A 230,080-nucleotide genomic window follows, 5' to 3' on the forward strand; every position below is an offset into this window, starting at 1 on the left:
CGAGGTGTCGAACCGCAGCTCGAAATGTCCGAACTGGCGCATCGCCAGCGTGCCGAGCGCCACCAGCAGGCCCGCCGCCACCGGCTCGGGGATGCTGTACGTGCGCAGCGGCGCGATCCATTCGACAAGCTTGCGCCCCAGCAGCAACACCAGCGTGGCGCAGACGAGTGTGCCGTAGGTGCTGAACACCAGTTCCCTCGTGACGTCCATGACCTCTCCTCCCACTCGAAAAATGCGACGAGTGTAGCAATGACATCCCAAGAAAATGATGGGAAAAATCCCAAAAGTGACGTGTTCGAGTCCAACCACCAAATTATCGTTTTAGGCCATACCACGGACGTTTGCGAGATTTTCGCGGGAATTCACAGATGTTTATGGGGAATTGCAGCAATTGAGGTTGCGACGGCATCGCGTATGAGCGGATTACGTAAGTTGCACATCGCCAATCGGCGTATGCGACGAGACCACCGCGACGTTACTCGTCGGGCCCGAAAAAAACGGCCCCATGCTTTCACATGGGGCCGTCTCTTTATGACGCTTGTCGGCCGAAGGCTTCGGCCGCGCCGGACTTACTGTCGCACGCAATCCACGAAGTACTCGGGACGGCCGTCGACTTCTTCGACCACCAGACCGTGAATGTCGGTGTGGAAGCCAGGGAAGCGCTCATTGAAGTCGCGCGCGAAACGCAGGTACTCGATGATCGCGGCATTGAAGCGCTCGCCCGGGATCAACAGCGGAATGCCCGGCGGGTACGGCGTGAGCAGCACGCTCGTGACGCGGCCTTCGAGTTCGTCGATAGGCACCCGGTCGATCTGGCGGTGCGCCAGCTTCGAGAAGGCGTCCGTCGGCTTCATCGCCGGTTGCATATCCGAGAGGTACATCTCGGTCGTCACACGCGCCACGTCGGCCGCCTTGTACACGCTGTGGATCTGATCGCACAGATCCCGCAGACCGATGCGCTCGTAACGCGGGAACTGCGCCACGAACTCCGGCAACACACGCCACAGCGGACGGTTGTGATCGTAGTCGTCCTTGAACTGTTGCAACTCGGTCAGCATCGAGTTCCAGCGGCCTTTGGTAATGCCGATCGTGAACATGATGAAGAACGAGTACAGGCCGGTCTTCTCCACGATGATGCCGTGCTCGGCCAGATACTTCGTCACGATGGCGGCCGGGATGCCGCTCTCGCCGAACTCACCGCCCACGTCCAGCCCCGGCGTGATGATCGTCGCCTTGATCGGGTCGAGCATGTTGAAACCGTCGGCCAGATCGCCGAAGCCGTGCCAGCGGTCGTTCGCGCGCAGCACCCAGTCCTCGCGCTGGATCGGGCCCTCGTCGCCCAGATTCTCCGGGCCCCAGACCGAGAACCACCACGAATCGCCGTACTCCAGGTCCACCTTGCGCATGGCACGGCGGAAATCGAGCGCTTCGACAATCGACTCTTCGACCAGCGCGGTGCCGCCCGGCGGCTCCATCATGGCGGCGGCCACGTCGCACGACGCGATGATCGCGTACTGCGGCGAGGTCGACGTGTGCATCAGATACGCTTCGTTGAAACGGTACGTATCGAACTTGTGCGCTTCCGATTCCTGCACCACGATCTGCGACGCCTGCGAAATCCCTGCGAGCAGCTTGTGCGTGGAGTGCGTGGCGTAGATGGTCGCTTCCGACGAACGCGGACGACCTTCGCCAATAGCGTGCATGTCGCGGTAGAACTCGTGGAACGCCGCGTGCGGCAGCCAGGCTTCGTCGAAGTGCAGCGTGTCGATGTTGTTGCCCAGCACGTCCTTGATCATTTCGACGTTGTAGATCACACCGTCGTACGTGCTTTGCGTGATCGTCAGAATGCGCGGCTTGGCGTTCGGGTCGCGTTCCAGCACTTCGCGGGCGAACGGGTTGGCTTCGATCTTGGCGCGAATGACGTCCGGCTCGAATTCCGACTTCGGGATCGGACCGATGATGCCGAGGTGGTTACGCGTCGGCGTGAGGAACACCGGCACGGCTCCCGTCATGGTGATCGCGTGCAGGATCGACTTGTGGCAGTTACGGTCGACCACGACGATGTCGCCCGGCGCCACCGTGGCGTGCCAGACGATCTTGTTCGACGTCGACGTACCGTTCGTCACGAAGAAGAGGTGATCGGCGTTGAAGATGCGCGCAGCGTTGCGCTCGGACGCGCCCACCGGACCGTTGTGGTCGAGCAACTGGCCGAGTTCTTCCACGGCGTTGCAGACGTCGGCGCGCAGCATGTTCTCGCCAAAGAACTGGTGGAACATCTGACCGACCGGGCTCTTGAGGAACGCCACGCCGCCCGAGTGTCCCGGGCAGTGCCACGAGTACGAACCGTCGGCCGCGTAGTGCGTGAGCGAGCGGAAGAACGGCGGCGGCAGCGAGTCCAGGTACGACTTCGCTTCACGGATGATGTGACGCGCCACGAACTCCGGCGTGTCTTCGAACATGTGAATGAAGCCGTGCAACTCGCGCAGGATATCGTTCGGGATGTGGCGCGACGTGCGCGTCTCGCCGTACAGGAAAATCGGAATATCCGGATTGCGGCGGCGCACTTCCTGCACGAACGCACGCAGGTTGATGATGGCCAGCGCGAGTTCGCCCTCGCCTTCACCGCCCGCTTCGCTCGAGAACGTGCCGAACTCGTCGTCGTCGATGGACAGGATGAAGCTCGACGCGCGGCTCGCCTGCTGCGCAAACGAGGTCAGGTCGCCGTAGCTGGTGAGGCCGTTGACCTCCATGCCCTCGGCTTCGATAGCCTCCGCCAAAGAGCGAATCCCGGACCCGGAGATGTTTTCGGAGCGGAAGTCCTCGTCGATGATGACGATCGGAAAACGGAATTTCATTGGCGTTCCTTCGACAAAAGAACGAGCCACGGTCCGACATGGCCGTGGCTCTGGGGCATTGCGATGTGTGGGGTGCTCACCGGCGGCGAGTTAACGTATCAGGCTAGGTTTTCGGCAGCGTGACACCACGCTGTCCCTGATACTTGCCGCCGCGATCCTTGTACGACGTCTCGCAGACTTCGTCGGATTCGAAGAACAGCACCTGAGCCACGCCTTCGTTGGCGTAGATCTTGGCCGGCAGCGGCGTCGTGTTCGAGAATTCCAGGGTCACGTAGCCCTCCCATTCGGGTTCGAACGGCGTTACGTTCACGATGATGCCGCAGCGGGCATACGTCGACTTGCCCAGGCACACGGTCAGTACGCTGCGCGGAATGCGGAAGTACTCGACGGTGCGCGCGAGCGCGAACGAGTTCGGCGGAATGATGCAGACATCGCTCTCGACGTCGACGAAGGACTTCTCGTCGAAGTTCTTCGGATCGACGATCGTCGAGTTGATGTTCGTGAAGACCTTGAATTCAGGCGCACAGCGAATGTCGTAGCCGTAGCTCGACGTGCCGTAGCTGACGATCTTTTGCCCGTCCTGGGAATACCGGATCTGCGACGGCTCGAAGGGCTCGATCATGCCGTGCTCCTCGGCCATACGACGGATCCATTTATCGGACTTGATGCTCATGTGTGGGCCTGAATTGGGGTAGTACGTAAAAAGTGGGCATATTTTACGCGAATGTTGCGGTGCGGTGATGTTTTCACTCGCAGCGCCCCGCGCCGGGCCTTCCAGCCCGGCCCGACGGGCTTTGTGACGTGCCTACCCCGCCTTCATGCCTCCCTTACGTGTTCTGCACGACGATCGACGGGAATTTGCTCGTCATGTCCTTCTGGCGCGCCGCAATCTTCACCGCGACCTTGCGGGCGATGGCCTTGTACAGCTCGGCCACACGGCCGTCCGGGTCGCCCACCACGCTCGGCATACCGGCGTCCGCGTGCACGCGGATGCTCATCTCCAGCGGCAACTTGCCCAGCAGATCGACATCGAAATCATGGCTCATGCGTTCGCCGCCGCCCACGCCGAAGATCGGCTCCTCGTGACCGCAGTTCGAGCAGATATGCAGGCTCATGTTCTCGATCAGGCCCAGAATCGGCACGCCAACCTTCTCGAACATCTTGAGACCCTTGCGCGCGTCGAGCAGCGCCAGATCCTGCGGCGTGGTCACGATGACCGCGCCCGTGACCGGCACCTTCTGCGCGAGCGTGAGCTGGATGTCGCCGGTGCCCGGCGGCATGTCGACGATCAGATAGTCGAGATCGTGCCAGTTGGTCTGGTTAAGCAGTTGTTCTAGCGCCTGCGTGACCATCGGGCCACGCCAGACCATGGGATTGTCCGGCTCGATCAGGAAGCCGATGGAACTCGCCTGCAGGCCGTGACCGCTCATCGGTTCGAGGGTCTTGCCGTCCTTCGACTCCGGCTTGCCGTGAATACCCAGCAGCGTCGGCAGCGACGGGCCGTAGATGTCTGCATCGAGAATGCCGACATTCGCGCCTTCGGCCGCCAGCGCAAGCGCGAGGTTCACGGCCGTGGTGCTCTTGCCCACGCCGCCCTTGCCCGAGGCAACGGCCACGATGTTCTTGACATTGGGAAGGAGCTTCACCCCGCGTTGTACGGTGTGCGCTACGATCTTTTGGCCGATTTCGACGGCCACGCGCTCGACCCCGGGCAGCTTGCCGACGGCTTCGGTAATACGCGTGCGCATCGCTTCGAACTGGCTTTTGGCGGGATAACCGAACTCGATCTGAATACCGACGTGGCCGTGCTCGGCCGCGACCTGCTTCACGTACTTTCCGGCGATCAGGTCCAGGCCCGTATCCGGGTCGACGATGCCACGCAGCACTTCATTGATTTGGGCGACTTCCATATGGCTCTCTCGCTCTGTCGGGGCGCACCGGGACAACCCGGCGTAGCGCTAACAACTTGTAACAACCGTGGCGCACGCTCTCGACTAGCATTCGAGGCGCGCGTGTTATGGGGAACCAGCCGACGCGGCAAGATGTCCTTGCCTGCGGTTGAAGCTCAGCGCTATTGTAAAAGACGTCGCGCCGTCAGGCTCAAAACCCCTGCGGCGCGCGCGTGCTTCAACGAAGTGCTTACGCGTGTTTCATCACAGCTAGCTAATCGATAAGGAGCCTCAAATGAACAAGAACACTCTGCGCGCTTCCGCGCTCGTCCTGGTCTCGGCCGCCATGCTGGCCGGGTGCCAGACGCAGCAGGGCACCAACACTGCCGTTGGCACCGGTGTCGGTGCAGCGGTCGGGGCGGGGCTGGGCAACCTCATCGGAGGCAACACCACCGGCACCCTGATCGGCGCGGCGGTCGGTGCAGCCGCAGGCGGTGCCACGGGGTACAACTGGCAGTCCATCAAGAACACGCTGGGCGGTCACACGGCGGGCACGGGTACCCAGATCTCCGAGCGTCCGGACGGTCAGCTTCAGGTCAATGTGCCCAGCGACGTGACGTTCGACACGAACCAGTACGCCATCAAGCCGAACTTTGCCGCCGTGCTCACCGATCTGGCGAACTCGCTTAACCAGAATCCGGGCATCACGGCCCGTGTGATCGGCCACACCGACAGCACCGGTGGCGATCGCATCAACATCCCGCTCTCGCAAAATCGTGCCAATGCGGTCATCCAGTACCTGACCTCGCGCGGCGTCGATGCTCGCCGTCTGCAAGGGGTGGGCGTCGGCTCCAGCCAGCCGGTCGCCTCGGACGCTACGGCAGAGGGCCGCGCGCAGAACCGTCGCGTGGAAATTCTCCTGCAAGCACCTCAGCAGCAACAGCAAGCGCCTCGCTAAGCTCACACCGGACTGACATCCGATCAGTCCATCCAAACGCATGCCCGGTCCGCCGGGCATGCGCGTTTCTGCGCTTCGATCGAGCCGCATGCTGCAACGCAGCATCGAAAGTCGGCACATCGGTTGAACTAATCCCCTGCCTCATCGCTCAGACCCTTCGGAAGTGCCTACCGTGGGCGCTTTCATCTCCTCTTTGTTATTGACGTTACGTGTGCCTAGTTATGCCGGAACCTCGTTCCGGCTTTTTTTTGGCCGCACGCTTTTGCACGACACGCCACTGCCCGAGCGTCCGTTTGGGCGTCAAAGTCGCCCGCCTGCTAGAATCGTCCTTTCCCGCAACCCTCAACCCACATAGTCAAACCACATGTCCCGCCGCATTCTTGTCACATCCGCACTGCCGTACGCCAATGGCCAGATTCACATCGGTCACCTGGTGGAATACATCCAGACAGACATCTGGGTACGGTTCATGCGAATGCAGGGCCATGAGGTCTACTACGTTGGCGCGGACGATACGCACGGCACGCCGGTCATGCTGCGCGCCGAGAAGGAAGGCCTCACGCCCAAGCAACTGATCGACCGCGTGTGGACGGAACACAAGCGCGACTTCGACAGCTTCAACATCTCGTTCGACAACTACTACTCGACGGATTCTGAAGAGAACCGCGAATTGTCCGAAAACGTCTATCTCGCCCTGAAGGAACAGGGCCTGATTGAGGCGCGCGACATCGAACAGGCCTACGACCCGGTCAAGGAAATGTTCCTGCCGGACCGCTTCATCAAGGGCGAATGCCCGAAGTGCGGCGCGAAGGATCAGTACGGCGATTCGTGCGAAGTCTGCGGCTCGACCTATGCGCCGACCGACCTGATCAATCCGTTCTCGGTCGTCTCGGGTGCCACGCCGATTCGCAAGACGTCGACGCACTACTTCTTCAAACTCTCGGACAAGCGCTGCGAGCAGTTCCTGCGCAAGTGGGTGTCGGGCCTCGCCCAGCCCGAAGCGGCGAACAAGATGAAAGAGTGGCTCGGTGAAGATGGCGAATCGACGCTCGCCGATTGGGACATCTCGCGCGATGCACCCTACTTCGGCTTCGAGATTCCGGGCGCGCCGGGCAAGTATTTCTACGTGTGGCTCGACGCACCGGTCGGCTACTACGCCAGCTTCAAGAACCTGTGCGCCAAGCGCGGTCTGAACTTCGACGAATGGGTCAAGCCCGGTTCCACGACCGAGCAGTACCACTTCATCGGCAAGGACATCATGTACTTCCACACGCTGTTCTGGCCGGCGATGCTCGAATTCTCGGGCCATCGCACGCCGACCAACGTGTACGCCCACGGCTTCCTGACTGTGGACGGCCAGAAGATGTCGAAGTCGCGCGGCACGTTCATCACGGCGCAGAGCTTCATCGACACCGGGCTGAATCCGGAATGGCTGCGTTATTACATCGGTGCCAAGCTCGGCAATACGATGGAAGACCTCGACCTGAACCTCGATGACTTCATCGCTCGGGTGAACAGCGATCTGGTCGGCAAGTACGTGAACATCGCCAGCCGTGCCGCCGGTTTCCTGATCAAGCGTTTCGAAGGCCGTGTCTCGGCAGACGCCATGAACGCGCCGCTGCTCGCACAGGTGCGTGCCGCCGCCCCGCAGATCGCCGCATATTACGAAGGTCGCGAGTTCGGCAAGGCGCTGCGTCTGGTGATGGAGCAGGCCGATGCGATCAACGGTTACGTCGATACGGTCAAGCCGTGGGATCTGGCGAAGGATCCGGCGCAAGCTGCGGCCCTTCACGAGGCTTGCTCGGTGTGTCTGGAAGCGTTCCGCTTGCTGACGCTTTACCTCAAGCCGGTGCTGCCGACGACGTCGCAGGCGGTGGAGCAGTTCCTGAACATCGCCCCGCAGACGTGGCAGGACGTGAACCGTCCGCTCACCGCCGATGCCGCCGTCAACGCGTACAAGCACCTGATGACGCGCGTCGAAGGCAAGCAGGTCGAAGCGTTGCTCGCCGCCAACCGCGATTCGCTGCAAGCGACGGCCCCGGTGGCCGACGCCGCCGCAGCGAAGGGCAAGGACAAGGCAGCCAAGTCCGAGAAGGCTGAGAAAGCCACTGAGAAGGCCGATGACGGCATCATCACCATCGACGACTTCGCCAAGATCGATCTGCGCATTGCACGCATCGTCGATTGCAAGGCCGTCGAAGGTTCGGACAAGCTCTTGCAACTCACGCTCGACGTGGGCGAAGCGCAAACGCGCAACGTCTTCTCCGGCATCAAGTCGGCGTATCCGCAGCCCGAAGTGCTCGTGGGCAAGCTGACGGTGATGGTCGCGAACCTCGCGCCGCGCAAGATGAAGTTCGGTCTGTCGGAAGGCATGGTGCTCGCCGCATCGGCCGCCGACGAGAAGGCAGAACCGGGCATCTACATTCTTGAGCCGCACAACGGCGCGAAGCCCGGCATGCGTGTGAAGTAACACGCGCAGTCCAGAAAGCGAAACACCCCGAGCGCCGGCGATCCGGCCTCGGGGTGTTTTGTTTTGGGGCGTCGGTGGGCTCGCTTACCGCAAGTGGTCCACCGGCAACGCCGTGGTGAACTTCACCGTTTCCATCGAAAAGCTGGCGCTGATGTCCTGAAGATCGGCCACGCGAATGAGCTTTTTGTAGAAACGGTCATAGGCCGCAATGTCGGGCAGGTAGACCTTGAGCAGATAGTCGATCTCGCCCGCCATGCGATGAATTTCGACGATTTCTGGCAATTCCCGCGCCCCCGCCACGAAACGGACCATCCACTCCTCGCTGTGCGTTGCCGCCTTGATGAAGACGAACGCCGTGACCCGCAGGTCGAGTTGCTGCGGATCGCACAGCGTCACCTGCCCGGTGATCACGCCGCTTTCGCGCAGACGCTGCACGCGTCGCCAGCAAGGCGTGGGCGACAGATGCACCGCTTCTGCCAGCTCTCCGAGGGATCGCGAGGCATCGGATTGCAGATTTTCGAGAATTGCGAGATCGGTTTTGTCCACGACGGCCACCCGGGAGGAAAATTTTTCCAAATCCTACCCCATTCGAGGGAAGATTTGGAAGCCTTTACCCGGCGACGGCAAGTAGACTTCAGAAACATTCTGAAAAAAACGCTCGCCATGAAAATCTTCACTCAACATCCCGCCTCTGTCGGCGAAAACTATCTCCAACACATGGGGACCTCGCTGTCGTTCGCTCTGCCCCTGCTCGGCGCGTGCCTTGCGTGTCTCGTCCATGCCGTACTGCCGTTCATGTTCGAGAAGACCGGCAGCCGGATCATCACGCGCCTGCACGACCGGATGGTGACGCATCGCGACCGCCGAGGCGGTCATCAGACGCAAGCGTCGCAGGCGACTCAGTAACGCCGAACCTTAACGTCGAACCTTAACGCCAAACATTGGCGCCGAACGGTCACGGCCGCTCCGACGCCGGATCCGGCGAGCGCGACGTCACCGTGACGCGGCCGTCCGGGCCGAAATGCGCGTTGAACATGCCCGGCGTGTTCACGCCGTCCTCAAGCCAGCGCCAACTCCACACCGTCTCCTTCTTGAGACGATATTCCGCGACCGTCGTCGGCTTGCCGAGCAGACGCCGCACGTCGTCCTGCGACATGCCCGGCTGCACCTGCTCGAAGTTCTCCGCCGAGAGTGCCTGCGTCACGCTGCGCAGCTTGCCGTCGGCGGCGATGTCGACCATATAAGTCCGCAACCCGCCCGGTGAACGCGGATATTCGAGACGGCGCGAACCGTCGTCGTTCTCCCACACGATCTCGGGCTTGCCCATCTGATCGCGCACCTGCGCCTCGGTCGTGACGCCCGGTTTGAGGTCGCGCAGCATCAGATCGTCTGGCTTGACGGCGTTGAACGTGTCCCGCGCCTTTTCACGCACCTTGTCGATCTGCTGCTGGTCGCAGCCGAACAGTCCCAACAGACTCGCAAGCAATCCCATAGCGACTCCCCAACGAAGGCCCCGGCGCACACCTGATTCGCGCGCCCCAAGTTCGAAATCGAGCGACGTTTTCATCGTTACCCTCCTTTTCTCTGCTGCCCTCTGTGATCGGCCGTGCTCCCGCATCATCAGTCAAAGCGACGGTTGAACAGCACGTCGAAGCCGGACAGCGAACCGGTACGCACTGCCAGTTGCCAGCGGCGCGACACCTGCCACGTGATTTTCACGATACTCGCGGCGCTTGTCAGACTTTGTTCGTATCCCAACGAGAAGTTATCCGAAATCGCCTTACCGAGCTTGACCACCTGCTCGTCATCGGCCAAACCGGAATCACTGGTGCCGATGCTGAACTCGTCGATCCCCAGATCCTTGATGATGCGCTTGCCGCCCGAGGCACCGAGCAGCGCCGTGGCGGCACCCGCCATCGCCTGACGCTGACCGAGACCCGCGCCATCCGGGCCATGTCCGAACATCAGCCACGACAGCTTCTCTTCGTCTGACACGCTCGGCTCGGAGACGAGCGTCACACGCGGCTGACGCACCGTGCCCGTCACCAGGACGCCAGCGGCCACTTCCTGATTGCGACGCATGGCCTGAATGTAGATGTTCGGGTTACCCAGCGGGCCGACGAAGTTGATCTCCCCGCGCTCGATGGCGAGTTTGCGGTCGAACGCTTCGTACGTGCCTTCCGCCACCGTAATCGTGCCGGTGCCGCGCATCGGTGTGAGCGGATCGCTTTGCACGCGCATACTGCCGCGCAGCAACAGATCGGCCCCCGCCCCAATAAAGCGGAAATCGCGTCCCAGATTCACTTCGACATTGATGTGCGGCGAGAACTGACTGGTCGGCTTGTCGCTGATACGCGCCGCTTCCTCCTTCGGATCGAGCGGCTTGGCCCGTGCCTGAGCGCCGCCGCGCACGACCACGACGTCGTCGCCCAGCTTCGGTGCGGTCGTGGGCGGCAACGCAAAGCGCGCACGGTCCACGGTGAAGCTGCCGTTCACGGCCATCGATTCGCCGCTGCCCGTGGCCTTGGCCTCGCCCGTGAGCGACAACTGACGGTCGGGTGCGGCGAACAGCTGCAACTTGTCTGCGGCGAGCGTGATGGCGAGCGTCGGCTCCGGCGTGTCGAGACGGATATTGCCTGTTGCACGCGCCGTGCCGCCACCACCGCCGGTGACAACCACGTCGCGCAGCACGATCTCGGTCGGCGTGAGCGCGATGCGCATCTTGCCGTCCTTCACGCTGACGCCCGTGTCGAACATCTGTGCCGAAAGATCGTCGGCCGTCAGTTCCCCGGTCGGACGCGGCTTCGCCACCGTGCCTGCGAGTGCCACCTGCAAGTTGGCGCGGCCCTTGAAGGCGAACTGTGCACCGGCGAGGGATTCGAACTTCGAGAGGTTCGGAATCGCAACAGAGATGCGACCGGTGAGCGGCGCATCGTCGGGTACGTCCGGAATGCCACCCTGCACGCGCAGCCCGGTTTGCACGTCGGCGTCGACCGTGCCGACCAGCGAAGACACGGCCTTGAGCGTCGTGCGCGCCGACTGCCCCGACAGATCGATACGCGTGCGCAACTCCGAGATACCGAGCGGCACGCGTGCGCCCACCCCACCCTTCTCTGCGCTCAAGCCGGGAATGCCCGTCACCGTCACCTTGACGTGATCGTTCACGCCACCGCGACGCAGCGTGACGTCGCCACTACGACGCACGATTTCCACAAAACCGTCCGCGCGCTGACCGGCGCTCACATTCCACTTGCCGTCGAGCACAAGGTCGCTGGCAATCGGCAGCGCCTCGCCGGTGAACGTCTGCACGATACGCAGCACCTGCGCGACGTCAAGCGTGTCGATCGTGCCCGCCGTCTTCAGTTGCCCGCCGCCGTAGTCGAAGTTCGCGAGCGAGAGCGCACCGGCCCCCGTCACGAGCTTCGCCGCACCGAGATGCACGCGCTGCGCGCTCGCTTCGATCTGCCAGGGCGACGCGAGATTCAGCTTCGGCACGCCACGATTTTCGAGCGTCTGAATCGTGCCCTTCCAACCCGGCTTACCACCTGCATTGGTCACGGCACCCGAGGCGTCGAGATTCATATCGAGCGGTGCTTCGCGCAACTTGCCCGCGGCCTTCAGATGCAGCGTGTGTGCGCCACGCGTACCCGCCAACGCCAGCGACAGTTTGTCGAGTCGTGCGACGCTGCTGGCGAAACCCTGCCCGTCGAGCGTGACGTTCAGCCGATCGCTCGCGACGCCAGGGAAACCGCCGCTGACATCCACCTTACCGGCCAGATGCTCCAGCTTTTGCGCGCCGAACACGAGTTTGTCGGCGGCAAGCGTTGCGGCAACCACCGGACGCTCCATCGTGCCCGAGACCTGACCGTCCAGTTGCAGACGGCCTGCCAGACCGAAGCCCAGCTTGTCGAGAGACGGGGCGTCGACGTTCACCGCCATCTTGTCGCCCGGCACACCGAAGCTGCCGCGCAACGCGACCTTGTTCCCTGCCACGAGCAGGTTCGCATCGCTGGGCAACAGCCGCGTGCCAGCCAGCCTTACCGTCCCTGCACCGCTCATCGGCAGGTCAGCGTAGACGCTGTCCTGCAACGCGAACTTCAACGCCAGCCCGAAATCGGGACGCAGCGCACCCTGTGCATCGAACTGACCGGTGATACTGGCGACCGGCGTCTTTGCACCGGGCTTTTGCGGGCCGTAGAGGTCGTACCATGCGGCGGGATCGAAACGCGTCAGCTTGATCTGCGCCTTGTAAGCGCCGGTGTCACCGTTCTCCAGCACGCCGGTTGCTGCGACCTTGCCGTTACCGGCGTCGAGCGAGAGCGCGTGAATCGTGGTGCCCTTCGCGTCGAGACCGACGTCGGCGAGCACACGACGTGCCGCGTCGCGCCAGTCGAACACGATGCGCTGGCCGGTCGCGTCGAGCTTGACGTCGAGCGGGCCGCCGAGCTTCGTCGCGGGCAGCTTGCCGTACAACGCGCGCAAATCGAGGTCGCGCATCGTGAAGGCGAAACCGCCGACCGTCGCTTCGGCATCGGCCGTGGTTTCGTTCGCGGCCATAGCAGCGCTTGCGGTACTGGCTACGCTTGCGGAAGACGTCGCCGGAGTTGCAGGCGTGGGCGTGCCTGCCGTCGCCGCTACCTTCTCCCGTCGCAACTCGCCGCTGCCGGTCAACACGGCGCGGCCTGCGAGTTTCAACTCGATGCCGGTCAATGCCTGACGCGTCTCATCGAGCAACACTTGCGTGCGCAAACTTTCCACCGGGAGCCAGCCCGCATCGATCGCGCCGGGCTTCGCGTTGGTCACCGACACCTGCCCCAGCACGCGAAATTCCTTCGCACCCGGTTGCGGTCGCAAGTCGGCCTGCACGGCGAGGTCCGCCTGCGGCGCACCCGATGCGAAATCGCGCGGATTAAGGTGATCGAGCGCAATCTGCGCGCGTGAGAGCGGCACTGGACCGAACGGCGACGCCGCGATGTGCGCCGTCCCGTTCAGCTTCTCGCCGCTGGCCGTCAGGTCGACAACGAGGGCATCGAGCGAGCCGGACAAATCGGCTTTGAGCGTGACGGGAATATCGCCCGCCTTGGCCTGCAATCCAACGTTACCGTTCAGCGCAAACGGACGCTGCCCGTTCAGTTGCAGACTGGCCTGCGCTTCGCCGTACGGCGTGCCGAGATGCTCGATCTGCACCGTGTGCTGCGTGCCGTCACTACGACCTGCGACGCGAATGTCTTCGAGGACGAGTGCAGGCGAGTGCAGCGTGAGCTTCGCCACGCGTACGTCGTTCAGCGTCAATCCCAACGGCAGACGCAGGCTTGTCGGCATCGTCGTTGGCGTGTTCGACGGTGGAGACGGCGCGAAGGCCAGATCCACATCCCCCGCACGGAGCTTGTCGACGGAGAAATGCAGCGGACGCAAACCAAGGTCCCAACGGCTTTCGAGTCGGCTGATGGTGATGCGAGTCGCGCCATCCACGTAGCGCATGTCGTTCAGCGTGAAGCCGTGCAGCACGCTGCCGCTGCGCCATTCGCCGGAGAGCTTGCCGCCGAGCGTCGAGACGGCCGTCTGCCATAGCCAGCGGCTGCCGCGCTCGCTCGACATCGCCCACACCAACGCGCCGATGGCGAGTATGACGATCAGTAGCAGTGCGAGAACGATGCCTGCGAGCGTGCGTCCCCAACGTCGATGTCGGGGTGGCGGTGGCGGCGATGCGGACGCGTTGTCCGGCGGCGGATTCCCGCTACCGTCCGTGCCCTGCGCGCCGGGGCGCTTCAACGTGGGTTCCTGTTCACCACGACCGCCTTGGCGAACATCGGTCATGGCGGTCGTCGGCCTCAAGGTGTTGAGCAGCATCGTCATCATCAGAAGGCCACCCCCAGCGAGATCGACGGACGGAAGCGCCGATCATGCACGCCATATCCGAGGTCGAGGTTCACCGGGCCGACAGGGCTACGCCAGCGCACCCCCAAACCGACGCCGTGATACAGCGGCGTTGGATGTCGGTAATCGTCGGTCGCCGTCCCCACGTCCCAGAACACCGCGCCACCCCAGTCGCGCGTGACCCAGCGCTGATATTCGAGGCTTGCCGTCGCGAGGTACTTCGTCGGGAAGGTCGTGCCATTCTGCTGACGGCCGATGCTCTGATACGTGTAGCCACGAATCGACGACGTGCCGCCCGCGAAGAACAACAGCGACGACGGAATGCGGTTGCTGTTGCCGTTCGTCAGTACCGCCCCGAGTTCCAGGCGCGCCAGCACGAGATCGCGCTGTCCCACCGGGAAGTACTGGCGAATACGGCCGTAGAGCCGCGCGAAACTCTGATCGGTCAGCAAGGGCTTTGCGGCAAAGCCGAGCTGCGTGTTGATGATGTTGCCCTTGCGCGGAAAGATCAGGTCGTCCACGTCGCGACGGTTCCACGAGAACGCGGGCACGAGTGCCTTATTGAGGAAACGCTCGCCACCGTCCGGACGCTCGTCCGTGCGATAGAAGTCCAGCGTGTAAGCCCAGTCGTAGCGCTCGCGCGAACGCGCACGCTTGATGCCGACCTGCGTCGAGCGCTGGTCGAGACCGTTCAGATACGTACGATCGAACGACCCGCGCAGGCTGTTGGTGTACGCGTTCTCGTCAGGCGGCATGCCGATCTCGGCGTAGCCGCCCTGCCGGTACTGTTCGAGACGCGCTTGCGTGTCGAACGTCCACGCCTTGCCGAACAGGTTGTAGTACGAGTAGCGCCCGTTGATGCTCGCGCCCGTGTCCGTCGTGTAGCCGACACCGCTTTGCACCCGCTGCTGGGGGAATTCGCGCACTTTCACTTCCACCGGCGCGAGTTCGGCCTTCGACGGGTCTTCCGTCACGGCAATGATCACGTTGGAAAAGTACGGCGTGGCCTGAATCTGGCGTTGCAGTTCCTGCAAGCGGTCCGCGTCGAAGGCCTCGCCCTCGGACAGCGGATTGACGTTGCGGATGATCTGCTCGGGATAACGACGCGTACCGGTGATCACCAGCGGTCCGAGCGTGAACGGCGGGCCGCTCTCATAGGTCGCGGCGAGCGAGGCAGCCTCATTGTCGGCGTCGACGACGGCGCGCGAGAACGTCATCTTCGCGGCGTGATAGCGCTTCTGGCCCAGTTGGAACAGCGTGTCGTTCTTCGCCTTGTCCCAGTCGGACTGGCGAAAGGGGGCGTCGACTGGCAATTCCCAGGCGTTGCGCAACTGCTCGACGCGCTGCGGATCCTGCTCGGCTACGGGGCCGGTGAACTTGAGGTCGACGTCCTTGATATGCGTACGGGGGCCCGCCTCGACCTTGATGTCGACATCGCGCTTGCCGTTGATGGTCGCGACATCCACATGGGTGACGGGCGAGAAATAGCCTTCCGTGGACGTCAGCTCCTGCACCTGCTCGCCGATGGTGGCCACGATGTGCTCGAACTGGGCCTCGCCGATGTCGTCGCGCGAGGCATAGCGCACGACGTCGAGGTTGTCCTTCAGGAGCTTGGCGATGTCTTTGGGCGCGTCGACACGCACCCGATAGTCAGCTTGCGCCAGACCGGGTGCGCACAGGCCGCAAGCCAGCGCCGCCAGGCTCACCAGCCGGGTAGGCAGGCTCCTAACGCGCAGGAGATGCGGGAATGGGCGTACTAGTGGAGGTACTAATGAGCGAACTAATGGGCGTACTGAAATGCGCACGCCAAAGCGACGGCCAGCGTCGTGTCCGGATTTGATCTGCGAGACGGTCAAAACCTTCCTTGGAAATGTCGCCGCCGGTGGTCCGGCGTGCCGTGAGGGGTGCTCAAACGCACGATGCCCGCCAGCATGGCACAACGAGACACCGCGCATTGCGTATGTGACTCGTATTTGAACATATCCGGGAGTGCGGTTCACCCATGCGGCGTAAATTCGGGCGAATTGCCCAAAACGCCAAAACACCGAACGCCGACGGGTTTGCGGTAGAATCTGCGTCGATTGGCACCGTCAGGACGGTGCCGCTTTTGCCTATTTTTCAAGCAATCGACCATGTACGAGTCCGACATCACCCAATTCATCAAGCAACTCAAGACCGAGAAGCCGACGCTGGAAGCGGAGCAACGCAAGGGTCGTTCCCTGCTGTGGGACAAGCAACCGATTGATATGGAAGAGCGCAGCCGCGCCCAGCAATCGCGTGTGGCCCAGCAGCCGTACGTCTACCAAAGCGAGTAAATCGCCGCTCTCCGGCCGAGTTCCGCATTGAATCCGAGTACGCCCGACGATCCGTCGTTCACGCCCGACCCGATCCCCGAGATCGCGCCGGTGCCTGAGCACGTCGATCCCGTAGCGAGCGATGCGGCCGACCCGGCGCCGGACGATGGCCGAAACGACGGTTCGTCGGCAAATCCGGCCCAAGGCGAGTCTGTCGAAGCTGACACGGCCCACGCCGACGCCCCCGAAGGCGCAACTGGCGAAGCGACACCCGCCGCAACGCCGCGCTCGGGCGGTGCGAGTGGCACCGGCAGTTCGGCCACCGAGCTGCCTGCCCCGCACGACGGGCAGGACTCCACGCCCGATACGGTCGACGGTGTAGCGCGTGCACGTCTGTACGGCGAGCCGCTGTTCGCACTGCCGAACGATCTCTACATCCCGCCGGACGCCCTCGAAATCTTCCTCGAAGCCTTCGAAGGCCCGCTCGACTTGTTGCTGTATCTGATCCGCAAGCAGAACTTCAACGTGCTCGACATTCCGATGGCGCAGGTCACAAAGCAGTACCTGCTCTATGTGGAACAGATCCGCCGGACCAATCTGGAACTGGCGTCCGAGTATCTGCTGATGGCGGCGATGCTCATCGAGATCAAGTCGCGCATGCTGCTGCCGGTGAAGAAGGCCGACACCGGCGAGGAAGCGGAAGATCCGCGCGCCGAACTGGTGCGTCGTCTGCTGGAGTACGAGCAGATGAAGCTTGCTGCGCAAAAGATCGATACGCTGCCGGTACTTGGCCGCGACTTCCTGCGCTCGCAGGTCTACATCGAACAAAGCCTTCAGCCGCGCTTTCCCGATGTAGACGCCGAAGACCTGCGCGCCGCGTGGGCCGAGGTGCTGCGTCGCGCCAAGCTTGTTCAGCATCACAAGATTTCTCGCGAAGAACTGTCGGTGCGCGAGCACATGAGCCAGATTCTGCGACGACTGCAAGGCGCGCGTTTCATGGAGTTCACCGAACTCTTCGACGTCACGCGCGGCGTGCCGGTGGTGGTGGTCAACTTCATCGCCATGCTCGAACTCACGCGCGAGTCGCTGCTGGAGATCACGCAGGCCGAGCCGTTTGCGCCGATCTACGTCCGCCTGACTTACACCCCAAACTGAGCGCCCCATGAAAGTCATCCCCTCGATTCACGAACTGCGCGACCAACTGCGCGGACAGAATCGCGTCGCCTTCGTGCCCACGATGGGCAATCTCCACGAAGGCCACCTCTCGCTCATGCGACTCGCACGCCAGCACGGCGATCCGGTCGTGGCCAGCATTTTCGTGAACCGTCTGCAATTCGGGCCGAACGAGGACTTCGACAAGTACCCGCGCACGATGATGGACGACATCGAGAAGCTCACGCGCGAGAACGTCTACGTGCTGTTTTCGCCAGACGAGAAGGAGATGTATCCGGAGCCGCAGGAATACCGCGTCGAGCCGCCGCATGATCTGGGCGACATTCTCGAAGGCGAGTTCCGCCCCGGCTTCTTCAAGGGTGTATGCACGGTCGTGACCAAGCTGTTCTCGTGTGTGCAGCCGCGCGTGGCCGTGTTCGGCAAGAAGGACTACCAGCAACTGATGATCGTGCGCAGCATGTGCCGTCAGTTCGCCCTGCCCATCGAGATCATTGCGGCCGAGACGGTGCGCGCCGACGACGGCCTCGCCCTGTCCTCGCGCAACCGCTATCTGTCGGACGCCGAGCGCACTGAGGCGCCGCAGTTGTACCGTCTCCTGAACGAAATCCGCGATACCGTGAACGGCGGTAACACCGATTACGCAGCACTCGAAGCCTCGGCCATGAAGACGCTGACCGAGCGCGGCTGGAAGCCGGACTACGTGTCGATTCGCCAGCGCGCCAACCTGCGCGTGCCCGCCCCCGGCGCGGCACCGGCGGACAGCCTGGTGGTGCTCGCCGCCGCCAAGCTGGGCGCAACGCGTCTGATCGACAACCTCGAAATTTGAGCGCCGGGCCCACCGCGCACGGTCGAGCCACCAGCACGACCGACGCGAAGGGCTCCAGGCGCAAGCCGTGCGCGTTTCGGCACTTCGCCGATTCCGCGCGCACATTGTTCGTCGCGCTGCGTGCGCGGCATCGCAACACATCGCAACACAAGAGGCACGCCATGTACCGCACCATGCTCAAGTCGAAGATCCACCGCGCCACCGTAACGCATTGCGAATTGCATTACGAAGGCTCGTGCGCGATCGACGAGAACCTGCTCGAAGCCTCGGGCCTTGTCGAAAATGAGCAAATCGACATCTTCAACGTCAACAACGGCGAACGCTTCACGACCTACGCCATTCGCGGCGAGCGCGGCAGCGGCATGATCTCGCTCAACGGCGCGGCCGCACGTCGCGCACAGCTCGGCGACATCGTGATCATCGTGTCGTACGCACAAGTCGAGGAAAAGGACGTGCTGGCGGGCTTCAAGCCCAAGCTGGTGTTCGTCGACGAGAAGAACGTGCAGAAGGGCGAGCGCGATCACGTGCCCCTGCAAGCGTGGGAAGAAACCCGCGCCTTCGAAGCCGCTCAGGCTGCGAAGTGAGGCGACGCGCCGGATACCGGCGCGCCCAAAGAAAAAGGGACCCGCGGGTCCCTTTTTTGTCTCTATACGGTCACGCAGACTTCGCCACGAACTCGGTGATGCCGTCCCACTGCGGCAGGTCGCGCTCGACGCGCCCCGGCGCCACGTCCCACAACGTCAACCCATGCGCGGCGAGCTGCACGTAGTTCTGCGTGTTACGCAGCATGCCGAGCACCGGCAGGCCCGCCTCCTCGCAGTAACGCGAGAGCTGATCGGCCGCCCGGGTGCGGGCGTCCACACGCATCCCGACCACCCCGATGCGCACGTCGCCCTGACGCACCGCCTTCTCTTCGCCCAGCTTCTGCAGAAAATCGCGTGTGGCGAGGATATCGAAGATCGACGGTTGCAACGGCACCAGAATGTGGTCCGCGAGCTTGAGGATCGAATCGAGACGCTTGCCGTGCAAACCCGCAGGCGTATCGAGCACGGCGTGCGTGGTGCCCTTGGGCGGACGGGCCACCTCGTTGTGATCGACATCCCAGGTGGCAATCGGACGCAGCGCCGGTGGACGCAGCCCCAGCCAGGCGCGCGAGGACTGCTGACGATCCGTGTCGCCCAGCATGACGGCATGGCCCTGCGCGGCGAGATAGCCCGCCAGATTCGTCGCCAGCGTGCTCTTGCCCACGCCACCCTTTGGATTCGCCACCACAATCACCGGCATTGCAGACTCCCCGAGGTCGATTTTCGCCAATATTACAACGGGTCGATGACGGTGCCGCTTCCGCCGGGCCAGATCGACTTCCGGCCGGACCTCAGCCCGTCGTCCAGACACACACCAACCCGCCTTCCCGCTAGCGCAGACACGCCCACACGCGCGGCAAATCCAGATGCGCGGCAAACGCGTCGGCCAACCGGTCGAGCGACGCCTCGCGCAGCGCGTTGTAGTCCTGCACCGCCAGATCGCGTGCGCCCGCCCACGTAAGCAGTGCTTGCAGTGCCTCGGGGGTGTCGAACAGGCCATGCAGATACGTCCCCATGACCTGATCGTCGGCTGAGCGGGCACCGTCGGCGACCGGGCCCTGCGCGCCTTGTGCGTCACCCTCCAGCCAGACAGCAGGACGCGCGAGCGCCGCCCCGCGCGTCACACCCATGTGAATCTCATAGCCGTTCACCGGGGCGTCGCCAGCGGTGAGATGTCCGGCCACCACGCGCAGTTGCTTCTGCGTCTCCATCGTAGTCTCGATCTCCAGCCAGCCGAGACCCGAGGTCGTGCCTGCGTCGCCCTCGAGTCCGAGCGGATCGTGAATCGCGGCACCGAGCATCTGCAAGCCGCCGCAGATGCCCAGCACTTTGCCGCCATATCGCAGATGCCGCGCTATCGCCGATTCCCAGCCTTGTGCGCGCAACCACGCGAGATCGGCGCGCACGTGCTTGCTGCCGGGAAGGATCACAAGATCGCTGGCGGGCCAAGTCTCGCCCGCACCGACGTAACGGAAATCGACTTGCGGATGCGCACGCAAAGCGTCGAAATCGGTGTGATTGCTGATGCGCGGCAAGGCGGGCACGGTCACGCGCAGACGCGTCTCGCCGCTTGCGGCCTTGTGACGCTCACCGGGCAGCATGTCCTCGCCGTCGAGATGCAACCCGTGCAGGTATGGCAACACGCCCAGCACCGGGATGCCCGTCTTCGTCTCCAACCATTCCAGCCCGCTCGTGAGCAGCGACGGATCGCCGCGAAAGCGATTGATGACGAAGCCCTTGATGCGCGCACGTTCGCTGTCCGACAGACACGCGAGCGTGCCGATCAATTGCGCGAAGACGCCTCCCCGGTCGATGTCGGCCACGAGCAGCACCGGAGCATCGACCGCCTCGGCGAAGCCCATGTTCGCGATGTCGCGCGCGCGCAGATTCACCTCGGCCGGGCTGCCTGCGCCCTCGACCAGCACCGCGTCGTACCCCGCGCGCAGACGCTCGTACGCGGCCAGCACCGCCGCCATCGCGCGAGGCTTGTATTCCTGATACGCACGCGCATCGAGATCGGCCACGACCTTGCCGCCGATGATGACCTGTGCCCCCCGGTCGCTGCTCGGCTTGAGCAGCACAGGATTGAAGTCGGTATGCGGGGCGACGCCTGCCGCTTGCGCTTGCAACGCTTGTGCGCGTCCGATCTCGCCGCCGTCGGCCGTCACAGCACTGTTGAGCGCCATGTTCTGCGGTTTGAAAGGGGCGACGCGCACGCCCTCGCGATATAGCAGACGACAAAGTCCGGCGACGACCGTGCTCTTGCCCGCATCCGACGACGTCCCCTGAATCATCAGGGTGCCGCGACGCGGGCTGGCAAGCGCTTCGAATTTGACAGGGATTTCACTCATGACGCGGATTATCGCATCGGGCGCTCGTACAATATCCGCCATGACCGACCTCGTTCCGAACTCCCCCGATCTCACCTTCGTGCTCGGCGGCGCGCGCTCCGGCAAGAGTGCCTTTGCCGAACGTCTCGCCGCGCAGAGCGGCCTGCCCGTGACCTATGTCGCGACGGCCGCCGTGACCGGCGAGCCCGAGATGCAGGCGCGCATTGCGCATCACCGGGCGAGCCGTCCGGGGCATTGGGAAACGGTGGAAGCCGGACGCGAGCTATCGCGCACACTGAGGGACGCCGCACGGGACGGCCATTGCGTGCTTGTCGACTGCTTGCCGCTGTGGCTCGCGGGCTGGCTGTGTCCACCAGACGATCATCCCGAGGGACCGGCGACGGATGCACAGTGGCAAAGCGTCGTCGACACGCTCGCGCAGACGCTGCTATCGCTGCCTGGCAAGATCGTCGTCGTCAGCAATGAGATCGGACTGGGCGTGATCCCGATGGGCTCGGTCACGCGACGTTATGTCGATGAACTCGGACGTCTCAACCAGCGTGTCGCCGCGCTGGCACCGCACGTGCGCTTTGTGGTCGCCGGGCTGCCGATGGCCGTCAAGGGATAAGAGAGAAAAGGAGTCACTCGCCGATGCTCACAGGACTCGCGCCCGAATCGCTCTGGCTCGCCGCATTGATCGGCGTGTTGCTCGACGCCTGGCTCGGCGAGCCACGACGGTGGCACCCGCTGGTCGGCTTCGGCTATATCGCCAACGGTGTGGAGGCATGGCTCAACGATCCCGAAGTGCGCGACAAGCCGTTCAGCGCCATGACGCGTGGCGCGTGGGCGTGGTGCATCATGCTCGTGATTCCCGTACTGATCGCGTGGGCGCTGACGTTCTTGCCCGGCTGGGGTGGCATCGTCTGGCAAGCACTGGCGTTGTACGCGGCGCTCGGCGCCCGCAGTCTGCGCGAACATGTCATGCCCATTGCGCACGCGCTGCGCGACGGCGATCTGACACAGGCCCGCACCCTCACGGCGCGCATCGTCTCGCGCGATACGGAAGACGCGAACGCGTCCGATCTCGCGCGCGCCGCCGTCGAATCGACGCTGGAGAACGGCAACGACGCCATCTTCGGCGCGCTCTTCTGGTTCGCCATTGCCGGTGCGCCCGGCGTCGTGCTGTTTCGTCTGGCCAATACGCTCGACGCGATGTGGGGCTATCGCACCGACAAGTTTCTGTACTTCGGCCGACCGGCGGCGCGCATCGACGACGTCCTCAACTGGATTCCCGCGCGATTGACGGCCGCGAGCTACGCGATTTTCGGCGACGTGGCGCGTGCCACCGATTGCTGGCGTACGCAGGCTAGCGCGTGGTCCAGCCCCAATGCCGGTCCCGTGATGGCCGCCGGTGCGGGCAGCCTCGGCGTTCAGCTCGGCGGACCCGCGCGATATCACGGCGAGTGGGAGACGCGTCCGCCGCTTGGCTGCGGCATGGAACCCTCCGCACAACACATCAAGGCCGCTTGGCGGCTGATCTCCCGCTCCATGTGGATGTGGCTGATCGTCACCGGCGCGCTCGCGCTGTTCGCTGCGTCGCAGGCCGATGCCATGCCCACCACACTGCTGTAACTGTCTTTCCGAACGTCATGTCTGCATCACCCGCTGCACCCGCACCATCAGCCTCATCGTCTGCCTCCGACGCCCCGCGCCACGGCGGCAATCTCGGCGAAGCCATCCGCCGGTTTGGACGTCCTCGCGAAGACTGGCTGGATCTGTCGACCGGTATCAATCCCGTGGGGTATCCGGTGCCGATGCCGCCGCCGGATGTCTGGCGCGATCTTCCCGACGCCTTCGACGACCTGCGCGATGTCGCCGCCCGCTATTACGGCGTACCGGTGGAAACCGTGGTGCCCTGCGCGGGTTCGCAGGCGGTCATCCGCACGCTGCCCACGCTGCTTCGTCCGGGACGCGTCGTCGTCGCATCGCTCACCTACAGCGAGTACGCACCGGCGTTCGCGCACGCCGGACACACGCTAGTCCCGTGGCTCGGACCGGAAGCGGGCTTGCCGGATGTCGACTACCTCGTCTGGGTCAATCCCGACAATCCGACGACGCGATCCGTCGCGCGTGAGACGCTCGCCCAATGGCAAGCACAACTGGCCGCGCGCGGCGGCATGCTGATCGTCGACGAAGCCTTTGCGGACGTATCCCCCGCCGCGTCGATGACTCCCCACGCGAGCGAAGAAGGCCTCGTCATCCTGCGCTCGGTCGGAAAGTTCTTCGGATTGGCGGGGATCCGCGCGGGCTTCGCGTTGTGCCCTGAAGGGCTTGGCAAACGTCTGACCGAACGGCTCGGTGCATGGACGGTCAGCGGCCCGGCAAGGTTCGCAGTGCGAACAGCCCTGAGCGACACGACATGGCAACTCGCGACGCGGGAACGTTTGTTGCAGGAGGGTGAACGACTGTTATCGCTATTGCGCGACCATCACTGGCCAACGGTTGGCACACCGCTATTTGCCTGGACGCCACATGCGCATGCACCGCAATGGCACGAACAACTGGCTGAACAAGGCGTATGGACGCGCTTGTTCGATGCACGCCCGATCTCGTCGGGGGATGGCGTCCAGACGCTGCCAAGCCTGCGTCTGGGCCTGCCAGCGACCGAAGACGAATGGCGGCGACTGGCGGGTGCGCTGACGGCGCTGCGTCCCGGATTCCGTCCCAAATGACGTTTTCGGGAACTGGCGCTGACAGGACCCATCCAAATTTCCCGTTATGCTTCCGAACGGGTGTACGTTGCCCGGGGATATCCGAGAGACTGCCGAGGGACTGCTTACGCGGTATTAAATAACGGGTATTCCTGCCGTTTTCGTTACAAATTGAAGCATTTCTGCAACAAATGCACACAGTCATCGCCGAAAGGCGCCGCTAGACTGAAGGTTCTTTCGCAAGGGCTTTCCCAATTAAAAGGACGACCAAATGAAAAAACTGCCGCTGTTGCTCGCCACGCTTCTGACCGCCACTGTTGTGACGGTGGGTTGCTCCAAGAAGGAAGACCAGTCGGCCGCTCCGGCCGCCGACACGACCGCACCGGCTGCTGCCAGCGATGCAGGTGGCGGCGCCATGAGCGCCCCGGCATCGGATGCAGGTGCCATGAGCGCTCCGGCATCGGACGCAGGTGCCGCAGCCCCGGCTCCGGCATCGAACTAACGCAGCACTGCGTTAGACACTGCGCCCCCTGAACGCTTCGGCGTCAGGGGGCGCAGTCATTTGGGTCGACGTGTTCGTGTCGATACGTTGGATCGACGCGTTATCAAGCGCTATCTCACCCCTTATCTCACCACAGCCACACCGGCGTCGAGCACGCCATAGGCTTGCACCTTGCTAGTGCTCGTTGCACTGCTTCCCGAACCAGAACCGCCACCCGGCGCAGCGCACCCGGCGAGCATCGCGACCACCACGAGCGCCGCAGCGCCCACCATTCCCAAGTTTCGTTTCACGACTTCGACTCCTTCAGTTCTGTCCGGCTCGGCTGACATGCCGCCGAATGCTACGCATCATTCGACAGTCGTTACGTGACATCGGTTCGCAGGACGGTCTTTCAAACGCTTGTCGCCGCGCCTCAACCCGCAGAAAATGACGGGTCCGTGGCGGGAATGATCTCATTTTTAGACGTTTCCTTTGTTGGAGCGTCTCGCACCCGCCAGCCCATACACCCGCCTCGCTTCGCGTTCATCGAACGCATCGCCCCCATGTCGCTGACTTCGCTGCCCCGCCCGGCCATGCTCACCCGCCTTCGCGTTCAGGCACTTGCTCTCGCCTTCGCCTGCCTCGCAGGTGCGCCCCTGTCCGGCGCGCACGCCGCCGTTTCCGTGAAGGACGACTCCGGTGCGACTGTCACCCTGCCCGCCCCGGCGCAGCGCGTGGTCAGTCTGTCGCCGCACGCCACCGAGTTGCTGTTCGCCGCCGGTGCGGGCGACAAGGTCGTGGGGGTCGTGAAGTACTCCGACTATCCGGAGGCGGCGCAGCGCCTGCCGCACGTGGGCGACAATAGCGCGCTCGATCTCGAACGCATTCTCGCGCTCAAGCCCGATCTGCTTGTCGTGTGGATGCATGGCAACTCACAGCGTCAAGTCGAGGCGCTGCGTCAGTTGAAGTTGCCCGTGTTCTATTCGGAACCGAAGCATCTGACGGATCTGCCTGCGGCCATTGAGACGCTCGGGACGCTGATGGGCACGCCTGCCAAGGCCAAGGTATCGGCCGAGGCCTTCCGCACGCGCTATGAAGCGTTACGCAAGCAATATGCGTCGCGTGCGCCGGTGCCGGTGTTCTATCAGGTGTGGACGCAGCCGCTCATGACGCTGAACGGCACGCATATGGTGAGTGACGTGATCCGCCTGTGCGGCGGTGTGAACGTCTTCGCGGACGAATCGGCGCTGGTGCCGCGCGTGTCCATCGAAGCGGTGCTGGCCAAAGCGCCGGAAGCGATGTTCACCGCGACGCCCGGGGCCAAGAAGTCCGACAAGCCACTGGCCACGCTGGATAACTGGCGCAAGTGGCCGCAACTCCCGGCCGTCGCGCACAACAATCTGTTCGGCATCGACGGCGACCTCATCAACCGTCCCAGCCCGCGCATTCTCGACGGCGCACGCACGATGTGCGAAGACCTCGATATCGCTCGGTCGCGTCGGACGGCAGCAGCGAAGTAAAGGGCATAGCGAAGACAATGCCACGCGCGATGTCGCGTGGCGCATCCGCACGTGGAGCGCTGTAATGCAATAACGCAGCGGACGTCTAGCCGTTCCAGCGAACCAGCCGCGCCTGAGCGTCGTCGGCGATATGCAGATGGCAGATGCCGCCGAAGTCGAGCGTCCACGACAGGCACGCCGTCGTCGGCAGGCGTAGTGCGGTCGCCGTGTGCAGCCGAATCGGGCCTGCGTGGGCGACGGCAACATGCACCGCGTCCTTCGCTGTATGTTCATCGGCCCCGTCACCGCGCAATCCCCTCGCCCACGCGTCCACGCGCACTGCGATGTTTCGCGCCGACTCGCCACCGGGCGGCGAGAAGCCTGAAACGTCGCGGGCCCACGCATCCAGATCGTGATGATCGATGGCGTCCCACGACTGCATTTCCCACGCCCCGAAATCCATCTCGGCCAGACGCGCATCCTGCGTCACAGGCAACCCGAACGACGCGGCCAGGACATCCGCCGCACGACGGGCGCGTTGCAAAGGGCTGCTATGGATGGCGACCGGCGTCCGGCCATCGAGTAACGCAACAAGTCTCGCCTGCATCGACGCCACGGTCGCGTCGAAACGCGAGGCATCGACCGGCAAGTCCGTGCGGCCATAGCAGACGTTCGACGCCACATCGGGCTGCGGATGACGCACCAGAATCAGATCCATGCGCACACCGTGAGATAGAGCGCAAGTTCGCCGAGTTGCTGCGCGAAGCCCAGTGTGTCGCCGGTGTAGCCACCGAGGCGTCGGCGTAGATAGCGGATGAATGCAGCGCGCAGTGCTATCAAGACCACCACGCCCGTCACACCGGCGCGCCAATCGGGCCACACCCACCACGGCGCACTGCATAGCACGCCGAACATCAGTCCGCCGAGACTCAGCCGTTGTGCCACCGGCTTCGCCTTGCCTTCGGGATGTACGTAGTCGAGTGCACGCAGCAGACTGATCGCCATGCTGCGACTCGCCGCATGTGCGCCGATCAGCACCACGGCAAAGCCGCCCCACCCGACCGACGCCTGAATGTCGACGAGCGCCTGCCACTTGACCGCCAGCGCCAGCCACAGTGCCACAGCGCCGTAAGTCCCGATGCGCGAATCGTGCATGATCTCCAGCACGCGTTCGCGCTCGAACGCCCCGCCGAATGCGTCGACGGAATCCGCCAGTCCGTCTTCGTGAAACGCGCCCGTGAGCAGCACGCTCACAGCAAGCCCCAGCGCAATGGCGAGATGCGGCGACCAGACGTGTCCCATCGCGACCGTCAGCAACGCCACCAGCGCACCGACGAATACGCCGACGAGCGGAAAATAACGCGTCGCCGCGTTCAGTTGCTCAGGCGAGTAACCGACCCACTGCGGAATCGGCACACGCGTGAAGAAGCCGAGCGCGGTCAGGAACAGACGCAACTGCCCCCGGAATCCGCCGAACGACACCGGCGCACGATCCTGCACCACAGGCACGCGCGTCTGCGGTACGGTGTCGTCGGACGGGTCAGGGGCGGAGGTCGTCATTCGTGAGTCGTCTCGTACTCAGTCGATGTCATTCTCGATCATTCGCGGTCGCTGACGCCCGCGCCCTCGAACGTCGCCATCTCGCGCAGGAACGCCGCGGCCGCCTGAATCAACGGCATCGCGAGTGCCGCGCCTGTGCCTTCGCCAAGACGTAGTCCCAGTTGCAGAAGCGGTTCTGCGCCAAGCGCGTCGAGCATGGCGCGATGCCCGGTTTCGTCCGACGCGTGCGCGAACACGCAGTAATCGAGCACCGCAGGTGCAACGCGCGCGGCGACCAGCAGTGCCGACGTGCTGATGAAGCCATCCACCACGATCACGAGGCCGAGCTTCGCAGCGGCGAGGTATGCGCCGGTCATCATCGCGATTTCGAAGCCACCGAAAGTCGCAAGCGTGTCGAGCGGATCAGGCGTGTCACCGGTTGCCGGATGCGCCGCCAGCGCGCGCTCAAGCACGGCCGTCTTGCGAGCGAGCCCGGCGTCGTCGACACCCGTGCCACGGCCGACGCAGTCGGCAAGCGGCAACCCCGTCAGACGCTGCATCAGGCAAGCTGCGGCCGACGTGTTGCCAATGCCCATCTCGCCGAAGCCGATCATGCGCGTGCCGCGCGACGCGTGCGCGACCACACGCGCAGCACCCGCGGCGAGCGCCGTCTCCAGTTGCTCGCGCGTCATGGCGGGCATGTCGACGAAGTTCTGCGTGCCGCGCGCAACGGGAATGTCCACGAGCGACGCATGGGCCGGGAAGTCCGCCGCCACGCCCGCGTTGATCACTTCCATCTCAATGCCGCCAGCGCGACAGAAGACATTGATGGCGGCGCCACCGCGCAGGAAGTTGAGCACCATCTGCGCCGTCACGGCCTGCGGATAGGGACTCACGCCCGCAGCCACCACGCCGTGATCGCCCGCGAACACCAGCATCGCGGGACGCGTGAGTTCCGGCGTCGCGCTCTGCTGAATGCGGCCGATCCGGTGCGCCACGCGCTCGAGTGCGCCGAGACTGCCGGGCGGCTTCGTCTTGATGTCGATGGCATGCTGAAGCGCGGCATCCATGGCCGTCGATGGCGCAGCGATGTCGAAGAGTTCTGCCAGCAAGGGGCTGAATGCGGTCATACGGGAACGTCCTGAAACGATGAGCAGTGAGACTGGAATTACATTTCGACGCCGGGCTGCGCGCGGATGCCGTCGGCAAACGCGTGCTTCACGGGCGTCATGTCGGTCACGGTGTTGGCTGCGTCGATGAGCGCCTGCGGCGCGCCACGGCCGGTGATGACCACGTGCTGCATGTCGGGACGCGCCTGCAAGTCCGCAATCACGGTGTTCACGTCGAGATAGCCGAGCTTGAGCGCGATGTTCAGTTCGTCGAACAACACCAGACCGAAGGAAGCATCCTGCAACATGCGGCGTGCCTGTTCCCACGCCGCTTCGGCCTTGGCGATATCGCGCGTGCGATCCTGCGTCTCCCACGTGTAGCCTTCGCCCATCACGTGAAACTCGCATTCTTCAGGGAAGCGACGCAGGAATTTCTCCTCGCCCGTGGGGATGGCACCCTTGATGAACTGCACGACGCCGGTCTTCATGCCGTGCCCCATCGCGCGCACGACCATGCCGAAGCCCGAGCTGGATTTGCCCTTGCCGTTTCCCGTCGTAATGACGATCACGCCGCAGTCGCGCTGCGCCTTCTCAATCTTTTCGTCGACGACCGCCTTCTTGCGCACCATGCGCGCGCGATGGCGTTCGTTGCGGCCGTCGTCGGCATTCGTGTCATCGGCGGAGAGCGCGTCGGATTTCGGAGTTTCCTGGGTCATGGACAGCACCTGTCAATCAAGTCGAATACGGAAATAAGGGGACGTACACCGTCTACGTCAATCATGTGCGCCGCACTGGCACTAGCGCCTCGTCGTCGCCATCGCGAATCAGGCGAAGCGGATAGCCGAACGCGTCGCTGCAATACTCAGCCGAGAGCACTTCCTGCACTGGACCGGCACGCCAGCCGCCACGGCCGTCGAGCAACAGGGCATGCGTGGCAAAGCGACGCGCGAGGTTGAGATCGTGACACGAAAAAACGACGGCGCAATCGTCGCGCCGTGCGTGGCGGGCGAGGAGTTCGAGCGCGTCGATCTGATGATGCAGATCGAGATGCGATACAGGTTCGTCGAGTAGCAGCAACGGCGTGGCCTGCGCAATCACCGCCGCGAGCGATACACGCTGACGCTCGCCGCCCGAGAGCGTCGTGACGTCGCGCGATGCGAAGTCTTCCAGCCCGACCTGCGCGAGCGCGGCGATGGCCAGCGCGACGTCATCGTCGGACTCCCATGCGCCCCAGCGGCCCTGCGCGAGATACGGATGACGGCCCGCGAGCACGACCTCCAGCGCGGTCGCGCCGAACGCGTCACGGCTCTGCTGCGGCATGAGCGCGCGCACTTTCGCCAACGGTGCGGGACGCCATTGCGCGAGCGGCTTGCCTGCGATGTCCACGCGTCCGCTGGCGGTGATGGTGGCGTCGCGTTGCCGCTTGTCGTCGATGGGACGCAGGCCCGCGAGCGTGCCGAGCAGCGTCGTCTTGCCCGCGCCGTTCGGTCCGGCCAGACACCAGCACTCGCCCGAAGCAATCGACAGATCGAGCCAGTCGACGAGCATGCGCTCGCCTGCGCGCAGCGTTAGCGCGTGGGTTTGCAGCATCGGTGCGTTGGTTGTCGGGTGTGATGTCATCGGATCACCCGTCGCGAGAGCAGCCACAGGAACACGGGCACGCCGATCATCGCCGTGATGACACCGACCGGCAGTTGCGTGGGCGCGATCACGGTACGCGCGACCAGATCGGCGAGCATCAGTAAGGCGCCGCCACCGAGGGCGGCCGCTGGAATCAACATGCGCTGGTCGTTGCCGAAGCGCAGACGCAGAATATGCGGCACCACGAGTCCGACGAAGCCGATGCTCCCTGCGGTCGTCACGGCGACGGCTGTCGCCAGCGACGCTGCCAGATAGATGCGCGCACGCAACGGGCCGACGGCAACACCGACGGCCTGTGCCACAGCCTCGCCGCGCAGCAGCACGTTCAGCCGATGGGCGACCGGGCACACGATGAGTAAGGTCACGGCCAGTGCGATCAGCGGCAGCGACGCGCGATCTACGCCATTCAGATCGCCCGTCAGCCAGAACAGCATGCCGCGCAGACTCGCGTCGGGCGCGAGCGTGAGAATCAGGGTGGAAAGTGCACCGAAACCGGCGGCCATCATCACGCCGGTGAGCAACAGTTTGGTACTGCTGTCCTGATCGCCGGGGCGCAGGAAGCTGCGGTGCGACAGCCCCAACACGATAGCGATGGCGATGAGTGCGCCGAGAAAAGCGCTCGTCTGCACCCAGAAAAACGGCAGCATGAGCGCCAGCGACGCAAGCGCCGCGACGCCCGCGCCACCGGAGATACCGAGCACGTACGGGTCGGCGAGCGGGTTGCGCAGCAGCGTTTGCATGAGTGTGCCCGCCACCGCCAGCAAACCGCCGCAGGCGAAGGCGGCGAGCGCGCGCGGCAGACGCAGTCGCCAGACCACGTCGCCAGCGAGACCAGCGTCGTGGCCGAGCGCGAGCGCACCGATCTCACGCAACGAAACCGGCACGCTCCCGAGCATGAGCGACGCAACGAGCACAGCCAGCGCGATACCGGCCAGTCCCGTCCAGATGGCGAGGGCGCGACGCAGCGTCATGCGGCGTCACGTCCCGCCGGGACGTCGTCAGAACTGCTTCCAGCCAAGCGAGACGTAAATTGCGCGTCCAAGGGTGTTGTAGCCATAGACCGTCTGGTAGTTCTTGTTGAAGACGTTGTCCAGATGCGCCGAGACGTACCAGGATTTGTCGATATCGTAGCGTGCCTGCAAGTTCACGAGCGTGTAAGCGCCGAGATGCTGGCCGCCCGTATCGTAACGCTCGCCACTGTAATAGACATCGCCACCGACCGAGTATTTGCTGAGGAATTTCTGCGACACGCCGAACGACGCGTATTGCTTGGCGCGGCGAGCCAGTACCTTGTTGGCATCGAGATCGGTCGGGTTCTGACGCGTGAACGACGCGCGAACGTCCGTGCCCGTCCACTGAATCTTGCCCTGATACGTCAGCTCAAGCCCTTCGACGCGCGCGTTCGCCACGTTCGCGGCCGTGTACGGGAACACGGACAGCGACTGGATCAGGTTCGTGTAGTTCGTGCGGAACAACGCCAGCTTCGCGAGACCGAAGGCCGGGTCGTAGAACTGGACAGCGAGCTCCTTCGAGATCGAACGTTCCGGTTGCAGGTTCGGGTTGCCGTAGCCCGGGTAGAACAGTTCGTTGAAGGTCGGTGCGCGGAAACCGTCCGACGCGTTGGCCATCAGCTTCCACTGTTCGGTCAGCTTGTAGCCGTAACCGACCCAGTAGCTGTTCGCGCCGCCGAAGTCCGAATACATGTCGCGGCGAACGGTGGCCTGCACTTCGTGCTTCTGCGCGAAGACACCTTCATAGCCGACGTAGAACGAGTCGAGATGGCGGTTGTTGTGGTTGTAGGTCGTGCTGCCTTCGACCGTCTGTTCCTGACGCGTGTAACCGGCGATCAGCTTGTGGTCCGGCATGAAGGCGTATTCGTTGGCCCAGTCGATCTGATTGTTCGACGTATGGAAGTTGCCGTTGCCCTTGCCGTTCTGGTAGTTGTAGCTGTAGTCGTCGCCCTGCGTGACGGTGAAGCGCGTGTTCCACTTGTCGGTGATGTTGCCCTTGGCGTACGCCGAGATCTGACGCACGCGTGCGTCGGTGTCGTTCAGATCGGAGGGCTTGCCGAAAGCGTTGTCGTAGCTGCTGCTGCCGTCGCTCTGAAACAGACGCGCACCGACTTCCCACGTGTCGCCGAACTTGCGCGAGAGCGAGGCTGTCACGCTGGTGTTGTCGTCGCCGTTGCGGTTCGGGTTGACCTTCGGTGCGAAGCGCGGGTCCTGGGCCGAAATACCGTTGGTGTGAAAACGCGAGACATCCAGCGAGAAGCGCGTCTTGCCGTCTTCGAACGACCCGGCGATACCGGCGTTGGCTTGCGTGGTGTTGTTCGTGCCGTAGCCGATTTCGGCGTAGGCCTTGGGCGGGCCGCCGTCGCCCTTACGCGTAAAGATCTGGATCACGCCGCCAACGGCTTGCGAGCCGTACAGGGCCGATACGTTGCCGCGCACGATTTCGATGTGATCGATTTGCGACACCGGAATCTGGGCGATGTTGGTCACACCGGTCGTGGCCGAGTTGACGGGCACGCCGTCGATCAGCACCAGCGACGAGTTCGAGTTCGCGCCGCGCATGAAGATGCTGGCCGTCGTGCCGAAGCCGCCGTTCTGCGTAATTTCCACGCCAGCCTGACCGCGCAGCAGCGACGGGATGTCCTGCGCCTGGCTGTCTTCGATTTGCTTGCGCGTGATGACCGAGGTGGAGGCGAGCGTGTCCGCCAGCTTCTGCTCGGTGCGCGAGGCCGTCACGACGGTGGTGTTGAGCGATGCGTCGCTCGACTGCGCGTGTGCGCCGAGGCTGGCAGCCAGCAAGGCGGCAGCGATCGCGAGACGGTGCGGAGCGAGGGTAGCGGGTGTGGCAGCGGGTGCTGCAGAGGGTACAAGACGTGCAAAAGCAGGCGCGTGCGGCGTCATCGCGCGGACGTGGGTGCGCATGGTCAGGTGTGACTTCCGTAGTTTTCTTATAGCCTTGACCCGTTCCCCCGCGGGCCGCCGGCGCAAGGGGAGCGCCGGTGACACGTCACGGATGCGGAGCATCGACACATGAAAACGACGTCAGGCCACCTACGGCTCAGGGCCGGGCGGCATGGATGATTCCCCACTCACTTGGGCCGGTATCCGGGCTGGTCATCGTCGCGCCTGACCGGCCTTCCCGCATGCGGATAGCACACAGTGGCAATGGAGGCGAGGCGCGTTTTCGGAAACCTTTCGGGCCGAAAGAATGACTTACCGTTGCGGGGGCAGCACAGGTTGGCCAGCCCGTGTGGGGACGCGGCTCCCTGTTTCCCGTTTAACTGCGCATGCCGGGGGGCGTGCGCGAGCACCGAAGTGCCGCAAGTGTAGGGGCCATTGGAACGAGCGTCAATGCTCGTTCGTCGGGCACTGGCCGCCGATTCCGTTAGAATGTAGGGCAATCAAGAGGACGCAGCCCGATGCTCACCGATCTCGACAATCTCACCGACAAAATGGAACAGCTGGTTGTTATCAGCCAGCGTTTTCACCAACACAATCAAGCGCTGCTCGCGGAACTCGACCGCGCGCGTGCCGAATGCGACGAAACCCGCGCTGCCATTGAGCAATTGCGCACGGAGCGCGACGCCTTGCGTCTGCAACGCGATCAGCTTGCCGCCAAGATCGACGAGGCACAGGTTCGCCTGAACGCCATCCTTGAAAAGCTTCCCACGCAGAACCCCGCTGAGGGTCAGATGGATCTGCTCGGTGCCCCCGGTGGAGAAAACGCATGACGATCAAGCAGCTCGAAGTTCATATCCTGGAACAGTCGTACCGACTCGCCTGCCCGCCGGAACACGAAGCCGACCTGCTCGCGTCCGTGTCGCGCGTGGATGCCGAAATGAGCAAAGTGCGCGCGCAAAGCAGCGTGCGCGGCACCGACCGGATTGCCGTCATGGCAGCGTTGAGCCTGGCATCCGAATTGCTTGCGCTGGAAAAAAGTATTGCTGCTGGACAAGCATTCCCCGCCGAAGAAATTCAGCGTAGAATGCAACTCATGGACGAACGGCTGAGCGCAGTGATCGATCAGTATCAGAACTGAAAGACACCCGCAGACGTCTGGTCCGAAAGGTTAGTTTTCCCTGCCTGGTTCGCGAAAGTCATAGATTCCTTGAACCAATGATCTGTTGCAGGTTGCGGAAGTTTGTAGTGCTGGCGTGAGCGTCACTCTGTCTGATGAACCCAAAGCGCTACTAACCGCGACCACCTTGAACCTTCGGTTCAGGATGCCGGCTTAGCGGCTGAGGCGGGGACCCAATGCACGGCACTGCGTGAATCACGCAGTGCCGTTTTTTTTCGTCCAACGATGTTTGTTCGACGATATTCGTGCGCAAAAGAAAAGGCGACCCGCAGGTCGCCTTACTTTTTTCACACAACGAAGCGCGTCAGAACTGCGCGTCGTTCAGCGACAGGGCCGAGTCGGCGCCCTCGGTGATCGATTGCGCCAGACCCGGCGCCTGCGTCAGGATGTGATCTGCGAAGAAACGTGCGGTGCCGATCTTGGCATCGAAGAACGACGGATCCTGATCGCGCAGTTTCTGCGCGGCCAGCAACGCACGTCCCATCTGCCAGCCGCCCAGCACGATCCCCGCGAGCTTCAAATAGGGCACGCTGCCTGCGAACACGGCGTTGGCGTTGTCTTGGGTGTTCGCCACGACATAGTCGACCACGATCGACAGCGCTTCGCGTCCCTTGGCAAGGCGCTCCGCGACCGATGCCGCCACACCACCCGCGGCGCGCAGCTCGTTCTCCGTCGCTTCGACCATCTCGCACAGCGTGCGTGCCACTGCACCGCCGTCGCGCAGCGTCTTGCGGCCGATCAGGTCATTCGCCTGAATCGCAGTCGTGCCTTCGTAGATCGGAAGAATGCGCGCGTCGCGATAGTACTGCGCGGCCCCCGTCTCTTCGATGAAGCCCATGCCGCCGTGCACCTGCACGCCGAGGCTCGTAACCTCCAGCGACATCTCCGTGCTCCAGCCCTTCACGATCGGCACGAGGAATTCGTAGATCGCCTGGGCGCGCTTGCGCTCGGCAGCGTCGGCGGCGTGATGACCGATATCGGCCTGCGCCGCCGCCACGTAGGCGAGCGTGCGAGCGCCTTCGGTCAGCGCACGCATCGTCATGAGCATGCGCTTGACGTCGGGGTGATGAATGATCGTGACGGCGTCGCGCGACGAGCCATCCACCGGACGGCTTTGCAGACGATCCCGCGCATACGCCACCGCGTGCTGATAGGCACGCTCGGCGACGGCCACGCCCTGCATACCGACGGCAAAACGCGCGGCGTTCATCATGATGAACATGTACTCGAGACCACGGTTTTCTTCGCCGACGAGATACCCCGTCGCACCACCGTTGTCACCGAATTGCAGCACGGCCGTCGGGCTCGCCTTGATGCCGAGCTTGTGCTCGATGGACACGCAGTGCACGTCGTTACGCGCACCGAGCTTGCCCTCGGCGTCGACGTTGAACTTCGGCACGATGAACAACGAGATGCCCTTCACCCCCGGGGGCGCATCGGGCGTGCGCGCGAGCACGAGGTGGACGATGTTCTCCGCCATGTCGTGTTCGCCGAACGTGATGAAAATCTTGGTGCCGAAGATGCGATAGCTGCCGTCCCCTTCTCGCTCTGCGCGCGTGCGCACCATCGCGAGATCGGAACCGGCTTGCGGCTCGGTCAGGTTCATCGTGCCGGTCCACTCGCCCGAGAGCAGCTTCGGGACGTAGAGGGCGCGCTGTGCGTCGGTACCGGCGGTGAGCAGCGCTTCGACGGCGCCGTCGGTCAGCAGCGGGCACAGGGCGAACGACAGGTTCGCGGCATTGAGCATTTCCGTGCACGGTGTGGCGACGAGCTTGGGCAACCCCTGACCGCCGAACTCCTGCGGATGCACCACGCCTTGCCAGCCCGCTTCGGAGAACTGACGGAACGCGTCCTTGAAGCCGGGCGTGGTCGTAACAACGCCGTCCTTCCACGTGCTCGGTTGCTGATCGCCGATCACGTTCAGCGGTGCGAGCACTTCCTGATTGAAGCGGGCCGCTTCTTCAAGCACGGCCTGTGCGAGTTCGGGCGAGGCTTCCTCATAACCCGGCAGCGCAGCGATGCGGTTCAGGTCCGCCAGTTCGTTCATCACGAACTGCATGTCCTTGATCGGGGCCTGATAACTCATGTCGTTCCTCCAAGGGATTCCGATTGCCTTCGATGGGTGGCGATTACCGGGATGCTTATCGTTATGTTCTTTCTGTTTTCACTGCAGGTGCTGCTCGACCGATTCGCATGAAGACGCAACTGCGCGCCTCCTCATGCGAATCGGCTGCGAGAGATGAATCTCGCAGCCGCACAACATCACTTCGGTACTACGTCAGACGCTTACAGCGCGCCCGTCAGTTCCGGCACGACGGTGAACAGATCGCCCACCAGACCGTAGTCCGCCACCGAGAAGATCGGCGCTTCCGGATCCTTGTTGATCGCCACGATCACCTTCGAATCCTTCATGCCCGCCAAGTGCTGGATCGCACCCGAGATGCCCACAGCCACATACAGTTGCGGTGCGACGATCTTGCCCGTCTGGCCAACCTGATAGTCGTTCGGCACATAACCGGCGTCGACCGCAGCACGCGATGCGCCCAGCGCTGCGCCCAGCTTGTCCGCCAGCGGCTCCAGCACCTTCGTGTAGTTCTCGCCGCTGCCCAGACCGCGACCACCCGAGACGATGATCTTCGCCGAGGTCAGCTCCGGACGGTCCAGCTTCGTCACTTCACGGCCCACGAACTGCGACACCCCTGCATCCGGCGTCGCGGCGATGCTCTCTACTGCGGCGCTGCCACCCGTGGCGGCTGCCGGGTCGAAGCCCGTCGAGCGCACCGTGATGACCTTCACCTTGTCGGCGCTTTGCACCGTCGCAATCGCGTTGCCTGCGTAGATCGGACGCTCGAACGTGTCGGCGCTGTCGACCTTCGTGATATCCGAAATCTGCGCGACGTCGAGCAACGCTGCGACGCGCGGGGCGATGTTCTTGCCGTACGCCGTGGCCGGAGCCAGGATGTGCGAGTAGTTGCCTGCAATCGACACCACTTCGTCGGCGATGTTCTCCGCCAGACCGTCGCCGAAGTAGGCCGCGTCTGCCAGCAGCACCTTCTTCACACCGGCGATCTGCGCGGCGGCGTCGGCCGCAGCCTTCGCGTTGCTGCCCGCGACCAGCACGTGCACGTCGTCGCCGCATTGCAGCGCTGCCGTCACCGTGTTCAGGGTCGCCGACTTGATGGTTTGGTTGTCGTGTTCTGCAATGACCAGAATGCTCATCTCGTCGTCTCCCTTAGATAACCTTGGCTTCGGTCTTGAGCTTGTCGACGAGCGCTGCCACGTCCGCCACCTTCACCCCTGCGCTGCGCTTGGGCGGCTCGGCCACCTTCAGCGTCTTCAGACGCGGGCTCACATCCACGCCCAGATCCGCAGGCTTCACGGTCTCCAGCGGCTTCTTCTTCGCCTTCATGATGTTGGGCAGCGTCACGTAACGCGGCTCGTTCAGGCGCAGGTCCGTCGTGATCACGGCGGGCAGCGACAGCGACACGGTCTCAAGACCGCCGTCCACTTCGCGCGTCACCTGTGCACGGTTATCCGCGACCGACACCTTCGAGGCGAACGTCGCCTGCGGCAGCTTTGCCAGCGCCGCGAGCATCTGACCGGTTTGGTTGGAATCGTCGTCGATCGCCTGCTTGCCGAGGATCACCAGTTGCGGCTGTTCCTTGTCCACCAGCGCCTTGAGCAGCTTGGCCACGGCCAGCGGCTGCAACTCTTCGTCCGACTCGATGAGAATCGCGCGATCCGCACCGATGGCCAGTGCCGTACGCAGTGTCTCTTGCGACTGGGCTACGCCCGCCGACACCGCGATCACTTCCGTCGCCACGCCCGCTTCCTTCAGACGCACCGCCTCTTCCACCGCGATTTCGTCGAACGGATTCATCGACATCTTCACGTTCGCGATGTCGACGCCACTGCCGTCGCTCTTCACACGAACCTTTACGTTGTAATCCACTACCCGTTTGACCGGTACCAGGATCTTCATGAACTCGCTCCAAAGTTACGTTTACGTCAATCCGCTGCCATTATAACCACTCAGCCGATAACGCATTATGTGCATATTTATGGCATTTTGTGGCAAGCGTTCATGTGTCGCTTTCAATAGGCCACGGATGCACGATCCTTACGATCACGGCTCCGGAGGCAGGCCAGACGCGCTTACCCGGCGTCCCGCCACCCCGAACGATCGTGCTATTTTTATGCAAATCGTGACGCGCAGCCAGTTTCCTCGTGGTGCGTTTCCTCTAGAGAATTCACCCCGGCGCAGGACGGCCTATGATCGAATGGCGCACCCGATCATCACTGAGCCGTCGCACGTACGACGCTCACCCGGCCAACGCGCCAGGAGGAGACATGACAACGCACTCGGAATCGCGCCTGCAAGCCAGCGACGGACTGATGCTCCACGTCCATAGCTGGTATCCGGACACCGACGGCGACACAGACACCCCACTGCGCGCCGTGGTGGCCATCGTGCACGGCATGGGGGAGCACGGCGGACGATACGCGCGCCTGGCGGCGCATTTCGCGTCGCTCGGTATCGCGACCGTCACCTACGATCTGCGCGGGCACGGCCGCTCGGAAGGCTCGCGTGTCTACGTCAATCATTTCGACGAATACCTTAACGACACCGAGATCTTCCTCACGCACGTGCGCACGACCTTTGGGCCGACGCCGCTCTTCCTGCTCGGTCATAGCATGGGAGGCGCCATCGCGGCGCTCTACACAATCACGCGCGCGCCCGCAAACGTGAGCGGCCTGATGCTCAGCAGCCCCGCCCTCGCCCCGGGCGAACCGGTCGCGCCGTGGATGGTGAAGGCCGGTCGCTGGGTATCGCGCTGGCTACCGAAGGTGCCAGTCTTCAAGATCGATCCGGCCGCCATTGCCCGCGACAAGACCGTGGTCGACGCCGCGAAGAAAGATCCGCTCAACGCCTATCGCGGCACCCCGGCACGCACCGCCGCCGAACTGCTCGACGCAATGGCGCGCATTCACGCCAACGCCGACGCGCTGCATTTGCCGCTCTACGTCTTCCACGGCACCGCCGACCGGCTCACCGCACCGTGGGCGAGCGAACAGTTTCACGGCAACGCCGGGTCTCAGGACAAGACCCTTCGGCTGTATCCCGGTCACTTTCATGAAACGCTCAACGACCTCGATCGCGATAAGGTGATCGAGGAGCTGACGCATTGGCTGCTGGCGCACGTACCGGAAACCGCCACCGCAAAACGCAAGCATCCCCAGCCCATGGCGCAGGAACCGCGTATGAGCGAGACATCGACGGCAAAGCCCGCGCTCGGGACGCACCACAGCCACTGACGAACGCCTTCGCGAGGTGGCCCCGGAACCCGCCTCGTGAACAGGGTCTCATCACGCGACACGTCACTGCGCGTTACACTGAAGCCGTGTGGAATTGCGAGGAGCCTCCGGCATGCAAGCTCAGACGACGCAAACGACGCAGCAGACGAAATACTCGCCGCAAACGGTCACCGGCATGCATTTCTGGACGCCGACGATCTTCAGCATCAAGACCACGCGCCCGCCCGGTCTGCAATTCACCGCCGGGCAGTTCGTGCGTCTCGGTTTGCCGGGAGACGATGGCGAACTGATCTGGCGCGCCTATTCCTTCGTGAACTCGCCCGCCGAAGATACATTGGAGTTCTATGTAATTACGATCCCTGAGGGTCAGCTCACACCTCGGCTGTCGGAACTCAAGGTCGGCGACGAACTGTTCGTCGATCACACCGCCCACGGCTTCCTCACGCTCGACCGTTTCACCGGCGGCGACGACCTGTGGCTGCTCGCCACCGGCACCGGCCTCGCACCGTTCGTATCGATCGTGCGAGACCCGGAAGTCTGGCAGCGCTTCAAACGCATCTTCGTCGTGCACAGTGTGCGATGGGAGCGCGACCTCGCCTATTACGAGGAACTCCGTCACTTCTCGCATCCGGACGTCGATCCCGCGCTCGTCGACAAGCTGCACTTCGCGGTGAGCGTCACGCGCGAGCAGACACCCGGCGCGCTCTATGGACGCATCACGTCGTTACTCGCTTCAGGGGAACTGGAAAAGGCGGTCGGCGCGACACTCGATCCCGCCACGTCGCGCATCATGGTCTGCGGCAATCCGGACATGATCAAGGAACTGCGCGCCTGGTTCACCGGCAATGGTTACGCGGTGAGCCGCACGGCGACACCCGGGCCGCTCGTGCTGGAAAAGCAGTGGTGATAACGGCGGGTGCTCAGTCCTTCGGCTTCGTCCACTCCGGCGGACGCTTCTCGATGAAAGCCTGCACGCCTTCGAGCGCGCACGCGTCCATCATGTTGCAAGCCATCGTCTGTCCTGCCATCTGATAAGCCGCTTCGATCCCCGTCTCGGCCTGACGGTAGAACAGCCCCTTGCCCGCCGCCACTGCCGCCGCAGGCTTGGCAAGAATCGAGCGGCACAGCGCCGCCACTTCGCCGTCGAGGCGCTCCATCGGTGCGACACGATTGACGAGACCGCGCTCGCAAGCCGTCTGCGCATCGATGAAGTCGCCCGTCAGCAGCATCTCCATTGCTTGCTTGCGCGTGAGATTGCGCGAGAGCGCCACACCCGGCGTCGCGCAAAACAGACCGACGTTGATGCCCGACACCGCGAAGCGAGCCGCCGACGCGGCGACCGCGAGATCGCACATCGCCACCAACTGACACCCTGCCGCCGTCGCGATACCGTGCACGCGAGCGATGACCGGCTGCGGCATGCGCTGGATCGTCAACATCACGCGCGTGCATTGATTGAACAGCGTGCGGTAGTAGTCAAGCGACGGCTCGGCACGCATCTCCTTGAGATCGTGGCCCGCGCAGAATGCCGCCCCCGCAGCGCCCAGCACCACGATGCGCGCCGTGGCGTCGCGCGCGACGTCGTCCAGCGCATGTTGCAGCGCGTCGAGCATCGCTTCGGAGAGGGCATTGAACTGACGCGGACGATTCAGCGTGAGCGTGACCACGCCTGCCAGATCGCCTTCACCGCGCGTGACGAGTACCAGCGGCTCGGTGGCCGCCGTCGCTTCCGATGACGTCATGTTGTCTCCAGTGCCGCCGCTGCCCGGACGGCATCGCGCATTCGTCACACGCGTGTTAGGCGCCGGGCAGCCGTCAGACGTCGGCGAGCACCTTCAGATGGGCCACGACACTGCGTCCGAGCGCCGAGAGGTTGTAGCCACCTTCGAGGCAGCTCACGATGCGTCCCTTGGCGTGACGATCGGCGATGGCCTTGACTTCCTTCGTCATCCACGCGAAGTCCGCTTCGGTCAGCCCGAGGCCACCGAGATCGTCTTCGCGATGCGCGTCGAAGCCTGCCGAGAAGAAGATCATTTCCGGACGGAACGCATTGAGGCGTCCCAGCCAGCCGTACTCGATGGCTTCGCGTGCGGCCATACCGGACGTGCGCGCTTCGAGCGGAATGTTGAGCATGTTCGGCGCAGGATCGTTCGCGCCGGAGAACGGATAGAACGGGTGCTGGAAGATGCCGCACATCAGCACACGCTCGTCGTTGCCGAACGCGGCTTCGGTGCCATTGCCGTGGTGCACGTCGAAGTCGACGATCGCCACACGCGAAAGCCCATGCACTTCGAGCGCGTGCGCCGCTGCAATCGCCACGCTGTTGAACAGGCAGAAGCCCATCGCACGCGTGGGCGTGGCGTGGTGGCCGGGCGGGCGTACGCTGCAAAAGGCGTTGTCGAGTTCGCCACGAATCACTGCATCCGTCGCCGCAATCGCTGCGCCCGCTGCCCGCGTTGCCGCGCGCCACGAGTACGGGTTCAGCAGCGTATCGGGATCGATGGGGAAGTACCCGGATTCGGGAATGTTGTCGCGAATGAAGTCGATGTGGTCTTGCGTGTGCACGAGCCGCAGACTCGCTTCGTCGGCCGCCGGGGCTTCACGGCGTTCGAGCAGACCGTCGATGCGTCCCGCGATCAACTGGTCTTCGATGGCGCGCAGCCGTTCGGGGCATTCCGGATGCCACTCGCCCATTTCGTGACGCACGCAATCGGGGTGCGTATAAAACCCGGTAGCCATTCGTTGTGTCGCCTATCGCTTCGAATCGTTATATTGGGACGGGCGGGGGATGCCCGCCGCGCCGTGGTCTCCACGTCCGGTAGCGGCCGGGCGTAGAGCCTGGCTCACGCCTGCGAAAATGTGCCGCAAACATCACACGACATCACCTGCAAACGCGTGCCGATAGCCGGCATCCCCCATGAACACTGTCACGGACAGTGCACAGGCCTTAAGGTATCACAGGTGCACTCGGTTATACTGCCAAGCAGTCTCCCAGCAGACCCGTGTCAGCCGGTAAGGGCCGATCTCCCGAAATTCGGGACGGCAGGAACTGGCATGAATGGTTGACGCTCTAGATGGCATCTCGCTTTGAGTGAGCACTTTGCGTCACTCGGAAGTGCGCCCATCGGCATCGATAGCTATCGATGAGAGCGCCAACGCGACTAACGTGATTGCGGCCTAACCGTCGCATCGCATTCGGACTTCATACAGGCCTGACAGACAGCATGACATCACCGGTACGGATGTACGATTCTCTCCCGCTGGCGCAAGCGCGCCACACTCGACCGGACACTGCGCGCCCTCTCACTGCGGCGTCGCTCCGGCAATTTTCCCGTTCCTCTCGCTCCTTTTGCGTGGCTCGCTCATTCGGCTCGCTCGGCATCGCGCTGTGCCTGAGTGCATCGTTCGCGATGACGGCGCTCACGAGTGTCGACGCGCACGCGCAGACGCGCTCCAAGGCGGTCGCGCAGTCGTCACAGACGGAGTTCGAGGAAGAAGTGGTGCCGCAACGTTACGCGGCGAACCCGGAAGTCGACGCGTTCATCAACGACCTCGTCGCGCGCGACGGCTTCAATCGTGGCGAGCTTCAGAAGATCTTCTCGCGCGTCGTGTTCTCGCAGACGGCTGCACGTCTTGTCGCACCGCCCGCCACGCCGGGCCAGAAGAACTGGACGAAGTACGAAAAGAACTTCCTCGACAACACCCGCATCAACGGCGGCGTGCGCTTCTGGAATCAGAATGCTGCTGCGCTGTCTCGTGCAGCGCGAGAGTATGGTGTGCCCGAAGAGATCATCGTCTCCATCATCGGCGTCGAGACGATCTATGGGCGCAACATGGGCAACTTCCGCACCATCGACGCACTCACCACGCTTGCGTTCGATTACCCGCCCGCGCGCAACCGTTCCGAGCGCATGGCGCTGTTCCGCAAGGAGCTTGAGAACCTGCTGCTGTACGCACGCGAGCGAAGCGTCGATCCGTTCAGCATCTACGGGTCGTATGCCGGTGCTATCGGCATTCCGCAATTCATGCCGTCCTCGATCCGAAACTACGCGGTGGATTTCAGCGGCGACGGCAAGATCAATCTGACGACCGACGTGGCGGACGCCATCGGCAGCGTCGCCAACTTCCTCAAGCAGCACGGATGGCAAGCAGGTCAGCCGGTGGTGTGGAACATCGCGGGCGATCGCGGCAGTCAGGGGCTGGCAGAAGCGGGGGCCGACGGACAACCCGAACCGCATTGGAAGCTCGGCGATTTCATCAAGGCTGGCATGCTGATGAACGAGCCGAAGCTCGATGTGGGCGGGGCGGTGGACACGCCGGTGCTGATCGTCGATCTGCCGACGCCAGGACAAGCCACGCAGTACCGCATGGGCCTCACGAACTTCTACGTGCTCACGCGCTACAACCGAAGCTTCTTCTACGCCATGGCGGTGTACGATCTGGCAGACGCAATCAAGGCGGCGCGCGCGCCGTAATCTCGGCCACATCGCAGATTGCAGCGACTTGCCGTCAGCATGAAAAACGGGACCCTCGGGTCCCGTTTTCGTTTGCGGTATTGCGACTACGTACTGACCGACGAAACTTTACGCCGGGAACACACCCGTCGACAGATAACGGTCGCCCCGGTCGCAGACGACGAACACAATGGTCGCGTTCTCGACTTCATGCGCGAGATTCAGCGCAATCTGGCAAGCGCCTGCTGCCGAGATGCCGCAGAAAATGCCCTCTTCCGCCGCGAGACGACGCGCCATGATTTCGGCTTCGGCCTGCGTCACGGAGATAGTACGGTCCACACGCGCACGGTCGAAAATCTTCGGCAGATACGCTTCCGGCCACTTGCGAATGCCTGGGATACGCGACCCTTCAGCGGGCTCGGCACCGATGATCTGCACCGCGTCACTCTTCTCTTTCAGATACTGCGAGACACCCATGATGGTGCCCGTCGTCCCCATCGCGGAGACGAAGTGCGTGATGCGTCCTTCGGTGTCGCGCCAGATTTCCGGGCCAGTGGTTTCGTAATGCGCCAGGGGGTTATCCGGGTTGGCGAACTGGTCGAGGATGATGCCGCGTCCGTCGCGCTGCATCTGCTCGGCGAGGTCGCGTGCGTACTCCATGCCGCCCTTGACCGGCGTCAGGATGATCTCGGCACCGTAAGCGCCCATGCTCTGACGACGCTCGATGGAGAGGTCTTCCGGCATGATCAGGACCATCTTGTAGCCACGGATAGCGGCGGCCATGGCCAGCGCAATACCGGTGTTGCCCGACGTGGCTTCGATCAGCGTGTCGCCCGGCTTGATGCGTCCGCGCAGTTCGGCGTGCTTGATCATCGACAGCGCCGGACGATCCTTCACCGATCCCGCCGGGTTGTTGCCCTCGAGCTTGCCGAGAATCACGTTGTTGCGGCGACGGACTTCGTCGTCGGGCAAACGCACCAGTTGCACCAGCGGTGTATTGCCGATGGTGTCTTCGATAGTCTTGTAGGCCATTGCGCTAAGCTTTTTCGGTCGGGAATCGAAACATTCTAATCCACCGGCCATGACCGCGCTCAGGGTAAGGTCTCGCGGCCGGGTGATGCACCAACTCCCCCCCGGCGCCCCCGGCCGCTGGCAACGTTAGAGCTTCGGCGCGCTCGCCGGTGCCGGTGCCTTGGCCTTCTTCGACTTGGACGCCTTGGCCGTGCTGGCGTCACCGCTTGCAGCGGCCGTGCCCGATGCCGGGGCCGGTGCGGTAGCCGCCGCGCCCTTGGCGCTGTCAGCCTTCGCATCCTTCGACTTCTTCGACTTGCTGGCCTTGGTATCCGCCTTGGTATCGGATGCACTTGCAGCCCCCGTCGCCCCCGTTGCAGTTGCCGCACCGGTCGCCGCCGGAAGCGGTGCGCCAGGTTTGGCAGGCGTCGCTGTTGCACCCGGCGATGCAGGCTTCATCGTCGTACCGGCAGCCGGAGTAGGCGTCGGCGTCTTTTGCGTCGCGGTGGCAGGCACCGGCGTCGCAGGGGTCACCGGCTTGGCAGGCGTTGCCGGTGCCGGGGCAGCAGGCGTCTGTGCGGCGGACGGAGCGGGTTTGGCAGGTGTGGCGGGCGTTTGTGCTACGGACGGTGCAGGTTTTGCTGGCGCGGGTGTCGGCGCAGCGGTCGCAGGAGCTTGCGCGACAGGCTTGGCCGGTGCGGTCGCCGGGGCCGCAGCCGCTGCACCACCGCCCTGACCGTTGATCGTCATGCCTTCGGACTGCAGCGACGTTACGGACTTGGTGCCAAGGCCTTTGACGCGCTTGGCGACATCGGCCGCATCCTTGTAGGGCCCATGGGCGTTACGCTCGTCGATGATCGCCTTGGACTTGACCGGTCCGATGCCCTTGAGCGTCTCGAGCTGCGATTGGTCGGCGGTGTTGATGTCGACGGCCGCCATTGCCAGGCCGCACAGGGTGAAGAAGGTAACAACCGCCAGCAAGAGTTTGCGAAGCATGATCTGTTCCTTGTAAGGTCACTCGGGCCAATGCCGTGGCGCACCGACACATCGGACATCTCAGACATCCCCGATACTCACTTAACGCCTCAGCGCCCGCCCGGATGACACGGGAGCATCAAACGACAACGGGGAGCGGTCTGGCTCCCCGTCTGCATTGCAAATCCGCTTGTCGACGATTATTCCGTCACTTACTGCGCCAGCAACCAGTGAATATAGCGGGAAACACCCTCGCCCACCGTATAGAACGGCTGCTGATAGCCGCCAACCTGACGCAGATGGTCGATGTTCGCCTGCGTGAAGCTCTGATACTTGCCGCGCAGGGCGTCCGGGAACGGGATGTACTCCACGAGGCCCTGCTTGACCATATCGTCAAGCGAAAGCGCCGCTTCACCGGCTTCAGCGCGCAGCGTGTTGATCACGGCGACCGCGATGTCGTTGAACGGCTGCGCCCGGCCCGTGCCGAGGTTGAAGATACCGCTGCGCTCCGGGTGATCGAAGAAATGCAGGTTGACCTTCACGACATCTTCGACCGAAACGAAGTCGCGGCTTTGCGTACCGGCGGCATAACCGTTGTACTCGCCGAAGAGCTTCACGCGGCCGTTTGCACGGAATTCGTTGAAGTTGTGGAACGCCACCGAGGCCATGCGGCCCTTGTGCGCTTCACGCGCCCCATACACGTTGAAGTACCGGAAGCCCGCCACCTGACTCGGCAGCTTGCCGCCCACGTCACGCATGGCACGGCGCACGATCTGGTCGAACAGGAACTTCGAATAGCCGTAAACGTTGAGTGGCTTCTCGTACTCGCGCGTCTCCACGAAGGTTTCCGACGCACCGTACGTTGCCGCCGACGAGGCATAAAGGAACGGCACGGTCTGCGTCTGGCACGCCTCGAACAGCGCCCGCGTGTAGCGGAAGTTGTTCTCCATCATGTAGCGGCCGTCCGTCTCCATCGTGTCGGAGCAGGCGCCTTCATGGAAGATCGCGCGCACGCGGCCGAATTCGCGGCGTTGAAAGCGTGCGACAAAATCCGTCTTGTCGAGGTAATCGCTGATTTCGCAATCGACCAGATTACGGAATTTGTCGGCGCGCGTGAGATTGTCGACCGCCACGATGTCGGTCTCTCCGCGCTCATTGAGGGCTTTGACAAGGTTGGCGCCGATGAAGCCCGCGGCGCCCGTCACGATGATGGTCATGTCAGCTCGGAAAAGAGTTCGTTGTAGTCGACGGTCGCCGTCCCCAGCTTGCCGACGACGATGCTGCCCGCTCGGTTGGCGAGCACCACCGCCTGCGGCAGCGGCAGCCCGGCCGACAGCGACGTGGCCAGCGTGGCGATCACGGTGTCGCCCGCGCCTGAGACGTCGTACACCTCGCGCGCCTGCGCAGGCACGTGGAGCGCACCGCTTTCGGTAAAGAGCGTCATGCCCTCTTCCGAGCGCGTGAGCAGCAGCGCTTCGAGGCCGAGCGATTCGCGCAGATTCTGGGCGCGCGACGTCAGATCGTCCTCCGAATGCCAGACGCCGACGACCTGCTGCAGTTCGGCGCGGTTCGGCGTGAGAATCGTCGCACCGCGATAGCGTTCGTAATCGCTGCCCTTCGGGTCGACGAGCACCGCCTTGCCAGCCGCACGCGCCGCTTCGATCATCGGCTGCACATGCGTCAGACCGCCCTTGGCGTAGTCCGAGAGCAGCACGACATCGTAGCTGGCGAGCAGTTGACGATATTGATCCAGCACCGCCAGCAACACTTCGCGTGCGGGCTGGTTTTCGAAGTCGATGCGCAGCAACTGTTGCTGACGCGAGACGATGCGCAGCTTGATGGTCGTGGCGAGATCGGCGTCGCGCGTGACGAATGCCGTCACGCCGCTCGCGTCCAGCATATCGACGATGCGCTCAGCAGGTTCGTCCTCACCAAGCACGCACAGCAGCCCGGCTTGTGCGCCGAGTGACGTTGCACCCAGTGCCACGTTCGCCGCGCCGCCCAGACGCTCTTCATTGCGCTTGACGTGCACCACCGGCACCGGTGCTTCCGGCGAAATGCGATTGACGTCGCCGAACCAGTAGCGATCGAGCATCACGTCGCCAACGATCAGCACGCGTGCGCGACTGAAGGCCTCGCGAGGCACGTTGGGTACACCCGGCGCCTGAATCGTGCGCGTGAGCGAAGTTGCCGTCGAAGTCATCCGTCGTTCCTTCAAATTCAGGCCGAATGGCCCAGGCCACGACCGATGGCGTGGTACTCGATGCCCAACTCATCCATCGCCTCCGGCTCGTACAGATTACGACCGTCGAAGATCAGCGGCAGCGAGAGCGCCGTCTTCACCTTAGCGAAGTCCGGACTGCGGAACGCCTTCCATTCGGTGACGATCACGAGCGCGTCCGAACCGGTCAGCGTGTCGTTTTGCGTTGCACAGAATTCGATACGGGCATGCGCGTCGGCATCGTCGGCAAAATCCAGTGCAATCACGCGGCGCGCTTCATCGAGCGCCACCGGATCGTACGCCCGTACCCGTGCGCCACGACGCACCAGCTCGGCAATCACGCGACGGCTCGGGGCCTCACGCATGTCGTCCGTGTTCGGCTTGAACGCCAGGCCCCACAGCGCGAACGTCTTGTCCTTCAGATCGTCGCCGAGACGCGTCACGATCTTGTCGATCAGCACGGTCTTTTGCGTTTCGTTGACGGCTTCCACCGCGTTCAGAATGCGCAACGGCAGGCCGTAGTCTTCGGCGGTGCGCACGAGCGCCTGCACGTCCTTCGGGAAGCAGGAACCACCGTAGCCGCAGCCGGCGTAGAGGAAGTGATAACCGATACGCGGGTCGGAGCCGATGCCCTGACGCACGTCCTCGATATCCACACCGACGCGATCGGCCAGATTGGCCAGCTCGTTCATGAACGAGATACGCGTGGCCAGCATCGCGTTGGCGGCGTACTTGGTGAACTCGGCGGAGCGCACATCCATGTACAGCGTGCGTTCGTGGTTGCGGTTGAACGGCGAGTACAGGCGCTTCATCATCGCGCGCGCCTGCTGGCCGTCGGCATCGTCGTCCACGCCGATCACGATACGGTCCGGACGCATGAAATCGTCCACTGCCGCGCCTTCCTTCAGGAATTCCGGATTCGAGACGACGGAGAACTTCACGTCGGCGTTGCGCTTGGCGAGTTCTTCCGTGATTGCCGCACGCACCTTGTCGGCCGTGCCCACGGGCACCGTCGACTTGTCGACGATCACCTTGAAGCTCTTGGCGTAGCGGCCGATGTTGCGCGCTGCCGCCACGACGTATTGCAGGTCGGCCGAGCCGTCTTCGTCGGGGGGCGTACCCACCGCGATGAATTGCACGTCGCCGTGCGCGACCGACGCTTCGACGTCCGTCGAAAATTGCAGACGGCCGGCTTCGCGATTACGCGCGATGACTTCTTGCAAGCCCGGCTCGTGAATCGGTACGCCACCGTTATTCAGGATCTCGATCTTGCGGGGATCGACGTCGAGACAGAACACGTCATTGCCGACGTCAGCCAGGCAAGCACCCGTAACTAAGCCGACGTAGCCGGAACCGATGATGGTGATCTTCATGATATTGGGGTGTGATAAATCTTACGAAGCCGCCGGCACGTCGGCACGGCGTGGCGTATAGGTCTCCCAGCCGTTACAGCCGGGGCATTGCCAATAGAAAAGGCGCGCACGGAATCCGCATTGATCGCAGACGTAGCGCGGCAACGACTTGGTGCGCTGCGTAATGAGCTTGCCCATCAGTTGCAGGTCGGACTGCGTGTCGCCATGTGCAGTAGCGGCGTGCGCTTCGAGCAGACGTGCCATGCCGGGTGCGCTCGGGGCACGATGCATTTGCTCGCGCATCAAGGTGAGCGCGGCCTCCGGACCTTCAAGCGAAACCGTCTTTTCATAGACGATTTCCAGCAGGTCGTCCGACGGATTCTTGCGCAGTGCTTCACGCAACATAGCCAGCCCTTCAGGGGCGCGTCCAAGCGCTTCATACGCCTTCATCACGCGCTTGGCGGCCAGACCGAGATACATCGGATTCTGTTCTTCGATGGTGCGCAACACGCGCAGCGCGCCTTCGGCGTCACCGGCGGCGAGCAACATATCGCCACGCAACAACGGGGCACGCACATTCGCCGGGTTGACTGCCAGCGCGGCATCCAGCTCGTGGCCAACGGCGTCGACATCCTTGCGTTGCAACGCTTCCTGCGCCAATTCGCAATGGAATTGCGCAATTTCCTTCCGATACGAGACGGCCGGATCGAGATCGCTCAGCGTCTCAGCCTCCGCCAGCGCTTTGCGCCACTCCTTCTCGATCTGATAGATCGTGAGCTTCGCGTGCTGTGCCGCTTTCGCGTACGCGCCAGTGTGCAGACGGCTGAACGCATCTTCGGCGCGGTCGAGCAGACCGGCCTTGAGGAAGTCGTGACCGAGTTCGTACAGCGCGTGCTCCTGATCGGCTTGCGGCAGATCGTCTCGCGAAAGCAAATTCTGATGCACGCGAATGGCGCGCTCCGTCTCACCTCGACGGCGGAACAGGCTGCCCAGCGCGAAGTGCAGTTCGGTCGTCTCGGGATCGAGCTTGGCGACTTCGATGAAAGCGTCGATCGCCTTGTCCGGCTGTTCGTTCAGCAGGAAATTCAGACCGCGGAAATAGGATGCCGGCAGATTGCGGCTTTCCGAGAGCAGGCTGCGCAAATCCAGTCGCGCGGCGGCCCAGCCACAGCCGAAGATCACGGGGATGGCAAGTAGCCACCAGACCTCGAATTCCATGAATGCGTGTTGTCGTTGAAACAGTCGATGAGGATGGCGAGCATCGCGCGCCGCAGCTCCGCCTTAGACGGGCGGCAGCATCGGCGGCTGATCACTCGCTTCGGGTTCCCGCTGAGCACGGGCCAGATCGCGTCGCGTGCGGCGCAACTCAAGGCGCTGACGCATCAAACTCGGCAACGTGGCGAGCACACCGATGACGCCACCGACCACGAAAAACGCCAGGCCGATCATGATGAGCGGCGCCGTCCACGTATGACCCAGGAACAGGTTCAACGTGACCTCGCCCGTGTTGGCGAGCGCCAGGCACAGCAACACCACGAATACGATCAGGCGAACGATCCAAACAATCAGCTTCATGCCGAAAGGCTCCTGCGGCAGGATTGCCGTATGTTTTGCGACTTGGGCCGGCCAGACGTGACGAGGAGAAACGACAACAGCGTCGAGCCCCTCCCCGCATACCGGACCGGCACGTGGGCGTATTGTACCGGATGTGCCCTGTGAGGCGTCGTTCCTGCAAATGCCTTCACATTTCCGGCGCTTGTCCGCACTCGCGGAGCATCGCCGGACGCCGGAGACAAAAAAAGCGCCCGAAGGCGCTTTTTTTGCGTAGTAGATCCCAAAGGGCCTTATTGGTCCGACGCCTTGTGATCAACCCGCTCTCGCAACTCCTTGCCCGGCTTGAAGTGCGGCACGAATTTCTCCGGCACCATCACTTTTTCGCCCGATTTCGGGTTGCGGCCGACGCGCGGTGGCCGACGGTTGAGCCCAAAACTACCAAATCCGCGGATTTCGATTCGATGACCGCGCGCAAGCGCATCGGCCATCGCGTCGAGAATCGTCTTCACCGCGAAATCGGCATCCTTGAGCACCAACTGGGGAAACCGCGCCGCCAACTGGTTGACCAATTCAGACTTGGTCATAGGCCTTGGACCTTACTGATTCTGGCTGTCCAGCTTGGCCTTGAGCAGGGCACCGAGGTTCGTGGTGCCGCTCGCTGCCGAGCTATCCGACGACATCTTGCTAATCGCTTCCTGTTGCTCGGCCGAATCCTTGGCCTTGATCGACAGGTTGATGTTGCGCGACTTGCGATCGATGTTGACGATCATTGCGTTGACGGCTTCGCCTTCCTTCAGCACGTTACGGGCGTCTTCAACACGGTCGTGCGAGATTTCCGATGCGCGCAGGTAGCCTTCGACGTCGTCGCCCAGCGAAACGACAGCACCCTTCGGATCGACAGCCTTGATGGTGCCGTCAACGATCGAGCCCTTGTCGTGGATCGCCACGAACGTGTTGAACGGGTCGCCTTCGAGCTGCTTGATACCCAGCGAGATGCGTTCCTTCTCGACGTCGATGCCCAGAACCACAGCTTCGACTTCGTCGCCCTTCTTGTACTTGCGAACGGCTTCTTCGCCGGCTTCGCTCCACGACAGATCCGAGAGGTGGACCAGGCCGTCGATGCCGCCAGGCAGACCGATGAACACGCCGAAGTCGGTGATCGACTTGATTGCGCCCTTGATCTTGTCGCCCTTCTTGAAGTTGCGCGAGAAGTCATCCCACGGGTTCGGCTTGCACTGCTTCATGCCGAGGCTGATACGACGACGGTCTTCGTCGATCTCGAGCACCATGACTTCGACTTCGTCGCCCAGCTGGACAACCTTGGTCGGAGCAACGTTCTTGTTGGTCCAGTCCATTTCCGACACGTGAACCAGGCCTTCGATGCCCGATTCCACTTCGACGAATGCGCCGTAGTCGGTGATGTTGGTGACCTTGCCGAACAGGCGGGTGCCTTGCGGGTAACGGCGAGCAATGCCTTCCCACGGATCTTCGCCGAGTTGCTTAACGCCCAGCGAGACGCGACCCTTCTCTTGATCGAACTTGAGGATCTTGGCGGTGACTTCCTGGCCAACCGACAGAACTTCGCTCGGGTGACGCACGCGACGCCATGCGATGTCGGTGATGTGCAGCAGACCATCGATGCCGCCGAGGTCGACGAACGCGCCGTAATCGGTGATGTTCTTGACCACGCCCTTGACGATCGCGCCTTCCTTGAGCGTTTCGAGCAGCTTGGCGCGCTCTTCACCCTGGGTGGCTTCGATCACGGCACGGCGCGACAGCACGACGTTGTTACGCTTGCGGTCGAGCTTGATAACCTTGAATTCGAGGGTCTTGCCTTCGTACGGGGTCGTGTCCTTGACCGGACGCGTGTCAACCAGCGAACCCGGCAGGAATGCACGGATGCCGTTGACCATCACGGTCAGGCCGCCCTTGACCTTGCCGGTAATCGTACCGGTCACGAGGTCGCCCGATTCGAGGGCCTTTTCCAGTTGCAGCCACGAGGCCAGACGCTTGGCCTTGTCGCGCGACAGCACGGTGTCGCCGTAGCCGTTTTCCAGGGCGTCGATCGCCACGGAAACGAAATCGCCGGCCTGAACTTCGACCTCGCCCTGATCATTCAGGAATTCTTCGATGGGGATGTACGCTTCGGACTTGAGGCCGGCGTTGACGACCACGAAGTTGTGGTCAACCCGAACGACTTCTGCGCTGATGACTTCACCAGCACGCATGTCTTGACGGGAGAGCGACTCTTCGAAAAGCGCCGCGAAAGATTCGTTGGTCGAGGTTTGCAGGTCGGACATAAAAGTGGATTACGCCGCTGACGTCCGTCTCCCGAGGGGGTTGACGCTAACGTACAACGGTTGGGTTAAAGGTTAGACAAAGCCAGGCCGGATGACTGCATGAAACACCCGGTCAGGCGCCTTGCGGGTACTGCACTTGCGCGAACCATTCGAGCACCTGAGCCACCGCCTGATCGACGTTGAGCCCCGATGTGTCGAGTACCCGCGCACCCTCTGCAGGCCTTAGCGGCGCTTCCGCACGGGTACGATCCCGCGCATCGCGCGCCTCAAGATCCAGCATGAGACTGTCTATGTTAGCAGAAAATCCTTTTTCTATCAATTGCTTATACCGCCTCTCGGCACGCGCCTGTGGCGTGGCGGTCAAAAAGACCTTCAGATCGGCTTCCGGGAAGATCACCGTGCCCATATCGCGGCCATCCGCCACGAGGCCTGGCGCGGTCTTGAAGCCCCGCTGGAGTGCCGTAAGCGCCTGGCGTACCGCCTTGTGCACCGCGATACTCGACGCGCGGTTGCCGATCGCCTCTGCGCGGATCGCGTCGGTCACGTCTTCGCCGGCCAGCCAGATCCGCTGATCGCGAAAACGCACGTCGAGCGTCTCGGCGAGCACCGCCAGCGCGCTGACGTCGTCCGGATCGATCCCGTGGCGTGCGCTCGCCAGCGCGGTCAGCCGGTAAAGCGCCCCGCTGTCGAGGTAATGAAAGCCCAGCTCGTCGGCCACACGGTGCGCCACCGTGCCCTTGCCGGATGCCGTCGGGCCATCCACCGTAATGACCGGAATCGAGTCGTCCACCACCGTCAAATCAGGCATCCCTTCGTCTCTGTCTATTCAACACATTAAAAAATAATACTTCCCATCCAAATAATAATGATTATCATTTAGATGTAGACGCTATTTTGCGCCGCCGGAAGATGTCACTGCCATGCAAAGCCGCGATTATCCCTTAGCTGGCCCCGAATGGGTGCCGCCGCCCGATCAACAAAACCGTACGCCGCGCCGCGCGCAGCGGTGGATGGGCTTTGCCGGGGCGGGAACGCTGATCGCCGTCGGCTATATGGATCCGGGAAACTGGGCCACGGCCATCGCCGGTGGCGCCCGCTATGGCTACACGCTGCTGAGCGTAGTGTTGCTCTCGAGCGTCATGGCATTGTTGTTGCAGTGGCTCGCCGCGCGCGTGGGTCTGGTGACCGGACGCGATCTCGCGCAACTCTCACGTAGTCAGTATAGCCGTCGCACCTCGCTGGCGTTATGGGGGCTTTGCGAGATCGCGATCATCGCCTGCGATCTTGCCGAGATCATCGGCAGCGCGGTGGCGTTGCAACTGCTGTTCGGTCTATCGCTACCCGTGGGCGTAGTGCTCGCCGGGGCCCTGGCGTTTGCGATGCTCGGGTTACAAGGCTTTGGGCAGCATCGACTGGAAGGTGCCGTGGCCGCACTCATCCTTCTTACTGCCGGATGCTTCGCCGCCCAACTGGCGCTGGCCAACCCCGACTGGGGCGCGGCCGCTGCGGGCCTGCGCCCGCGCAGCGAAATCGTGGCGCAGGCTGGCATGCTCTGGCTCGCCACCGGCATTCTCGGCGCGACCGTCATGCCCCACAACCTTTACCTCCACTCGGCACTGCTACGCATGCGCGGCGAAGCCATGCCCGAGCGCACTCCAGCCGCTATGGACCGCGCGCTTCGGACGACACAGTGGGACACGACGCTATCGCTCGGTTTCGCCTTTCTCATTAACGCAGCGCTGCTGATCCTTGCCGCCGCTGTCTTCCACGCGAGCGGAAACACGTCGGTGGAATCACTGGGCGATGCGCACAAACTACTCGCCCCATTGCTCGGCAACCAATGGGCGGGCGTCATGTTCGCCGTCGCACTGCTCTCCTGTGGCCTGAACTCGACGGTGACAGCCACGCTCGCGGGCCAGGTAACGATGGAGGGGTTCCTGAACCTGCGCATGAAGCCATGGCAACGGGCGCTCATCACGCGATCGTTGGCGTTGATTCCGGCATTACTGATCGTCGGCCACGGCGGAGAAGCGCAGACGACAAACCTGCTGATCTTCAGTCAGGTGGTTCTGAGTCTGCAATTGCCCTTCGCCGTCATCCCGCTCGTGCGCTTTGCTGGCGACGCGAAGCTCATGGGTCAATGGCGAGTGCGCGGGGCACTGCTTGCGAGCGCATGGCTAATCGCGGGTGCGATCGTTGCCCTCAATGGCGTGTTGCTCTGGCAGACCGTGACCGGACAAGGGTGATGCAATCGCATCACCCGAACCTCAGGACGCGACTCGCGCGAACTCCGCGAAGTACGTCGGGAATGTCTTGGCGACGCATTTCGGATCGTTGATGGTGACCGGCACGCCCCCCAGACTCACAAGCGAGAAGCACATCGCCATCCGGTGATCGTCGTAGGTGTCGATAGCGGCATTGGCAGTGAGCTTCGCCGGTGGCGTCACGCGCAGATAATCGGCCCCCTCCTCCACCGTCGCACCGACTTTGCGAAGCTCAATCGCCATCGCCGCCAGCCGATCCGTTTCCTTCACTCGCCAACTCGCCACATTGCGCAGCGTCGTCGTACCGTCCGCGAACAAGGCCGCGACGGCAATCGTCATGGCGGCGTCGGGAATGTGGTTGAAGTCCATGTCCACGGCGCGCAGCTTGCCGGAGGGCGTGTCGATGCCGTGCACTTCGATGGCGTCATCGAACATTGTGACGCGCGCGCCCATTGCGGTCAGCGCGTCGACGAAACGCACGTCGCCCTGCATGCTGTCGCGCCCCACACCCTCGACACGCAACGGCCCGCCACCGATAGCACCCGCCGCGAGGAAGTACGACGCCGACGACGCATCGCCCTCAACGCGCACCTCACCCGGACTCCGGTATTTCGCACCGTCGGCATCCGCCGCAGGCAGCGTGAATCGCGACCAGCCATCCTGGCGCACGTCGATCCCGAATCGACGCAGCAGGCGCAACGTGATGTCGATATACGGCTTCGAAATCAGCTCGCCCTCGACCTCCACAACGATCTCCCCCGTCGCGGACGGCAACAGCGGCAACGTCAGCAACAGTGCCGTCAGGAACTGACTGGACACATCGCCGCGTACGCGAATCGGTGCGGCAGGCGCGATCACCTCTGACGGTTTGATATGCAACGGCGGATACCCGGCATTACCGAGGTAATCGATCTGCGCGCCAAGCTGACGCAACCCGTCCACCAGATCGCCAATGGGACGCTCGTGCATCCGCGCGACGCCCGAGACCTCGTAGTCGCCGTGACTCAGCGACAACGCTGCCGTCAACGGACGAATCGCCGTACCCGCATTCCCCATGAAGAGCTTTGCGGCCTTCACGGGGAACACGCCACCGCAACCCTCGACGATGAAATCGCGCGAGTCGCCGACCTGCGTCCACTTGACGCCCAGTGCGGCCAGCGCTTCGAGCATGACCTGCGTGTCGTCCGACGCCAGCAGTTCACGCACGTGCGTCGTACCACGCGAGAGTGCCGCGAGCAGCAGTACGCGGTTCGAGATACTTTTCGAGCCGGGCAGACGAAGCGTGCCTTCGGCGTGGCCGTAAGGGCCGAGATCGAGCGTTTCCATTACTTTTCCTGTTGCTTGGCCCAATCCGTTCGCGCCTGACTGGTGCGAGCGAATACGGCCTCGAGACCGGCACCGTCGCCGGCATCGATCAATTGACGCAGTGAACCGAGCGTGGCGAGATAACCGTCCAGCTCGGCGAGCAGTGCGTCGCGGTTGGCGACACAGATGTCGCGCCACATCTCCGGGTTCGACGCCGCAATACGCGTGAAATCCCGAAAACCACCGCCAGCGAATCCGAACTTCAGCGCAGCATCCGGTGCGTCGAGTATCTGCGCGATCAACGCGTACGACAGCACGTGCGGCAAATGGCTGACCGACGCGAACACGCGATCGTGCTGTCGCTCGGTCATCTCCGAGACGCGCGCACCGGTCGCCTCCCACATCGCCCGCACGCGTGCGACATCGTCCGCACGATTGGCAGGTTGCGGGCACAACACGACCCGACGGTCGCGGTAGAGATCGACCTTAGCGGCGTCGACACCGGACAGCTCCGCCCCGGCAATCGGGTGCCCAGGCACGAAACGCCAGGCCTCGTCGCCCAGCGCCTCGTGCGCGGCGGCGACGGCATCCGTCTTGGTGCTGCCAGCATCGGTCACGATCGTCTCGCCGCTCAGATGCGGACGAATGGCCGCGAGCAGCGCCGGTGTCTGCGCGACGGGTGCGGCGAGCAGCACGATGTCCGCGCCCGAAACCGCATCCGCCATCGACGTGGCAGCCCGATCGATCACACCCAGCTCGCAAGCGCGGGCGAGCGAGGCTTCGGTCCGGCCGACACCCACGACTTCGTTCACCGCGTCTGCGGCTTTGAGCGCGCGTGCCAGCGAACCGCCGATCAGTCCGACGCCGCAGATAACGAGTTTATTGAGACTCATGGTGGTCCGCCTGTCGTTCACGCGGAACGCGGGTACGACCCGAGCACCTTGCAGTAGGCTGCATTCTGACGAAGCGCCTCGAGCGCCTTTGCGACGTTCTCATCGTCGCGATGTCCCTCGAAGTCGACGTAGAAGTAATACTCCCACGTGCCACTCTTCGCCGGACGCGATTCGAAACGCGTCATCGACACGCCGTTGTTCGCCAGCGGTTCGAGCAACGCCACCACTGCGCCGGCGCGGTTCGGCACGGAGAGAATCAGCGACGTCTGATCGCGACCGCTCGGTGCAGGATCCTGCGTACCGACGACAACGAAGCGCGTGCGATTATGCGGATCGTCCTGCACGTGCGAGAAAGCGATTTGCAGTCCGTACTGCGTCGCCGCCGACTCCCCGGCAATCGCTGCGATGGACGGATCGGCTGCGGCCATGCGGGCGGCTTCGGCATTGCTCGACACCGCCTGACGCTCAAGCTGCGGGAAGTGCGCCGTGAGCCAATGCTGGCATTGCGCCAGCGATTGCGCGTGCGAGCAGATACGCGTCACGCCGTCGAGCGTGCCGGTACGCGACATCAGGTTGTGATGAATCGGCAGCGCCACTTCGCCACCGATAGTCAGCGGGCTTTGCAGCAACAGGTCCAGCGTGCGCGACACGACGCCTTCGGTCGAGTTCTCGACGGGGACGACACCGAAATCGGCACTGCCCGCCTCGACAGCGCGGAACACTTCGTCGAGCGACGGGCACGGCAGGCCCTTCACGCTCTGGCCGAAATAGGACAAAGCCGCTTGCTCACTGTAGGTTCCCGCCGGGCCGAGATAGGCCACGGTCATCACCTTTTCCAGCGCGCGGCTGGCTGACATGATTTCGCGCCAGATAGACGCGAGATTGTCGCCATAGAGCGGGCCGTCGTTAGCTTGTTGCAGGCGCGAAATCACCTGCAGTTCGCGCTCGGGCCGGAACACGGCCGCGCCGAAACGCTTTTTGACCTCACCCACTTCCAGGGCGACGGCCGCACGTTGATTCAACAGCTTGAGCAGCTGCGCGTCGATGGCATCGATTTTCTCGCGCAAAGGGCGCAGCGATGCGTTCAGATCGTCTTCCATGGAGCGTATTGTCTTCTTGCTATGTGACATGGTCAGGCAACTCCCAGCGCGACGTTCCCAATCAAGTTGAGGAACACGCGTCGCACTGGCGATGTGCCCTCGTCAGCCGTGGCTGCGCTCGAATTCGCGCAGGTAGTCGACCAGTGCCTCGACGCCGGCGAGCGGCATTGCGTTGTAGATCGAGGCGCGCATGCCTCCCACGGACTTGTGGCCCTTGAGTTGCAGCAGGCCGCGCTCGCGAGCGCCGGCCAGGAAAGTTTCGTTCAGTGCGTCGTCGTTCAGGAAGAACGGCACATTCATACGCGAGCGGCAATCCGGCGCGACCGACGTGCGATAGAAGCCGCTGCCGTCGAGATACCCGTACAGCAGATCGGCCTTCGCCTTGTTCGCCGCTTCCATTGCCACCAGACCGCCCTGACGCTTGAGCCACTGGAACACCAGGCCCGCGATATAGATGGCGTAAGTCGGGGGCGTGTTGAACATCGAATCGTTCTCGGCCACGATCTTCCAGTCGAACGCGCTCGGCGTGAACGGCAACGCGCGGCCCAGCAGATCGTCACGAACGATGACGACCGTCAGACCCGACGGACCGATATTCTTCTGTGCACCGCCATACATCACACCAAACTTCGACACGTCCATCGGACGCGAAAGAATGTGTGAGGAAACGTCGGCAACCAGCGGCACGTCCGGCAGACCGGCAGCCGCCAGATCGGGCGTCCAGAAATACTCGACGCCGTGAATGGTCTCATTCGTGCAAATGTGCACGTACGCCGGATCCTTCGAAAGCTTCCACTCGTCGACTTTCGGCAAGCGGGTGAACTTCTCGGCCTCGGTACTCACGGCAATGTTGACGTCGCAATACTTGCGCGCTTCCTTCTCCGATTTGACGGACCATGAACCGGTCACCACGTAATCGGCCGTGCGGCGCTCATTGGCACGCGCACCGCCCAGCAAATTCATCGGGATGATGGCGTTCTCGGCAAGCGCGCCGCCCTGCATGAACAGAATGCGATAGTTGTCCGGGACGGCCAGCAGTTCGCGCAGATCGGCTTGCGCCTGCGCCAGGATGCTCATGAACTCGCGACCGCGATGGCTCATCTCCATCACGCCCATACCGGCACCGTGCCAGTCGAGCATCTCCTCGGCCGCCTGGGTGAGGACCTCGGCCGGCAATGCAGCCGGGCCGGCGGAAAAATTGAAAGCGCGCGTCATATTGGATTTGCTGCAGTAAAAGTGAAACGCAAGCCGGCGGAATTCGACCCGTGCGGCTTGCGTTTCACGTCTTGACTCGTTTAGCGGCTGCGGCAAAGACTCACTATACCGCCAGTTAGCCATTAGGTGCGGGCACCTGTCCCAATTCAGACGCCAGCCGACCGCCTCTCGGAATAATCCGATCAGACGTCTGCGTGGCTGACGGCATTGAATCCTCCAACGCAAAATGGCCGTTTGCGATCTCTCGCAAACGGCCATTATCCGGTAATCCCCGAGGGGACTGACCGAAATTTACTTCTTGGCCGGAGCCTTCGGTGCCGACTTGGCAGCCGCAGCGATTTCGGCGTCAGCCAGCTTGCTGGTCGCGTCGATCGATTGCGGCATGTACTTCTGCATCAGACCGCCAACGACTTCCTGGCCAACCTGATCCTGCACCTTGATGTACTTCTGGCCGACCGGGCTCTTGTAGAAAGCGGTCAGACCCTTGATTTCGTCGGTGGTGTAGAACTTGCCGTAAGCGTTGTACTGCGCTTGCACGGCGTCGTTCTTGAAGCCGTCGGTCGTGAAGACCTTGCCTGCGGCTTCGACCAGCTTTTGCACCGAGTTTTGTTGCAGCGTCGGCACGATGGCCTGCTTCTGCGCGTCGGTCAACGTCTTGTTCTCGACCAGTTGGCGCTCGAGCACTTGCGGGGCCAGTTGCTTGGCCTGGCCTTGTGCACCTTCGCCGATAGCGCTGACGAGCTTGTTCGAGTCGATGGCATCCAGCAGATCCTTGATGGCTGCCTTCTTGTCCGCGTCAAGCGGAGCGCTCTGCTGAGCCATTGCCATTGCCGGTGCTGCGAGCAGCAGCCACATCCACTTCTTGACGTTGTGTTGCATAGTAATAGTCACTCCAAAGTTCGTCGGCCTTCGCTGACGATAAATAGATGCATCCTCGCCTGGGCACTTCACTGCATCGGGCCAGATTCTACTGACTTTTCGGGGCAATGCACCCCTAGATTACATCGAGTTACGCCGGTATTACTCCGTGACATCCGCTTCCGGCGTCTCATCGTCGCCTTGCGCGTCGCCATTTTCAGGAACTTCCGCGTCGGACTCAACGATGCGTTGCAGACCCGAGAGCGTCGTACCTTCGTCCAGGCTGATCAGCGTCACCCCTTGCGTGGCGCGACCCATTTCGCGAATCTCAGAGACGCGCGTGCGGATCAGCACCCCGCCGGTCGTGATCAGCATGATCTCGTCATCCGGATCGACCAGCGTCGCCGCAACCACCCGGCCGTTGCGCTCGCTCGTCTGGATCGCAATCATACCCTTAGTGCCACGGCCGTGGCGGGTATATTCCGTGATCGACGTGCGCTTGCCGTAACCGTTCACGGTGGCTGTCAGCACCGACTGCTGCTCGTTCTCGGCGACCAGCAGCGCAATCACGGTCTGACCGTCTTCGAGTTGCATCCCACGAACGCCACGCGCCTCGCGACCCATCGGACGCACGTCGTTCTCGTCGAAGCGCACAGCCTTGCCTGCGTCGGAGAACAGCATGACGTCGTGGGCGCCGTCGGTGATCGCCGCGCCGATCAGCACATCGCCGTCGTCGAGATTCACCGCGATGATGCCCTTCTTGAGCGGACGACTGAAGGCCGCAAGCGGCGTCTTCTTGACCGTGCCCAAGCTCGTTGCCATGAACACGAAGCGATCTTCGGTGTACTCCTTGACCGGCAGCACCACGTTGATCTTCTCGCCATCCTGCAACGGGAACATATTGACGATCGGACGGCCACGCGAGTTCCGCGAACCCTGCGGCACCTCGTAAACCTTGATCCAGTAGACCCGGCCACGGTTCGAGAAGCACAGGATCGTGTCGTGCGTGTTCGCAATGAACAGCGTGTCGATCCAGTCGTCGTCCTTCGTGGCTGCCGCTTGCTTGCCGCGACCGCCACGCTTCTGCGCACGGTACTCGGACAGCGGCATCGACTTGATGTAACCCGAATGCGACAGCGTCACGACCATGTCCTGCGGCGTGATGAGGTCTTCGGTATCGAGTTCGGTCGCGTTGTGTTCGATGGTCGAGCGGCGGGCGTCGCCGAACTCGGCGCGCACGGCCGTCAGCTCTTCGCTGATGATGGCCGTCACACGCGGCGGGCTGGCCAGAATGTCGAGCAGGTCGGCGATTTGCGCCATCACTTCCTTGTACTCGGAAACGATCTTGTCCTGTTCCAGACCGGTCAGGCGTTGCAGACGCATCTGCAGAATTTCCTGCGCCTGCGTTTCCGACAAGCGGTACAGCCCGTCCGGCTGCACACCCACGGCAACGTCGAGGCCTTCCGGACGGTAGGCCGCCAGGCCGCCCTGCGTTTCGGTCTCGGCGCGCGCCAGCATCTCACGCACGACCGACGAATCCCACGACTTCTCCATCAACGCCGCCTTCGCGATCGGCGGCGTCGGCGCTGCCTTGATGATCGCGATGAAGTCATCGATGTTAGCGAGTGCGACTGCCAGACCTTCGAGCACGTGGCCGCGCTCACGGGCACGACGCAGCTCATAGACGGTGCGGCGAGTAATCACTTCGCGGCGGTGCGCCAGGAAGTGAACCAGCATTTCGCGCAGATTGAGCAGCTTGGGCTGGCCGTCGACCAGCGCCACCATGTTCATGCCGAACGTGTCTTGCAACTGCGTGTGCTTATACAGGTTGTTCAGGACAACCTCGGGCACCTCGCCGCGCTTGAGTTCGATCACGACACGCATACCGCTCTTGTCGGACTCGTCGCGAATGTCGGAAATACCTTCCAGACGCTTTTCGTTGACGAGTTCGGCAATCCGCTCGAGCAGTGAGCGCTTGTTAACCTGGTACGGCAGTTCGTCGACGATGATCGCCACGCGCTGGCCGCGATCGATGTCTTCGAAGTGCGTCTTCGCGCGCATCACCACACGGCCACGGCCGGTGCGATAACCTTCGCGCACGCCCGAGATGCCATAGATGATGCCGGCGGTCGGGAAGTCCGGCGCCGGAATGATCTCGATCAGCTCGTCGATGGTCGCTTCCGGGTTCTTCAATACATATAGGCAACCCTCGACGACTTCGTTGAGGTTGTGCGGCGGGATGTTGGTGGCCATACCCACGGCGATGCCCGACGAACCGTTGAGCAGCAGGTTCGGGATACGCGCAGGCAGGATCAGCGGCTCCTTTTCGCTACCGTCGTAGTTCGGTCCGAAGTCGACGGTTTCCTTGTCGATGTCGGCGAGCAGCTCGTGGCCGATCTTGGCCATACGAACTTCGGTGTATCGCATGGCGGCGGCGTTGTCGCCGTCGACCGAACCGAAGTTACCCTGGCCGTCGACCAGCATGTAGCGCAGCGAGAATGGCTGCGCCATGCGAACGATGGTGTCGTATACGGAGGCGTCGCCGTGCGGGTGGTACTTACCGATGACGTCACCGACGATACGCGCGGACTTCTTGTAAGCGCGGTTCCAGTCGTTGTTCAGTTCATGCATGGCGAACAACGCGCGGCGGTGAACTGGCTTCAGGCCGTCACGCACATCCGGCAAAGCGCGGCCGACGATTACGCTCATGGCGTAATCGAGGTACGACCGCCGCATTTCTTCTTCGAGCGAAATCGGGAGAGTTTCTTTGGCGAACTGATCCATTATCCGTGTCTATCAAGCCCTAATCGCGATAGGCGGCTGCCGGCGATATGATCGTGCGATTCTAACATGCCCGCCATAGGCATCCGAAACGAGCGTGATGCGATGCACAAGAGACGTCTGGCACGCCAAAACGTCAAACAAGGGAAAGAAATGAAACGGTTGGCGAGGGGCCTCAAAAGGTGTTGCGCTCAAACCACAACTGCGCCACGACGGGCGGCAAAGCTGGGGTTTTTCTCGCGAGCGTCCGAATCGCTATGGCAAAATGCCGTGGCATAAGTTAGACATTATTCGAAGTGCATGGGCCATGCTTTCGCGCATTTGCCGATGTTATACTTCGAGCGATGTAAGACTTTGGTTCTGTCGTCTAGGCTCGCAGTAAACCTGCGGTAATCTCATTTCGAGAGGAGAAATATGAATAAATTCGCTAAGCTCGCGATCGTTGCAGCTACCGCAGTGATGGCTGCTTCCGCAATGGCCCAAAACTACGTCCAGACGGCTCCGGGCCCGATCGCGGCCTCGAAGCAAGCCGTGAACGACAACTGGGTGAACGGCAGCGGCGAGTGGGTTTGGAAGAACGGCTCGGACGAACTGTGCTGGCGCGATGCGTATTGGACCCCGGCTACGGCCAACGCCAAGTGCGACGGTTCGATCATCGCTCAAGTCGCAGCTCCGGCACCGACCCCGGTCGCTCCGGTCGCTCCGGTTTCGCAAAAGGTCACGTACCAAGCTGACGCACTGTTCGACTTCGACAAGGCTATCCTGAAGCCGGCCGGCAAGCAGAAGCTGGACGACCTGGCTGGCAAGGTTCAGGCTCTGAACCTGGAAGTCGTGGTTGCTACGGGCTACACGGACCGCATCGGTTCGGACAAGTACAACGACCGTCTGTCGCTGCGCCGCGCTCAAGCTGTGAAGGCTTACCTGGTCAGCAAGGGCGTCGAAGCTAACCGCGTGTACACGGAAGGCAAGGGCAAGCGCAACCCGGTTACGACCGATTGCAAGGGCCCGGTTAACGCCAAGCTCAAGGCTTGCCTCGCACCGGATCGTCGCGTGGAAGTCGAAGTCGTCGGCACGAGCAAGTAATACGCTCTACCGGCAACGAAAAAACCCCGCCTCGGCGGGGTTTTTTTTCGTCCCGTGAAAACGATAGGACAACCGGATCAAACGATGCACAGCGCGCCAGTGCGCTTCCGACCTCAGGCCTCACTCCCCAACTGCGGGTATTGGCGCCTGACCATGAACGCCATCAGCGCCTTGACCGGACGGTCGCGCCACCACGATCCGGTCTCCAGCGGCTTGAACATCATGCGCGTCGCCGCCTCCACCGGCATGTACTGCTTCATGACGTCGCCAGACATCTCAAGGAAGGCATCCCATGTCATCGTCTCGAACGGCGGCGGCGTGCGCCAGAAGCGGTTGAGCGGCTCGAAGGCAAACGCGATGTCTTCGTCGCGCACGAGTTCGCTGCGCGCCACCATCGTGCGCAACCGGCTGATGACCCCGTGCTGCTCCACCGCGTTGTATCGGTCGAAGGTCTTGCGGAAATAGCGGTAGTGGCCGACTTCCTCGCTGCTCAGCTTATGCATCATCTGCTTGAGCTCCTCGACCGGCATATACGATTCGAGGCAGCGGTAGATCATGGCGGTCTGCGTCTCTGTGACGCACCGTGACAACGCTTCGAGCGCCAGCGACGGGCGCATGTACTGCACGTCGCAACGTGGCTTGTAGCGCGCGAGAAACGCCTCGTAAGCCTGAGGCCAGTCGAACTCCGGCCACACACGGGCGATATAGTCTTTGGCGAGTCGCCCGTGCTCGACTTCCTCAGGTAGCCAGGTATCTTGAAGCCATGTGCGCATCTCGTCATCGTCGCCATACATCTGGTTGAGCGTGGAGACAAACTCGGGGACACTGGTCTCGATGAACGACACCGTGGCGAGGGAATAGAAGATGAACGCGTTGCTACGAACAGACGGCTCTGCTGCCATGACTCACGCTCCTATCGGCATAGGCGGTTGAACATGTACATGAAACGTCACGCAAAGGTCACAAAAGCATAGTATAGGAATTAGCTCAATTTCACCGACACCTCATGACCCAACGCTACTGGTTGATGAAGTCCGAACCCGAAGAGGCGAGCATCGACGACCTCGCCAACGCCCGGCAGCAGACCCTTCCATGGACCGGCGTTCGCAACTATCAGGCGCGCAACTTCATGCGCGACGACATGCAAGTGGGCGACGGCGTGCTCTTCTACCATTCGAGCTGTGCAGTACCCGGCATTGCCGGACTCGCCACCGTCGCCTCGAAAGCGTATCCCGATCCCACGCAATTCGACCCAAAGAGTCCCTACTTCGATCCCAAATCACAGCCCGATGCACCGCGCTGGCTACTTGTCGACGTCAAACTCGATCGCAAGACACGGCTCGTGCCACTCACGGAAATGCGTGAGACGCCCGAACTCGACGGCATGCTCGTGCTCGCGCGCGGCAATCGTCTTTCGATCACCCCGGTGTCACCTGAACATTGGAAATTCATTAGCAAGCACTTACTTAGAGCTTAATTTGGGAAAAGTATCCAAAAAGCGGAACCAAAATTGTTGCGATAGCGTCTGTATAACGTTGTCGCCATGTGCATAGTGTGCACCCACTCGCTGGCACAGTGGCATCAACCGGTCAAACGTTCGCCGCCAAGATGCGAACTCACATTCGAAAAAGGACAACAACTATGCGCAAATCTCTCGCTGCTGCTCTTCTGATTGCGACTGCCGCCAACGCCGCGTATGCCCAGTCGGGCGACGAATCGACGCGTCAGGTCTCCGGCGTGCTGGGTCTCGAAGCGAACGCCACGAAGGAAGTCGAACAGGACACCGTGCACATCACCATGTCCGCACAGGAGCAAGGTCCCGACGCGGCCACGGTGTCGCGCAACCTCACGCAGAAGGCCAACAAGGCGATGTCCGTCGCCAAGAGCCAGAGCGGTGTCGACGTGCAAACCGGCAACGTCTCGCTGTATCCGACGACCAACCGCGACGGCAAGATCACGGCTTGGCGCGGCCGTACCGAACTGCAAATGACGTCGAAGGATTTCGGCGCGGCGTCGCGTCTCGCGAGCCAGATTTCGGACCAGATGCAGATGGACGGCGTGTCGTTCTCGCTCTCGCGTGAAGCGCAGGAGAAGACGCAGGCCGAGCTGACGAATCAAGCGATTCAGGCGTTCCGCAATCAGGCGCAGAACAACGTGAAGGCGTTCGGTTACAGCGGCTACACGATCCGTCAGGTGCAGGTCGGCTCGAACGCGCCGATGATGCCGCGCCCGTACGCGATGAAGGCGATGGCCATGAGCGCCAGCGCCGACGCCGCTCCGCCGATGCAACTCGAAGGTGGCAAGACGCAAGTGACCGTCACGGTCTCGGGCACGGTTCAGATGAAGTAAGAGCGTCGTCCCGCAGACCTGCGGACAGCGCAAAAAACAATGCCGCCTCTGAAGATCAGAGGCGGCATTTTTTACGACCTATGCGTTCGTTATAGGCGTCACACCGCGAGAACAGCGCGTCACATTGCCGCACCTCATCCTTCGCTTGCGCGCGGCCGTCTCACACCTCTTGCCTCATGCGACAGCGTGTCGCAGACGTCTCACTTGAAGCGGTCGCGCAGCAGATTCTTCTGCACCTTGCCCATCGTATTGCGCGGCAACTCCGCGACGACATGCACGCGCTTAGGCACCTTGAAGTTGGCAATGCGCTGCTTGAGCGCCTCGATCACAGCGCGCTCGTCGGGTGCCTGCGCCCCGGCGCGCGGCACGATCACCGCCACGACCGCTTCGCCGAAATCCGGATGCGGCACGCCGATCACGGCCGACTCGGCCACCCCGTCCATCTCGTCGATGAAACCCTCGATCTCCTTCGGATAGACGTTGTATCCGCCGGAGATGATGAGATCCTTCGAGCGGCCGACGATGTGCACGTAGCCATCCTCATCGAACTTACCCACGTCGCCAGTCTTGAAGAAGCCGTCATCGGTAAATTCCTCGGCCGTCTTCTCCGGCATGCGCCAGTAGCCTGCGAAGACGTTCGGCCCCTTCACCTGAATATGTCCGATGTCGCCCTGCGCACTCGGCTGGCCGTCGTCGCCGACCACGCGCACGGTCACGTCCGGCAGCGGCACGCCGACGGTGCCTGCACGGCGCACCTTCGCCGCGTCGCCGTGATACGGATTCGAGACAAGCATGACCGTCTCCGACATGCCATAACGCTCAAGAATCGTGTGCCCCGTGCGTTCGCTGAACGCATCGAACGTCTCGCGCAGCAGCGGTGCCGAGCCCGAGATAAACAGACGCATATGGCGACACACGTCGCGATTCAGTCCGGGTTCGGCGAGCAGACGCACGTAATACGTCGGCACGCCCATGAACACGGTGGCCCTCGGCAGTTGATGCAGCACTTCGCGCGCGTCGAACTTCGACAGCCAGATCATCTTGCTGCCCGAATAGAGCGCCGCATGACTCGCGACGAACAATCCGTGCACGTGGAAGATCGGCAACGCGTGCAACAGAACGTCGCCCCCTTCGCGTTCCCCCCAGCCCCAGAACGTATGCAGCACCCGCGTGTTGCTCGCAAGATTGCCGTGCGAGAGCATCGCGCCCTTGCTGCGCCCCGTGGTCCCCGAGGTGTAGAGGATGGCGGCAAGATCGTCGGGGGCGCGCGGTACCGTCTCGAACGTGTCGCCAAACCACGCGGCGCGCTCAAGCAGCGAGCCGGTGCGGTCGTCGCCCAGCGTGAAGACGTGTTTCGCGCCGTTCGTGAAGGCAATCTTCGAGACCCAGCCAAAGTTCGACGGACTGCACACCACCACATCCGGCTCGGCATTCTCGACGAAGTAGGCGATCTCACCTTCGCGATATGCCGTATTGAGCGGCAGATAGACGTACCCGGCGCGCAGCGTGGCGAGATACAGCAACAGCGCTTCAGGCGACTTCTCGACCTGCACGGCAACGCGGGCGCCCGGCGTCAGATCCAGACTCGCAAGCAGGTTCGCGATGCGTGCGCTGGCGTGCTCAAGATCGCCCCAACTGTAGTAAAGCCCTTCGGGGGTCTCGATGGCGCACGCCGATTTGTCCGCAGGAAAGCGTTCGGCAAAGAGTCGATAGAGGTTGGCGTCTTGCGTCATAAACAGAACCGGATATCAATCAGAACGGGAAATGCGTCGATAAACATTGCATAGAGAAGGCGAAGCGCAAGCGGCACACAGGACGCTCAACGCCCTCGGAAATCGGGCGGCCGCTTCTCGAGAAATGCGGCCACGCCTTCGCGGTGATCGTGAGAGTCCCAGTAGGAGAAGGCCCGCTGCCACTCTGCCTCGGACAGCGACGGCACGGGCGGCGCGAGCCGGGCGATCAGCCACTTGTTCAACTGCGCGGCGAGCGACGCACCGGCCGCGATGCGACGTGCGCAAGTGTAGCCTGCCTCCTCGACCGATTCGTCGTCGACCACGCGGGTCAGCAGGCCTTTCTCGCGCGCCTCACTCGCGCCGAACACTCTCCCTTCGAGCAGGATTTCGAGCGTCGCCGCACGACCGGCCAGCGCCAGCACGCCGCGCAACTCGCCCGGGGCCATCGGAAAGCCGAGTTTGTTGATGGGCACGCCGAATCGCGCCCCCTCCCCCGCAATGCGCAAATCGCAGTGCGTGGCGATCTCCATCCCGCCGCCCACACAGACGCCCTCGATCAACGCGACGCTCGGGTGACGGCAACGTGCCAGCGCATCGAGCGTCGGCCCGATGATCTCGCCGTGATAGCGACGCAACGTGTCATAGCTGCCGCGCTCGACCGGAAACTCCTCGATATCCGCCCCGGCAGCAAAGTTACCCTGTGCGCCGCGAACGACGATGGCGCGCACACGCGAGTCCTCGTCGAGCACCTGAACATGCGTGCGCAGCGCGCGCCACATCGCCACCGAGATGGCGTTGAGTTTGGTGGGATTGGAGAGCGTGAGCGTCACCAATCCTTCGTCGAGCAGACTGTCGTCGCGCAGTACTTCGCCCACTACTTCGCTCACACGTGACTCCATGAGGTTATCCGTCGTTACGCAAACGTTAAAGAAGACGCGACACCGCGCGCCCCAGCGCAGGCTCGCCGTCGATGAGCCGTTGCAGGTTCGCATCGAGTTCATCGGGCTCGTAGAGATAATTCACCATCATCCCGCACGACTGCTTCGCGCCTTTCTTCGAGAGATCGGCATGCCAGTTGATACGCTCCACGCGCGCGCCATTGCCGAGATGGAATCGCGCCACGGGGTCTCGCGGCTGTCCGCGCACGTTCTCGCGGGCGAGGTAATGCGCCGCCAGCACTTCGCCCAGCGCACGCTGCAACGCCTGCCCGCTCTTGCGATCGGGGGACGCCTGCAACCACGCCATCATCTGCGCCCCAGACGCTTGCGTCGCCAGCGACGGTTCCTGCGCAAGCAACTTCACACGCTTCGGCCCGAGGGCCTCGGCGAGTGCTTGCGTCGACAGTTGTCGCAGCCAGTCGTTGAAGCCGGGGATCGGCGAGAGCGTTGCGAAGTTGCGCAGCTTCGGGAAGTCGACGTGCAACTCGTCGATCACGCGCTTGAGCAGGAAGTTGCCGAAGCTCACCCCGCGCAGGCCCGGCTGCGTGTTCGAGATCGAGTAGAAGATGGCCCACCGCACGCGCCGCAGGTCTTCGAGCGGCGCCTTTTCGTCGAGCAGCGAATGGACGTCGGCCGCCATCTCCGGCACGAATGCCACTTCGACGAAGATCAACGGCTCGCGCGACATACGGGGATGGAAGAACGCGTAGCAGCGGCGGTCGGAATCGAGCCTGTTGCGCAAATCGGCCCACGACGAAATCTCGTGCACCGCCTCGTAGCGCATGAGCTTTTCGAGCAGCGACGCGGGCGAATCCCACGTGATCGGGTGCAGTTCCAGCAGACCGACATCGAACCAGGTCGAGAACAGGCTGCCCAGATCTTCTTCGAGCGCCGCCAGTCCGGGCAGCGCCGCGCGATGACGCAGCATGTCGGCGCGCCAGTTGACGAGGAACGGGAGACCGTCCGGCAGCGCGTTGAAGCGCTTGAGGAACCGCACGCGCGCGCTCCCCAACGCCCCGGCGAGACCGGTCGCCGTGCTGGCGGCGCGACGGGCGTCCTTCGCGGCGTCTTTGCTGGCGTCCTTGCCACTGTCCTTAACCCCGCCCTTGCCGTCGCCCCCTACTTCGCCATCGCTCGCGCAGATGTCGGCCACGACGGTGAGCAACGTCAGTTGTTCTTCGGCAGACGCCGCACCGTAGCGCGCCATGAACTCACGCGCAGCTTCGTTGGCGGAAGAATCCGTCAGACGTGCCGAAAAGCACTGCGCCAGTTGTCGGCGCAACGCGTTCTCCGCCCGCGCCGATAGCGGTGCGGCGACGATCTTGCCGTCGCCCTTGCCGTCCTTTCCGTCTTTTGGCGCACCGCCCTGCCCGCCGGACTTGCCGCGTCCGAACCACTGTCCGAGCCGCTCCCCGAGCGTCGGCTTGGGCGACGGCACCGGTGCGCTTACGTCCGGCACGCTCTCCGACGCACCGCGACCGGGCGCGGATGACGAGGGCGACGCCGCCATCGACGAATTCAGCGCTACAGGCACAGACATTGCGGACATGATCGGCTCATCCTTCATGGTTTCCTCTCAAGGCACAGGGCTCGGTTCGGCGACCGCCAACTCACGCGACATCACGCGATATCACGCGATATCACGTCATCCCATCAGCCGGTCCGGCAGCCACAACGACAGACCGGGCATCAGACAAATGAGCACGACAGCCACCACCATCAACACGACAAAAGGCATCACACCCCAGACGATGTCGCGCAGGGCGATATCGGGCGCGGTGTTCTTGATCACAAAGATATTGAGTCCGACCGGCGGGTGAATCAATCCCAGTTCCATGACAATCGTCATGACCACCCCGAACCACACGAGATCGAAACCGGCTGCGCGCAGCGGCGGCAGAATGATCGGCGCGGTCATCAGGATGATGCTCACCGGTGGCAGAAAGAAGCCCAGCACGACCACCATCACCAGAATGGCGGCGAGCAGCACCCAACGCGACAGTTGCAGCCCGACGATCCATTGCGCAGCCGACTGGCTGATGTGCAGATAGCTCATCACATACGAGTAGAGCAGCGACATGCCGATGATGAACATGAGCATGGTCGACTCGCGCAACGTCCCCGTGAGAATCGGTGCGAGTTGACGCGGCTTCCACATTCGGTAGATCACGGCGATGAGCGCGAGCGCCAGCAGCCCGCCCAGCCCGGCCGTCTCCGACGGCGTTGCGTACCCGCCGTAGAGCGCCGCCATCACACCGATGAGCAACGTGACGAACGGCAGCACACGTGGCAGCAGCGCCAGCTTCTCGCGCATCGTGGCGGGCGGCTCGCTGGGGAACGGCGACGGCGTGCCGTCACGTGCCAGCGCCAGCTGCGCGTTGGCGTATTCCTTTCGATAGCGCCATGCCGCGTAGCACGAGAACAGCCCCACGAGCAGCAGCGCAGGCACGATGCCCGCAAGGAACAGACGCCCCAGCGACTGCTCGGCGGCCACGGCATAGAGAATCATCGTAATCGACGGCGGCAGCAAGATCCCCAGCGTACCGCCCGCCGCGATGATGCCCGCAGCAAACCCCGGCGAGTAACCGCGCTGACGCATCTCCGGAATCCCGGCGCTGCCGATGGCGGAACACGTCGCCGGACTCGACCCGGCCATCGCCGCAAACAACCCGCAGGCGAAGACGTTGGCGATGCCGAGCCCGCCCGGGATGCGTCGCATCCACGCGTGCAGCGCGAGGTAGAGATCCTGTCCCGCGCGCGACTTGCCGATAGCCGCGCCTTTCAGAATGAACAACGGAATCGACAGCAGCGTGATGCTCGCCATCTCCTCGTAGACGTTCTGCGTCACCGTATCGAGCGATGACGCTGGCATGAAGCCGAACATGAACGCCACGGCGACAGCCCCCAGTGCAAACGCAATGGGCATCCCCGAAAACATGACGACGAGCGTTGCGCCGCCATAGAGCAATCCGATCGTGAGCTCGCTCATGCGTGCCCTCCCGTGCCGTGCTGCGTGTTGCCTCTCATCTCACACGCCCCGATAGCCACTTGCAGCAGCAGTTGGACAGTGAGCAACGTCATGCCGAATGCCATCAGGCCGTAGGGAATCGCCAGCGGCGGCCCCCATGTCGAGCTGCTGGTCTGGCCGTCGACGTAGGCTTCCCAGAAGAGCGTCCATGACTTCCACGCGAAGAACGTGCAGAACAGGAACGTCAGGATGTCGACGAACCAGCGTCGCACACGATTCACGCGCGGGGAGAGCAGTGTTGTAATCGCTTCGATGCCGATGTGCCCGCGCAGATGCTGGACGTGCGCAGCCGACACGAAGGTCGCGCCGACCAGCAGGAACACGGCGGCCTCGTCCTGCCAGTCGGTGGCGAGTTTGAGCACGTGGCGCGCGAACACGCTGTAGCTGAGCACCAGCGCGGCCCCCACGAGCGCGAACATGCACACGACCATGAGCAGGCGGCTCACGCCCTGCAAGAGGGCGTCGAGCCGTCGCAACGCGCGCGAACGGGCGACTGCCGGTTCCGCGCTCGCGACGGCCCCGCTCATGCAGGCACCTTCTCGGCCAGCGCGAGCAGCTTCGCGCACGTATCCGACTTGCTCGCGTAATCCTTCCACGCGGTGCGCCGGGCAATGTCGCGCCACTTCATCACGGTCGCCTCGTCGAGGTCATAGACCTTCGCACCGGCCTTCGTATAGACGCTCGCGATCTGCGCATCGTCGGCCTTCGCCGCTTCCGTGCCGAACGCTTCCAGATCGGCCCCGACTTGCAGAATGACCTGTTGCTGATCCTTCGGCAGCTTGTCGAAGACCTGCTTCGACATGAGCAGCGGTTCCAGCATGAACCAGTACGACTTGTTGCGACCGGTGGTCAGATGCTTCGAGACTTCTTCGAGACGGAACGACATCAGACTGGTGGAGGACGTCATCGCCGCATCCATCGCACCGGTCTGCATGGCCGCGTATAGCTCGTTCGACGGCAGTGAGATGACCGCAGCCCCAGCTTCCTTGAGCATCATGTCCATCTCGCGGCTGCCGCCGCGCACCTTCAAGCCCTTGGCGTCCTCAGGTGCAACGAGCGGCTTGGACCGGCTGGCCACACCGCCTGCCTGCCAGACCCAACTCACGATCACGATGTCTTTCGCGGCGAGCACGTCGGTCAGCACCTTGCCGATCTCGCCGTTACGCCAGGCGTTGCCCTGCGCATACGAAGTCACAAGACCCGGCATCAATCCGATGTTCAGCTCCCGGACTTCGCCGCCCGCGTACGGCAGCGGATAGAGCGAGAGGTCGAGCGCCCCGCGACGCAACGCCGAGAACTGCGCGTTGGTCTTCATGAGCGAGCTGCCCGGATAGATCTGGAACTTGAGTGCACCGTTGGTGCGCTTCTCGACTTCCTGAGCGAACTTGCGGCACAAACGGTCGCGAAAATCGCCTTCGGTCAACGTGCCGCCGGGGAATTGATGGGAAATCTTGAGTGGGCCGGTTTGCGCGAATGCGCCGCCCCACGGGCTGGCCAGACCACCGGTGACCAGCGCCGATGCGGCACCGAGCATGAGTTGCCGCCGCAGCGGGGAAGGTGTTGTCTCCATGGCGTCTCCTGTCACTTTTGTCAGCGATGAACCTGCGAAGTCCGGTGCGTGACATCGCCCGAAGCCCGCTTCGCCAACCGCCGAAGACGGACGCCAGGTGCACCACCGGAAACGCCGGCACTGCATGTACGGATGACTGCTTTGTTTTTGAAGTTTCGAGTGCGCGAGTTGCCGCTCTCGGAATGAAATCGTATAGTTAATCCGTCACGGTGTATACAAATCGACCGGTTAAAAAATACACTTTCGGCGTTTACCCCGATCTTCAACGGGGAATTCGCGCGCTACTTTGGTAACCATGAACCCCATACGACCCCCGATCACGGGATCGAAACCCGACCGAGCGAGAGCGTCATGACCGTAAAACCGAAGCGATCGGAAGCGCTGCGACAGGCCATCGAGGAAAAGATTGCGGTGGGCGAGTACCCGCCCGGCATGCGACTCGACGAGGTCGAGCTGGCCACTGCGTTCGGTGTGTCGCGCACGCCGTTGCGCGAAGCGCTGATTCAGTTGGCGTCGTCAGGTGTGATCGAGATCCGGCCGCGCCGGGGCGCGGTCGTCGCGCAAATCGACCCGCAACGGCTGTGCGAGATGTTTGAGGTGATGGCAGAGTTGGAGTCGATGTGCGGACGGCTGGCGGCGCGCCGCATTACCGAAGATGAACTGGCCGAACTACGGCAGACGCACGAAGCCAGCCGGGCGGCGGCCGAGGCGCGCGATATCGACACGTATTACGAAGTCAACGCGCACTTCCACGCGCTCATCTATCAGGCGAGTCACAACGCCTATCTTCAGGAGACGGCACTGCAACTACACCGGCGTTTGCGTGTGTACCGCCGTTTGCAACTGCGCGTGCGCGACCGGCCGCATCAGTCGTTCTCGGAACACGACGCCGTTTTTCGTGCCATCGAGGCAGGCGACGCGGACGCCGCGTCGGAACATCTGCGCGGCCACGTCACGGTGCAGGGAGAGCGTTTTGCCGACCTGATGGCATCGTTGCATGCGCTCTCGCGCAAGGCGGGTTGAGGGCGGCGCACACGGACGCTACCTCGGGCCTTTACGGCATCGAAAGACGAAAAAACGGGCCACCGACGCAAGGTCCTGTGGCCCGTTTTGAATCGAAGAACCGATGGGCGCGAGCGCGCCACAAGTCACTACGCGCTTACGCTGCCGCCCCCACCCGCGCGCGACGATACGACCACACCAACATGATCACGCCAGCGACGATCATCGGCAGCGACAGCCATTGCCCCATCGACAGACCGAACGACAGCAAGCCGAGGAAAGCGTCCGGTTCGCGCGTGAATTCGGCGAGGAAGCGGAACAGGCCATAGCCCACGAGGAACATGCCCGACACCGCGCCCACCGGACGCGCACGACGCGCAAAGAACCACAGCAGCAGGAACAGCGCCACGCCTTCGAGCGCGAATTCGAACAACTGCGACGGGTAGCGAGGCAGACCGTGGAACTGCGCGAACACCATCGCCAGCGCGTGATCGGCCATCGCTTGCGGATGCGCGAACATCCACTGTGCGTCTTCCGCGGCCGCTTGCGGGAACAGCATCGCGAAGCGCGAATCGGGCGACGTCACACGTCCCCACAGCTCGCCGTTGATGAAGTTGCCCAGACGCCCGGCGGCCAGCCCCAACGGGATCATCGGTGCGATGAGATCGGTGCCTTCTAGCAGCGAGTGCCCGCGACGGCGCGTGAACAGCCACATCGCCACCAGCACCCCGAGGAAGCCACCGTGGAATGACATACCGCCTTCCCACACCTTGAAGATGTCGAGCGGATTCGCCAGGTAGAACGACAGCTTGTAGAAGATCACATAGCCCAGACGTCCGCCGAAAATCACGCCGAGCACGCCGTAAAACAGCATGTCGTCGAGATCCTGCGCCTTCCAGCCTTGCGCCGCGATGGACGGCTGGCGCACGCGCAAGCGGCCTACCAGCAGGAAGAGAATGAAGCCGACCAGATACATCAGGCCGTACCAGCGGATAGCGAGCGGGCCGAGATGAATCGCGACCGGGTCGAATTGAGGATGAATCAGCATGGATCAGAAGAATCGATTCGTGAACAAAAGTTCCGCCAGGGGGCGCGGGGACTGCCTTCGCAAAGCGGCTGCCGTCTCCTCCGTCTCCTTGTTAGCGCCATGCGCTGTGCCGGTCGATGAAACGGTCCACCGGCACGCCACGGGATGGGCTGCACGATACCACGAGCACACGGCAGCGCGACATGCGCACGCGCCATCTTCACGCTCAGGACACCCCGGATGACCGGCTCAGGTCGAGAGCGTCGCACCCGGTGGGGTATGCGCCACGCCGCGCGCCGTCTCGAGAAACCCTTCGAGCACGGGCGTGACTTCGGCCGTGCGCCACAGTAGGCCGGTCTCGATCAGTGCGCTCGTCTCGCGCAGCGCCCGGTAGGTCACCCCCGTGCGTCGCAAGTGGCAAAGCGATTGCGGTACCAGCGCCACGCCCATGCCCGCCGACACAAGACTGACAATCGTCTGCATCTGAATCGCCTCCTGTCCCACGCGCGGCGTGAGACCCAGCGCGGCGTAGCATCCCATGATGATGTCGTAGAACGCCGGGGCCACGCGGCGAGGGAAGATGACGAGCGGCTCGTCGGCGAAATCTGCCAGGCTCACCGGCGCGCCGGGCTGGCCGTCGCTGCCCGACGCTGGCGCATCGTCCGCCTTGTCTGCGTTGTCTGCACCACCGTGACGTCCCGCAGGCAGCGCCAGCATCAGCGGTTCACGCACGATGGGCAGATACGACAGTTCGTTGGCGTAGCGCGCGGGCACCGGCGGAATAAAGAGACCGGCGTCGATACGCCCGTCCATCAGCGCCTCGACCTGCACGTCGCTGGTCGCTTCGAGCAGTTGCAGTCGCACGCGCGGATAGCGCTCGCCGAACTCGCGCAACAGCGGCGGCAGGATGCCGTAGTCCGCCGTCGAGACGAAGCCCAGTGAGAGCGTGCCGACCTCGCCGTGCGCCAGCCCTAGTGCCAGCGCGGGCAGCGCGTCGGCATCGGCCAGAATGCGGCGCACTTCCGGCAGCAGTTGCCGCCCCACCGCCGTCAGTTCGACTGAGCGGTTGGTGCGCACAAACAGCGGCGCGCCCAGCGACGCCTCCAGCGCCCGAATCTGCTGCGAGAGCGGTGGCTGGGTCATCGAGAGCCGCTGTGCGGCACGGCCGAAATGCCGTTCTTCGGCCACGGCGACGAAGTATCGAAACTGACGCAGGTCCATGATATGTTTTTCGACTCAATCCGAGTCAAATAATATATTTGACAAGCATTCAAGGAAAGACGAATCTTGACGTCCTCCCCATAAGACAAGCTGTAGTTTCACGGAAGACGACCATGCCTCATTACCGTTCCCGCACCTCCACGCACGGCCGCAACATGGCCGGCGCCCGCGCCCTGTGGCGCGCCACCGGCATGACCGATAGCGACTTCGGCAAGCCGATCATCGCCGTGGTGAACTCCTTCACGCAGTTCGTGCCGGGTCACGTGCACCTGCGCGATCTGGGCGCCGTCGTCGCCAAGGAAATCGAGGCAGCGGGCGGTGTGGCCAAAGAATTCAACACCATCGCCGTGGACGACGGCATCGCCATGGGTCACGGCGGCATGCTGTACTCGCTGCCGTCGCGCGAACTGATCGCCGACTCGGTGGAATACATGGTCAACGCGCACTGCGCCGACGCCATGGTCTGCATCTCCAACTGCGACAAGATCACCCCGGGCATGCTCATGGCCGCCATGCGCCTGAACATTCCGGTCGTGTTCGTCTCGGGCGGCCCGATGGAAGCGGGCAAGGTCAAGTCGGGCGATGGCCAGGTCATCGCCAAGATCGACCTGATCGACGCCATGATCAAGGCAGCCGACCCGAAGATCAGCGACGCCGAAGTCGCCGAAGTCGAGCGCAGCGCCTGCCCGACGTGCGGCTCGTGCTCGGGCATGTTCACCGCGAACTCGATGAACTGTCTGACGGAAGCCATCGGCCTCGCCCTGCCGGGTAACGGCACCATCGTGGCCACGCACGCCTGGCGTCGCGGGCTGTTCGAGCAGGCCGGTCGTCTCGTGGTCGATCTGTGCCGCCGCTACTATCAGGAAGAAGACGCCTCGGTCCTGCCGCGCAACATCGCCACCAAGGCCGCGTTCGAAAACGCCATGACGCTCGATGTCGCCATGGGCGGCTCGACCAACACCGTGCTGCACTTGCTCGCCGCAGCACAAGAAGCGGGCGTCGATTTCAAGATGGCCGACATCGACCGCATCTCGCGCAATGTACCGTGCCTGTGCAAGGCCGCACCGGCCACCGACAAGTACCACATCGAAGATGTGCACCGTGCCGGCGGCATCATCGGCATTCTGGGCGAACTCGCCCGTGGCGGCCTGCTCGACACGTCGTGCGGCAACGTCCACAGCGGCACGCTCGGCAATGCGATTGCGCAATGGGACGTGACGAACAACGCCAACGATAAAGCGCAAACGTTCTACAGCGCCGCTCCGGGTGGCGTACCCACGACCATCGCCTTCAGCCAGTCGTCGACGTACCCGTCGCTCGACCTGAACCGCGAAGTCGGCTGCATCCGCGACAAGGAACACGCTTACACGAAGGACGGCGGTCTGGCTGTGCTGTACGGCAACCTCGCCGACAAGGGCTGCATCGTGAAGACGGCTGGCGTCGACGAATCGCAATGGGTCTTCACCGGCCGCGCACGCGTGTTCGAAAGCCAGGACGACGCCGTGGATGCGATCCTCGGCGACAAGGTACAAGCAGGCGACGTGGTCGTGATTCGCTACGAAGGTCCGAAGGGCGGCCCGGGCATGCAGGAAATGCTGTACCCGACGTCGTACCTGAAGTCCAAGGGCCTGGGCAAGACGTGCGCCCTGTTCACGGACGGTCGTTTCTCGGGCGGCTCGTCGGGTCTCGTGATCGGCCACGCCTCGCCGGAAGCGGCCGAAGGCGGCACCATCGGTCTGGTGGAAGATGGCGACGTGATCGAGATCGACATCACCCAGCGCAAGATGCATCTGGCCGTGTCGGACGAAGAACTGGCCCGCCGTCGCGCCGCGATGGAAGCGCGTGGCGACGACGCATGGCAGCCGGTCGGCCGCGAGCGTGTCGTCTCGCAAGCCCTGCAAGCCTACGCAGCACTCGCCACTTCCGCCGACCGTGGCGCAGTGCGCGATCTGTCGCAACTGAAGCTGGGCAAGCGCGGCTAATGGCGGTTAATCGCGTGAACTAGCGTGAAAGGTTGAAACGTGAGCGGCGGTGGCCTCGATGGACTAAGGCCCCCCGCTCGCGCAGTCGCACAGCAACATCGCATCAAGTGGCGTTCCATCCTCTTTCGGGATGCCACCGTCAGTACAGCGTGATACAACAACGCCTATGTGCGACGCTGCGACGGCTCGTGGCGTGGCGCATCCCCACAGGAGAGAGACGTCATGGCATTCAACCGTCGTTCGCGCAACGTCACGCAAGGCGTGGCACGCTCGCCCAACCGCTCGATGTACTACGCGCTGGGCTACAAGGAAGAAGACTTCGATAATCCGATGATCGGCGTGGCCAACGGCCATTCGACGATCACCCCGTGCAACGCGGGGTTGCAGCGTCTGACGGACGCCGCAGTAGAAGCGATCAAAACCCATCAGGCCAATCCCCAGACCTTCGGCACCCCGACCATCTCCGACGGCATGTCGATGGGCACCGAGGGCATGAAGTATTCGCTCGTCTCGCGTGAAGTCATCGCCGACTGTATCGAGACGGCCGTGCAGGGCCAGTGGATGGACGGCGTGGTCGTCATCGGCGGCTGCGACAAGAACATGCCGGGTGGCATGATCGCGCTCGCACGCATCAACGTGCCTGGCATCTACGTCTATGGCGGCACGATCAAGCCGGGCAACTGGAAGGGCCGCGATCTCACCATCGTCTCCTCGTTCGAAGCCGTGGGCGAATTCACCGCCGGGCGCATGACCGAGGCCGATTTCAAGGGCATCGAAAAGAACGCCTGTCCGACGACCGGCTCCTGTGGCGGCATGTACACCGCCAATACGATGAGCTCGTCGTTCGAAGCGCTGGGCATGTCGTTGCTCTACTCCTCGACGATGGCCAACCCCGATCAGGAGAAAGTCGACTCGGCCGCCGAGTCGGCGCGGGTGCTGATCGAGGCCGTCAAGCAAGACCTCAAGCCGCGCGACATCATTACGCGCAAATCCATCGAGAACGCCGTTGCGCTGATCATGGCCACGGGCGGTTCGACCAACGCCGTGCTGCACTATCTGGCGATTGCCCATGCGGCGGACGTCGAGTGGAGCATCGAGGACTTCGAGCGCATTCGTGCCCGCGTGCCGGTCATCTGCGATTTGAAGCCGTCGGGCAAGTACGTGGCGACCGATCTGCACAAGGCTGGCGGCATTCCGCAAGTGCTCAAGATTCTGCTCGACGCGGGCCTGCTGCACGGCGACTGCATGACGATCACCGGCCGCACCATCGCGGAAGAACTGAAGGACGTACCGTCGGTGCCGCGCGCCGATCAGCACGTGATCTTCCCCGTCGACAAGGCACTCTACAAAGAAGGCCACCTCGCCATCCTCAAGGGCAATCTGGCCGAAGACGGTGCCGTCGCCAAGATCACCGGCCTGAAGAACCCGGTGATCACCGGCCCGGCGCGTGTGTTCGACGACGAGCAGAGCGCCATGGAGGCGATCCTGAGCGACAAGATTCAGGCGGGCGACATTCTGGTGCTGCGCTATCTCGGACCGAAGGGCGGGCCGGGTATGCCGGAAATGCTCGCACCGACCTCGGCGATCATCGGCAAGGGGCTCGGCGAGACAGTCGGCTTCATCACCGACGGCCGGTTCTCGGGCGGCACCTGGGGCATGGTGGTCGGACACGTGGCACCGGAGGCGTTCGTGGGCGGCACCATTGCGCTCGTGCACGAAGGCGATTCGATCACCATCGATGCGCACAAACTGCTGCTCCAACTGAACGTGGCCGACGACGAACTCGCCAAACGCCGCGCCGCGTGGAAAGCCCCTGCCCCGCGCTACACGCGTGGCGTGCTCGCCAAGTACGCCGCACTGGCGCAACCGGCTAATAAGGGCGGCGCGACGGGTTGATCCTCACGGATGGCACGACGAAGCTGCAACGCAGCACAAAGCACATCGACCTGAAGCAACGGCACGTCCCGCGACACGGCGGGCGTGCCGTTTTTCATGCGTCGTCGTGCCGCGCGAAGTAGCGCAATTGCCACCGTATAATGGCGCGTCGATGCATCTGCCCAAAGTCGTCGCCCACAGACGTCCCTGTCATGCAGCCTCGCATCGGATTCCGTCAACACGGTCGGGGAGTATCGAATGAAGGGATTTGTCGGCACACGCGCCGGGACGATGATGAGTATGTGGCTGTTGGTCGCGGCAACTGCCTTTGCCCAGTCGGGCACAAGCGCTGCACCAGAGACCGACGCGCTCGACGCACGCGCCATGGAAAAGCTTGCCCGCGCGCGCAACTGCATGACCTGCCACGCTACCGACCGGACGCTGCTCGCGCCGTCGTATCGCGACATCGCCAAGCGTTATGCCGGACAGCCGGGAGCCGCCGACGAACTCGCCCGTTCCATCTCAGAGGGCAGTCAGGGAAAGTGGGGAAAGATTCCGATGCCTGCAGGTCTGCAACTCGCACCGGGTGAGGCGAACAGCCTTGCACGCTGGATTCTCGGGATGGCGCCGTCGCCCCGCCCCTGACCGTAAAGCGGCTTTGCCGATCACCCCTGCGCGCGCACCTGTTTCGCCACCTCTTCGATGACGGCCTGTCGGATACGATCCGGCAGTTGCGCCTGCAAGGCGTCCGCCACTTGTTTGCCGATCAGTTGCACCAGCCATGACGTCTGATCGATCAACGCGTCGTGACAGCGACGCTCCACCATCGTCGTGATTTCGTCGGCGAGTTGCAGCGTGAGCCGCGCGCTCACACGCTCGGCAAACACCGCAACATCGGCCGGGACACCCTGCTCCGCCACCGGTTCGGCAGCCTGCTTATCACCCACAGCGCCCGCAGGCACCGTTTCGCCCTCAGCAAGCACTTCGGTCAGCGTGGGAATGCCGGGGTCGTTGCGCTCGGGCTCGTTCGTCACGGTCAGCCTCGCTGGTCGTAGTTGTTCAGGGTGTAGCCACGATCACGGTAGAAGCGATAACGCTCGCGCGCACCCGACAGGTCGTCGGGCGTGTCGCCAATGATTTCCACCACCCGCTCGAAGCGCGCGAAGTGCGTGGGCACGAGGTTCGCCAGATTGAGCATGACCTGATGGTGCGGGGCTTCCTCGTCAGGTCCGGCCAGCACGACCGGCGTCTGAGCCGCGACCGGGTCGGCCGTGAAGCAATGCGGGACGAACTCCAGCGGCGAGAACGTCCACAAGGTCTGATCGAACGCCCGCAGCACGTCGGGCTCTCCGACGACCACGAGCGTCTGCCCCGCCCCGTAGACCTTGCGCGCGAACCGGCACGCGTATTCGAGCCGGTCCGCCACATGCGTGTGAAAGTCGACGCGGGTCACCGGGCTTCGCGATCAAGCAGGAACTGCGTAAGCAACGGTACCGGACGGCCCGTCGCCCCCTTCGCCGCGCCGCTCTTCCAGGCCGTACCGGCGATGTCCAGGTGGGCCCAGTCGTACTTCTCGGTGAAGCGCGCCAGGAAGCAGGCTGCCGTCACGCTACCGGCCGGACGCCCACCGATGTTCGCCATGTCGGCGAAGTTCGACTTGAGCTGCTCCTGATACTCGTCTTCGACCGGCAGACGCCAGGCCGTGTCGCCCGTCGTGCGGCCAGCAGCCAGCAGTTCGTCGGCGAGCGCGTCGCTCTTCGAGAAGAGGCCCGAATTCACATGACCCAGCGCAATGATGCAAGCGCCCGTGAGCGTGGCGACGTCGATCACGGCCGCCGGGTTGAAGCGCTCTGCGTAGGTGAGCGCATCGCACAGGATCAGACGGCCTTCGGCGTCGGTATTGAGCACTTCGATGGTCTGGCCGGACATGCTGGTGACCACGTCGCCCGGCTTCGTCGCCTGACCGCTCGGCATGTTCTCCGTGGCAGGCACGATGGCGATGACGTTGAGCTTGAGGCCCATCTCGGCGACCGCGCGGATCGTACCGAGCACGGAGCCCGCACCACACATGTCGTACTTCATCTCGTCCATGCCCTCGCCCGGCTTGAGCGAGATGCCGCCCGTGTCGAACGTCACGCCCTTGCCGACCAGGACGATCGGGGCCTGCTTGGCGCTGGCGCCTTCATATTTGAGGACGATGAACTGCGGCGGCTCGACCGAGCCACGGGCGACCGACAGGAACGACCCCATCTTGAGCGCCTCGATCTGCTTCGGCCCGAGGATTTCCGACTTGAGCTTGAACTCGCGCGCGAGCTTGCGGGCGGTATCGGCCAAATACGTCGGCGTGCAGACGTTGCCCGGCAGGTTGCCGAGGTCCTTGGTGAGCGCCATGCCGTTGGCGATGGCCTCGCCCTGCTTGGCAGCCAGCTTGGCGGCCTTCAGATCGTCCGGGGCAACCGAGAACACGACCTTGCGCAGCGCGGTATTGGCGGCTTCGACCTTGCTCTTCATGCGCGTGAAGCGATAGGTCGCCTCGCGCAGGGCGAGCACCGAGCCGCGCACGGCCCAGGCGGAATCCTGGTTGACGACCTTGGCTTGCGGCAGGGTCCAGAGGGCGTCCGTGGCACGCGAGGCGAGCACGGCGCGCACGGCGGCACGGGTGGCTTCGTTGAAGCCCTTCTGCGAGAGCTGGTCTTCGCGGCCCAGACCGACGAACAGCACACGTGCCGGGCTCCATCCGGCAACTTCGTGCAGCATCAGCGTGCTGCCGAGCTTGCCGTCGATTTCGCCGCGCTTGACCATGCGGGCGAGCAAACCCTTGCTCGCGGCGTCGAGCGCATTGGCCAGCCCTGCGAGCGGCTGCTGCTCGAACACGCCAACCACCAGACATTCGGTCTTTGCATTGGCGAGACCGGCTTGGCCCGCCTTGGTCGAATCGAAGGCTTTTGTGCTAAAGTCCATCGCGCTTTCCTCGGGTAAAATTCGTACGAGCCGCAATTATCCGCTTTTTTCCGCGCTCGCCCAACCGCGAGAGCACCCAACCGTCATCACATGATTTTTCAGCGTTCCCTGCAGCGCGAGCTGAACTACACCGCCGGGGCCGTCTTCATGGTGCTGATCACCGTCATGCTAACGACGATGATGATCCGCATCCTGGGCTTCGCCGCGTCCGGGAAAGCCGATCCGCGCGACGTTCTCGTGCTCATCGGTCTGGCCGTCATCGGCTACCTCGCCGTCATTCTGATCGTGACGCTCTTCGTCTCGATCCTGTTCGTCCTGACCCGCTGGTACCGCGACTCCGAAATGGTCGTGTGGTTTGCTTCCGGACTGTCCATCACCGACTTCATCAAGCCGGTGCTGCGCTTTGCCACGCCCTATCTGGCCGTCATCACCTTCTGCGCGCTGGTTGCCTGGCCCTGGGCGAACCAGCAGATTTCGCTGCTCGAAGCTCGCTTCGCCCAACGCGATGACGTTTCCATGATCTCGCCGGGCCAGTTCCGCGAGAGCGCCGCGAGCCATCGCGTGTTCTTCGTCGAGACGGTGTCGCCGGACGCCACCAAAGTCCACAACGTCTTTGTCTCAGGCACGGAAAACGGCAAGGTGAACGTCGTGGTGTCGAAAGACGGTCACATCGAAACGGCCAAGGACGGCAATCGCTACATCGTGCTGGAGAAGGGCCGCCGCTACGACGGCGTGCCGGGTCAGCCCGACTATCGCGTGATGGAGTTCGAGCGCTACGGCGTGAAGATCGACAATCCGGCGGCCGCGAGCTCCGACAACACGCCGACCAAGGGCGTGCCTACCGCGCGCCTGTTCCGCGAAATCAAGAATCCGATCTTCCGCGGCGAAATCGTCTGGCGCGTGGGCTTGCCGCTGCTCGCGCTGGCGCTCGTGCTGCTCGCCGTGCCGCTGGCCTATCAGAATCCGCGTCACGGGCGCACCGTCAACCTCGTCATGGCCGTGCTGATCTATCTGGGCTACACCAACCTGCTGAGTCTGTCGCAGGCGTGGGTCGCGCAGGAACGTCTGCCGCTGGCTATCGGCGTGTGGCTGCTGCACGCACTGGCATTGGCAGTCATCGTCCTGCTTTACGTGCGACGCGTGCGTTTTCGCGGTCTTTTCGGCCGGCGCCGTAACAACGGTTCCGGCGCAGTGAGCGCATCGGGAGGGGCTCGCTGATGCGCGTCTATGAGAAATACTTCGCGCGCCAGATCTATCTGGCGTTCCTGTTCGTCCTGCTTGCGTTCGTCGGGCTGTTCGTCTTCTTCGACCTCGTGAGCGAACTGGGCGACGTGGGCCGGGGCGGCTACCGCTTCCAGCACGCGCTGGCTTATGTGCTGCTGTTCGCCCCGCAGCGCATGTACGAGATCATTCCGGTCGCCTCGCTGATCGCGGCCATTTACGTGTGCGCCCAACTGGCCGGGAATTCGGAGTTCACGATCTTCCGCGTCTCGGGTCTGTCCACAGGACAGGCGCTGCGCTCGCTGCTGAAGATCGGTTTCCCGATTGTGCTGATCACGTTCGTCATCGGCGAGTACATCGCCCCGAGCGCCGAACAGCTTGCACAGAAGATCCGCCTCGAAGCCCTCGGCAGCTCGGTCTCCGCAGGCTTTCGATCAGGCGTGTGGGTGAAAGACACCGTCGATCAGGACGGCAACCGCGTCACCCGCTTCATCAACGTCGGTACGCTCAACCCGGATAACACCATTGCCGACGTTCGCATCTACGAGTTCGACGCGAAGCTGCGCCTCGACAGCGTGCGTCTGGCCAAGCTGGGCGAGTTTGCCCCGCCCAACGCCTGGAAGCTGACGGATGTGTCCGAAACGGTCTTTAGCGCCATCGACGACACCTCGGCCAGCAACGATCCGTTGCGTGCGCTGGTGCAGAGCAAGCAGGTGCACATCGACTCGGTGCAGATGCGCTCGGAACTGACCCCGCAAATTCTGTCCGTGCTGATGGTCTCGCCCGACAACATGGCGATCGGCAGCCTGTACAAGTACATCGGCCATCTGAAGGAAAATCAGCAGAACACCGATCGCTACAACCTCGCGCTCTGGCAAAAGCTGCTGTATCCGTTTGCCGTCTTCGTGATGATGGCGCTGGCCCTGCCGTTCGCCTATCTGCACGCCCGCGCCGGGGCCATCGGCCTGAAGGTGTTCGGCGGCATCATGCTCGGCATGAGCTTCCAGTTGCTCAACAATCTGTTCTCGCATCTGGGCCTGCTCAACACCTGGCCAGCGTGGTTCACGGCGGCGTTACCGTCCCTGCTCTATCTGGTGCTCGCCATCGGGGCGTTGCGCTGGGTGGACAAGCACTGAGGACGCATCGATGCACGGCAAACCCGGCGTCGTCCTCTTTGCTCATGGCTCGCGCGACCCGCGCTGGGCCGAACCGTTCCAGCGTCTGCGCGACAAGCTGATCGCGCAGCGCCCGGACGCGCACGTCCGGCTCGCGTTTCTCGAACTGATGACGCCGAATCTGGCCGACGCGGTCGCAGAACTCGTCTCGCAAGGCTGTCAGGACGTCACCGTCGTTCCGGTGTTTCTGGGCCAGGGCGGTCACGTCCGGCGCGATCTTCCGATGCTCGCCGAGGCCTGCCGCAGCGCTCACCCCGGCGTCACCTTACGTCTTAGCGCCGCCGTGGGCGAAGACGATGCAGTGCTTCAGGCGCTTGCCGCGTACTGCGCTAACGAACTGCCGCACGCCTGAGCGTCAGCCGCGCCTTTCCCGCTTTCCCCCTTCCCGCCTCACCTCCCCCGCACGCGATTTCCGGCCGCTTCCGACTTCGGGGCTTTGAACGCAATCTGCAAGTCGTTCCACGTGCCACGCCGCCAAACTGATGTCTCGCGACCGGTGGGCCGTTTTGATCTCACCCTAAGCTCTCACGCTTGGCGCCGGTTCCATATCACTGCACGGTAGTCCCTCTTCGACGGGAGTCCTGGCATGTATTCAAGAGCCGCCGACACATCGGGCGTTTCGGTTGCCCCTCCCTATCGGGACGACGCGATGGTCGACGCTGCGCGTGCCAACCTCCTGAGGAGCGTCACTCATTTCGACAGTCTGGCGACAGGTGCCCGGACAATTCTGGACGAGTCCCCGGAAACACAACCGGCGCTCGGTTTCCTACTGCGGCTTGCGGAAGAAGGTGTCTGCCGAGCCGATCTGGCGGCGTTGAACGACGGCCTCCTCGACCGCTTTGCGCACGCGTTCGACACGCATCCGTGGCTGACGACCCACCTTCTGGATACGTTACCGGGTCGACTTGCACGGCGCGCCCCTTGGGAAAGCGTCGAAGACATTTGCCATTCTCTCCTTAGTTCGTCTGCCCTGCGCGATCTCGAACGGTCCGTGGCGCGCGCCGAGGGTTCACTACCGGAAACGTGCCGTTACGGCAGTGCATGGGGCCGACACTTCTGCCAGTGGCGTCAGTCGATTGTCGACGTATGGCAGGACTTCCTCTTGCTAGGCAGCGGCGCGCGTGCGTCGAACGACATCGTTCGAATAACACTCACCTCGTCGCCGCCCGCGAAGGCGCGGATGTTGGATTTCGGCCGCGCCGGGGCAACCGGATACGCGCTCGGGATGCTCTTTGCCTCGTCGTTCTGCCATACCGTCCGTCCCGACTTACCGCCCTTGCTGCCCAGGTATCGTTCGCCGACGCTCGATATCGACGTTGACTTCGAATGCTCCGCAGCCGGGACATGCACGCGCCAATCCCACATTCCCGTCGCGGAGCCGACGCAGCCAATCCTCGGTCGGCTGGAACACATCGTCGGCAGCGTCGAACGCTTCGTCATGGAGACCGCCATGCCGGTCATCGAGCACCTACCCTACGCGCTCGATCGACTTCTGTTTCCCCCACCGCTGATGTTCCCGACGACTGCCGCCGACTTGCCTGCGACGTCCGCGCCGCCATCAGTGAGAAGCGAGGCGCTTGCACCGCCCGCACTCCCCGACATGTCCGTGTCTCCCGAACTGCAACGTCTGATCAACACTGCGCATTTCTGGCGGCATCGCGCAGCGACGCACAAGGCGCTCTACGCCGCATTTTCTCCATTCCTGACGTTTTCGCCGCCTCCAAGCGAGGCGGAATTGCTCCGCAGGCAATTTGCCAACGTCACGGAGTTCTCCGACTTCGAGTTGAGCGATCTTCGACTCAGACGCCACGCACCGACGGATCAGTCTCGAATCCAGCGGGTAACACATTGGTCCCTCCAAGACGGTGCTCAGCGCGTTCGTGATCGCCGACTGAACATCGTTCATCCGACGCAGGGTGAGCGCTTCGACATCAGTCTGGAGACCCGCCCCGGCGCGGTGTACGAATCGTCGGCGGTCATGACGGCAGACCGCTTCGAGAGCATCGTCGCGCAGTGGGACACCGCATGCCGCGAACGGGCCGCCCGGACGTGGCAACCCCCCGCCACATTCGAGACGATCGCAACGTCTCACCTCACCAACGTCACCGTCTCCGCGCTTGCCATCAGCGATCTGGCACTGACCTACGTCAATGGGCAGATCTCACATGAAGCGTTTCATCTCGCACACGCAGCGCTCTCGAACGCAACGCTTTCGAACGATCCGTCGGCGCCCGCATTTCTGGCGCATCGGCTCGAATTAACCATTCGTAAGGACGGCCAGGATCATGTCGCCGCCCCTGCCGGAACGTGCGTTATCAGTAAGCCGTCCGGCAACGGCGTCACATTGCTGTACCTCCAGGGCGACGCACCGGCATGGCGCGCTTATGCATCGTACGAGGCCTTTTTCAACGCTATCGACGACGACACACTCGCGCTGCGCGCCACGCTCAGTGAAAGGTTACCGATTCCGATGCGCGACCAAGCCGCAAAAGACGTAGCGCTTATAGCGTTGCGCGAAGCAAGCGTTGAACTGCCGCTTCAGATCGCATCCCAGGCGACCCTCGACGTCATCAAGGCTGACGCCCCCCTCCAGGTGATACAGCCCGACACCGCGCCGCGCATCGCGCAATACGGCAAATGGTTATCGGGGGCGAGCACGGACGGTATGGAACAGGGGCTGCACGCCTTTCGGCACGACTGTGCCCGCGCAGGTATTGCGTTGCCGGAGCGTCCGATCGATATCTCCCTTGACGACGTCAGGAGAATCGCTCACTTGGAAACATTGCGATTCAACCTGTCGATGGCCGTCCCGCAGATTAAGCAGATCACGCGGCGACATCTCATGAACCGACTTGGACAGGTAGGCTTTTACCCACACGATCCCGATCACATCTACGTCAAACTGGCCCATCGGGAAGCTGTGACGCTCACCGACGCCGTCTTGCGCTCGACCTCGCTCGAAGCGCCCTGGTGGGACTTTCCGCTGCTTGATCGAGATGCTGGCGGCCAGTACAGAACGATCGTCCCTCTGGGCTCGTCGCACGCGTTGCCGACAATGGCCAGCGACGTGATCGACAAGACCTGGGCCGAGGGCCTGCACCGCTCACTCAACAATGCCACCACGCAATTCTGGGAGACGTCGCGCGCCAACGTGCGCAAGGTCCTCAAGTCGGAGTTCATTGCGCAGGTGTGGCTAATGCGTCAGCAGCGCGAAATGCCCATCGATCAGGTACATATTGCGGCGCGCGTCGCGGGGCCGATTGAACTCGCTCGCTTCGATGGCGATGAGCTTGCACGCGAGATCGGCGCGCCGAAAGTCGAGCGGGAATGGCTGAGCATCGGCGGCGTGACGACGAGCCTGATGCGAGTCTCCATCGCCGGTCGCTCGCCATGCCTGCTGATTGCGCCCTATGACGAGGGCTTGCGTGTCTATGGCTTCGACGACCGTGATCGAATGGCTTCCTGGTTTCGCAAACAACTGAGCGACGAGGCCTCACGGGCGCGCATCGCCAGCACGTTCGTCGGTCCCCGCCCTACCGCCCCCTCATGGCATGAGCAGGTCAAGCTCGAGGCGCAGCGCGTGAGCAATGCGCGGACCGTCGACACGTTCACCGCCGTGGTGTCAGCGTACGAGGCGCGCCAACAACAACCGAACGCCGAGCCCGGCAAGACCCCGACGGCACGCCCCTTGTTAGCCATCATGGACATGTTCTCGAAAGTCGATGTCGCTTTCGGCTTGGGCACCTGGTTTCTCCCGTTTGCTCGCCCGGTGAGCACCGTCTACTCCATGATGGACGCAGGTATCGGCCTCACCGGCATCGGTGTCGGCGCAGCAACCCACAACGAGGACCTGTTTGGGCAAGGATGGCAATCCATCTTGTCTGCAATCGGCGCGCAGGGACTGGCTGCCTCAAATTTCAAGGCTAAGCTTCTTATCACAGGGGACCCGCGCTACAAGTACTTTGTCTCGGAGGCGCCGGTCGCAGCGGAAGCGTCGATTACCGGGCTGCATCGGGTGGGTGCCCGCTTCTATGCCGCCATCGACGCCGAGACCCGGGCCTATGTCACATTCGATGAGTCGACAGGCTTCTTCCGTATGACGCGGGAAGCTTCGTCGGACGTAGCGGCCCCCGATGCTCCACTCATGCACATGTCGCCTTCGGGAAATTGGCACCTCGTGTCGCCATCCGGATCCACCCCACCCGTCCTCGAAGATCCGCATACCGCCTGGCGCATCGACCAGGGGTTTCGCTCGCGCTACGCCACGTTGCGCGACGCCCGCACCCCGGCGTTCGACATCGCCCGACGCGCGGTGACTGCCGTGGACACGTCCGCGACCACCATGCCGTTGTCGTGGCAATTGCGCTTGCTCAAGCTCGACTTCCTGAACCCCGCGGAATCCGACCCCGAAGTGCTGGGCAAGCTCGCCGGACGCATCGCCTTCTTGCAAAACGCCGTGGATGCGGCGGAAACGATCGCGCTTAGCCCAATGGCCGAGGACGCGCGTCGCCTGGGTGCCACCTACCTCGGCGTCACACAAAGTCCCCGCATGTACGTGGGGCATGTTCGTATGGGGCTGCTACGCGCCTGTGCGCTCGTTCCCTATCGATATTCCATCGAGTCGATGGTGATGCTCTTCAATCAGCAGGCGCGATTGGTGCCGGAATTGTCGGCGTGGCTGGTGGCGGACCTGAGCCAATTGGGACGCATCGACATCCGATATCTGGATCTGTCACCGACCGACTCAGGCGTCCGGACGCTCGATAACCTCTTTGCGGGGCAGCAGGGTACCTCCCGCGCCTTCGAAGTGACCGCGGGTGCGCGAACGCTATTGCTAGGCCGTCATATCGGCCGCGGAGGTGCCGTAGCCCACTACTTTTTCGATCCGGCGAATGCCATCGTCGTACACCCCGATTCCGCCGTGGTGCTGGGCCTGATGCGCGACCACCTGAGCGCCCTCTTCGAGGGCGTCAGGCCGAGCGTTAATGCCCGGGAAATCGATTTGGACTGGCTGGCCACTATTCGTGTCGTCCGCCCTTTCACCGAGCCGGTCCCGATCCGCATCGCACTTCACATTTGAAGAGTGCATTTTCAGAGGAGTCTATTGCATGTTGTCTACGGCCTTGTCTGTCCCGACGTCCGCCACTATGTGTCACCCTTTCGATACACCGATGTCGAATCCAACATGTCCTATGCGCACGGATATCTCACGAGACTTCACGGCGCTTCAACAGATCGAGCGCGGCGCGCTGCAGCGTCCGGAATCGATCTACACGTGCGAATGGTTCACGGACCGAATGGAGCGAATGCAGAAGAATCTCGATCCGTTCAACGCCGCACTCGACGCACTGACGCACAGAGGCGATGCCAGGGCACTCAGGGCGTATGACGCGCAGAACCTCGTGCTGGTGCGCCTCATCTCGCTGTCGTCCGACGCCGAGGTACAGCGCGAACTTCTCGAACTCGTTCACGAAATCAATCACCGCCCTTCCGAAGAGTCGGTTGCCGACGTTTGCGAACGTCGTTTCGGTGGATCGGTTTTGGGCGACATCCAGCGGTGGTTCGCTCGCAATGAGCAGGTCTATCAAGACCGTCTTAAGCACCAAAGGCGGAGAGATTTTGTGGCGAGCCTGGTGGCGGTGGGCCTCCTTGGGCGCGAACGAGTCGCTGCGGCAATCCAGGCCACCGTTCTTGCACTCCAGGCGTTCAGATGGGCTGGCACTGGCCGCGATCCGCGAAACGAGGTTGCACAGGTCAACCCAGGCGCTCCAGGTCCGGGGGGTAACGTCTGAGTTACCCGAGCACTCGACACACGCAATCGCGCGGCCACCCGAACCAGTGGCTGTGCGCTTGCCGATACCATCGCCCCAAGGCGTCACGCGCGGGAGTACCAGACACATGTATTCGATCTCTGCGAGTCCGTCCGGCGTTGCGGGTACGGCTGAGCACCCCGAGTTGACTGCCGCACCGAACCTCCCACCGGACACCTTTGCGCGGCTCTCGGAATTCCAGCAAGGCGCCGACGCCACGCTCAATTGGCTCGACGAATCGCCGGAATCTGCGCCAGCGCTCGGACTGATCTTTTCGCTCGTGAATCAGCGGGTGTCGTTCGACGATCTCTCAGCGCTCGACGACGACATCGTCTATCGGTTCGCCCGCCTCTTCGACGACCAGCCCGTGCTGGGCACCTACGTGCTGGCCTCTCTGCCCGCGCAAATCCGACATCGACTTCCCTGGGAATCCGTGAAAGCCATCGCTGAGCGAGCGCTAAGCGAACCGTCGTTGCGTAGCCTGTCCCGATCGCTGAATCGCGCTGGCGTCGAAATTCCGGAAAGTGCCAGACACGGCAGCGCATGGGGGAAGTACTTCACGCAATGGCGCGAGCAGATCATCGACTGGGCGCACGCGTTTCGGTGGGCAGGCTCGGGGCATACTGGAGAAGCACCCGATGAGCGAGCACTGCAAGCGTACGCAAAGGCGCACTGCCCTCGAGCGCCCGACATGAACTTCGGGCGAAGCGGCTGGACTGGCGTTGCCATCGCAATGCTTTACGGCTCGGCCATTGGCCACTCGCTCACCCGCGTCCCGCCGATCGGACCGAGGCCCCTCCTCGACATTCCGATCACCCCCGTCTTTCCGGCAGAACGCATCACCTCATGCGCAGGGTTGCCTCCCAACGGTACATCGACGCTCGGCAACGCCGACGTTCCTGCGTCAGATTTCTTCGATGTCAACGACCTGAGCAGCACCGTCCACGAGGCATGGCAGTGGCTATCGCACACGACGGTAGACATGGTCGAGCGTTTGATCCAAGCGTTCGACGCGCGGATGCCTCACGATCCACTCCGTTTTACCGGGACCCTCGCTGCATCGCTCGCCCCTACCGATCCGTCAGTTCCGGAAGATCCTTCCGGGCCGGACGATCACCCCGCTGAATTCGCCATCGCTACCTGGCGCGCACCGGACCCCGCTGCCTCGACCACCCGCCGCGATTTCTTCTCCATGTCGCCGGGACTCGACCAGCTCGCCATCGCGGCCAATAGCTGGCACAACCGTGGTTCCGAACATCGGGCGTTACACGTCAAGTTCGATCGATTGATGAACTTCTCCTCACTGCCAACCGAGGCAGAATTGTTTAACGCCACGATTTCGGCCGAACCGGATTTCGCTAGCCTCGATCAGCCCGATATCGTGTTCAGACGCCACAAGCCGGTACCGGGAAGTACTCGTCTGCGGGATGTGACTTACTGGAATCTTTTCGACGCCGCACGAATGATACGTTCGGGGTCACTTGACATTGATAACCCGCCCGAGGACGTCTATTTCGATGTATGTCAACGCACCCCGCAAGGCGCGATACAGGGAAATCCCACGCTCGTGAGCGCGCAACGCTTTCGGGCGGTCGTGACTCTCTGGACGGAAAAGTGCGATACGCAGGCAAAACAGACCTGGTCGATTCCCGAATCATTGCCGGGTCAACTCGACTCTGCCGTGACCATCGGGTCGCAAATCGCACTGGCACTAAGCGATCTGACCCTGGGCTATCGACAAGGACTGATTCCACATCGCGCGCTGCCTATGGTGCGAGACGTCCTGTCCCACTCGCCCCCATTCCACCCGGTCGGATCGCGTCCGACGTCGCGTCGGCTTCTCCTCAAGCTCACGCAAGGCAGCCGCGAACAGACATTGGTCCCCGCCGGTACTTTTGTCATTTTCGAGCGTCCACAAGACGGCTTGACCCTGCTCTATCTGATGGGCGACGCGCAAGCGTGGCGTGCCTTTGCCTCCCCGAAGACGTTGTCGCAGGCCATCGAAAAGAATGTCGGTGGTCTGCGAGACACGCTGCTCGAACGGCTGCCACAATCCGTCGTCGCTGCGGGACTGACCGACGCCCCGCCTATCGCGTTAAGCCCCGTCACGCACGCCGATCCCATACGGATGGCCAACCGAGCCACGCTTGACGTCATGCGCGCCGACGCCCCGCTGAAAACCGTGGCTGTCACAACTGGCCACAGGATCAGGCAATACACGAACTGGTTGAGTGGCTCTTCCACCTCGGCCGTGGAAGAGGCACTCGACAAAGCGAGGCTCGCGCGTATCGATGCGGGCCTTCCGGCAACGCGGCACAGTGCCGTGATCTCACTGGCGCAGATCGACAGCATCCGCCACATTCAGACGCTTCGCGCGCAGTTGTCGACAGCCATGCCGGACGTCCATCGCATGGCACGGGACTTTGCAAGAAGCGTGCTGAATCGCTCCGGTCTCAGCAACACCGACCCGGACACGTTGTACGTGCGCATCGAGGGCTCACCCGCCCCGATTTCCGTCACATCGGCCACACTCTACAAACTGCGGGTGCCCGACGCCATCGCGACAGGCCCACTCCTCAGACGCTCGCCTGAAGGAACGCTGCGACCTGAAACGCAAGATTGGGCGTCTGACAGCCCATTCCCGGACGCTGCCGCCATCGTCGGCAAGCTGGCCGATGGCCCCCCGGAAAAGACTATTTACGACGCCCTTGAGCATTTCTGGTCGACATCGCGCAACACGGTTCGCCAAGTGCTCAAGAGCGAGTTCATTGCGCAGGTCTGGCTGCAACGCGCGAGCGGCGTACTCTCGGTCGAAGCGCGGCATCTGGCGGCGCGTATCGCGGGTCCGATCGACCTGAATCGTTTCTACGAGATACAGCTCTCTCACGAGATTATTTCGCCGAGAGTCAAGCGGGAATGGCTGCAGGTAAAGGGGCACAATTCCGCACTGATGGTTGTCTGGGCCGAAGGTCGGCCATCGATGCTTCTGATTGCCGCATATCCCGACGGACCGCAAGTTCGCGGTTTTGAAAGCCGGGCGAAGCTTGAAGACTGGTTTCATCAGCAAACAGCCGACGACGACGCTCGCCGCCAGCTTGCCAGCGGCTTTAGTCCGCCGTCGCTCGACGACGAATGGCTTGTCGACGCAAAGCTCGATGCGGTAGGACAACCCGTGCCGAGCGAGTCCGACACCTTCACCTTACTAACTTCGGTATACGAAGCGCGATCGCCACACGGTGTGTTGGCACCCGAGCCTACCCCCCATCGTCGGTTAGTACTCAAGGCCATGGACTATCTGGCGAAACTGGATCTGGCGGTTGGCTTCGCATCGTGGGCGTTTCCCTCCGTGCAACCGGTCGGCGCTGCCATCTCCATGGCCGACTTCAGTGTCGGCGTCGTCGGCGAAGGCGTAGCACTTCTGACCGGAGATAAGAATCTGCACTCGCAGGCGTGGCAATCCATGCTCTCGGCGGTCGTAGCGCAAGGTGCCGTGGCCGCGCGGTTTCCGGCGCTCTCATTCATCACAGGCTCACGCCGATTCAACTACTACGTTTCGCAACCGCCCGTTTTCGGTGAAGAGCTCATCCTGGGTTTGCATCGCGCCGACGGACGCCTGTACGCCGCCATCGATTCGTCGACGCGCGCTTATGTCGAGTTTGACAGCACGATCGGCCACTTTCGCCTGATTCCACCCGCCGGTTCGGCTGCAACGGCGTCCGATGCCCTTTACATGCGACTGGGATCCGAGGGACGGTGGCACGTGACAACATCGGCCGATTTGCTCCAGTCGGGGCTGGAGGAGCCGACAGTCGGGTGGCGTATCGATCAACATTTTCTGGAGCGCTACGATGGCTGGCGCAACAGACACAACCCGCTGTTCGAGAATGCCATGCGCGCGTACTCGGATACCGTATCGCAGCGCACAAGCCCCGTTGGCGTGACCGTTTCGGATCTACGTCTGCTCAAGCTGGAATTCATCGATCGCACGATACGAACCCCGGAAGCGTTGGGCACACTGGCCGGTCGGATCAACGAACTGCAGAATGCCGTCGATGCCGCAGCGACGATCTCCGTCGCCCGACTGCCGTCACAGGCAAGAGAGGTCGGCGCGCTCTATGTGCCGATCACGCAGCGTTTTCGCCACTATCTCAGCCATCTGCGCACTGGTTTGCTGCGAGCCTCCGCAGTCGGGGCATATTACGGCCGCGCCGATTCCGTCGCGCATCAATTCAATGCGTATGCGCAACTGTCTCCATCGGTTTCGGAAGTCTTTTCGCAGGATCTCGCTGTGCTGGGCATCGGTGACATTCCCTACCTTCCCGGGCCGCCCAATTCCTTGGTCGGCGCCTCCGTCGAGGCCCTTCTCGAAGGCGCGCAGGACACGACGCGTATGTTCGAGATTACGGCGGGAAGCCGCACGCTTTTGCTTGGCCGACGACTGTCGTCCACCGGCCATTCTCAATACGTATTCATGGACCCGGCCGTGGGAATCGTCACTCACTCAGACCGTGAAGAATTGATGCATCTGGTGGACACACATCTGCAAGACGTTGTGTCGGAATACGGAATCGCCATGAATGAAGCGGGCACCTATGCGCTAGAAATCGCCGAGATCGACGCCCGGACGTTAGGCGACATGCCATTGTTCCGCGACATCGATCTATATGTGCCGGTGCGCGAGGCGTTCAGGATCTAGCGACAGCACCCCACCGGTGCGTGCTCTCGCCTGGTTCAGGCGGCTTCGCGCGACGCGACTGTCGACGACGACAGGTGAAGCATTTCGTGAAGGGATTCTGCGTTGGCATCGGCAAACACCTCGCCGACGAGCAGCACACTGGGTTGGGAGGCGTCGAACCATGCCGCAGCGAGGCCCTGCGCCAACTCACCGAGACCGAGTAAGACACGGCGCTCGCGCACCGTGGTTGCGGCTTCGACAATGGCCACTGGCGTGGTGGCGGGTTTGCCTGCCGCGATCAGTTCTGCGGCAATGCGTTGTGCGGCGTCGCGGCCCATGTAATACACGAGCGAATCGGCCGACGCTTGCGTCGCGATCTCCGCCGAATCGGGCGCACGGCTCTGCGTGACGAACGCCACACTGCGCGAGACACCGCGCAACGTGAGCGAGCGGCCGAGCGTCGCGGCACTCGCCAGCGCCGCCGTGATGCCCGGCACCACTTCCACTTCGATACCCGCAGCTTCAAGCGCGCGCAGTTCTTCGTCCGCGCGACCGAACAACATCGGGTCGCCGCCCTTCAGGCGGACAACCACCCCGTGCGTACGTGCGTGATCGATCAACTGCTTATTGATGAACTGCTGGGCGCTGGAGAGTTTGCCGCAGCGTTTGCCCACCGCGACAAGCTTCGCCTGCGGGCACAGGGCGAGCATGTCCGGCTCGACCAGTGCGTCGTGAAGTACCACATCGGCCTGTGCGAGCAAACGCGCACCGCGCACGGTGATCAGGTCCGCGGCGCCGGGACCGGCACCGACCAGATACACCTTGCCCGGGAGCTGGGCGGATTTCGGTTGCGTCGTCGTCATGATGCTGCCGTCGTTCAGTGGGCCGACACCGGCGCGGTCTTGGCGCGCCATGTGCCTGCAATGCGAGAAAGAGTGTCGCCGAGGGTCGGCGCGTCAGGCCGCCAGTGCGCGAATCATGCCTGCCGCCACGGTGTGATGCGTCGCTTCGTCGATCAGTACGAACGCGCCCGTTGCCGGGTTGGCGTCGTACGTGTCGGCGGCCACCGGCTTTTGCAAGCTGAATTGCACGCGGCCGATGTCGTTCATGGCGAGCGTCGTCTTGTCCGTGCCGTGCGAGAGCGTGCTCACGTCGAGCACCGTGTCCACGCTGCCGACCTTCACGTACACCGTGCTGGTCGCCTGTTTGAGCAGATACTTGCGCTGCGGGGCGAGAGCGTCTTCGTCGAACCAGCAGACGTCGGCCGCCAGCTTGCGCGACGGTTCCAGCACCGAGTCCGCGCTCACGAAGGTATCGCCACGCGACACGTCCACATCTTCCGTCAGACGAATCGTGACGCACTGACCGGCAAACGCTTCTTCGAGCAGCCCACGCGGGCCGACGATCTCGGCAACCGTCGCGCTACGACCTGCGGGCAGCACGCGCAGCGTCTGACCCAGACGCACCGCGCCCGATTCCACTCGGCCCATATAGCCACGGAAGTCGTCGGCATGCGAGCCGTCCTGACGCGCGACCAGTTGCACCGGGAAGCGCAGTTCGCCGCCCGTTTGCGCGACCGGCAGCGATTCGAGCATGTCGAGCAGCGGCTCGTCCTGATACCACGGCATACGCTCGCTCGCGTAGACGATGTTGTCGCCCTTGAGCGCCGACACCGGCACGAAGCGTACGTCCTGCAATCCCAGACGCTGTGCGAGCTCCAGATAAGCCGCACGAATCGCGTTGAACGCCGTTTCGCTGTAGTCGATCAGGTCCATCTTGTTGATGGCGACGATCACGTGCTGCAAGCCCAGCAGCTTCACGATAGCGCTGTGACGCTTAGTTTGCGCGAGCAGTTCGGTCTTGCCCTCGACTTCGCTCACACGCGTGGCGTCGACCAGAATGATGGCGGCGTGCGCCGTCGACGCACCCGTGACCATATTGCGGGTGTACTGCTCGTGCCCCGGAGTGTCGGCGATGATGAACTTGCGGCGCGCGGTCGTGAAATAGCGATAGGCGACGTCGATGGTGATGCCCTGCTCACGTTCGGCTTCGAGGCCGTCGGTCAGCAGCGAGAAATCGATGTCTTCGCCTGCGGTGCGCTTGTGCTTGGCGCGTGCGAGCGCGGAGAGCTGGTCGGTCAGCACCGACTTGCTGTCGTACAGCAGGCGGCCGATCAGCGTGCTCTTGCCGTCGTCGACGCTGCCCGCGGTGATGAAACGCAGCACGCCGAGGTCTTCCTGATGCGGGGTGAGGCTCATGATCTCTTCAACTCGATTGCTTGGCCCCTGAGCGACAACGTAGGTCGTGGGTCGCTCAGGTGGGCCGATGTTCTTTCGATAGGGTCTGACGGTGGCGACAATGAATGCGCGCGTCTTAGAAATAACCCTGCTTCTTGCGCTGCTCCATGGCCGCTTCCGATGCCTGGTCGTCCATGCGCGTGGCGCCACGCTCGGTGATGTCGGTCACGGCCGTCTCGGCGATGATCTCCACCGGGCTCGACGCGACGCTGGCCACCGGGCACGTGCAACTGATGTCGCCGACCGTACGGAAGCGCACCGACGCCAGTTCGCTCGACTCGCCGTCCTGCTTCGGCGTGAGCGGCGTGACCGGCACAAGCAGGCCGTTGCGGCGCACGATTTCGCGCTCATGCGAGTAATAGATCGACGGCAGATCGAGGTTTTCGCGGGCGATGTATTGCCACACATCCAGCTCAGTCCAGTTCGAGATCGGGAACACGCGCAGATGCTCGCCCTTGTGCAACCGGGCATTGAACAGATGCCACAGTTCCGGACGCTGAGCCTTCGGGTCCCACTGACCGAACTCGTCGCGGAACGAGAAGATGCGCTCCTTCGCACGGGCCTTCTCTTCGTCGCGGCGCGCACCGCCGATCATGGCGTCGTAACCGTACTCGTCGATGGTCTCGAGCAGCGTGACGGCCTGCGCGGCGTTGCGCGAATCCGTTTCGCGACGCAGACGCACCGTGCCACGTGCAATCGAATCTTCCACATGACCGACGACCAGCTCAGCACCGAGCGCCTTCGCGTGACGGTCGCGGAACTCGATCACTTCCGGATAGTTATGACCGGTGTCGATGTGCACGAGCGGGAACGGCAGTTGCGTCTTGCGCCCCGGGCCGAGGCCGAAGGCCTTGAGCGCGAGATGCAGCACCACGACCGAATCCTTGCCGCCCGAGAACAGCAGCGCGGGCTTGCGGCACTCCGCCACGACCTCACGCAGGATGTACATCGATTCGGCTTCGAGCCAGTCCAGATGATCCATTCGCGAGCCATTGGCCTGCGCGACTTCGTGCATCGCACCCATAGTGTTCCCTTCCTTGACGATTCCGAGTTTTCCGAGATTCGGCTTGCGACGATGTGCAGCTGCGCGATGGCGCTCGCGGTCACACCGTCATATGTCTTTGCCCGTATCAGTTCGACTGCACCGACACCGGGATCTTGCTCAGGTTGCCCGCGTGCAACCCGCATTCCTTGCTGTCGCGCGACTCCCACCACCAGCGCCCTGCCCGGCTGTCTTCACCGGGGCGGATGGCACGCGTACACGGCTCGCAACCGATGCTCGGGTAGCCGCGTGCGTGCAGCGGGTTGACCGGCACGTCGCGCGCGGTGAGGTAGGCCCAAACCTGTGCTTCCGTCCAGTCGAACAACGGGTTGTACTTGGCGATGCCGCGAGCGTCGTCCTGTTCCGCGAAGGCCAGTTCGCCGCGCGTCACCGACTGTTCGCGACGCTGACCGGTGAGCCACGCGTCGGCGTCGGCGAGCGCACGGCCCAGCGGTTCGACCTTGCGGATCTGGCAGCAGGCTTTACGCAGGTCCACGCTTTCGTAGAAGGCGTTCGCGCCGTGATCGGCGACGTACTTTTCGACCGCGTCGACTTGCGGCGCGTACTGCGCAACGTCATAGCCATAACGCGCCTTGATCTTGTCGAGCATGCCGACGGTCTCGTCGTGCAGGCGTCCGGTATTGAGCGTGAAGACGGTAATCGGCAGTTGCTGGCGCAGAATCACGTGCGTGATGAGCATGTCTTCGGCGGCAAGGCTGCTCGCGAACTTCACGTTGCGATGCGCGCTTGCAATGCGGGCGAGGCGCTCGGCCAGCACGGCTTCCATTTCGTCGAGCAGCGCCATGTCCTGATGCTCGGCATCGGCCACGGTCGACGGCACTGCAGCCGGGGCGGGTTCCCAGCGGGATTCGTTTCGCATCTCGCGAACTCCTTGTTTTGTGTGGGGTGTCAGCCGACCAGCTTCACTGCCGCGAGCGTGAGCGTCGCCGCCAGCGCCCCGCGCACGATGCGCTCGGGCAGATGACGGGTGAGCTTCGCGCCCAGCCAGATCCCGGGCAGGGAGCCGATCAACAGACTGCCGAGCAGTGCCCAGTGCACCGTCTCGAGCCAGATATGGCCCAGCGCCGCGATGGCCGTCAGCGGCACCGCATAGGCGATATCCGTACCGGCGACTTCGGCCGGTTCCAACTGCGGGTACAACATCAGGATCAGCGTTGCGCCAACCGCGCCTGCGCCAATCGAGGAAATCGTCACGAGTACACCGATGACCGCGCCCACCACGACGGTGGCGATCGTTTGCGCACGGCCCGTCAGTTGCCAGTTGGGATGTGCGCGCAATGCGGCCAGCAATTTGGCGCGGAACAGCAGCGAGAGCACAGTCAGCAGCACCGAGGCGGCAATCGTCAGTTTGATGACGTGCAGCGTCGACTCGTCGATACCGCCAAGGCGCTTGAGGAACAGGATCGTGACCAGCGCCGCAGGCAGTGCGCCCACCGTGAGTCGGCGCACGATATGCCACTTCACATGACCGTGCGACCGGTGCGCCACCGTCCCGAAACTCTTGGTGATGGCGGCAAAGGCGAGGTCCGTACCCACCGCGACGGGGGCCGCGTAACCCAGCAGCAACGTCAGCAACGGCGTCATCAGCGAACCGCCGCCTACACCGGTCAGGCCGACCAGCAGGCCGACGCCAAATCCGGAAAGGGGTTCGAGCCACAGCGACATGGATGACGTTCCTGGTGGGTCCTAAATGCCTGTAGGGAATAACGTTATCGAAACAGTGGCACCCACTGTAATGAAAAGGCTATATACTTCAAACGAATTAAAAATTGTTTGTATATTTTCTAAAGTTATACAAATGAACCTGCATCAGTTCCGTTTCGTGCGCGAAGCCGTCCGCCAGAATTTCAACCTGACGGAAGCCGCCAAAGCGCTATTTACCTCCCAGCCGGGCGTCTCCAAAGCCATCATCGAGCTTGAAGAAGAGCTTGGTGTGGACATCTTTGCCCGTCATGGGAAGCGCATCCGTAACCTGACCGAGCCCGGTCGCATCATTTTCGAGTCCGTCGAGCGGATCCTGATGGAGGTGGAAAGCCTCAAGCGGATCGGCAAGGACTATGCCGCTCAGGATCAGGGCAGCCTGACCATCGCCACCACTCACACGCAGGCGCGCTACTCGCTGCCGCACGCCGTGGCCGAGTTCAAGCGGCGCTATCCGAAGGTGCGTCTGTCGATCCTGCAAGGCAGCCCGACGCAGATCGCCGAGATGGTGCTGCACGATCAGGCCGATCTGGCCATCGCCACGGAAGCCATCGCAGGCTATAAGGATCTGGTGTCGCTGCCGTGCTATCAATGGCAGCACGTGGCCGTCGTGCCCCCCGATCACCCGCTGTTGCAACTGCCGTCGGTGGCCATCGAGGATCTGGCGAAGTACTCGCTGATTACTTATGACCCCCAATTCGCCGGTCGCGCCAAGATCGATCAGGCGTTTGCGCTGCGGCACGTGGAGCCGGACATCGTGCTCGAAGCCATCGACGCCGACGTCATCAAGACGTACGTCGAACTGGGACTGGGCGTGGGGATTCTGGCGGGTGTGGCGTTCGACCCCGAGCGCGACCGCAATCTCCGGGCGATTCAGGTGGGGCATCTGTTCGGGACGAACGTGACGCGCGTCGCCCTCAAGCAAGGCGCTTATCTGCGCGGATATGTTTTCACGATGGTTGAGCTGCTTTCACCGATTCTGACCCGCAAGCTGGTTGAACAGGCCTTGCGGGGGGAGCATGAGAGTTACGAGCTTTGAGGCGAATCAGTAGACGCGTTTGACCTCTCGTCGTTCTGCCGCTTGAATCTCTCCATCGATCCACTGGCTGGGATCACGTAACACGCCGACCTTCTCTCGGAGTTTATTCAACTCAGTGCGATCCATCTGGTCCGTCGGATTCATTAGCGAGCGTACTCCAGCGGCCCCGCTTGGGGAGCGTGCACCGAGCTTTTCCTGAAACAGCACCTGCAAGCACTGGACCTTCTCGAACTTGGGCATCGAGAGGAGCGGCTTATGGAGCATGTGCGGGATGCGCTGATCGTGCAGCATGCGATTGATGCTCTCCACATTGTGGATGGTTTTCGTGTCGAAGGCATCGAACTGGTAGCCCTTGGTGCTGATATTGCGCAATGCTTTGAACATCGCCTTGAATGAGCTTGTCGTCACGTGCCCATCGCTATTGAGTGCGTCTGTCATGACACTGCTGTGGATGACTTGCTTGGCATCGTCGATTTGTTGTGCAAAGGTCGGCGTTTGTTGGGAAAAGATTCGCATAGGTTGGGGGATGTCGGAATCGAAGTTGGACGGTTTGCGAGCCCCGTCCCGTGGCACCGACTGTCATCGGGTCGCTCGCAACAGGGCTGCGCGCTGTCACAGACCCGCCCCTTCTTTGCGGTGTTCCTCGCCGGAGCTAACGAGTGTCGATTCGGGAAACGCCCTCGTTTCTTGGGTCGAAAATCGAAATCCGTGATCGCTATTCAAGAGGCAGAGGCACTACATCCGAAGTAGGGCACCGGTCGTGCGTCACTCGATCCGATCTAGCGATGCGCTGCCCGCGCCCTGCCGCTAGAACGCTTCGTTGATCTGAAAGTAGGCGCCTCGCGTCTGGCGGCCGAAGCCCACGTCGAAGCGCACATTCACGCGCGGCTTGAATTCGAAGCGATAGCCGACCCCGCCGTTGGGCAGCCAGTGCGCAGAGGCCAGATCGCCCGGCCGGTTAGCAATCGCGCCCGCACCGACCCACGCGACGATGCCGTGCCGTCCTACGAGATGCATCCGGTATTCGACCTGCGCCGTGAGCATGTTGCGGTCGCGGTATTGCCCCAGAAAGTAGCCACGCATGTGCTTGCCGTCGCCAAACGTCGGCATCATGCTCCACGGCACATCTCCCCAACTGAACTTCCCATAGACGTCGAACGCCAGCACATCGCGCTGGCGAAACTTCGTGTAGTGGTCGTACGCCCATTCGAACGACTCGAACGATGTGCTGCTGCCGAAGGCGCGCCGGTAGACGGTGGTCGTGAGCGATAGCGCCTGTCCTTTGTACGGGTTGGGGATGAAGTCGCGTGTGTCGTAAGAAAAGTTAGCGCTCAGACCGATGCTGCGCACATACGGCCCGATGGGGTCCGTCACGAAAGCACTCGCGTCGCCCTTGTCGCGATTCACGGCGGAATCGAAGTGGGCGTCGACACCGAATCCGCCGTAGGCGCTCGGCCACAGCCGCCACAGAAAGGTCGGACGCACAAAGGCACTGCGTTTGGTGTACTTCTCGCGGTTGTCGTCGTTGCTCGCACGGTCGTAGCCGATGCCCCAGTACTGGGTGGGCATGTTCACCACCGCGCCTGCGATAACGAAGCGGAAGCTGTCGTCGGTGAAGAACGTGGTGTTGTCGACACCGATGCCGAACGCGCCGGTCGTCGTGCCGAAGCCGTGAAGTGTCAGCGTGGAGAGTTGGGTGGTCGGTAAGGCGTCGCGCGTCTTATATAGACCGACAGCGGCCGCGCCGATGCCGAAGCCCATCTCGGGGTTGTAGAACGGCCCCGGCATGACGCCCCAGTCCATGCCGTGACTGACGTCCACCTTGTCTGCCGCGCCCAGCTTCGCGAGCAGGCGGTCGAGCCAGCCTTGTTGTGCGGCAGGCGGTGTTTCTGCGGCCGTCGTCGGCGTCTGGGCGAACGCTAGTCCACTTTGCGTGATCGTGACGACCACCGCCCACGTCAGGAAAGCGCGCAGCGCCGGTGTTCGTCTCACGATGAATGCCGGGGCGCGCATCAGAATCTCAGGAAGGCGGTGAGGATCACGTCGCTACGGTTGTAGCCGTAGCCGAACTCGGCGAGCAGGCCAAACCGCTTGCTCGCCGCCCAACTCACTCCGACCACACCGCTCCAGCTTCCCGTGACCGACTGATCGATCTGATAGTCGAGCCGTTGCGTCTGACCGCCTGCGGCTTCGATCGGCACGTCGAAGTGGCCTGTGATCACGGCGCGCGTGCGAAACCACGTCGCGCCGACGTAGGGGGTGAGAATGCCCGCCGATCCGAGATGGAAGTTCCAACCGATGCGCGGTGAAATGTTCCACGAATGGATGAGGGAGTCGGACATGGAGATGTCCGAGACCGTGTACGTCACCGGCAGCGAGAAAAACAAATTGCCGTAGGTGCCGACCAAAGTGAATCCGCCGCCGTACGTGTGTCCGCTGTAGTCGGCATGCGCCGTCGGAAGCTTGATCGGGTTCGCGCAATTCGGTGGCGGACGCCGTCCCGCACATCCGATGTTCAGTCCGAAAAACTGTTCAAGTGCCGTGAGCGACGAGAAGCCGATATTGATGTCGCCGCCGCCGCGCACGTTGCCGACGATGCCGTACACGTTCATGAACGGAAACAGCCACGCGCCGAGCTGAAACTGGTTCGACTGACTGCGAATGCGCGACTGATCGAACTGCACAAAGTCTGCCGAGCGCAGGCCATTGCCGTTCGCGCCGACCATCAGGTTGCTGAGTTGATACCGCTGCGTGCCGTTGAAATACGAGTAACCGACGTCGTAGGGATTCGGCAGGTCGTATCCCCGGTCGACAACGCGCTGCGCGAAGAACGGCAGCGCACGGTCCCAGTGTTTCGGTGCGGCGGGTGACGATGGCGTGGCGTCCGGCGAGGCTGCGCCACTCGACGATGCCGACGCGTTTGCGGCCGCCCTGTCCTCCGGAGTGCCTGCGACACCCGACGATGGCGAAGGCGATGCGCTCTCGCCCGAGGGCGTGGCCGTCGGCCCGATCACGCCGCGATACCATCCGCGCCGCGCTGCCACATCGCCACCGGCGTCGGACGTCGGCGCGACCATCGTCGCCCCCGTCGCCCCTGCGCTCCAGGCGGCGGCATCGCGCATCACGCCGACAAGGCATGCGAACGCTCCTGCAACGACCCACCAACGTCTCGCGCTACGCCACGTTTCCATGAATGTGCCCTGCTCTCGAAAGCTGGTTGTCTGGACGGTCCGTCGTCAGCGCCAATCGCTGCCGACCTGAATGTAGAAAGCGTTCTCCCCTTTGCTGTGGGCGACGTCGATGCCGACGGCCAGACCCAGCTTGGCGGCGATGAGATAACGAAATCCTGCGCCGACGCTAACAACGGCATCGGCCTCGGAGAAGGACTTCCACTTGCCCCACGCGCGTCCTGCGCCGCTGAATCCCAGCACCGACCAGCGCGGCGTAACGTTCCAACGAACCTCGGCTTCGACCATCGCCGCGTTCTGGTCCTGATATCGCCCTTGCTGCACGCCGCGCAGCTTCACGTAGGGCTGCGCGTAGAACGGCGTGTCGCCCGCCGAGAAGCGGCCGTCGAGGCGCAAGCCGAGCACCCAATCGCGTGCGAGCGGCAGCCATGTGTAGCCGCGTCCGTTATAGGTCTCGAACGATTGCGAACTGCCCGCCCACGGGCGCGCGGCTTGAAGTTCAAGCTCCATATAGCTGCCGCGATTCGGGAAGAACATGTTGTCGCGCGAGTCGTAGTCGATCACCAGACCGACCTTGCCGATGCGGCGCTGTGCATCGGGCATGCCGACCTCCTGCGCAACCTGTCCCGTGAAGTGCGTGTTCGAATCGAAATAGGTGTAGCGCGGCCCGATGTACCAATGGGACTGTCCGATGCGAAACAGCACTTGCTGCACAAGCAACCAGCCGTTTAGCTGGTAGGAACGCGGCGAGTTCGACAGACCGTAGTAGTCCGTCTTCATGTTCACTTTGGCGATTCCACCGAGATAACGGATGGCGTCGCCACCCCACGTATGGAAGTGCATGAGGCCCGCCCCCCATGTCCCGTTTTCGGTGTACATGCCGCCAACGGCGGTGATGTTCGGGGGTGTCATGACGCCGGTTTCTTTTGCGTTTCTCGCGGCGTCCGCCATCGATTCCGAAAAGAACAGCAGCCCGACACCGCCGCCGTATCCAATGGCCGGTTCCGTGATGATCATCGGGACGGGTAACGCGCCACGATGATTCAGCAGGAAATCGCTGGCATCGAAATCACCGTCGTCCTTTGAATGCCAGGACACTTTTTCTTTAGTGGGTTCGGTTGAGGTGCCGGGCTTCTCGGGTGCAACAGCCTGATCGGCCTGTTTGGCCGCAGCTGTGCCATTCGATGTTTGCGCGCTAACGGACGTCGTTGCGGTGGCAATACACAGCGCTAGTACCGCAGTCAGGTTTCGCTGAAGGGCACCATGCGTCACGTAGCCGGGCATCGTCTTGCGCCCCCTCCCCCACGACAGTCTCTGCATTGGCTGCTCGCTCTCCGGAAACGAGAATGAAATTCAGCGATATTTAATTCTCAAAAACCTCAAACACTTTGAGCACAGTAATTTTAATTACCAATTAATTACTCAATTAAATTAGCTTTCAATAAAACACTAAAACAATTAACGAACCTTAGTCAAAACTAATTTTTAAATTTTCGATAACCGCCGGTAGTTGAACGATTGATTGGGTTCGTGGGGCGATTGAGGCAGGGCGATGAGCGGCTCACGACACGAATCGGGGAGTATTTTTCCGTGCTGGTCTGACGCAGACGGTGCGGTATGCTTACGCGATTCGACCAAAAGGAGACCTCATGCGCTCACCTCTTCGCGGCATCCGCCTGTCGGGTGTTTTGCTTGCTCTGACGTCATCCGGCGTGGTGACGGCGGCCCGTGCCGACCTGACCGTTGGCATCGACCTGTCCTCGACGGGGCCGGCGGCCGCTATCGGTATTGCCAGCAAGAACGCCATGCAGCTTTGGCCTGACCAGATCGGCGGCCAGAAGGTGCATTACATCTTTCTGGACGACGCCTCCGATCCCGGCACGGCGGTGAAAAACACGCGCAAGCTCATCAGCGAAAACAAGGTGGACGTGATCGTCGGCCCGAACATCACGCCGAGCGCGCTGGCCATGCTCGACCCGATCTCCGAAGCGGAAACGCCGATGATCACGCTGATCGGTTCGGCGGTGGCCGTAGAGCCGCAGGACGCCAAACGTCGCTGGGCCTTCAAGATGGCGGCCAACGATTCGGCTATGGCTGACGTGATGACGCGTTACATGGCCAACCACGGCGTGAAGACGGTCGGATTCATCGGCTTTGCAGACGCCTATGGCGATAGCTGGCTGAAGGAATTCTCGAAGTTTGCCGCGCTGCGCAAGTTGCAGATCGTGGCGCAGGAACGCTTCAACCGGACCGACACGAGCGTGACCGGGCAGGCACTGAAGCTGATGTCGGCGAAGCCGGACGCCATTCTGGTGGCGGGTTCAGGCACACCGGCGGCCCTACCGCAGCGCACACTTCAGGAGCGCGGCTACACGGGCAAGATTTATCAGACGCACGGCATTGCGACGTACGACTTCGTTCGTGTCGGTGGTAAGGATGTCGAGGGCACCCTGTTCCCGACGCAGCCGGGCGTCGTCGCCAAGACCCTGCCGGACGGACATCCCGCCCGCAAGGCGGCGCTCGCGTTCACGAAGAAGTACGAAGCGAAGTACGGCGTGGACACCGTGACCCAATTCGCAGCGGATGCTTACGGCGTATGGGATCTGCTCAACGACGCGGTGCCGCGTGCCGCCAAGGTCGCGGCGCCGGGCACGCCCGCGTTCCGTGTGGCATTGCGCGACGCGCTTGAGTCGACGCATAACCTCGCGATTCCCAACGGCATCATGAATCTGAGCCCGCAGGACCACGTCGGTCTTGATCAGCGCGCCGGGGTGATGGGACAGATCAAGAACGGCAAGTTCGTCTACGTCTCCGACTGATATAGGGCAACAGCACGACTGCCGACGGTGCCAAGCCTGAGGTTTGGCACCGTCGGTGACGCAAAGCTGCCGAAGCGGGCTTGTGGCGGGAGAAAATTTCGGTCATAATCTCGCCTTCGTCCGGTGAGCCATCAGGTTTATCGAACGACTCACGCTGCGACACCGCTCGGTGCCCGCACACCCGCCCAGGTGGTGAAATTGGTAGACGCAGGGGACTCAAAATCCCCCGCCGCAAGGCGTGCCGGTTCGATTCCGGCCCTGGGCACCAAAGCTTTTCCAAGACATCCGGCGATTCCGCCCTGCTCCGCAATTCATTGTTTGCTCCGCAATTCGGTTATTTCGTCGGCTCGACTTTGTCGCCGAGACGGTCGCGCACGTAATGCTCGGTCATTACCAAAGAGCGGTGACCAAGTTGCTTTTGGGCCTTTCGAATATCTCCCGTTGACTCTGCTTTGTCGGCACCGGCTTTGGCCCGAAGGTCGCGAAACTGGAATGCATCCTTCGCAATACCGGCAGCCTCGCGAGCCGCATCGAATCGAGTTCGCAAGCCCCGACGCGTCAAAGCCTAACGCCGACGTGATCGTCGCTTGCTGCTTGCGACGCGAACGAATTCGTTCGAGAACTTCCCCAAACCTCCCCCCGTATCGAAATGCGAATGCGCATGCCTGTCGTACCTTGCTGGATACACAATAGGCCGTCGCGGATATTCTTTTCGTCAAACCTCAGCGTATCGGCCGGCCGCTGCCCCGTGAGATACGCCAAATCCATCGCGTCGCGTATACGAACTTCCTCGCCAATACGAATGATGCGCTGAGCCTCCTCATACACATCTCGATACAGATCGGTGTCTTCCGATCTCCGAACCAGTACTCCCATCTCGTAGTTATTGATCTGACCAAACTCGGACAGGTTCAGGCTCGTAACGACGCACAACTCCTCGCTCATGTAGCACTTGGCATGCAGGTTTTTGCAGTAGCTGGTGCGAACATAGGTAAGCCCTTTGAGCCATTCGATTTCCGGCGGCTGCAACTCGCTCTTGCCATAGACCAACCTCACGTCAATTTTCAGGCGGTTCTTATCTGCAAGTAGCTCCTTTATTCGATCATTGAGCTTGAGGAATGGACTGATCAGAATTACTCGATCAACGGCCCCTTTGATCAATTCCTCAAGAAAATAGTTTGTCGCACTGGTGTTTAAAAATTTTGCCACCTAATCCCTCGCTGAGGCAAATTACGGGGGGCGCTAAATGGTCCATAGCAAGTGCTTGTGTATATCGCCGAAAATCATCAACGGCCCACCGCATGAGATGCGGCCGTCTTCAAAATTACCTCACCAATTTCGGCTTTGCTCCGGGCTTTGGTGAGTGAGGTATGTAGTACGGGCTGAACAATCGTTCCGTCGCCACCATCGCCTCCGCAAAAGTATCGAAGTAGATTGCATGGCCAGGGTCCGATACATGCGCCCGATGGATTTCTCTCTCTTCCTCATCCCACGCGTAGCCGAGGTAACGGGCATGCGCATGAAACCAAATCACGTAGCCCTTACGAGGAAATGCGGGCGGCAATGTCGCCAGTCGCCGCTTGTCATTGGGCGCGTCGGTCTTCTTGGTCGGGCCAACATCGTGTGCGGCGTGCTGCCGCGTTCGCTTGCGTCTGTCACGGTGCCTCCACTTGGATAGGAATAGTTCACTGAGGGACGTAACTCATCATGTCAGGCGAACAGATACTTGCGTTTCAGCAACTTCCGATAAATTTTTCGGCTAAACGGCCAATGCGCCAAAATACCAAAGACGGCGACCTGAGTTCTGGAGAGGGGAAGGGTACGTTATTTGATAACTATTGATAAGCATGCTAGAGTGACCACTAACCTAGCTAACTCCAATCGGAGAGAAACCATGATCAGTGCTGAACTCGGGCGCTCGCTTGAGGAGTACGTCGCCGAACTGGTGAAGCGGGGCCGTTATGGCTCGAAGAGTGAGGTGTTGCGGGAGGGCGTTCGTCTGATTCAGGACCGTGAGTCGCAGCTTGCCGCGCTGGATGCTATGGTTGAGAAGGGCATTGCAGACGCCGCAGCAGGTAAGGGCCAGCCAGCCGCCGATGTGTTCGACCGCCTTGAGAAGAAGTATCAGGCAAAGGTGGACGACGAGGGATGATCGTTCACTTATTGCCCGAAGCCATCGTAGACCTTGAGACCGTTGGTGACTACATCGCGCTGGACAACCCGCGCCGCGCCGTAACATTCATTCAGGAATTGCGGGACAAGTGTTTGAGCCTCACAGACATGCCGTACGCCTTCCCCGTCGTGCCGCGCTATGAGCGCCTCGGTATCCGACATCGCGTCTACGGCAACTACCAAATCTTCTATCGTGTGGTCGAGTCGGACGAGCGCATCGACATCGTCCACATCCTGCACAGCGCACGAAATTACGCGGCGATTCTGTTTCCCTGACGGCATCTGTCGAAGTGCCGAGGATGGAGGAGTGGCGCGGCGCATGCCCTCAACAGCTCCCTAAACATCCCCAATAAACCGCTGGAATCACACCGCGCCGAGCCGCATTCTTGCGCAAATCTACGCGCGGATAACCATTAAGGGTCTGACGTCCGAGAGGCTCGTACTTCCCCTCGCAAGAGAGAATCGGAGCCCGCAGGTCACCATGGCGCGACTTGAAGCGCAGCACCGTCGCAGCATTGACTGTCGCTCCGCCTGGTTGCCGACAAACCTTTGCCCACCAAGTTTCTCCTTCACCGAAGCTACTAGGTAGCTGCGAAAACAAGGTTCCTTGGTTCGGCATTTCGATGTTACGAAGGCCGGCAGACGACGTTTGGGAGCAGGCTTAACAAAAAATGGGATTTATCTCGTTGATCTTGAGAAGGGGCAAGCAAAAAATCGAAGGTTTATTCCTGCCGGCAGCGTCCAATGGAAAGCCAACAAGCTCTCGATGTCAAAGATACTAAACGCTTCCTCTCGCAAGACCCGGAGCTCTATCTCACAGTCTGCAACACGCCGACGGAAGAATGTCAGGACCGAGTCGTAGTGCGATGCTCAACCGCACCGTTTGGTAAGTGCATCGACGCGTACCTGACGCCTGTGGACGCTGCAATTAGTGCCTGGTGGTCAAGCAGTCAGGATATTGAATATCAGGTATTGCCCTCCTCCCGCTTTGACCCCTCCGAGTTCGTTGCGGATTTCGGGCGTTTGGTGATGCACATCCAGTTGGGATACGCAGCTAAGAACGGCCAAATCATTTCTCACGCGCAAGGGCGTCCTGCCGGCATGGGAATGATAGAAGTGCAACACTTTTGCCCTGGCGAAACGCCTCGAATCGAGTATTCGATGGACGAGGAGACGAGCCTGGTTGTATCCAAGCTGTTCTCGGCCTCAGGTCTCCCGAGTTATCGCGAAACGTTCGATTTGCTCCGCGTATGGTCCACATTTCAACTCGAGCAATCGGTGCGTGCCGCCGCTCGGTCGATGGGCCGTTGCTGCCCCCAAAGACTGAGAGCAATCAAGTCGCGTTCTTCAACCCGTTTGACGAGAAGTGGATGTTCCTCCCCGCCTCCGTGCTGTTGCCGGGGGAGACGACATGAAACGCTATTTCATCATGGTCGGCGACAAGACAACTCGCAATGGCGTTGTCATTGAAGGCGAGCCGCGGGCACGTAATCAGACCACCCCGTTCTCGACACTCGGAAGCAAAGTTTATTGCCCCGCCTGCAAAACCACCGGGTTCATTGTTGGTGCCGGCCCTTCTCGTCGAGCTCAATTCCTCGGCAAGCTTGTAGCGCTGGATGGCGACCTATGTCGCTGTGAGTGCGCCCCGCCCCCTCGTTTGATTGCCTCACAGCGAGCGGCGTGCATAAGTTTTGATGCCAAGGAACTCTCGGCTCTAGGCTACGACCATTTTGGTAACCCCTTACCGGTATCCGAATCCGGCGATAGGTTCATCTCATTCCGGTTGGTCGACGACCATTCCCTAGCAGGGCTTCGGTGTATTGCACATTTCAACAATGGATTGACAAGCACTGGAACGATTGACGCAGACAACCGCCTTCACATCGAGAATCCGGCCGGTTCAAGCTGCCGACAAATCGAATTCGGGTTTCCAGATTCGGGCCCCAGTAGCGTTCTGTGCGACGCGTTCATTCAAACCTTAGCTTCCCAGGAATAATCGGATGTCTACAGCAAGTGCAGCTCAAGCGTCTCGGGACGACAGCGCCATTTCCTTCGCGGGCCCGTTCGAAGTGAACAAGGAGCATGAGGTTCCGGGCATCCTTGACACAGCGCTGTCCACGTTTGTGGCGACAGCCCAGAAAATTGCCTTCGATTTCATCCAGGATGCGCAAGTTCGTGCGGAGTACATGCGTCAAATTGACGAGATTCCCAAGATTGTTCGCTCAGAGGTCGCCGCAGGACGGGTAGGGGTAGTCGAAGGAGTGGTCTTTGCGCAGACGATGCGCAACCAAATAATGATGGAGACGCGCGCGGCCACTTCGGCCGGAACAAGGGCTCGCATCGAAAAGTACAAGAGTGAAGGTAGGTCAAAATCGTTCTTACTTGAAAAATACAGCGTGATGATTGCCGACCCAGGCGCTAAGGGTCGCATGACCAAAGAGGCGCTTACTGAGTATTTAGAAGCGATTGCTGCGGGCAAGCGTCCCAGCGTCTTCGAAAAACTGACACCGGACGAGCGCAGCCGAGTCTATTACGCCATCATCGATGCGGCAGGTAGGGACAGCGTCGAATACAGTACACGTGCAGTGAGAATGGCCGCAGCAGGAAAGGTCTTTACCGCACTGACGACCATTTTGGTGTTAACGGAGATTCTTAATGCGAAAGACAAAGCACAGGAAGTCAACCGCCAAAGTGCGATCTTAAGTGGGTCGTTGATGGGCGGTGCCTTGGGGGGCGCGCTAGTTTCCCCTATATGCGGTCCAGGAGCGCCGATTTGCGCATTTGTTCTGATTCTCGCAGGCGGAATTGCCGGTGGAACAGTCGCGGAGAAAGCTAACGAACTGTACCAAGAGGAGTTGCGGCACTTTCGAGGCTGGAGAATCCGATGACCGACTCGGCACGCAGAAACTGCTGGATTTCGCTTTCGGACCTTTTTGTTGACAACGTACTGGATTTCCAAGGCGTAGCGGTTCAGATGGTACGTCATTGCCAGCCGATGTCCGACGAGGACATCCGGCGGGCATTCTTTTACGAAGTAGCACCGGTTCTTGGACCTCAAACGCTCTCCCCTGCACCATTGGTATGGACCGAGTTTGATTCAGACGAGGTAATCAAAGATGTGACGGCACGAATTCAGCGTCGCGCTTTAAGTCCGCTTTTCCATATTCAATGCCTCATTGGTGATTTCGCCTGCCGACTGTGGTTTGCATTCATTTGGAAAGAGTTGGCCAAGGCCATTGCCGAAGAACGCAGTTCGAGCCACACAGGAGATATGAATGCACCGTAATTTCTTGCTCAAGCGGAGAAGGCAAACGAACTTTATCAAGAAGAGCTGCGGAACTTTCGAAACTGGAGAATCAAGTGACCGACCCGGCGCGCAGAAACTGCTGGATTACGCTTTCTAATCTTTTCGTTGACAACGTGGTTGATGTCCGACGGGTAGCGTTTCAGTTGGTACGGCATTGTCAGCCAATGACCGACGAGGACATCCGGCGGGCATTCTTTTACGAGGTGGCGCCCGTTCTTGGACCTCAAACGCTCTCCCCTGCACCATTGGTATGGACCGAGTTTGATTCAGATGGGGTAGTCGAAGATGTGACGGCACGAATTCAGCGTCGCACTTTGAGTCCGCTCTTTCATATGCGTTGCCTGATTGGCGATTTCGCTTGCCGGCTGTGGTTCGCCTCCGATTGGAAAGAGTTGGCCGAAGCCATTGCCGAGGAACGCAGTTCGGGTCACACAGGAGATATGAATGCGCCGTAATTTCTTACTCAATGGGGACAAATCTACGAACGGTGGCACCGTTCTAGAAGGAGACCCGACGTTTACGTGTGACGGCATCCCCGTAGCATTTCACGGCGCAAGAGTCTATTGCCCTGCATGCAAGTCGACAGGGGCAATTGTTGGGTACGGACCAACGCTGAGCATGACAAATGAGAAAGGTCAGCAGCAAGCCTTGGAGGGAGACTTGTGCGTTTGCAAATGCGAACCACCTCCAAGAATGCTGGCGTCGCGCCGAGACACGTTCCTGGACTTATCAGTTGAGCAGTTGACTGAGCAAGGATACGACGCAAGCGGTCGCAGACAACCGCCGGCCGCTCCCACGCAACGCGGGCGTCTTGTGTTCAAGTCGCGCGACGGGTTCTCGGTTGCTGGCCTGCGATGCTGGGCGTATCTTTCCGACGGTTCGTCTGTTGACGGCGTGTTCGACGGGCAGAATCGCCTTGTCTTCGACGATGTTTCGGCGATCGACTGTCGCCACCTAAGAGTAATGGCCGCCGCCCCCTTGCATGGCTCCATGTGCGATTCCTTCCTGGATGCGATTGCACGGTAGAGCGAGCGCGAACGGAATCCAACACCCATAAAATCTGGATAGGGGTAAAAAGGGAAATGACCACGTCTGCGCGGTTACTCACGTCAGTCGTACCGGACCATCAGTCCTTAAAAATCATTACGTTCCATCAACAACAACGTCCAAATGCAGGGGCCTCAAAGAGTCTCCCGCCGCAAGGCGTGCCGGTTCGATTCCGGCCCTGGGCACCACAAGACTTATCTCCCGCAGTGCTTCCCCTCGGTTTGGCGTAATTCTGGCGTAGCGACATAGTCATTCGTCTCGTCTGACGGCTCAGTCCTGTTCCCGCGCTACATTCACCGAATCCGACGTCCCGTCGACCACGACAATCTTCTCCAGCGCATGCCGGTCCTGGGACATGTGGTAGTACCGCTTCATCCTGCCGTGAATGTCGCGAGCCAACAGAACCTGCGCTCCGTCGACGGCAACGTCCTTCGCTTTGTGGCCGTCCGGCGCTTTCGCATAGAAGTCCCGCCTCACCCCGTCGATGACCGGCATGGCATTTGTCAGCGCGCGACGCGTTTCCCGCGTCATCTCCGATTGCAACGTCGCATCCATTTCACGGGGAGAAGGTCCGAGCGCGTGAGACGGCAATCGTTCCGGCATCGGACGCACACGCATCAACCCTCGAGCCATTCCCAAGGCTGCGCGTCGCGCTGACGGCAGCACCAGGTTCAGCTTGTTCAGCGTACCGATCCATTTTTGCCCTTCACCGGAATTCCCTGCAGGGTTCAAGTCAGCGTGATGCGTCGCCACAACAAGGTTCGCATGCCGGTAAAGACTGCCGAAAATACCTCCGTCGACACCCGTCTTTCCACCAAACGCGTTTTTCGCGAACTGCGTCCCAGACTCTTCGTAACTGCCGCTGATGTCGTTCGAGCATCGAACATAGTCCGCAATCGAGGCAGGCAGGACTTGCCTGCGTGTTCCATCCTCCGCCGCGACCTGCATGCCACCGCTGCGAAACACCGCGGCAACATTCGCCATGTCCTCCGTGTTCACCATCACAGCGCAGGCTCTGCAATAGCTAAGAAAGGCATCCTCGGAAAGCGCTCGCCTGCAGGACAGGGCGAACTCGGGCGTCAGTCCACCGGCGCGTGTCGAGTTGGCGTCGACGACTGCCTTGCCATGTTTGCGCATCGCGTAAGTCGTCAAACTGTCGTCATCCACAAAGCCCGAGGCATCCAGCGTCGCCAGCAATTGCCGGTTGCGACTCGTCGCCTGGTCAGGCGGACAGAAGTCGAACTCTCCTATGGCCATGGCTTCATTGACGCTCAGCCCCGGATTTCTCGTCAACGACTTCATCGTCTCAAGGAAACCATCGAACGGATCACTACCCGGCGGCGTGTGAATCTGAATCAGCATCCACGTTGCCAGCGCGCCGATGTTCACACTCGAATTGAACGGACGGCCGTCGGGCGCGAGCGTGGCATCGTTATAGGGAAGCGCCGACGCTTGCATTCCGATGTATCGACCGTAGCGCTCGGGCTGACCACCCATCAACTGAATCGCCAGCGCCATCGCCACCGGTTTCGACATGCTCTGCTGCGAAAAACGGTGATGCACATCGCCAACACTGACGATCTTTCCCGTGCGCGTGTCCATCAACGAAATAGCGCGTTTCTCAGTGCACGGGTTCGTGCCAGGAATACCTTGAACGGGACGCCCTTTGCCGACGGGCGAGGCACGCGAACGAATGACTTCGTTCAACAGCGCGGAATCCACGAAATACGATTTCTGGTAGACCGTCGAACGCGAGATGTCCGCTCGCGCACCCTCACTCACGTTCCCAATGTGTAAAAGGTCGGTGACCATCGCGCGATCGGCAGCATCTGCCCGACATGGTTGAAGGTGCGCAGGCGCGACGTCATCCACGGGAATCCGTGGCACAAAAGACAGAATTTTCATCATGCGGCGACTTTCGTGAACTCGGAGATATCTGGTCTCAACCTGTTCGATGACCCTATTTCTCTCAGAGCTTCGCCTTGCGGCAAGATCGCCGTGTGTCCCCGCCGTCATTGCAACGGCTTCGGCATTTCGAGAAGAGCATCCCTAAACGATTTTTATTCTCCTAGGCTACACGCACAACGAGGAAAGCCGCTTCTATGGTTCGCTCATCCCATACTCGACGTGACAACCTCATCGGGTCCGCTCGCTACGGCTCGGCAATCAGGTCGCGATCTCCTTAACATCGCGTAATTTCCGAATCGGTTGATAGCGCGGAGATCCCGCGACGAGCGCTGCGCAGTCCTCGTCGGATCCCTCGCACCGCTCGGAACACCGCGTAGCACATGGATCGCCGCCCTCGCGACGTTTTCATATTCAATTGGGAAAAGCGCCGAATCCATACGCGTGACAGCGATCGGACAGAGCGATTCGGACGATGCTGAAACTCACGTCACTTCACGCCTGCCATCATGAAAACACCCTAACCGTACATTTATGGGAGACCTTCATGAACGCTTCTAAGGACGCGAAGACCGAGAAGAGCAGCGACGTCGTTAAGAAGAATCGCAAGCGCTGCGGAACACTGAACGTGCCGAAATCGTTAGCGCGGCAAGGCTACGTAGTTTGGTTTTACGAGCACGGGGAATATCTGGGGTTGGCGTGGAACGAAACGGCTTCGGAAATTGAAAAAGCGCACGTCACCGACGACGATCACGCGATCTACTTCGAAACGTTCGCGCAAGCCGCCGTGGCGTGCGACAAGTTCGTCAGTCCCTGCCGCGTGCTCCATTCGCCTGGACCCGGCAAACGGCCGAAACTCATGGGTTAATTGCGGCGGGCGGCCCGCCTTTGGTGGCGGGCCGTCACTGTCGACAGACGATCTGACAAAGTTCGCCCGAGTGGGTGTGTTGGCATCTGCACGGGCGCCGTTTCGGCGGGGATCCCGCCCTTTCGGTGCGCGTCACGTCGCCTTTGCGCCGACGTGGCAACCATCGACGACTACGAAGAGCCGATCTTCGAAAGGAAGTGCGTGGCAGCGACAAGTGCCGTGCCGACCGTCACGATGGTGCCGATCAGTCGCCAGGTGAGCGCCTGCAGTTCGCGGTGCAACGCCGTTCCCAGCGCGTGCATCCCCTGACGAACCTCCTCAAATCCCTGATTCATCTCCTGTCGCACCTTTCCAAATTCCTGATGCATCTCCTGTCGCACCTTTCCAAATTCCTGATGCATCTCCTGTCGCACCTTTCCAAATTCCCGATGCATCTCACTTCTCAGCCCACCGACCTCTCGATGCATCTCGGCACGAACCGTGCCGATCTCCCTCGCGAGATCTTCCTTCGTTGCCAAGGTCGGAAGTACTGCCTCGACTGACGCGATTCTTTCATGCAACCGCATCTCGTCGTGCTTGTGCCGGGCATCCGCGTGCCCGACTTTGAACCGTGTAATACGTGAATCAATTTTCCGGAGTGTTCCCATCTTCATCTGCACCTTCTGCCGCATCGACGCCCTCACCTCGCAGGCGTCGACACGTTGGATAAACGAGATGCAGCAAAGGCGTTTTCGTGCGAAATATGCGGCTTTTTTGCGATCGTCCGGCTCCGCCCCACTCGCGCCCGTCACTGCATGAGAACCACTCTATCCCGCTGCGCTGTGCTTTCGGTTCTACGTAGTCGCCGACACGGGCGCAGCGAGGTGCGTAACGATCTCTTGCGCCGTCGCCCGCGCGCTTCGCATGACGCCGATCAGCGTCGCCGACGCATACCCCGTCCACTCGCCGTAGCCAACCAACCACAACCTGGGTTCATCGACGCTCCTCGTCCCTGCGACGCGAATCCGCCCTTCGGCCTGCGCAATGCCCAAGCCCTGCAGATGCCCCAGCGAAGGCCGAAATCCAGTGCACCAGATGACGACATCGACAGGCGTATGCGTCCCGTCTTCCCAGACGACACCGTCCTCGACGAATCGCGTGAACGGACGCACTGTGCGCAGCACCCCACGCGAACGCGCCTCAAGCACCGACGGGACCATGACGATGTGCCCCAACCCGCAATCGGGATACGGGTCCGGCAAGCCGTGCTGCGAGGCCTGCCAGCGTGCCGTTGCACGTTCGAACAACACACGCCCGTCGACGTCGTCCGGCAAGTAGGACGGCGGACTTAGCGTGACCCAGGTCGCCTCGCTCACCCGCGACACTTCGGCATAGATCTGCGCCCCCGAATTGCCACCACCGACGACCAGCACACGCCGCCCCTGTAGCCCCTGCGCCCCCGCGTACTGCGCCGAGTGCATCTGAAGGCCGCCGAACGCATCCTGTCCCGGATAGGACGGCACGTACGGCGAACGCCAGGAGCCTGTCGCACTGATGACCGTGCGGGCCAGCCAGTCGCCGCGATCGGTGCTCACCCGCAATCCGTCTGGCTGTGCGACGACGTTCGTCACGTTCACTGGACGCATCACCGGCACTTCATAACGCGCTTCGTACTCACGCAAATACGTCACGACCGCGTCTTTCGACGGGTAATGCGTCTCGCCGCCGCGCATGGGCCACCCTGGCAGCGACGACCACTGTGCGGGCGAAAAAAGTTGCAGCGACGGCCACGCCCGTAGCCATGCGCCGCCCGCGGCCGACTGATCGTCCAACACCTGATAGTTCACCTGCCATCGACGCAGGAAGTACGCCGTCGCCAGCGCCGATTGCCCGCCACCGATCACGAGCGTATCGACATGCCTCGTCGCGGAAGACGAAGACGGCGATGCCGACTCTGGCAGACTCATGCCCCCTCCTCGTCATCCGCCTGCACACGCGGCCCTACCTGACGGAAATAGCGTCCTGGCGATTCACCGAAGGCACGCCGGAACATCGCAATGAAATTGCTAGGCGTCGAGTACCCAAGCGAGTCGGCAATCGTACCGACGGGCTCGCCGTTTGCCAGCCGCTCCAGCGCACTCACGAGACGCGCCTGTTGCCGCCACTGCGTGAATCCCATCCCTGTCTCGGCCACAAACAAGCGCCGCGCCGTGCGCGACGACATTCCGGCATGATGCGCCAGCGCCTCCAGCGAGGCCTGTCCGCCAAGATCGTCGAGCACGGCTCGCGCCACGCGCACCACGCGCGCGTCGGTCGGCATCGGCAGCCCGAGCGGCTCGGCGGGCGCTCTCGCGATCTCGTCGACCAACACCTGCGCCAGACGCGTTTCCTCCTCCGTCAATACCTCGCGCGTCGCCCACGACACAGCACGCTTGACGAGCGCCGCCAGCAACTCCGACACGCCCACGACACAGGGGGCGGACGGCAGCGATGCGGCCGCTGATGGCGCGACCAGCACGATCCACCCGCTCACCACGCCGGATAACGACACGCGGTGCGTCACGCTGGGTGGAATCCATCCCGCACGGTAGGGCGGCAGCACCCACGCCCCGAACGGCGTATGCGCCTGGACCAGTCCCGAGTGAATGCAGAACAATTGGCCCCGGACATGCGAATGCCAGTCCAGCTCCCGCGTGCCGATCCTGAACAGACTCCGATCGTGATCGCTCCCGCCGAAGGCCCAGACTGGTGGGCCGTCGGGCCGGTCGTTCGGCTTGTAGCGGGCGAACGGCGAGTCGTCGAGTCGCAGCAGTCCCTCTTCAGGCCTCGCGCGAGACAGGTCGGAATAGTGGCTACCCATGAGTTTGTCCGATTCGGTTTGTCCGATTTGCATTGTTTAATGACCAAACGATGTTATCAGGTCACGGCGCAGCGCGCAGACAATGGGCGCAGTGCCACTGCCGGTCGCCTCAGGACGGCCCATCGAAATCATGTCTGTCTTGCACGTCAACATCATCGGCGCAGGTCTGGGCGGCCTGTGCCTGGCGCAGGGCCTGCGCCGCGCGGGAATTTCGTTCGATGTCTACGAGCGGGATCCTGCGCCCGACGCCCGCTTCCAGGGTTATCGCCTGCGCATCGACGCCAACGGCCTCGACGCCCTGACCGAATGCCTGCCCGACGGCGGTATCGACCGCGTTCGCGAGCGTGCGGCCGTCGCGCGCGCCGGTGGGCGATTCGTCACCCCCCAACTCGAAGACGCCAAGGTCGTCTTGCCGCCCAGTTGGCACGACGCACACACCGATTCGGCCGTCACCGACCATCGCCAACGCACCACGACCGCCGCCGCGCGCCCCGCGCCGCACGTGCCCGACATCCCCTGCGACGTCAGCGTCCATCGCCAGACGCTTCGCGAGATCCTGCTCGACGGCATTCTCGATCGTGTGCATTTCGGCAAATCGTTCTCACGCACGACCACGATTGCCGACGGCCGCCGTGTCGCCCATTTCGACGACGGCACGCACAGCTTGCCGGGGCTCGTGATTGCGGCAGACGGCACGCAATCGCGCGTTCGCGAATACGTGTTGCCGGGTATGGCCCCTCGCGAGACGGGCGACATCTGCATTTACGGCCTGACGCCGCTGTCGACCGCCCTGCTCGTGCTGATGGACGCTCACGGCGAGGCCACCACGATGGAAGGCAGCACTGTCGTGTTTGCCGACGGATTCGCCGTCATCGTCGAGGCGATGCTGTTCCGTCGCCCGCCGCGTAGCGATAGCGCGGCAGTGGCACCGGCGACACCATCGACTGTGAGCACGCCGGGCGAAATGCCGCTCACCCCGGTCTCGGATTATCTGTACTGGGCGTTCATCGGCCCGTCGCGAACCCTGCTCGGTCCTGCGTACACCTGCGCGGAAATGCCGGACGCCATGCCGCTCGCCCGCATCGAGTCGATGACACAAACATGGCACCCGCATCTCGGCTCGCTGTTCTCGCACGCGGTCCCCGAAACGGTCCGCGTGTCGCCCGTGCGCAGCACCGCCAGCCCGCTGCCCTGGCAGATCGACGGCGTGGCCGGACTGGGCGATGCGGTCCACGCGATGAGCCCGGCCGGCGGGCTTGGCGCAAACACGGCGTTGCGCGACGCGGCGCAACTGACCCGACACCTGCGCGAGGTCGCCGACGGTCACGTGCCGCTCTGGCAAGCCATCACCGCCTATGAGCGCGACATGTGCGAGCGTGCACGCGAGGCCGTTCGTCTGGCCGATGCCGGTGCTGCGCTGCTCAATGCACGTCGCGGTCCGTCGCCCGCGTCGACACAGAAATCCGCCGATCTGATGCATTTGTGAGACGACCGCGATCCCGTGTTACTTTTACGGCAACGTTACTGCGCGTGAGGAGTGACTATGTACACCGTAATGGGTATCACGGGTCGCGTTGGCGGCGTGATCGGACACGATCTGCTCACCGCCGGCTTACCGCTGCGGGCCATCGTTCAGGACCCCGTCAAATCGAGCCGATGGGCCACGCTTGGCGGCGAGATCGCCGTTGCCGAGAACGGTGACGCCGAGGCGCTGACCAACGCCTTTCGCGGCAGCGAGGCCGTCTTCGTCATGCTTCCGCCGAACGCCGACCCGGAGCTCGACTTCTCCCACGCGCGGCACCTGATCGATGCCATCGTCAAAGCACTGAGCGCTACGAACCCCAAACGCGTGGTGTGCCTGTCGAGCATCGGCGCCGATTGCGACATCCCCAGCCTGATCACCGCGCTGCGTCTGTTCGAAGAGGCGGTGCGCGAGGTCCGCTCACCGGTGACCTTCCTGCGCCCAGCATGGTTGATGGAGAACTTTGCGTGGGACATTGCGCCCGCGCGGGAGCGTGGCGAGCTGCCGAGTTATCTGGCGCCGGTGGATCGCGCGATTCCGATGGTGTCGACGAACGACGTCGGCCATTTCGCCGCGCGGGCGATGCAGGAAGATTTCGATGGCGAACGTATTTGGGAAATCGAAGGCCCGGAGCGTTACTCGCCGGACGACATCGCCGCTGCGTTGGCGCGCGCCCTCGTGCGAGACGTCAGTGCCGAGGCCGTACCGCGTGCAGGTTGGGACCCGCTGTTCCGTGCGCAAGGCATGCGCAACCCGCTGCCGCGCATCCAGATGCTCGACGGGTTCAACGACGGCACTTTCAAGTTTCGCGACAACGGCCAGCATGTCATGCGCGGAGACGTCACGCTGCTCGACGCGATTACCGCACTGGTTCGGGAAACCTGAAGTCGAAAGTGAGCGTCTGCGGCTTCATGATCTGCACCTGACGCTCTTCAGCCCGTTCACTGCGCCGCGCCGCATGTAGGTGTCTGTGCGAGCAACGCAGGCCATCGCGTGGCCCACTCGCCGTCGTGCGAGAGGCCAGTGACGACAACCGTCTTTACGCACTTCCCACCGACAGCCGCCGCATAGCGCTTCTCGACTTCCGGCGGCACCACCGTGTCCTGTTCGCTGCTGAAGTGGATCTGAGGAATCGTGGCGACCCGCGTTGCAACGTCGATCGGATTGAGCGACGCTGGCATCGCCGACACGTTATGCATGCGGTTCACGTACTCGACATCGAGATTCCCGGCGACCGTGCGCAGCGACGCGACGTCCTGTCGTCGGGCTGCAATCAACGCGGCAATCGCGCCACCGCCGGAATAGCCAACGAGTGCCAACCGCTGCCCGGGAACGCGCGCCGCCATCTTTCCAACGGCCTCGTTCATTGCGTCGACGACATCGGGTGCAAAGCGCTTGCCGGTCCAATACGGCACCCCGCACGCCGGATTCAGTGCCATTGGCGTGAACTGACAGGGACGCGCGATGTACACCACGTTGGGCGACTTATCGGCCGCCGCAAGCGCGAGCCCCGTCGCGGCGACGGGCGTCGGATCGAGCGACGGCTCCGTTCGCGACAGCCACGCCAGTCCGTCACCCTCGATGTAGACATTCACCGGTGCATCGGTCTTCGTGATGCGAGCGAACACTGTCAGCACGAACGGTCCGCCCGTCACCGTCTCACGACGCAAACCCGCCGGGTCGGCCAACGCTTGAGCGTGGGCGTCGCGATCGAGGCTCGCGCAGCCGGACGTCAGCACGGTAGCAACCTGACACGCGAACGCACCGAGCAAGGCTTTAGCTCGCATTTCGCGACTCCACACCACGTCGTTGCGCGACGAAGGCGGCGAGCGCCTTCCCCATCCGGTCGATCACAGGCGCCCACGCCGCACGCTCGGATTGACGGAACAGCCGCATCCCCGGATACCAGGGCGAATCGTCCCGACCGAGCAACCAGCGCCAGTCGGGCACAAACGGCAGCAACACCCAGACCGGCCGCCCCATCCCACCGGCCAGATGCACGGGGGACGAATCGACCGAAATCAGCAAATCGGCGAGATGCAGAATGGCTGCGGTGTCTTCGAAGTCACGGATCTCATCGCTCAGCGACACCATTTTCATGCCTTCTGGCGGCGTTTGCGCTTGCGACGAAGCAGGTCCCTTCTGGATCGAGAGGAACGTTGCACCGCTCGCGCCGAGCGGCGCAAGCTGATCGAGCGATACGGACCGGTTGCTGTCGTTCACATGCTCCGGGCGTCCCGCCCAGACCGTAGCGACCCACGGCCGGGGAACGTCGGCCAGACGCGCACGCCAGTGGGCGATGCGCTCGGGATCCGCACTGAGATACCCGACGTCGCCCGGCAAATCGGCGAGTTTGAGACCCATCGCCATCGGCAGGCTCATCAGTTCGCAATGCTGGTCGAAGGTGACGGGTAGCGTGCCGCGTCCGACGATGTCCGCCTCGCCCCACATCCGTCGGGCAATCGACAACGTTTCGGGATTCACTTCGAAGATCACCCGCGCCTGACTGCGCTCGCGCACCCACCGCGCCATGCGCATGAACTGGAACGTATCGCCATATCCCTGCTCGTCGTGGATAAGCAGCGTCTGTCCCGGGATCGGTTGGCCGTCCCAACGTGGCCGCTGGACTTTGCGCTCGATCGACTGCGTGTGTTCGAGGCTGTAGCGATAGCGGTACTCTTGCCAGCCCCGCTCGAAATCGCCCAGCAGAAGCAGCGACTCGGCCAGATCGAACCGGTTGGACAAATCGCCGGGGACCTGACGCGCGAGCATCGCCAGCACGTCACGGCCAGCCTCGGCTTTACCCTGCGCGCGCAAGGCCAGCGCGAGCAGACGCCACATCGACATGGGCGCAGCGCCCGCCGCCACGACATCGCGCAGCAGCGCCTCTGCGCCCTCGAAATCCTGCACCGCGATGCGCTCGGATGCTTGTTGATGAACGGAGGCGTGATCGTGCGACGTATTCGCCTGAGGCATCTGCGATACCTGCGATACCTGCGCGTCAGGTGCCCCGGCGGCATCACGCTTCGCGATATCCGCTTCGACCGCCGCAAGCGCCGCCTGCACGTTGGCGCTCTGGGGCAGCAACTCGGTGGCGGCTCGCGCGCTGACGAGCGCTTCGTCGAGGCGTCCGACCAGACGCAGCACGCCTGCTCGTGCCACCAACGTCGAGGGGTGCTGCGCCGCGAATGCCGACATCACCTCCACGACTTGCAGCGCCGCCGCGACATTGCCGCGCGAGAGTTCGATATCGGCCAGATTCCGATAGGCGTCGACAAAATCGGGAGCCAGTTCAATGGCCCGGCGCGCCAGTCCCCCTGCCTCGTCGAAACGTTTCTGCAAGCTCAGCAGCGACGCCAGATTGCTATGCGTGTCGGCACGCTGGGGATCGATGTCCAACGCGCGACGGTAATGCGCTTCGGACACGTCGAACCGCCCCAGCAATCGCGCGGTATTACCCAGATTGTTCTGCGCGTCCGCCGACCCGGGCTGAAGGTCCCCTACACGCGTCAGACACGTCAGGCTCTGTTCGAGCTGCCCGGATTCCTGCAATGCGATGCCCAGATTGTTCCATCCGGGCGCGAACGCGGGATCGATCTCGACGGCGCGGCGCCCCGCCGCCACGGCATCCGTCAGACGCCCCGCCTGACGATACATCTCCGCGAGATCCGACCAGCACGCCGCATGTACACCCGGTGCCCGGCACGTGGCTTTCAGATGATCGATCGCCATGTCGCGCTTGCCGTAAGCATGCGCCATCAGGCCAAGCAGATAGTGCGCGTCGGGGTGTTGGGGGGAGGTATCCAGTACGCGTCGGCACAGCATTTCAGCCTGTGCCGCCTGTCCGGCTTGCCAATGGGAATTCGCCAGCGCAATCGCTTGCGCAAACGTGAGCGTCCCGGCGGTATCGGGCGACGACGACGCACCGTTAGGCGACGCGGAAGAGGGAGCGGAGGACATCGGATGACTTTCGGGAAACTCGGGAAGCCGTGGGCACTGCGCGATACTTCCACGGCGGTCGCAGCCATGTCAATGACTGCGACCGCCGATAGCGTCTGAAGCTGTCAGACGATCAGAAGCGCTGCTGCACGCGCACGATGCCCGTGTGCGACACGAAGCCCGAACCGACTTGCAGATCGTAGCGAACCGACGCACTCAGGTTGTTCGCCCGCATGAGCGTCACGCCCAGCGACATCTCGGCCAGATCGGACACCGGCGTAGCGCCCACGGTCGTGAAGCCCGTCTGCCCGGTCGGGTCGGCGGCGAAGCTCGCGCCCGTGGTCTGACGCGTGCGGTTGTACTCGTGCACCCAGCGCAGGCCAAGCTCCGGCGTCCACGTGCCCGACGAGGTCTCGAACGACATGGCAATCTTCGCGCCCAGTGCACTACGCACCGAACTGCTGCCCGCGCTGCCCACCGACAAGGCCGTACCGTTGCCACCGGTTTCCGTGTAGCTGTTCTGATTCAGATAGCTGTACGTGATGCTGGCAAGCGGCGTAATGACGGCGCGTCCTGCCGCCAACGGCCAGCCGAATTCGGCACTGGTCGCGTACTGCTGACCGTTGAAATTGCCGTTGGCCATGCCGTTGAAGCCTTGCATCGACACCAGACGCGTCGAGTTGTAACGCTGCAGGACGACCGAGCCCGTCAGGTTCACGTACCACGGCTCCCCCGTGTAAGCGGCGTAGCCGATCAGGCCGTAACCATTTACGCTCGTCTGATTGCCCGACGTACTGCCATCATTATTGATGACGGTGCGCGAGAACTGGAACGCACCGCCCGCGCGCACGCGGTCGCCGAACGCACGGTCGGCCCCTACCAGCAAGCCACCATAGTTGGCGCTGTAACCGTCGACATTCTCGCGCGCATTCTGGCTGGAATGACCACCGAACGCCTGCCCCCACACACCCCAGTTGGCCGCGCTGTCGCCCGTCGCCACCCCCGTACCGCCCGCTTGTGCCACACGCAGACCGTTGACGTGCGAGTTCACAAGGTTCATCGAACCGAACGTTGCAGCACCGGCCGCACGCGCGTTCTGCGCGGGTGCGAGCTGCTTGCCGACGCGGTTGGCCGAATCGGTCGAACGGTCGCTCAGCGAGCCGAGCGTGGCGTTGAACAGATTGAGCAACTGAGGGTCGCTCACGCCGGTGTAACCCAACAATCCATGCAGGGCCGACGCGGCATTCGGTGCCGACGCGATCGTCGCGTTCGTACGCGGATCGAAGGCTGGCAAACCGCCGTTGTTGCCGTTCCCGGCTTCGGGGTTGCTGCCCGTACCACCGGTGTTGCCGGTATTGCCCGTGTTGCCACCGTTGTTAATGCCGCCGTTGCCGCTACCGTTATTGGCACCGGTGCCGTTGGCCAGCGTCACCACCAGGTTCTTGTGGGAGCCGTTTGCGACTTCCGCACCGCTCGCGTCGAGCGTCGTCGAGCCGTTCACGCGATACACCAACGCGCTGGCGTTGTAGTTCGCCGTCCCTGCGGTATCGATCACGACATAGCGCTGACCGGCGGCAAAGTTGTAACCCAGCGATTGCAGCGCCACGCTCGACCCGGCGGCAAGCGTCGTATTGCCGCTCACCACGAGGCGGCCGTACCCGCTGTCGGTCGCCGCATCGCCAGTCGTCACGGCATTGCTTGCCACGCCGATTTGCAGCGTTGCCCCTGCGGACTGCGCGTAGTTGCCCGAGACCTGAATTGCCTTGTTGATCTGCAACACCGACGCTTCGTTGTATGCGGTACGCGTGCCAGCCAGATCGAAGTTGTTGCCAACAACGAGGTTACCGCCGTTAAAGCGCACGTCGGCATTGGTGCTGACGATCGTACCGCCGTACGTCGGACCGAAGGTCGTGATCGTGCCGAAAGTGCCGTCCGTTGCACCGGCAATACGCAGATCGTTCGGCGAGCGGTTGATGATCCAGCCAGCAATCGTGCCCGCGTTGTTGATCTGGCCAATCGAGGACGACACACTCTGGTTCGAGATCGCGCCACCCAGACCGGTGATGAGACCGCCCGCAAGGTTATTGATGACGCCGATCGAATTCGCGTTGTAAATCCCGTAGTAACCGGCTGTCAGCGTACCCGCGTTGTTGATCTGGCCGATCGTGCCCCCGGTGGTCACACCGTTCGCCGTCCCCCAGTCGTTGTTGATACCCGACGAATAGCTCGTGTCCGTCGCCTTGATGCTGCCACCGGCGAGGTTGTTGATCGTGCCGATGGAACCACCATAGTTGCCCACACCGGCAAACTGACCGACCACGGCGCCGCTGTTGGTCAGCGTGTCGAGCGTCGTGCGCGGCGTCACGTTGCCCGACGGCAAGAGCATCAGGCCTGTGTAGCCGCTGATCAGCCCGCTGTTATTGATCGAACCGATCTGCCCGGTGTTCGCCAGCCCCACAATCGTCGACGCCGTCGGGGCCGCCGAGATGGTGCCGGTATTCACGAGCGACGTCAGAACACCGGCATTCACCACGCCGAACCGGCCGCCGGTGATCCGTCCGGAGTTCTCCAGACGCGTCAGTGCGGTCACGCTGTTCACGCCAGCCATGTTGTCCGAGAGCAGCGTGTTTTTGTTGATCAACGTGCCGATGACACCGCCGTTGTAGATCGCCGAATCGGTCGCGCCGGTCGCATGAATCACGCCGTTGTTCTCGACGCGATCGATGCTGCCGCCATTCGTTCCGATGGACAGCGCAGACGTCCCCGTCAACGTGCCGTTGTTCGTGAGCGTACCGAGCGAACCGTTGATCGAGCCGTAAGTCGTGCCGGAGATCGTGAGGTTCGCGCCATCGTAGGCCCAGTCCAACGTACCGGACGCCGTGCCCGGCGTCAGCGGCCACGTGCCAGCAATGGTCCCGATGTTCGCCGGTGCGAAGATCGTCACCACGAGATCGGTATTGCTACCGTTACCGACCTTGGCACCGCTGGCCGCGAGCGACGGATAACCGTTCACGGCATAGCGCAGCGTGCCTTCGTTGTAGATGGCCGAACCCGCAGTATCGATCACCACGTAGCGCTGACCCGCCGCAAAGTTATAGCCCAGCGATTGCAACGCGATGCTCGATCCCGGTGCGATGTACGTATTGCCCGAGACAAGCAGACGACCGTAGCCGACGTCCGTCAGCATACTGCCCGTCGCCAATGCGCCATTGGCCACACCGATCTGCAACGTGCCTGCCGCAGCCTGCGAGTAGTTGCCCGCCACGCGCAGCTCTTTGTTGATCTGCAGCACCGAGGAGTCGTTGTACGCCGTGCGGGTGTTCGCGAGATCGAAGTCGTCGTCCACCACCAGCTTGCCGCCGTTGAAATGCACGTCGGCGTTCGTGCTGACGATGGCCGTGGGGTACGTGGGACCGAAACTGGTCAGCGTGCCGAACGTGCCGTCGGTCGCGCCGCTGATGTACAGATTGTTTTGCGAACGATTGATGATCCAGCCCGCAATCGTGCCCGCGTTGTTGATCTGACCGATGGACGCCGTGGGTGCCTGATTCGAAATCGCGCCGCCAATCCCCTTGATCACGCCACCGGCAAGGTTATTGATCGTGCCAACTGCAGCATCGTTGTAGATGCCATAGTAGGTGCCCCAAATCGTGCCCGCATTCTTGATAAGGCCGATGGTGCTCGACGCGACGTTGCTCACCGCGGCGACATCCGCGGTGAGGCCACCGGTGGCGAGAATCTGGCCGCCCGCCTGGTTGTCGAGCGTGCCGAGATAGGCGTTGCTGTTCTGAACGCCCTTGTTCGATCCGGTGATCGTGCCGCTATTGGTCAGCGTGCCGAACGTCGCATTGGCCAAGCCCGTCTTGCTTGAGATCAGGCCGTAGTAACCGGAGATCAGCCCCGTGTTCGTCAATGCGCCGAGCTGCGCCGAATTCAGCACGCCGTAGGCGTTGGCTGCCTGAATCGTGCCGGAATTAAATACCGAGGTGAGCGTGTTGCTGTTGTTTAGCCCCTGCGACGCACCGGTCACGGTGCCCGAGTTTTCGAAGCGGGTGATCGTGCCGCCATTGCTGACGCCGCCATAGGCCGCCGTCGACACAGAGCCGCGATTGACCAGCGTGCCGATGGTGCCACCGTTGTAGAGGCCCGAGCTGGTGTTGCTGGTCGCGGCGATCACGCCGTCGTTTTCCACAAGGCCGATGTTGCCTCCCGGAGACGTCGAGAGTGCATAAGCGCCCGTCAACGTACCCGAGCTCGACAGCGTTCCCATGTTGCCCGTGATGGTCGCGAACGAGGTGCCTGCAATCGACAGGTTCGTGCCGTCGTAAGCCCAGTTCGGCGAAGACGAAGGCGTGCCAGCCACCAGCGTGTCCGTGCCGCCCATCGCGCCCACATAAGGCGCTGTCACCGTGACGACCAGATCCTGATGCCCGGAAACCGGAAGGCTTGCGCCGCTGCCCGATAGGTACGGGTAACCGTTGACGACGTAGCGCAGCGTGCCTTCGTTATAGGTCGCGGACCCCGCAGTATCGATCACGACAAATCGCTGGCCCGCAGCGAAGTTGTAACCGAGCGACTGCAATGCGATGGTCGAGCCCGGGGCGACCGTGGTGTTGCCCGTCACCTTCAGATAGCCGTACCCAGCGTCGAGGCCAACGTTGCCCGTCGTGACCGCACCGTTGCCCACGCCGAGTTGCAACGTGGCGTTGGCACCCTGTGCGTAGTTACCAAAGATGTAGATCGGTTGGTTGACCTGCAACACGGAGGCATCGTTGAATGCCGTGCGCGCATTGCCCAGATCGACTATGTCGTTCAACAGGAGATTGCCTCCGTTGAAGTGAACGTCGGCAAGCGGACTGGCCAGCGTGCCGACGACCGAACCACCGAAGCCCGTCAGCGTACCGAAGGCCGTGCCCGTCGCACCGGCAATCGACAAGGCCTGCGAGCCGTAATACAGAATGCTGCCAGCAATGGTGCCAGCGTTGTTGATCTGACCGATCGTGGCGTCGGACGACTGGTTCGAAATCGCCGCCGTCGGTCCGGTAATCAGACCGGACGCAAGGTTGTTGATCGTGCCGATCGAACTGATGTTGTAGATCGCGTAGAGGCCACCCGAAATCGTACCGGCGTTGTTGATCGCACCAATCGTGCCGCGATAGTCCGTGCCGCTGACCGAAGCATTGTTATTAGAAATCCCGATGCCGATGATGGTATCTGTGCCGGTAATCTGTCCGCCACCGAGGTTCTCAATGGTGGTGATGGCCGTGCCACTGTTGGAGATCCCCTTTTCCGTTCCGGTGATCGTGCCGCTATTGAGCAGTGTTCCGAGTAGCGGATTCGGCGCACTGCCCTTGACGGCAGCGACGCCGAAAATGCCCGAAATACGCCCGCTGTTATTCAGCGTGCCGAGTTGCGACTGGTTGAGCACGCCATAACCGGCCGTCGCGGCAATCGAACCGCTGTTGATGGCCTCCGTCAACGTACCCTGGTTGTTCAGCCCCTGAGAGAACCCGGTGATCGTGCCGGTGTTTTCAAACCGCGTCATCTGACCGCCGTTGCCGACCCCGGCAAACGTGCCCGTCGTCACCGACCCGCGATTGACGAAAGTGCCGATGACGCCGCTGTTGTACGAGCCCGAGCTGCCGCCGGTGACGTTGATCGAACCCGTGTTCTCGACAAGAGACACGTTCGCCGCCGCAGAGAACGACAGCGCGTACGCACCGCTCATGGAGCCCGCGTTCGAAATAGTGCCGAGGCTGCCGGTGATCGTCGCGAACGTCGCGGGCAACGAGCCCGAGATCGTCAGGTTGGCTCCGTCAAAGGACCAGTTCGGCGATGTAATCGTGTCCGGTGTGCCAGAGAAGAGTTGTGTCACACCGTCCATCGTGGCGACAGGCGCCGCTACGGCAAAGACCGCCCCCGCGTTCATCGACGCGACCGCCACCGCAGCGACGGCAGCGGCCTTGCGCGCACGGCGGCGGTCGACGGAACGCGACTTGCCGCCGTGGCCGCTCGCCACTTCGGAAGCCACCTAATACATGCCGAGACTGGCACTCCATACCACGCGATAGATGTGATTCATGTGATCCCCAGGTTCTGATTCTTATGGTTGCTTGTCATGCAATCGATGCACGAACGACGGAATTCGGCACCGCTTCCCGGGCAATACACACGTGCAGACGCCAATACTCAAACGCTTCGCTGCAAACGGCGAAGTGCTTCGATGTCGATCAGGCGGAAATTCTGACGAGCGCGCGCCGGGATAGCGACGCAACTGCGCTGCTACAGCGCTAATGGAGGAGATGAGCCCGTTCGCCCGATGAGCGACGTGGTTGAACGATCTGTGCGAAACACAGATGCACCGTTGCGGCGAGAAGCGGTACGAACCATTCGGACTACCCCGGTATTTTTTGCAAGCCGACTGCGCTTGTTATTTATCGTAATTTTTGATCAGGCGAATCCTTTCACACGCTTACACGACTGTCAATCGATAAACGTCACAGCTCACAAACACCATTGAATTTATTGAATTTCTTTAGATCCCATGCAATTGACAAGCATCACCACCGCATCTACTAATTTATAAAACTTATGAAAAATTATCATTTTTTAGCAAATTCAATGACTTATCTCACATTAACTTGCTTTGCACACCGACATACATTCTATTAACGCTTACAGATAACTTACATCACGGGTACCACTATCCTATGTTGACGGCACGACGACCTAGCACGGCCCGGCCGCCAGCGAACCCATACGCATTGGGCTAAACTCATTGGCGTTTGCGGCACCTAGGCCGCGTCTTCCGGGAAGTCACGCATGAGCACGAACATCGAAACCATCGCCGTCAATCGCAATGACGGCGCCGCCGCCTCGCTGGGCGATTACGCAGGCAAGGTGCGTCTGGTTGTGAACGTCGCATCGAAGTGCGGTCTGACGCCGCAATACGAAGGACTGGAGCGTCTGTATGAAGACAAACGCGCCGCAGGTCTGGAAGTGCTGGCGTTCCCCGCCAACAACTTCAAGGGTCAGGAACCGGGCACCGACGCCGAGATCCTCGACTTCTGCACCACGCAATACAACGTCACCTTCCCTCTGTTCGCGAAGATCTCAGTGCTGGGTGACGACCGTCACCCGCTGTATAGCGCGCTGGTCGACGCCAAGCCGGAAGCCACCGGCGAAGGCCCGTTCCGCGAGCGCCTGAAGGGCTTCGGTGTCGAGCGCGACAACCCCGCCGACGTGCTGTGGAACTTCGAGAAGTTCCTGATCGGCCGCAATGGTCAGGTCGTGGCCCGCTTCTCGCCGGACGTCAAGGCCGACGACCCGCGTCTGGTCGCTGCCATCGACGCCGAACTCGCGAAGTAATTGCGCATCGCTTGAAAATGCAAAAGGGGGCGATGCGTTGCGCATGCCCCCTCGTGCCGCGTCGTTTCCCCCCGGATTCGACGCGCTGCTACAACTCTGTGCCCGTACTCAGCGCTTGGCCGTATCGGTCATGAACTTGCCGGTCGGCGCTTCACCGCCCTTCTTCTGGCGACGCGTATTGCCGTCGATCCCGCCGTCTACCGCCCACTCAGCGAACACCGTCGGCCCCGGCTCGAAATCGCGCGGCTGCCATTCCGGCGTCAGGATGTCCTCGTCGGCGTAATACTCGATGAGCGCCCCGCACGGATTCTTGAAGTACCAGAAATACGCCGATGAAATCGGGTGACGCCCCGGCCCCAACTGCGTTTCCCAGCCACAGCGGTCGATGTGCATACCGCCGCCGAACACCTCATGGATGTCGCGCACCGTGAATGCCACGTGGTTCAGGCCGCGCTTGCCGTTGGGCAGCGCCAGCAGGAACAGGTCGTGGTGGCCGCCATGCGGTGCGCAACGCATGAACGCGCCGCGATCCGGGTAACGATCCGACAGCTCGAAACCGAGCTTGTCCTCGTAGAACTTTTGCGTGGCGGCGAGCGCGTTCGTGAAAAAGACCACGTGGCCGACTTCGATCGGTTGCGCACGCTCATACACCGGACTCGGCGTATTCACGCGCTGTGCGGGGAGCCCCCACGGATTCGTCGGTGCGCCCTGCACGTCCAGTGCGCGCTTGGCCGTCACTTCGACGCGCACTGCCAGACCGTTCGGCTCGATGCAACCCGTCGCGCCATCCTTGAAGAAGTAGCCCGGCTGATCGGCGAGACGGTCGGAGATAGCCGCGACTTCGTCTGCGCTCGTCACGCCCCACGTCACTTCGCGCAGCGTCGGCCCGTCTTCCATGGCTGGCGGCAGCGACGGATCATCGTGACGCACGGCGAGCACGCGACAGCCGTTGAGCGTTTCGAAGCGCGCGCCATTGGCGTCGGCGGCGATCTCGGTCAGGCCCCAGTCGGCCAAAAACCGGCGGCAGGTGTCGAGGTCGGTGACCCCGTAGGTAATTTGTTCGATGCCCAGAATCGTCATGACAGTCTCGGGAAAATCGGAAGTCTCGAATGAATGAATAGGCGCTCAGAGATCGAGCGTCAGACGCTCGCCCTTGCAACCGGACACGCAGATCATCATGACCTTGTTCCCGGCACGCTCCGACGCGCTCAGCACGGAATCGCGGTGATCGGGGCAGCCGTCGAGCACACGCGTCTCGCAGGCCCCGCAAATGCCTTCCATGCAGCTGTGCTCTGCATCGATGCCTGCGGCCAGCAGCGTATCGAGCAAGGTCGCGCCCGCAGGCACGGCAATCTCCTTGCCCGACTTCGCCAGCGTCACGACATAGCCCTCCGACGTCGCGGGCGGCGGTGCATCCGGTGCAGCCGCGAAGCGCTCGGTGTGGACGTTCGCAATGCCCGCCTCTGCACACGCGGCCTCGAAGGCGTCGAGCATCACACCGGGGCCGCAGCAATAGGCGTGCGTACCTGTCGGCTGATCGGCCAGAAACGCCGCGAACGACGCGGGCCTACCGTCGTGCTGATCGTCGAAGTGATACGTCACATCGCCACCGAGCGCATTCAACTCTTCGACGAACGCCGCTTGCGGCGCGGTGCGCGCGCAGTACATCAGCTTGACGCTGTGGCCCAGCGAACGGAGCCGTCGATACATGCAGAGAATCGGCGTCACGCCGATGCCGCCTGCGACCAGCACTGAATGCGCCGCGGTCTCGTCGAGTTCGAAATGATTACGCGGGGCCGAGATGTCGAGCGTCATACCGACACGGAAGTTGTCGTGAATGAAGCGTGAGCCACCACGACTCTTCGGATCGGCCAGAATGCCCAGCACATAGCGGTTTTCCTCGCCCGGCGTATTCACCAGCGAGTAACTCCGCACCAGCCCGCTCGGCAGGTGCAGATCGATGTGCGCGCCGGGCGTGAAGTCCGGGAACGGCGTGCTGCTGCCCGCCGCAGGCACGAGTTCGATGCTCATGATGCCCGCCGCCTCATAACGAAGCGTGCGCACCATTGCCGACAGGGTTGACTTGCTCATAACGCCGCTCTCTGATGTTGCTGATTTTCTTGACGTCCGCGCGGCTTAACCTGCGATGGCCGCGGCAGACAAATCGATGTCGAGACGCGCAAACGCCTCGATTTCCACACGCAGTTCCGGAAAGACCAGACCGCTGACCGCCACGAGCGTCGAGCACGGATACGCGCCGCCGTTCGCCGCCACGTCCGCAAAAAACTCTCGCCGTGCGCGACCGACTTCGTCCTTGTCGGCGATATCGGTCACGTACACGACAAGCTTGTAGACGTTATCGAGACGGCCACCACCCGCCTCGACCAGCGCGCGGATCTTGCCAAGCACCACCAGCGTCTGCTCGTAGGTCGTGAGTGGCTTTTCCGCATCGCGTGTGGCCGGATGCGCAGTCATGCCCGACAACAGGATTTCGTTGCCGAACCGGATGCCATTGCTCCACGTGGCCGTCGCGAGATCGGGCACGGCTTGCGCACGAATGCGTTCGGCTTTGATAGCGGAAGGGTTTTGCATGATCGCGTCCATGAGGTTGCCGACGGCCTACGACGACTTAGGCCTTGCCCGGCTGCATGCGCTCAAGCTCTGCCTTCGCCAGATTCTTCAGATGGCGACGCAGACGCACGATGCCCATGTCGTGCTGATACAGATGTTCGTTCTGGTTGGCGTCCGGCTCCATGTCTTCAAGCATCACGCGGTCCTGCTCCAGCACGTTCCAGTGACGCGCTTCCAGACGATTGCGATACAGGAAGCGCCACGTGTCGCGCTGCCAGCCGTCGAGCTTGCGGCAGCGCCAGTGGAACACGGCGGCCAGCGTCGGCGAGATCGGCGTGTAGCTGCCCACGATCACGAAGTTACCGCCGGGGCCACCCGTCTTCGGGTACGGAATCTCGAGGCGCATCCAATGCGTGCCGGTGTCCGCCCATTCGGTCCAGTCGAAGTTCACATCGCGCTGGCCTTCCTTCTCGAACACGAAGCCACGGTCGGTATCGCGAATGCGGAATGCCGCCGTGTTGTCGCCCTCGGCCATCGAGTGCGACTGCTTGTGCAGATACGTGCCGTGCATCGGGTCCATCACGTTATCGAGCACGTAACGGTAGTCGCCCTTCCATTCCGTGTAGCAGAGGAACGAGGAGAATTCGCCGTCGGCGTCGAGTTCTTCCGGCAGCACCAGCGGCGGCGGCGTCTCGATGTTCTCGGTGGCGTTGTACAACCAGATCGCCTCGTTGCGCTCGACGATGTGATACGCCTGCGTCGGACGCGAGCCCTCAAGCTTGCAGCCCGGGCTGCCCGGCACACGCATCACGGTGCCGTCGCAGCGCACCTGCACGCCGTGATAGCCGCAGGCGATGCGGTCGCCCATCACGATGCCCTTCGAGAGCGGCGCGCCGCGATGCGGGCAGTGATCGTCGAGGGCATGCACCTTGTTGTCCTGATCGCGCCAGAACACGAGCTTCTTGCCCAGACGGCGCAGCGAGACCGGCTCGCGGCCAATCATGTGCGACGGACAAATCGGATACCAGAGATTCTTCAGGCCGCGCTCAAGCAAGGCGTCGGCGGTGAGGATGGGTTGTTGCGTAGTCATGGGGGGACCTCCATCGCGAGCACCGCGTCAGCGGCCATCGCGCAATGTGATGTTTTTACTCTTCGGCCAGTCGTGCGATCTGCGCTTTGTAGACGTATTCCGTCCACACGTCGCCTTCCTGCGGGCCGGGGCCGGTGCGATTCAGGTAGGCGACGAGGCCCGCCAGATCGTGCGTGCCCGACGCGTAGGCGCGCTCAATGGCGTCACCCAGCAGGCTTTCGTATTGCGTCGGCTCATGACGACGCGCTTGATGCGGTTCCAGATAACGGTCCATCACTTCCCTCCATTGCGTACCCGCTCGCGAATACGCGCGTGCACGGGTACAAAGTCGTACGTCGGATAGCATTCGGTGCGAAACACGCCCCAGGCCGAGCGTTCCAGCTCGACGTTCACGACCGGCAGAAAATGCGGCGGCAGTTCCAGCGTGACGATCTGGCCAAAGCCCATCGCCACCGTCCACGACACCACCTTCACGCCTGCGGGCGGGAATCGCTCCCACCATTCGGCCGCTTTCAGACGCTCCTGAAAATCGTCGAGATTGTTCGACTGATCGTGACGCAGGAACACCGTCAGCATCATGGTTTCGGGCTGGGCTGTGCCCTGTGCGGTTTCGCTCATTGCTCTCTCGCCTGTCGCGTCGCTTACTGCACGAACTGGTTGGTGAACAGGTCTTCCGGCTTGGACTTCTCACGGATGACCTTCTCTTGCGCGTAGAAGTCCTGCAGCTTCGTCACACGCGCCGGATCGAACGCACCCAGACGTTGCTGGCCCGGATACACATTGCGGGCGTAGTACGTGAGGATCTTCTCGATCTCGGCTTCCTTGCCCTTGTAGGCAGGCACGGCGGCGCAGTATTCCTTCGCAGCGCCCGCCGGATCGCGCATGATTTCCGCGACCGACTTGATCGTCGCACGCACGAACTTTCGGATCATCTCCGGCTTCTCGGCGATGGTCTTGTCCGAGGCCAGAATCGCTTGCGCCATACCCGGGAAGTACTTGTCGGTCGACGTCATCGTGATCTTCACGCCAGCGTCTTCGATGTTCTGCGCCCACTCGGGCGTACCGACCATCACTTCCGCCTTACCCGTCGCCACCTGTTGCCAGACACCGGCCGGGCCTGCACCCTGAATGCGTGCGTCGTTGCGCGTGAGACCGGCCGAGGCGAGCAGACCGAGCGTCGCGTAGAAGCCGGTGTCCTGATAGGCCAGCACGGTGATCGTCTTGCCCTTCAGATCGGCGGGCGACTTGATGTTGGCGTCGTCGCGCACGACCAGCTGGTGCAGCGTGCGGCCACCGAGCAGCGCCACACCCTTGATGGGAATGCCGTTCGGACGAAGCACGATCGGCGTGTCGCCCAGCCCACCGCCCAGATCGCCGTTACCGGACGCAAGCTGCTTGCCCACGTCGGCACCGCCCTGCACGGTCAGCCAGCGCACCGACAGACCTTCTGCCGCGTAGTAGCCCTTCTTCTCGGCCAGCATCAGCGGCGCGAAGGCTGGCAGGTTCGCCGGGGCCGGGAGCAGATAAGTGATCTGCTGCGTCGCAGGCTGCTGCGCCATCACCGGTGCAGCCACGCCGGAGAGTCCCGCCACGGCGCACAGACCCGCCGTCAGAAAGGCGCGACGCGCCAACGATGCACGGAAAATCGACAACATATCTTTGCCTCGCTCAAGTTTCGGATGTCCGCGATGCCCCGTGCATCGCGGCTTGCCACTGTCATTGCCCACTTCTGCCACTACGTCAGACCCGGCCCGCCCAGGCGAGCGGGTTCTCGTTCAGGCCCCAGTAAAGGCTCTTCTGATTCGTGTATTCCAGCAGTCCCAGACGGCCCTTCTCGCGCCCCATGCCGCTCTCCTTCCAGCCGCCGAACGGCGTCGAGATGGAGAACTGCTTGTAGGTATTGATCCAGACGGTGCCCGTCTCCAGCGCACGGCCCACGCGCCAGGCGCGCTTGAAGTCGCGCGTCCAGATACCGGCAGCCAGCCCGTAGACGCTGTCGTTGGCCTCGGCCAGCAGATCGGCTTCGTTCTCGAACGGCAGCACGGCCAGCACCGGCCCGAATATCTCTTCCTGCACCATGCGCGCCTGATTGGTCAGACCCGCGATGATCGTCGGCTGATAGAAGTAGCCCTTCTCACGACCGTCGCCTGCCGGACGTTCGCCGCCACACAGCAGACGACCGCCCTCTTCCAGCCCGATGGCGACATAGCGCTCGATGGAGTCACGATGTGCCGACGTCACGAGCGGTCCCATCTGCGTGTCTTCACGCAGGGGATCGCCCACGCGCAATTGCTTCGCACCGGCGACCAGACGCTCGACGAAGGTGTCGAAGATCGCTTTGTGGACGAACAGGCGCGAGCCTGCGATGCACGACTCGCCCGACGAACTGAAGATGCCGTAGAGCACACCGGCCACGGCGTGATCGATGTCGGCGTCTTCGAACACGATGGTCGGCGACTTGCCGCCGAGTTCGAGCGACACCGGCATCAGCTTTTCTGCGGCGAGACGCGCGATGCCGCGCCCAACTTCCGTACCGCCGGTGAACGCCACCTTCTTGACCTTCGGATGACGCACGAGAATGTCGCCGATGACCGAGCCCTTGCCCGGCAACACCGACAGCACCCCGCGCGGCACGCCTGCGGCTTCGCAGATGCGGCCGAGTTCGAGCGATGCGAGCGGCGTCACTTCCGCCGGTTTGAGCACCACGGCGTTGCCTGCGGCAAGTGCCGGAGCGAGTTTCTGAGCATCCGACGCAATCGGCGAATTCCACGGCGTGATGGCCGCCACGACACCCAACGGCTCATGCACGCTCATCGTCAGAAAGTCGCCGCGCGACGGCGTGAGCGTTTCTTCCAGCGTCTCCAGACACGAGGCGAAGTAGCGGAAAGTGCCCGCTGCGCTTGCGACCAACGCACGCGTCTCGCTGATCGGCTTGCCGTTGTCGCGTCGTTGCAGATGCGCGAGCGCTTCGGCGCGTTGCGTGATGCCGTCGGCCACACGATGCAGCACGGCAGCACGCTGATGCGGCTTCAGGCCCGCCCAGTCGGCGCGACGCCATGCGGCGTCTGCGGCTTCGACAGCTTCGACGGCGTCGTCGGCACCTGCGGCTGCGATCTCGGCATTCACGCTTTCGTCGGCCGGGTACAGGCTTTGATAGCGCTTACCGGTACCGGCACGCCATTCGCCGCCGACCAGAATGTCGCTCGAAAACCCTTGCAGCAAATCTTGATGGCTCATGACTCTCTTCCTGCTAGATCACACAGTTCGCGACGCGATTGCGCAGCGCGCGAATGGCCGAGTACGCGGTAAGTGCCGACGTCTTGGGGTTGTCCGGCAACGGCTTGCCGCACATCTCAAGCGACATTTCGCCGAACGCACCGCGCGCCGCAATGTGATGCACGTTGCGCGTGCTCGTCGGGTCGGCGATCAGACGCACACGCGTCGCATCGAGCCCCAGCCCGGCGATGGCCACGGTGGCCGCGACGTTGGCGTTCTTCGGGTACAGACGCGCCGCGTCGCGGGCGCTGCCTTCGAAAATCACCGTCGCCGTAGTGAGCGTGGCGAGATCGCACACCTGCTCGGCGGGCGTGCCCTGCCAGCCCATCGGCGGCTTGCGGCCCGTATACAGCACTTCGTCCAGCCCACCTTCACGGGCGGCAGCGATGGCGTCGATACCGCCAATCGCACCGGAGAGCAGCGTGACGGTCGATGCACCGTCTTTCGCAGCCTGTTCGAGCGCCGCCAGCAGATCGGTATCCGAGAGCGCGCCAATCGAAGCCACCGCGCAGTCCACGCCCGACTTGAGCAGCGGCACGACGTGCCCCGACAGTGCGCTGTGTCCGGCGCATTCCAGAACGAAGTCCGGACGGCTCGAGAGCGCCTGCGCCGACGACACCACTTCGGTGCCCGCACGCACGCTGCCGCGCACGCGCTCGGCGGCGTCTTCCGGCACGATCACATGGCCCACGCGCAGATAAGGATCGCTCGCGCACGCTTCATAGACCTTCGAGCCAATCGCGCCGAAGCCGATGAGGGCAACGTCAACCGGACGATGATTCAATTCATGCATTCGCAGGCTCCCGGACCGGCGGACCGGCGAAATGCGACGCGAAGTTGCCGACCGACAGCATGTCGACTTCGAGCAGCACCGGACCGTCGTGAGCGACGGCGCGGGCCACGGCCCCTTCCGCCTGATCGATGGACGTAATGCGTTCGTGCTTGAGTTGCAGGCTCGCGCAGAACGCAGCGAAGTCCGGCTGATGCAGTTGCACGTAATGACGACGGCCTCCGTACTGCGCATCCTGAATATTGCGGATCACGCCGTAGCACTGGTCGTTCATCAGCAGAATCACGACGGGTGCCTTTTCCTGCACGGCGGTCGCGAGTTCGCCCACGTTCACCATCAGGCCGCCGTCGCCACACAGAGCGACGGTCTTCTTCGCATTGCCTGCAAGCGCCGCGCCAATGCCCATCTGCATGCCTTGACCGATGCCGCCACCGAGCGCGTGCACACCGGCGCGCGGCGAGAAGATCTTGAGCAGACGATTGCCCCACGTGCTGTTCGAGATCGTGACGTCGCGCACCCAGTTGAAGTCGCGACCGAGCGAGCCTTGCAGCGCTGCCACGAGTTGACGATACGGGCCGAGGCCTTCTGCGACTTGCTTCACGGCAGCGTCGCGCGCCGCCGCAAGGTCGGCGTGGAATGCCGGATCGACAGACAGACGGCCTTGCAGACGGTCGGCCAGTGCGTTCAGCACGCTGGCGGCGTCGCCCTGAATGAACAGGTCGTTGCGATAGCCACGGTTGTCGGCCAGTCCGTCGGCGTCGACGCGATACAGCGGACGCGGCAGCGCCAGCTTGTACTTGAGCGTTTCGTTGCCACGCAGACGCGAGCCGACGACGAGCACCGCGTCACACGTCTTGTAGAACTTCTCGACCGTCGGATGGATGTTGAATGCACCCAACGTGGCAGCGTGATCTTCCGGCACGATGCCGCGACCCTGCACGCTCGTCACGACGCCGAAGCCCATTTCGACCAGACGCTTGACGGCAGCTTCCGCGCCACGCGCACCACCGCCCAGCCACAGCAACGGACGATGTGCCGATGCCAGCTTGTCGGCCAGCGCAGCGACGCGAGCGTCGTCGTGCGTCGGCACGGCGATGTGCGGGGCAGACAGATCGGTCGGCCATTCGATTTCAGCCGCCTGAATGTCGATGGGGATCTCGACGCTCACCGGCCCCGTCGGCGCGGTCAGCGCAGCACGCACCGCTTCGCGCACCGTCGAGAGCGCCGTATCGACGCAGCGAACACGGTAAGCCGCCTTCGAGATCGAGTTGAGCATGCTCAGTTGATCCGGGGCTTCGTGGATGTACGCGAGGTCCCGGTCGAGGAATTCGGTTTCGATCTGGCCGGTGATGTGCAACACCGGCGTGCCTGCCGTGAGGGCTTCGACCATCGCACCGGCCGCGTTACCGGCCGCCGTGCCCGTGCTCGTGAACGCAACGCCGAGTCCGCCGGACACGCGCGACAGGCCATCGGCCATGTTCAGTGCACCGGCTTCGCCGCGTGCGCCGACGTAACGGATCTTTTCGCGACGCGCGATGGCGTCGAGGATCGGCATGTTGTGAATCGAGATCACGCCGAATGCAGTCTGCACGCCGCACTGTTCGAGAAACGCCGCGATGACTTCGCCGACGGTGGTTTTGTTAGACATGTCTTGCCAAGCCTCCGGAAACATCGATGTGGCTGCCCGTCGTATAGGACGACTGCGAGCTAGCCAGGAAAAAGATCGCTGCGGCCGCCTCTTCAGGCTTGCCCAGACGTTGCAACTGGATTTGCTTCTTGCGCGCGAGTTCGCCGGTCCACTCCGACCACGTCTTGCTCTCGCCCGCCTCTTGCGCGGCGGCGTAACGACGACGCCACTGTCCCGACTCGACCAGCCCGATCAGAATCGAATTGACGCGCACGCCGTCGGGCGCGAATTCGCCCGCCATCGAACGCACGAGGTTCTGCACGCCCGCACGCGCCGACGACGTCGCTACCATGTGCGGCTCCGGTTGCAGCGCGAGCAGCGAGTTGACGCAGACGATGGCGGCGTCGCCCGTCTCGCGTGCAGCGTCGCGCAGCATCGGCAGGCACGCACGCGTGGTGCGGATCACGCTGAAGTACTTCAGTTCGAGCTCTTCGCGCCAGGCGTCGTCGGTCGTGTCGGCGAACGTCGACACACGGCCCTGGCCTGCGTTGTTCACCAGCATGTCGAGACGGCCGAATTCGCCACGGATGCGCTCGACCAGTGCGGTGACGTCGCCCTCATCGAGCACGTTGCACTGCGCGGCAATGAGACGCGCCTGCGGATGGCGTTCGCGCAGATGCGCTTCGGCTTGCCCCAGCCGCTCGGGGTTGCGTCCGCAGATGGCGACGGCGGCCCCGGCGTCGAGCAGACGCTCGGCGGTCGCCAGCCCGATGCCGGACGTGCCGCCCGTGACCAGCGCTGCACGCAAGGAAAGGTCGATCTTGATCATTTGAGTCCCAGTGACTTCATGTAGGGGGTGGACTTGCCGTCGCTCCCCGGGCGGTAATTCAGACGGTGCGAGAGCGCATCGGCAGCTTCACGCACCTGACCGATCAGACCCGCGTCGAGCATCGATGCGTCGATGTTGGCGCGCGGAATCGTGACCGTGATGGCGGCGCAGATGCGACCCACGTCGTTGCGCACCGGCGCGCTCACCACGCTGATGCCGCGCTCGAACGACGAGGCTGACACCGCATAGCCGCGCTCGGCGTCTTCGCGCACGCGCTCGAACAGTTCAGTGAGCGATTCCGGCGTCTGCGGCGTGAATTTCTCCAGCGTCTTCTCCGGATACAGCGCGCGCAGTTCGGTGAGCGTCAGATCGCCCATCAGCACGTGACCGTGCACTGTGGCGTGCGCAGGCAGACGCGTACCGACGTTGACCTTGATCGAGTTGAAGACGCCCGCCACGCTTTGCGCCTTCGCGACGAACACGATGTCACGGCCGTCACGAATCACGATGTGCGACGTCAGTTGGGTGGCGTCGCGCAAGCGCTCGATGATTGGAATGCCGAGGTCGGTCAGTTCCAGCGAGCTGAGGTATTCGAAACCCAGACGAAGCACGGCCACGCCCAGACGGAAGTTCTTTTCGCTTCCCGCGCGCTCAAGAAAGCCCATGGCTTCGAGCGTCTGCAACAGACGGAAGACGGTCGTACGCGGAATGCCCAGCCGTTGCGACAGCTCCGGCGCACTGAACACCGGTTCGCGCGGTGAGAATTGCGTGAGGATGCGCAGGCCGCGCTCAAGGCCCGGCACGAGATAGCGAGACTCGGCAGCGCCCTCGACGACCGCGTCGCCGTCGAGCGAGACGTTTTGATCGTCCTGCAGGGTGTCGTCTTCGGTGAGCGCTTCGCGCTTCGGTGTGGCCGGTGCCATCTCAGCGCTCCCCTGCCGCGACACGTTCGAGCCACGCGGCGAGCGCAGCATTCAGAACGTCCGGCGTTTCGATGTACGACGCATGACCTGCACCGTCAATGATTTGCAGCGGCACGCCCGCGACCTTCGCAATGACCTCGCACGCGGCAGGCGACGTGATGCCGTCCTGCGCACCCACGGCCACCGCAACGGGACCGGCCGTGGCGCTCACGTACTGTGCGAGTTCGCCTGCGACGTCGCCATTCGAGAGCAGGTGCGTCGCCTGACGGTAGCCGACAGGCAACACCCGCGACATATTCCATTTCACCCACGCGCGCGGCAGATCTGCGGCGTCGGGGGCGACGAGGTTGTCGCTGCGCTCGCGCGCCATGCCTGCGGGGCCGAGCTTGTCGAGCATCGCCAGACGGCTGTCACGCTTGGACAGGCGCACCTCGGCATCGGCGCGGCCGTAGCCGTTAGCGGGTGAGCAGAGAAAGAGACCGCGCACGCGTTGCGGCGCGCGGCTCGCAAACTTCGTTGCCATGATCGCGCCCAGCGAATGGCCCACCAGTGCCACACGATTCAGACCGAGGGCGTCGAGCCACGCTTCGAGGGCATCGGCATACGCGTCGGGATGCGGTTCGGCGGCAGCGACATTCGACGTCGCGCCATAGCCGGGGGCATCCCAGGCGTACAGCTTTGCATCGAGCCCCGTGGCCTCGAACTGCGCCAGCCAGGACGCCACGCCGGAGCCAATGCCATGCAACATCACGACCGGCAGGCCAGTGTCGCGCTCTGCGCCCGCGCAGCGATAGCCGACGGTGCCCGCCCGCGTGGCGACGGTGCGATACGGAAACGCGTCCAGCCGTGCGCGCAAGGGCGCAACGACATCGTCTTCTGGCACTTCGTGTTGATGGGCTTCGGCTTGCATGGCGGCTTTCGTCTAACTCTTGCGAACTTGATGCAGACTTCCGACTGCGTGAATTTCTGCCGATGCCGTGCGCGCATTCGACGCACGGACACCGGACTCTTCCTTGCGGACTTACTTCATTTCGCGCTTGATCTTTGCGAGCGGCGAATCCGGCGGGTACGTCGGCGTGACCGGCTTTTGCGAGCCGAGCATCACGCACATCAGTGCGTCTTCGTCGCCGATGTTGATTTCGGTGCGGTACACGCCCGGCGGCACCGAGATCAGATCGCGCTCGCCGAGAATCGCTTCCCACGTTTCACCGTCGCGCTCGCAGACCACCTTCATCTTTCCGCGCATGACGAAGAAGATTTCCTCGACGTCCATGTGGATGTGGCTCGGGCCGATGTTGCCAGCCGGAATCACCATCGTGGAGAACGTGAAGTGACCGGCAGGCACGGTGTTGACGTCCTTGGCCACACCGGTGCCACCCGTACCGACGTAGCGCATCTGCGCACGGCGGTACTTCGGGTCGTAGTCGGCCTGGAACTTGAGGGCGTCCCAGTCGTATTTGCGCGTCGAGAAACGGGCGACGCGGGTTTCCAGCCAATCGCCGAATGCCTGACCTTCGGTCTGCGTCCAGCTCTCGACGGCCTGCGGCGTCGCGGTGTTTTTAGCGTCGGCTTGCGCCATGATCTAACTCCTGAAAGGCGTTGCGAATGAGAGTGGCTCGTCAGGGCATGACGAAGCCGCCGTTGACCGGCAGAACCTGTCCGGTCACGAAACGGGAAGCGTCGGAGAGCAGGAACAGCACCGGGCCGACGACGTCGTCCGGCACTTGGGCGCGCGGCAGTGCACGTCCCTCCAGATAGTGGCGATGGCGTGCCGCCGGTACATACGCGGTGGCTTCGACTTCGACGAGCCCCGGCGCGATGGCGTTGACGGTGATGCCGTCCGGACCGAGTTCGCGCGCAAGCGAACGCGTCATCGACATGACCGCGCCCTTGCTGGCCGTGTAGGCGAGCAGGCGCGGTGCGCCCCACAGCGCAGTGTCGGACGCGATGTTCACGACGCGACCCTGACCCGAGGCGCGCAGGAACGGCAGCGCGGCCATCGTCATGAGCCACGTGCCGCGCACATTGACGTTCATCACGGCGTCCCACGTCTCGACGCTCAACTCGGTGGCCATCTTGCCGCCCGAGTTGGTGATCGCGCCGTTGTTGACGAGTCCGTCGATGCCGCCCATCTGCTGGCCTGCCGCTTGCGCCGCAGCTTCCACCGATGCGGGGTCCGACAGGTCGACGCGCACGAACGACACGCCATGTCCGGCGTCCTGCAATTCGGCGGCAAGCGCTTCACCGGCGTGGGCAGCAATGTCGGCGATCGTCACATGTGCGCCACGTGCCACAGCCGCACGGACGAAGCCTTCGCCGAGACCACGCGCGCCGCCGGTGATCAGCAGCTTCTTGCCGTCGAGCGGCGGCAGTGCGTCGATATCGAGCGGCATCACCGGGAGGGTCGACAGTTCGTTCACGATTCGATTCCTTGTGAAGTCCGACGCTCAGGCGATGTTCATGGCCGCACGCGGCACGTAATGCAGTGCACGACGCTCCAGCCAGACCACCGCCGCGTAGGCCGCGATACCGATGACGGTCAGCCCGGCAATCGCGACGAACACCATCGCGGTATTGCCCTGCCCTTCGCCGTACACCAGCAGATAACCGAGGCCACGGTCGCCACCGACCAGCTCACCAACGGTCACGCCGATCACGGCCAGCGTCGACGCGATGCGCAGCCCGGCGAACAGCGCCTGCATGGCCGACGGGAATTCGACGAAGCGGAAGATCTGCCAGCGTCGGCCGCACAGCGCGCGCACCAGATTGACCATGTCGGGATCGACCGAGCGCACCGCGCCCAGCACGTTGATCATCACGGGGAAGAAGACGATCAGCACCGCGACGAGAATCTTCGGGTAGATCGTGTAGCCCATCCACATCACGAACAGCGGTGCGAAGGCGACCTTCGGCGCGATCTGCAACGCGAGGATGTACGGCGAGAGCATGGCTTCGGTCGAAGGCGACAAACCGAGGATCACGCCGATCAGCACGCCCAGCGCCGAGCCGATCACGAAACCGGCGATCACTTCGAGCGCCGTCACACCGATGTGCAGCCACAGGTTTTCCACCTGGAACATGCGCACACCTTCGACCAGCGTCGACGACAGCTTGGGCAATACGAATTCGGGCACGCCGAACGCCGTCGGGCCCCATTGCCACACGGCCGCGAAGAGCAGCAGCAGCACGAAGCTACCGGCGGTCAGTTGCGTTTTGGAAAGGGATTTCATAGCGGAGATTCCAGTGTCTTGTGCGAAGTGCGAGCCGGTGCGGATCAACCGAGGTGGTCGTCGCGACCGACCTTGAGCAGTTCCATCAGATGTGCGACGTACTCGTTCATGCCCGCTTGCTTGCGGCGCTCGATGGGGTTGTCGCGGTGCGGCAGATCGACGGTGATCTCTTCGATGATCGTGCCCGGACGCTCGCTCATCACGAACACGCGGTCCGACAGCGCAATCGCTTCTGCGAGGTCGTGGGTGATCATCAGCGCGGTCTTGCCTTCGCTGGCGAGCATCTGCGCGAGGTCTTGCTGAAGCACCATCTTGGTTTGCGCATCGAGTGCCGAGAACGGCTCGTCCATGAGCAGCACGTCCGGCTCGACGGCGAGCGTGCGGGCCAGTGCCGCGCGTTGACGCATGCCGCCCGAGAGCTGGTGCGGGTAGTGGTTCTCGAAGCCCTTGAGGTGGCAGCGCGCGAGCAGCGCCTTCGCGACTTCCGCGCGCTCGGCCTTGCTGCGGCCACGAATCTGCATGCCGAGTTCGACGTTCTTCTGAATCGAACGCCACGGCATGAGCAGGTCCTTTTGCAGCATGAACGCGACTTGTTGCGACGGACCACGCACCGGCTTGCCTGCCAGCGTCACTTGCCCTTCGCTGGGCGCATACAGACCGGCACCCATGTTGAGCAGCGTGCTCTTGCCGCAGCCGCTCGGGCCGATCAGCGAGACGAACTCACCGGCCTTGATGCCGATGGACACATCGGAGACAGCGGTCATCTCGCCCTTGCCCTGGCGATTTTTGAAACGACGCGTGACGCCGCGATATTCGATAGCGAACGGCAACGGTGCCGCTGCGGGCTGCTTCTCACGCGCTCCGGCATACGCCTCGGCTACGTTTGCGTCCTTCAACTGAATCGACCTGAGCATGGGAAACCACCGTGTTTCTGGATGTTCAACTTGCCTCGGGCAGCCTGCGGCGACGGTTCGCGTGCATGGCTTGCCAGCCTGTCTTTCTCTTTCGCGTCACGTTTCATATGTGAAACGTTGATTTACGTATGGATCAATTATAGGGAGTGACGGCCGCAGTCAAAATTGTTTTTTGACTAGGGGAAACCCGAATTCATGGGTGTTTCCGAGCAGCACGGGACGTTTTGAGTCCAAAAAAACGCCGACGGGCAGAAGCCGGTCGGCGCATCAAGAGAGACCACTGGGTGAAAAAGGTACAAGCGCGGTAAAGCGTCAGAACGAGTGGTGAACGCCCGACATGATCACGAGCTGGTTCGACGTCGACGACGGGCTGATCGTGTTGATCGCGGTCACCGCGCCGTTGCCGCTCGCATGCTGGTACGCGCCGCTCACGTAGACCTGCGTGCGCTTCGAGAACGCGTAGACGTCTCCGAGGCTGACCTGTGTCCAGCGCTTGCCGGACATGTTGGTCGTGGCTGCGCCGAAGGTAATCGTGTTCGGCACGCTCGTTGCGAAGTTCACACCGGCGTCGAACGATTGATAGGTGTCGTTGTAGCCGGGGGACTGAAGCTTCACGCGCGTGTAGAGCGCGTGCAGCAGCCACGGCCCGAAGCCATAGGACACGCCCGCGCCCATATTCTCGACGTTCGATGCGGCGTAGGTCGCCACCGGCTGGCCCTGGAACGTGGCACCGCCGAGCGCAGCGACGTTCGGCGTGCGGTTGTTTTCGTTCGAGTAGACGGCCGATGCCTTGAAGCCGCCGTTCGTGTAGTTCGCTGCAGCGCTCCACTTGCGACCGTTCGCGAAGTTCGTGTTGTTGCCGAACGAGAGCATCGCACCGGCCTTGAAGCCCATGTAATCCGGCGTGACGTAGCGCACCGAGTTGTCCACCTGCACGACGGACGTGTTGGCGAGTTCGTCAAGGTTGCCCGGGTGGAACATGTACCAGTTCATGCCCAGATAGGCCGTGCTGAACGGGCCCAGCCAGTCGAAGTTGAACGTGGTCATGTGGCCGATGGTGAGCGTGCCCGTCTTGTCCGACTGCAAGCCGACCCACGACTGGCGGTTGAACATCGACCCCGCCTTGATCGTGTTGCCCGTGAGTGTCGAGAAGCCGTTTTCCAGCAGGAAGATGGCGCGATTGCCGCCGCCCAGATCTTCTACGCCACGCAGGCCCCAGCGGTCCGGTTGCGAGCCGCCCTGCTGCGCAATCCAGTTCGAACTGCCGCCCTGGTTGTTCACGAATGCCACCCCGGCATCCATGCTGCCGTACAGCGTGACGTTGCTCTGTGCGTGTGCTGCGACCGGCGCGCCGAGCGCTAGCAGCGTTGCCGCCGCGACCGTCGTCATGCCCGGGATCCGCCCCATCGGAAACCGCTTCATCTGTGAACTCCTGTCGTTCGATGATTCGAGAACGATGGATACGTCCGCCAAAAGCGCAGCCAGGTACGGGTCAGCCCGCCCCCGATACGCTCGTTTTGTGACGTTCCACCTGTGAAACGTTGGATTACTTATGAAACCAACTGAGCGAAGCTTAGGCCAGGAGACTCTTGTCGCTCGCAGCGGAGATGCACGAATTGATGGCGGCAAATTGGCGTGATAACGCGCGTGCGTCGGTTCACCGGTGGTGCGTCGGTCCCTGCGAATAGCGGCACCCAACGTCCCGCCGACGTAGCCGCAAGTCCCGGCGCGTCGACATCCAGCGTTGCAGCGATTGCTCGGGATTTACCCGAGGAAGGCTTGCGATCTATCGAATCAAAAACAATAATATTTGAACATCATGTTCATATTTGAACGTTTTATTTTTTCCGATTCATCGATACGCTCGTCAAAGGATGTCCCCCATGCAAGCTCCCCTCATTGGCATCAACGGTGCCGGTATCGGCGGTCTGGCCGCCGCCATCGGATTGCTCCGCGCAGGATTTCGAGTGCGCGTGTATGAGCAGGCGTCGCAGTTCGCGCGCGTCGGTGCGGACATCAACCTGACGCCGAATGCGGTGCGCGCACTCGACGGGCTGGGCGTTGGCGACGAGCTTCGCAAGTCCGCCGCGCAGCCGAGCCATCGCATCAGCCGCATGTGGGATTCGGGGGAAACGACGTCGTGCCTGGAAATGGCGCAGACCGCGCAGACGAAATACGGCGCGCCCCAACTCACGATGCATCGCGCCGATCTGTTGCAGGCGCTGGAGCAAGCCGTCCCCGCAGAAGCCATTGCGCTGGGCAAGAGACTCGTATCTTTCGAAGCGCCGGACGCAGGACAGAACGGCAGCATTCGTCTGACGTTCGCCGACGGCACGCATGACGACGTCGACGTCCTTATCGGCGCCGACGGCATCCACTCGGTCGTGCGCCGTGGCCTGTTCGGGCAGGAGTCGCCGGAGTTCACGGGCGTGGTGGCGTACCGTGCCGTCGTCCCCGCAGAGAAGCTGAACGGCGTGCCGAATCTCGGCGCGTTCACCAAGTGGTGGGGACCGAATCCGTCGAGCCAGATCGTGACGTTCCCGCTCAACCTCGGACGCGACATCTTCGTGTTCGCCACCACACCGCAAGACAGTTGGACGCTCGAATCGTGGACCGCGCCGGGCGACGTGCACGAGCTGCGCGCCATGTATGCCGACTATCACAGCGAAGCGCGTGCCCTGCTCGACGCATGCGACAGCGTGCTCAAGTCGGCGCTTTACGTGCGCGACCCGCTGCCGCAATGGTCGCGCGATCGCGTGTCGCTGCTGGGCGACGCGAGCCATCCGATGATGCCGTTCATGGCGCAGGGCGCAGGCATGGCCATCGAAGACGCTGTGGTACTGTCTCGCCACCTCGCGGATGCCGGTACGAGCGCCGATGCTGCCACGCTGGCGAATGCACTGGCACGATACGAAGCCGCACGTCGCGAGCGCACTGCACGTGTGCAGATCGGGTCGCGTGGCAATCAGTGGCTCAAGGAAGGCGGCAATGCCGACTGGGTCTACGAATACGACGCCTGGCAAGTGCCGCTCGCCGCCTGAGTCCGACAGGACTTCCAAGCATCGCCGTCCGATTTTGACGAAGGGATTCGAACGCATGACGAAAGCAACGTCCGCCAACACGCCAGCCGCAGGTGCTCCTGAGACTGAGGCACAAGACACCGCGCAAACGGGTCTCGTGACGCCGGTCATGCGCGCGCTCAAACTGCTGCGCTACGTGGCGGACGGCGGCTCGACGGCGAACCTCAGCGACGTCGGACGTCGCATCGGCGTGAACCGGGTGACAGTGATGCGTCTGGTCGAGACGCTGCAATACGAGGGTGTGCTGGAGCCACTGCCGCACGGCGGACATCGGCTCGGTCTCGGATTTCTGACGCTGGCCGCCAGCGCCCTCGCAGGCGAAGATCATCTCGCCACGGCAAGACGCGTGCTCTCTCGCGTGACGACGGAAACCGGGCTGTCGAGCTATCTCACGGTGCTCGACGGCGCGCAGGTGCGCTACCTCCTGTGCGAAACACCTGCCCTGCCGCTGGTGAGCAACATCCGGGCAGGAAGCCGCGTCACGGCACATCTGACGGCACCCGGCCGGTCGTTACTGGCGCATCTAAGCACCGAGCGCCGTCGGGCCTTGCTCGGGCCTGAGCCGTTGGCGGCCGCGACTGCGCAGAGCGCGCGGACATACGCTGCGCTCGATGCACAGTTGTCCCGTGACCGCGAGGCCGGTTGCGCATGGAGTCAGGACGGCTTTGAAGCGGGCATCGACGCCTGCGCCGACGCTGTGCTCGACGCTCACGGTCGGCCCTTGGCAGCCCTGAGCGTTGCCGGTCCCCGGGGGCTCGTCGGTACCGATTCCGTCACGCGCGAGCGTACGGCCCGCGTCGTGAAGTCGGGCGCTGCCGATCTCGCCGTATTACTGGCAGACGCGCCAGCTTTCCTCGCGGCGGCGGAACGGGCCTGACCCCGCGCGAACAACGTCATCCCTGTGAACATGCGGTATCCGCGGCAATGCCGCATGTCGCAAACCTCCACACGTCGGCGAAAATCCTGCGTTCGCCAGCACTGCCACCGCGCGCGACGTAACACGTCGTAACGCGGCTTTCTCCTTACTTTCCCCCTCGAAGTCCCCGGACACCCGTCCCAGTTGCTAGGATTTTCTGTAACGGGCGCAGACAAGCCGCATCGATTCCGCGCATGTCGACGCCCGCTTTGCGGCGAATCCAATGACGAAGAACTCTCTGAAATGGCAGCACGTGGCAGTCGCCAGCGTGCTTTGCGGTGCCTCGGCGTTTGCACAGGCACAGGAAGCCACCGTGTTCGCGGGCGGCATGAACGCGCGTAATGACGACAACGCGCACACCTATGCGTGGGGCTTCGATTATCGTCAGGCGCTGAGCGAGCATTTCGCGACCAGCTTCACATGGTTGAACGAAGGCCACGTGCCGGATCATCACCGCGACGGCTTCGCGGTCCAGGTCTGGGCGCACCAGCCGCTCTTCGACCGGCGATTCGATGTCGCTGTCGGCGTCGGTCCCTACCACTATTACGATACCGTTCAAGGCAGTCGCGGACGCCGCTATGAAGACGATCACGGCTGGGGCGCGATGTTCTCCGTCGCGGCGACGTGGTACTTCGAAAGCCGCTGGTACGTGCAGGCGCGCGCCAACTACGTGCAATCGCCGTCGAGCGTGAATTCCGTCACCTATCTGCTCGGCGTCGGCTATCAACTGGAAAAGCCGTCGTCACCCGGCCCGCTGTCGGGCGGTTCCAAGCCGGGGCTGCCGACGGGCGATGTGCTGTCTGTGATGGCGGGAATATCCGTCGTGAACAGCCTCGATTCGCAGAATGCGGCAGCGGAGGCCATCGAATACCGCCACGGCTTCGGGCCGTGGTTCGACGGCACGGTGTCGTTGATCAACGAAGGACACAGCGATATCGGCAGTCGTCAGGGCGCGGCGGCGCAGGTCTGGATCAAGGACGATTTCTTCGACGACCGCCTCAGTCTCGGTCTGGGCTTCGGACCTTACGTCACGTGGAATAAGTACAAGGAAAACCGTGCAGCAGGCGGTGCGCAGAACGTCGTCGCTTGCTTGCTCACGATGAGCGCCGCCTACCGGTTCGCCGATCACTGGGTCGGACGTATCTCGTGGAACCGCGTCGTCACCGGCTATGACCGCGACAGCGATATCTTCCTCGCAGGTGTCGGGTACAAGTTCTAACGCATTGCGACGTTCTGTCGCACTCCTTTTAATTAACATCTTCATTAGAGTCTTCACTCGACATTACCTGTGGATGTCGGGTGTCTTGAAACCCTTATCCGACGGTGGTTTCGAGGCGATTCATTCTTCGCAATTCATTGTTGCGCCGCATGCGGTTACTCCTGCGACGTGGTCGTCCTACCTTAGAGGCGTAGGCGGTGCCGGACTCGAAAGCGAGCTGGCCGACCACCCAAGAAAAGCAATGACAGGAGAATAATCATGACCCGCACTCTTTCTCATCTGATGATCGCCGCAACCCTCGCTGTGGCCGCTGCCCCGGCAGCGTTCGCAGGCACCGGCGGCAATGGTTATCCGAACGAAAACTTCTTCTGGCAATCGAGCGTGTATAGCGAACAGCTCGCTGTGCCGCGCGCTCAGGTGAAGCAAGAACTGATCAACGCACAAGGCTCGCTGACGCAGACCGATAGCCAGTACCCGACACTCAAGACCTACGGCACTCCGGTGGGCGCTCACGTGCAAGGTTCGACTGCGCTGATGAACTCGACTTATCGAGGGAATTGATCGGTCTTGGTGAGCCAAGCGTCGGAGGCATCTCGATTGAATCTGCGAAGATGCCCGACGGTTAGCTCGGTTGAAGAGAAACACCCCGCGCAATTCGGCGGGGTGTTTCTTTTTGTCCACGAGAATCAGACGGCGATAGCCGACAGCTTGCGTTCGCCGAGCGGTGTAACGCGCAGCGCGCGCGCCTCACGCGTAGGTTCGAGCCATTTTGCGTCGAGATACGTGCTGAGGAGTGCCGCCCCCAAAGCGCCGCCGAGATGCGGTTTGCGTTCGCTCCAGTCCGGACAGGTACAAGCGAAGCGACGGCGTCGCGCATGCGCCCGAGTGAGATCGACGCCGAGCGCGGTCAGCCCGTCGGTGCCCGCATCGGTGAGTGCCACGTCGCTGCCATCGATACGAATCCACCGACGCGCGTGCATCCGCGCAAACAGGTCGACAGCGATCTCCCCGGCAAGATGGTCGTAACAAGTGCGCGCATGACGCAACGGGATGGGTGTTCCTCGACTGACCGGCACCGGACGCGGCCGAAGTTCTCGCGTAGCCAGGACAGCACTGGCAAGGGCCTCGATGGCCGCCGCCGTCTCCGGTGTGGCGATGCGGAAATACCGATGCCGCCCCCGCGCTTCCTGCGCAAGAACGCCACCGTCGACGAGCCGGGCAAGATGGCCGCTGGCACTGGACGGGGACAGCCCAGCCACCAACGCTAGTTCTCCGGCAGGACGGGCTGAGCCGTCCATCAACGCCCAGAGCATGGTCATGCGGCCCGCGTCGGCCAGGAGGGCGGCCAGGGAACTGATGCCGGGAGAATAGTCGTCGTGCGCGCTCATTGGTAGGCCTCACTGAGGAGATACCGAATGGTAACGCCGGCGCGCACTTGTTATTTCATCGCATTGTGAACAATTGACTCCTACGTATCCAACGAAACACCGTCCCAGTCGTCTCCGGAAGTAATCCACTCCAAAGCGCGGCGGCGTTCAGTCACGACGTGATATTGAACGTTGCTTGGAACCACACTACCCGACAGCAGTGCTTCATTAACACCCCAGTGCAAACAATACGCAAGGTCAAGGGTCGAAAATATTGCATCGGCACTAATCAAAGACGCTCCGCCTCGGAAACGTTTAGACGATTCCGCCCCCCTGAAGTCAGGGTAGATCTGTACCAGATTTTCCGGGCACTGCAACGAAAAATCGAGTGCTGGCAAATAACCTAAGGTCCATGCAAAGGTGCACAACGCTTCCGCTTGAACTTGGAACCGCCGGCTGTTACTCGCGTCTTTTTTCTCAAGAAACGTACGCTCTCCGTCCGACAGGGATTGGGCTAACCGCTCTTGATCCAGCCAACTCATCGCCCGCTCTCTCGGGAAACCGTAAGCAACCGCGACAACGACCGACAATGCAAGCGATCGACTCTCAATTTCGTCAAGGCTCCGAATCTTTGCTTCGCCATCGAGAAACGGGAGTGTTGCAGGCTTAGGAAATCCAAGCAGCGCCAACGAAGACGTAGAGTCGCTTCTAATTTTTTCGAAGTCCATTACTCCACCGCGTGAAATATCATTAAAACTCGCGAGCACCTCCAAACCATCGCGTGCTTCGTCTCACAGCAATGGGCCACGAGGTACGTCCCGGCGCGTCAGACACACCAGTTGACGGGGACACGCGAATTCCCGGTTAGACCGAATGTGAGTCCCCAGCCAAATCTACCCATGTTCCGTCACTATACTGCGTAGGAATCAGCGGATAACAAACGAGCAAACCCTCGACGAACCTACGAAATGAAAGTTCAAGCCTCGTTATAGTTCTGGTCGTATCGATTTCAACAATTTTCCAATTGTCACCACTGTCAAATCCGTATCCTGTGCCCACACAGTCGTAAGCGAAGATCCATACGGTTCCGAACGCCCCCGGATTTCCGTCGTACTCTTCGTATATCAGCGTGTCCTTAAAATGATCGCGGGCAGCGTCCTCAGGCGTCCGGGGAAAATAATACGGGGAGAGATCCGCTTGGTCCTTCCAGACGCCTACTCCGACCTCCTTCAAAAAGACCAAATATTCATTAGGAATTCCCGGCAGCCTCGCTACAATTGCCGCAATTTCCGGCTCCTGCAACGGGACTACGTCCTCTAGCAACGGAATACCTTTTGGTTGGAGTGGTTTCAAGTTCTCGTACATTACTTAATCCTTGGAGGCCGAATAGGAAAGGCTTACGACGTAGCTGATTCTTAAAGGTGGATTCCGCCCTGATGTTACCCTCTCGCATAGGCTGTATGTTCCCCGACAATCTGACTCGGGTCGTACGACTTAAACGTCTTGTTGTCGTTGAGGATCGTGCTAACCCGATTCGGGATCGTCAGCGATTGACACGCGCAGGTCCTAGCTGTCCGACAGGCCGTTTGCCTCGGCGATCAGGTACCAGCGCTTCAAATCGCCGTAAGCCGATTGCGCAATGCTCTCGAGCGGGTGGCCCGCCCGTCAGGTACTTGCCGTTAATCGGTCAGGCCTGCTCCACGCGGTTCGCGCCGTCGTAGAAACGCATGTCGAGCAGTACACCGTCTCGCGAGACGTTCGACAGGCGGTTGCTGCCGTAGTCGTACGCCTCCGTCGTCAGAACGTTGACCGCGGTGTACTGCGTGCGATACGCGGCAGACGGCTGGGAAATGTAGCCGGACTCCGGGTTCCCCGCTTCGTCCGTGCCGACCACGCCCCAGGCACTCCTCTATTCGGTATGGTCGAACACGCGATCGGACTGAACTCGCGTGCCGTAGTACGTGTCGCTGACCCGGTTGCCGTTCTTGTCGTAGCTGATGCGATGCACCTGCCCGACGCCGATATCCTCGTTGGCGTTGATGCCGTCCATGCGACGGGTCGTTCAGGGCGTTTTCGACTACGGACTCTGGATTCGTGTGCAGCAAAGTGGCGTCTCTTGGATGTCCGCTCATTTTGGACCTGCACATTGGCCAACGGCTGGTCGACTGTGAATACAGGTACGGACGCGGCACAGCTACTGGTAGACCTGACCATGCCATGACATTTCACCTCACGGTGAATCATGACCGGCAGCTTTGCGCGAAGATGGCGGCATATCGTCACCGCGACTTTTTCGACAGCGGAGTTTTCGTGATGCCAATCGCCTTCTCCAATACGACCCTCGAATTCCCATCCGGACCGTTCGATGCCGTCACGCACCCCGATCCTTACCCGTACTACGCGTCGCTGGCCGCACGCCGTCCGTTTGGCTTCGACGCAACGCTCAGTCTGTGGGTCGCTGCCGGACCTGAGGCGCTGGCCGAGGTGCTGGGGCATCCGGCTTGCGGGGTGCGCCCGGCAGGGGCTGTGGTGCCAGCCGCACTGGCGGACGGGCCTGCCGGTGAGTGGTTCGGGGCGCTCGTCCGCATGAACGACGGTCCCGCTCACGCGGCGATGAAGCCCTGGCTCAACGCGCAGCTTGCGACGCTGCATGCCGACCGCGACACGCTCGTCCGTCTGCACGACGCCAGTCAGGCCGCCTGCGCCGACGCCTACCTCGCGCGTGGCGACGCCCCTGCCGCCCGCCTCGACGACTTCGTCTTTCGTCAGCCCATCTACGGCCTCGCAGCATGGCTGGGCGTTCCCGCAGCGCAATGGACCGAAGTCCATGAAGATGTCCAGCCGTTAGTCGCAACGATGGCTGAAGCCGGTAAACCGTCCCCGCGCGCCGACGTGCTGGCGCGTGGACACCGCGCTGCCGCAGCGCTGCGGCAGCGTGCCGCTCGCTGGCTCGACAACGACGCCGCCTCGGACACCTGGCTGCGCGAAGTCGCCCGGCGCGCAGCAGGCAACGACAGTATCGACTTCGATGCCCTCACGGCGAACGTCGTCGGCCTCTTCACGCAAACCCACGACGCCTGCGCCGGTCTCGTCGCCAACAGCATCCGACGGCTTGCACGAAGTTCGCATGGCGCCTCCGCTTCGGCAGATCCGACCGACCTCGCCGTCGCCATCAAGACCGTCAGCGACGTCATCCGCTTCGACCCGCCGGTACAGAACACACGGCGCTTCCTGCACGCGCCCGCCGTCATCTGCGAACAGGCACTGGCACCGGGCGACGCCATTCTTGCCGTGCTGGCGTCTGCACCGCCGAGCGCGACGCCGGAAGGCATGGCATGGACCTTCGGAACCAGCGCTCACGCCTGCCCCGGACGCTCCCCCGCGAGCACGATTGCGGCCGTCGGTGTTCACGCGATACGCCAAGGTGGCGAAGACCTTTCGTCGCTCGCGGGCGGCACCGCGTACCACCCGCTCGGCAATATCCGCATCGCCCGATTCTCCGCGTAGGTGTGGCGCTTTTTGAGACGGCTGACGGTGGCCCTCGCCTCTCGTTTTATCTGTCGAAATATTAATTTCATCTGATAAAACACAGTTCATTGACACGGCCCCCTTTACCCACAAGGCTTTGCGCGACGTCCCGCCGTCCGCCCGGGATTTCAGGCAGCATGACACTTTCCTTTTCGCCACCCTCGTCCATCACCCTCTCCGGTCGCGGCAACCCCGCGCCACGGACGGCGGACAGGCGACCGATGTTCCTGCTGCTCTCATGTCCAACACACTACCTGACGGCATGCCCATGCCCGCACGGCTCTGGGCCGTGGCGACCGTCATGCTCGCTATCGCGTTGTCGGTGCTCGACAGCGCCATCGCCAACGTGGCGCTGCCGACCATCGCACGCGATCTGAACGCCAGCCCTGCCACCTCGATCTGGATCGTCAACGCGTATCAGCTCGCCATCACCATTTCGTTGCTGCCGCTCGCCGCGCTCGGCGAAATCGTAAGCTACCGGCGTGTCTACACAGTCGGTCTCGCCCTCTTCACCGTCGCTTCACTCGCCTGCGCGCTTTCCGACTCCCTCGTCACGCTGACGCTCGCGCGCGTGGCGCAAGGCTTCGGGGCGGCCGGGATCATGAGCGTGAACACGGCGCTCGTGAAGACGATCTACCCGTCGCGCTGGCTCGGTCGCGGCGTCGCCCTTAACTCGCTGATCGTGGCCGTCTCCTCCGCAGCGGGGCCGACGATTGCCGCCGGGGTGCTGTCCATCGCCCACTGGCCGTGGCTCTTCGCGATCAACGTTCCGCTGGGGATCATTGCGTTCGCCATCGCCGTGCGCTCGCTGCCGGACAGCACGCGCTCGTCGCATCCGTTCGACTGGATGGGCGCGCTGCTGAGTGCGCTGACGTTCGGGCTGCTGATCTCCGGCATCGATTCGTTCGGCCACGGTCAGGAGCGCTGGCTCGTCGCCGTCGAGATCGCGGCGGCCGTCGTCATCGGGACGGTCTTCGTGCGTCGCCAACGCAGTCAGCCAGTGCCGCTGCTGCCCGTGGATCTGTTGCGTATTCCCATTTTCGGGCTGTCGATCTGCACGTCGATGGCGTCGTTCTGCGCGCAGATGCTCGCGTTCGTCTCGCTGCCCTTCTTCCTTCAGGACACGCTCGGTTTCGATCACGTGCAAACGGGTCTGCTGATGACGGCTTGGCCGCTCACCATCGTGGTCGTCGCCCCCCTGGCGGGACGTCTGCTCGAGTACTACAAGCCGGGTCTGCTCGGTGCGATCGGGCTGGCAGCGTTCGCACTCGGTCTGCTCGCGCTGGGCTTGCTGCCCGATCAGCCGAGCACGCTCGATATCGTCTGGCGCATGGCGCTGTGCGGTTTCGGCTTCGGGCTGTTCCAGTCGCCCAACAATTACGCAATGCTGATGTCCGCCCCGAGCCATCGCAGCGGTGGCGCGAGCGGCATGCTGGGCACCGCGCGGCTGACCGGACAGACAACCGGCGCAGCGCTCGTGGCGCTCGTCTTCAGCGTCGCGCCGCAGGGCTACGGCACGCGGGCATCGCTTTATGTCGCGGCCGCGTTCGCGGCAGTGGCGGCGGTCGTGAGCAGTCTGCGCACGTTGCCGTCCACGCAACCGGCGGTGAAATGACGACACTGCGAAGATCACTGCGAACAACACTTCCCAGGCCGTTCAGCCGAGTTCATCCGGTCGACCGTCCGGCCGTGCTACACTGCCGACCTTTTACGGCTCGCCCGCGCGGGCCGCAAACGCCATGAGTTTCTGCGCCATCGATTTCGGCACCTCGAATTCTGCCGTCGCCGTGAAAGGCGGCAGCGCCATGCGTCTGGTCGAACTTGAGGCCGGGTACGGCACGCTGCCTACCGCCGTGTTCTTCAACGCCGACGAAGGCGGCCGCGCCTCGTTCGGGCGTCAGGCCGTCGCCGATTACGTCGATGGCTACGACGGGCGCCTCATGCGCTCGCTCAAAAGCCTGCTCGGCTCCTCCCTGATCGAAAGCACCACCGACCTCGGTAACGGCTCGGCGATGCGCTATATCGATATCATCGCCACGTTCCTGCGTCACCTGCGCACTCATGCGATCAAGGCCGACGGCGGCGATCTGCGTCAGGTCGTGATGGGGCGTCCGGTGTTCTTCGTCGACGACGATCCGAAGGCAGACGCCGCCGCCCAGCGCTCGCTCGAACAAAGCGCACGCGACGTCGGCTTCAAGGACGTGCATTTCCAGTTCGAACCGATCGCCGCCGCATTCGATTACGAATCGCGCCTGACGGAAGAACAGCAAGTGCTGGTCGTCGACATCGGCGGCGGTACGTCCGACTTCTCGCTCGTGCGTGTCGGCCCGGATCGCGCCCGTCATCTGGATCGTAAGGACGACGTGCTCGCGCACCACGGCGTGCACATCGCCGGGACCGACTTCGACCGCCGCATCGAGCTGGCGACTATCCTGCGCGAACTCGGCTACAAGGCACTCGGCCCGGACGGCAAGGAAGTCCCCAACCGGATCTACTTCGATCTGGCCACGTGGCACCTGATCAACACCGTCTACACGCCCAAGCGCGTGGGCGAACTGGCGCTCACGGCGCATCTGTATGCCGACGCGGCGCATCACCGCCGTCTCATGCGCACGGTCGAACAACGCCTCGGGCACGCACTGGTCGGTCATGCGGAAGAAGCCAAGATCGACGTGTCCGCTGGTGGTGAGACGCGCATCGACCTCTCGGTCATCGAGCGCGAACTGGGTGTGGCCTTCTCGGAAGCCGGTCTGGTAGACGCTGTGAGCGACGAAATCGCCAGCATCACGGCGGGCGCCGTGCATACGGCATCGCTCGCCGGGCTGCGCGCCGAGGATGTCGACGCGCTGTACTTCACCGGCGGCTCGACGGGCCTGCGTTGTCTGTCCAGCGCGATGTGCGCCGCATTCCCGAAAGCGACGCCGGTCTTCGGCGACCGCCTCGCCAGCGTGGCGCTGGGTCTGGGCATTCACGCAAAGCGCGTGTTTTCCTGATCGTTCCCAGGCGTTCGTCTCAGAACGAAAAAAGCGCGCGACCGAAAGGTCAGCGCGCTTTTTTTTATGCCGTCAGGCGAGCAGATGATTACCTTAATCGAACTGCGCGTAGACCAATAGTGTCAACGCGGTAACTTGGTATGCCTTGTGGGAAAGTCGATCCCGGCTTGGGCCAACGCCCTGGCTTCCTTGCTGCCCGGCACCACTCGCAAATCGCCGGTGAAAACCCATTGAAGCGGCTTATACCCGCCAACGGCCGTCATTCTTGTCATCTCTTTCAGGCTGCGGAAGGATGGCTCGGCGAGCTTGGCCTGCAACCATTTCGCCTTGCGCACCATGCTGGCAACTTCGCCAGTACTGGAAGCGGGGTGCGGCTCAAGCCAAAATACATACTCTTGACCGCCTGTAGCGATCCCTAAACCATAGTCCCATCTCGGCGAGTTTGGCTCAGCTTCGCGAAAGTGACCATCGAGGTCCACACTCCCTGTGTGTTTGCACTGAGGATGCAAACTCACCAGGTCCCGATATTTGCCTTCCAGCGCATTCTTCCCTGGATGATGCGTCACGTTAGCATCATTCGCCGCTGTGGAAAAGGCGGTTGCTTCGGATACCTTTTCAGCAGCTTTCTTTGTCTTGGCCATCGAATCAGTGGGCGTCGCGTGTCATTGATTCTCGCGCTTCTTGCGAGTCTGTTTGGTGGGTGCCGCGTGAACCGCATTTGTCACCGCCGCATTTGCCTTCGACGCAAAGCCCACCACACCGCCCCACTCCGACTCCTCGATGGCGTCCGCCATCGGGTCCAGATTCGAAATATCTCGCGCAGACGAATTCCGGTCGAAGTAGTAGACCTTGAAGTCCTTTTCCAGAGTACTGGTCGCAAGTTCCTTCGTGTACGGAACAGACTTCAAGTCAAACAGCTTCCGAACGCTTGCTTCGCCCGCCTGATTCTTCTTGAGCTCTTGCAGCGCCCACACCATTTCCAGTACAACCGGCGTGTGGGTCGACAGAACGACCCGGTAGTTGCGCCGCAGCAGCTCCAGCACCAAGAGCAGTACGGCTTGAATGCCCTTCGGGTGCAGCCCCATCTCGGGCTCTTCGATGACGACCCAATCGATCGTTTCGGTCACCGTCTTACCCGACTTTCGTTTAGTCTTGGACGTACACAGCCAATACAAGCCCATCAACATCGGCGTGAATTCTCGTTGCCCCGCCGACCATGAAAGAAACCCAAGCGGCTTCTCCTGCCCCGGCACCTGAAGTGCCAGGCGCTTGGTGAACTCACTGTTGTCGACAACGAGGCTCGTTCTGCCAAATAACTGCTCCGCGATGGGCTCGCGAAGCGATTCGTTCAAGCGGTTTGGCGCAGGGAACAACTCGCGCATTGTCGCGAAGTCGTTCTGGATCAGATCGTGCACAGCGTCACTGAAGGATCGAAGCACATACGGATCGCCGAAATTGAAGGTACCGAAGTTCTGCGATACGCCGTTCGGCAGGCTCATCACGCGTTGGGCCGGAATGTAGAACAAGCGCTCATAGCGGGTCTTACCTTTGCTCGGACGCGCCAAATCTCTCAGATTCCAAGCTTTCCCATCGAACGAAATGGTGGATCGTTCGGACCAGCCACCCGCGATCCCACGACCATAGAAAGCGTCGAGAAAGGCGTCCTCATCGCCATCAAACGACATGCTGTGATGCTTGAACATGTCGTGAATCTGATCGCGATCGATCAGCAGCTTGAGTGTCTGGAGAAAAATACTCTTGCCGGTCGCCTGAGGACCGACGATGACGGTCAAATCGCCAAAGGAGACGTCTGCCGACTGAATAGGGCCGAATTGGCTGAGTTGCAAACGAGGGGATTTCGCCTTTGCCAATGCCTGCTCCGATGAGAAAAGGAGGACGAACGGAATGGCCGAGATTGTACCTTGCTACGTCACGTGAAAGGTATCGGCAGCTCGACCCTGCGACGCACCTCATACCCAAGGCAAGCGTCCCGCCGTCATCAACGGCGGGCAGGCAACTTCGCAAGTTATGTGAGGTTCAGAGCTTTCACACGAGGAATTGCCAGAGCAGCAACGTCATCACCAGCCCGACCAGCGACACGATGGTCTGCAACACCGACCACACCCACAGTGTCTCCTTGAGCTTGAGGCCGAAGTACTCGCGCACCATCCAGAAACCCGCGTCATTGACGTGGCAGAAGAACACCGACCCCGCCCCGATCGCCAGCGCAATGAGCGAGCCTTGCACTGGCGGCAGATGCATCACGAGCGGTGCGACGATACCGGCCGTCGTGGTCGTGGCGACCGTCGCCGACCCCGTCGCCTGACGAAGCGCCACAGCAATCAGCCACGCCAGCAGAATCAGCGGCATATGCGTGCCAACCGCTACCTTGCCGATGGTCGTCGCAATGCCCGCCGTCACCAGCGCCTGCTTCAACCCGCCGCCCGCACCGATGGTGAGCAGCAGCCCGGCAATCGGCGGCAGCGCACGACGCAGCGTCTCGCCCACACGTGCGCGCGGCAGACCGCGTCCCCAACCGAGCACGACGATGGCGACGATGACCGTCAGCGCCAGCGCGATGATTGGCTCGCCGAGGAAGTTGAGCGCGTCGAACAGCGGCGTCTCCGGCGTGAGCGCCACCTTGGCGAGCGTGCGACCCAGCATCAGCACGACCGGCAGCAGAATCACCAGCAGCGCCGCCGCGAACGGCGGTTGCGACGCGTCGTCGTCACGCTTGGTGAATAGCTCGCCCATCTGCTGCGGCGCCTGCACTTGCAGACGCGGTGCAAGCCACATGCCGTACAGCGGCCCCGCGAGGATCACAGCCGGGATGGCAATGAGCAGCCCAAGCCCCATCGTCATGCCCAGATCCGCGTGCAGCGCCGACACGGCGATCAGCGGTCCCGGGTGCGGCGGCACGAGCGCGTGCAGCGTCGTCATGCCCGCAAGCGCGGGAATCGCCACACGCAGAATCGGCGTATTCGCGCGACGCGCCATCACGAAGATGATCGGTACCATCATGACCAGACCGACCTCGAAGAACAGCGGCAAGCCGATGATCATGGCGACGAGCGCCATCATCCAAGGCAACGCCGCGCCTTTCGCAAACTTCAATAGCACCGTGACGATCCGGTCGGCCGCGCCGGTGTCTGCCATCAACGCCCCGAGCATGGCCCCTAGCGCGATGATCATGCCCGCGTCGCCCAGCAGACTGCCTGCGCCCTTACTGAACGAACTGGCCACCGCTTCGAGCGGCAGGCCTGCACCAAGCCCCGCAATGAATGTGCCGATGAGAATCGACAGGAACGGCGATAGCTTGAGCGCGCTGATGAAAACGATGATGGCCACGAGGCCGACGAGACAGGACAGCAGAAGGCGAGTGTCGTGCGCTGCCCAAGGCACGACGTGGTTGACTATCTCCACGATGATCCTTGATGACGAGAAACGAAAACACCGGCGCGCAGCGCGCAGCCGGTGTGTGCAGGGATTGTGCTACTGGAGACGGCCGCATGCACGCATGGGCCGCAACGCCCCGTGAGACGGGGCAGGCGGGAGGCAGCGGCAAGTTTCGATCGACAAAACATCGCCGCTGCGGGTCGCGTTACTGGAACGCGACTTCGTTGAAACTGCGCAGTTTGCGACTGTGCAGACGGTCCAGACCGTTATCGCGCAGCAGTTCCATCGCCTTCACGCCGATCTTCAGATGCTGGTCGACTCGCTCGCGATAGAAGCGGTCCGCCATGCCCGGCAGTTTCAGTTCGCCATGCAGCGGTTTGTCGCTCACGCACAGCAACGTGCCGTACGGCACGCGGAAACGGAAACCGTTGGCGGCAATCGTCGCACTCTCCATATCGAGCGCAATCGCGCGGCTCTGGCTCATGCGCTGCACCGGCTCGCGGTGATCGCGTAATTCCCAGTTCCGGTTATCGACCGTCACCACCGTGCCCGTGCGCATCACACGCTTGAGCTCGAAGTCGTCCAGTTGCGTGACGTCGGCCACGGCGCGCTCCAGCGCCACCTGCACTTCGGCCAGCGGCGGCACCGGCACCCACAGCGGCAGGTCGTCGTCGAGCACGTGGTCTTCACGCACGTAACCGTGCGCGAGGCAGTAGTCGCCCAGACGCTGCGAATTGCGCAGGCCCGCGCAGTGCCCCAGCATGACCCACGCGTGCGGACGCAGCACGGCAATGTGGTCGGTGATGGTCTTGGCGTTCGACGGCCCCACGCCGATGTTCACCATCGTGATGCCGGTGTTGTCCGGGCGCACGAGGTGGTACGCGGGCATTTGCGGCAGGCGCGGGGGCGACGTGCCCTCCTCGCTGCGCGCTTCGATGTTCTGATTCCAGTGCGTCACGTTGCCCGGCTCGACGAACGCCGTGTACTGGCTGCGGTACTCGCGCAACGCCGGGTCGTCCGTCGCGCTCATCAATTCGCGCCCCAGCTCGACGAACTCGTCGATATAGAACTGATAGTTGGTGAACAGCACGTAATTCTGGAAGTTCTCGGGCGACGTCGCCGTGTAATGACGCAGCCGGTGCAGCGAATAGTCGACGCGCGGCGCAGTGAACAGCGCCAGCGGCAGAATCTCGCCCGGCAGCGGATCGCGTGTGCCGTTGACGATGCTGTCGTCCATCTTCGCGAGATCGGGCACGTCGAACACCGTGCGCATAGCGCGCAGGTGCGTCTGATCGAGGTCGCCTTCGAGATACACACCGTCCTGATAGGCGAAGTGCACGGGAATCGGTTCGTCCGAGACGCCGACCTCGAATGCGGCGCCGTGGTTGTGCGCCAGTCGACGCAACTGCTCGATGTAGTAGTTCTCGAACAGATCGGGACGGGTGACGGTGGTCTGATAGCTGCCCGGGCCCGAGACAAAGCCGTAGGACAGGCGCTTGTCGAGCTGGGTGATGTCTTCCGTGGTGATGCGGATGAACGGGTAATGGGCGCTCACGCGGCGCGCCTGATCCTTCTGCTTCGAGAAGCGCTCGAATGCCGCGCGCAGATAGGCCGTATTGGCGTCGTAAATCGTCTTCAGATAGGCGACGGCTTCCACCGGATCTGCGATCGATCGGGTGGCATGGACCGGTTCTTGTTCGGACATGCGCAAACCTCTTCTGTCTTCTTCGTGATCTCGAATATGCGCCTATTGTGACACGACTGTACGACATCTGCGGGACAGTGAAGCAGGTCGATTCCCATTCGGCGGAAGGGGTGGATGGCAGGGTTTTCGCGGGGATTCAGGAGGCGATGCGCCGGGGATTTGGCGCGACGTCGGCCGGGGAAGTTCGTCCCCCGGCCGAGGGGGTCTTGCGGATGCTACATCACGGGTGCGCTCAGTCTTCGAGCCGCATGCCGACCTTGAGCGTGACTTGCCAGTGCGCGACCTGGCCGTCTTCGATATGGCCGCGTGTTTCCGTGATCTCGAACCAGTTCAGATTGCGCAGCGTCTTGCTCGCGCGTTCGATGGCGCATTTGACCGCATCCTCGATGGACTTGGTCGACGAGCCGGTCAGCTCGATTTGCTTGTACACGTGATTCTTCATGTCAGCCTCCGGGTGGGTTTGGAGACTTCCCATGCTAGGCGTGTGCTACTGAGGCCGCAAGTCGGTGCATTCCGACAGGTCGTCGCCAGCATCGTCGAGCGAGTCGGCGGCAACTGCGTGCTCGCTGACGTTCGCCGCATTTTCCGCCTGCGCGCGACGCAGCACGGCGGGCACGACGGTATCGAGCGGCGTGGGAACGACGTGTGTGAGATTCCGGCGCACTTTTTGCAGCAACTGCGTGAGCTGAACCGCTTCGAAGGCGGTCAGGCCGTGCAGCGCTTCATCGCGCACTTCGTCGGAAAGGCGGCGCGCGACCTGCAATTGCGCAACGGCCGCTCGCGTGACGAACAGGCGTTCGATGCGAGGATCGCGCGCATCGGGCCGACGTCGCACCCAACCGGCTTCCTCCATGCGCTCCAGCGTGCGGGCGAGCGTCTGTACCGGCGTTTCCAGAATATCGGCCAGGACCGTCTGGCTCACGCCGCGATTGACGGAGAGATAAGCGAGCAAGCGGCATTGCGCGCGCGTCATCGGCAGCGTGCGCTGTGCAAACTGCTCGAAGCGGCGCCCGAAGAGACGTTGGATGTCTGCGACGAGAAAGCCGAAACGTTGGGCGGAATCGGTTACTTTCATATGCCGCATTATGCTAAACATGTTTAGGGATATCAAGCCGACGACACTTCGGCATCCGGTGCATCCCTGGCCCGCACCCCGGCCGTCCCCGCCCGACGCCACCCAGCACCGTCTCAGGCCGCCGCCGGTGTGCCGTCGCCCTGTCCGCTGCCGTGTCCCAACCAGTCGAGCGCACCCTCGCCTGCCGTTTCGCCTCCCGGACCGGCGCGACGAATCGCGACGCCCACGGCCAGCACGTCGATGGCGGCGAGGTGCAAAATCCGCGCAATCATCGTGACGTGTGCGCCCATCGTCTCCACATGATCGTTGGGCAGCACCAGCGTCGCCTTGCGGGCAAGCGGTGAATTGCGTGCAGTCAGCGCGATCACCTTGGCACCGCGCGTGAGTGCGATATCGACGGCGCGGTTCAGGTCCGTCGAGCGTCCCGATGCGGAGATCGCGACGACCACGTCGCCATCCCCCAGCAACCCGGCCGACGCCTGCAACAGGTACGGATCGCCGTACGCGATCGTCGGCTTGCCGAAACGGAAGAACTTGTAGTGCGCGTCCTGCGCGATCACGCCGGAATTACCCAGCCCGTAGAACTCGATGCGACGCGCGCCGTCGAGCAGCGTCACGGCCGCCTCGACGGTGCGGGCATCGAGATGCTCGCGCATTTGCAGAATCGACGACACGGTGTTGTCGAGCACCTTGGCGCTGAACTCGGCGGCCGTGTCTCCCACGTGCACCTGCCCGTGACGCACCGGCAACGTGCCCGTCAGCGCGCTCGCGAGCTTGAGCTTGAAATCCGACAGCCCCTGACAGCCGAGCTTGCGGCAGAAGCGAATCACCGTCGGCTGACTCACGCGCGCCAGACGCGCGATCTCGGCCACCGGCTCGGCCAGCAGCGCACGCGGTTGCTTCAGCGTGAGTTCCGCAACGCGCTGCTCGGCGGGACTCAGACGGTCGCGAAGACGATGCAGACGGTCGATGAGCGCGCCCGCCCCGGCCGCGTGTGTGCCCAGTTGTTCCGCGAGAATCGCCGACGTCCCCAAGAACGCCGGATGATCGGCCGTGATGAGGTAAGTCGGGATCTTCTTCAGATACGCTTCGAAACGTCCCTTCGCCTCGAAGCGCTGACGAAACGGCGACGCTTCGAACAGCTTGCCGAGCTTTGGAATCACCCCGCCGCCGAGATAGACGCCACCGACCGCGCCGAGTGACACCGCCACGTTGCCCGCAAGCGTGCCCAGCATCGCGCAGAAGCAATCGACGGTCTCGCGTGCAAGCGCGTCGCCCGATTGCGCGAGCTTGACGATAGCGGGTGTCTCAAGCGATTCCACGCGACGTCCCGCACGCTCCGCCAGCGCCTGATAGACGAGCGCCATGCCGGGGCCCGCTACCAGCCGCTCGAACGACACGTGCGGGAAGTGCTTCCAGGCGTAGCGCAGCACGTCGATCTCCCGCTCGTCCGCCGGAGAAAACGTCGTGTGGCCGCCCTCACTGCCCAGCGCGATCCATCGGTCTCCCGCCGGAATGAGGCCCGACACGCCCACGCCGGTGCCCGGTCCAAGCAAACCCAGCACACCGTTCGGACGCGGTTCGCCGCCGCCGATCTTGTGTTTCTGCGCGTCCGTCAGATACGGCAGCGCCATCGCCAGCGCAGTGAAATCGTTGACGACCAGCAGCGTCTCGAAACGCAGCGCGCGGCGCGTCGCTTCGATGGAGAAGTGCCAGTCGCGGTTCGTCATCTGAATCTCATCGCCTTCGATGGGATTGGCGATGGCGATGGCAGCGTGCTGCACCGGCTCGGCGTGATCCGCCTCGTCGAGGTAAGCGCGAATGACTTCGGGCACGCCCGCATAGTCGTCGCAAGCGTAGTCGCGGATTTCAACGAGATCGCCCGGCGAGATCTCCAGCGCAAAGCGGGCGTTGGTGCCACCGATGTCGGCCAGCAGTCGCGGGCCGCTCAGGTGGGGCGGGTTATTCCTCACTCCAGAAGACATCGAGCTTGACTCCTTCTCGGTGGATCAGCCGGGAGATGGCGTTGTCCTGTTCGTTCGCCTGCGCGGCTTCGAGCACGGCGCGTTTGGCCGGACCCTGTATTTGCAGGATGAGCCGGTCGCAGGCCGCGAGCGCGGCGAGCGACCACGACACGCGCTGATACGGCGCGTGCTGCGGCTGCACGAAGACGAACTTGTCGTGGGTGGTGGTGGCGTAGGGCCATTGCGGGGCGTCGGCGAAGAGCGACGCGGTGTGCCCGTCCTCGCCCATGCCCAGCACGCAGACTTGCGGCACGCCGTGCGTCCATGTGTCGTTGAGCGTGCGCACGTGCAACGCCGTGGCCGTCGCGGTGTCGACAATCGGCAACCAGCGCGCGCCGGTCGCACCGGGCAACAGCGTCTCGCTCACGAGTCGCGCATTGCTGTCCGCGTGATCGGGCGGCAGCCAACGGTCGTCCACCAGCGTGATATCAACGTCGCGCCACGCTACAGGCAGTCGCGCGAGCTGCGTGAGAAATGCCCGGGGGCTGGTGCCGCCGGAGACGGCCAGCAACGCACGCTTGCGAATCGTCAGCGCTTCGTCGATGCCCGCTACGACGGCGTTGGCCAGCGCGTGTGCCTGCGCGTCGCGCGTGGGAAAGGTTCGCCAATGGATCATGCGGTCCGCCGTCAGTTGTCTTCTTCCATCCAGCTCGATCCGTATTGCGTGAGCAGCGCGCTGGCGGCGGGCGGTCCCCACGTACCGGCGGCGTAACGCTTCGGGCCCTTGTGCTGTCGCGACCAGTACGCCTGAATCGGTGCGACCCAGCGCCAAGCCTGCTCCTGCTCGTCGCGTCGCACGAACAGCGCCAGACGACCGTTGATGACGTCGAGCAACAGGCGCTCGTACGCATCCATCCGGTGCCCCTTGAAGAACTGGTCGAACGCCAGATCGAGGTGGACGGATTGCAGATTCATGCCCTCGCCCGGCTGCTTCGCGAGGCAGTACAGACGAATCGATTCGTTCGGTTGAAGACGAATGACGAGACGGTTGACGCCCGGTTGCGCAGTCGCGTCGCCCAGCAGCGGGTACGGCGTCGCGCGATAGTTGACGACGATCTCCGCCACGCGCTCGCCGAGCCGCTTGCCCGTGCGCAGGAAGAACGGCACGCCAGCCCAGCGCCAGTTGTCGATGTCGGCTTTAAGCGCGACAAAGGTTTCCGTCTGGCTGTCCGGCGGCACGCCCGGCTCGTCGATGTACGCGGGCACGGCCGCATTGCGGATCGCGCCGCCGCCATACTGTCCACGCACCACATTGCGCGACACGCTTTCGTCGTCCAGTTGACGCAGCGAGCGCAGCACGCGCAGCTTTTCGTCACGAACGGCGTCGGCGTTCATCGACAGCGGCGGCTCCATCGCGACGATGGCCAGCAGTTGCAGCAAATGGTTCTGCACCATGTCGCGCAGCGCGCCGGTCTGCTCGTAGAACTCGCCGCGTCCCTCGACGCCGATTTCCTCGGCAATCGTGATCTGGATGTTGTCGATCAGCTCGCGACGCCAAAGCGGTTCGAAGATCGCATTGCCGAAGCGCAGGGCCAGCAGGTTCTGCACCGCCTCCTTTCCGAGGTAGTGATCGATGCGGTAAATCTGGTCTTCGCGGAAGATCGCGCCGACAGCGTCGTTGATCGCCTCCGACGACGCCAGATCGTGACCCAGCGGCTTTTCGAGCACGATGCGGCTGTTCTCGTTGAGCTTCGCGCTGCGAAGCCCTTCGCAAATGGGGATGAACAACGACGGCCCGGTCGCCAGATAGAAAATGCGCACGCCGGGACGCTTCGACAGCCGCTCGGCCAGTACGCCGAACTCGTCTTCGCGGCCCAGATCGAGCGGCATGTAGTCGATGGTCGAGAGAAAGCGCTGCCAGGCGTTTTCGTCCCACACGTCGGGCTTGATGTGTCCACGCACATGCTGCTCGCACCACGCGTGGTACCCGGCGGCGTCCATCGGTTTTCGGGCGACGGCGAGGATGCGACCCGCCTCGTTGGCGGTGGTGGTCGAACTCGCCGTTCCGTCCTTCGCATCGTCCGCGCCGAGCTGCCCGGTGCGGAACGCGCGGAACAGCGCGGGAAGGACTTTGCGCAGCGACAAATCGCCGGTAGCGCCGAACAACACAAAGGTATAGGGTGAAGGCGTGTTCATGACAAGACGTCCACGTGTCACTGGGAAAGCGCAACTTTTGACACTGCATTGTAGTTTAACTACACTGCAATTCAACAAAATATCGTGCTTTAACTACATGCCCTCATGGCGTGAGTTACGAAAATTCGCACGCATTCCGCGCTTCCTCCCGCCCCACAACGTCCGTCCCGGGATCCCTCATGACCCAGTCTTCGCATAATGTGTCGCTGCATCCGGTGGTACAACGCGTGACCGAGCGCCTCATCGAGCGCAGCCGGTCGTCCCGTCAGGCCTATCTCGACGGCGTCGCGCGCGCCACGCAGGGGCAACCCGGGCGCGAGAAGATCGGATGCGCGAATCTGGCCCACGCGCTGGCCGCCGCCCCCGCCGACGACCGTCTGAAAATCCGCTCCGAGCGTATGCCGAACATCGGCATCGTCACCGCGTACAACGACATGCTCTCGGCGCACGCGCCCTTCGCCGAATTCCCCGACATCATCAAGTCTGCCGCACGCGCGCATGGTGCGAGCGCGCAGGTCGCCGGTGGCGTGCCCGCCATGTGCGACGGCGTGACGCAAGGCTATGCGGGTATGGAGCTGTCGCTGTTCTCGCGCGACGTGATTGCGCTGGCCTCTATCGTCGCGCTCTCGCATCAGATGTTCGACGCCGCCATGTTCCTCGGCGTGTGTGACAAGATCGTGCCGGGGCTGGTGATCGCCGCGCAGGCTTTCGGCCATCTGCCCGCCGTGTTCAGCCCCGCAGGCCCGATGCCGTCGGGGTTGCCGAACGACGAGAAGTCGCGCATCCGGCAGGAATACGCAGCAGGTCGCGTCACGCGCACCGCCCTGCTCGACGCCGAACTCGCCGCCTATCACGCCGAAGGCACGTGCACGTTCTACGGCACGGCCAATAGCAATCAGATGCTCATGGAATTCATGGGCCTGCATCTGCCCGGGTCGTCGTTCGTCAATCCGCACACGCCGTTGCGACACGCGCTCACACAAGCCGCCACCGCGCGTGCGGTGGCGCTCGCGAAGTCGGGCATCAATACGTCACAGATTCTGGACGAGCGCGCGTTCATCAACGGCGTCGTCGGTCTGCTCGCCACCGGCGGGTCGACGAATCACACGTTGCACCTGGTCGCAATGGCCCATGCTGGCGGCATTCTGCTCGACTGGCAGGACTTCGCCGAGCTGTCGGACGTCACGCCGCTGCTCGCGCACGTCTATCCGAGCGGCAAGGCGGACGTGAACCAGTTTCATGCGGCCGGTGGCCTGAGCTTTCTCATTCGCGAACTGCTCGATGCGGGCTTCTTGCACAACGACGTGACGACCGTCATGGGTCACGGACTGCGTGCCTACACACAGGAGGCCTTCCTGCGCGACGACGTGCTGTCGTGGCAGGAAGCACCGACCGAAAGCCTCGACGAGAACATCGTGCGTCCGGCGTCGCGACCGTTCGCGCCCGAGGGAGGCCTGCGGATGCTCGCAGGCAATCTGGGACGCGCCGTCATCAAGTCGTCCGCCGTCAAGCCCGAACACCAGAAGGTGCGTGCACCGGCGCGCGTGTTCTCCGATCAGGAGTCGGCGCAAGCGGCCTTCAAGGCGGGCGAACTGACGCGCGACGTGATCGTCGTGGTGCGCTTCCAGGGGCCGCGTGCCAACGGCATGCCCGAACTTCACAAGCTAATGCCGATGCTCGGACTCTTGCAGGATGAAGGGCACCATGTCGCGCTGGTCACGGACGGCCGGATGTCCGGCGCATCGGGCAAGGTGCCTGCGGCCATCCACCTGTCGCCCGAAGCGGAGGAAGGCGGCATGCTCGCGCGCGTGCAGGATGGCGACATCATCGAGATCGATTGCGAGACGAATACCCTGCACTGCGAAGTGGATGACGCGACGCTCGCCGCGCGCACGCCCGAACCGGTGCCGCAACGGCCGTTCGATCCGTGGCGCAATATGTTCGCGCTGTTCCGCAACAACGTCGGCACCGCACCGCATGGCGCAAGCGTGTTGTTCAACGACGCGCAGTACCCAAAGCACGACTGATCTCACCGCTAAACGTCAGGCAACTAAGGCGTCAAAAATCTTGACGCCTTTTTTACCTGCGCCTCCCTAGACTGGCCTCGTTGTCACTTCAATCGTCAAAACGACACGTCGCCATGCCCTCAATCGCTCAACGCGCCAGCCTTGAACCTCCTGGTGCGAACGCCACCCCGGCCGATCCCCCGCGCACTTACAGCGCAACGCCCGCTGCCGCTCGCGCATCGGTCACGTCGGCCAACAATGCCGTCGCTGCAACGCCTGCCAGCACGCTGACCACGCTAAGCGCACCGTCCGCTGAGACCGTTTCCGTGGCGCGTCAACGCAATCGATACAACCCGCGCGCGCGCCTCGACGCGACGCTCGACATCACCCTCAGCCGCGCCGCCGTCTCCTCGCTGGCCGTCACGCTGGCGATGAGCTTGCCGCTGCCGTGGCGTGTCGAGACGATTCGTCCGATCCGGCGCGATACGGCGGCTGTGGTGTCGATTGCCTTGCCGCGCGTGGAAGCGGCGCGTGCGATGGACGTCGTCATGCAATCGCTGCCGGAAGCCGAATTCGGCGCATTACGCCTGCGCCCGGCCGTCTGAGACTCTCCCGGCGATCTTCGCCACTACCGATGCTTCAGGTTATGAACACAGCCATCTTCGAAGGCGTGTGGGTTCCGCTCGTCACGCCCATGTCCGGCGCCAATGGCGCCCAGATCGACTACAACGCGTTTGCCCGTCTGGTCGACTATTACCTCGCGGCGGGCGTGAACGGCCTCGTGGTCGCAGGCACTACCGGAGAGGGCACGCTGCTCACCGATGAGGAGCGCCGCCGTCTCGTCGAGACCGCCTGTCACCTCGCCCACGGACACGCGCCAGTGCTCGCCGGTGTCGGTGCGGCCGACACGACGAATGCAGCGCGTCAGATCCGCAGTCTCGACGACCTGCCGCTCGCCGGTTATCTCGTCCCGCCGCCGTACTACCTGCGCCCCTCGCAGGAAGGCATTCTCTGGCACTACCGCACGCTTGCCGCCGGTACGCGCAAGCCGCTCGTGTTGTACAACGTGCCGCTGCGCACCGGCGTCACGCTCGGCGTGGACACGATTCGCGAACTGGCGTCGCACGAGTCGTTCGCCGCCATCAAGGAGTGCGATGCGCACCCGCTCACCCACTTGCCCGCGCAAGTGACGATGCGCGTGCTGTGCGGCGACGACATGCAGATCCTCCCCGCGCTGCGCGCCGGTGCCGTCGGATGTATCTCGGCAGCTGCACACGTGCGCCCGGACCTCTATCTCAAGCTGATGCGCTACGTGCGCGAAGGCGACATGGATCACGCGAACACACTCTTCAACGGCATGAAACCGCTGATCAGGCGACTGTTCTCCGAGCCAAACCCGGTAGCGATCAAAGCGGCCCTCGCATCGCTGGGCTTCTGCCAGGACACCGTGCGCCGCCCGCTCATGCCGTGCACCGCCGCGCTTCGCAAGGACATCGACGCGCAACTGGAAGTCACGATGGCGTTCTGATATCGAGCGCATGCCGCCCCGACGTGGTTCATGACCGCACCTGACAGGACACTCGCAATGGATGAGATCGAACGGCGTCACCGCACCGTCGCCCGTCTGCTGATCAAGCTCTCGGGCACCACGCTGGCAAGGCTCGCTTACGCGACCGGCATCACCGGCAACACGATATCGCGCTGGGTGCACGGCGATCACTGCGCGCTCGGCGCACAAGGCAGAGACAAACTGTTCGCCGCCTTGGGTGTGCGTAGCGACGGCGTCAACATCCGCTTTGCGCCTCGTTCGACGGGCGCGGCGCAACCGGTCTTCCAGATCAGCGGTCTGGTGCAGGCCGAGCGCTTCGCCACACTCGCCGCGCTCACGTCGACGCAATTCGTCGCTGCGCGCGAGACGTCTCAGGGGGGAACGCTGGTGAGCGTGGTCACGGACATCAGCGGGCAGACGACGGCGTTGCTCGTCGGCACCCGCGAGGCGCTCGACGAGCTGTACGCCGAGCTTGGCATCGCGCTCTCGCCCAATCGCCGTTTGGAGGCAGGCCTCCGTCCTTATGGGATGACGGACAAGGCGATGCGTCTACACTCGAACTGACAGCAGATTGCGTAGCAAAGCGCCGATGGCAACCCGTCGGCGATCCATTCTTGGCCCCCCGTCAACTATGGAGCGTTGTCATGACGACAGATCGCATCAACAAGCGCATGAAGGTGTACGCCACCGAGGGCTGGCAGGACACGGGATACAAGGTCGGAGCGCAGAGCGCACCGAAAGTCATTCTGCGAGCGTCCGGTGAGTGGTGCACACGCACGGACGACCGCAAGTTCGGACGTCGCGACGCCAACGGCCGCACACCCAACTCCGGTGCGACGTATCTGCACAAAGTCTCCGGCGACGACGGGTATCCGTATCACGGCCACGACGCCCTCATGGGGCAACTCGTCGGACGCTTCGGCGAGAACGGCGAGCCGTTCCTCGTCGGTAATCAGAAGTCGTTCCGCGTCGAAGGCATGCCAAAGGACGTGTCGCTGTGGCTATGCTGCAACGATCCGCTCGGCAGTGCGAAGAAGGACAACGATGGCGCGCTCGACGTCACCCTCGAACTCGACGACGCACGCGACGTCTTCGCGCCGCGTTCGCAACACTTCGACCGGCCGTCGGGCACCTGGGTCGACGATTGAGCCTCATATTGAAGCCCCATGAAAAAAGCCAGCGGTGAACGAGTCGCCGCTGGCTTCTTTCTTTGACGGCTACCGCCGCCGCGTCACTGCCACCCGAAGCGTCGCGTGAACACGCCTTTCATCAACTGCGTGAGCACGGCGTATGCCAGCAGAATCGCGGCGAGCATCGGGAAGTATGCAAGCGGCAGCGCCTGCATCTTGAAGGTCTCGGCGAACGGCGACAGCGGCAGCATGACGCCGATCAACATCACCGCGCCCGTCATCAGCAGCAACGGCCATGCGGCGCGACTCTGAATGAACGGCAAACTGCGCGTGCGAATCAGGTGCACGATCAGCGTCTGCGACAGCAGCCCTTCGACGAACCAGCCGGACTGGAACAACGTCTGATGCTCGGCGCTGTTCGCACCGAACAGATGCCACATCCCGACGAACGTCAGCACGTCGAAGATCGAACTGATCGGGCCGAAGAACACCATGAAGCGCGACAGATCCGACGGATTCCACTGCTGCGGCTTCGTCAGTTGTTCGGCATCGACGTTATCGAACGGAATCGTCGTCTGCGACAGGTCGTACAGCAAATTCTGCGTGAGCAACTGCAACGGCAGCATCGGCAGGAACGGCAGGAATGCGCTCGCGATCAGCACCGAGAAGACATTGCCGAAGTTCGAGCTGGCCGTCATCTTGATGTACTTGAGCATGTTCGCGAACGTACGGCGTCCCTCGATCACGCCCTGCTCCAGCACCATCAGACTCTTTTCCAACAGGATCAGATCGGCCGCTTCCTTGGCGATGTCGACCGCCGTATCCACCGAAATGCCGATGTCGGCCGCACGCAGTGCCGGGGCGTCGTTGATGCCGTCGCCCATGAAGCCCACGACGTGACCGTTCGCGCGCAGCATGCGCACCAGACGCTCCTTGTGCGCGGGCGTGAGCTTCGCAAAGACGTTGGCGCGCTCGACCGTCTTGGCAAGTTCGGCGTCGCTCATCGCTTCGATGTCGTCGCCCAGCACGCAGGCCGTCACCGGCAAACCGACTTCGCGGCAGACCTTCGCCGTGACGAGATCGTTGTCGCCCGTGAGCACCTTGACGTCCACGCCTGCCGCCGCCAGCGCCTTGAGGGCCGGTGCCGTCGACTCCTTGGGCGGATCGAGGAAGGCGATGTAGCCAACGAGGATGAGTTCGCTTTCGTCCGCGACGTTGTAGCTCTCACGTACCGGCGGCAGATGCCGCGTCGCCACCGCCACCACACGCAGCCCTTCGGCGTTCAGATGCGCCGTGACGCGCCGCAGTTGGGCGAGGACGTCCGGCGTGAGCGGTTCGACATTCGCGCCATGCTGCACGCGATTGCACACCGCCATCACCTCTTCCACTGCGCCCTTGCAGATCAGTTCGTGGTGATCGCCGTTCTCACTCACGACCACCGACATGCGACGACGCTGGAAATCGAACGGAATTTCGTCGATCTTGCGATAGCGATTGACCACGTCCAGACGCTGATGCAACTCGGCGTGATTGAGCACGGCGACGTCGAGCAGGTTCTTCAGACCGGTCTGGTAGAAGCTGTTGAGGTACGCGTACTCGAGGACGTCTTCGGAGAAGTTGCCCCACACGTCGGTGTGACGTTCCAGACAGATCTTGTCCTGCGTGAGCGTGCCTGTCTTGTCGGTGCAGAGTACATCCATCGCGCCGAAGTTCTGGATCGCGTCGAGTCGTTTGACGATCACCTTCTTGCGCGAGAGCACGACCGCGCCCTTGGCGAGCGTGGCCGTCACGATCATCGGCAGCATTTCGGGCGTGAGGCCGACCGCTACCGACAGCGCAAAGAGCGACGCTTCGAGCCAGTCGTGCTTCGTGAAGCCGTTGATGAGCAGGACGATGGGCGTCATGACCAGCATGAAGCGGATGAGCACCCACGACACACGATTCACGCCTTGCTGGAACGACGTGACGGTCGGTTGCTGCGCGGTCACGCGCTGCGCCAGTGAGCCGAAGAAAGTGCGACCGCCCGTGGCGACGACAACGGCCGTGGCCGAGCCACTCACCACGTTCGTCCCCATGAAGGCGAGGTTGTCGTACGCGAGCGGGTTGCTGCCGCCGGACTCGCACGGATGCGCGAATTTCTCGACGGGCAATGCTTCGCCCGTGAGCGCCGACTGCGAGACGAACAGGTCTTTGGCGGTGAGGATGCGCACGTCGGCCGGAATCATGTCGCCCGCTGCGAGCAGCACGATATCGCCGGGCACGAGGTCCGCCAGCGCGATTTCACGGCCCATGCGTCCGAGGCGACGCACATTCTCCGGCTCGGCAGCGCCGTCGATCAACGGCGCACGGCGCAGCACGGTCGCCGTGGTACTCACCATCGCCTTCAGCTTCTCCGCCGCCTTGTTGGAGCGGGCTTCCTGCACAAATCGCAACACCGTGGAAATGATCACCATCGACGCGATGATGATCGTTCCCTCGGTGTCGTCGGTCGCGTAAGACACAGCGGCCAGTGCAGTGAGCAGCAGATTGAACGGATTGCGGTAGCAGTTAAAGAGATGACGCCACCAGGGCAGCGGCTTTTCATGCTCGACCTCGTTGGGGCCGACGTGCGCGCGCACCGTGGCGGCTTCGTCGTCGGACAGCCCGTCGCGCGTGGTGCGCAGACGCGCAAGCAGGTCCGGCCCGGCGTCGCGTGCGGCTTCGACCAGACCGGGTGGTGCCTCGTGGCCATGCGCTGGCGCATCGAGGGTTTCGAGCATGTCGCGGCGACGGAAGAAGCGCAGGCCGAGGCGCGCGCCAAGCACCGCAATCAGTCGCTCGCTGAGCGTGAGAGCTTGTTGCATGGATACATCCTGAAATGGCTTGCGAGGCACCGGAGAACCCCCGGCGCCTCACGTAACGACGGAAAGACGCGGGGTCAGTCTTGCTTGGCCGTCTCGCGATGGCGCACGAACGAACGCAGCCATTGCCCGGCACGCGTCAGCACACCGGTGCGCGCCACATCATGGGCGACGTCGGCATGCGGATCGACGTGGTAGTGATGCAGGCACTGGGACGGCAGCATCAGGGCTTGCGGATTGCCTCCGCGCAGGGTCATGGAGTAACGGAACACGATGAATCTCCCGGCCGCACGGCACCTGGCCGACGTGAGCGGCGGGTTCGCGTTTCATGCAAAACACGCGAACGCACACGCACGACGGGGCAGCCCGAACGGCAGACGTAAGACTTAATAAGGGAGCGTGCTACGAAAGACGGACGCTATCGGTACGACCCAACAAAACCCTTCGTCGCGCGAGTGCTGCGGCGAAAGGGTGAAGGCATTCGACAGGTACATCTGAGGTGCGCGCCAACCCGACTATGCGAGTTAGCGGCTGGGAAGATCCCGGGGACTAACTCGCGGTGATGGTGTCGACTTCGGTCGACCGGCAACTACCACTAGAACTACTGTCCACGGAAGGACCTCCTGAGAGCTATGACGGCGCGATTCTACCTCCGAGAGCGTCGAAAGAAAAGTGACAATTCAAGGTGTTACAAAAAGATGACAAATGGCACTTTCCTCGCGGCAACGGGTCATTCAGAATCTGTCACGCAATCGTCACAAACCGTCAACCGGCGGCCGTTGAGGCGCCGGCACCGCTAAAGCGTCCGGCCGCACGCTCGGCCTCCGGCAGGCATTCGTCCCCCCCGGAGTTCATGGATTCGCTCAACCGCGCCCTCTTTCTTGCGATCAACGCCTCGCCCAATGTGAGCGAAGGCGAATTGGCCATCGCCGTCTTCATCGCCAAGTATCTGATCCTGCTGCTGCCGGTGGGCCTCGTCACGCTGTGGCTCGCGGGTGGACGCGACCGCGAAGGCGCGGTGCACGGCCTGCTGGGCGTGGGGTTCGTGCTGCTGATCAACTTCGTCATCGGACTCGCCTGGTTCGAACCGCGCCCGTTCGTCGTCGGCCTCGGCACGAATCTGCTCGCCCACGCGCCGACGAGCGCCTTCCCGAGCAATCATGGCTCGATCATGTTCACGTCGGCGTTCGTGCTGATGGGTACGGTGGCCCGCACGCCGCGTCTGCTCGGCAAGCTCCTTCTGATTTGCGCGCTGCCGGTGTGCTGGGCGCGCATCTACCTCGGCGTGCACTGGCCGGTCGATATGGTGGGCGCGCTGGTCGTGTCGCTGGTCGTCGCGCTCATCATGCGCACGGCGAGCGCGCGCGAGACGAGCCGTATCGTCGCAGCGATTCTCGAAGGCATCTATCGTCGCCTGATGGCATGGCCGATTTCGCGCGGCTGGCTGCGTCGCTGAGCGGGGAATTGCAGGACTTGCGGGGGAGATGACTGGGAGACTCGGGAGATCCGAATCTCCCAATGGTGCTGCGGAGAAGGGAATTAGCGGTGATATTCGCCAGCGGCTTCAGGCTGGTAGTCGAGGCCGAGCAGTTCCAGCTCGATGAGATGACCGCCCGGCACTTGCCAGTGAATCGACTGACCAACACGCAAGCCCAGCAGCGCGCTGCCGACCGGCGCCAATACCGAAATGCCGTTTTCCGTGGCGGCGAGATGCTGCGGATACACGAGCGTCACGCGGTGCTCCTGCTGCGTGCTCAGATCGCGATAGCGCACCACCGAATTCATCGTGGCGACATCGGCCGGCATTTGCTCCGGCTCGACGACGCTCGCCCGGGCGAGCTCTGTTTCGAGTGCCTCCACATACGGCAGGGCCGTGCGCGGCGCATTCTCGATGACCGAATAAAGACGATCGAGGTCGAGAGACGAGACAGTGATCGAAGGACGTTGTGCGTTGACGGTGGACATGTCGAAGGGCCTTGAATTTCCTTGGCGTTGAGAAAGTTGCCTTCAATCTAACAGAAGCCCCCGGCCGCGAGAAGTCCCGGACTTTGACGCCATCCGCTAGAATCGACGCATTAAGGTGAATAGGCCTATGCGCCGCAAAGCTGAAGTCATGTCCGAAAACACTACGAATGTCGCGCTGTTCGAGCGCGCCCAGCAAACCATTCCCGGCGGTGTGAACTCGCCCGTGCGCGCCTTCCGCTCGGTCGGCGGCACGCCGCGCTTCATTGCCCGCGCACAAGGCCCCTACATGTGGGACGCCGAAGGCGTGCGCTACATCGACTACATCGGCTCGTGGGGCCCGATGATCGTCGGCCACCTGCATCCGGACGTCGTCGCCGCCGTGCAAACGGCCATGTCGCAAGGCTTCAGCTTCGGCGCACCGACGGAAGCCGAAGTCGTGATGGCCGAAGAAATCTGCCGTCTCGTGCCGTCCATCGAGCAAGTGCGTCTGGTGTCCTCGGGCACCGAAGCCACGATGAGCGCGCTGCGTCTGGCACGCGGCTTTACGGGCCGCAACAAGATCGTCAAGTTCGAAGGCTGCTACCACGGTCACGCCGACAGCCTGCTGGTGAAGGCCGGTTCGGGTCTGCTGACGTTTGCCGACTCCACGCGTAACGCGCCGTCCTCGGCCGGTGTGCCGCCCGAAGTCACGCGCGACACGCTCGTCCTCGAATACAACAACGTCGAACAGCTGCGTGAATTGTTCGCCGGTCAGGGCGGCGAGATCGCGGCCGTGATCGTCGAGCCGGTCGCGGGCAATATGAATCTCGTGCGCGGTTCGCGTCACTTCCTCCAGACGCTGCGCGAGCTGTGCACCGCGCACGGCGCCGTGCTGATCTTCGACGAAGTGATGTGCGGTTTCCGCGTCGGTCTGGGCGGCGCGCAGGCGCTTTACGGCATTACGGCCGACCTGACGTGTCTGGGCAAGGTGATCGGTGGCGGCATGCCCGCAGCCGCATTCGGTGGGCGCCGCGACATCATGTCGCATCTGGCACCGCTCGGAGGCGTCTATCAGGCGGGCACGCTCTCGGGTAACCCGCTGGCAGTCGCCGCCGGGCTCGCCACGCTCAAGCTGATTCAAGCCCCCGGCTTCTACGAGGATCTCGCCAAGCGCACCTCGAAGCTCGTGAGCGGTCTTGTCGATGCCGCGCAGGCCGCCGGTGTGCCGTTCTCCGGCGACAGCGTCGGCGGCATGTTCGGTCTGTACTTCCGCGCCAACGTGCCGCAGAGCTTTGCCGAAGTGACGACGTCGGACGTCGCGCGCTTCAACAAGTTCTTCCACGCCATGCTCGATCGCGGCGTCTACCTCGCACCGAGCGCGTTCGAAGCCGGTTTCGTATCGGCCACGCACGACGACACGATCATCGATGCGACGATTGACGCCGCGCGCGACGCGTTTGGGACGATTGCGTGATCGCGTCCGCAAGCTCGCCTACCATTTGCACTGTGGTTCGTGCCACGTTTTGCGCAGTCTGCCGGATGTCCGTCCGGTCATAACAAGGGGAAAACGTCATGCAAATGCTACTGCCGATCCTTCGTCGTCAGTCCTGGGTGCGATGGCTCGCGCTGGGATTGCTCGCGTCGCTGCTGTCCTCCTGCGGATACAACGAAATTCAGGTCAAGGACGAAGCGGTCAAAGCGTCGTGGAGCGAGGTCGTCAACCAGTACCAGCGACGTGCCGATCTGGTGCCGAACCTGGTGAACACGGTCAAGGGCTACGCGTCGCACGAGCAGGCCACGCTCACCGAAGTGATCAACGCCCGCGCCAAGGCGACGAGCATCACGGTCACGCCGGAGACGCTCAACGATCCCGAAGCGTTCAAGCGCTTCCAGCAAGCGCAGGGTGAGCTCTCGGGCGCACTCTCGCGCCTGATGGCCGTCTCGGAGAACTATCCGAACCTGAAGGCGGACGGCCTGTTCCGCGACCTGCAATCGCAGCTCGAAGGCACGGAAAACCGCATCACGGTTGCGCGCAATCGTTACATCCAGTCCGTACAGGACTACAACGTGTATGTGCGTCAGTTCCCGAACAATCTGACAGCCAAGATGTTCGGTTACGGCACGAAGCCGAACTTCACCGTGGATAACGAGAAGGCCATTTCCACGGCACCGGCCGTCAAGTTCTGAGGCCGCGGCAATGACAGCGCTCATGCAACCGAAGCGCTTTGTGTGGGCGTTGTGGGCACTCGCGCTGGCCAGTCTGTGCTGGCTGGCGCTGCCCGCAAGCGCAGAAGCGCTGGTGGCGGTGCCTGCTCTGACGGCGCGCGTGACCGATCTGACCGGCACGCTCACCGCCGAGCAGCGCAACGCACTTGAGGCGCAGCTCGCGCAATACGAGCAGCAACGCGGCAGCCAGATCTTCGTGCTGATGCTGCCGAGCACCGCGCCCGAGACCATCGATCAGTACAGCATCCGTGTCGCCGACGCCTGGAAGGCGGGCCGCAAGGGTGTGGACGATGGCGTCATCATGCTCATCGCGAAGGACAACCCGAACGACCTGCGCAAGATGCGCATTGAGGTCGGACGCGGCGTGCAAGGCTCGCTCACCGACGCCATTTCGGGCCGCATTCTGCGCGACGTGATGGCACCGTACTTCCGCAATGGCGACTTCTTCGGTGGCATCGCGGCGGGGACGGCGGCGGTACAGGCGGCCATGAACAATGAGGCGTTGCCCGCACCGAATCTGCCGTCCACACGCGCACCGCACTCCGATTTGTCCGATTTTCTGCCGCTGCTCTTCATCGTCTTCATCATCGCGATGGTGGTGATCATGGAAGGCCGTCGGCGCTTCAGCGGTCCCGGCTTGCCGAGCGACCCCAACGACCCGCGCTCGCGCGTGCTCACCGGTCAGCGCGGACGCATCGGCCCCGGTGGTTTCGGTGGCATCGGTGGTATTGGTGGCGGCATCGGCGGTGGACTCGGCGGTGGCTGGGGACGTAACGACGGCGGCGGCTTCGACGGCGGGGGTGGCGGTGGTGGTTTTGGCGGCGGCGGCGGTTTCGACGGCGGCGGCTCGTCCGGCAACTGGTGAAGACGATGACGACAGCACACGAACCGGCAGTCGCACTGCATCCGAAACCGCACGATGTGTCGCGCTGGCTGCGTCACGCAGGCACCTGGCGCGCGCATGCCCGCTGGCTATTCCCCGACAACGCACTCGACACGCTCGAAGCCTCGATCCGCGAATCCGAATCGGAGCATCGTTGTGAAATCCGGCTGGTGATCGAAGCGGCCATGCCGCTCGCCAACGTGTGGCGTGGGCAAACGTGCCGTCAACGCGCCGTTCAACTGTTTCACCATCTGGGTGTCGCGCATACTAGCGAGCGCACAGGCATACTGCTGTACATCAACATCGCCGATCACGATATCGAGCTGATCGCCGACAAGGGCGTCAATGCGCTGGTGGACGATGCCAAGTGGGAAGCCGTCGTGAAGCAGATGAGCGCCGGGTTTCGCGATGAACGCTACGTCCAGAGCGTGCTCGACGCACTGAACACCCTGCGCGGCATTGCGCGCGAATCCCTGCCAGCCCGTGCTGGCGCAGCCCCGGACAATGCGCTGACCGACCGGCCGCTGATGCTCTGACGATCTCACGTCTCATGTTTTCCGATCAGGATTTTGACTACATGCGCCGTGCGCTGGCCCTGGCCGAGCGCGCGATGTTCACTACGACGCCGAACCCGCGCGTGGGCTGCGTCATCGTGCAGGACGGCCGTGTCATCGGCGAAGGCTTCACCCAGCCCGCCGGGCAGGATCACGCCGAAGTGCAGGCCATGAAGGACGCGCGTGTGCGCGGCGAATCGGTGCGCGGCGCGACGGCCTACGTCACGCTGGAACCGTGCAGCCATTACGGCCGCACGCCGCCGTGCGCCAAGGGGCTCATCGAAGCGGGCGTAAAGCGTGTGATCGCCGCAATGGAAGATCCCAACCCGCTCGTCGCCGGGCGTGGTCTGGGTATGCTGCGCGACGCCGGTATCGACGTGCGCTGCGGTTTGCTGGAGAACGAAGCACGCGAGATGAACATCGGGTTCATCGCGCGCATGACGCGCGGCACGCCGTGGGTGCGCATGAAAGTGGCGGCGAGTCTCGACGGCAAGACGGCGTTGCACAACGGCGTGAGTCAGTGGCTGACCGGCCCGGCCGCACGCGCCGATGGCCATGCATGGCGCGCACGCGCCTGCGCGATTCTCACGGGCATCGGCACCGTGCGCGAAGACGATCCGTCGCTGACGGTGCGCGAGGTGGAGACGACGCGTCAGCCACTGCGTATCGTCGTCGACTCCCGTCTGGACATCGCCCCGACCGCCAAGGTGCTGGCCGGTGGCAACGCGCTTGTAGTTTGCGCCAACGGCGATGCGGATCGTGTGGCGCGGTTGCACGATCTGGGCGTCGACGTGCTCGATCTGCCCAACGCCAGCGGCAAGGTCGAACTGCCCGCACTACTGCGTGCGCTGGGCGAGCGTCAGTTCAACGAAATCCACGTGGAAGCCGGTTACAAGCTCAACGGTTCGCTGCTGCGCGAAGGGTGCGTGGACGAACTGCTGACGTACTTCGCGCCGAGCATCGTCGGCGACGCGCAAGGCATGTTCAACCTGCCCGCCCTCACCTCGCTCGACGACAAGCTCGCGCTGACGTTCACCGACGTGCGCATGATCGAGACCGATCTGCGCGTGATGGCCCGGGTGAAGCGGGACTGAAGCGGGACTGAAGCGAGACCGACAGCGATCGGATCGCAGAAATAGAAAGCGGGGCGCGCCATGTGGCGCGCCCCGTTTTTCATGGCACGGCGGAAACGACTGCCGCACTCACCGCCTAATGCCTCAGACGTGGAAACCCACGCGACCGAGCGATTCCATCTCGACCGACACGTACTGACCCGGCTGGATGTACTCGGCCGGTGTCGCGCCGCCCGCCATCACGATCCAGCCCGCCTGCAACGGTTCGCCAGCCGCCGCCGACAGACGCGCCGCCGCCACGAGCGAGCGCAGCGGATGACCCAGCAGCGCCGCCGTCGAACCGACCTGCACAGTGCGGCCGTTGATCGACATCGCCAGCCCCAGATTCGAGAAATCGACATGCGGGCTATGCCACGCGCCGATCACGAAGCCGCTGGACGACGCGTTGTCGGCAATCACTTCCGGCAACGTGAACTTGAAGTCCTTGTAGCGCGAGTCGATGATCTCGATGGCCGGTGCGATTGCCTCGACCGCTGCCAGCGCCTGCGGCCCGGTAACGTTGCCTTCGAGCGGCTTCTTCAGAATGAAGGCGATTTCCGGCTCGACGCGCGGATGCACGTAACGCTTGAAGTCGATGGACGTGCCCTCTTCGATCTGCATGCCGGACGTCAGACGCCCCCAGATCACATCGGACAGCCCCATCTGAATCATCTTCGCGCGGCTGGTGAATCCCATCTTCACGCCGACGCGCGTCTCGCCACGCTCGGCACGGCGCGCCAGCGAGGCGGCCTGAATGGCATAGGCGTCGTCGAGCGACAAACGGTTATCGGTGTCGAACTGTTCGACTTCGTGGGCGAAATGCGCTGCGTCGTCGAGCAGCTTGGCGTAATCGTTGATGTGGCTCATCGTGCAGCCTCGCTGGCAGGTTCAAAGACGGCGCGGACCGAGCCCAGGCCATTGATGCGGGTCTCGAAGATATCGCCCGGGGTGACGGCGGCCATCGGACCGAGGGCGCCCGAAAGCACCAGATCGCCCGCCTTGAGCGGCGTACCCACCGCAGCCATCGTGCGCGCGAGCCACACCACGGCGTTGATCGGGCTGCCCAGACAGGCCGCGCCTGCGCCGACCGAGACCGGCTCGCCGCGACGCTCAAGCACCATGCCGCACATGCGGACGTCGAATTCCGAGAGCTTCTTCGGCGTGTTGCCGATCACATAAGCCGACGACGATGCGTTATCGGCAATCGTGTCGGTGATACGGATATTCCAGTCGGCCACGCGGCTGCCGACGATTTCCAGCGCGGGCAACGCGTACTCGATGGCATTCAGCACATCCAGCTGGCCCGGATTTTCGACGTTCAGATCGCGGCCAATCACGAACGCGATCTCGGCTTCGATCTTCGGTTGCGTGAGGATCGAGGCCGGAATCGGTTCGCCGTCGCCATAGCCCATGTCGTCGAACAACAGGCCGAAGTCAGGCTGATCGACGCCGAGTTGCTTCTGCACAGCGACCGACGTCAGACCGATCTTGCAGCCGACGATACGACGGCCAGCCGCGAGGCGTCGCTCGGTGTTGATGCGCTGGATGGCGTAGGCGTCGTCGATGGTGAGCGGTGCAAACGTGTCACGCAGCGGGGCGATGAAGCGGTGCGAGCGTTCGGCTTCGAGCAGCGCGTCGGCGGCCTGCTGGAGACGCGCCTGAGTGGCGGCGTCGCGTTGGATGGCGTGGCTCATTACGCGCCCGCCTTGGCCGGCGCTGCCGGCTCGTCTTTCGTGCGCTCGCCCACGGCCCAGTGGGCGGCCGGTACCTGCGTCGCAAAGACGCGAATCGATTCGAGCGGCGCGCCGAGCGTCTCGTGCACGGTGCGCGCCACGGCCTTCACGCAGGCCTTGACGGCAGCGTCATCGCGGCCCTCGATCAGGTTGATATGTACGATTGGCATGATGCTGTCTCCTGAAATTGCTCGATAGAGCGGCTTCGTGCAGGGATGATGCGCCCGCGACGAGATACCGTCCAATACCAAATTTCCAGATTCCGATACTATTTCGGTATTGAGTTGGAGCACGGAATCATGGATATCAAGCAAATGCGGTACTTCCTCGCCGTGGCGCAGGAAGGCCATTTCGGACGCGCCGCCGAGCGGCTGAACATGGCGCAGCCGCCGCTCACTCGTCACATCCACGCATTGGAAGCGCAACTGGGCACGGCGCTCTTCGTGCGCACGCCCAAAGGCGCGACGCTGACCGCCGCCGGGCAAACGCTGCTCGCTGAGGTGCCGAACATCCTCTCGCTCACGCGTCGGGCGGAAGAACAGACGCGACTGGCGGGTGACGGTTATATCGGGCGGCTCGACGTCGGCATCTTCAGTTCCGGCATTCTCAATGTGATCCCGCGACTGCTCGCAGACTTCCATACCGAGCGCCCCGAAGTGAAGATCGGCCTGCACAACCTGTCGAAGACGGAACAGATCGCGGCGCTGCGCGAACGGCGGATTGCCATCGGCTTCAACCGTCTGATTCCGGATGAGCCGGATCTGGTCGTCGACTGGATTCACCGCGAGCCGTTTCTGGTTGCGCTGTATGAAGGGCATCCGCTTTGCAAGCGCGCATCGCTCACGCTCGGCGATCTCGACAACGAGCGGATGATTCTCTACCCGAACGCGCCGGTGCCCGGACTCGCAGAAGAAGTGGCGGCCGCGTTCCGCGCCGAAGGCGTGACGCTGCGCGTGGAGCAGGAGGTGGAGGATGTGGTGACGTCGATTGCACTCGTGGCGAGTCGCTTCGGCGTGTGCGTCACGACCGAGTCGGCGGCGAATCTGCGATTGCCCGGTGTGGTGTATCGGCCGTTGAAATCGCAGCGGCTACGTTCCATCGAACTGAATTGCATGTACCGGCGCGACGACGATTCGCCTATTCTCGCCGCGTTTCTCGCGCTGATCCGCGCGTCGCGCACCCGGCGTCACCCGCTGCCGATGTAAGGCTGGCGTCTATTCATAGATATATGTGCACGGATACGGTGGCACAGATGTCGTCATAGATGTGATTCGAAGCATCGGCGCGGCTGAATGCAAAGTACCAACGATTGGATTTCAATGCGCGCCGGATTGTATCCAAAATGTCCTGACGCCTATTTCGACACATCCATTCAACGTGGCCCTCATTTGTCGATTCACGTGACATTCGCCGATTTTCCAATCTGCGTAGTACTACGGAGAATCGCTGTGACGACTCTTATTTTTTTCTTATGACCCTTTTGAAATCCTTTATCCATGCGGGTTTCGGGGGGACTCAGGATACCTGTTTCTATTAAAGAGCGTATTACGCTACTATGGCGCATCGTTCAGGCCGCCAGCGGTTTGAAGGATCCAATACCGACCAGGTTTAGCAGTCGATTAAGGCTACCGCACCACGAGGTAGTCAAAAAATACAAATCAAGGAGATGTCCACAATGCAGTTTCGTCACAAATCCCTGTTCGTTGCCGCTGCTCTCGCCCTCCTCGGAACGGCTGCCAATGCAGAGACCGTCAAGATCGCCATCGCCGGCCCGTTCAGCGGCTCGGTTGCTCAGTACGGCGACATGGTCAAGGCCGGTGCGCTGACCGCGATTGAAGAAGTCAACGCAGCTGGCGGTGCGAACGGCAACAAGCTCGAAGCCGTGTTCATGGATGACGCATGCGAGCCGAAGCAGGCTGTCGCCGTCGCCAACAAGATCGTCAGCCAGAAGATCAAGTATGTGATCGGTCACGTGTGCTCGGGCTCGACGATCCCGGCATCGGACATCTACGAAAACGAAGGCGTCGTGATGATCACGCCGTCGGCCACCGCACCGCAGCTGACCGAAGGCAAGAAGCGCCACTTCATCTTCCGTACGATCGGCCGTGACGACCAGCAAGGTCCGGCAGCCGCTCAGTACATCATCAACAAGGTCAAGCCGAAGAAGGTTGCCGTGCTGCACGACAAGCAGTCGTACGGTCAGGGTATTGCCACGTCGGTGAAGAAGGATCTGGACGCCGCCAAGGTGCCGGTCGTGCTGTTCGAAGGCATCAACGCGGGTGACTCGGACTACTCGGCTGTCATTACCAAGCTCAAGGCGCAAGGCGTGGACTTCGTCTACTTCGGCGGCTACCACCCGGAAATGGGTCTGCTGCTGCGTCAGGCACGTGAGCAAGGCGTGAAGGCCACGTTCATGGGACCGGAAGGCGTGGGTAACAAGGACGTGACGGCTATCGCCGGCCCGGCTTCGGAAGGCATGCTCGTGACGCTGCCGGACGACTTCGCTGCCGACCCGGCCAACGCCAAGCTGGTGAAGGCCTTCGCCGACGCCAAGCGCGATCCGAACGGTCCGTTCCAGATGCCGGCCTACACGGGCGTGCAACTGATCGCCAAGAGCATCGCTGGCGCGAAGAGCACCGACTCGGAAAAGGTGGCGAAGTACCTCCATGCCAACACGTTCGACACGCCGATCGGCAAGGTGGCGTATGACGCCGCTGGCGATCTGAAGTCGTTCAAGTTCGTGGTCTTCACCTGGCACAAGGACGCCACCAAGACCGCAGCCAACTGATTCCCTGACGCTTTACTGGCCAGCGAATCACCCCCAGCCGCCCGCCGACCCCGGCGGGCGGCTCGCATTCGCGCTCGGCCCCCGCTAGTCGCGAGGCTTCCCGCATGAACGAATTTTTCCCACAGCTTGCCCAGCAACTGGTCAATGGCCTGACGCTGGGCGCGATCTACGCGCTGATTGCCATTGGCTACACAATGGTCTACGGCATCATCGGCATGATCAACTTTGCCCACGGCGAGATCTACATGATCGGCGCCTATGTCGGGCTTGTCACACTGACTGCAATCGGAACGGCGGCGGGCTACCCCTTGCCGCTCGTGCTGGGTGCAGCGCTGCTGGTATCGGTGCTGGTCACGGGCCTTTACGGCTTCGCGATCGAGCGGGTGGCGTATCGCCCGCTGCGCGGCGGACCTCGTCTCGGACCGCTGATCTCTGCGATCGGTATGTCCATCTTCCTGCAGAACTACGTGCAGATCGGTCAGGGTGCACGCGATGTTTCCGTGCCGATGCTGATCTCCGGCGCCATCGATATTCCGATGGGCGACTTCACCGTGACGATTCCCTACGCTCGCATGCTGATCGTGGGCGTGACGGTGGCACTGATGATTCTGCTCACGCTGTTCATCGCTAACTCGCGCATGGGCCGCGCCTGCCGTGCCTGCGCCGAGGACATGCGCATGGCCAACCTGCTCGGCATCGATACGAATCGCGTGATCTCGTTCACGTTCATTCTCGGCGCCATGCTCGCGGCCGTGGGCGGTGTGCTGATCGGCCTGACCATCGGCAAGCTCAATCCGTACATCGGCTTCATCGCTGGCATCAAGGCCTTCACGGCAGCGGTGCTGGGCGGTATCGGCAGCATTCCCGGCGCCATGCTGGGCGGCGTGTTGCTGGGCCTGGCGGAGACGCTCGCCTCGGGCTACATGCCCTCCGAGTACAAGGACATCGTGGCGTTCTGCCTGCTGGTGCTGGTGCTGCTGTTCCGCCCGACCGGCCTGCTGGGCAAGCCTGACGTCGAGAAAGTCTGAGGTCGACCATGACACAACAACTCACCATGAAGTCCGGCGCCGCCAGCCGTGCGCCGGCAGGAGAGACGCTCAAGGGTGCGGTCATCGCCGCAATCGTGACGATCATCCTCACGGCCCCCATCCTGGGCCTGCAACTGAAGCTCGACGGCTACAAGGTTGTACTCGAACAGCATTGGCGTCCGGTCTGGATCGCGACCGCCATCGTGTTCGTGTTCCAGTTGATCAAGCCGTTCCTGATCCGCACCAAGCGCGCGGTGAAGCTGCCGACGATGCCCACGATGGGACGCCGTCAGCAACTGACCGCCATGTGGGTGCTGCTCGCCGTCGGTCTCGTGTGGCCGTTCGTCGGCTCGCGCGGCGCAGTGGACGTCGCCACGCTCGCCCTCATCTACTGCGTGCTGGGTCTCGGGCTGAACATCGTCGTGGGCTTCGCCGGTCTGCTCGATCTGGGCTACGTCGGCTTCTACGCCGTCGGCGGGTACACGTACGCGCTGCTCAATCAGTACTTCGGCCTGACCTTCTGGGAATGCCTGCCGCTCGCCGCGCTGATGTCGGCAACGTTCGGCTTCCTGCTGGGCTTCCCGGTGCTGCGTCTGCGCGGTGACTATCTCGCCATCGTGACGTTAGGCTTCGGTGAAATCATTCGTCTGCTGCTCAACAACCTGACGAGCCTGACCGGCGGTCCGGACGGCGTGTCGGGCATTCCTAAGCCCAGCGTGTTCGGCTTCGAAATGGCGCGCTCGTCGAGTGTGGAAGGCGCGAAGACGTTCCATGAACTGATCGGGCTGGATTACAGCGGCGGTCATATGGTGATCTGGCTGTATTTGCTCGCGTTCGCGCTGGTCGGCTTCACGCTGTTCGTCACGAGCCGCCTGATCCGCATGCCGATCGGTCGCGCGTGGGAAGCCCTGCGCGAAGACGAAATCGCCTGCCGCTCGCTCGGTTTGAACCCCACGCGCATCAAGCTCTCGGCATTCACGCTGGGCGCATCGTTCGCGGGTCTGGCCGGGGCGTTCTTCGCTGCACGTCAGGGGCTGGTTACGCCGGAGTCGTTCACGTTCATCGAATCGGCGCTGATTCTCGCCGTGGTAGTGCTCGGCGGCATGGGCTCGCAGATCGGTGTGATTCTCGCGGCCATCCTGCTGACGATTCTGCCGGAAGTGGCACGTGACTTTGCCGAGTACCGCATGCTGATCTTCGGTCTGGTGATGGTGCTGATGATGATGTGGCGTCCGCAAGGTCTGCTGCCCGCCACCCGCCCGCATGTGGAGTTGCCGCAATGAGTGCAGAACTGTTGAAACTCTCCGGCCTGCAGATGCGCTTCGGCGGTCTGCTGGCTGTCGACGGCGTCGAGTTCGACGTCCGCAAGAACGAAGTCTTCGCGATCATCGGTCCGAACGGCGCAGGCAAGACGACCGTCTTCAACTGCGTGGGGGGCTTTTACCGTCCCACGGGCGGATCGATCGTGCTCGACGGCGACAACATCACCGGCTTGCCGAGCCATATGGTGGCGCGTCGTGGTCTGGTGCGCACGTTCCAGAACATCCGCCTGTTCCGTCAGTTGACGGTGGTGGAGAACCTGCTCGTCGCGCAGCACATGACCGTGCACACCGGTTTTCTGCAAGGGCTGCTTTCGACGGGCGCGTTCCGTCGCTCGGAGCGCACAGCGCTTGAGCGCGCGAAGATGTGGCTCGATCGTCTGGGTCTCACGCCGGTCGCCAACCGCGAAGCCGGTACGTTGTCGTACGGCCACCAGCGCCGCCTCGAGATCGCGCGATGCATGATCACCGAGCCGCGTCTGCTGATGCTCGACGAACCGGCTGCCGGTCTGAACCCGCAGGAGAAGGTCGAGTTGCAGCAACTCGTGGACAACCTGCGTAACGAGTTCGGCATTTCGGTGCTGCTCATCGAGCACGACATGAGTCTCGTGATGGGGGTCTCCGACCGGATTCTCGTGATGGAACACGGCAAGCCGATCATGACCGGCAAGCCCGACGAGGTGCGCAACGATCCGCGCGTCATCAAGGCCTACCTCGGGGAGGAATAATGCTCAAGCTGGAACAGATCCACACCCATTACGGGGCCGTCGAGGCGCTTGCGGGCGTGTCTATCGAAGTGAACAAGGGCGAGATCGTCACGCTCATCGGCAGCAACGGCGCAGGCAAGACCACGCTGATGATGACCGTGTGCGGCACGCCCCGTGCGTCGAGCGGTCGCGTCATGTTCGAGGGCAACGACATCACCAACCGTCCGACGCACGAAATCATGCGCATGGGCATGGCGATTTCGCCGGAAGGCCGTCGCGTGTTTCCGAGCCTGACCGTCATCGAAAACCTGAAGATGGGCGGCTTCTTCGCGTCCAAAGACGAAATCGATGCTGGCATGGATCACGTCTTCAAGCTGTTCCCCCGGCTCGCACAGCGTGGCAAACAGCGCGCAGGCACGATGTCCGGCGGCGAACAGCAGATGCTCGCCATCGGGCGCGCGTTGATGAGCCGTCCGCGTCTGTTGTTGCTCGATGAACCGACGCTCGGCCTCGCACCGCTCGTGATCGCGCAGATCTTCGACATCATTCGTGCGATTCGCGAAGAAGGCGTGACGGTGTTTCTGGTGGAGCAAAACGCGAACAAGGCGCTGCATGTGGCCGATCGCGGTTACGTGCTCGAAACCGGGCGCGTCGTGCTCGCCGATTCGGCCGACAACCTGCTCGCCAACGACGACATCAAGCGCGCTTATCTGGGTGCCTGATCCGTCGGTCGCGCGGTCATTCATCAGACCGATGTGACGCACAACAAAAAGGGGATGTGCTCTCGGGCACATCCCCTTTTTTCATACGTCTGCGGTCGATGACGTCCGCCGCGTTACTTCATCAGATCGACCAGCTGATCCAGCGCCTTGCCCCAACCGTCGTGGAAGCCCATGGCTTCGTGCTGCGCACGCGTGGCTTCGTTGCCGTGCATGGCAATCGCCGTGTAGCGCGTGCCCTTGCCTTGCGTCTCCATCAGCACGGCTGCGGTGAACTGAAAGCCACCGTGTTCGGCCACCGGTGCAGGCGCGGGACGGAAACCGGGCAGCACCGCGTTCGTCCACACAAGTCGCGAGTTCTCGACCACTTCCAGATAGCAACCGACGTTCGGGAACTGCTGCCCTTCCGGCGAACGCATGACGGTGTGAAACAGACCGCCCGGACGCAGATCGATTTCGCACTCGACCGTTTGCCAAGGGGCAGGCGTGAACCACTTCTTGAGATGCTCCGGCTGTGTCCACGCGGCCCAGACGCGCTCGCACGGCACGTCGACATAGCGCTCCAGCACCAGGTCCAGCTTCGGGTCCACCGAGAACAGGTTGGGTTGGCTCATCTTCACGTCTCCTTCATCTGCAATAGATAGTTATCGAGTTGGTCGAGGCGGCGCGTCCACTTGTCGCGCTGCAACTGGAGCCAATCCTGTGCGCCCGCCAGCGTTTCGGTCTCCAGCGCGTAAGTCCGCACGCGTCCGGTCTTACGCGAGACGACCAACCCACTCTCCTCGAGCACGCTCAGATGCTGCGAGAAGGACGGCAGCGCCATCGAAAACGGACGCGCCAGTTCGCTCACGGACGCCGGGCCCAACGTCAGGCGCTCGACGACCGCACGACGTGTGGGATCGGATAACGCCTGAAAGATTCGATCGAGGGGGATGGATTGGTTAGCCATGTGCCTAACTATAGTCACCGCAATTACTTAGGTCAAGACCTTTGTATTGACGCTTTTCCTTTGCCCGATGCGCTAGATCGGACGCAGCCGCGCACCGGCTTGGCGTAGAATAGAGCCTTTCCAAATTGAGCCCCGCGTTGCCGCTATGCCGTTGGCCACTACAGAAGAAATCATTGCCGAGCTCAAGGCCGGCCGCATGGTTGTCCTCGTTGACGAGGAAGATCGTGAAAACGAAGGCGACCTTGTCATGGCAGCCGAATTCGCAACGCCCGAAGCCATCAACTTCATGGCGAAGTACGGTCGTGGCCTGATTTGCCTCACGCTCACGCAAGCGCGCTGCAAGCAGCTCAACCTGCCGCTGATGACGTATCGCAACGGCACGCAGTACGGCACGGCGTTCACGCTGTCGATCGAAGCCGCCGAAGGCGTGACCACGGGCATCTCCGCCGCCGATCGCGCCCATACGGTGCAGACGGCGATTTCGCGCGACGCTCGCCCTGAAGATATCGTCCAGCCGGGTCACGTGTTCCCGATCATGGCGCAACCCGGCGGCGTGCTGGTGCGCGCCGGTCACACCGAAGCCGGTTGCGACCTGACGGCGATGGCCGGACTCACGCCTGCAGCCGTCATCTGCGAAATCATGAACGACGACGGCACGATGGCGCGTCTGCCGCAGTTGCTGGAGTTCGCCGAGCAGCACAACATCAAGATCGGCACCATCGTCGATCTTATCCACTACCGCAGCCGTACCGAATCGATGATCGAGACGGTGTCGTCGCGCGAGATGCAGACAGCATGGGGCCCCTTCCAGGCCACGCTCTATCGCGACAAGCCGAGCGGCAATCCGCACCTGGCGCTGGTGCGCGGCGTGCCGTCGCCCGACGAAGAGACGCTGGTGCGCGTGCACGAACCGCTGTCGGTGATGGACCTGCTGGAGACCGGCGTGTCGACCCACTCGTGGACGCTGGCCGGTGCGATGAAGGCGATTGCCGAAGAAGGCAAAGGCGTGGTCGTGCTGCTGAACTGCGTCGAGACGCCCGAGCATCTCTTCAACCAGTTCGAAGCACTCGACGAAACCGAGAAGGCCGCACGCGCCAAGCGCCGCCCTGTGGACTTCCGCACGCACGGCGTTGGCGCACAGATCCTGCGCGAGCTGGGTGTCGGTAAAATGCGAGTCCTGTCGAGCCCGCGCAAGATTCCCAACATGGCAGGTTATGGCCTTGAGGTCACCGGTTTCCAACCGATGCCCGGCGCCGCGACTGCCTGAGTTAGCTAGTATCGGCGTCCCGTCTGTAGCGGGGCGTCATCTTGCCGAGCATTGCCTGTCTCGGGCATGCTGGCATCACGTTGGCCGCACCGCCTGGACGGTACTTTTTTGAGGAAGCCCATTATGGAAATCGGACAATACCAGCCGGAACTCGACGGTGAAGGCCTGCGCGTGGGCATCGTGCAAGCACGATTCAATGACGCGGTCTGCACCGCACTGCGCACTGCAGCCGTGGCCGAACTCGACCGCCTGGGCGTCGACGGCGAAGACGTGCTGCTCGTGACGGTGCCCGGCGCGCTGGAAATTCCGCTGGCATTGCAGAAGATGGCCGAAAGCGGCCAGTTCGACGCGCTCATCGCACTCGGCGCGGTGATCCGCGGCGAGACGTATCACTTTGAGCTGGTGTCGAACGAAAGCGGCGCTGGCATTACGCGCATCGGTCTCGATTTCGGTATTCCCATCGCCAATGCGGTGCTGACGACCGAAAACGACGAACAGGCCGAAGTGCGCGCCGCCGAGAAGGGCCGCGATGCGGCTCGCGTGGCGGTGGAAATGGCCAATCTGCTTGAAGCCATCGACATGTTGAGTGGCGACGATGCAGAGGATGAAGACGAAGAAGAGGAAGATCGGTAATGAAGAGTGCACGGCGCCGCGCGCGCGAATTTGCGCTGCAAGGAGTGTATCAATGGCTGATTTCGCGCGGCCACGCGAGTGAGATCGATGCTCACCTGCGCTCCACCCCAGGCTACGACAAGGCGGATCAGGTCCTGCTGGAAGCTGTCCTGTACGGCAGCATCCGCGAGGCCGACGCCCTGTCGGAGCAACTCCAGCCGCATCTGGACCGACCGGCAGCACAGCTGTCGCCGATCGAACATGCCGCGCTCATCGCAGGTGCGTACGAACTGATTCATCTTCAGGACGTGCCGTACCGTGTGGTGATCAACGAGGCGGTCGAAGTCGTGAAGACGTTCGGCGGACCGGACGGTCACCGTTTCGTGAACGGTGTGCTCGACAAGTTCGCCGCCGAGGTTCGCCCGGCGGAAGTCGCAGCGAACCGTAACGGCGGTCGCGGCAAGAGCGCCTGACGTTCCAACGTACGTAAGCCCCCCCCGTCCTCCCCCCGATATGGACCGCATGCCCAACCTCGCCTCCGCGCTGACACTGGCGCAACGTGTCGACGACATCGCCCCTTTTCACGTGATGGAGTTGGCCAAGCAGGCCGCGTTGCGTGAGAAGGCGGGGCACCATGTGATCCACATGGGGATCGGGGAGCCGGATTTCACGGCCCCGGAAGCGGTCATCGAGGCTGCGGCGAAAGCCATGCGCGACGGCCGGACGCAATACACCAGCGCGATGGGCGTTCCCGCGCTGCGTGAAGCCATCTCCGGCTACTACCGTAGTTTTTACGGAGTAGACGTCGATCCGTCGCGCATCGTTGTGACGGCCGGCGCATCGGCCGCGCTCGTGCTGGCCTGTGCTGCCCTCGTGGGTGTGGGCGACGAAGTGCTGATGCCGGATCCCTGCTATCCGTGCAACCGTCACTTCGTGTCGACGTTCGACGGCAAGCCGGTGCTGATTCCGTCGGGTCCGGCGGAGCGTTTCCAGCTGACGGCCGAGCGCATCGAATCCCATTGGGGGCCGAAGACGAAGGGCGTACTGCTGGCGTCGCCGTCGAATCCGACAGGCACTTCCATCGAGACCGACGAACTTGCACGCATCGTGAAGACGGTGCGCGCGCGTGGCGGCTTCACGCTCGTCGACGAGATCTATCAGGGCCTGTCGTATGACGGCCAGCCGACGACCGCGCTGAGCTTCGGCGACGACGTGCTGGTCGTGAGCAGCTTCTCGAAGTACTTCAACATGACGGGCTGGCGCCTTGGCTGGCTGGTGGTGCCGCCGTCGCTGGTGCCGACGTTCGAGAAGCTTTCTCAGAATCTGTTCATCTGCCCGTCGGCGGTGGCGCAGCATGCTGCAACGGCATGTTTCCTCCCCGAAACGCTGGCGATTTACGAAACCCGCAAGGAAGCGTTCCGCCAACGTCGCGATTACGTCGTGCCCGCGCTGGAGCGTCTGGGCTTCAAGGTGCCGGTCATGCCGGACGGCGCGTTCTACGTCTACGCCGACTGCACGAGTGTCCCGCATGCGGACGCTGGCGATAGCGACCGTCTCACGCAAGCGCTGCTCCAACAGGCCGACGTTGTGCTGGTGCCCGGCCTCGACTTCGGTTTTGCCGAGCCGCGTCAGTACATCCGCTTGTCGTACGCCACGTCGCTAGAACAACTGCACGAGGCGATGGACCGGATCGGCAAGGTCTTCGCATCAGGCTGAGCCATTTTCCTCGCACCAAAACAAAAAACCCATCGAATCGCTTCGATGGGTTTTTTGTTGGCTGCGCAGTGCGTCTCTATATAGATAGCCTGGCAGGCCGATGGATGCGCCGGCCGTGGCGCATCTCGCGAGGTCGTCGGCAAGTGCCGACCGGTCAGGCTGCCGTGCTGTCGTCCGCTTCGAGCGGCTTGGCAGCCGCAGCCGCCTTGCCGTTCGAGGTCGACGCTGCCGGCGCGGGGGCCGATTCCGTCGAGTCGACCGACTTGCCGGTCGAAACCGGCTTGGCCGAGCTGACGATCACCGGCGCTTGCGGCTCGTTCGGCGAGACCTTGCGTCCCATGGTCACGCCACGCAGACGATCGCGCTCGGCGAGCACCTTCGCACCATAGCCACCGTCACCGGCGCTGGTCGATCCGACATACAGACGCAGACCACCCGTGAGCGAACCGCCACGTGCGATGCATTCCTTCAGGATCAGGGCACCGACCTTGATATTGGCCAGCGGGTGCAGCGCAGCTTCCGGACCGCCGAAGTACTCGAGCTTGTCCTGATGCACTTTCGACATGACCTGCATGAGGCCCTGCGCACCGACGGTGCTCTCGGCATACGGGTTGAAACCCGATTCGATAGCCATCACGGCGAGCAGCAGCAGCGGATCGAGTCCGACTTCCTTGCCCGTCGAGTAAGCCGCGCGCACGAGGTTGCCCGTCACGTCGCCCGCCACGCGATAGCGGCGTGCGAGATAGTCGGCAACGGCAATCTGCTCACGCGTATCGAGCACCTTGGTGGCGCGCGCATCGGCTGCCACACGTTGGTTCGGGATATACGCCGCGAGGACAGCGGCCGACGGCACGTGCTGCGCCGCTTGCGCCATCATCGTCGAATCCGATGCAGTACCTTGTGCAACGATGCCGCCGTTGGCGCCCTGGCTGGCCGCATTGGCCGTACCGGTGGCTGCCTCAAGCAGCGGACCCACGCGCGACGCCATATCGGCGCGCCACGTCGGTCGGGCCCACAGCGCCAGCGTGCCAACCACAGCAACCAGACCGACCGCGCTGGACGTATACAGTCCAACACGACCGCCGTGCCAGGCAAGGCGACGCCAATCGCGGCGAGCCACGGCTACCGTTGCCGCGCCGCGCGCACGAAGCGCACCGAACACGGCCAGTAGCCAGGGTGATAAACCAGACTTCTTCATACTACGTACTCCGGTTACGCCGTCACCACGGGGTGGCCCCGGGGCGTAAGGAAGTAAGCCGGTATACCCGCCAGGTATCCCGTCAAGCGCTTACTTACGGCATATGGAAAGAGGCGGTGCATCGTGTTGTCATGGACGATGCCGCTACCGCCGCAGCGCGCCGACCTGTTCAGGTCTCTGGCGCTGACGAGCTATCGCTCGCGCTGCTTCCTAAAACACTGGTTTCCCGACCTCGGTGAGAAAACCAGCCACTGAAAATCCACGTCGATGTTGTAGTTGTCGCTAAGCTCGAGCGGGTCGGCCTACCCGTCATCGAAGCCGCCTTTCTGGATTCAACGGGCGGATTGTAGCAGTGATATATAAACCGTCAATACTATTAACAGTCAAAATCATTACCAAAAGTAATTTGTAACACCTGTTTTGCCGTGACGTTTTACTGCCTTGGCCGGTAAAATGCCCTGCCCCACCCCGCGTTTACAAGGGTGTCACCCCGACTTTCGCGCGATTCAAACGCCCGTTCGATCCAGGCGTATGAATTTCGTAAAAATTTTTGGTAACGGTTTGTTTCATGAAATATCTCGATCTTCGTGACTTCACCGCGCAACTGGAGCGATCCGGCCAGCTTCGTCGCGTAGACGTGCCGGTCTCGCCGGTGCTTGAGATGACAGCGCTGGCCGACCGCGTGCTCAAAGCTGGTGGCCCGGCCCTGTGGTTCGAGCGGCCGACCGGTCATGACATGCCCGTGCTCGCCAACTTGTTTGGCACCCCTGAACGAGTGGCTCTGGGGATGGGTGTCGAGGACGGCGAGAACGCGCTCGGCTCGCTGCGCGATATCGGTCGCCTTCTCTCGACGCTCAAGGAACCCGAGCCGCCGCGCGGGCTGAAGGACGCAGGCAAGTTGCTCGGCATGGCGAAGGCCGTGTGGGACATGGCGCCGAAAGAAGTCAGTAGCCCGGTGTGTCAGGAGATCGTCTGGGAGGGCGACGACGTCGACCTCTCCCGTCTGCCGATCCAGACGTGCTGGCCTGGCGATGCGGCGCCGCTGATTACGTGGGGACTGGTCATCACCAAGGGCCCGCACCGTAAACGTCAGAACCTCGGCATCTATCGTCAGCAGGTCATCAGCCGCAACGAAGTCATCATGCGCTGGCTCGCGCATCGCGGCGGTGCGCTGGATTTCCGCGAGTTCGCGCAGGCGAATCCAGGCAAGCCGTTCCCGATTGCTGTCGCTCTTGGGGCCGACCTGGCGACCATGCTCGGCGCGGTCACCCCCGTCCCTGACACGCTCTCCGAGTATCAGTTTGCGGGCTTGCTGCGCGGCAGCCGCACGGAATTAGCCAAGTGCGTGACGCCCGGACTGGAGTCGCTACGCGTGCCTGCGCGCGCCGAGATCGTGCTGGAAGGCTTTATTTATCCGTCCGAACAACCGCCTGTCGTGCCCGAAGGCGCACCGCCGCCGCCTTCACGGGGTGCGACGGCCGGTTACGAACACGCGCTCGAAGGCCCCTACGGCGATCACACCGGCTACTACAACGAGCAGGAGTGGTTCCCGGTGTTCAAGATCGAGCGCATTACGATGCGCCGCAATGCCGTCTATCACTCGACCTACACCGGCAAACCGCCCGACGAACCGGCGGTCCTGGGTGTGGCCTTGAATGAAGTCTTCGTGCCGCTGCTGCAAAAGCAATTCCCCGAAATCACAGACTTCTATCTGCCGCCCGAGGGTTGCAGCTACCGGATGGCCATCGTCCAGATGAAGAAGGCTTATCCGGGGCATGCCAAGCGCGTGATGTTCGGCGTGTGGAGCTTCCTGCGCCAGTTCATGTATACGAAGTTCATCGTCGTGGTGGACGAAGACGTCGATATCCGGGACTGGAAGGAGGTCATCTGGGCAATCACGACACGCGTCGACCCGACACGGGACACGACGCTCGTCGACCAGACCCCCATCGACTATCTCGATTTCGCGTCGCCCAAGGCCGGGCTGGGATCGAAGATGGGGATCGACGCGACCAACAAGTGGCCGGGCGAAACTTCACGCGAGTGGGGGCGTCCGATCGAAATGACCGCCGACGTCGACGCGCGCATGGCCGCTCTATATAAGGATCTCGGCCTGTAAAACGGGCCACCGATCCTGCGTCATGCCGAACGCCGGTGGCCATCAGGCTGCCGGCGTTTGTGTTTGCGCGCAATGCGCGCTGCGCGTCACGAACCCTCTCCATCAATAGAGTAAGCTGGCACCCGAAAGACAGATAAGCCGTATCCGTTTCCGTCCCCCGGGTCGGCGCGATCTCCCCCGAGCGCGTCGACCGGTCATCGAAAGGAGCTAATCGTGTCCTCATCCCGTGCCTCTCACGCCTCCCACACGTCAGCCAAGTCGCATCCCGCGCTGGCCCGCCTCAAAGATCCCGACCTGCTCAAGTTCAACGCCTACATCGACGGCGACTGGACGCAAGCCGACTCCCACGCCACCTTCGCCGTCAACGATCCGGCCACCGACGCCGAAATCGCGCAAGTCGCCGACCTCGGCGCGAAGGAAACCGAGCGCGCACTCGTCGCCGCCGAAACCGCTCTGCCCGAATGGCGCGGCAAGACCGGCAAGGAACGCGCCCGCATCATGCGTCACTGGTTCGATCTCATCATGGCGGCGCAGGACGACCTCGGCGCCATCATGACCGCCGAACAAGGCAAGCCACTGGCCGAAGCCAAGGGTGAAGTGGCGTATGGTGCGTCGTTCATCGAGTGGTTCGCCGAGGAAGCCAAACGTATCGACGGCGACGTGCTCGCATCGCCCGAAGGCGGCAAGCGCTTGCTGATGCTCAAACAGCCCATCGGCGTGTGCGCGTCGATCACGCCGTGGAACTTCCCCATCGCGATGATCACGCGCAAGATCGCACCCGCCATTGCAGCGGGCTGCACCATCGTGGTCAAACCGGCCCGTCTCACCCCGCTGTCTGCGTTGGCTCTGGCCGAACTGGCCGACCGCGCCGGATTGCCCAAGGGCGTGTTCAATGTGGTGACGTCGAAAAACTCGTCGGACGTGGGCAACGTGCTGACGTCCAGCCCGCGCGTGCGTCACCTCTCCTTCACCGGCTCAACACCGGTCGGCGCGAAGTTGATGGAGCAATGCGCGTCCACCATCAAGAAGGTGGCGCTCGAACTCGGCGGTCTCGCACCGTTTCTGGTGTTCGACGACGCCGACGTCGATGCCGCCGTCGAAGGCTGCATCGCATCCAAATTCCGCAACGCGGGACAAACGTGCGTCTGCGCCAACCGCATCTACGCACAAGACGGGATTTACGACGCCTTCGTCGAAAAGCTCACTGCTGCGGTGAGCCGCCTGCGCGTGGGTAATGGCTTCGAGCCGGGCGTGGCGATCGGCCCGCTCATCGAGGATGCCGCCATCGCCAAGGTCGAGCGCCACGTCGAGGACGCCGTGGCCAAGGGCGGACGCGTCACCGTCGGCGGCAAAGTGCTGCACGGCCGCTTCTTCGAGCCGACCGTCGTGGCCGACGCCAGCGCCGACATGCTTGTGGCACAGGAGGAGACGTTCGGCCCGGTTGCGCCCGTCTTCCGCTTCAAAGACGAAGCCGACGGGATTCGGCTGGCGAACGCCTCCGACTTTGGACTGGCGTCGTACTTCTTCGCGCGCGACGTGGGCCGCGTATGGCGCGTGGCCGAGGGCATCGAGGCCGGGATGGTCGGCATCAACACCGGCCTCATCTCTAACGAGGTCGCGCCATTCGGCGGGGTCAAACAGTCCGGACTGGGCCGCGAAGGGTCGAAATACGGCATCGACGAGTACCTTGAGATGAAGTATCTCTGTCTCGCCGGGATGTGAAATTCATCTGACCCTTTAACAATTTGTAATAGTTGCTTTCCCGTGGCGTGAGCCGCGCCGCGACTGGGTTGAGCGCATTTCGACCTAACATCGCCCAACCGGACGCCATCGTGGAAACGTTACAAAGTCCCACAGATGGGGTCCGGCTCGGGTAGAATCGCGCTTTTTTCGCGAACCGCGACTCCGACCCCAATTCGGTCGTCTCACACGCCAATTGCGGCACCCCCGTTGGAATCCGGTGCAGTCTCGCGAAGCCGATCAACAGAAGTCGCGACCGTCATCGCCTCCCCCTGCGTCGTCATGTTTCTCATGATGGCGACGGCCTGACGGCCGTGTCCGCCCTCGCGCAATGCATCCCCCGCTCCTTGCGAGCGTCTGCGTTGTACCCCCCGGGCGTGGAGAAGACATCTATGGATAACAACCAATCCCTCATGCGCAACATCGGGCCGTTCGCCTTGATGTTGACCGGTCTCGGCTCGATCATCGGTTCCGGCTGGCTGTTCGGCGCCTGGAAAGCCGCCAAGATTGCCGGACCGGCAGCCCTACTCGCCTGGCTTATCGGCGCCGTCGTAATTCTCGCCATTGCCCTGACATACGCGGAACTCGGCGCAATGTTCCCCGAGTCGGGCGGCATGGTGCGCTACTCCCGTTACTCGCATGGAAGTCTCGTCGGCTTCATCGCCGCCTGGGCTAACTGGATTGCGATCGTGTCGGTGATTCCGATCGAAGCCGAAGCGTCGATTCAGTACATGAGCACGTGGCCGTACGACTGGGCGCACGCCTTGTTCGTGGACGGTACGCTCACCACGAGCGGGCTGATGCTATCGGCCTTGCTCGTGATCGTCTACTTCATGCTGAACTACTGGGGCGTGAAGCTGTTCGCACGTGCCAACACGGCAATCACGCTCTTCAAGTTCGCGATTCCCGCGCTGACCATCGCCGGTCTGATGATTGCAGGCTTCCATCCGGGCAACTTCAACATCGCCGAGCATGGCGGCTTCGCGCCGAACGGTATGTCGGCGGTGCTGACCGCCGTCGCCACGTCCGGCATCGTGTTCGCGTTCAACGGCTTCCAAAGTCCCGTGAACCTCGCGGGTGAAGCGCGCGATCCGGGCCGCAGCATTCCGTTTGCGGTCGTCGGCTCGATCCTGCTCGCGACCGTCATCTATCTGTTGCTGCAAGTCGCGTACATCGGCGCGCTCACGCCGGAGCACTTGGCGGGCGGCTGGCACATGGTGAGCTTCAGCTCGCCGTTTGCCGAACTGGCGATTGCGCTAGGCCTGAACTGGCTGGCGATCGTGCTGTATTTCGATGCGTTCCTGAGCCCGAGCGGCACGGGCACGACGTACATGGCGACCACGAGCCGCATGATTTACGCGATGGAGCGTAACCGTACGTTGCCCGCCATCTTCGGTCGTGTGCACCCGCTGTACGGTGTGCCGCGTCAGGCGATGTGGTTCAACCTCGCGATCTCGTTCATCTTCATGTTCTTCTTCCGCGGCTGGGATTCGCTGGCCGCCGTGATCTCGGTGGCGACCGTGATTTCGTACCTCACCGGCCCGATCAGCGTGATGTCACTGCGTCGTTCGGCACCGGAGATGCACCGTCCGCTGCGCCTGCCGGGCCTGTCGCTGATCGCACCGTTCGCGTTCGTCTGCGCCTCGCTGATCCTGTACTGGGCCCGCTGGCCGCTGACCGGCCAGATCATCGTGCTGGTGGTCGTAGCGCTGCCGGTGTACTTCTACTATCAGGCAAAGGACAACTGGCAAGGCTTCGGCCGCGACCTCAAGGCCTCGTGGTGGCTGATCGGCTATCTGCCGTGCATGGCGCTTTGCTCGTATATCGGCAGCAAGGAATTCGGCGGTCTCGGTCTGCTGCCCTATGGCTGGGACATGGTCATCGTCGCGGTGCTGTCGCTCGCGTTCTATCACTGGGGCGTGAAGGCTGGCTGGCGCACCCCGTACCTGTCGGAAGAGCGTGAAAACGATGCCGCCAGCATGGAAGGTATGCCGGCGCTGTCGCACTAAGTTTCAGAGTGCTTCAAACGAAAAGCCCGCCAATCGGCGGGCTTTTTGCATTGCGACGAAGCGCCGCCAACCGCTTTACCGATGCGCCCGACGCCGCTCGATGAACAGACTGTTGCCGAGCGCGCGCTTGGCCATCTTCTTGGCATCGGCAGCGGCGGCCGAGACTTCCACGTGTGACGGAAAGCTCTCCGGCGTGACCGCCACCACACCAATCGACAGACTCGTGATCGGATGGAAGATGACCATGCCGCGACGATCCTCCGCCTCGAACCCGCCCGCCGCGATCTGATCGGGATGAAAGTACTCCGTGACCGCTTCACCGAAACGCGTGAGCGCTTCGCGGCACCGGGCCTCCCAATCGGGGCTGCGGAACAGGATCAGGAAGTCGTCACCGCCGATGTGTCCAAGGAAATCGCGTTCGGGATTGCGCACCGCCATCAGCACGCGCGCGACCAACTGAATCAGGTCGTCGCCGCGACGATAACCAAACACGTCGTTAAACGGCTTGAAGTTGTCCAGATCGACGTAACAGGCGTGGAACGACTGACGCTCGCCGATCATGCGATCCATGTAGTCGTCGATAGGCACGTTGCCCGGCAGCAGCGTCAGCGGGTTGGCATAGCGCGCCGCATCCAGTTGCATATCAGTGATGTGACGCATCAGCGCATGCCCCTGCGCCACGCCGAAATAACGCCCCTGATCCGTGACGATGAAACCAGCCGCGATCTGACGGCTCGCCCCTTCGGCAATCATCCGGCTCAGATCCTCGACACGCGCCGCCTTGTCGAACGTGAGCGGACGCGGCTCCATCACGGCCGAGCACGGCTTGCGTCCGTACAACTCACGCGTGAACGGTCGTGCGAAACGCCCGATCAGCGACGCCCGTCCAATCAGCCCAACGGCGCGCTCGCGTTCCACCACCGGCAGCACCTCCAACGCGGGATCGCTCTCGAAACGCGCCACGACATCCTCGCTGCGCGTATCAGGCGAGACGGGCGCGACATAGGACGCAATGCGCTCCAGCGTCACATTCCCCGCGCCTAACTGACTCGGTTGCTGATGAACGTAGGCACGGCGCTCGTTCACCACTTCCTGCACATTCGCCGTGATGGCGCGCTGCGGCTGCGCTTCGGGCCGCGCAATGAAATACCCCTGCCCAAGGAAGATGCCCAGATCGCGCACGACCTGAAGCTCCTCGGCATGCTCGATGCCTTCGGCAATGACGCGCGTGCCGCTCGTCTCCGCGATCTGGCGCATCGAACGCACGAACTGAAGTTTGACGGTGTCGGCGTCGATGCCGTCGACGAAATGCCTGTCGATCTTGACGTAATCGGGCCGCAGCTCCGACCACAGACGCAGGCTTGCGTAGCCCTCGCCCATGTCATCGAGCGCCACTTCGAAGCCCAGCGCACGGTAGGCGGCAAGCGACGCGCGCGTGCTCGCCAGGTCCAGCGTGGGCGCGTGTTCGGTAAGCTCCAGCACCACGCGCTCCGGCGCAAGCCGGAATGACTGAAGCATGGCGAACGTCTCGTCCAGACCCAGCGATTCGCTCACGCCGCCACCAGGGTGCGCGCGCGTGACCGGGCCGATGTTCAGGAACAGACGTTCGGGCAAGTCCTGCTCGACGAACCCGCGCAGCACCGTACGTCGACAGGCAAGCTCGAGCGGCCCGCTCACGCCGTGACGCCGCGCCGCGGCGAACAACGCCATCGGCGAATGAATCGACGTGCCCGCAGGCCCACGCACCAGGCCTTCATAACCCGCGACTTCGGATGTCCGGAAATCGACGATGGGCTGGAACACACAGGTCAGGCCGATGCCTTCGCACAATTCGGCAAGCAGCGACGCTTCGTCGGGTTCGACGTAGGGAGTGGAAGCGGAGGGCGAGGTAGAGAGAGCGGAAGCTGGCTGCGCATCGCGCGCTGTCGCGGGAGCGCCAAAGCGATCCTGCGGACGTATCCCGGCAACTGCGGCAGGCGGGAGAGGGTTCAACTGAGACTCCGTAAGTCGGTGCGGCGCGCCGGCATCATGCAAACAGCTGTACGTTATGCGGGCATGTGTCGGGCACACTCATGCGCACCGGGGGCATCTTTACTTCGATGTGCCCCGATGAAGTCTCACCCGTTCCCCGTGTTTCACGTGCGGTCGCTGCTCTTTGGCCCATATCCGCGTCTTGTGACGGTGCCCGTGGGCACCCTCTTTTACTTGGCACTCAGGCTATCGTCGTTATTTGACAAAACCGTGACAGCACCGGAATTGCAACAAATGTCGAGGCAGCGCCCGCGCCCATCTCCCGCCACGCGGGAATCCGTAGCCTGACGGAGAGATTCACGTCGCACAAGGACGAAAAAAAACGGCAACGCCGCAAAGCGTTGCCGTTCTTCTGTCGGCGGTGTCCGGGCGGTGCGCCGTCAACCGACGCGCCACCCAGCCATCGATACGTCCCGAAACTTACCAGGCCGTCACGACCGAGCCGCCGAACTTCTGTTCGATGAATGCCTTCACTTCCGGCGAGTGGTAGGCCTTGATCAGCTTGGCGACCCACGGCTTGTTCTTGTCGGCCGAGCGGATGACCAGCACGTTGGCGTACGGGCCGTTCGCGTCTTCGATGGCGATCGAATCCTTCTTCGGGTTCAGACCGGCTTCCATGGCGAAGTTGGTGTTGATGACGGCCACGGCCACGTCGTCGAGCGAGCGCGGCAGTTGGGCGGCGTCCAGTTCCACGAACTTCAGCTTCTTCGGGTTTTCAGCCACGTCGATAGGCGTTGCCTTCAGACCGGCGTCGGCGCGCAGCTTGATCAGGCCCTGCTTTTGCAGCAACAGCAACGCACGGCCACCGTTGGTCGGGTCGTTCGGCAGCGAGACCTTGTCGCCCGTCTTCAGATCGGCCAGCGACTTGATCTTCTTCGAGTAGATGCCCATCGGGAAGATCACCGTCTTGGCGATCGACTCGAGCTTGTAGCCACGGTCCTTCACTTGCGCGTCGAGGTACGGCTGGTGCTGGTAGCTGTTCACGTCCAGATCGCCCGACGACAGGGCGGCGTTCGGCTGCACGTAGTCGCTGAATTCGATGACCTTGAGGTTCAGGCCGTCCTTGGCCGCGACCTTCTTCACTTCGTCGAAGATCTGGGCGTGCGGGCCGCCCGTCACGCCGACCTTCAGGTTGATGGCGTCGGCGGCAACCGCAGGCGCTGCAAATTGCGTGGCGAAAACCGTGGCGGCGCCAACACCGGCCAGCAGCTTGAAAATCGTACGACGTTGCATGAAAAACCTCGCGTGTGTGAGTGAAGTGCCGGTTCGACCGGCAACCGTTGTTATGTGGGAATTACTTGTGGCTCAGACGCCGTACCAGCCAGTCGCCGAACGTCTGTACCAGTTGCACGAAAACGATCAGGATCAGCACCACGGTGATCATGACTTCCGGCAGGAAGCGCTGATAGCCGTAGCGAATGCCGAGGTCGCCCAGCCCGCCGCCGCCAATCGCACCGGCCATGGCCGAGTAACCGACCAGGCTGACGAACGTGATCGTCAGACCGGCGACGATGCCGGGCAACGCCTCGGGCAGCAGCACCTTCATGACGATCTGACCGGTCGTCGCGCCCATCGACTGGGCGGCTTCGATCAGGCCACGGTCCACTTCACGCAGCGCGGTCTCCACCAGACGCGCTACGAACGGCGCTGCGGCGATGGTGAGCGGCACCACGGCGGCCATCGTGCCGATGGACGAGCCGACGATCAGTCGCGTGAACGGAATCACCGCGACGAGCAGGATGATGAACGGCGTCGAGCGCACAGCGTTGACGAGAATGCCGACGATCCGGTTGGTCGGCAGGTTCTGCAACACGCCGTTGCGGTCCGTCAGATACAGCAACACGCCCAGCGGCACGCCCACGACCGCACCGATCAGGCCGGAGATGCCGACCATGATCAGCGTCTCCCAGAACGACGAGACGAACAGATCGAACATTTCACTCCACATGGCTCAGCTCCTCAACGACAACGCCTTGACTGGCGAGGAACGCCATGGCTTCGGCCACGCGGGCCGGGGTGCCGCCCGCCATCACGGCGAGCGATCCGAACGCCTGCCCCTGGATCTCGTCGATCTGGCCATGCAGGATGTTGAAATCGAGTTCGTAGCGACGAATGGCCTCGGAGAGCAGCGGCTGGTCCACGCCCGCCCCGGAGAACGCCAAACGATACAGATGGTCGTGGCCGTTGCCGATGCGCGACGCCACACGCTGGCGCACGCCCTCGGGCAGTTCCTGCGCAATCACGTCGCCGATCAGCGCGCGGGTGACTTCGTGGCGCGGACGCAGGAACACGTCGATCACGGCCCCCTGCTCGACCACGCGGCCAGCGTCGAGCACCGCCACACGGTCGCAGACCTGCTTGATGACTTCCATCTGGTGCGTGATGAGCACGACCGTCAGACCGAGTTCGCGGTTAATACGCTTGAGCAGTTCGAGAATCGAGCGCGTAGTTTCGGGGTCGAGCGCCGAGGTGGCTTCGTCCGAGAGCAGCACTTGCGGTTCGCTCGCAAGCGCACGGGCGATGCCCACGCGCTGCTTCTGACCGCCGGAAATCTGCGACGGATAGCGATCCTTCTGCGCGGTGAGGCCTACGAGTTCAAGCAGCGGCAGCACCTTCGCGCGAATCTCTGCGGCCGACATGCCCGCGAGTTCCAGCGGCAGCGCCACGTTCTGGTAGACGGTGCGCGAGCTGAGCAGGTTGAAGTGCTGGAAGATCATGCCGATGCGACGGCGCGCCTGACGCAGTTCGTCGGACGACAGCGAGGTCAGATCCTGACCGTCGACCCGCACCGAGCCGTCGCTGGGACGGTTTAGCAGGTTGATGACACGCACAAGCGTGCTCTTACCGGCGCCGCTTCGGCCGATGATGCCGAAAACTTCGCCGCGCTCGATCGACAGGCTGATATTGGAAAGCGCGTCGATCGGCCCCTTGGGTCCAGCGAAGCGCTGGGTAATGTTCTGGAGTTCGATCATGCAAAAAAATAGCAGCCCCACTGCCGAAACTTCCCGTACAGTGCCGCCGCCAAGACTCTATTTAGCGCAAAGGCAATATTCTAGCCCATGCGCCTAAATAGTTGAAAATAATAAAATTTGATCTCTTTATATTGAATTTAGCAGATAGAGAGCACAGACCTCAGGCCTGCCGCTCGTTGGCAAAATCGTCGAGCACTCTGATGACTTCGTCGAACTCCAGCGACTTGTCGAAAAAGTACTGCACCCCCAGTTGCTGGCAGCGCTTGCGGTAGGTCGCGAGCGCATAGTTGGTCAGCACGATCGCCATCAGCTTTTCCAGCATGCCTTTGCTGTGCAGATACGACAGCACGTCCATGCCCGAGCCGCGCCGCAACTGGATATCGACGATGACCGCGTCGAAGGAATCGTTTTCAAGGGTACGGACCGCGTCGTCGGCCGTCTCCGCCACGCCTGTCACTTCCAGCATTCCGCTCGATCCGAGCGCTTCGGACAGACTCTCGCGAATCACTGCCGAATCTTCGATCAGCAGCACCTTGAGGGGCGTACGCGTCCCCGTATGCGTTGCTGCGTTCCCAGTTGACATGAAAGCCTCTCTCTCAACTGATCAGGCCGTTTTTGAGCGCGTAAAGCGTCAGGTCGGCATTGGTTTTCAAATGCATCTTTTCCAGCACGCGGGCGCGATAGGTGCTGACGGTCTTCACCGACAGATGCAACTCGTCGGCGATCTCGGTCGGCGTGCGGCCCTCCGCCAGCTTGCGGAACACCTGGAATTCGCGCTCCGAGAGCTGTTCGTGCATGGGTTCATCGACCGGCTTGTCGAGCTTCTGCGCCAGCAGATCGGCCGTCACTTCGCTCACATAGCGATGACCGCGCGCCACCGTGCGGATCGCCCGGATGATCTCCTCAGGTGCGGCATCCTTCATCAGATAGCCGTCGGCACCGGCGCGCAGCAGATTGACCGCGTATTGCGCTTCGGGATACGTGGACAGGAACAGCACACCCTGCTCGGGTCGCAACTGTTTGATCACGCGCAGGGTGTCGATGCCGTTCTTGTCAGGCATGGCGATATCCAACAGCACGACATCGAATTCGGCTTCGCGCACGGCACGAATCACCTCGTCCCCGCTCGCGGCCTCGCCCAGCACCTCCATGTCCGACTCGTCGGCAATGAATTGCTTGAAGCCGGTACGAACGATCGCGTGGTCGTCGGCAATGAGGATTTTTATTGTGAGTGACATCTAAGCTCCAGAGACTGTCCCCGTCGGCCTCCTGGCCGCACTTGAGTGAATTCGGTGCGCGCGCCATGGCCATCACTCCCGGTCGAGTAGATCCCGCATATCGTCGGCATGCTCTTCCTCGACGGCGAGGATTTCTTCGAGCAAGCGACGGGTTGTGGTATCCCGGTCGCCCAAATAATGGATCATCTCGCGATAACTCTCAATCGCAATACGTTCGGCGACGAGGTTTTCGCGAATCATGTCGCGCAGGGTCTTACATGTGACGTACTCGGCGTGGCTGCGCGAAGAAAGGCTGTCCGGCGAGAAATCCGGCTCGCCGCCCAGTTGCACGATACGCGCCGCGATGCGATCCGCGTGATCCTGCTCCTGTGTAGCGTGCTCGGCGAATTCGGCCGCCACCGGCTCGGCATGAATCCCCGTGGCCATGAAATGATGGCGCTTGTAGCGCAGCACGCAGACCAGTTCGGTGGCGAGCGCGTCGTTGAGCATGTGCACGACCGCGTCGCGATCGGCCCGGTAGTCTTCCGTGACGGCCCCTTCGTCGAGGTGCTCACGGGCACGCTCGCGCAGGGCGCGAACGTCGATTTCGAAATCCTCTCCCGCGTGCTGGCTATGACCATTACCGGTCATCGCGTGCTTGGCCTGCTTGGCGTGCTGTTTAGCGTGCTTGGCGGTGTGCATCTGCGAATCCTCCTGTGGCGGTTTGGCGAGTTTGCCGGGGTTGGGTGAACGTCATTGCCATCTCTGACGCCAGACATGGCGAAGGGCGGCTCAGGCCGCCCTGCGTTCCCTGACGGTGTCTATCGTCGGACCACCCCGAAGAGCAGCGTGACCAGGAAGATCACCAGGAAGATAAAGAACAGAATCTTCGCGATTTCAGCCGCACCGGCGGCGATTCCCGTGAAACCGAAAACCGCGGCGATCAACGCGATCACGAAGAAAACAACGGCATAGTGAAGCATCGCAACCTCCTTGAATGTCGATGGCCCGTTAGCGCATATGGCATGTGGCATGCGGGCATGCGCTGCGCGTACTGTTTGCCGCGAGCCACATGGCGATGCTGCGGCGCAAAACACGACTGCGCCGCAGCGCGCGTCTAGTCGACGATTTTCTTGGCGACGGTCAGGCCAAGCAGCAAGAAAACCACGAACAGCACCAGGAACAGAACGAACAGAATCTTCGCAATCCCGGCGGCACCGGCGGCGATCCCGGTAAAGCCCAACAGGCCTGCCACGATCGATACCAGCGCGAATAACAAAGCCCACTTCAGCATGGCGTTCTCCTTGGTTCCATGTGTCGTTTCCCGGAGACTTTCTGGCTCCCTGCAGCGGGCGTACTGCCTTGTCAGACGGCACACCAACCCGAGGGCGCTGAATGAATAGTAGAAAAACGCGGCGCGCAGGACTGCCCGCGCGGCGCTGGTTTTTGCGTAGGAATATGCTGACAATTGAGCGGATAGTGCGATTTTCGCCGTATGATCGAAGCACTCCCCGCTATCAACGGTCACTCAAATCCCGCCCAATGCCCCGATTTACGTCCTGGTTGCGTCGCCGAAGCTGGATCATTGCCATGATCGCTGCGATCGTCATCACGGTCGGCAGTCTGATCGGACTGGAATCGGCACACCGCCGTCTCGCCTCCACTTACGAATCGGCGCTGCAAAACATGACCGCCGCCAATGAGCTCAACGAGATCATCGCGCGCACCTCGACGGTGGTCGCGAGCCAGCGCGGCTATCTGCTGACGAACAATCCGGTCTATCTGGATCCGTATTTGTCGGCCGTTCGACGCATTCGCGATCTCTCCGCATTCATCATCCAGCACTACAAGGATGTGAACGACGACCAGGCGACGCGCGAATTCGCCCGTGTCATGACGATGTTCTCCCAGCGTGTCACGGCAATGGACACGGCGCGGTCCGCAGTGACGCAGGGCGACATGACACTGGAGGAAGCGTTGTCACCGGCCAATCTCGGCATCGGGACGATGGAACCGGTGCAAACCGGCATTACCGACCTCTATAACCGCGAGCTGGCCCGCGCCCGCACGGCGCAGGACAACGGCCGCTTCGATCAGGCGATCTCGGCGGTCAGCGCCGGCGCGCTGTCGGTGCTGACGATTCTGCTGTTCGTCTTGTTGTTCCGCTCTCTCGGCAAGCAGATGCGTCAGGAACAACTCGCCCGCGACCAGTTGCACGAGCAGCAGGCCCACCTCGACAGGCTCGTGCGTGAGCGCACCGAACAGCTCGACGAACTGGCCACCCACTTGCAAAACGTGAGCGAAGACGAGAAGACGCGTCTCTCGCGCGAATTGCATGACGAACTCGGCGCGATTCTCACGGCGTGCAAGATGGATGTCACGTGGGCACATCACAAGCTGCGCAACGTCGAACCGGTGATTTGCGAGAAACTCGCACGCGCGCAACGCAATCTCGACTCCGGCATTCAGACCAAGCGCCGCATCATCGAGAATCTGCGCCCGACCGTGCTGATCAACTTCGGCCTCGTCACCGCACTGCGCTCGCTCGCGGAAGAAGCCGCCGATCAGCAACACTGGCAACTCGATCTCGATCTGCCTGAGGAAGACTTCGCCTTGCCCGAGTCGACCGCCATCGTGCTGTTCCGCGTGGCGCAAGAAGCGCTGACGAACGCAGGCAAGTACGCGCGCGCTACCACCGTGCGCGTCGCCCTCGCCTGCGACGACCAGCGCGTGCGCCTCGAAGTGATCGACAACGGCATCGGACTCACGCAAGATCAGTTCAACAAGCCCAAAACACACGGACTGTTCGGTATGCGTCAGCGCGTATCGGCCAAAGGTGGACGCATCGACATTCACTCGCTACCGCAGCGCCTGGGAACTGAGATTCAGGTGGTATTGCCCTTGTGCAATCCGGCCGATGCGATGGATATCGCAACCGAAGTCACCGAAAGCACCGTTTCCGCACAATCGGGCGAGGCATCGTCCGACGGCAAGACCACCGCATCGTCGAACGCGACACCTGCTCGCGACAGCACCGGCAACGCCGACACCACCGGCACCACAGACGCCTCGCAGCCTCCCCGCCCTCCGGTCGGAATGCACTGACAGCGCAACCCGACTCCGCCTACACCGCGTTGCCCCTGCGGCTGACAGCACAAACACTTCGCAGTCCCTACCATGGAATCACCTGCCGACGTCTTGAGGGACGCGGATTGTGGTTTCCGTGCGCACGCCGCGCCATGTGCGTCCTATGTGCGCCAAATGACGGAATCGCGGACTCCCCGCAGAAGCACCTGAACTAACTCAACACTGAGGAGTAGTTTATGAACTCGGATCTGATCAAGGGCAAGTGGAACCAGCTTAAGGGCGAAGCGAAGAAGAAGTGGGCCGACCTGACTGATGACGACCTGCTGAAGATCGAAGGTAATCGCGACAAGTTCGTCGGCGTGATCCAGGAGCGCTACGGCAAGGCCAAGGCCGACGCCGAGAAGGAAGTCGACACCTGGAATAACCAGCACAAGCTCTGGTAAGCCAGCACTTGTTACCTGAGCCGCTTTAGCCATGCCCGCCGGGAGGCTGGCGTGGCCCTTCCCCCCTCGCGCCCCATGCGCTTCGGACGACAGCATCTCTCCAAGGAGAAATCAAAATGAAACGATTGATCGCCATCGCACTGCTTTCGGGCTTCGCACTGGGCCTGGCCGGTTGCAACACGATCCACGGCGCGGGTGAAGACGTTCAGAAGGGCGGAGAAGCCATTCAGGGCGCGGCCGACCGCAACAAGTAACGCGGCAATGACCGGTGTCTAGCCACACCGGCGCACAGTACCCGACAGCATCGACATCCCCCCGATACGCGACGCACGGCGCATGATGCATTCCCCATGCCGTCCGGGCGTCGCCCCATGCTCGCCCAATCCCCAGCCTAGGAGGACGCCAAGATGTCACATCGAATCGCTATGAACGTCCTGACCTGCGCCTGCATCGCGGCGGCAGGCATGCTCGGCACCACGGCGGCCAGCGCGGCCGACGCCGCGGCCAAGGACCGTTACGAAGCCGCCCAGAAATCGGCCGAAGCCGACTACAAGGCCGCTGCCGCGCGTTGCGAAGACATGAAGGACAACGCGAAGAAGATTTGCGTGGAGGACGCAAAGGGCAAGGAGAAGATCGCCAAGGCCAACGCGGAGGGCGACTACAAGCAAACGCCTAAGGCCCGCTACGATGCCGCCGTCGCCAAGGCCGACGCCGATTACAGCGTTGCGAAGCTGCGCTGCGACGACAAAAAGGGCAACGACAAGGACGTTTGCTTGAAGGATGCCGACGCCGCCAAGACCAAGGCCTACGGTGACGCCAAGGTCATGCGTACGAGCCGTGAATCGTCCAAGGACACCATGGCGGCACGTCAGGATGCCAACGCCGATGCCAACAAGGCCGAGTACAAGGCGGCGATGGAACGCTGCGACAGCCTCGCGGGCAGCAGCAAGGACAGCTGTGTGGCCGACGCCAAGTCGCGCTACCACCAATAAGCCGCCGTCGGCACCAGAGCATACCGACAGAACGACAGCCGATTTAGCAGGGAGGAGGAGACGTCACGGACCGTCACCACAGGTGAGCGCCGGACGTCGGCACCGGGCGAATGTTGCGCTAGCGGCATTCGCCCGGTGTTTTTGCGCCACAGGCCGGGCGCGCCATGTAAATGAATGTAACAAGTGTCGCGCGCCGCGCGTGGCAGACCGCCCCGTGCCGCTGGGGGTGATGTCAACCGAAACGAGCGCAAAGCGTTGATTCTGAATAGAATAGAGGCCTGATTTACACGTTTGGCGGCCGCTTTTCTACGCCCGAACGTTCCCCACTCCGGATGGCTTCGCATACTTTGCAACAATTGCGCTGCGCCCGCGTTTCGGAACTTCAGTAAAGTAAAGCCAAGGAATCTGACGAACCACGGTGCCGGCGGGCACCAGGCGCGTCGAACGGCATGGTGCCGTTCGGGTGCCGTCATCAGTACGCTGCCAAGTCCGCAGGAGAAATGTCATGAAAACCAAGTTTGCCGCCCTTGCCATCGCCGGAGTCGCGCTCGCCGCGGGTGCGATCGGGACGGCGCAGGCACACGTTTCGGTCGGTATCGGTATCGGTGTACCGCTGGTCGTACCGGCGCCGGTCTATGCACCGGCACCGGTCTACGTTGCGCCGCCTCCGCCGGTCTATGTTGCACCGCCGCCCGTCTATGTCGCCCCGGCCCCGGTCTACTATGGCCCGCCGCCGGCGTATTACGGTCGTCCGTACGGTTATGGCGGCTACGGCCGCGGTTACTGGCGTCATGGCCGCTGGTACGGCTATTGATCGACGGCAGAACCGGCAGATCGCTGAAACGAAACGCGCCGCCGACTGAGAGGTCGGCGGCGCGTTTTGTTTACGAAGAAGAAAAGTCTCCTGCGATGTTCAGCGAGCCACCCGGTACGCGATCCGGAAGCCACCCCAGTGACGCCCGTTCACATAGATCGGCGCGGACGCATCCTTCATCACCACGAACTCCCCGCCGCCCATATCGCGACGATACGTTTGCAGCAACAGCGGCTTGGTGTTGCGTCCGGCCGCCGCGCCCGTGCGGTCGTTGAACAGACGTCGATTGCGACAGTGCGCGGCGTTCCACACGGGATCGTTTGTCGGCGCTTGTGAGAACTTGCGGTTGTGCGTCGGCAGATAGCCGTTTTCGTCGACCGCCGCACAGAACGTGATGCGCTCGTTCATGCCAAGCAACGGCTCCTGAATCGCGGGCAGCATCTCGTCCGTAAAGCGTGTAAAGCGCGCCATCAACTGCTGCGGATTCGAGCCCGGAATCGGCTCGTAGCGACGGTCGAACAACTCCTGCTCACTGATCTTGCCCTTCGCAAGGGCCGCTTCGAAGCTTTCACCGACCTGCTTGGCCGCGCGACGCACGGCCCGAATGAACGGCGTGTCTTCCGTCTCGACATCCGCTTCCGCAATCAGACCGATCAGATGCTCCGACACCGACAGCAGTCCGTTTATACGCTCGCGCGCGCTCTCGACGTGATCGGCGGAATGCGTCACGCCATCAGCCATTTCGTCGACGTGTGCGGCGAGCGTGTTGCATTCGTTTTCGATGGCTTCGCTCGCTTGTGCGATCTGTCCGGCCTGACGGTCGAATGTATCGAGTGCCGTACCGGCGGTCTCAATGACGCTGGCGATGGCGCGGGTGCCTTCGCGCGCGTCGTTGGCGCGCGCAACGTTGGCGTTGCTCTCACGCATGAGACGCTCGGTGCGCTCGCTGAGCGCCGCCAGCGTGTGTTCGATCTGCTGCGTGGCTTCGGCCGTCTTGCTTGCGAGCAGTTTGACCTCGGTCGCTACGACGGCGAAGCTGCGTCCCGCCGCGCCAGCACGCGCGGCTTCGATGGCGGCATTGAGGGCGAGCAGATTGGTCTGACGCGCGATGACAGAGATGCCTTCGGCGACCTTGCCGACGTGATCGAGTGCTTCGCGCAGGCCGGAGATTTCGTCCGCCATACCGGAAACGCCTTCGACAAGCCCGTGAATCGACGCGAGCGACGCGTCGGCCGTGCTGCGCGATGCCGAGATTTCCGCACTGGCGCGATCGGCCACGTCGCGGGCTTCGCGTGCCGCCCCGGCAATACGTTGATTCCCTTCGCTGGTATCGGTCGCGGCGCGACGAAGCTCCTGAAACACTTCGGCCTGACGCTTGATGCGAACGGCGATTTCGTCGACGTTACCCGCGATATCGCACAACTCCACACCGAGGGTACCGGCGTTGTCCGCCACCTCGTTCATGATGTTGACGGTCTGCCCCGCTCCCCTTGAGCGCGTGAATAGCCCCATCGTCAGTCTCCTCGCATCTCTGATCTGCTTGTTATGACGAGGGCGAGACGGTCGCCGGAACTGCCAAAATCGTAAAACGCCGGATAGACGTCTGCGCCACACGTATGGGTATCTTTTTTACCCGGTGTCGAAAAGTATAACGGGAGAAAAAACGGCGGACTTGAGGGTTTCTTCGCGTGATTCGTCCCCGTTTTCTCTATTTTTCGACGTTTATAGGGGCACCCTCTCACGCAAGGCTTACGCGGGACTTACTGCCGGGCACGACGCCTCCTTCAAGGCCGTTTCAACGCCCCCGCCAGCGCATCGGCCAGCGCCACGACCAGCCCGCCTGCGTCGCGACGGTGCAGCAATGCGACTTCGCTGTCGGCATTCGCGTCGTCGAGCGTAAGGCGGCGCACGTCCGGCCCGGCGAGCGCCGCCAGGCTCTCGGGCACGATCGCCACACCGAAGCCAGCCGCGACCAGATTGACGAGCGTCGCCTTGCGCGAAGTGGCTGGCGCCGCCGTCGGAAAAAAACCGTGTTGCTGACATAGTTGCGCGACTCGGTAGCTCAGCCCACCGCGCTCGCGATGCGGCAGCGACACGAACGGCTCGCCAGCGAGCGCCGCCACGCTCACCGATGCCACATCTGCCAGCGCATGATCGCTGGCCACCAGTAACAACAGGCGCTCACGGGCAATCGTCTCGCAAACAAGCGACGGCGCGGGGCGCAGCACGGGCAACCGCACCAGCCCCAGGTCGATGCGCCCGGCTTCCACTTCGTCCTGTTGTTGTTCGGAAGAGAGCGTCGAGACATCGACGGTGACGCCCGGGTTCGCCTGCAGATGGGCACGCAACGCCACCGGCAGTCCCCCGGCGAACGGCACAGAACTGGAATGTGCGAGCCGCACGGTGCCTTGCTCGCCGCGCGCCACACTGCGCGTGAGCGCGACGGAGCCTTCGAGTTCGGTCAGCACGCGTCGCGCCTCAGCGACGAAAGTCCGTCCGGCGGGGGTGAGCGTCACGCCTTTCGACGAACGTTCGAGCAACACCGCCTGCAACTCCTTTTCAAGCTCGGAGATCTGGCGGCTCAACGCCGACTGCGCGACGAACAGACGCTCCGCCGCCGCGCTAAACCCGCCCGCGTCGACCACTTCCAGGAAATAACGCAACTGCCGCAGCGACACCATGACTATGCCGTTTCGAGATCGAACATCGCCACATTCTATATTGGCGCGACGCCTGCACGCGGTCCTATGCTGACGGAAAACCCACGTGCTCTCAGGCCTATGCGCCAGCGCGCTCCGCATCGAATCCGAACGCCGTCACCATGCTCACAACGCTAGCCACCTCACCGCTCGACTCTCTCGGCTCCCTCACTGCGGCCCTCCCCACACCCGGTCACTGGCTACTGATGAGCGCAGCGCTCGTCGTCGCCTATGTGATTTTCGGCGTCGCGGGCTTCGGCACGGCGCTCGTCGCCAGTCCGATCCTGGCGTACGCGATGCCTGTCGCGCAGATCGTGCCGATGCTCGCACTGCTCGACTTCAGTGCGGCATCGGGCAACGTCCTGCGCAATGCCCGCGCCGCCGACGTGAGCGAGTTGCGACGTCTGCTGCCCGCCATCGTGATCGGCAGCCTCGCGGGCGGGGCGCTACTGTTGCGGCTGCAACCGGAAGTGCTGCTTAAGGCGCTGGCGTGGTTCGTCTGCGCCTATGCGGTGTTCTCGCTGATCGGGCCACGTGCGAAATCGCGTCTGTCACAGGCATGGGCGATTCCGTTTGGCGCCGTCGGTGGCATGTTCGGGGCGATGTTCGGCAGCGGGGGCTTCGTCTTCGCCATCTATCTGACAAGTCGTCTGGAGCGCGTGGAGGCGATGCGCGTGACGCAGGCGACGCTCATCGGCTTCAGCACGCTCTCACGCGCTGTGCTGTTCCTGCTGGCGGGTGTCTACGCCAACGTATCGATGCTGGTGACGGCCGTCTCGCTCGTCCCCGCGATGATCGTCGGCATGTGGCTCGGCAAGCACATCACGTTGCGGCTCTCGCGCCAGCAGTTCGTGCGGGCGGTGAATTTCGTGGTGTTGGCCGCAGGCATCGCATTGCTGATACGCACCCGGTAAACATCGCGCCAACAAGCGGGTATGCTGACGGCCATTCTTACGCGATGCTCCGCTCATGTCCCTGCCTGCCTTGCTCGTCTTTGGCGAAGCCCTCACCGATCTGATCCGTCAACCGGATAGCGACGGCCGCCAATGGATCAGCCGTGCGGGGGGTGCGTGCTGGAACGTCGCCCGGGTGACAGCGGCCATGGGCGTGGCGACGGGCTATGGCGGCGCCATCAGCACACATGCCCCGTTCGGCACCGAATTGCTCGCGCTCTCCCGCGAGGCCGGACTGGACGAGCGCTACTGGCAAGCCGTCGATGCGCCACCGCTCGTGGCTGTCGTGCACCGGCACGATCCGCCCGCCTACTTCTTTCTCGGTGAAGGCGCGGCCGATCTGGCATTCGACCCGGCGGCCTTGCCCGTCGGCTGGCGGGATGCCGCACGCGTCGCGCATTTCGGCTGCATCAGTCTCGTTCGTGAGCCGCTGGCGAGCACGCTGCTCACCATCGCGCAGACGTTGCACGACGCCGGTGTCGCGATCAGCTTCGATCCGAATCTTCGGAATCTGATGGGGCCGACGTACTTCGCCACGTTTAGTCGCATGGCGAGACTCTCGACGTGGCTCAAGCTCTCGGTCGAAGATTTGCGCGACCTCTACCCGACACATACCGACGACGACGCCCTCGCCGACGTGCGTCGTATCGCCCCGCAAGCGCAGATTCTGTTGACGGATGGGGAGCGCGGCATGCGTTTGCTGCTGCCGGACGGGCGTGCCCTCGTCCAACCGGCGTTCGACGTCGAAGTAGCCGACACCGTAGGCGCGGGCGACGCCGCTATCGGCGGCTGGCTGGCCAGCCTGTCCCGGATGCCGGACGCGCCGCTCGCCGTCCATTTGCGCCGTGCCGCGGCCGCCGCCGCGCTGGCCTGCACCCACACGGGCGCTCACGCGCCCGGCTGGGACGACGTCGAAGTGCTCGCTCGGGCCTGACTTCCGACGCGATTCGGACGTGAGTGCCAAGTCAATCATCCGAATACTGGCTATGATGAGAGCCAATCATCACCTCAGCCGATATATTCGACGATATGACGCCCGACCAATTGCTGACCTTCGCGACGGTGGCCGAACTCGGCAACATCAGCCATGCGGCGCAGGCGTTGCACCTGTCGCAGCCTGCCGTTTCTGGCCAATTGCGGCTATTGCAGGAGTCGTTCGGCGAGCCGCTGTACCGTCGTGACGGACGCGGTATCCGACTGACTGCTGTGGGCGAACAGGTCGCCGTCTACGCGAACAAGCTACGTCAGGACTACCGTCAGGCGATGGCGCTGCGCGACAGCTTGCGGGGACTGGAGACGGGCGCGCTGCGGATTGGCGCGAGTACGACGCCCGCGAGCTATCTGTTGCCGTACGTCATCGCGGAATTCCATCAGCGCTACCCTGCGGTCGCGCTGCATATCGTCGACGGCAACACGAGCGAGATCGTGGCACAGCTCGATCGGCTCGACGTCGCATTTATCGAAGGGGCGGTGCCGCCGGGTTTATCGCCGGAGATTGCGGTGCGTCCGTGGCGCGACGACGAAATCGTGGCGATTGCGCGCGCCGATCATCCGCTCGCACAGCATCCCGACGGCGCGTCGTTGCAAAGCATTGCCGCCTATCCGTTGATCATGCGAGAACCCGGCTCCGGCGTGCGGGCGCTGGTGGCACGTGCCTTCTCGGTATCGGGACTGGAGCCACGCGTAGCGCTCGAACTCGCGGGGGTGGAAAGTATCAAGGAAGCCGTGCGCGCCGGTATGGGCGTGGGCTTCGTGTCGGCCATGTCGATGCGTCACGAAGACGCGGCACTTGCCACGGTGCGCATCGATCCGCCGCACGGCCTGAAGCGTCTGCTCACCGCGCTCGTGCCGCATGCCGACGCGTTGTCGCGTCCCACCGAGCGCTTTCTCGCCCAATGTTTTGCAGGGGACGCCACCGATCCGGCCCCGATGCGGTGACACGTGACAACGACCCCATCGTGCGCCGCACGGCACTCGTCGCATCGCGAACCGGATCGGCGCGTCAGGCCGATCTCCTACGGCCCTATTTGAAATCCCACGCCATCTGTTCTGCAACGGAAGTCGCTTCCGACGACCGCACGCACACGTCCAGATAGTCGGTCACGGCAGGCGGCGGGGGCGTGCCCTCGCCGAGCAGACGACGGTTGTCGAACACATAGTCCAGCGCTGCAAAAGCGCCATAGCGACGCAACGCCTTCGCCATCAGACGGCTATTGCCATGCCCTAACTGACGCGCCAGCGCAGGCGTCAGCCGGTCGATCTCCGCTTCGCCGATGTGGCGGAAGCGCTCGCCAAGAGGTGCCACGCCGCGCGCTCTGGCCAGCGCCGCCTCGATTTCGCGAATCGTGCGCGCACTGCCCTCCCCCGCCGACACGTGATACAGGTCGTGACGCAGTCCGGGCAGGAACGCGAGATCGATGAGTGAATCGGCGCAGTAATCGACCGGCACGACGTCCAGACGGTCGTCGAGCCCGCATGTGAACGCGCCCAGCAACTGCACCATCCGGAACATCCAGAAGATGCTGCCCGACGGCTCGCAGCCGAGGCGCGTATGCCCCACCACGATGGACGGCCGCGCGATCACCAGCGGCAGGCCCGGCCATTCGCTGCGCAGACGCCGCTCGGCCTCCGCCTTCGACGCCGTGTAGGCCACCACCTGATGATCCGCGAGCGCCAGCTCGTGCGATTCCTTCACCACGCCGGACAACGCATCGCCGCACGCCATGGCAGTACCGACGTGCACGAACCGCTCCAGCACCGGCGACGCCGCGACCGCGCGCGCCAGTGCCAACGTCCCGGTCACGTTGACGGTATCGAGTTGCGGATGCGCCGAGAAGCTCGCAATCGCCCCGGCGTGAATCACGTGCGTGACGCGACGCATGCGCGGGTCGTCGTCGAACGTCACCGGCTGCGCCAGATCGCCGCATACGATGTTCGCTTCGGTGAGCGTCAGCCGATGCACGGGTGCCATGCGAAAACGGTCCATTGCGGCGCGTACACGGGCAAGACCGTCGCTGCTGGTGCGCGCACGCACGAGCAGCAATAACGACGGACCGAAGCCGTCCTTCAGAAGTTGGGCGACAACGGCGCCGCCCACAAAACCGGTACTGCCGGTGACGAGAATTCGCATGGCGATGGCCTCACAGAACGATATGCGTCGCAGATCGCCCGATCAGAACGTGTAGTCGAGCGTTGCCGCGGCCTGATAGTTGGTCTTGTTGAAGACGATGGGGCTCTTGGCCGCGTTGCCGGTGTAGCGCATCACGCCACCCGCGACCGTCGTGCTCCAGTGCTTGGTGAATTTGTGCGTCCAGTTCGCCGTCAGGCTCACGCCGTAAAGGCCGCCGCCGGGGGCGTACTGACCGAAGCCGGAGTTCAGGCTCTGGTTGGCCGTCACACCGAAATAGGTTTGGGCGTACTTGCCGCTGGCGAAGTGCGCGGTAGCGCCTATGCCGACGGAATCGGCCGCCGACTTGTAGAGCACGCTATCGACCGAGAAGCGATAGATGTTGCCGCGGTCGCGGTTGGTCAGCGGGATGTCGGTCGCGACACTCACGACTGCCAGATCGCCGATCGCGTAACCGGCTTGCAGCGTGGTGAAGAGCGAACCCTTGATGTCGCCCATGCCACGCAGCTTCTTCGAACCGGAGTCGAGCCCTTTGGGGTCGTCTTTACGGCCGCCGTCGTACGACAGAGCAGCAGACACGAAGAAACCCGCTGGCAGCGACAAGCGATAGCCGATGCCACTCAGGCCGACGAACACGCCGATGGGGGTTTGCAGCGCAAGGTTCAGCGCAGGCGTTGCGCGATATTCGTCGCTGCCCATGTAGCGCGGCGAGACGCCCACGCCACCGCCGAGGGTGAACTCGTAGCCGCTGTCCGTTGCATTCGTGGGCAGACTCTGGTCCGGCTGGATGCCACTGTATCGCGCAGGCTCCACGGCAAAGGCTTGAGAGGTGACACCTGCGAACAGCACGCTCGCCGCCCCGGCCGCCACAAGACGGTGCAATTGGCGATTGCCGCAATGGCTTCGATGGGTGCGAAGACGACGGAGGGGGCTGGCGAGACGGCTTTTCATGGCACTCCTACAAAATTCGATGAGTTTCGGTAGCGGGAAATTGGAACTTGGCCTTGCGATCTGCGGATGGATCGCAAGTTGAACGCATGGTAGGCAAGAAGCCTTCGCGTGGCTGTTATCCGATTTAGGAGAGTTGTGAACAAATGTTTTCATTTGTTCGCAGGTTTGAAACGCCCGCCGGGCGGGCCTGCGGGGCAGTAAAATGCGCCTCACGGGAGTGCTGCCTGCCGTCGGACGTTGAACGCCGGACGTGGAAAACCGGGCGGCACAGAAAAATTGACAGGAATAACGACCATGTATCGAGTCTTGCTGGTCGAAGACGATGCTCGCCTTGCCGCGCTCGTTACCGAATATCTGCACGCTTACCGCTTCGAAGTGATGGTCGTGGGCGACGGCTCGCGAGCGCTGGAGCGGTTTCGCGCGTTTTCGCCGGACATCGTGATCCTCGATCTGATGTTGCCGGGGATGGACGGCATGGAAATCTGCCGCCAGTTGCGCGCCGTGAGCACCACGCCGATCCTGATTCTCACTGCACGCGAAGACACCTACGATCAGGTGGCAGGGTTGGAAGTCGGGGCGGACGACTACGTCGTCAAGCCGGTCGAGCCGCGTTTGCTGCTGGCGCGACTTCGGGCGCTGCTACGGCGTGTCGTACCGAGCACGGAAGTGGAGCTGGAAAGCGACGACGGACTCGCATTCGGTCAGTTGCGCATCGTGCCGCGCGACCGCATGGTGTTCTGGCGCGGCGCATCGGTCGAACTCAAGTCCAACGAGTTCAGCCTGCTCCTGATACTGGCGCGCGGCGCAGGCAGAGTCGTCACACGCGACGAGATCCTTCAGCAGTTGCGCGGCATCGAATTCGACGGCATCGATCGCACGGTGGACGTGGGCATTTACCGGTTGCGCAAACGCTTCGAAGACACGGACGGTGAACCGCAGCGCATCAAGACCGTTTGGGGCCGGGGCTATCTGTTCAGCCCCTCGGCCTGGGAAAGTTGAAGGGAAATAAAGGGAGAGTTAGGGCATGTTTCGCGTCCTATTGAAGCTGTACGCGCTGGTGGGTATTTCTATCGTTGCTTCGATTTTGATCATCACCTACACGTTCGGCCATCTGTTTCTGGACACCATGAACAGCTCCGCGCAAAAGCAACTGGGCGGTTATGCGTGGCTGATCAACGAGAAACTCGGAGATATCCCGGAATCCGAGTGGCCGCAGTTTGTCAGCGAATTTGCCGCCAAAACGCAGGACACCCTGACCCTGCAGCCGCTCAAGGATTTCCCGGTCGAGCGCGAGTACCTTCGCAAGGACCTGGAGGCGGGGCTGCCGATCGTGAATGGCACCGACGGCGAGCATTACGCCATGCGCCTGCGCGATTCGCAGTGGGTTCTGACGTCGGAAAGCGGTACCGATCTGAGCATGAAGCAGATCAACTACCTTGCCTATGCCGTGGTGGCCGTACTTATGCTGATCTCCGTGTTGACCTGGGTGCGTTGGTACTGGTCCGATCTGAAATCGCTCAATCGCGCGGCCATTCGCTTCGGTGAAGGCGATTTCAGCTCACGTGCCAAGGTGTCGCGCTTTTCGAACCTGACGGCGCTGGTGCGCGTTTTCAACACCATGGCCGACCGCATCGAGCGGTCCATCAAAGCGCAGAAAGACATGATCAATGCCGTGTCGCACGAATTGCGCACGCCGATTGCGCGACTGGATTTCGGGCTGGAGATCTTGCAGCAACGGCGTCAGGAGCCGGACGCAGACGACCGGATCAACGCGCTCAAGGGCGATATCCGCGAGTTGGACGAACTGGTCACGGAGTTGCTTTCGCTGGCGCGACTTGACCAGATCACTGCGCCACCGATGCGTCAGACTGTGTCGTTGCGCCTGATGTTCGACAGTCTTGCGGCGAATTGCACGGAGGTGCTGGCGACGCGCTCGATTGCGCTGGACATCGCGGCCGAGCCGGGCGCGGATCGTGTGGAGGTGGAGCCGAAGCTGATGGCGCGCGCGGTACAGAACCTGCTCAACAACGCGATGCGACATACGTCGCGACGCATCGTCTGCGGCGCGCGGGCGTGTGAGAACGGTGAGGTGATGATTTACGTGGACGACGACGGCGAGGGTGTCCCGCCAGCCGAGCGGGCGCGCATCTTCGAGCCGTTCCACCGACTGGACAGCAGCCGCAACCGCGCGACGGGTGGCTTCGGCCTGGGTCTGGCCATCGTGCGTCGCATCGCCCTGCTCCACGGCGGCCGCGTGCGCGTGGACACCTCGCCACTCGGCGGCGCGCGATTCACGATCACGTTACCAGCGCCGCCCGCCTGAAAAACGTACGATCTTTGTATCGCCTGCGTTGTTTATTTGCAGAAATTGCTGTGAACGTTTGAGTTTTTGCAAATAAATAACGCAATTCCCACGTCCCCGTTGCCTGTCCCTCCCCCGCCTCCCCAGTTGAGCATCTAGCAAGTCCCCCTCTTTCGGACGACGACACATTGTCATGTTCGCGACATGTTGGCCGCTTACATTGGCGGCTCAATTTAATCCCAAAGAGGACCTTGAAATGAAACCCAACCTCCGCATCGCGGCGGCAGGGTGCTGCCTGGCATTCGCCAGCGGCCTGCCCATGCCCGCTCTGGCCCAGTCAAACGTTCAGCTTTACGGCTTGATCGACTCGGGCGTCGAATTCCTCACCAACGCCGATAAGAACACCGCTGGCAGCGCCGTGAACCTCACGCGTGTCACGTCGGGCAACCTCGCCGGTTCGCGCTGGGGCCTGAAGGGCACCGAAGACCTCGGCGGCGGCAACAAGGCGTTGTTCCTGCTCGAAAACGGCTTCAACCTCGGTAACGGTCAATCGCTTCAGGGCGGCCGCGAGTTCGGTCGTCTGGCCTACGTCGGCCTGTCGAACAAGTCGTTCGGCACCGTCACGATCGGCCGCCAGGGCGGTGTGTTCCTCGACTGGGTCAGCAAGTTCAACCCGCTCAACAACGCCGTGTACGCCATCAAGATGCAAGACACGGCGTTCTCCGACCGTCTCGACAACAGCCTTCGCTACAGCGCCAAGCTCGGCGACTTCGAAGCGATGGTCCAGTACTCGAAGGGTTACGACGATGTGAGCTTCGGCGCGGCCAGCACCACGCCGGGCGACAACCGTCGCGCGCAGGTCATCGACGCAGGCGTGCGCTACGCCAACGGCCCGCTCTCGTTCGTGATCGCTTATGACCAGAAGAACGGCGGCTCGACCCTGCCCAACGCTGCCATGACCTCGAAGGTCGGCGGCTACGAGGGCAACATGGACCGCCGTATCGCGG

The 230,080-nt window shown here is 62.7% G+C and carries 210 protein-coding genes, 1 tRNA gene, 1 other RNA gene, 1 pseudogene and 1 riboswitch (2 of these 214 cut by a window edge); of the genes and pseudogenes, 88 read left to right on the forward strand and 125 right to left on the reverse strand.

The genetic code is table 11. The annotated features are described in order from the left end of the window. From gltS to apbC, 4 genes are all read right to left on the reverse strand, one after another. Positions 1-210: the 5' portion of a sodium/glutamate symporter gene (gltS, locus tag ACIQWO_RS19100; RefSeq protein WP_402827509.1), read on the reverse strand. It extends 1,011 nt beyond the left edge of the window; only the first 210 of its 1,221 coding nucleotides appear in the window; its start codon is at positions 208-210; the stop codon falls past the left edge of the window. A 359-nt stretch (positions 211-569) separates the two neighbouring features. Next, complete coding sequence (locus ACIQWO_RS19105) at positions 570-2,855, reverse strand: Orn/Lys/Arg decarboxylase N-terminal domain-containing protein (RefSeq protein WP_402827512.1); 2,286 nt, start codon at positions 2,853-2,855, stop codon at positions 570-572. Positions 2,856-2,958: 103 nt separating this feature from the next. Next, on the reverse strand, positions 2,959-3,528 hold the full coding sequence (gene dcd / locus ACIQWO_RS19110) for a dCTP deaminase (RefSeq protein WP_039373928.1): 570 nt from the start codon (positions 3,526-3,528) through the stop codon (positions 2,959-2,961). Positions 3,529-3,682: 154 nt separating this feature from the next. Beyond that, the gene (gene apbC / locus ACIQWO_RS19115; protein ID WP_150577481.1) at positions 3,683-4,765 is read right to left on the reverse strand and encodes an iron-sulfur cluster carrier protein ApbC; all 1,083 of its coding nucleotides are present in this window, start codon (positions 4,763-4,765) and stop codon (positions 3,683-3,685) included. A 274-nt stretch (positions 4,766-5,039) separates the two neighbouring features. Between apbC and ACIQWO_RS19120 the strand changes: the two genes are divergently transcribed. Together ACIQWO_RS19120 and metG are read left to right on the forward strand one after the other, a co-directional pair. Further along, positions 5,040-5,702, forward strand: a complete 663-nt coding sequence (locus ACIQWO_RS19120) for an OmpA family protein (RefSeq protein WP_046291162.1) — start codon at positions 5,040-5,042, stop codon at positions 5,700-5,702. A 364-nt stretch (positions 5,703-6,066) separates the two neighbouring features. Further along, positions 6,067-8,172, forward strand: a complete 2,106-nt coding sequence (gene metG / locus ACIQWO_RS19125) for a methionine--tRNA ligase (protein WP_402827521.1) — start codon at positions 6,067-6,069, stop codon at positions 8,170-8,172. A gap of 84 nt (positions 8,173-8,256) precedes the next feature. On the opposite strand, the gene ACIQWO_RS19130 is transcribed toward metG, so the two are convergent. After that, positions 8,257-8,718 (reverse strand): Lrp/AsnC family transcriptional regulator, encoded by a 462-nt coding sequence (locus ACIQWO_RS19130; RefSeq protein WP_402827524.1) that lies wholly within the window; start codon positions 8,716-8,718, stop codon positions 8,257-8,259. Between the two features lie 117 nt (positions 8,719-8,835). Between ACIQWO_RS19130 and ACIQWO_RS19135 the strand changes: the two genes are divergently transcribed. Continuing rightward, a complete protein-coding gene (locus tag ACIQWO_RS19135; RefSeq protein WP_402827527.1) occupies positions 8,836-9,078 on the forward strand; it encodes a DUF6356 family protein in 243 nt (80 codons plus the stop codon). A gap of 49 nt (positions 9,079-9,127) precedes the next feature. Here ACIQWO_RS19135 and bamE read toward each other — a convergent pair whose 3' ends face one another. The 3 genes from bamE to ACIQWO_RS19150 form a co-directional block, all read right to left on the reverse strand. Beyond that, complete coding sequence (gene bamE / locus ACIQWO_RS19140; RefSeq protein ID WP_402828230.1) at positions 9,128-9,664, reverse strand: outer membrane protein assembly factor BamE; 537 nt, start codon at positions 9,662-9,664, stop codon at positions 9,128-9,130. Positions 9,665-9,792: 128 nt separating this feature from the next. Beyond that, complete coding sequence (locus ACIQWO_RS19145) at positions 9,793-13,989, reverse strand: translocation/assembly module TamB domain-containing protein (protein ID WP_402827530.1); 4,197 nt, start codon at positions 13,987-13,989, stop codon at positions 9,793-9,795. Between the two features lie 41 nt (positions 13,990-14,030). Then, positions 14,031-15,755: an autotransporter assembly complex family protein gene (locus ACIQWO_RS19150; RefSeq protein ID WP_402827533.1), complete on the reverse strand. Its 1,725-nt coding sequence runs from the start codon at positions 15,753-15,755 to the stop codon at positions 14,031-14,033. 426 nt (positions 15,756-16,181) lie between these two features. On the opposite strand from ACIQWO_RS19150, the gene ACIQWO_RS19155 reads away from it, so the two are divergent. The 4 genes from ACIQWO_RS19155 (at position 16,182) to panD (ending at position 18,926) form a co-directional block, all read left to right on the forward strand. Beyond that, positions 16,182-16,364 carry a DUF3460 family protein gene (locus ACIQWO_RS19155; RefSeq protein ID WP_150577487.1) on the forward strand — a complete coding sequence of 61 codons (183 nt, stop codon included), beginning with the start codon at positions 16,182-16,184 and terminating at the stop codon, positions 16,362-16,364. Between the two features lie 306 nt (positions 16,365-16,670). After that, positions 16,671-17,498, forward strand: a complete 828-nt coding sequence (locus ACIQWO_RS19160) for a segregation and condensation protein A (RefSeq protein WP_402828233.1) — start codon at positions 16,671-16,673, stop codon at positions 17,496-17,498. Between the two features lie 7 nt (positions 17,499-17,505). Beyond that, positions 17,506-18,342, forward strand: a complete 837-nt coding sequence (gene panC, locus ACIQWO_RS19165) for a pantoate--beta-alanine ligase (protein WP_402827536.1) — start codon at positions 17,506-17,508, stop codon at positions 18,340-18,342. A 161-nt stretch (positions 18,343-18,503) separates the two neighbouring features. Beyond that, positions 18,504-18,926 (forward strand): aspartate 1-decarboxylase, encoded by a 423-nt coding sequence (panD, locus tag ACIQWO_RS19170; RefSeq protein WP_374625210.1) that lies wholly within the window; start codon positions 18,504-18,506, stop codon positions 18,924-18,926. A 70-nt stretch (positions 18,927-18,996) separates the two neighbouring features. Here panD and ACIQWO_RS19175 read toward each other — a convergent pair whose 3' ends face one another. Together ACIQWO_RS19175 and ACIQWO_RS19180 are read right to left on the reverse strand one after the other, a co-directional pair. After that, positions 18,997-19,626 carry an AAA family ATPase gene (locus ACIQWO_RS19175; RefSeq protein WP_402827541.1) on the reverse strand — a complete coding sequence of 210 codons (630 nt, stop codon included), beginning with the start codon at positions 19,624-19,626 and terminating at the stop codon, positions 18,997-18,999. A gap of 130 nt (positions 19,627-19,756) precedes the next feature. After that, entirely contained in the window at positions 19,757-21,277 is a 1,521-nt protein-coding gene (locus tag ACIQWO_RS19180; protein WP_402827544.1) for a cobyric acid synthase, read from the reverse strand. Between the two features lie 40 nt (positions 21,278-21,317). Here ACIQWO_RS19180 and cobU point away from each other — a divergent pair, with 40 nt between their 5' ends. The 4 genes from cobU to ACIQWO_RS19200 all read left to right on the forward strand — a co-directional run bounded on the left by cobU (position 21,318) and on the right by ACIQWO_RS19200 (position 24,469). Then, a complete protein-coding gene (cobU, locus tag ACIQWO_RS19185) occupies positions 21,318-21,884 on the forward strand; it encodes a bifunctional adenosylcobinamide kinase/adenosylcobinamide-phosphate guanylyltransferase (protein WP_402827547.1) in 567 nt (188 codons plus the stop codon). 23 nt (positions 21,885-21,907) lie between these two features. After that, entirely contained in the window at positions 21,908-22,888 is a 981-nt protein-coding gene (cbiB, locus tag ACIQWO_RS19190; RefSeq protein WP_402827550.1) for an adenosylcobinamide-phosphate synthase CbiB, read from the forward strand. Positions 22,889-22,905: 17 nt separating this feature from the next. Further along, positions 22,906-23,988, forward strand: a complete 1,083-nt coding sequence (gene cobD, locus ACIQWO_RS19195) for a threonine-phosphate decarboxylase CobD (protein ID WP_402827553.1) — start codon at positions 22,906-22,908, stop codon at positions 23,986-23,988. Between the two features lie 250 nt (positions 23,989-24,238). Further along, on the forward strand, positions 24,239-24,469 hold the full coding sequence (locus ACIQWO_RS19200) for a hypothetical protein (protein ID WP_233328394.1): 231 nt from the start codon (positions 24,239-24,241) through the stop codon (positions 24,467-24,469). Positions 24,470-24,591: 122 nt separating this feature from the next. Here the strand turns inward: ACIQWO_RS19200 and ACIQWO_RS19205 are convergent, their stop codons facing one another. Beyond that, on the reverse strand, positions 24,592-24,759 hold the full coding sequence (locus tag ACIQWO_RS19205) for a hypothetical protein (protein WP_402827558.1): 168 nt from the start codon (positions 24,757-24,759) through the stop codon (positions 24,592-24,594). 252 nt (positions 24,760-25,011) lie between these two features. Here ACIQWO_RS19205 and ACIQWO_RS19210 point away from each other — a divergent pair, with 252 nt between their 5' ends. Next, complete coding sequence (locus ACIQWO_RS19210) at positions 25,012-25,968, forward strand: cobalamin-binding protein (RefSeq protein WP_402827561.1); 957 nt, start codon at positions 25,012-25,014, stop codon at positions 25,966-25,968. Between the two features lie 85 nt (positions 25,969-26,053). Here ACIQWO_RS19210 and cobC read toward each other — a convergent pair whose 3' ends face one another. The 7 genes from cobC to ACIQWO_RS19245 form a co-directional block, all read right to left on the reverse strand. Further along, on the reverse strand, positions 26,054-26,665 hold the full coding sequence (gene cobC, locus ACIQWO_RS19215; protein ID WP_402827564.1) for an alpha-ribazole phosphatase family protein: 612 nt from the start codon (positions 26,663-26,665) through the stop codon (positions 26,054-26,056). After that, positions 26,656-27,507: an adenosylcobinamide-GDP ribazoletransferase gene (locus ACIQWO_RS19220; RefSeq protein WP_402827567.1), complete on the reverse strand. Its 852-nt coding sequence runs from the start codon at positions 27,505-27,507 to the stop codon at positions 26,656-26,658. The genes cobC and ACIQWO_RS19220 overlap by 10 nt, the downstream gene beginning before the upstream one ends. Before the next feature lie 38 nt (positions 27,508-27,545). Beyond that, positions 27,546-28,616 (reverse strand): nicotinate-nucleotide--dimethylbenzimidazole phosphoribosyltransferase, encoded by a 1,071-nt coding sequence (gene cobT / locus ACIQWO_RS19225; protein WP_402827570.1) that lies wholly within the window; start codon positions 28,614-28,616, stop codon positions 27,546-27,548. A 38-nt stretch (positions 28,617-28,654) separates the two neighbouring features. Next, positions 28,655-29,311: a cob(I)yrinic acid a,c-diamide adenosyltransferase gene (gene cobO, locus ACIQWO_RS19230; RefSeq protein WP_402827573.1), complete on the reverse strand. Its 657-nt coding sequence runs from the start codon at positions 29,309-29,311 to the stop codon at positions 28,655-28,657. A 61-nt stretch (positions 29,312-29,372) separates the two neighbouring features. After that, a complete protein-coding gene (locus tag ACIQWO_RS19235; protein WP_402827576.1) occupies positions 29,373-30,215 on the reverse strand; it encodes an ABC transporter ATP-binding protein in 843 nt (280 codons plus the stop codon). Further along, positions 30,212-31,207 carry a FecCD family ABC transporter permease gene (locus ACIQWO_RS19240; protein ID WP_402827579.1) on the reverse strand — a complete coding sequence of 332 codons (996 nt, stop codon included), beginning with the start codon at positions 31,205-31,207 and terminating at the stop codon, positions 30,212-30,214. The genes ACIQWO_RS19235 and ACIQWO_RS19240 overlap by 4 nt, the downstream gene beginning before the upstream one ends. 27 nt (positions 31,208-31,234) lie before the next feature. Next, the gene (locus ACIQWO_RS19245; RefSeq protein WP_402827582.1) at positions 31,235-33,169 is read right to left on the reverse strand and encodes a TonB-dependent receptor plug domain-containing protein; all 1,935 of its coding nucleotides are present in this window, start codon (positions 33,167-33,169) and stop codon (positions 31,235-31,237) included. 156 nt (positions 33,170-33,325) lie between these two features. After that, positions 33,326-33,577, reverse strand: a riboswitch (cobalamin riboswitch). Between the two features lie 89 nt (positions 33,578-33,666). Here ACIQWO_RS19245 and ACIQWO_RS19250 point away from each other — a divergent pair. The 3 genes from ACIQWO_RS19250 to ssrS all read left to right on the forward strand — a co-directional run bounded on the left by ACIQWO_RS19250 (position 33,667) and on the right by ssrS (position 34,501). Further along, positions 33,667-33,978, forward strand: coding sequence for a hypothetical protein (locus ACIQWO_RS19250; protein WP_039400036.1), 312 nt, complete (start codon positions 33,667-33,669; stop codon positions 33,976-33,978). After that, entirely contained in the window at positions 33,975-34,286 is a 312-nt protein-coding gene (locus tag ACIQWO_RS19255) for a cell division protein ZapA (protein ID WP_039400039.1), read from the forward strand. Before ACIQWO_RS19250 ends, ACIQWO_RS19255 begins: the two co-directional genes overlap by 4 nt. 34 nt (positions 34,287-34,320) lie before the next feature. After that, a non-coding RNA gene (gene ssrS / locus ACIQWO_RS19260) (6S RNA) lies at positions 34,321-34,501 on the forward strand. 128 nt (positions 34,502-34,629) lie between these two features. On the opposite strand, the gene ACIQWO_RS19265 is transcribed toward ssrS, so the two are convergent. The 3 genes from ACIQWO_RS19265 to ACIQWO_RS19275 form a co-directional block, all read right to left on the reverse strand. After that, entirely contained in the window at positions 34,630-36,411 is a 1,782-nt protein-coding gene (locus tag ACIQWO_RS19265) for an acyl-CoA dehydrogenase (RefSeq protein WP_402827586.1), read from the reverse strand. A gap of 200 nt (positions 36,412-36,611) precedes the next feature. Continuing rightward, positions 36,612-37,544, reverse strand: a complete 933-nt coding sequence (locus ACIQWO_RS19270) for an electron transfer flavoprotein subunit alpha/FixB family protein (protein WP_402827589.1) — start codon at positions 37,542-37,544, stop codon at positions 36,612-36,614. A 13-nt stretch (positions 37,545-37,557) separates the two neighbouring features. Continuing rightward, positions 37,558-38,307: an electron transfer flavoprotein subunit beta/FixA family protein gene (locus tag ACIQWO_RS19275; RefSeq protein WP_039399700.1), complete on the reverse strand. Its 750-nt coding sequence runs from the start codon at positions 38,305-38,307 to the stop codon at positions 37,558-37,560. 368 nt (positions 38,308-38,675) lie between these two features. Here ACIQWO_RS19275 and ACIQWO_RS19280 point away from each other — a divergent pair, with 368 nt between their 5' ends. Beyond that, positions 38,676-39,641, forward strand: coding sequence for a lysophospholipase (locus tag ACIQWO_RS19280; protein WP_402827592.1), 966 nt, complete (start codon positions 38,676-38,678; stop codon positions 39,639-39,641). Positions 39,642-39,753: 112 nt separating this feature from the next. Continuing rightward, a complete protein-coding gene (locus ACIQWO_RS19285; RefSeq protein WP_402827594.1) occupies positions 39,754-40,548 on the forward strand; it encodes a ferredoxin--NADP reductase in 795 nt (264 codons plus the stop codon). Positions 40,549-40,561: 13 nt separating this feature from the next. Here the strand turns inward: ACIQWO_RS19285 and ACIQWO_RS19290 are convergent, their stop codons facing one another. Continuing rightward, the gene (locus tag ACIQWO_RS19290) at positions 40,562-41,383 is read right to left on the reverse strand and encodes an enoyl-CoA hydratase (RefSeq protein WP_402827596.1); all 822 of its coding nucleotides are present in this window, start codon (positions 41,381-41,383) and stop codon (positions 40,562-40,564) included. Positions 41,384-41,456: 73 nt separating this feature from the next. Further along, complete coding sequence (locus ACIQWO_RS19295) at positions 41,457-42,380, reverse strand: histone deacetylase family protein (RefSeq protein WP_402827599.1); 924 nt, start codon at positions 42,378-42,380, stop codon at positions 41,457-41,459. 614 nt (positions 42,381-42,994) lie between these two features. Here ACIQWO_RS19295 and mltB point away from each other — a divergent pair. Beyond that, complete coding sequence (mltB, locus tag ACIQWO_RS19300; RefSeq protein ID WP_402827602.1) at positions 42,995-44,116, forward strand: lytic murein transglycosylase B; 1,122 nt, start codon at positions 42,995-42,997, stop codon at positions 44,114-44,116. Positions 44,117-44,224: 108 nt separating this feature from the next. On the opposite strand, the gene cysM is transcribed toward mltB, so the two are convergent. From cysM to cmk, 10 genes are all read right to left on the reverse strand, one after another. Further along, positions 44,225-45,127: a cysteine synthase CysM gene (gene cysM / locus ACIQWO_RS19305; RefSeq protein ID WP_402827605.1), complete on the reverse strand. Its 903-nt coding sequence runs from the start codon at positions 45,125-45,127 to the stop codon at positions 44,225-44,227. Positions 45,128-45,253: 126 nt separating this feature from the next. Beyond that, on the reverse strand, positions 45,254-46,102 hold the full coding sequence (locus ACIQWO_RS19310) for a ComEA family DNA-binding protein (RefSeq protein ID WP_402827608.1): 849 nt from the start codon (positions 46,100-46,102) through the stop codon (positions 45,254-45,256). A 191-nt stretch (positions 46,103-46,293) separates the two neighbouring features. Continuing rightward, positions 46,294-47,298, reverse strand: a complete 1,005-nt coding sequence (rfaD, locus tag ACIQWO_RS19315) for an ADP-glyceromanno-heptose 6-epimerase (protein ID WP_402827611.1) — start codon at positions 47,296-47,298, stop codon at positions 46,294-46,296. After that, positions 47,295-48,284 carry a D-glycero-beta-D-manno-heptose-7-phosphate kinase gene (rfaE1, locus tag ACIQWO_RS19320; protein WP_150738716.1) on the reverse strand — a complete coding sequence of 330 codons (990 nt, stop codon included), beginning with the start codon at positions 48,282-48,284 and terminating at the stop codon, positions 47,295-47,297. Before rfaE1 ends, rfaD begins: the two co-directional genes overlap by 4 nt. A gap of 17 nt (positions 48,285-48,301) precedes the next feature. Next, positions 48,302-49,675, reverse strand: coding sequence for a UDP-glucose dehydrogenase family protein (locus ACIQWO_RS19325; RefSeq protein WP_402827615.1), 1,374 nt, complete (start codon positions 49,673-49,675; stop codon positions 48,302-48,304). 21 nt (positions 49,676-49,696) lie between these two features. Further along, positions 49,697-50,872 carry a lipopolysaccharide assembly protein LapB gene (gene lapB / locus ACIQWO_RS19330; protein WP_402827618.1) on the reverse strand — a complete coding sequence of 392 codons (1,176 nt, stop codon included), beginning with the start codon at positions 50,870-50,872 and terminating at the stop codon, positions 49,697-49,699. 63 nt (positions 50,873-50,935) lie between these two features. Continuing rightward, positions 50,936-51,229 carry a lipopolysaccharide assembly LapA domain-containing protein gene (locus ACIQWO_RS19335; RefSeq protein WP_039400068.1) on the reverse strand — a complete coding sequence of 98 codons (294 nt, stop codon included), beginning with the start codon at positions 51,227-51,229 and terminating at the stop codon, positions 50,936-50,938. Between the two features lie 269 nt (positions 51,230-51,498). Next, positions 51,499-51,792, reverse strand: coding sequence for an integration host factor subunit beta (locus tag ACIQWO_RS19340; protein WP_017232087.1), 294 nt, complete (start codon positions 51,790-51,792; stop codon positions 51,499-51,501). 12 nt (positions 51,793-51,804) lie between these two features. Then, a complete protein-coding gene (gene rpsA / locus ACIQWO_RS19345; RefSeq protein ID WP_039400075.1) occupies positions 51,805-53,508 on the reverse strand; it encodes a 30S ribosomal protein S1 in 1,704 nt (567 codons plus the stop codon). A 112-nt stretch (positions 53,509-53,620) separates the two neighbouring features. Further along, complete coding sequence (gene cmk, locus ACIQWO_RS19350) at positions 53,621-54,316, reverse strand: (d)CMP kinase (RefSeq protein ID WP_217424881.1); 696 nt, start codon at positions 54,314-54,316, stop codon at positions 53,621-53,623. 112 nt (positions 54,317-54,428) lie between these two features. On the opposite strand from cmk, the gene ACIQWO_RS19355 reads away from it, so the two are divergent. Further along, positions 54,429-55,754 carry an Nramp family divalent metal transporter gene (locus ACIQWO_RS19355; protein WP_402827625.1) on the forward strand — a complete coding sequence of 442 codons (1,326 nt, stop codon included), beginning with the start codon at positions 54,429-54,431 and terminating at the stop codon, positions 55,752-55,754. Positions 55,755-55,775: 21 nt separating this feature from the next. Here the strand turns inward: ACIQWO_RS19355 and aroA are convergent, their stop codons facing one another. From aroA to gyrA, 6 genes are all read right to left on the reverse strand, one after another. After that, positions 55,776-57,098, reverse strand: a complete 1,323-nt coding sequence (gene aroA, locus ACIQWO_RS19360) for a 3-phosphoshikimate 1-carboxyvinyltransferase (protein WP_402827628.1) — start codon at positions 57,096-57,098, stop codon at positions 55,776-55,778. Continuing rightward, positions 57,098-57,970 (reverse strand): prephenate dehydrogenase, encoded by an 873-nt coding sequence (locus ACIQWO_RS19365; RefSeq protein WP_402827631.1) that lies wholly within the window; start codon positions 57,968-57,970, stop codon positions 57,098-57,100. Before ACIQWO_RS19365 ends, aroA begins: the two co-directional genes overlap by 1 nt. A 17-nt stretch (positions 57,971-57,987) precedes the next feature. Beyond that, a complete protein-coding gene (pheA, locus tag ACIQWO_RS19370) occupies positions 57,988-59,070 on the reverse strand; it encodes a prephenate dehydratase (protein ID WP_150738722.1) in 1,083 nt (360 codons plus the stop codon). A gap of 102 nt (positions 59,071-59,172) precedes the next feature. Next, complete coding sequence (gene serC / locus ACIQWO_RS19375; protein WP_402827635.1) at positions 59,173-60,285, reverse strand: 3-phosphoserine/phosphohydroxythreonine transaminase; 1,113 nt, start codon at positions 60,283-60,285, stop codon at positions 59,173-59,175. A 291-nt stretch (positions 60,286-60,576) separates the two neighbouring features. Next, positions 60,577-61,164 (reverse strand): DUF2059 domain-containing protein, encoded by a 588-nt coding sequence (locus ACIQWO_RS19380; protein ID WP_402827638.1) that lies wholly within the window; start codon positions 61,162-61,164, stop codon positions 60,577-60,579. A 141-nt stretch (positions 61,165-61,305) separates the two neighbouring features. Beyond that, on the reverse strand, positions 61,306-63,927 hold the full coding sequence (gyrA, locus tag ACIQWO_RS19385; protein WP_402827641.1) for a DNA gyrase subunit A: 2,622 nt from the start codon (positions 63,925-63,927) through the stop codon (positions 61,306-61,308). A gap of 411 nt (positions 63,928-64,338) precedes the next feature. Here gyrA and ompA point away from each other — a divergent pair, with 411 nt between their 5' ends. Next, complete coding sequence (gene ompA / locus ACIQWO_RS19390; protein ID WP_402827644.1) at positions 64,339-65,007, forward strand: outer membrane protein OmpA; 669 nt, start codon at positions 64,339-64,341, stop codon at positions 65,005-65,007. A gap of 113 nt (positions 65,008-65,120) precedes the next feature. Here ompA and ACIQWO_RS19395 read toward each other — a convergent pair whose 3' ends face one another. Continuing rightward, entirely contained in the window at positions 65,121-65,909 is a 789-nt protein-coding gene (locus ACIQWO_RS19395) for a hypothetical protein (protein ID WP_402827647.1), read from the reverse strand. Positions 65,910-66,013: 104 nt separating this feature from the next. On the opposite strand from ACIQWO_RS19395, the gene ACIQWO_RS19400 reads away from it, so the two are divergent. Both ACIQWO_RS19400 and ACIQWO_RS19405 read left to right on the forward strand, forming a co-directional pair. After that, positions 66,014-66,484, forward strand: coding sequence for an EVE domain-containing protein (locus tag ACIQWO_RS19400; RefSeq protein ID WP_150810434.1), 471 nt, complete (start codon positions 66,014-66,016; stop codon positions 66,482-66,484). Between the two features lie 164 nt (positions 66,485-66,648). Beyond that, a complete protein-coding gene (locus ACIQWO_RS19405; protein WP_402827651.1) occupies positions 66,649-67,356 on the forward strand; it encodes an SIMPL domain-containing protein in 708 nt (235 codons plus the stop codon). 200 nt (positions 67,357-67,556) lie between these two features. On the opposite strand, the gene ACIQWO_RS19410 is transcribed toward ACIQWO_RS19405, so the two are convergent. The 6 genes from ACIQWO_RS19410 to dctP all read right to left on the reverse strand — a co-directional run bounded on the left by ACIQWO_RS19410 (position 67,557) and on the right by dctP (position 74,625). Continuing rightward, positions 67,557-69,089, reverse strand: coding sequence for a malonyl-CoA synthase (locus ACIQWO_RS19410; RefSeq protein WP_402827654.1), 1,533 nt, complete (start codon positions 69,087-69,089; stop codon positions 67,557-67,559). A gap of 86 nt (positions 69,090-69,175) precedes the next feature. Continuing rightward, entirely contained in the window at positions 69,176-69,976 is an 801-nt protein-coding gene (locus tag ACIQWO_RS19415) for an enoyl-CoA hydratase/isomerase family protein (protein ID WP_402827657.1), read from the reverse strand. A 37-nt stretch (positions 69,977-70,013) separates the two neighbouring features. After that, positions 70,014-71,537, reverse strand: coding sequence for a malonyl-CoA decarboxylase domain-containing protein (locus ACIQWO_RS19420; protein WP_402828236.1), 1,524 nt, complete (start codon positions 71,535-71,537; stop codon positions 70,014-70,016). Positions 71,538-71,672: 135 nt separating this feature from the next. Then, positions 71,673-73,016, reverse strand: coding sequence for a TRAP transporter large permease (locus ACIQWO_RS19425; protein WP_150577701.1), 1,344 nt, complete (start codon positions 73,014-73,016; stop codon positions 71,673-71,675). After that, complete coding sequence (locus tag ACIQWO_RS19430; RefSeq protein ID WP_402827661.1) at positions 73,013-73,582, reverse strand: TRAP transporter small permease; 570 nt, start codon at positions 73,580-73,582, stop codon at positions 73,013-73,015. The genes ACIQWO_RS19425 and ACIQWO_RS19430 overlap by 4 nt, the downstream gene beginning before the upstream one ends. Continuing rightward, the gene (gene dctP, locus ACIQWO_RS19435) at positions 73,579-74,625 is read right to left on the reverse strand and encodes a TRAP transporter substrate-binding protein DctP (protein WP_150577699.1); all 1,047 of its coding nucleotides are present in this window, start codon (positions 74,623-74,625) and stop codon (positions 73,579-73,581) included. The genes ACIQWO_RS19430 and dctP overlap by 4 nt, the downstream gene beginning before the upstream one ends. Before the next feature lie 351 nt (positions 74,626-74,976). Between dctP and ACIQWO_RS19440 the strand changes: the two genes are divergently transcribed. Then, on the forward strand, positions 74,977-75,648 hold the full coding sequence (locus ACIQWO_RS19440) for a GntR family transcriptional regulator (protein WP_039400112.1): 672 nt from the start codon (positions 74,977-74,979) through the stop codon (positions 75,646-75,648). 136 nt (positions 75,649-75,784) lie between these two features. On the opposite strand, the gene lgt is transcribed toward ACIQWO_RS19440, so the two are convergent. Continuing rightward, entirely contained in the window at positions 75,785-76,675 is an 891-nt protein-coding gene (lgt, locus tag ACIQWO_RS19445; protein WP_402827666.1) for a prolipoprotein diacylglyceryl transferase, read from the reverse strand. Between the two features lie 228 nt (positions 76,676-76,903). After that, positions 76,904-77,875 carry a LysR family transcriptional regulator gene (locus ACIQWO_RS19450; protein WP_402827669.1) on the reverse strand — a complete coding sequence of 324 codons (972 nt, stop codon included), beginning with the start codon at positions 77,873-77,875 and terminating at the stop codon, positions 76,904-76,906. A 113-nt stretch (positions 77,876-77,988) separates the two neighbouring features. On the opposite strand from ACIQWO_RS19450, the gene ilvD (ACIQWO_RS19455) reads away from it, so the two are divergent. The 3 genes from ilvD (ACIQWO_RS19455) to ACIQWO_RS19465 all read left to right on the forward strand — a co-directional run bounded on the left by ilvD (ACIQWO_RS19455) (position 77,989) and on the right by ACIQWO_RS19465 (position 82,377). Further along, on the forward strand, positions 77,989-79,857 hold the full coding sequence (ilvD, locus tag ACIQWO_RS19455; RefSeq protein WP_402827672.1) for a dihydroxy-acid dehydratase: 1,869 nt from the start codon (positions 77,989-77,991) through the stop codon (positions 79,855-79,857). 222 nt (positions 79,858-80,079) lie between these two features. Then, positions 80,080-81,753, forward strand: a complete 1,674-nt coding sequence (ilvD, locus tag ACIQWO_RS19460) for a dihydroxy-acid dehydratase (RefSeq protein ID WP_402827675.1) — start codon at positions 80,080-80,082, stop codon at positions 81,751-81,753. Positions 81,754-81,990: 237 nt separating this feature from the next. Continuing rightward, positions 81,991-82,377, forward strand: a complete 387-nt coding sequence (locus tag ACIQWO_RS19465; protein ID WP_402827678.1) for a c-type cytochrome — start codon at positions 81,991-81,993, stop codon at positions 82,375-82,377. Positions 82,378-82,397: 20 nt separating this feature from the next. Here ACIQWO_RS19465 and ACIQWO_RS19470 read toward each other — a convergent pair whose 3' ends face one another. The 3 genes from ACIQWO_RS19470 to ACIQWO_RS19480 are packed head-to-tail and all read right to left on the reverse strand — an operon-like array spanning position 82,398 to position 84,693. Continuing rightward, complete coding sequence (locus ACIQWO_RS19470; protein WP_402827681.1) at positions 82,398-82,766, reverse strand: DUF2486 family protein; 369 nt, start codon at positions 82,764-82,766, stop codon at positions 82,398-82,400. 2 nt (positions 82,767-82,768) lie between these two features. After that, positions 82,769-83,185: a DNA polymerase III subunit chi gene (locus ACIQWO_RS19475; RefSeq protein ID WP_402827684.1), complete on the reverse strand. Its 417-nt coding sequence runs from the start codon at positions 83,183-83,185 to the stop codon at positions 82,769-82,771. Next, entirely contained in the window at positions 83,182-84,693 is a 1,512-nt protein-coding gene (locus ACIQWO_RS19480) for a leucyl aminopeptidase (RefSeq protein ID WP_402827687.1), read from the reverse strand. The genes ACIQWO_RS19475 and ACIQWO_RS19480 overlap by 4 nt, the downstream gene beginning before the upstream one ends. 90 nt (positions 84,694-84,783) lie before the next feature. Between ACIQWO_RS19480 and lptF the strand changes: the two genes are divergently transcribed. The 6 genes from lptF to ACIQWO_RS19510 all read left to right on the forward strand — a co-directional run bounded on the left by lptF (position 84,784) and on the right by ACIQWO_RS19510 (position 97,595). Then, the gene (gene lptF, locus ACIQWO_RS19485; RefSeq protein WP_402827690.1) at positions 84,784-85,911 is read left to right on the forward strand and encodes an LPS export ABC transporter permease LptF; all 1,128 of its coding nucleotides are present in this window, start codon (positions 84,784-84,786) and stop codon (positions 85,909-85,911) included. Next, positions 85,911-87,050, forward strand: a complete 1,140-nt coding sequence (gene lptG, locus ACIQWO_RS19490; protein ID WP_402827693.1) for an LPS export ABC transporter permease LptG — start codon at positions 85,911-85,913, stop codon at positions 87,048-87,050. The genes lptF and lptG overlap by 1 nt, the downstream gene beginning before the upstream one ends. Positions 87,051-87,060: 10 nt before the next feature. Next, on the forward strand, positions 87,061-87,441 hold the full coding sequence (locus tag ACIQWO_RS19495; RefSeq protein ID WP_402827696.1) for a sirohydrochlorin chelatase: 381 nt from the start codon (positions 87,061-87,063) through the stop codon (positions 87,439-87,441). A gap of 234 nt (positions 87,442-87,675) precedes the next feature. Beyond that, positions 87,676-92,169, forward strand: a complete 4,494-nt coding sequence (locus tag ACIQWO_RS19500; RefSeq protein ID WP_402827699.1) for a dermonecrotic toxin domain-containing protein — start codon at positions 87,676-87,678, stop codon at positions 92,167-92,169. A 91-nt stretch (positions 92,170-92,260) separates the two neighbouring features. Then, positions 92,261-92,881, forward strand: a complete 621-nt coding sequence (locus ACIQWO_RS19505; protein WP_402827702.1) for a hypothetical protein — start codon at positions 92,261-92,263, stop codon at positions 92,879-92,881. 163 nt (positions 92,882-93,044) lie between these two features. Continuing rightward, positions 93,045-97,595 carry a dermonecrotic toxin domain-containing protein gene (locus ACIQWO_RS19510; RefSeq protein ID WP_402827705.1) on the forward strand — a complete coding sequence of 1,517 codons (4,551 nt, stop codon included), beginning with the start codon at positions 93,045-93,047 and terminating at the stop codon, positions 97,593-97,595. Positions 97,596-97,630: 35 nt separating this feature from the next. On the opposite strand, the gene cobA is transcribed toward ACIQWO_RS19510, so the two are convergent. The 5 genes from cobA to ACIQWO_RS19535 form a co-directional block, all read right to left on the reverse strand. Then, positions 97,631-98,437 carry a uroporphyrinogen-III C-methyltransferase gene (cobA, locus tag ACIQWO_RS19515; RefSeq protein ID WP_402828239.1) on the reverse strand — a complete coding sequence of 269 codons (807 nt, stop codon included), beginning with the start codon at positions 98,435-98,437 and terminating at the stop codon, positions 97,631-97,633. A gap of 93 nt (positions 98,438-98,530) precedes the next feature. Next, entirely contained in the window at positions 98,531-99,832 is a 1,302-nt protein-coding gene (locus tag ACIQWO_RS19520; RefSeq protein ID WP_402827708.1) for a sulfate adenylyltransferase subunit 1, read from the reverse strand. 115 nt (positions 99,833-99,947) lie between these two features. After that, positions 99,948-100,895 (reverse strand): sulfate adenylyltransferase subunit CysD, encoded by a 948-nt coding sequence (cysD, locus tag ACIQWO_RS19525; RefSeq protein ID WP_150577681.1) that lies wholly within the window; start codon positions 100,893-100,895, stop codon positions 99,948-99,950. A 106-nt stretch (positions 100,896-101,001) separates the two neighbouring features. Continuing rightward, the gene (locus ACIQWO_RS19530) at positions 101,002-101,718 is read right to left on the reverse strand and encodes a phosphoadenylyl-sulfate reductase (protein WP_402828242.1); all 717 of its coding nucleotides are present in this window, start codon (positions 101,716-101,718) and stop codon (positions 101,002-101,004) included. A 104-nt stretch (positions 101,719-101,822) separates the two neighbouring features. Next, entirely contained in the window at positions 101,823-102,599 is a 777-nt protein-coding gene (locus ACIQWO_RS19535) for a sulfite exporter TauE/SafE family protein (protein ID WP_402827711.1), read from the reverse strand. A 133-nt stretch (positions 102,600-102,732) separates the two neighbouring features. Between ACIQWO_RS19535 and ACIQWO_RS19540 the strand changes: the two genes are divergently transcribed. After that, on the forward strand, positions 102,733-103,674 hold the full coding sequence (locus ACIQWO_RS19540; RefSeq protein ID WP_402827714.1) for a CysB family HTH-type transcriptional regulator: 942 nt from the start codon (positions 102,733-102,735) through the stop codon (positions 103,672-103,674). A 6-nt stretch (positions 103,675-103,680) separates the two neighbouring features. Here ACIQWO_RS19540 and ACIQWO_RS19545 read toward each other — a convergent pair whose 3' ends face one another. From ACIQWO_RS19545 to ACIQWO_RS19560, 4 genes are all read right to left on the reverse strand, one after another. Then, positions 103,681-104,190, reverse strand: a complete 510-nt coding sequence (locus ACIQWO_RS19545; protein WP_402827717.1) for a hypothetical protein — start codon at positions 104,188-104,190, stop codon at positions 103,681-103,683. Between the two features lie 291 nt (positions 104,191-104,481). Then, positions 104,482-105,687, reverse strand: a complete 1,206-nt coding sequence (locus ACIQWO_RS19550; protein WP_402827720.1) for a hypothetical protein — start codon at positions 105,685-105,687, stop codon at positions 104,482-104,484. Next, positions 105,687-106,865, reverse strand: a complete 1,179-nt coding sequence (locus tag ACIQWO_RS19555; RefSeq protein WP_402827723.1) for a hypothetical protein — start codon at positions 106,863-106,865, stop codon at positions 105,687-105,689. Before ACIQWO_RS19555 ends, ACIQWO_RS19550 begins: the two co-directional genes overlap by 1 nt. Before the next feature lie 45 nt (positions 106,866-106,910). Continuing rightward, positions 106,911-107,960: a BamA/TamA family outer membrane protein gene (locus ACIQWO_RS19560; protein WP_402827726.1), complete on the reverse strand. Its 1,050-nt coding sequence runs from the start codon at positions 107,958-107,960 to the stop codon at positions 106,911-106,913. Positions 107,961-108,511: 551 nt separating this feature from the next. On the opposite strand from ACIQWO_RS19560, the gene ACIQWO_RS19565 reads away from it, so the two are divergent. After that, positions 108,512-109,681: an ABC transporter substrate-binding protein gene (locus ACIQWO_RS19565; protein WP_402827729.1), complete on the forward strand. Its 1,170-nt coding sequence runs from the start codon at positions 108,512-108,514 to the stop codon at positions 109,679-109,681. Between the two features lie 183 nt (positions 109,682-109,864). Next, positions 109,865-109,949, forward strand: a tRNA-Leu gene (locus ACIQWO_RS19570). 66 nt (positions 109,950-110,015) lie between these two features. On the opposite strand, the gene ACIQWO_RS19575 is transcribed toward ACIQWO_RS19570, so the two are convergent. Together ACIQWO_RS19575 and ACIQWO_RS19580 are read right to left on the reverse strand one after the other, a co-directional pair. After that, positions 110,016-110,228: a tyrosine-type recombinase/integrase gene (locus ACIQWO_RS19575; RefSeq protein WP_402827732.1), complete on the reverse strand. Its 213-nt coding sequence runs from the start codon at positions 110,226-110,228 to the stop codon at positions 110,016-110,018. 11 nt (positions 110,229-110,239) lie between these two features. Beyond that, positions 110,240-110,890, reverse strand: coding sequence for a phospholipase D-like domain-containing protein (locus ACIQWO_RS19580; RefSeq protein ID WP_402827735.1), 651 nt, complete (start codon positions 110,888-110,890; stop codon positions 110,240-110,242). Positions 110,891-111,575: 685 nt separating this feature from the next. On the opposite strand from ACIQWO_RS19580, the gene ACIQWO_RS19585 reads away from it, so the two are divergent. The 7 genes from ACIQWO_RS19585 to ACIQWO_RS19615 all read left to right on the forward strand — a co-directional run bounded on the left by ACIQWO_RS19585 (position 111,576) and on the right by ACIQWO_RS19615 (position 116,186). After that, positions 111,576-111,833 carry a type II toxin-antitoxin system ParD family antitoxin gene (locus tag ACIQWO_RS19585; protein WP_150665159.1) on the forward strand — a complete coding sequence of 86 codons (258 nt, stop codon included), beginning with the start codon at positions 111,576-111,578 and terminating at the stop codon, positions 111,831-111,833. Further along, positions 111,830-112,129, forward strand: coding sequence for a type II toxin-antitoxin system RelE/ParE family toxin (locus ACIQWO_RS19590; RefSeq protein ID WP_402827739.1), 300 nt, complete (start codon positions 111,830-111,832; stop codon positions 112,127-112,129). The genes ACIQWO_RS19585 and ACIQWO_RS19590 overlap by 4 nt, the downstream gene beginning before the upstream one ends. A gap of 1,135 nt (positions 112,130-113,264) precedes the next feature. Continuing rightward, positions 113,265-113,849 carry a PAAR domain-containing protein gene (locus ACIQWO_RS19595; RefSeq protein ID WP_402827742.1) on the forward strand — a complete coding sequence of 195 codons (585 nt, stop codon included), beginning with the start codon at positions 113,265-113,267 and terminating at the stop codon, positions 113,847-113,849. Positions 113,850-113,853: 4 nt separating this feature from the next. Then, positions 113,854-114,741 (forward strand): hypothetical protein, encoded by an 888-nt coding sequence (locus tag ACIQWO_RS19600; RefSeq protein WP_402827745.1) that lies wholly within the window; start codon positions 113,854-113,856, stop codon positions 114,739-114,741. Then, positions 114,738-115,139, forward strand: coding sequence for a hypothetical protein (locus tag ACIQWO_RS19605; protein WP_402827748.1), 402 nt, complete (start codon positions 114,738-114,740; stop codon positions 115,137-115,139). Before ACIQWO_RS19600 ends, ACIQWO_RS19605 begins: the two co-directional genes overlap by 4 nt. A gap of 74 nt (positions 115,140-115,213) precedes the next feature. Beyond that, a complete protein-coding gene (locus ACIQWO_RS19610; protein ID WP_402827751.1) occupies positions 115,214-115,615 on the forward strand; it encodes a hypothetical protein in 402 nt (133 codons plus the stop codon). Further along, positions 115,605-116,186: a PAAR domain-containing protein gene (locus ACIQWO_RS19615; RefSeq protein WP_402827754.1), complete on the forward strand. Its 582-nt coding sequence runs from the start codon at positions 115,605-115,607 to the stop codon at positions 116,184-116,186. The genes ACIQWO_RS19610 and ACIQWO_RS19615 overlap by 11 nt, the downstream gene beginning before the upstream one ends. Positions 116,187-116,477: 291 nt before the next feature. Here the strand turns inward: ACIQWO_RS19615 and ACIQWO_RS19620 are convergent, their stop codons facing one another. Next, complete coding sequence (locus ACIQWO_RS19620) at positions 116,478-118,115, reverse strand: glutaminase (protein ID WP_402827757.1); 1,638 nt, start codon at positions 118,113-118,115, stop codon at positions 116,478-116,480. A 472-nt stretch (positions 118,116-118,587) separates the two neighbouring features. On the opposite strand from ACIQWO_RS19620, the gene ACIQWO_RS19625 reads away from it, so the two are divergent. Next, positions 118,588-118,980, forward strand: coding sequence for a hypothetical protein (locus ACIQWO_RS19625; RefSeq protein WP_246184637.1), 393 nt, complete (start codon positions 118,588-118,590; stop codon positions 118,978-118,980). 170 nt (positions 118,981-119,150) lie between these two features. Here the strand turns inward: ACIQWO_RS19625 and ACIQWO_RS19630 are convergent, their stop codons facing one another. From ACIQWO_RS19630 to ACIQWO_RS19640, 3 genes are all read right to left on the reverse strand, one after another. Beyond that, positions 119,151-119,651, reverse strand: a complete 501-nt coding sequence (locus ACIQWO_RS19630; protein ID WP_402827761.1) for a hypothetical protein — start codon at positions 119,649-119,651, stop codon at positions 119,151-119,153. A 162-nt stretch (positions 119,652-119,813) separates the two neighbouring features. Then, positions 119,814-120,926: an ArsO family NAD(P)H-dependent flavin-containing monooxygenase gene (locus tag ACIQWO_RS19635; protein WP_402827764.1), complete on the reverse strand. Its 1,113-nt coding sequence runs from the start codon at positions 120,924-120,926 to the stop codon at positions 119,814-119,816. Beyond that, a complete protein-coding gene (locus ACIQWO_RS19640; protein ID WP_402827767.1) occupies positions 120,923-121,819 on the reverse strand; it encodes an AraC family transcriptional regulator in 897 nt (298 codons plus the stop codon). Before ACIQWO_RS19640 ends, ACIQWO_RS19635 begins: the two co-directional genes overlap by 4 nt. A 130-nt stretch (positions 121,820-121,949) precedes the next feature. Here ACIQWO_RS19640 and ACIQWO_RS19645 point away from each other — a divergent pair, with 130 nt between their 5' ends. Both ACIQWO_RS19645 and ACIQWO_RS19650 read left to right on the forward strand, forming a co-directional pair. Beyond that, positions 121,950-123,305, forward strand: coding sequence for an FAD-dependent oxidoreductase (locus ACIQWO_RS19645; RefSeq protein ID WP_402827770.1), 1,356 nt, complete (start codon positions 121,950-121,952; stop codon positions 123,303-123,305). A 57-nt stretch (positions 123,306-123,362) separates the two neighbouring features. Next, positions 123,363-124,226, forward strand: coding sequence for an NmrA family NAD(P)-binding protein (locus ACIQWO_RS19650; protein ID WP_402827773.1), 864 nt, complete (start codon positions 123,363-123,365; stop codon positions 124,224-124,226). 56 nt (positions 124,227-124,282) lie between these two features. On the opposite strand, the gene ACIQWO_RS19655 is transcribed toward ACIQWO_RS19650, so the two are convergent. The 5 genes and pseudogenes from ACIQWO_RS19655 to ACIQWO_RS19675 all read right to left on the reverse strand — a co-directional run bounded on the left by ACIQWO_RS19655 (position 124,283) and on the right by ACIQWO_RS19675 (position 133,362). Further along, entirely contained in the window at positions 124,283-125,128 is an 846-nt protein-coding gene (locus tag ACIQWO_RS19655) for an alpha/beta hydrolase (RefSeq protein ID WP_402827776.1), read from the reverse strand. Then, positions 125,118-126,317, reverse strand: a complete 1,200-nt coding sequence (locus tag ACIQWO_RS19660) for a glycosyl transferase family 8 (protein ID WP_402828245.1) — start codon at positions 126,315-126,317, stop codon at positions 125,118-125,120. Before ACIQWO_RS19660 ends, ACIQWO_RS19655 begins: the two co-directional genes overlap by 11 nt. Positions 126,318-126,572: 255 nt before the next feature. Beyond that, positions 126,573-127,301 (reverse strand): annotated as a pseudogene (locus ACIQWO_RS19665) (tetratricopeptide repeat protein); the annotation flags it as partial. Positions 127,302-127,413: 112 nt separating this feature from the next. Beyond that, a complete protein-coding gene (locus tag ACIQWO_RS19670) occupies positions 127,414-133,311 on the reverse strand; it encodes an autotransporter domain-containing protein (protein ID WP_402827779.1) in 5,898 nt (1,965 codons plus the stop codon). Then, positions 133,312-133,362, reverse strand: coding sequence for an ESPR-type extended signal peptide-containing protein (locus ACIQWO_RS19675; RefSeq protein WP_402828248.1), 51 nt, complete (start codon positions 133,360-133,362; stop codon positions 133,312-133,314). A gap of 740 nt (positions 133,363-134,102) precedes the next feature. Between ACIQWO_RS19675 and ACIQWO_RS19680 the strand changes: the two genes are divergently transcribed. Further along, positions 134,103-134,648: a glutathione peroxidase gene (locus ACIQWO_RS19680; RefSeq protein ID WP_046291094.1), complete on the forward strand. Its 546-nt coding sequence runs from the start codon at positions 134,103-134,105 to the stop codon at positions 134,646-134,648. Between the two features lie 108 nt (positions 134,649-134,756). Here the strand turns inward: ACIQWO_RS19680 and ACIQWO_RS19685 are convergent, their stop codons facing one another. From ACIQWO_RS19685 to ACIQWO_RS19770, 18 genes are all read right to left on the reverse strand, one after another. After that, on the reverse strand, positions 134,757-135,728 hold the full coding sequence (locus ACIQWO_RS19685) for a VOC family protein (RefSeq protein ID WP_402827784.1): 972 nt from the start codon (positions 135,726-135,728) through the stop codon (positions 134,757-134,759). Between the two features lie 45 nt (positions 135,729-135,773). Then, positions 135,774-136,739, reverse strand: coding sequence for a PDR/VanB family oxidoreductase (locus tag ACIQWO_RS19690; RefSeq protein ID WP_402827787.1), 966 nt, complete (start codon positions 136,737-136,739; stop codon positions 135,774-135,776). A 45-nt stretch (positions 136,740-136,784) separates the two neighbouring features. After that, complete coding sequence (locus ACIQWO_RS19695; RefSeq protein WP_402827790.1) at positions 136,785-137,240, reverse strand: RidA family protein; 456 nt, start codon at positions 137,238-137,240, stop codon at positions 136,785-136,787. A gap of 37 nt (positions 137,241-137,277) precedes the next feature. Further along, positions 137,278-138,309 (reverse strand): Rieske 2Fe-2S domain-containing protein, encoded by a 1,032-nt coding sequence (locus ACIQWO_RS19700; protein ID WP_402827793.1) that lies wholly within the window; start codon positions 138,307-138,309, stop codon positions 137,278-137,280. A gap of 55 nt (positions 138,310-138,364) precedes the next feature. Continuing rightward, positions 138,365-138,583, reverse strand: coding sequence for a recombinase-like helix-turn-helix domain-containing protein (locus ACIQWO_RS19705; RefSeq protein ID WP_402827796.1), 219 nt, complete (start codon positions 138,581-138,583; stop codon positions 138,365-138,367). Next, positions 138,583-138,927 carry a hypothetical protein gene (locus ACIQWO_RS19710; protein WP_402827799.1) on the reverse strand — a complete coding sequence of 115 codons (345 nt, stop codon included), beginning with the start codon at positions 138,925-138,927 and terminating at the stop codon, positions 138,583-138,585. The genes ACIQWO_RS19705 and ACIQWO_RS19710 overlap by 1 nt, the downstream gene beginning before the upstream one ends. A gap of 23 nt (positions 138,928-138,950) precedes the next feature. After that, positions 138,951-139,964 carry an ABC transporter substrate-binding protein gene (locus ACIQWO_RS19715; RefSeq protein ID WP_150738769.1) on the reverse strand — a complete coding sequence of 338 codons (1,014 nt, stop codon included), beginning with the start codon at positions 139,962-139,964 and terminating at the stop codon, positions 138,951-138,953. Between the two features lie 85 nt (positions 139,965-140,049). After that, positions 140,050-141,546, reverse strand: coding sequence for an aldehyde dehydrogenase (locus ACIQWO_RS19720; RefSeq protein WP_402827804.1), 1,497 nt, complete (start codon positions 141,544-141,546; stop codon positions 140,050-140,052). A 13-nt stretch (positions 141,547-141,559) separates the two neighbouring features. Next, positions 141,560-142,378 carry an aspartate dehydrogenase gene (locus ACIQWO_RS19725; protein WP_150577662.1) on the reverse strand — a complete coding sequence of 273 codons (819 nt, stop codon included), beginning with the start codon at positions 142,376-142,378 and terminating at the stop codon, positions 141,560-141,562. Continuing rightward, positions 142,371-144,023, reverse strand: coding sequence for a thiamine pyrophosphate-binding protein (locus tag ACIQWO_RS19730; RefSeq protein ID WP_402827808.1), 1,653 nt, complete (start codon positions 144,021-144,023; stop codon positions 142,371-142,373). Before ACIQWO_RS19730 ends, ACIQWO_RS19725 begins: the two co-directional genes overlap by 8 nt. Then, positions 144,016-144,831, reverse strand: coding sequence for an SDR family oxidoreductase (locus ACIQWO_RS19735; RefSeq protein ID WP_402827811.1), 816 nt, complete (start codon positions 144,829-144,831; stop codon positions 144,016-144,018). Before ACIQWO_RS19735 ends, ACIQWO_RS19730 begins: the two co-directional genes overlap by 8 nt. After that, positions 144,828-145,754: an IclR family transcriptional regulator gene (locus ACIQWO_RS19740; protein WP_402828251.1), complete on the reverse strand. Its 927-nt coding sequence runs from the start codon at positions 145,752-145,754 to the stop codon at positions 144,828-144,830. Before ACIQWO_RS19740 ends, ACIQWO_RS19735 begins: the two co-directional genes overlap by 4 nt. Before the next feature lies 1 nt (position 145,755). Continuing rightward, the gene (locus ACIQWO_RS19745; protein ID WP_402827814.1) at positions 145,756-146,664 is read right to left on the reverse strand and encodes an alpha/beta fold hydrolase; all 909 of its coding nucleotides are present in this window, start codon (positions 146,662-146,664) and stop codon (positions 145,756-145,758) included. 111 nt (positions 146,665-146,775) lie between these two features. Next, positions 146,776-147,333, reverse strand: a complete 558-nt coding sequence (locus ACIQWO_RS19750) for a cupin domain-containing protein (RefSeq protein ID WP_402827817.1) — start codon at positions 147,331-147,333, stop codon at positions 146,776-146,778. 40 nt (positions 147,334-147,373) lie between these two features. Beyond that, positions 147,374-148,147 carry an SDR family oxidoreductase gene (locus ACIQWO_RS19755; protein ID WP_402828255.1) on the reverse strand — a complete coding sequence of 258 codons (774 nt, stop codon included), beginning with the start codon at positions 148,145-148,147 and terminating at the stop codon, positions 147,374-147,376. A gap of 54 nt (positions 148,148-148,201) precedes the next feature. Then, entirely contained in the window at positions 148,202-148,984 is a 783-nt protein-coding gene (locus tag ACIQWO_RS19760) for an ABC transporter permease (protein ID WP_150577656.1), read from the reverse strand. A 44-nt stretch (positions 148,985-149,028) separates the two neighbouring features. After that, positions 149,029-149,898: an ABC transporter ATP-binding protein gene (locus ACIQWO_RS19765; protein ID WP_150665179.1), complete on the reverse strand. Its 870-nt coding sequence runs from the start codon at positions 149,896-149,898 to the stop codon at positions 149,029-149,031. Positions 149,899-150,210: 312 nt separating this feature from the next. Then, positions 150,211-151,287 carry a porin gene (locus ACIQWO_RS19770; RefSeq protein ID WP_402828258.1) on the reverse strand — a complete coding sequence of 359 codons (1,077 nt, stop codon included), beginning with the start codon at positions 151,285-151,287 and terminating at the stop codon, positions 150,211-150,213. Positions 151,288-151,781: 494 nt separating this feature from the next. Here ACIQWO_RS19770 and ACIQWO_RS19775 point away from each other — a divergent pair, with 494 nt between their 5' ends. From ACIQWO_RS19775 to ACIQWO_RS19790, 4 genes are all read left to right on the forward strand, one after another. Further along, complete coding sequence (locus tag ACIQWO_RS19775) at positions 151,782-152,939, forward strand: FAD-dependent monooxygenase (RefSeq protein ID WP_402827821.1); 1,158 nt, start codon at positions 151,782-151,784, stop codon at positions 152,937-152,939. A 55-nt stretch (positions 152,940-152,994) separates the two neighbouring features. Continuing rightward, positions 152,995-153,855, forward strand: coding sequence for an IclR family transcriptional regulator (locus tag ACIQWO_RS19780; RefSeq protein WP_402827824.1), 861 nt, complete (start codon positions 152,995-152,997; stop codon positions 153,853-153,855). A gap of 262 nt (positions 153,856-154,117) precedes the next feature. Beyond that, a complete protein-coding gene (locus ACIQWO_RS19785; protein WP_402827827.1) occupies positions 154,118-155,113 on the forward strand; it encodes a hypothetical protein in 996 nt (331 codons plus the stop codon). Between the two features lie 258 nt (positions 155,114-155,371). After that, the gene (locus tag ACIQWO_RS19790) at positions 155,372-155,674 is read left to right on the forward strand and encodes a DUF4148 domain-containing protein (protein WP_402827830.1); all 303 of its coding nucleotides are present in this window, start codon (positions 155,372-155,374) and stop codon (positions 155,672-155,674) included. Positions 155,675-155,799: 125 nt separating this feature from the next. Here ACIQWO_RS19790 and ACIQWO_RS19795 read toward each other — a convergent pair whose 3' ends face one another. The 5 genes from ACIQWO_RS19795 to ACIQWO_RS19815 form a co-directional block, all read right to left on the reverse strand. Beyond that, positions 155,800-156,501 carry an ArsR/SmtB family transcription factor gene (locus tag ACIQWO_RS19795; RefSeq protein ID WP_402827833.1) on the reverse strand — a complete coding sequence of 234 codons (702 nt, stop codon included), beginning with the start codon at positions 156,499-156,501 and terminating at the stop codon, positions 155,800-155,802. 80 nt (positions 156,502-156,581) lie between these two features. Then, complete coding sequence (locus ACIQWO_RS19800; RefSeq protein WP_402827836.1) at positions 156,582-157,208, reverse strand: DUF4272 domain-containing protein; 627 nt, start codon at positions 157,206-157,208, stop codon at positions 156,582-156,584. 136 nt (positions 157,209-157,344) lie between these two features. After that, a complete protein-coding gene (locus tag ACIQWO_RS19805; RefSeq protein WP_402827839.1) occupies positions 157,345-157,845 on the reverse strand; it encodes a hypothetical protein in 501 nt (166 codons plus the stop codon). 322 nt (positions 157,846-158,167) lie between these two features. Continuing rightward, positions 158,168-158,374, reverse strand: coding sequence for a hypothetical protein (locus ACIQWO_RS19810; RefSeq protein ID WP_402827842.1), 207 nt, complete (start codon positions 158,372-158,374; stop codon positions 158,168-158,170). Between the two features lie 15 nt (positions 158,375-158,389). Further along, complete coding sequence (locus ACIQWO_RS19815; protein ID WP_402827845.1) at positions 158,390-158,530, reverse strand: hypothetical protein; 141 nt, start codon at positions 158,528-158,530, stop codon at positions 158,390-158,392. A gap of 263 nt (positions 158,531-158,793) precedes the next feature. Here ACIQWO_RS19815 and ACIQWO_RS19820 point away from each other — a divergent pair, with 263 nt between their 5' ends. The 3 genes from ACIQWO_RS19820 to ACIQWO_RS19830 all read left to right on the forward strand — a co-directional run bounded on the left by ACIQWO_RS19820 (position 158,794) and on the right by ACIQWO_RS19830 (position 163,001). Then, a complete protein-coding gene (locus tag ACIQWO_RS19820; protein WP_402827848.1) occupies positions 158,794-159,987 on the forward strand; it encodes a cytochrome in 1,194 nt (397 codons plus the stop codon). Positions 159,988-160,246: 259 nt separating this feature from the next. Beyond that, the gene (locus ACIQWO_RS19825) at positions 160,247-161,623 is read left to right on the forward strand and encodes an MFS transporter (RefSeq protein ID WP_402827851.1); all 1,377 of its coding nucleotides are present in this window, start codon (positions 160,247-160,249) and stop codon (positions 161,621-161,623) included. A gap of 124 nt (positions 161,624-161,747) precedes the next feature. Beyond that, complete coding sequence (locus tag ACIQWO_RS19830; RefSeq protein WP_402827854.1) at positions 161,748-163,001, forward strand: Hsp70 family protein; 1,254 nt, start codon at positions 161,748-161,750, stop codon at positions 162,999-163,001. Between the two features lie 122 nt (positions 163,002-163,123). Here the strand turns inward: ACIQWO_RS19830 and ACIQWO_RS19835 are convergent, their stop codons facing one another. From ACIQWO_RS19835 to zwf, 9 genes are all read right to left on the reverse strand, one after another. Continuing rightward, the gene (locus ACIQWO_RS19835; protein WP_402827857.1) at positions 163,124-163,642 is read right to left on the reverse strand and encodes a hypothetical protein; all 519 of its coding nucleotides are present in this window, start codon (positions 163,640-163,642) and stop codon (positions 163,124-163,126) included. Between the two features lie 21 nt (positions 163,643-163,663). Then, on the reverse strand, positions 163,664-164,872 hold the full coding sequence (locus ACIQWO_RS19840) for an AAA family ATPase (RefSeq protein ID WP_402827860.1): 1,209 nt from the start codon (positions 164,870-164,872) through the stop codon (positions 163,664-163,666). A 175-nt stretch (positions 164,873-165,047) separates the two neighbouring features. Then, positions 165,048-166,424, reverse strand: coding sequence for a gluconate:H+ symporter (locus ACIQWO_RS19845; protein WP_039400254.1), 1,377 nt, complete (start codon positions 166,422-166,424; stop codon positions 165,048-165,050). 178 nt (positions 166,425-166,602) lie between these two features. Then, entirely contained in the window at positions 166,603-168,102 is a 1,500-nt protein-coding gene (locus tag ACIQWO_RS19850) for an AMP nucleosidase (RefSeq protein WP_402827864.1), read from the reverse strand. Between the two features lie 232 nt (positions 168,103-168,334). Further along, the gene (locus ACIQWO_RS19855) at positions 168,335-168,544 is read right to left on the reverse strand and encodes a dodecin (RefSeq protein ID WP_402827867.1); all 210 of its coding nucleotides are present in this window, start codon (positions 168,542-168,544) and stop codon (positions 168,335-168,337) included. Positions 168,545-168,589: 45 nt separating this feature from the next. Beyond that, entirely contained in the window at positions 168,590-169,177 is a 588-nt protein-coding gene (locus ACIQWO_RS19860; protein WP_402827870.1) for a MarR family winged helix-turn-helix transcriptional regulator, read from the reverse strand. Positions 169,178-169,290: 113 nt separating this feature from the next. Further along, a complete protein-coding gene (locus ACIQWO_RS19865; RefSeq protein ID WP_402827873.1) occupies positions 169,291-171,162 on the reverse strand; it encodes a bifunctional transcriptional regulator/glucokinase in 1,872 nt (623 codons plus the stop codon). Next, the gene (gene pgl / locus ACIQWO_RS19870) at positions 171,140-171,817 is read right to left on the reverse strand and encodes a 6-phosphogluconolactonase (RefSeq protein ID WP_402827876.1); all 678 of its coding nucleotides are present in this window, start codon (positions 171,815-171,817) and stop codon (positions 171,140-171,142) included. Before pgl ends, ACIQWO_RS19865 begins: the two co-directional genes overlap by 23 nt. Before the next feature lie 11 nt (positions 171,818-171,828). Next, entirely contained in the window at positions 171,829-173,337 is a 1,509-nt protein-coding gene (zwf, locus tag ACIQWO_RS19875) for a glucose-6-phosphate dehydrogenase (protein ID WP_402827879.1), read from the reverse strand. Between the two features lie 179 nt (positions 173,338-173,516). On the opposite strand from zwf, the gene edd reads away from it, so the two are divergent. The 5 genes from edd (at position 173,517) to ACIQWO_RS19900 (ending at position 178,040) form a co-directional block, all read left to right on the forward strand. After that, entirely contained in the window at positions 173,517-175,364 is a 1,848-nt protein-coding gene (gene edd, locus ACIQWO_RS19880) for a phosphogluconate dehydratase (RefSeq protein WP_402827882.1), read from the forward strand. A gap of 113 nt (positions 175,365-175,477) precedes the next feature. After that, positions 175,478-175,948, forward strand: a complete 471-nt coding sequence (locus ACIQWO_RS19885) for a hypothetical protein (RefSeq protein ID WP_402827885.1) — start codon at positions 175,478-175,480, stop codon at positions 175,946-175,948. A gap of 41 nt (positions 175,949-175,989) precedes the next feature. Next, positions 175,990-176,871: a 4-hydroxy-tetrahydrodipicolinate synthase gene (gene dapA / locus ACIQWO_RS19890; RefSeq protein ID WP_174990219.1), complete on the forward strand. Its 882-nt coding sequence runs from the start codon at positions 175,990-175,992 to the stop codon at positions 176,869-176,871. Positions 176,872-176,928: 57 nt separating this feature from the next. Then, complete coding sequence (locus ACIQWO_RS19895; RefSeq protein WP_402827890.1) at positions 176,929-177,456, forward strand: hypothetical protein; 528 nt, start codon at positions 176,929-176,931, stop codon at positions 177,454-177,456. Between the two features lie 80 nt (positions 177,457-177,536). Next, entirely contained in the window at positions 177,537-178,040 is a 504-nt protein-coding gene (locus ACIQWO_RS19900) for a hypothetical protein (protein ID WP_402827893.1), read from the forward strand. Positions 178,041-178,123: 83 nt separating this feature from the next. Here ACIQWO_RS19900 and mgtA read toward each other — a convergent pair whose 3' ends face one another. Next, complete coding sequence (gene mgtA / locus ACIQWO_RS19905) at positions 178,124-180,865, reverse strand: magnesium-translocating P-type ATPase (protein WP_402827895.1); 2,742 nt, start codon at positions 180,863-180,865, stop codon at positions 178,124-178,126. Between the two features lie 74 nt (positions 180,866-180,939). Then, the gene (locus tag ACIQWO_RS19910; RefSeq protein ID WP_402827897.1) at positions 180,940-181,134 is read right to left on the reverse strand and encodes a hypothetical protein; all 195 of its coding nucleotides are present in this window, start codon (positions 181,132-181,134) and stop codon (positions 180,940-180,942) included. A 581-nt stretch (positions 181,135-181,715) separates the two neighbouring features. Here ACIQWO_RS19910 and ACIQWO_RS19915 point away from each other — a divergent pair. Next, positions 181,716-182,318 carry a phosphatase PAP2 family protein gene (locus ACIQWO_RS19915; RefSeq protein ID WP_402827900.1) on the forward strand — a complete coding sequence of 201 codons (603 nt, stop codon included), beginning with the start codon at positions 181,716-181,718 and terminating at the stop codon, positions 182,316-182,318. 83 nt (positions 182,319-182,401) lie between these two features. On the opposite strand, the gene rnk is transcribed toward ACIQWO_RS19915, so the two are convergent. Further along, a complete protein-coding gene (rnk, locus tag ACIQWO_RS19920; protein WP_150738798.1) occupies positions 182,402-182,827 on the reverse strand; it encodes a nucleoside diphosphate kinase regulator in 426 nt (141 codons plus the stop codon). Positions 182,828-182,975: 148 nt separating this feature from the next. Between rnk and hemL the strand changes: the two genes are divergently transcribed. From hemL to ribD, 5 genes are all read left to right on the forward strand, one after another. Further along, positions 182,976-184,280 carry a glutamate-1-semialdehyde 2,1-aminomutase gene (hemL, locus tag ACIQWO_RS19925; RefSeq protein WP_402827904.1) on the forward strand — a complete coding sequence of 435 codons (1,305 nt, stop codon included), beginning with the start codon at positions 182,976-182,978 and terminating at the stop codon, positions 184,278-184,280. Between the two features lie 98 nt (positions 184,281-184,378). Then, positions 184,379-184,993: a LemA family protein gene (locus ACIQWO_RS19930; RefSeq protein WP_039400290.1), complete on the forward strand. Its 615-nt coding sequence runs from the start codon at positions 184,379-184,381 to the stop codon at positions 184,991-184,993. Positions 184,994-185,003: 10 nt separating this feature from the next. Beyond that, complete coding sequence (locus tag ACIQWO_RS19935) at positions 185,004-185,897, forward strand: TPM domain-containing protein (RefSeq protein ID WP_402827908.1); 894 nt, start codon at positions 185,004-185,006, stop codon at positions 185,895-185,897. 5 nt (positions 185,898-185,902) lie between these two features. After that, positions 185,903-186,451, forward strand: a complete 549-nt coding sequence (locus ACIQWO_RS19940; RefSeq protein WP_402827911.1) for a TPM domain-containing protein — start codon at positions 185,903-185,905, stop codon at positions 186,449-186,451. Between the two features lie 14 nt (positions 186,452-186,465). Next, on the forward strand, positions 186,466-187,563 hold the full coding sequence (ribD, locus tag ACIQWO_RS19945; protein WP_402827914.1) for a bifunctional diaminohydroxyphosphoribosylaminopyrimidine deaminase/5-amino-6-(5-phosphoribosylamino)uracil reductase RibD: 1,098 nt from the start codon (positions 186,466-186,468) through the stop codon (positions 187,561-187,563). A gap of 123 nt (positions 187,564-187,686) precedes the next feature. Here ribD and ACIQWO_RS19950 read toward each other — a convergent pair whose 3' ends face one another. From ACIQWO_RS19950 to ACIQWO_RS19960, 3 genes are read right to left on the reverse strand one after another with little or no spacing between them, the layout of a single operon-like run. Then, entirely contained in the window at positions 187,687-188,448 is a 762-nt protein-coding gene (locus ACIQWO_RS19950) for a 2-keto-4-pentenoate hydratase (protein ID WP_150810587.1), read from the reverse strand. Continuing rightward, the gene (locus tag ACIQWO_RS19955) at positions 188,445-189,275 is read right to left on the reverse strand and encodes a 2-keto-4-pentenoate hydratase (protein WP_402827919.1); all 831 of its coding nucleotides are present in this window, start codon (positions 189,273-189,275) and stop codon (positions 188,445-188,447) included. Before ACIQWO_RS19955 ends, ACIQWO_RS19950 begins: the two co-directional genes overlap by 4 nt. Next, positions 189,275-189,484, reverse strand: a complete 210-nt coding sequence (locus ACIQWO_RS19960; protein WP_039400297.1) for a tautomerase family protein — start codon at positions 189,482-189,484, stop codon at positions 189,275-189,277. Before ACIQWO_RS19960 ends, ACIQWO_RS19955 begins: the two co-directional genes overlap by 1 nt. A gap of 129 nt (positions 189,485-189,613) precedes the next feature. Here ACIQWO_RS19960 and ACIQWO_RS19965 point away from each other — a divergent pair, with 129 nt between their 5' ends. The 6 genes from ACIQWO_RS19965 to ACIQWO_RS19990 all read left to right on the forward strand — a co-directional run bounded on the left by ACIQWO_RS19965 (position 189,614) and on the right by ACIQWO_RS19990 (position 195,878). Further along, positions 189,614-190,519: a LysR substrate-binding domain-containing protein gene (locus ACIQWO_RS19965; protein WP_402827923.1), complete on the forward strand. Its 906-nt coding sequence runs from the start codon at positions 189,614-189,616 to the stop codon at positions 190,517-190,519. A 470-nt stretch (positions 190,520-190,989) separates the two neighbouring features. Next, positions 190,990-192,102 (forward strand): branched-chain amino acid ABC transporter substrate-binding protein, encoded by a 1,113-nt coding sequence (locus ACIQWO_RS19970; protein WP_402827926.1) that lies wholly within the window; start codon positions 190,990-190,992, stop codon positions 192,100-192,102. A 104-nt stretch (positions 192,103-192,206) separates the two neighbouring features. Further along, the gene (gene livH, locus ACIQWO_RS19975) at positions 192,207-193,130 is read left to right on the forward strand and encodes a high-affinity branched-chain amino acid ABC transporter permease LivH (RefSeq protein WP_044454576.1); all 924 of its coding nucleotides are present in this window, start codon (positions 192,207-192,209) and stop codon (positions 193,128-193,130) included. Positions 193,131-193,138: 8 nt separating this feature from the next. After that, the gene (locus ACIQWO_RS19980; protein WP_402827930.1) at positions 193,139-194,413 is read left to right on the forward strand and encodes a high-affinity branched-chain amino acid ABC transporter permease LivM; all 1,275 of its coding nucleotides are present in this window, start codon (positions 193,139-193,141) and stop codon (positions 194,411-194,413) included. Continuing rightward, positions 194,410-195,177 (forward strand): high-affinity branched-chain amino acid ABC transporter ATP-binding protein LivG, encoded by a 768-nt coding sequence (livG, locus tag ACIQWO_RS19985; protein WP_402827932.1) that lies wholly within the window; start codon positions 194,410-194,412, stop codon positions 195,175-195,177. The genes ACIQWO_RS19980 and livG overlap by 4 nt, the downstream gene beginning before the upstream one ends. Continuing rightward, positions 195,177-195,878, forward strand: a complete 702-nt coding sequence (locus ACIQWO_RS19990) for an ABC transporter ATP-binding protein (protein ID WP_402827935.1) — start codon at positions 195,177-195,179, stop codon at positions 195,876-195,878. The genes livG and ACIQWO_RS19990 overlap by 1 nt, the downstream gene beginning before the upstream one ends. A gap of 113 nt (positions 195,879-195,991) precedes the next feature. On the opposite strand, the gene ACIQWO_RS19995 is transcribed toward ACIQWO_RS19990, so the two are convergent. Next, on the reverse strand, positions 195,992-196,489 hold the full coding sequence (locus tag ACIQWO_RS19995; RefSeq protein ID WP_150738804.1) for an SRPBCC family protein: 498 nt from the start codon (positions 196,487-196,489) through the stop codon (positions 195,992-195,994). A 2-nt stretch (positions 196,490-196,491) separates the two neighbouring features. Further along, on the reverse strand, positions 196,492-196,824 hold the full coding sequence (locus ACIQWO_RS20000; protein ID WP_150660065.1) for a helix-turn-helix transcriptional regulator: 333 nt from the start codon (positions 196,822-196,824) through the stop codon (positions 196,492-196,494). A gap of 145 nt (positions 196,825-196,969) precedes the next feature. Between ACIQWO_RS20000 and ribBA the strand changes: the two genes are divergently transcribed. The 4 genes from ribBA (at position 196,970) to ACIQWO_RS20020 (ending at position 200,419) form a co-directional block, all read left to right on the forward strand. Then, positions 196,970-198,091, forward strand: coding sequence for a bifunctional 3,4-dihydroxy-2-butanone-4-phosphate synthase/GTP cyclohydrolase II (gene ribBA / locus ACIQWO_RS20005; protein WP_150810584.1), 1,122 nt, complete (start codon positions 196,970-196,972; stop codon positions 198,089-198,091). 123 nt (positions 198,092-198,214) lie between these two features. After that, positions 198,215-198,724, forward strand: a complete 510-nt coding sequence (gene ribH / locus ACIQWO_RS20010) for a 6,7-dimethyl-8-ribityllumazine synthase (RefSeq protein ID WP_402827942.1) — start codon at positions 198,215-198,217, stop codon at positions 198,722-198,724. Continuing rightward, entirely contained in the window at positions 198,724-199,176 is a 453-nt protein-coding gene (nusB, locus tag ACIQWO_RS20015) for a transcription antitermination factor NusB (protein ID WP_233328677.1), read from the forward strand. Before ribH ends, nusB begins: the two co-directional genes overlap by 1 nt. Positions 199,177-199,216: 40 nt before the next feature. Then, a complete protein-coding gene (locus tag ACIQWO_RS20020) occupies positions 199,217-200,419 on the forward strand; it encodes a pyridoxal phosphate-dependent aminotransferase (protein WP_402827946.1) in 1,203 nt (400 codons plus the stop codon). 154 nt (positions 200,420-200,573) lie between these two features. On the opposite strand, the gene ACIQWO_RS20025 is transcribed toward ACIQWO_RS20020, so the two are convergent. Next, the gene (locus ACIQWO_RS20025) at positions 200,574-201,617 is read right to left on the reverse strand and encodes a transglycosylase SLT domain-containing protein (protein WP_402827948.1); all 1,044 of its coding nucleotides are present in this window, start codon (positions 201,615-201,617) and stop codon (positions 200,574-200,576) included. A gap of 568 nt (positions 201,618-202,185) precedes the next feature. Between ACIQWO_RS20025 and ACIQWO_RS20030 the strand changes: the two genes are divergently transcribed. The 3 genes from ACIQWO_RS20030 to ACIQWO_RS20040 all read left to right on the forward strand — a co-directional run bounded on the left by ACIQWO_RS20030 (position 202,186) and on the right by ACIQWO_RS20040 (position 207,485). Continuing rightward, positions 202,186-203,736, forward strand: a complete 1,551-nt coding sequence (locus tag ACIQWO_RS20030; RefSeq protein WP_402827951.1) for a UbiD family decarboxylase — start codon at positions 202,186-202,188, stop codon at positions 203,734-203,736. 213 nt (positions 203,737-203,949) lie between these two features. Then, the gene (locus ACIQWO_RS20035) at positions 203,950-205,458 is read left to right on the forward strand and encodes an NAD-dependent succinate-semialdehyde dehydrogenase (RefSeq protein ID WP_402827954.1); all 1,509 of its coding nucleotides are present in this window, start codon (positions 203,950-203,952) and stop codon (positions 205,456-205,458) included. A 410-nt stretch (positions 205,459-205,868) separates the two neighbouring features. Continuing rightward, a complete protein-coding gene (locus ACIQWO_RS20040; RefSeq protein WP_402827957.1) occupies positions 205,869-207,485 on the forward strand; it encodes an APC family permease in 1,617 nt (538 codons plus the stop codon). Positions 207,486-207,560: 75 nt separating this feature from the next. On the opposite strand, the gene ACIQWO_RS20045 is transcribed toward ACIQWO_RS20040, so the two are convergent. The 9 genes from ACIQWO_RS20045 to ACIQWO_RS20085 all read right to left on the reverse strand — a co-directional run bounded on the left by ACIQWO_RS20045 (position 207,561) and on the right by ACIQWO_RS20085 (position 214,999). Beyond that, positions 207,561-209,477 carry a GGDEF domain-containing protein gene (locus ACIQWO_RS20045; protein ID WP_402827960.1) on the reverse strand — a complete coding sequence of 639 codons (1,917 nt, stop codon included), beginning with the start codon at positions 209,475-209,477 and terminating at the stop codon, positions 207,561-207,563. Between the two features lie 459 nt (positions 209,478-209,936). Further along, positions 209,937-210,749 (reverse strand): MetQ/NlpA family ABC transporter substrate-binding protein, encoded by an 813-nt coding sequence (locus tag ACIQWO_RS20050; RefSeq protein WP_046291043.1) that lies wholly within the window; start codon positions 210,747-210,749, stop codon positions 209,937-209,939. Positions 210,750-210,810: 61 nt separating this feature from the next. Continuing rightward, complete coding sequence (locus ACIQWO_RS20055; protein ID WP_039400341.1) at positions 210,811-211,464, reverse strand: methionine ABC transporter permease; 654 nt, start codon at positions 211,462-211,464, stop codon at positions 210,811-210,813. After that, positions 211,454-212,488, reverse strand: a complete 1,035-nt coding sequence (locus ACIQWO_RS20060) for a methionine ABC transporter ATP-binding protein (RefSeq protein ID WP_150738814.1) — start codon at positions 212,486-212,488, stop codon at positions 211,454-211,456. Before ACIQWO_RS20060 ends, ACIQWO_RS20055 begins: the two co-directional genes overlap by 11 nt. A 160-nt stretch (positions 212,489-212,648) precedes the next feature. Further along, positions 212,649-213,071 carry a response regulator gene (locus tag ACIQWO_RS20065; RefSeq protein ID WP_402827967.1) on the reverse strand — a complete coding sequence of 141 codons (423 nt, stop codon included), beginning with the start codon at positions 213,069-213,071 and terminating at the stop codon, positions 212,649-212,651. A gap of 13 nt (positions 213,072-213,084) precedes the next feature. Next, the gene (locus ACIQWO_RS20070; RefSeq protein WP_402827969.1) at positions 213,085-213,726 is read right to left on the reverse strand and encodes a response regulator; all 642 of its coding nucleotides are present in this window, start codon (positions 213,724-213,726) and stop codon (positions 213,085-213,087) included. Positions 213,727-213,798: 72 nt separating this feature from the next. Beyond that, entirely contained in the window at positions 213,799-214,356 is a 558-nt protein-coding gene (locus tag ACIQWO_RS20075) for a bacterioferritin (RefSeq protein ID WP_150665322.1), read from the reverse strand. A 170-nt stretch (positions 214,357-214,526) separates the two neighbouring features. Then, a complete protein-coding gene (locus tag ACIQWO_RS20080) occupies positions 214,527-214,688 on the reverse strand; it encodes a DUF1328 domain-containing protein (protein ID WP_039374862.1) in 162 nt (53 codons plus the stop codon). Between the two features lie 134 nt (positions 214,689-214,822). Continuing rightward, positions 214,823-214,999: a DUF1328 family protein gene (locus ACIQWO_RS20085; RefSeq protein ID WP_150577609.1), complete on the reverse strand. Its 177-nt coding sequence runs from the start codon at positions 214,997-214,999 to the stop codon at positions 214,823-214,825. 296 nt (positions 215,000-215,295) lie between these two features. Here ACIQWO_RS20085 and ACIQWO_RS20090 point away from each other — a divergent pair, with 296 nt between their 5' ends. The 5 genes from ACIQWO_RS20090 (at position 215,296) to ACIQWO_RS20110 (ending at position 219,041) form a co-directional block, all read left to right on the forward strand. Continuing rightward, a complete protein-coding gene (locus tag ACIQWO_RS20090) occupies positions 215,296-216,810 on the forward strand; it encodes an ATP-binding protein (RefSeq protein WP_402827974.1) in 1,515 nt (504 codons plus the stop codon). A gap of 218 nt (positions 216,811-217,028) precedes the next feature. Further along, complete coding sequence (locus ACIQWO_RS20095) at positions 217,029-217,235, forward strand: CsbD family protein (RefSeq protein ID WP_150577607.1); 207 nt, start codon at positions 217,029-217,031, stop codon at positions 217,233-217,235. Between the two features lie 116 nt (positions 217,236-217,351). Further along, on the forward strand, positions 217,352-217,489 hold the full coding sequence (locus tag ACIQWO_RS20100) for an entericidin A/B family lipoprotein (protein WP_400326754.1): 138 nt from the start codon (positions 217,352-217,354) through the stop codon (positions 217,487-217,489). Between the two features lie 171 nt (positions 217,490-217,660). Beyond that, complete coding sequence (locus tag ACIQWO_RS20105) at positions 217,661-218,227, forward strand: hypothetical protein (RefSeq protein WP_402827979.1); 567 nt, start codon at positions 217,661-217,663, stop codon at positions 218,225-218,227. A 505-nt stretch (positions 218,228-218,732) separates the two neighbouring features. Further along, positions 218,733-219,041 (forward strand): hypothetical protein, encoded by a 309-nt coding sequence (locus tag ACIQWO_RS20110; protein WP_402827982.1) that lies wholly within the window; start codon positions 218,733-218,735, stop codon positions 219,039-219,041. A 99-nt stretch (positions 219,042-219,140) separates the two neighbouring features. Here ACIQWO_RS20110 and ACIQWO_RS20115 read toward each other — a convergent pair whose 3' ends face one another. Further along, complete coding sequence (locus ACIQWO_RS20115; RefSeq protein ID WP_402827985.1) at positions 219,141-220,553, reverse strand: methyl-accepting chemotaxis protein; 1,413 nt, start codon at positions 220,551-220,553, stop codon at positions 219,141-219,143. A gap of 272 nt (positions 220,554-220,825) precedes the next feature. Then, entirely contained in the window at positions 220,826-221,722 is an 897-nt protein-coding gene (locus ACIQWO_RS20120; RefSeq protein WP_402827988.1) for a LysR substrate-binding domain-containing protein, read from the reverse strand. 140 nt (positions 221,723-221,862) lie between these two features. Here ACIQWO_RS20120 and ACIQWO_RS20125 point away from each other — a divergent pair, with 140 nt between their 5' ends. The 3 genes from ACIQWO_RS20125 (at position 221,863) to ACIQWO_RS20135 (ending at position 224,631) form a co-directional block, all read left to right on the forward strand. Continuing rightward, entirely contained in the window at positions 221,863-222,654 is a 792-nt protein-coding gene (locus tag ACIQWO_RS20125) for a sulfite exporter TauE/SafE family protein (protein ID WP_402827991.1), read from the forward strand. A 55-nt stretch (positions 222,655-222,709) separates the two neighbouring features. Continuing rightward, positions 222,710-223,627, forward strand: a complete 918-nt coding sequence (locus ACIQWO_RS20130) for a carbohydrate kinase (protein WP_402827994.1) — start codon at positions 222,710-222,712, stop codon at positions 223,625-223,627. Positions 223,628-223,722: 95 nt separating this feature from the next. Then, complete coding sequence (locus ACIQWO_RS20135; RefSeq protein ID WP_402827997.1) at positions 223,723-224,631, forward strand: LysR family transcriptional regulator; 909 nt, start codon at positions 223,723-223,725, stop codon at positions 224,629-224,631. 85 nt (positions 224,632-224,716) lie between these two features. On the opposite strand, the gene ACIQWO_RS20140 is transcribed toward ACIQWO_RS20135, so the two are convergent. Both ACIQWO_RS20140 and ACIQWO_RS20145 read right to left on the reverse strand, forming a co-directional pair. Then, entirely contained in the window at positions 224,717-225,823 is a 1,107-nt protein-coding gene (locus ACIQWO_RS20140; RefSeq protein ID WP_402828000.1) for an SDR family oxidoreductase, read from the reverse strand. Positions 225,824-225,865: 42 nt separating this feature from the next. Beyond that, entirely contained in the window at positions 225,866-226,771 is a 906-nt protein-coding gene (locus ACIQWO_RS20145) for a MipA/OmpV family protein (protein ID WP_402828003.1), read from the reverse strand. A gap of 276 nt (positions 226,772-227,047) precedes the next feature. On the opposite strand from ACIQWO_RS20145, the gene ACIQWO_RS20150 reads away from it, so the two are divergent. The 3 genes from ACIQWO_RS20150 to ACIQWO_RS20160 all read left to right on the forward strand — a co-directional run. Continuing rightward, complete coding sequence (locus ACIQWO_RS20150) at positions 227,048-227,770, forward strand: response regulator (protein WP_402828006.1); 723 nt, start codon at positions 227,048-227,050, stop codon at positions 227,768-227,770. 25 nt (positions 227,771-227,795) lie between these two features. Next, complete coding sequence (locus ACIQWO_RS20155) at positions 227,796-229,094, forward strand: ATP-binding protein (RefSeq protein ID WP_402828009.1); 1,299 nt, start codon at positions 227,796-227,798, stop codon at positions 229,092-229,094. Between the two features lie 235 nt (positions 229,095-229,329). After that, positions 229,330-230,080, forward strand: the 5' portion of a protein-coding gene (locus ACIQWO_RS20160) for a porin (RefSeq protein ID WP_402828012.1). It continues 386 nt past the right edge of the window; only the first 751 of its 1,137 coding nucleotides appear in the window; it begins with the start codon at positions 229,330-229,332; the stop codon falls past the right edge of the window.

This window comes from Pandoraea sp. NPDC090278, from assembly GCF_044772185.1.
Classification (GTDB): domain Bacteria; phylum Pseudomonadota; class Gammaproteobacteria; order Burkholderiales; family Burkholderiaceae; genus Pandoraea.

Coding starts and splice junctions, on each gene's coding strand:
- ACIQWO_RS19105 (WP_402827512.1), bottom strand. CDS start 2,855: ATGAAATTCCGTTTTCCGATCGTCATCATCGACGAGGACTTCCGCTCC.
- dcd (WP_039373928.1), bottom strand. CDS start 3,528: ATGAGCATCAAGTCCGATAAATGGATCCGTCGTATGGCCGAGGAGCAC.
- apbC (WP_150577481.1), bottom strand. CDS start 4,765: ATGGAAGTCGCCCAAATCAATGAAGTGCTGCGTGGCATCGTCGACCCG.
- ACIQWO_RS19120 (WP_046291162.1), top strand. CDS start 5,040: ATGAACAAGAACACTCTGCGCGCTTCCGCGCTCGTCCTGGTCTCGGCC.
- metG (WP_402827521.1), top strand. CDS start 6,067: ATGTCCCGCCGCATTCTTGTCACATCCGCACTGCCGTACGCCAATGGC.
- ACIQWO_RS19135 (WP_402827527.1), top strand. CDS start 8,836: ATGAAAATCTTCACTCAACATCCCGCCTCTGTCGGCGAAAACTATCTC.
- bamE (WP_402828230.1), bottom strand. CDS start 9,664: ATGGGATTGCTTGCGAGTCTGTTGGGACTGTTCGGCTGCGACCAGCAG.
- ACIQWO_RS19145 (WP_402827530.1), bottom strand. CDS start 13,989: ATGACCGATGTTCGCCAAGGCGGTCGTGGTGAACAGGAACCCACGTTG.
- ACIQWO_RS19155 (WP_150577487.1), top strand. CDS start 16,182: ATGTACGAGTCCGACATCACCCAATTCATCAAGCAACTCAAGACCGAG.
- panC (WP_402827536.1), top strand. CDS start 17,506: ATGAAAGTCATCCCCTCGATTCACGAACTGCGCGACCAACTGCGCGGA.
- panD (WP_374625210.1), top strand. CDS start 18,504: ATGTACCGCACCATGCTCAAGTCGAAGATCCACCGCGCCACCGTAACG.
- ACIQWO_RS19175 (WP_402827541.1), bottom strand. CDS start 19,626: ATGCCGGTGATTGTGGTGGCGAATCCAAAGGGTGGCGTGGGCAAGAGC.
- ACIQWO_RS19180 (WP_402827544.1), bottom strand. CDS start 21,277: ATGAGTGAAATCCCTGTCAAATTCGAAGCGCTTGCCAGCCCGCGTCGC.
- cobU (WP_402827547.1), top strand. CDS start 21,318: ATGACCGACCTCGTTCCGAACTCCCCCGATCTCACCTTCGTGCTCGGC.
- cbiB (WP_402827550.1), top strand. CDS start 21,908: ATGCTCACAGGACTCGCGCCCGAATCGCTCTGGCTCGCCGCATTGATC.
- cobD (WP_402827553.1), top strand. CDS start 22,906: ATGTCTGCATCACCCGCTGCACCCGCACCATCAGCCTCATCGTCTGCC.
- ACIQWO_RS19200 (WP_233328394.1), top strand. CDS start 24,239: ATGAAAAAACTGCCGCTGTTGCTCGCCACGCTTCTGACCGCCACTGTT.
- ACIQWO_RS19210 (WP_402827561.1), top strand. CDS start 25,012: ATGTCGCTGACTTCGCTGCCCCGCCCGGCCATGCTCACCCGCCTTCGC.
- cobC (WP_402827564.1), bottom strand. CDS start 26,665: ATGGATCTGATTCTGGTGCGTCATCCGCAGCCCGATGTGGCGTCGAAC.
- ACIQWO_RS19220 (WP_402827567.1), bottom strand. CDS start 27,507: ATGACGACCTCCGCCCCTGACCCGTCCGACGACACCGTACCGCAGACG.
- cobT (WP_402827570.1), bottom strand. CDS start 28,616: ATGACCGCATTCAGCCCCTTGCTGGCAGAACTCTTCGACATCGCTGCG.
- cobO (WP_402827573.1), bottom strand. CDS start 29,311: ATGACCCAGGAAACTCCGAAATCCGACGCGCTCTCCGCCGATGACACG.
- ACIQWO_RS19235 (WP_402827576.1), bottom strand. CDS start 30,215: ATGACATCACACCCGACAACCAACGCACCGATGCTGCAAACCCACGCG.
- ACIQWO_RS19240 (WP_402827579.1), bottom strand. CDS start 31,207: ATGACGCTGCGTCGCGCCCTCGCCATCTGGACGGGACTGGCCGGTATC.
- ACIQWO_RS19245 (WP_402827582.1), bottom strand. CDS start 33,169: ATGCGCACCCACGTCCGCGCGATGACGCCGCACGCGCCTGCTTTTGCA.
- ACIQWO_RS19250 (WP_039400036.1), top strand. CDS start 33,667: ATGCTCACCGATCTCGACAATCTCACCGACAAAATGGAACAGCTGGTT.
- ACIQWO_RS19255 (WP_039400039.1), top strand. CDS start 33,975: ATGACGATCAAGCAGCTCGAAGTTCATATCCTGGAACAGTCGTACCGA.
- ACIQWO_RS19265 (WP_402827586.1), bottom strand. CDS start 36,411: ATGAGTTATCAGGCCCCGATCAAGGACATGCAGTTCGTGATGAACGAA.
- ACIQWO_RS19270 (WP_402827589.1), bottom strand. CDS start 37,544: ATGAGCATTCTGGTCATTGCAGAACACGACAACCAAACCATCAAGTCG.
- ACIQWO_RS19275 (WP_039399700.1), bottom strand. CDS start 38,307: ATGAAGATCCTGGTACCGGTCAAACGGGTAGTGGATTACAACGTAAAG.
- ACIQWO_RS19280 (WP_402827592.1), top strand. CDS start 38,676: ATGACAACGCACTCGGAATCGCGCCTGCAAGCCAGCGACGGACTGATG.
- ACIQWO_RS19285 (WP_402827594.1), top strand. CDS start 39,754: ATGCAAGCTCAGACGACGCAAACGACGCAGCAGACGAAATACTCGCCG.
- ACIQWO_RS19290 (WP_402827596.1), bottom strand. CDS start 41,383: ATGACGTCATCGGAAGCGACGGCGGCCACCGAGCCGCTGGTACTCGTC.
- ACIQWO_RS19295 (WP_402827599.1), bottom strand. CDS start 42,380: ATGGCTACCGGGTTTTATACGCACCCCGATTGCGTGCGTCACGAAATG.
- cysM (WP_402827605.1), bottom strand. CDS start 45,127: ATGGCCTACAAGACTATCGAAGACACCATCGGCAATACACCGCTGGTG.
- ACIQWO_RS19310 (WP_402827608.1), bottom strand. CDS start 46,102: ATGCTTCGCAAACTCTTGCTGGCGGTTGTTACCTTCTTCACCCTGTGC.
- rfaD (WP_402827611.1), bottom strand. CDS start 47,298: ATGACCATCATCGTGACGGGCGCCGCGGGCTTCATCGGCGCCAACCTT.
- rfaE1 (WP_150738716.1), bottom strand. CDS start 48,284: ATGACTTCGACGGCAACTTCGCTCACGCGCACGATTCAGGCGCCGGGT.
- ACIQWO_RS19325 (WP_402827615.1), bottom strand. CDS start 49,675: ATGAAGATCACCATCATCGGTTCCGGCTACGTCGGCTTAGTTACGGGT.
- lapB (WP_402827618.1), bottom strand. CDS start 50,872: ATGGAATTCGAGGTCTGGTGGCTACTTGCCATCCCCGTGATCTTCGGC.
- ACIQWO_RS19335 (WP_039400068.1), bottom strand. CDS start 51,229: ATGAAGCTGATTGTTTGGATCGTTCGCCTGATCGTATTCGTGGTGTTG.
- ACIQWO_RS19340 (WP_017232087.1), bottom strand. CDS start 51,792: ATGACCAAGTCTGAATTGGTCAACCAGTTGGCGGCGCGGTTTCCCCAG.
- rpsA (WP_039400075.1), bottom strand. CDS start 53,508: ATGTCCGACCTGCAAACCTCGACCAACGAATCTTTCGCGGCGCTTTTC.
- cmk (WP_217424881.1), bottom strand. CDS start 54,316: ATGCCTGATTTGACGGTGGTGGACGACTCGATTCCGGTCATTACGGTG.
- ACIQWO_RS19355 (WP_402827625.1), top strand. CDS start 54,429: ATGCAAAGCCGCGATTATCCCTTAGCTGGCCCCGAATGGGTGCCGCCG.
- aroA (WP_402827628.1), bottom strand. CDS start 57,098: ATGGAAACGCTCGATCTCGGCCCTTACGGCCACGCCGAAGGCACGCTT.
- ACIQWO_RS19365 (WP_402827631.1), bottom strand. CDS start 57,970: ATGAGTCTCAATAAACTCGTTATCTGCGGCGTCGGACTGATCGGCGGT.
- pheA (WP_150738722.1), bottom strand. CDS start 59,070: ATGGAAGACGATCTGAACGCATCGCTGCGCCCTTTGCGCGAGAAAATC.
- serC (WP_402827635.1), bottom strand. CDS start 60,285: ATGACGCGCGCTTTCAATTTTTCCGCCGGCCCGGCTGCATTGCCGGCC.
- ACIQWO_RS19380 (WP_402827638.1), bottom strand. CDS start 61,164: ATGCAACACAACGTCAAGAAGTGGATGTGGCTGCTGCTCGCAGCACCG.
- gyrA (WP_402827641.1), bottom strand. CDS start 63,927: ATGGATCAGTTCGCCAAAGAAACTCTCCCGATTTCGCTCGAAGAAGAA.
- ompA (WP_402827644.1), top strand. CDS start 64,339: ATGAATAAATTCGCTAAGCTCGCGATCGTTGCAGCTACCGCAGTGATG.
- ACIQWO_RS19395 (WP_402827647.1), bottom strand. CDS start 65,909: ATGGCAGCAGAGCCGTCTGTTCGTAGCAACGCGTTCATCTTCTATTCC.
- ACIQWO_RS19400 (WP_150810434.1), top strand. CDS start 66,014: ATGACCCAACGCTACTGGTTGATGAAGTCCGAACCCGAAGAGGCGAGC.
- ACIQWO_RS19405 (WP_402827651.1), top strand. CDS start 66,649: ATGCGCAAATCTCTCGCTGCTGCTCTTCTGATTGCGACTGCCGCCAAC.
- ACIQWO_RS19410 (WP_402827654.1), bottom strand. CDS start 69,089: ATGACGCAAGACGCCAACCTCTATCGACTCTTTGCCGAACGCTTTCCT.
- ACIQWO_RS19420 (WP_402828236.1), bottom strand. CDS start 71,537: ATGGCGGCGTCGCCCTCGTCATCCGCGCCCGGTCGCGGTGCGTCGGAG.
- ACIQWO_RS19425 (WP_150577701.1), bottom strand. CDS start 73,016: ATGAGCGAGCTCACGATCGGATTGCTCTATGGCGGCGCAACGCTCGTC.
- ACIQWO_RS19430 (WP_402827661.1), bottom strand. CDS start 73,582: ATGAGCGGGGCCGTCGCGAGCGCGGAACCGGCAGTCGCCCGTTCGCGC.
- dctP (WP_150577699.1), bottom strand. CDS start 74,625: ATGGAGACAACACCTTCCCCGCTGCGGCGGCAACTCATGCTCGGTGCC.
- ACIQWO_RS19440 (WP_039400112.1), top strand. CDS start 74,977: ATGACCGTAAAACCGAAGCGATCGGAAGCGCTGCGACAGGCCATCGAG.
- lgt (WP_402827666.1), bottom strand. CDS start 76,675: ATGCTGATTCATCCTCAATTCGACCCGGTCGCGATTCATCTCGGCCCG.
- ACIQWO_RS19450 (WP_402827669.1), bottom strand. CDS start 77,875: ATGGACCTGCGTCAGTTTCGATACTTCGTCGCCGTGGCCGAAGAACGG.
- ilvD (WP_402827672.1), top strand. CDS start 77,989: ATGCCTCATTACCGTTCCCGCACCTCCACGCACGGCCGCAACATGGCC.
- ilvD (WP_402827675.1), top strand. CDS start 80,080: ATGGCATTCAACCGTCGTTCGCGCAACGTCACGCAAGGCGTGGCACGC.
- ACIQWO_RS19465 (WP_402827678.1), top strand. CDS start 81,991: ATGAAGGGATTTGTCGGCACACGCGCCGGGACGATGATGAGTATGTGG.
- ACIQWO_RS19480 (WP_402827687.1), bottom strand. CDS start 84,693: ATGGACTTTAGCACAAAAGCCTTCGATTCGACCAAGGCGGGCCAAGCC.
- lptF (WP_402827690.1), top strand. CDS start 84,784: ATGATTTTTCAGCGTTCCCTGCAGCGCGAGCTGAACTACACCGCCGGG.
- lptG (WP_402827693.1), top strand. CDS start 85,911: ATGCGCGTCTATGAGAAATACTTCGCGCGCCAGATCTATCTGGCGTTC.
- ACIQWO_RS19495 (WP_402827696.1), top strand. CDS start 87,061: ATGCACGGCAAACCCGGCGTCGTCCTCTTTGCTCATGGCTCGCGCGAC.
- ACIQWO_RS19500 (WP_402827699.1), top strand. CDS start 87,676: ATGTATTCAAGAGCCGCCGACACATCGGGCGTTTCGGTTGCCCCTCCC.
- ACIQWO_RS19505 (WP_402827702.1), top strand. CDS start 92,261: ATGTCGAATCCAACATGTCCTATGCGCACGGATATCTCACGAGACTTC.
- cobA (WP_402828239.1), bottom strand. CDS start 98,437: ATGACGACGACGCAACCGAAATCCGCCCAGCTCCCGGGCAAGGTGTAT.
- ACIQWO_RS19520 (WP_402827708.1), bottom strand. CDS start 99,832: ATGAGCCTCACCCCGCATCAGGAAGACCTCGGCGTGCTGCGTTTCATC.
- cysD (WP_150577681.1), bottom strand. CDS start 100,895: ATGGGTGCGATGCACGAAGTCGCGCAGGCCAATGGCTCGCGAATGGAT.
- ACIQWO_RS19530 (WP_402828242.1), bottom strand. CDS start 101,718: ATGGCGCTGCTCGACGAAATGGAAGCCGTGCTGGCCGAGCGCCTCGCC.
- ACIQWO_RS19535 (WP_402827711.1), bottom strand. CDS start 102,599: ATGTCGCTGTGGCTCGAACCCCTTTCCGGATTTGGCGTCGGCCTGCTG.
- ACIQWO_RS19540 (WP_402827714.1), top strand. CDS start 102,733: ATGAACCTGCATCAGTTCCGTTTCGTGCGCGAAGCCGTCCGCCAGAAT.
- ACIQWO_RS19545 (WP_402827717.1), bottom strand. CDS start 104,190: ATGCGAATCTTTTCCCAACAAACGCCGACCTTTGCACAACAAATCGAC.
- ACIQWO_RS19550 (WP_402827720.1), bottom strand. CDS start 105,687: ATGCGCGCCCCGGCATTCATCGTGAGACGAACACCGGCGCTGCGCGCT.
- ACIQWO_RS19555 (WP_402827723.1), bottom strand. CDS start 106,865: ATGGAAACGTGGCGTAGCGCGAGACGTTGGTGGGTCGTTGCAGGAGCG.
- ACIQWO_RS19565 (WP_402827729.1), top strand. CDS start 108,512: ATGCGCTCACCTCTTCGCGGCATCCGCCTGTCGGGTGTTTTGCTTGCT.
- ACIQWO_RS19585 (WP_150665159.1), top strand. CDS start 111,576: ATGATCAGTGCTGAACTCGGGCGCTCGCTTGAGGAGTACGTCGCCGAA.
- ACIQWO_RS19590 (WP_402827739.1), top strand. CDS start 111,830: ATGATCGTTCACTTATTGCCCGAAGCCATCGTAGACCTTGAGACCGTT.
- ACIQWO_RS19595 (WP_402827742.1), top strand. CDS start 113,265: ATGAAACGCTATTTCATCATGGTCGGCGACAAGACAACTCGCAATGGC.
- ACIQWO_RS19600 (WP_402827745.1), top strand. CDS start 113,854: ATGTCTACAGCAAGTGCAGCTCAAGCGTCTCGGGACGACAGCGCCATT.
- ACIQWO_RS19605 (WP_402827748.1), top strand. CDS start 114,738: ATGACCGACTCGGCACGCAGAAACTGCTGGATTTCGCTTTCGGACCTT.
- ACIQWO_RS19615 (WP_402827754.1), top strand. CDS start 115,605: ATGCGCCGTAATTTCTTACTCAATGGGGACAAATCTACGAACGGTGGC.
- ACIQWO_RS19620 (WP_402827757.1), bottom strand. CDS start 118,115: ATGATGAAAATTCTGTCTTTTGTGCCACGGATTCCCGTGGATGACGTC.
- ACIQWO_RS19625 (WP_246184637.1), top strand. CDS start 118,588: ATGCTGAAACTCACGTCACTTCACGCCTGCCATCATGAAAACACCCTA.
- ACIQWO_RS19630 (WP_402827761.1), bottom strand. CDS start 119,651: ATGCGGCAGAAGGTGCAGATGAAGATGGGAACACTCCGGAAAATTGAT.
- ACIQWO_RS19635 (WP_402827764.1), bottom strand. CDS start 120,926: ATGAGTCTGCCAGAGTCGGCATCGCCGTCTTCGTCTTCCGCGACGAGG.
- ACIQWO_RS19640 (WP_402827767.1), bottom strand. CDS start 121,819: ATGGGTAGCCACTATTCCGACCTGTCTCGCGCGAGGCCTGAAGAGGGA.
- ACIQWO_RS19645 (WP_402827770.1), top strand. CDS start 121,950: ATGTCTGTCTTGCACGTCAACATCATCGGCGCAGGTCTGGGCGGCCTG.
- ACIQWO_RS19650 (WP_402827773.1), top strand. CDS start 123,363: ATGTACACCGTAATGGGTATCACGGGTCGCGTTGGCGGCGTGATCGGA.
- ACIQWO_RS19655 (WP_402827776.1), bottom strand. CDS start 125,128: ATGCGAGCTAAAGCCTTGCTCGGTGCGTTCGCGTGTCAGGTTGCTACC.
- ACIQWO_RS19660 (WP_402828245.1), bottom strand. CDS start 126,317: ATGCCTCAGGCGAATACGTCGCACGATCACGCCTCCGTTCATCAACAA.
- ACIQWO_RS19680 (WP_046291094.1), top strand. CDS start 134,103: ATGAGCACGAACATCGAAACCATCGCCGTCAATCGCAATGACGGCGCC.
- ACIQWO_RS19685 (WP_402827784.1), bottom strand. CDS start 135,728: ATGACGATTCTGGGCATCGAACAAATTACCTACGGGGTCACCGACCTC.
- ACIQWO_RS19690 (WP_402827787.1), bottom strand. CDS start 136,739: ATGAGCAAGTCAACCCTGTCGGCAATGGTGCGCACGCTTCGTTATGAG.
- ACIQWO_RS19695 (WP_402827790.1), bottom strand. CDS start 137,240: ATGCAAAACCCTTCCGCTATCAAAGCCGAACGCATTCGTGCGCAAGCC.
- ACIQWO_RS19700 (WP_402827793.1), bottom strand. CDS start 138,309: ATGACTACGCAACAACCCATCCTCACCGCCGACGCCTTGCTTGAGCGC.
- ACIQWO_RS19705 (WP_402827796.1), bottom strand. CDS start 138,583: ATGGACCGTTATCTGGAACCGCATCAAGCGCGTCGTCATGAGCCGACG.
- ACIQWO_RS19710 (WP_402827799.1), bottom strand. CDS start 138,927: ATGAGCGAAACCGCACAGGGCACAGCCCAGCCCGAAACCATGATGCTG.
- ACIQWO_RS19715 (WP_150738769.1), bottom strand. CDS start 139,964: ATGTTGTCGATTTTCCGTGCATCGTTGGCGCGTCGCGCCTTTCTGACG.
- ACIQWO_RS19720 (WP_402827804.1), bottom strand. CDS start 141,546: ATGAGCCATCAAGATTTGCTGCAAGGGTTTTCGAGCGACATTCTGGTC.
- ACIQWO_RS19725 (WP_150577662.1), bottom strand. CDS start 142,378: ATGCATGAATTGAATCATCGTCCGGTTGACGTTGCCCTCATCGGCTTC.
- ACIQWO_RS19730 (WP_402827808.1), bottom strand. CDS start 144,023: ATGTCTAACAAAACCACCGTCGGCGAAGTCATCGCGGCGTTTCTCGAA.
- ACIQWO_RS19735 (WP_402827811.1), bottom strand. CDS start 144,831: ATGATCAAGATCGACCTTTCCTTGCGTGCAGCGCTGGTCACGGGCGGC.
- ACIQWO_RS19740 (WP_402828251.1), bottom strand. CDS start 145,754: ATGGCACCGGCCACACCGAAGCGCGAAGCGCTCACCGAAGACGACACC.
- ACIQWO_RS19745 (WP_402827814.1), bottom strand. CDS start 146,664: ATGCAAGCCGAAGCCCATCAACACGAAGTGCCAGAAGACGATGTCGTT.
- ACIQWO_RS19750 (WP_402827817.1), bottom strand. CDS start 147,333: ATGGCGCAAGCCGACGCTAAAAACACCGCGACGCCGCAGGCCGTCGAG.
- ACIQWO_RS19755 (WP_402828255.1), bottom strand. CDS start 148,147: ATGCCGCTCGATATCGACGCACTGCCGCCGCTCGACGGCAAGAAGCTG.
- ACIQWO_RS19760 (WP_150577656.1), bottom strand. CDS start 148,984: ATGAAATCCCTTTCCAAAACGCAACTGACCGCCGGTAGCTTCGTGCTG.
- ACIQWO_RS19765 (WP_150665179.1), bottom strand. CDS start 149,898: ATGCTCAGGTCGATTCAGTTGAAGGACGCAAACGTAGCCGAGGCGTAT.
- ACIQWO_RS19770 (WP_402828258.1), bottom strand. CDS start 151,287: ATGACGACGGTCGCGGCGGCAACGCTGCTAGCGCTCGGCGCGCCGGTC.
- ACIQWO_RS19775 (WP_402827821.1), top strand. CDS start 151,782: ATGCAAGCTCCCCTCATTGGCATCAACGGTGCCGGTATCGGCGGTCTG.
- ACIQWO_RS19780 (WP_402827824.1), top strand. CDS start 152,995: ATGACGAAAGCAACGTCCGCCAACACGCCAGCCGCAGGTGCTCCTGAG.
- ACIQWO_RS19785 (WP_402827827.1), top strand. CDS start 154,118: ATGACGAAGAACTCTCTGAAATGGCAGCACGTGGCAGTCGCCAGCGTG.
- ACIQWO_RS19790 (WP_402827830.1), top strand. CDS start 155,372: ATGACCCGCACTCTTTCTCATCTGATGATCGCCGCAACCCTCGCTGTG.
- ACIQWO_RS19795 (WP_402827833.1), bottom strand. CDS start 156,501: ATGAGCGCGCACGACGACTATTCTCCCGGCATCAGTTCCCTGGCCGCC.
- ACIQWO_RS19800 (WP_402827836.1), bottom strand. CDS start 157,208: ATGGACTTCGAAAAAATTAGAAGCGACTCTACGTCTTCGTTGGCGCTG.
- ACIQWO_RS19805 (WP_402827839.1), bottom strand. CDS start 157,845: ATGTACGAGAACTTGAAACCACTCCAACCAAAAGGTATTCCGTTGCTA.
- ACIQWO_RS19815 (WP_402827845.1), bottom strand. CDS start 158,530: ATGGACGGCATCAACGCCAACGAGGATATCGGCGTCGGGCAGGTGCAT.
- ACIQWO_RS19820 (WP_402827848.1), top strand. CDS start 158,794: ATGCCAATCGCCTTCTCCAATACGACCCTCGAATTCCCATCCGGACCG.
- ACIQWO_RS19825 (WP_402827851.1), top strand. CDS start 160,247: ATGTCCAACACACTACCTGACGGCATGCCCATGCCCGCACGGCTCTGG.
- ACIQWO_RS19830 (WP_402827854.1), top strand. CDS start 161,748: ATGAGTTTCTGCGCCATCGATTTCGGCACCTCGAATTCTGCCGTCGCC.
- ACIQWO_RS19835 (WP_402827857.1), bottom strand. CDS start 163,642: ATGGCCAAGACAAAGAAAGCTGCTGAAAAGGTATCCGAAGCAACCGCC.
- ACIQWO_RS19850 (WP_402827864.1), bottom strand. CDS start 168,102: ATGTCCGAACAAGAACCGGTCCATGCCACCCGATCGATCGCAGATCCG.
- ACIQWO_RS19855 (WP_402827867.1), bottom strand. CDS start 168,544: ATGAAGAATCACGTGTACAAGCAAATCGAGCTGACCGGCTCGTCGACC.
- ACIQWO_RS19860 (WP_402827870.1), bottom strand. CDS start 169,177: ATGAAAGTAACCGATTCCGCCCAACGTTTCGGCTTTCTCGTCGCAGAC.
- ACIQWO_RS19865 (WP_402827873.1), bottom strand. CDS start 171,162: ATGTCTTCTGGAGTGAGGAATAACCCGCCCCACCTGAGCGGCCCGCGA.
- pgl (WP_402827876.1), bottom strand. CDS start 171,817: ATGATCCATTGGCGAACCTTTCCCACGCGCGACGCGCAGGCACACGCG.
- zwf (WP_402827879.1), bottom strand. CDS start 173,337: ATGAACACGCCTTCACCCTATACCTTTGTGTTGTTCGGCGCTACCGGC.
- edd (WP_402827882.1), top strand. CDS start 173,517: ATGACCCAGTCTTCGCATAATGTGTCGCTGCATCCGGTGGTACAACGC.
- ACIQWO_RS19885 (WP_402827885.1), top strand. CDS start 175,478: ATGCCCTCAATCGCTCAACGCGCCAGCCTTGAACCTCCTGGTGCGAAC.
- dapA (WP_174990219.1), top strand. CDS start 175,990: ATGAACACAGCCATCTTCGAAGGCGTGTGGGTTCCGCTCGTCACGCCC.
- ACIQWO_RS19895 (WP_402827890.1), top strand. CDS start 176,929: ATGGATGAGATCGAACGGCGTCACCGCACCGTCGCCCGTCTGCTGATC.
- ACIQWO_RS19900 (WP_402827893.1), top strand. CDS start 177,537: ATGACGACAGATCGCATCAACAAGCGCATGAAGGTGTACGCCACCGAG.
- mgtA (WP_402827895.1), bottom strand. CDS start 180,865: ATGCAACAAGCTCTCACGCTCAGCGAGCGACTGATTGCGGTGCTTGGC.
- ACIQWO_RS19915 (WP_402827900.1), top strand. CDS start 181,716: ATGGATTCGCTCAACCGCGCCCTCTTTCTTGCGATCAACGCCTCGCCC.
- rnk (WP_150738798.1), bottom strand. CDS start 182,827: ATGTCCACCGTCAACGCACAACGTCCTTCGATCACTGTCTCGTCTCTC.
- hemL (WP_402827904.1), top strand. CDS start 182,976: ATGTCCGAAAACACTACGAATGTCGCGCTGTTCGAGCGCGCCCAGCAA.
- ACIQWO_RS19930 (WP_039400290.1), top strand. CDS start 184,379: ATGCAAATGCTACTGCCGATCCTTCGTCGTCAGTCCTGGGTGCGATGG.
- ACIQWO_RS19935 (WP_402827908.1), top strand. CDS start 185,004: ATGACAGCGCTCATGCAACCGAAGCGCTTTGTGTGGGCGTTGTGGGCA.
- ACIQWO_RS19940 (WP_402827911.1), top strand. CDS start 185,903: ATGACGACAGCACACGAACCGGCAGTCGCACTGCATCCGAAACCGCAC.
- ribD (WP_402827914.1), top strand. CDS start 186,466: ATGTTTTCCGATCAGGATTTTGACTACATGCGCCGTGCGCTGGCCCTG.
- ACIQWO_RS19950 (WP_150810587.1), bottom strand. CDS start 188,448: ATGAGCCACATCAACGATTACGCCAAGCTGCTCGACGACGCAGCGCAT.
- ACIQWO_RS19955 (WP_402827919.1), bottom strand. CDS start 189,275: ATGAGCCACGCCATCCAACGCGACGCCGCCACTCAGGCGCGTCTCCAG.
- ACIQWO_RS19960 (WP_039400297.1), bottom strand. CDS start 189,484: ATGCCAATCGTACATATCAACCTGATCGAGGGCCGCGATGACGCTGCC.
- ACIQWO_RS19965 (WP_402827923.1), top strand. CDS start 189,614: ATGGATATCAAGCAAATGCGGTACTTCCTCGCCGTGGCGCAGGAAGGC.
- ACIQWO_RS19970 (WP_402827926.1), top strand. CDS start 190,990: ATGCAGTTTCGTCACAAATCCCTGTTCGTTGCCGCTGCTCTCGCCCTC.
- livH (WP_044454576.1), top strand. CDS start 192,207: ATGAACGAATTTTTCCCACAGCTTGCCCAGCAACTGGTCAATGGCCTG.
- ACIQWO_RS19980 (WP_402827930.1), top strand. CDS start 193,139: ATGACACAACAACTCACCATGAAGTCCGGCGCCGCCAGCCGTGCGCCG.
- livG (WP_402827932.1), top strand. CDS start 194,410: ATGAGTGCAGAACTGTTGAAACTCTCCGGCCTGCAGATGCGCTTCGGC.
- ACIQWO_RS19990 (WP_402827935.1), top strand. CDS start 195,177: ATGCTCAAGCTGGAACAGATCCACACCCATTACGGGGCCGTCGAGGCG.
- ACIQWO_RS19995 (WP_150738804.1), bottom strand. CDS start 196,489: ATGAGCCAACCCAACCTGTTCTCGGTGGACCCGAAGCTGGACCTGGTG.
- ACIQWO_RS20000 (WP_150660065.1), bottom strand. CDS start 196,824: ATGGCTAACCAATCCATCCCCCTCGATCGAATCTTTCAGGCGTTATCC.
- ribBA (WP_150810584.1), top strand. CDS start 196,970: ATGCCGTTGGCCACTACAGAAGAAATCATTGCCGAGCTCAAGGCCGGC.
- ribH (WP_402827942.1), top strand. CDS start 198,215: ATGGAAATCGGACAATACCAGCCGGAACTCGACGGTGAAGGCCTGCGC.
- nusB (WP_233328677.1), top strand. CDS start 198,724: ATGAAGAGTGCACGGCGCCGCGCGCGCGAATTTGCGCTGCAAGGAGTG.
- ACIQWO_RS20020 (WP_402827946.1), top strand. CDS start 199,217: ATGGACCGCATGCCCAACCTCGCCTCCGCGCTGACACTGGCGCAACGT.
- ACIQWO_RS20025 (WP_402827948.1), bottom strand. CDS start 201,617: ATGAAGAAGTCTGGTTTATCACCCTGGCTACTGGCCGTGTTCGGTGCG.
- ACIQWO_RS20030 (WP_402827951.1), top strand. CDS start 202,186: ATGAAATATCTCGATCTTCGTGACTTCACCGCGCAACTGGAGCGATCC.
- ACIQWO_RS20040 (WP_402827957.1), top strand. CDS start 205,869: ATGGATAACAACCAATCCCTCATGCGCAACATCGGGCCGTTCGCCTTG.
- ACIQWO_RS20050 (WP_046291043.1), bottom strand. CDS start 210,749: ATGCAACGTCGTACGATTTTCAAGCTGCTGGCCGGTGTTGGCGCCGCC.
- ACIQWO_RS20055 (WP_039400341.1), bottom strand. CDS start 211,464: ATGTGGAGTGAAATGTTCGATCTGTTCGTCTCGTCGTTCTGGGAGACG.
- ACIQWO_RS20060 (WP_150738814.1), bottom strand. CDS start 212,488: ATGATCGAACTCCAGAACATTACCCAGCGCTTCGCTGGACCCAAGGGG.
- ACIQWO_RS20065 (WP_402827967.1), bottom strand. CDS start 213,071: ATGTCAACTGGGAACGCAGCAACGCATACGGGGACGCGTACGCCCCTC.
- ACIQWO_RS20070 (WP_402827969.1), bottom strand. CDS start 213,726: ATGTCACTCACAATAAAAATCCTCATTGCCGACGACCACGCGATCGTT.
- ACIQWO_RS20075 (WP_150665322.1), bottom strand. CDS start 214,356: ATGACCGGTAATGGTCATAGCCAGCACGCGGGAGAGGATTTCGAAATC.
- ACIQWO_RS20080 (WP_039374862.1), bottom strand. CDS start 214,688: ATGCTTCACTATGCCGTTGTTTTCTTCGTGATCGCGTTGATCGCCGCG.
- ACIQWO_RS20085 (WP_150577609.1), bottom strand. CDS start 214,999: ATGCTGAAGTGGGCTTTGTTATTCGCGCTGGTATCGATCGTGGCAGGC.
- ACIQWO_RS20090 (WP_402827974.1), top strand. CDS start 215,296: ATGATCGCTGCGATCGTCATCACGGTCGGCAGTCTGATCGGACTGGAA.
- ACIQWO_RS20095 (WP_150577607.1), top strand. CDS start 217,029: ATGAACTCGGATCTGATCAAGGGCAAGTGGAACCAGCTTAAGGGCGAA.
- ACIQWO_RS20100 (WP_400326754.1), top strand. CDS start 217,352: ATGAAACGATTGATCGCCATCGCACTGCTTTCGGGCTTCGCACTGGGC.
- ACIQWO_RS20105 (WP_402827979.1), top strand. CDS start 217,661: ATGAACGTCCTGACCTGCGCCTGCATCGCGGCGGCAGGCATGCTCGGC.
- ACIQWO_RS20110 (WP_402827982.1), top strand. CDS start 218,733: ATGAAAACCAAGTTTGCCGCCCTTGCCATCGCCGGAGTCGCGCTCGCC.
- ACIQWO_RS20115 (WP_402827985.1), bottom strand. CDS start 220,553: ATGGGGCTATTCACGCGCTCAAGGGGAGCGGGGCAGACCGTCAACATC.
- ACIQWO_RS20120 (WP_402827988.1), bottom strand. CDS start 221,722: ATGGTGTCGCTGCGGCAGTTGCGTTATTTCCTGGAAGTGGTCGACGCG.
- ACIQWO_RS20125 (WP_402827991.1), top strand. CDS start 221,863: ATGCTCACAACGCTAGCCACCTCACCGCTCGACTCTCTCGGCTCCCTC.
- ACIQWO_RS20130 (WP_402827994.1), top strand. CDS start 222,710: ATGTCCCTGCCTGCCTTGCTCGTCTTTGGCGAAGCCCTCACCGATCTG.
- ACIQWO_RS20135 (WP_402827997.1), top strand. CDS start 223,723: ATGACGCCCGACCAATTGCTGACCTTCGCGACGGTGGCCGAACTCGGC.
- ACIQWO_RS20140 (WP_402828000.1), bottom strand. CDS start 225,823: ATGCGAATTCTCGTCACCGGCAGTACCGGTTTTGTGGGCGGCGCCGTT.
- ACIQWO_RS20145 (WP_402828003.1), bottom strand. CDS start 226,771: ATGAAAAGCCGTCTCGCCAGCCCCCTCCGTCGTCTTCGCACCCATCGA.
- ACIQWO_RS20155 (WP_402828009.1), top strand. CDS start 227,796: ATGTTTCGCGTCCTATTGAAGCTGTACGCGCTGGTGGGTATTTCTATC.